Consider the following 225417-nt stretch of genomic DNA (forward strand, 5'->3'; position numbering starts at 1 on the left):
GATCTCGCCGATCATGATGACATCCGGGTCCTGGCGCAGGATGGCGCGCAGGGCCTTGGCGAAGGTCAGCTCGATCTTCGCGTTGACCTGCGTCTGGCCGACGCCCGGCAGTTCGTACTCGATCGGATCCTCGACCGTCATGATGTTGCTGCGCCCGGCGTCCAGGCGGCTCAGGGCGGCATACAGCGTGGTGGTCTTGCCCGAGCCGGTCGGACCGGTCACCAGGATGATCCCGTGCGGCTGGCCGATGAGCTTCTCGAAGCGTTCGAGCGTGTCGCCCTGCATGCCCACGGCCTCCAGCGTGAGCTTGCTCTCGTTCTTGTCGAGCAGGCGCAGCACGGCGCGCTCGCCATGGGCGCTTGGCAGGGTCGAGACCCGCACGTCGACCGCGCGCGTGCCGATCCGCAGCGAGATGCGCCCGTCCTGGGGCAGGCGCTTCTCGGCGATGTCGAGGTCGGCCATGATCTTCAGGCGCGAGATCAGCGCCGCGTGCAGCGCGCGGTTGGGCTGCACCACCTCGCGCAGCGTGCCGTCGATGCGGAAGCGCACCGACGACATGCGCTCGTAGGGCTCGATGTGGATGTCGCTCGCGCCGTCGCGCGCGGCCTGGGTCAGCAGCGCGTTGAGCATGCGGATGATCGGCGCGTCGCCGGCCGATTCCAGCAGGTCCTCGACCGCCGGCAGCTCCTGCATCATGCGCGACAGGTCGGCATCGCCCTGCACCTCGCTCACGATCGCCGCGGCGTTGGACTCGCCCTGCGCGTAGGCGGCGCTGATGCGCTGCGCGAGCAGGCCGGCGTCGAGCGGCTCGAAGGCCTTGACCTGGAAGCGGCGCGCCACCTCGCCGACCGCGCTGCGCGGCGGCACGCGCGGCATCCACAGCGTGCGGGTGCCGTCGTCGGACTCTTCGAGCAGCAGCTGCTGCGAGCGCGCGAAGGCGTAGGGCAGGGGGTAGCGCACGGCCATGGCGTGGGATTCCTGGGTCTAGTTCGGTTCGCGATAGCTCATCGGATCGGAGGTCGGCGGCAGGGCGCCGCGCTGCGGTCCGATCAGCGGCAGGGTGCTGGTGGTCGTGCCGGCCGGCGCGCGCACGCCCGAGCTCTGTGCCGCCGATGGCGGCGGGATCAGGCGCGTGCCCTCGATGCGTTCGGCCGGCCGGCCACCGCCCTGTGTGCCATCGGGCAGTACCAGCGGCGGCAGCATGGGCGCCTGGCCCACGTTGTTCAGGGGCGGCCGGTACTCGGGCTGCGTGCCCTGCTGGATGCCGCGGATGGTGTCGTAGCGGTCGGCCGCGAAGGCCTCGGTCACGACGCCGTCGCGCAGCACCACCGGGCGGATGAAGACCATCAGGTTGGTCTTGGTGCGCTTGCGGACCTCGTTCCTGAACAGGTTGCCCACCACCGGGATGTCGCCGAGCCCGGGCACCTTCTCGTTGGTGTTGGAGTAGTCGTCCTGCAGCAGGCCGCCGAGCATCACGATGCTGCCGTCCTCCACCAGCACGCTCGACTCGATGCTGCGCTTGTTGGTCGTCGGGCCGTTGACATCGGCGCGCGTGGACTGGTCGACGTTGGAGACCTCCTGGAAGATCTGCATCTTGATCGTGCCGTTCTCGTTGATCTGCGGGCGCACGCGCAGCGTCAGGCCGACGTCCTTGCGCTCGACCGTGGTGAACGGGTTGACGCTCGACGTCGAGCCGTTGGTGCTCGCGTACTGGCCGGTGGGGAACGGGACGTTCTGGCCGATGACGATCTTGGCTTCCTCGTTGTCCAGCGTGAGCAGCTGCGGGGTCGACAGCACGTTGCCCGCGCCATTGCCCTCGAGGAAGCGCGCCAGCACGCCCAGGGTGTACTGGCCGTCGCTGTTGCGCCGCCCGATGCCCAGGTTCAGGCCGGCCGAGGGAATGGTCGTGGTCGCGCCCGCGGCCAGACCCAGCGCGAGGCCGATGATGTTGTTGTTGGCGCCCGAGACGCTGGAATTGGTGCCCACGATGCCGCGGGTCGAACCGTCGCCCAGTGCGCTCTGCCACTGCACGCCGAACTCCGCCGCCTTGGTCGCATTGACCTCGATGATCAGGCTCTCGATCATCACCTGCGCGCGTCGGCCGTCGAGCCGGTCGATCACCGCGCGCAGCTGGCGGTATTGCGGCTCGGAGGCGGTGATGATCAGCGAGTTGGTGGTCGGGTCGGCCTGGATCTGGCCGCCGGTGGAGATCGGGTTGGCGTTGTTCAGCGGCGCGGTCGCTGCGGCGCTGGTGAGCGTGCCGCCCTGGAGCTGCTGCTGTTGCTGCTGTTGCTGCTGCGGCAGGGCCTGCAGGCCGCCCGCAGCGGCGCCGCCGCCGGCCAATGCCGCGGCGCCGCGCGCGTCGCTCGCCATCGCCGCGCGCAGCGTGGTCGCCAGCTTCACGGCATCGGCGTTCTTCAGATACACGACATAGATGTTGCCGGCATCGCCATTGGGGTTGTCGATGGCCGCGCGGTCGAGCTTGGCGACCAGGGAGCGCACCAGTTGCGTCCGCGCCGGATTGGCCGCGCGCAGGATCAGCGAATTGCTGCGCGGGTCGGCCAGGATCGAGGTGCGGAACGAGGCATCGGCCAGGCCGCCGGGCGCGCCGCCGGGAGCCGCGGCGCCACCGACGCCGGTGGTGGCCGGGCCGCCATCGAGCAGGCGGTTGACCAGCGGCACCATGTCGCTGGCGATCGAATGCTTCAGCGGTATCACCTCGATGTCCGAGGCATTGGGCACGTCGAGCGAGGCCACGATGCGTGCCAGGCGCCGCATGTTCTCCGCGTAGTCGGTGATGACCAGCGAGTTGTTGCCGGGGTTCACGTTGATGGTGTTGTTGGGCGCGATCAGCGGGCGCAGCACCGGCAGCAGGTTGTTGGCCGATTCGTAGTTGAGCTTGAAGACCTGCGTGACGATCTGGTTGCCGCTCATCGAGGCGATGCCGCTGGTGGAGGTGGTGACGGCGCTGCTCTGCAGCTTGGCATCGGCCTCCGGCACGATCTTGTAGAGGCCATCGGCCTGCACGACGGCGAAGCCCTGCAGTCGCAGCGCGGCGGCGAACTGGTTGAAGGCGGCGGCGGGAGCGATGGCGCGTTCGGTCTGCAGGTTGACGACACCCTTCACGCGCGGGTCGACGACGACGTCGCGACCGGTGATGACAGCCATCGTGCGGGCCACCGATTCGATCTCGGCGTTGGAGAAGTTCAGGGTGATGGGCTCGCCGCGTCGCGGCACGCCGTCCTGGGCCAGGGCGGCCGGCAGGCAGGCGGTCATCAGCAGTTGCGCGGCGACCGCGGCGATGCCGAGGCGCACGCCATGTGAGGACAGGTGCTTCATGGGATCAATCCAGGGTGATGAGCGAGCGGGCGCCCTCGCGCCGCCCGATGATGTTCAACAAGTTCGACAGCGCGTCCTCGCGGCCCGGAGCCGCGCTGGCTTCGCCGCTGAAGCGCATGAAAGTGCCGCTCCAGCTGCCGCTGCCGTTGAGCTGCAGGCTGCCTTCGCGCGTGGTGAGGAGCAGGGTCGGCACCGGGCCGCCCTCGACGACGAAGCGATAGCTGCCCATGGGGCGCAGCGTCGAGAGGCTCGACGACATGTCGGTCGCGTCGAGCGTGACGCGACCGCCGAGTGCGAGCTTCGAATCCTTCAGGCGCATGGTGAAGGACTGCGTCGCGAGTTCCAGCACGCCCTCGGGCTTGAGCGAATTCCAGGGCGCTCCGAAACCGGCCAGCAGCGCGGCCGGCCAGCGCGATGTGCTGTCGCTCCAGTCCAGCTGCAGGCCACCGGCCTCGGGACGCAAGCGGACATGGACCGGTTGCGCCGCGCAGCAGGACAGGTCGAGCGTAGCCTCGACCGTGCCCCAGCCGGGCCGCAGCACCCAGCCGACCGCGCCCGGCAGCGAGACCGCCGCATGGCCGCCCGCGCCGCTCGCGAAGACCAGTCCGGCGCTGCCGTTCCAGACCGTGCCGCGCGCATTGACCAGTTGCACCCGTCCACCGGTCCAGTCGGCGATGCCGGCGGCCAGCCAGCGTGCGGGTGCGAAGCACAGCAGCGCGACGACGCCGCCGACCAGGGCGCCCGGCACCGCCCAGCGCCAGCCGCGCGAAGCGGTCGAACGAGCCGGGGAAGCGGTCTGGAGGGTCGCCATGAAAGCAGGGGGCGGGAAGCCGGTGTCGCGACGCATCGAGGCGTCAACGCGCGGGCAGGCTCATGACGAGCGTGCCGTCCCAGCGTGCCCCCAGCGCCTCGGCGCTGGCCGCCACCGGCTGCCCGGTGGCCGGCATGCCGGCCATCGAGACCGGGCCGCCGGGCGGCGGGCCCATGCGTCCTGACATCGACACGGGGCCTCCGGGCGGCGGGCCCGTGCGCATGCCGGGCGACGGCATCGCACCTGATGGCAGGCCGGAGAACCCGCCGGGACTGCCCGGGACATTGGCCCCGACCGGGGCACTCGACGCGGCCGCTTGCGAACGCGTGATGTGGATCTCGCGTGGCAACGCGCGTGCGTTGCCGCGCGCCTGCGTCAGCCACTGCGCGAAGCTGGTCGCCGGCGTGGCGCGCAAGGTGACGAGCACGCCTTCGGTCGCGCTGCTGCCGGCCGTCTGCATCCGCACGCTGCCGCCCAGACCGTCGTTGACGGAACTCTCGAGCGCGCGCAGGGCGTCGTCGCGATTGGCCCGCGGCAGGGCCTGCAACGCCCGCGCCTGGACCTGCAGCGCCTGCATCTGCTGGAGCTGGACGTCGAGTTGCGCATGGGCGATCCGCGCCGTCAAGATGGTGCGCAGCGCCGGCGCCAGGGCGACCCACCACAGCAGCGCCAGGGCGACGACCACGCCCGCGATGGCCACCAGCCGCTGTTCGCGCGCTGGCAGTTCGCGCCACCAGGTGCGCAGTCGCGTCCTCGCCGTCCGGAGGGCGCTCATCGACCCGCTCCCGCGGACGTGGCCTGCAGCAGCAGGAGATCGCCTTCGCTGCGGGCGCTGTAGCCACGCGAGGCCATGGCCGTGGCGATCTGGGTCACGTCGGCCAGGCCCAGACCCAGGCCGCGCAGACGCAACTGGCCGCCCGCATAGTCGATCGCGCTGGGCGTGCGGCCGGGCGGCAGCAGCGCCGCGAGCGCGGCAAGCATCGGCTCGGCATCGCTCGCCGACACGCCACCGGTGGCCTGCTGCAGGGACGCGACTTCACGCGCCATCTGCAGCGCCGGCTCGTAGGGCTGCACGCCCGGGAAGGTCTCGGCGAGGATGGCGCCGATGGCGCCGCGCTTGGCGTCGAGCGCCCGGCGTTCCTTCCAGGCCCAGGCATTGATGCCGATCAGCTGTGCCAGCACCAGCACCGCCGCGCCCCAGCGTGCCGCGCGCCAGCGCGGGGCATGCCAGAGCATCTGCGCGATGGCGGCGAACTTCTTGCCGGCGCGGGCCCGGCCCGTCGAGGCGAGGTCGAACTGCGCCAGGTCCCAGCCCGAGGTGGCGGCCTGGAGCCAACGCTCGGCCGGCAGCACGATCGGCACCGGCATCCCGAGGAGCTGCTCGGCCAGGGCGGCGACGGCCGGCTCGGCCTGCACCCGGGTGTCCGGCGGCAGCGTGCCCAGCGCGGCGACGCCGGCGGCATCCAGCGGCAGGGCCAGCACGCCCTGCGCATCGCACAGCGTGATGCGCGCGTCGTCGGGCTCGCCGGTGGCGAACAGCGCCCCCGAGGCCAGCGCCGGCGCATCCGGGTCGGTCGGGACGGCCGACGCGGCGCGCGGACGCGGGGTGAATTCGGGAATGATGCGTTCGATGCGGCGACCCGCGGCCTCGAAGCCCTGGACGATCCCGCGCAGCCATGTTCGCTGGCAGGCGGCGACCCAGATCGGGCGGCCGGCGACGGCGTCGGGCGCGAGAGCGAAATGCAGTGCCTCTGGATCTTCCAGCAGACGGTCCTCGAGCAGGCCGGCCAGCACGGAACGCAGTCGCACCGGACTGTTCATGCTGCCCTGAGGCAGGGTGACTTCGTGCCACGACAGGGCCGCGGCGGGCACCGCCAGCAGCAGGTCGTCGCCGGATGGAAGCAGGGCGGGCAGCGCGCTGCCACTCGATCGCAGTTTGCTGCCGTCGGCCGACCAGAGGTCCCAGCCATACTCGCTGCCGGCGGGTGCCGACGGGAGTGGAATCGTCACGAGCAAGGGCATGGAAAAAGGAAAAACAGGACGAAATTTCAGAGAAGGCTGGAGGAGCCTTTGATTGTAGGACGCACCCGACTTTTATGCTATTAAAACGATAGCTATCATCTCAGACCTCGACGGCGTCAGAGCCATGTTCGACATGAACTGTGACAGATCGTCTCAATCATCTGGGAGTGCTCGTAAATGTCGCGCCTGCGCCACGTTCTCGCCACAGGATCACCACTTCCACGCCATTGCGCCGCAACAGGGAGTGTTCGTCCAGCCAGGTCTGACCGATCCGCAGCCGGCCATGGGTCTCGAAGAAGGAACTGGCCACACCGTGCTGGCCGTCGATGAAACGGGTCGTGCCCAAGGCTTCGCTGCCATCGGCGAGCGTGCGGAAGAAGCTGCGCGAGCGCTGGGCGACGAGGCGCTGGGCACCAGCCAGGTCCAGGTTCGGCACGCTGGCGAAGAGCGCCTCGGCGCTGGCGGTGTTGATGTTGAGCGCGGTGCGCACCGGCAACACCGTGACATAGGGTTCGAGCGCCGTCGCCGTCGTGCTCGACACGCCCAGCCATGGCAGCTGGGACATGCGCTGTGGCAGCAGGGGTGCATTCGCCTCGATCGAGACCGAGGGGTCCAGGGACGTCGCGGTCGAGCCGGCCGCCGGTGAGGAAGCGGCGCCGGACGGCATCGATGCCGCCGCTGCGGCGGTGGGGGCGGCCGGAGTCGCCGAAGCGTTGTTGGCGGTCGCAGCCGCCGTGCTGGGTGCCGGAAAGACGCGCTGCAGGCTGGCGATCATGATCTCCAGGTCCTGAGCCGGCAGGCCGAGCAGTCCGAACAGCTTGGTGAAGGCGGCGACCGCCTCGGGCACCGGCTTGCCGGCCTCCACCAGATTCATCACGTTGAGCTTGGACTGCGCATCCACGATGCGGCCCGACAGGAAGGCGTCTGGCAAGGTCTGGGTGGCGTCGTCTGCAGTGGGCCGCTCGGCCGCCAGGAAGGTCGACAGGCGCGCCTCCTCCAGCGCGATGGCCCAGGGCTCGGCGAGGTGGTCGGCGCCGGGCGTGCGGCCGTCCTCGCGCAGGATCAGGCGCGACCAGTCGAGGGCGCCCACCAGGACCCAGCTCGACTGCAGGCGCGCTCGTTCGGCGGTCTCGACCTCCACCGCCCGCCATTGCTGCCAGAGCGCCGCGGCGGCGAGCGTCGCCACCAGCGTGACGGTGAGCATCGCCGCGAGCAATGCGACGCCCTTCTGGCGACGTGCCGGCCTTCCGGGGTGGTGCGCGCTCATGGGCATTCCTTCGACGGGATCACGCCCCGGGAGCGAAGAGCTGTGTACGACGGCATGCTGCTCATGTCTTGGGGATCGCCACGGTCGGACGGATCCAGTCGCGCGTCACCAGGCCGGCCAACCCCGGCCCGGGAGGCAGGTTCAGCACCAGCCGGATGCCATCGGGCATGCCCACGCCCAGGCCGCCGACGGCATTGGGACCCGAAGCCGCGTCGGTCCACGCGGCACCACGGAAATACTGGAGTTGCCAGCTCGTGAGCGGCATCAACGTGACCTCGGTGCCACGCAGGGTCTCGTTGCTGCCCTGGGCCCAGGCATCGGCCTGTGCCCAGGCCCGCTGCCATTCCGCCCGCGTGGCCACGGCCCCGGATTGCCAGCGACGCCAGCGCATGCCGGTGGCCGTGTCCGCGCTCATGGCCCAGGCGACCACGTACAGCACGGGCTGCGTGCCATCGGCGCCGCGTCGCGTCAGGCGCAGCACCTGGCCATTCCAGGCGATCGGCTGGATCTGCGGCATGACCACCGTGGCATCGAGGTCGGCACCCCATTGCGCGAGGGTCGTCTGCAGGGTGGTGACCGCATCGCCGCGCTCCCGGTTGTAGCTCTGCACCCGCATCATTCCGTCGAGTCCCTGCCAGCTCATCAGCGCCAGCATCGCCATGACCGCGATGCCGACCATCAGTTCGATCAGCGTGAAGCCGCGCACGGCGCGGTGCCTGGATGTTTCCATCGTCGTCAGTACCGGGCCACCAGGGTCGAGATCTCCAGGATCGGCGTGTCGGCGGCATCGCGCACCCGGACATCGACGCGGCGGAAATTCGGATTCAGCGTCGCGGAGGTCTGCACGGTGACACCGAAGGCCAGCCCCGCCTGCACGCAGACCTGGGCCGTGCGCCCGATGGCCGGCATCTGGCGCGCCAGCCGCGCCTGCACCAGTTCGTTCTCGGCGCACAGGCCGGCCAGCAGCGTGTCGGACTGGCGTTGCGCGTTGCGCGTGAGTGCCGACGTGGCTTGTGTCCCGGCCGCCAGGGCGATGGCGACGATGGCCAGCGCGACGAGGACCTCGATCAGGGTGAAGCCGCGCGCGCGTCGGACTTGGATGCCAGGGCGCGTCATGGACCGGCCGCGATGGCGAACGGCCGCAGGCCGTCGGTGGCGATGCGCAGGCTGCGCACTGGCGTGCCCTCGCGGGTCAGGACGATCTGCTGGGCGCCGATGATGGGTTCCGGTCCGAGTTGCAGCGCGGGGGTCGGGCGGCCCTGGCCATCGCCCGTGACGGCGGCCAGCCCCTCGGATGAGAGCCATGCCGTGGGCAGCGCGCCGGGTCGCAGGCCGTCGAAGGCGAAATCGCCCGGACCGCGAGGCGTCGGCCGCCAATAGACCGCCGTGCCGCTGGTGCGTGACTGCGCGCGCGCCGATTCCAGCAGGGCCACCAGACGATCCGCCTCGCGCGCGAGTGCCGTGTCCCCGGGATCGCGCATCGCGAAGCCGACTCCGGCCGTCGCCAGCGCCATGATGGCGATCACGACGATCAGCTCCAGCAAGGTGAAGCCGGCCTGCGGCGACGATCGTCCGGGTGGGAGGAGGGCGTCGCGCTCCCTTCCGGGGCGGGCCCTATTGCCAGCTGCCGATGTCGGCATCGTTGCCTTCGCCGCCGGGCTGGCCGTCGGCACCCAGTGACAGCACGTCGATCTCGCCGCGGATGCCCGGATTGAAGTACTGATAGGGGCGGCCCCATGGATCGTTCGGGAGCTTCTCGACGTACGGCTTCCAGTTCGACGGGATCGGCGTGGCGGTCGGACGGTTCACCAGGGCCTGCAGGCCCTGCTCGCCGGTGGGATAGCGCTGGTTGTCGAGCCGATAGAGCTTGAGCGCCTGCATGATGTTGTTGACATCGGTGCGCGCCGCCGTGGCGCGCGCGTCGTCGGCTCGGCCGATCACGTTGGGCACGATCAGGGCGGCGAGGACGCCGATGATGACCAGCACCACCATCAATTCGATCAACGTGAAGCCACGCTGCAGGGCGCGCACCGGGGAACGGAGAGAAGAGGGCATGAGGAGAAGGTGTCGAGGTCGGGAGGGTCTGAGAGGGCGATACGGCGAGCGCGCCGTCGTGGTCGCTGCATGATAATCCGCGCCCATGACGCTCTCCTACCCGACTGCTCGCTGGCCCGCCGCCGTTGCCACCTCCGGCCTCTGGGCCGCCGCCATCGCCGTCGTGGTGTTCTGGGGCCTGCGTCTGGCCGCGCCGCCCGATGCGCCGCCTCCGCCGGTCGTGGCGGCGCCGTCGACCAGCGTCATCGACCCGACCGCCGTCGCCAGGTTGCTCGGCGCCGCGCCGGCTGGCGCGCCAGTGGTGGCCGCCACGCCCGAAGCGGCCAGCCGCTTCGCCCTCATGGGTGTGATCGCCGACTCGCTGCAGCAGGGCATCGCCCTGATCGCCGTCGATGGCCAGCCACCGCGCCCCTTCCGAGTCGGCCGCCAGCTGGCGGAGGGCTATGTCCTGCAGGGCGTCGGCACGCGCTCGGCCCAGGTCGGGTCGGGCATCGGCGCCACGCCGGCCTTCACGCTGCAACTGCCGACCACGCCGATGGCCATCCCGGCCCCGCCATCGCAACGCTGAGGCTTCCGCGCCCGAAATCGCTGGGTGCTTCGGGCCGGAGTCCGCCCGGCCATGCCCGTCCCTGCTGCTTGGCGCAGCCTCATTTCCGCAGGAAGAGCCGATAGGCCGGGTTGGCCGTCTCCTCCACGAACGGGAGGTCGAGCGTGCGGAGGAATTCGTCGAAGGCGCCGTGGTCCTCCGGCGGCACCTGCAGCCCCACCAGGATGCGACCATAGTCGGCGCCCTGGTTGCGATAGTGGAAGAGGCTGATGTTCCAGGTCGGCCGCATCAGGCTCAGGAACTTCAGCAGCGCGCCGGGTCGCTCCGGGAACACGAAGCGCAGCAGCCGTTCGTCCTGTGCCAGATCGCTGCGCCCACCCACCATGTAGCGCACGTGTTCCTTGGCGAGATCGTCGTGGGTGAGGTCGATGGCGGCGAAGCCATGTCCCGTGAACGTGGCGGCGATGGTCGCTGATTCGCCACGCGCCGTCGTGGTGAGGCCGACGAAGACATGCGCTTCGTTCGCATCGCTGATGCGGTAGTTGAATTCGGTCACGCTGCGCGAGGCGCCGGGCAACTGGCCGACCACTTCGCAGAAGCGTCTGAAACTGCCCCTTTCCTCGGGCACCGTGACTGCGAACAGTGCCTCGCGCTCCTCGCCGACCTCGGCGCGCTCGGCGACGAAGCGCAGCCGGTCGAAGTTCATGTTGGCGCCGCACAGGATCGCGGCATAGGTCTCGCCACGCTTGCCGTGGGTCTCGACGTACTGCTTGATCGCAGCCACGGCCAGCGCTCCGGCGGGTTCGACGATGCTGCGGGTGTCGATGAAGACGTCCTTGATGCCGGCGCACACGGCATCCGTGTCGACCGTCATGAATTCGTCCACCAGCTCGCGCGCCAGGCGGAAGGTTTCCTCGCCCACCAGCTTGACGGCGGTGCCATCGGAGAAGAGGCCGACATCCGTCAGCGCGACGCGGGTCTCGGCCTCGACCGAGCGGATCATGGCGTCGGAGTCGTTCATCTGCACGCCGATCACCTTGATCTCGGGACGGACGGCCTTGATGTAGCTGGCCACCCCCGCGACGAGGCCGCCGCCCCCGATGGCCACGAAGACCGCGTCCAGCGGACCCTGATGCTGGCGCAGGATCTCCATCGCGATCGTGCCCTGGCCCGCGATGACATCGGGATCGTCGAACGGATGCACGAAGGTCAGGCCGAGCAGCTTCTGCTGTTCGAGTGCATGGGCATAGGCGTCCGAATAGCTGTCGCCATGCAGATGCACTTCCCCACCGAGCGCGCGCACGGCATCGACCTTGAGTCGCGGCGTGGTCACCGGCATCACGACCACGGCGCGCGTGCCGAGCTTCCGCGCGCCGAGGGCGACACCCTGCGCATGGTTGCCGGCCGAGGCGCAGATGACGCCTCGCGCGAGCTGCTCGGGCGTCAGGTGCACCATCTTGTTGTAGGCGCCGCGCAGCTTGAAGCTGAAGACCGGCTGCTGATCCTCGCGCTTGAGCAGCACGGTGTTGCCCAATCGCGCGCTCAGTCCGTGCGCGGTCTCCAGTGCCGACTCCACCGCCACGTCGTAGACGCGGGCCGTGAGAATTTTCTTCAGGTAGTCGGCGGGAGTGAGAGCGGGAGACGTCATGAGCGGAGGACCCAAGAAAAAAGCCCCGAGTCTTGCGACTCGGGGCTAAATCCACCAATTGAGAGGGTGGAGGAGACAACCGGTGCACAAGGTGCCTGAGGGCATCGATGTGCGATGAAATAAAGTATATCGACTCTTTGTTGCGATGCAACAAGCGGCGATGTAATTCCTTCACAATTTAGCGATCCGTCGGCTTTTGCCGACACCATCAATTCGGAGTTTTCAAGCTATGGAATGCACGGTCAGCTGGACAGGCTCGGCGGGTACGCGATCGGCCATGGGATTCGTTGCCGAGACCGGCAGCGGACATGTCCTGGTCATGGATGGGGCGCCCGATGCGGCCAAGCCCGGCAACGGGGGGCAGAATCTGGCGCCGCGTCCCATGGAGACGGTGCTGGCCGGCACGGGAGGCTGCACGGCCTATGACGTCGTGCTGATCCTCAAGCGCGGTCGTCACCTGGTGACGGGCTGCAGCGTCAAGCTCACCAGCGAGCGCGCCGAGACCGATCCGAAGGTCTTCACGTCCATCCACATGCACTTCACGGTCGTCGGCAAGGGCATTCCGCCAGCTGCCGTCGAGCGCGCCATCGCGCTGAGTCACGACACCTACTGCTCGGCCAGCATCATGCTGGGCAAGACGGCCGTCATCACGACCAGCTTCGACCTCGTGGAAGGCTGAGGCCGGGTCAGCCAGGCATCAGATGCGATGCGCGACCGTGGTCATGACCCGGGCCGCCGCACGCATCAGGACCTTGGCGGGCGCCGGCAGTTCCTGGGCGCCGGCATCGATGGCCTCCGCCGCGTGCCGGGCCTCGTCGGCCTTCATCTGGACGATGACCGCGCGCGATGCCGTGTCGCCATGCGGCAGACGTCCCAGATGGCCATCCAGATGGGCTTCGACCTGACGCTCGGTCTCGGCCACGAAGCCCAGGCTCAGACGGTCGCCCAACCGACCCGCCACGCATCCGAGTCCGAAGGCGCCCGCATACCAGAGAGGATTGAGAAGGGAAGGTCGCGCGCCCAGTTCGTCGAGGCGTTGACGGGTCCAGGCGAGGTGATCGGTCTCCTCGCGCGCCGCCTCCTCGAAATGTGCCCGCAGGGACGGATCGCGTGTCGACGCGGCCTGCGCGACATAGAGGGCCTGGGCGCAGATCTCGCCGACGTGGTTGACGCGCATCATGGCACCCGCCGCTCGGCGGTCGGCCGCGCTCAGTCCGATCGGTGGGCCTACCGGACGGGGCATGGGGCGGCTGCCCTGGGGCTTGGAGAACAGGGTCCGCAGCACGGAGTCGGCGGCGGTCAGGAGCGGGTCCAGTGGATGAGGCATGAGCCCATTCTGGCGCCACGCAAATCACCCACCTCAGACAGCGGGCGTTATGGATGCGCGATGCGGGGAACGGGGTTGGATCGATGTTGCACTGGTGCAACATAACGCGCGCCCTGTTCGACATTTCAAGTGAATTCTTTTGCTCTGCTCGAACGGCTCTGGTGCAATAGACACAACTTCCCAAAAGGAGGTTGGCCCTGGGTCCGGTGGGAGCACAACGTGCCAAGCACGGTGAACCCTCTGCACCGGAGCCCTATGTTTAACCTTGGAGAAACTCGCAATGAAAAAATCCCTCGTCGCCCTGGCCGTCCTGGCTGCCGCCGGCGCCGCATCGGCTCAGTCGTCGGTCACCCTGTTCGGTATCGTTGACGCTTCCGTCGGTCACATCTCCGGCAGCAACGGTGGCGCCAGCCGCACCTACATGGGCAACTCCGGCCTGAACTCCAGCCGCCTCGGTTTCCGTGGCGTTGAAGACCTCGGCGGCGGCCTCGCAGCCAGCTTCTGGCTCGAAGGCGCTCTGGGCAACGACGACGGCACGGCCGGTCAGCTCAGCACCGGCGGTTTCGACTTCCGTCGTCGTTCGACGGTCAGCCTGTCGGGCAACTTCGGTGAAGTCCGTCTCGGTCGCGATCTGACCCCGACGCACCACAACGATGACGTCTTCAGCCCGTTCGGTGCCGTGGGTGTCGGCGCCAACGTCGTGTTCACCGCTCTGAACAGCGCTTCCGGCTTCGCTGCCAACCCGAACCAAGTTCGCGCCAGCAACTCGATCGGCTACTTCCTGCCTTCGAACCTCGGCGGCTTCTACGGTCAGGCCATGTACGCCCTGGCTGAGAACACCACCGGCACGACCACGGCAGCTCAACAGCTGGCTGGCCGTTCGGGTCAGTACGCAGGTGGTCGCGTTGGTTACGCCAATGGCCCGCTGGACGTCGCTCTCGCCTACGGCGAAAGCAAGGGCGCAACGAATGCCGCTTCGCTGGCTTTCACCAACCCCGAAGTCCGCACCCTGAACCTGGGCGCTTCGTATGACTTCGGCATGGTCAAGCTGTTCGGCGAACTGAGCGACGTCCGCTTCGAGCAAGCCTTCACGACGATCGCTTCGCGTGAAGACAAGCAACGCGGCTACCTGCTCGGCGCGCAAGCCCCGATCGGCGCTGGTGTCATCAAGATCGCTTACTCGGCCGTCAAGCGCGACCAAGAAGCCTTCGGCAACGACCCCAAGGCTGCCAAGCTGGCTCTGGGCTATGTCCACAACCTGTCGAAGCGCACCGCCCTGTACACGACCGTTGCTCGTCAAACCAGCAAGAACGGCTACGCTCTCGGCCTGGCCGCTGGCGGTTCGGGTACCGCCATCACCGGTCTGACGACCGGCGGCGATGCCAAGAACAGCGTGACCGGCTACGAGTTCGGCGTTCGTCACGCTTTCTGATCTGACACTGGCGCAAGCCAGTTCGATCTGAAGACCTGAAAAGGCCCCCTGACGTGAGTCAGGGGGCCTTTTCCTCGTGTGCGAGGGCAAACGAACATGCCGTCTTCCAGCAGATGCCTGCCGGAAGACGGCCCTCGATGCTTCTACTGTTCCTCGCTCCAGGCAAAACCATCGCGCGCGATCATGGCGCTCGATGCGCTTGGTCCCCAGGTACCCGCCGCATAGGGACGCGGACCGCCATCGGCATTCCAACTGTCGATCAAAGGCTCCACCCAGCGCCAGGCTTCCTCCTGCTCGTCGCTGCGCACGAACAGATTGAGCCGTCCATCGATGACGTCGAGCAGCAGGCGTTCGTACGCGCCGACGCGCTCGCTGCCGAAACGCTTGTCGAAATCCAGGTCGAGCTGCACCGGCGCCAGGGGCGGAGCGGCGTCGCCGTTGGAGCGCTTGCGGTTGTTCTGGGCCTGGGCGAGCAGGTGGAGTTCGAGGCCGTCCTTGGGCTGCAGGTTGATGACCAGCTTGTTCACGGCGCCGGCCGGCGCGCGGAAGATCGCGTGTGGCGTCGGCCTGAAATTGATCTCGATCCGTGCATCGCGCGATGCCAGGCGCTTGCCGGTGCGGATGTAGAACGGCACACCGGCCCAGCGCCAATTGGCGATCTCGGCCCGCAGCGCGACGAAGGTCTCGGTGCGGCTCTGTGGATCGATGCCGGGCTCGTCGAGGTAACCCTTGACGCGCTCGCCATAGGCCGTGCCGGCCGTGTACTGGCCGCGGATCGCATGCAGGCCGAGTGTCTCGGACGTCCAGGGCTTGAGCGAGCGCAGGACCTTGAGCTTCTCGTCGCGCAGCGCATCGGCATGCGCGTTGATCGGCGGTTCCATGGCGATGGCGCAGACCAGTTGCAACGCATGGTTCTGCACCATGTCGCGCAGGGCGCCGGTCTGGTCGTAGAAGGCGCCGCGCTTTTCCACGCCCAGGTCTTCGGCGATCGTGATCTGGATGTTGGCGATGTGCTCGCGGCGCCAGATCGGCTCGAACAGCGCATTGCCGAAGCGCATCGCGAACAGGTTCTGGACCGATGGCTTGCCCAGATAGTGATCGATCCGGAAGACCTGGCGCTCGTTGAGCACCTTGCCCACGGCGTCGTTGATGGCCCGGTTGGATGCCAGGTCGTGACCCAGCGGCTTCTCGAGCACCACGCGTGTCCTGGGGGTGTTGAGGTTGGCGGCGGCGATCTGCTCGACCACCTGCGTGAACAGTGCCGGCGCGGTGGCGACGTACATCACGACCGTGTCGGCGTTGCGGGCCTCCAGCAGGGCCGAGAGGCGGGCGTAGTCGTCCGGCTTCGAGAGGTCCATGCGCAGGAAATGCAGCATCGCCGCGAATTTCTTGAACTCTTCCGCGTTCGGACGCTTGGCGCCCTCGACGGCATCGAAGCGGGACTGGATGAGCTCGCGATAGGCATCGTCCGAGAGGTCGTCGCGCGCCACGCCGATGATGCGTCCGCCTTCGGGCAGGCTGCCGTGCCGGAAGGCCTGGAACAGCGCGGGCATCAGTTTGCGCCAGGCGAGATCGCCGGTGCCGCCGAAGAGAACGAGATCGAAGCTCATGAATGCAAGTCCGTAGGTGGAGGAGTGAATACTGACGAGGCCTGACTTTAAAGGGTGCCGCGACCCCGGCCGATATCGCCATGCGTGATGGAAATCCTCTCTCGATACAGTCGCCCACGCGGCTGTCGGGAGGGCGGCACGTGAAACAATCGACCCGACATGAACATCGTTTTCGACTTGGGCGCCGTCGTCATCGGATGGGAGCCCGCCCTATTGCTGCAGACCCATTTTCCGGAGCGTGCGCCAGACATGGATGCCGCGCGCGTGCTTGCCCGGGCCTTCTTCCATCACCAGGACTGGCAGAACTTCGACTGCGGCATCTGCGGCATCGACGATGTCGTCGCCCGCACGGCCGAGCGCCTGTCGTTGCCGCCCGATCGACTGCACGACTTCGTCGCGCTGTTGGGCGAGCATCTGATGCCGATCGACACCAGCGTGGAGTTGCTCTCGACCCTGCGCGACCGTCGCTCGGCGGGCGAGCGGATCCGGCTCTATTACCTGTCGAACATGCCCGTTCCATATGCGCGAGCGCTGGAGCGACGCTTCTCGTTCTTCCAGTGGTTCGACGGCGGCATCTTCTCGGGCGACGTGAAGCTCATCAAGCCGGATGGCGACGTCTATCAGATGCTGGCCTGGCAGTACGACCTGGAGCCATCGCGCACGCTCTTCATCGACGACATGCCGGCCAATGTCGAAGCCGCGCGCGCGCAGGGCTGGCAGGCCATCCACTGCACCTCTCCCGCCACGCTGTCGACGCACGTGCTGCGCCATCTCGAGCTCTCCCGCATTCCCCACCGAAGCACGATGTGAGCCCGGAGCGCCCCACCGGCGCTAGCGGTGCCGGATCACCCGGTCGACATCGAAGCCCAGTGTGCGGGCATAGTCCAGCTGGGCTTCCAGCGTGGCCTCGTCGAGCCGTGGCGCACGCGAGAGCACCCACAGGAAATCGCGGTCGGGTGTCCCGACCAGCGCCACCTCGTAGTCGCGGTCGAGCTTGAGGATCCAGTAGTCGCCCCAGACCATCGGCAGCCAGGACAGCCATTCGGGAGCGAAACGGACCTCCAGGCGTCCGGCGCCCGGCTGGCCCGCCACCGGCACGACGCGGGCGACACCGACCGATTCGTCGACGCCACCGGCCACCTCGCAGACATTGCGCACTTCCACCGTTCCGTCGGCCAGCGGCGTGTATTGCGCCGTGACCGCACCCGTGCATTTCTTCTGGAACCGATTGGGCAGGCGGGCCTGTTCGTGCCAGACGCCGGCATAGCGCTTCAGGTCGACCGGTGCCACGGCCTGCAGCGGCGCGCGCATCAGCGGCGCGCCATCGGCCGGGCCGGCGGGCGTCTGGACCTGGGCGCGCGCCACCCGCGCCGTGCCCAGCACCGCCAGGGCCAGCACGCTGCCGACGCAGAAGGCCGTCGCGAGCGTTCCGATGGAAGCGCTGAAGCGACGATCGTCGAAGCCGCCGGCGGACGGGGCTGCGGTGCGGGGGGAGAGCGTGGGACGCTGGCGCGATGTCATTGGAATTCCTCCGGGAACTTGGCTGGACTGCGACTGTAGAGGACCTCTGCGACGCTCTATCGTCAGCCACAAACCCTACGAGCCGTAGTTCCCCGACGAGATAATGGTTCCCATGAATCAACTCGATGCCCTCCGTCAATGGACCACCGTGGTCGCCGACACCGGTGACTTTCGCCAACTCGCCCAGTTCAAGCCCCAGGACGCCACGACCAATCCGTCGCTGATCCTGAAGGCCGTGCAGAAGTCCGATTACCGACCCCTGCTCGACGAGGCGGTCGGGCTGCACAAGGGCAAGTCGATCGACGAGGTCGTCGACCGGCTGCTGGTGCGCTTCGGCACCGAGATCCTGTCGCTGGTCCCGGGCCGTGTCTCCACCGAGATCGATGCGCGCCTGAGCTTCGACACCGCCGCCACCGTGGCGCGCGCCGACCGCATCGTCGCGCTCTATCGCGCCGAAGGCATCGACACCGAGAAGCGCCTGCTCATCAAGATCGCCGCGACCTGGGAAGGCATCGAGGCGGCACGCATCCTGGAGGCCCGTGGCATCCACACCAACCTCACGCTGCTGTTCTCCTTCGCCCAGGCGGTGGCCTGCGGTGCCGCTGGCGTGAAGCTGATCTCGCCCTTCGTCGGGCGCATCTACGACTGGTACAAGAAGTCCGCCGGCGCGAACTGGGACGAGGCGGCGAACGCCGGCGACAACGACCCGGGCGTGAAGTCGGTGCGGCAGATCTTCGACTACTACAAGCGCCACGGCATCGCCACCGAGGTGATGGGCGCGAGCTTCCGCAACGTCGGCCAGATCGCCGCGCTCGCGGGCTGCGACCTGCTCACCATCAGTCCCGACCTGCTGGCCGTGCTCGCCGCCAGCGACGCGCCGCTCGCGCACGCGCTCGATGCCGAGGCGGCGCGTGGCCGCGACATCGCGCCCGTCACGCTCGACGAGCCGGCATTCCGCTTCGCCCTCAACGAGGACGCGATGGCGACGGAGAAGCTGGCCGAAGGCATCCGCGCCTTCGCGGTCGATGCCATCAAGCTCGAACAACTCATGGAGACCGTGTGATCGACCCCGCCGCCCCGCATCCACCCTCGGCCGTCGCGTCCCGCGTGCGCTGCGACCGCACCGCCGCCTGGAGCCGGCTGCAGGCCCGCTTCGCGACCACCGGGCGCGACTTCGACGTGCGCGAGGCGCTGGCCGCCGATCCGGCACGCTTCGGGCGCTTCAGCCAGACGGCGCCGCACGTCTTCGCCGACCTGTCGAAGAACCTGATCGACGCGCCGACCGAGGACCTGCTGCTCGAGCTCGCGCGCGAGGCCGGCCTCGAGGCGCACCGCGACGCCATGTTCGCCGGCGAGCGCATCAACGCGACCGAGGACCGGGCCGTGATGCACTTCCTGCTGCGCGCGCCAGCCGATGCGCCGGTGGCCCGGGGCATCCGCGGCGAACTCGCCGAGGTGCACGCGACGCTCGAGGCCATGCTCGCCTATGTCGAGCAGGTGCGCGCCGACGCCACCATCACCGACGTGGTGAACATCGGCATCGGCGGCTCCGACCTGGGGCCGCAGATGGTGGTGCGCGCGCTCGACGCCCTGGTGGCGCCGGGCAGGCGCTTCCACTTCGTCTCCAACGTCGATGGCCACGAACTCGCCGGTGTGCTGAAGGACCTGGCACCCGAACACACCCTGTTCCTGATCGCCTCCAAGACCTTCACCACCGCCGAGACGATGGCCAACGCCCGCTCGGCCAGGGACTGGTTCCAGCGCTCGGGCGGGCTCGACGTGGCGCGGCACTTCGCCGCGCTCACCACCAACGTCGAGGCCGCGCGCGAGTTCGGCATCGAGCGCACCTTCGGCTTCTGGGACTGGGTCGGTGGCCGCTATTCGCTGTGGTCGTCGATCGGACTGCCCATCGCATTGGCCATCGGCGGCGACAACTTCCGGGCCCTGCTGGCCGGCGCGCATGCCATGGACGAGCACTTCCGCACCGCGCCGCTGGAACGCAACCTGCCCGTCCGGCTCGGCCTGCTCGACATCTGGTATCGCAACTTCCATGGCTTCACCAGCCGCGGCATCGCGCCGTACCACAGCGCGCTGGGCCGCCTGCCGGCCTACCTGCAGCAGCTGGAGATGGAGAGCAATGGCAAGCGGGTCGACGCCAGCGGCGCGGCGCTGCCCTTCGGGACGTCGCCGGTGCTGTGGGGCGAACCCGGCACCAATGGCCAGCATGCGTATTTCCAGATGCTGCACCAGGGCACGGATGTGATCCCGCTGGAATTCATCGCCGTGCGCGATGCGGCCCACGACCTGGAAGGCCATCACGTCAAGCTGTTGGCCAACGCGCTGGCGCAGGCACAGGCGCTCATGACCGGCAAGGCCGACGCCGGTGGCCACCGCGACTTCCCGGGCAACCGGCCCAGCACCTTCTTCGTCTTCGAGCAGCTCACGCCCGAGGCGCTGGGCGCCTTCCTCGCCCTGTACGAGCACCGCGTGTTCACCAGCGGCGCGCTGTGGGGCATCAACAGCTTCGACCAATGGGGCGTGGAACTGGGCAAGGTGCTCGCGCGCGACATCGAGGGACGGCTCGTCTCGGGCAAGGCCGGGGGGCTCGATCCCTCGACCGCCGGATTGCTCGCGCGTCTGCGCTGAGATCGGGAAAGCCGCGACAGCGGCTTTTTTTTCGTCCCGACGGGTGGGGGGAGGACCGATACACATCCGGCCCATCAGCATCCTGTGTTGCCGGATCTAGGGAATTCACCCCCCATTCGATGCAAGAAAGTATCGAAGCGATTGCTTGGCGTACCAAGGGCGCGGGAGGGGATCGACAGAATTCGCTTCGACGGCCGGCCGCGGTCGTGTGAACTCAGGAGACACATCATGAAGCGTTTTCTCAAGACGGGCCTGGCGCTCGCATTCGCCGGCATGGGCTTCGCCCACGCCGCCACCGAGCTGGTCATCGCCACCGTCAACAACGGCCACATGATCGAGATGCAGAAGCTCACGCCCTTCTTCGAGAAGGCCAATCCCGACATCAAGCTCAAGTGGGTGACGCTGGAGGAGGGCACGCTGCGCCAGCGCGTGACGACCGACATCGCCACCAAGGGTGGCCAGTTCGACGTCATGACGATCGGCCTGTACGAGGCGCCGATCTGGTCCAAGAAGGGCTGGCTCACGCCCATCACCACCGACGCCGCCTATGACGTCGACGACCTGCTGCCGGCCATCCGCAACGGCCTGTCGTACGAGGGCAAGCTCTACGCCGCGCCGTTCTATGGCGAGAGCTCCATGCTCATGTACCGCAAGGACCTGGCCGACAAGGCCGGCTTCAAGATGCCCGAGCGCCCGACCTGGACCCAGGTGAAGGACCTCGCGGCCAAGATCCACGATCCCAAGGCCGGCGTCTATGGCATCTGCCTGCGCGGCAAGCCGGGCTGGGGCGACAACATGGCCTTCCTGACCACGCTGGTCAACACCTACGGCGGCCAGTGGTTCGACATGGCCTGGAAGCCGCAGATCGACACCCAGCCCTGGAAGGAGGCCATCACCTTCTACGTCGATCTGATGAAGAGCTATGGCCCGCCCGGCGTGTCGGCCAACAGCTTCAACGAGACGCTGGCGCTGTTCAACGAAGGCAAGTGCGGCATGTGGGTGGACGCGACGATCGCGGCTTCCTTCATCGCCGATCCCAAGCAGTCGAAGGTGGCCGACAAGGTGGCCTTCGCCCAGGCTCCCACCGCCGTGACGCCCAAGGGCGCGAACTGGCTGTGGTCGTGGAACCTGGCGATCCCGGCGAGCTCGACCAAGGCCGCCGCAGCGCAGACCTTCGTCCGCTGGGCGACCTCCAAGGACTATGTCCAGCTGGTCGCCAAGGAGCAGGGCTGGGCGCAGGTGCCCACCGGCACGCGCAAGTCGACCTACGCGAACCCCGAGTTCCAGAAGGTCGCCAGGTTCGCCGTCGAGGAGAAGAAGGCCATCGACACCGCCAACCTGACCGACAGCACATTGCCCAAGTCTCCCTACGTCGGCGTGCAGTACGCGGCGATTCCGGAGTTCCAGGCCATCGGCGTGGCGGTGGGCCAGCAGATGAGCGCGGCCCTCTCGGGCAAGGTCACGGTCGAGCAGGCGCTCAAGACCTCGCAGACGACGGCCGAGCGCGAGATGAAAAAGGGCGGGTACTACAAATAACCCCCCAGGCTGCGCGCACTGCGTGTCGCTTCGCCCACCCCCCCCGCCGGGGGCGCTGACTGCGGCCTGGCCAAGCCAGTTCCGCGGCAGCCCGCGCCTGCATCCCTCTTGACCGTTCGGGATTTCTCCATGAAACGACTCCTGCCCCGCGCGCTCATGGCGCCGGCGGTGGCCACGCTCTTCCTCTGGATGATCGTGCCGCTGCTCATGACGCTGTACTTCTCGCTCGTCAACTACAACCTCATGCAGCCCGGCGAGCACGCGTTCGCCGGCATCGACAACTTCCACTACTTCATCACCGACCCGGACTTCTGGCCGGCGGTGACCAACACGCTGGTGCTCATCGGCAGCGTGATCGCCATCACGGTGGTGCTGGGCGTGCTGCTGGCGCTGCTGGTCAACGAGCCGTTCCCGGGCCGGGGCATCGTGCGGGTGCTGCTGATCTCGCCGTTCTTCGTCATGCCGGCGGTCAACGCGCTGCTGTGGAAGCACATGATGATGAATCCGATCTACGGCGTGCTGGCCGACCTCTGGCGAAGTCTCGGCCTCACGCCGGTCGACTGGCTGACCGACGTGCCATTGCTGTCGGTGATCATCATGGTGGCCTGGCAGTGGCTGCCTTTCGCCTGCCTGATCTTCATCACCTCGCTGCAGTCGCTCGACCGCGAGCAGATGGAGGCCGCCCGCATGGACGGAGCCACCGCGCCGCAGCGCTTCTTCTACCTGACCATCCCGCATCTGGGCCGGCCGATGGCGGTGGTGATCATGATCGAGATGATCTTCCTGCTGAGCGTGTTCGCCGAGATCGCCATCACCACCAACGGCGGACCCGGCAACGAGAGCACCAACCTCACCTACATGATCTTCAAGCAGTCGCTGATGAACTTCGACGTCGGCGTGGCGTCGGCCGGCGCATTGTTCGCGGTGGTGCTGGCCAACATCGTGGCGGTGTTCCTCATCCGCATCGTCGGCAAGAACCTCGACTGAGGCGCACCACCATGCAAAGCAATCCTCTCCTGACCACCCTGCGCACGATCGGCGCCTGGGCCGCGGCGCTGCTGCTGTTCTTCCCGCTCGGCTGGCTGTTCCTGACGGCCTTCAAGACCGAGCTGCAGGCGATCCACGTGCCACCGCTGTTCGTCTTCGAGCCGACGCTGGACAACTTCAGCGAGGTGCAGCGGCGCAGCGACTACCTGCTGTACGCGCGCAACTCGCTGATCACCAGCCTGGGCTCGACCCTCATCGGCCTGCTGATCGCCGCGCCGGCGGCCTATTCGATGGCCTTCTTCCGCACCCGGCGCACGCGCGACATCCTGATGTGGATGCTGTCGACCAAGATGATGCCGGCCGTCGGCGCGCTGATGCCGATCTACGTGCTGGCGCAGAGCACCGGCCTGCTGGACTCGCTCACGGCGCTGACGGTGGTCTTCACGCTGTCGAACCTGCCGATCATGGTGTGGATGCTGTACTCCAGCTACAAGGACATCCCCAACGAGATCCTGGAGGCCGCGCGCATGGACGGCGCCAGCCTGTGGACCGAGTTCCGCCACGTGGTGCTGCCGCTGTCGGTCGGTGGCCTGGCGTCCTGCGGCCTGCTGTGCCTGGTGCTGAGCTGGAACGAGTCGTTCTGGGCGCTCAACCTGAGCTCGGCCAAGGCCGGCACGCTGGCCACGCTGATCGCCTCCTACTCCAGCCCCGAGGGCCTGTTCTGGGCCAAGCTGTCGGCCGCCTCGCTGATGGCCATCGCGCCGATCGTGGTGTTCGGCTGGTTCAGCCAGAAGCAGCTCGTCCAGGGCCTCACCTTCGGCGCCGTGAAGTAGACACGCCCCCAGGCTTCGCGCACTGCGTGTCGCTGCGCCAACCCCCTCGCCGGGGGCGCTGCCGGCGGCCCGGCAAAGCCGGTTCCGCGGCAGCCCCGGCAAAACATCCGGGCGGCGCGGTGTCCATCAACGAAACGAACACAGGAGCAATCCATGGCCTACCTCGAACTCAGGGGCATCAACAAGAGCTTCGGCGACGCCCACATCATCCGCGGCGTCGACCTGGAGATCCGAAAGGGCGAGTTCATCGTCTTCGTCGGTCCGTCGGGCTGCGGCAAGTCGACCCTGCTGCGGCTCATCGCCGGGCTGGAGCCGGTCACCGGCGGGCAACTGATGCTCGACGGCCGCGACATCACGAACACGCCCTCGGGCAAGCGCGACCTGGCGATGGTGTTCCAGAGCTATGCCCTCTATCCGCACATGAGCGTGGCGGACAACATGTCCTTCGCCCTCAAGCTCGCCGGCGTGGCCAAGGACGAGATCAGGAAGAAGGTCGAGTACGCGGCCCGGCAGCTCAACCTGACCCAGTACCTCGACCGCACGCCCAAGGAGCTGTCCGGCGGCCAGCGCCAGCGCGTGGCCATCGGCCGCGCCATCGTGCGCGCGCCCAAGGTGTTCCTGTTCGACGAGCCCCTGTCCAACCTCGATGCCGCCCTGCGCGGCAACACCCGGGTCGAGATCCACAAGCTGCACGTCGCGCTCGGCGCCACCAGCATCTATGTCACGCACGACCAGGTCGAGGCCATGACGCTGGCCGATCGCGTGGTGGTCCTGCGCGACGGCCTGATCGAGCAGGTCGGCACGCCCATGGAGCTCTACGACCATCCGGTCAACCAGTTCGTGGCCCAGTTCATCGGCATGCCGTCGATGAACATGGTGGAAGCCAAGGCGATTCCCAGCTTCTCGCAGCAGACCGGCGGGCGCCTGCCGGTCGACGGCTTCCTGGGCGTGCGGCCCGAAGGCCTGCGCGTGCACCCCGGCCATGGCGCGGGCGTGCCCGGCCGGGTCGAGCTCATCGAGGCCCTGGGCGCGGACACGCTGATCCACGTCGATGTCGCCGGCGTGCCGCTGATCTCGCGCCAGAACGATCGCACCACGCTGCAGGAAGGCGATGCCGTGGGCGTCGAGCTCGATCCCTCGGTGCTGCACCTGTTCGGCCGCGACGGCCGCGCGCTCTCCGCCACCGCCTGACTCCACCCGCCCCCCGACCTTCGACGGACCGCCGACGTGAACTCCACCGCTTCCACTTCCTCCACATCCCCTTCCTCCGCCCCGGCTGCCTCCACGGCGGCGTCGCCTCCCGGCGCGGCGCCGGCCGCCCGGATCCTGCATCTGGGCCTGGGATCGTTCCATCGCGCGCATCAGGCGGTCTACCTGCAGGCGCTGCACGAGCGGGGCGACACCCGCTGGTCGCTCGCCGGCGCCAACATCCGTCCCGACATGACCGAGGTGCTCGACGCCCTGCGCGCCCAGGGCGGGCGCTACACGCTGGAGACGATCTCGCCCGCCGGCGAGGTGCGCTACCAGCGCATCGAGTCGATCCGCGAGGTGCTGCCGTTCGAGAGCGACCTGGCCTCGGTGATCGCGCTGGGGGCCGATCCGGCCACGCGCATCATTTCCTTCACCGTCACCGAGGCGGGCTACTACCTCGATGCCGCGCACCGGCTCGACCTGGGCTTCGCCGACCTGGCCGCCGATATCGAGCGCGCCCGTCGCGGCGAGCCCGGCCAGACGCTCTATGGCGCGGTCTGCGCCATCCTGCGCCAGCGCCGCGCGGCCGGCGCCGGTCCCGTGACGCTGCTCAACTGCGACAACCTGCGCCACAACGGCGAGCGCTTTCGCGGCGGCCTGCTGGAGTTCATCGAGCGCGCGGGCGACACCGGCCTGCGCGACTGGGTTGCAGCGAACACCACCAGCCCGAACGCCATGGTCGACCGCATCACGCCGCGCCCGCCGCCGGAACTGCGCGAGCGCGTGCGCGCCGCCACCGGCTGGGACGATGCCGCGCCGGTCACCGGGGAGAGCTTCATCCAGTGGGTCATCGAGGACGATTTCATCGCCGGCCGGCCGGCCTGGGAAACGGTGGGCGTGCAGCTGGTCGATTCGGTCCAGCCCTACGAGGAAGCCAAGATCCGTCTGCTCAACGCCACCCACAGCTGCATCGCGTGGGCCGGCACGCTGGTCGGGCTGCAGTTCATCCACGAGGGCACGCACACGCCCGCCATCCGCAAGATGGCCCACGACTACGTCACCGACGACGTGATCCCGGTGCTGGGCACGCCCGGCGCGCCCAGCCCGGTCGACCTGCCGACCTATCGCGACGTGGTGCTCGACCGCTTCGGCAACCCGGCCATCCGCGACACCAACCAGCGCGTGGCGGCCGACGGCTTCTCCAAGATCCCGGGCTTCATCGCGCCGACCATCCGCGAGCGCCTGGCGCGCGGCGAGTCGATCGATGCCGTGGCGATGCTGCCGGCGCTGTTCCTGGCCTTCCTGCAGCGCTGGCACCGGGGCGCGCTGCCCTATGCGTACCAGGACCAGGGCATGGACCCGGCGGCCGCGCATGCGCTGTGCGAAGCCGCCGATCCGGTCGCCGCCTTCTGCGCCGACACGGCGCTGTGGGGCGAGCTGGCCGGCGACACCCGGCTGGTCGATGCCGTGCGGCGCGCCGTCGAACGGGTCGACGCGTTCGTGGCGGCGACGGCCGATGCCGGTGGTGGTAGCGTCATGGGCTGAGTGCCCGAACCCCTCCGTTCGACTCGTCGAATCCGCCGTCCATGTCCATCGTCCGTTCCAGAGCCACCCCACGCCAGCGCCAGCCCGAGGTCGAGCACGACCTCGCGCGCTCGCCGGCGCTGGGCTACGAGACCTCCGGCGAGGCCGGCTGGATCCGCTGCCTCGCGCATGGCTTCCCGAGTCCGCTGGCGCGCTGGCACTGCCACGACGAGTACGAGCTGCACCTCATCACCGAGACCTCCGGCAAGGCCTTCGTCGGCGACTGGATCGGTCCGTTCCAGCCCGGCCACCTGGTGCTGTGCGGGCCGCGCCTGCCGCACAACTGGATCTCGCTGGACATGCCCGAGGCCGGCGTCGTCGCGCGCGATCTGGTGATCCAGTTCCGCCACGAACCGGCGATGCAGGCCGCAGCGCAGATACCCGAGCTCGCCGGCGTCACGCACCTGCTGGAGCGGGCCCGGCACGGCATCGAGTTCTTCGGCCTCTCGACGCAGGCCCGGGACCACTGGACGCGCGTGAAGGGCACGCACGGGCTGCGGCGGCTGGCGGCGTTCTGCGAGTTCCTGGCCGATCTGGCCGAATGCAACGACTACCGGCTGCTGTCGAGCGTGCAGATGCGGGGCGCCGAGGGCGATGCCGAGGGCGACCGCATCAACGCCATCGTCACGCGCATCACCGACCACCTGGCCGAGCCGATCGCATTGGCCGACATCGCCGCCGAACTGGGCATGAGCGAGAGCCGCTTCAGTCGCTACTTCAAGCGCTCGACCGGCAACAACTTCACCGACTTCGTCAACCGGGTGCGCATCAACAACGCCTGCCACCTGCTGATGCAGACCGAGCACTTCGTGACCGACATCTGCTATCAGGTCGGCTTCAACAACGTCGCCAATTTCAACCGGCGCTTCCTGGAGGTCAAGGGCATGACGCCGAGCGAATTCCGGCGCCAGGCCGACAGCCGCTTCGGCGGCGACCGCTGACCCCCCCCGGGCTTTTCTTCGCAACCAAGGACCACGACGGCATGTATCTCGGACTCGACCTGGGCACTTCCGAACTCAAGGCGCTGCTGCTGGCGGACGACCACCGCATCGTCGCGGTGGCGCGCGCTCCACTGACGGTGAGCCGGCCACGACCGCTGTGGTCGGAACAGGACCCGGCGCAATGGTGGGAGGCGCTGGAGACGGTGATGACGGCATTGCGCGCCACGCATGCCGAGGCCCTGGCGACGGTGCGCGCCATCGGCCTGTCGGGCCAGATGCACGGCGCGGTGCTGCTCGATGCCGACGATGTCGTGCTGCGCCCGGCCATCCTCTGGAACGACGGCCGCAGCGCCGCGCAATGCGAAGCGCTCGCTGCCGCCGTGCCGCGCCTGGGCGAGATCGCCGGCAACCTGGCGATGCCGGGCTTCACGGCGCCGAAGCTGCTGTGGGTGCGCGAGCACGAGCCCGAACTGTTCGCGCGCACGCGGCGCGTGCTGCTGCCCAAGGACTGGCTGCGACTGCGACTCTCGGGCGAGGCCGTCAGCGAGATGTCCGATGCCTCCGGCACGCTGTGGCTCGATGTCGGGCGGCGCGACTGGTCCGACGAACTGCTCGGCGCCACCGGACTCGCGCGCCATCACATGCCGCGGCTGGTCGAGGGCGACGCGGTGGCGGCGCACCTGCTGCCGGCGCTGGCCGAGCGCTGGGGCCTGCGACCGGGCATCCCGCTGGCCGGTGGCGGCGGCGACAACGCGGCCAGCGCGGTCGGCATGGGACTGATCGAGCCGGGGCAGGGCTTCGTCTCGCTCGGCACCTCGGGCGTGATCTTCGTCTCGGGCGCGCATTTCGCGCCCCGGCCGGAAGCGGCGGTGCATGCCTTCTGCCATGCGCTGCCGCAGCGCTGGCACCAGATGTCGGTGATGCTGTCGGCCGCCAGCGCGGTGGCCTGGGCCGCGCGCTGCTTCGGCTTCGCCGACGAGCCGGCCCTGCTGGCGGCGGCCGCCACGCTGACGCCGGCACAGCGTGGGCGCGCGCCCTTGTTCCTGCCCTACCTGGCCGGCGAGCGCTCCCCGCACAACGATGCGCAGGCCCAGGGCGTGCTCCATGGCCTGACCCACGCGCATGGACCGGCCGACATCGCCTATGCCGTGGTCGAGGGCGTGAGCCTGGGACTGCGCGACGGACTGGACACGCTGGAGCGCCCGACCGGCGAGCTGCTGCTGGTCGGCGGTGGCGCGCGCAGCGCCTGGTGGAGCCAATTGCTGGCCGATATCCTCGAGGTGCCGCTGGCCCTGGCCGAAGGTGGCGAGGCCGGTGGCGCGCTGGGCGCGGCGCGGCTGGCCTGGCTGGCAGATGGCGGCAGCGCCGCGTCGGTCTGCCGCACGCCGCCGCTGCGGCAGCGCTTCATGCCCGATGCCGCCGCGGCACCGGCGCACCGCTCGCGCCATGCGCGCTTCCGCGCGCTGTACGCGGCACTGCGGCCGCACTTCGGCACCCTGTAGCCGCCGGAGCGGCGGCGCGTCCGCCTCACAGGTCCAGGGCGGCGCGGGCGGGCTTGCGCACATTGGCGCCGACGCCGACCAGCACGGGCTGGGCGCGCCATTCGGCCGGGAACATCCGCTCCAGGTTCCTGACCTTGGGAGCGTCGTTGATCGCGATGTAGGGGTGGTCGGGATGGCGCGCCAGGAAGTCCTGGTGATAGGCCTCGGCCGGGTAGAAGGCCTTGCCCGTCTCGATCGTGGTGGCGATCCCACGCCCGAAGACCCGGGCGCCATCGAGCTGCCCGATGTAGTCCCGCGTCACGCGCTCCTGCTCGGCATCCTGCGGGAACACGGTCGAGCGGTACTGGGTGCCGGTGTCGGGTCCTTGCCGGTTCAGTTCGGTCGGGTCGTGGGCGACCGAGAAGTAGATCTGCAGCAGCCGTCCGTAGCTGACCTTGCGCGGGTCGTAGGTGATGCGCACCGCCTCGGCATGGCCGGTGTCGCCCATGCCCACCGCCTCGTAGGTGGCCGACTTCTGCGTGCCGCCGGCATAGCCCGAGACCGCGCCGCTTACGCCCTCGACATGCTGGAACACGGCCTGCACGCCCCAGAAGCAGCCACCGGCGAACACCGCCGTCGCCGATGCGGAGCCGCCCGATGCCACGCCGACGTCGCTCGCCGGCGGCGGGATGGCGACCGCCGACTCCGCCGCCATGGAGGGCATCGCATGCCACACCACCGCCGAGGCCGCGACGGCGCACAGGCCCAGCCACGAGCGTCGGCCGAGGACCGACAGGCGCTGGGGAAGGGAGCTGGAGGAAGAGGGCAGGGGCGAAGTCATGGGGGGTGGATTTTTAGGAGTTTGACGATTTTTGAGCACGAAACCTACGGGCATGCGGCCGGTGGCCTACAGAAATGAGCCGATTCCTAGTCGATTGTTCCTCTGCGAGGAAGGCTTCCCGCTCATCACGTTTCATGCATTCTTCTCCTCATCCACCTTCCCATGCTGTCTCCAGGGCCGATCTTCATCGGCTCGCGAACGACCGGAACGCCACCCGGCCCACAGCCGAGGGATCGCATCCGCTGGCTCCCTTGTTCGACAGCTTCTGGATCGGTGGCTTCGAGGGCGCCGACCATGTCAACGGCTTCGGGCAACCGCTGGACACCCACGCGCGCAATGGCCACGACACGCACCTGGACGAGGACTATGCGGCGCTGGCGGCGCGCGGCATCCGCACCGTGCGCGAGAGCGCGGGCTGGCGCCATCTGCACGAACGTGGCGAAGCCGGCTGGCGCGCGATCGAGGCGCAGGCCCGGTGTGCCGCCGCCCATGGCATCCAGGTCATCTGGACCCTCATGCACTATGGCTGGCCGGCCGGGCTGGATCCGTTCGAGCGGCCCGACGAGTTCGTCGATGCCTTCGCCGCCCACTGCGCGCGACTGGTCGGGCGACTGGCCGCCATCGAGGGACCACGACCGGCCTACCAGCCGGTCAACGAGATCTCTTTCCTGGCATGGGCCGCCTCCAGCACCGGACTCATCCATCCGCACGTGCCATCGGCGCCCGGCAACGGCGAGCGCCTGAAGCACGTGCTGGTGCGCGCCACATTGCGGGCGTGCGATGCGGTCTGGGCCGTCGAGCCCTCGGCGCGCATCGTGCATACCGATCCGGTGATCCATATCGAGCCGCCACTGGGCGCGGGTCCGGCGGCCAGCGCCGCGGCGCGGCATGCGCATGCCCACCAGTTCGAGGCCTGGGACATGATCGCCGGCCGCGCCGCGCCCGAACTCGGTGGCGCCCCGCGATATCTCGATGTGCTGGGCCTGAACTACTACCACGACAACCAGTGGGAGGCCGGCACCGGCGCGCGCCTGCACTGGCATCTCGGCGACCGCCGCCGCCGCTCCTTCGCCGAGCTGGCGGGCGCCCTTTGGCAGCGCTATGGCCGGCCGATGTGCATTTCCGAGACCGGTCACATCGGGCAGGGCCGCGATGCGTGGCTCGACCACATGGGCGCCGAGGTCCTCGAGTGCCAGGCCCGCCGCATTCCGATCGGCGGCCTGTGCCTGTATCCGGTGATCGACCGTCCGGACTGGCAGGACGCCGGCCACTGGCACCACAGCGGCCTGTGGGACGTGCCCGGCGCCGATGCCGGCGACTTCACGCGCCGGCTCTGCCAACCCTATGCCGACCGCCTGCGCCACTGGCAGCACGTGCTCGCGAGTTCCTCCTCCCTTCCTCCAATCCACAGGCAAAGAACCACCATGACAAGCCTCGTCGTCTTCTCCCACCTGCGCTGGGATTTCGTCTACCAGCGGCCCCAGCAGCTGATGTCGCGGCTGGCCGCGCGCCATCCCGTCGTGTTCGTCGAGGAACCCATGCCCGGCGCCGAGCGGCCCTGGCTGGAACAGCACAGCCCGTGCGCCGGCGTGGTGGTGCTGCGCATGCACCTGCCGGGCCAGGCCCATGGCTTCCACGACGAGCACATGGCCGGGCTGGGCGAATTGCTGGATGGCTATCTGCGCGAACAGCGCATCGACGACTACCTGCTCTGGTTCTACACGCCGCTGGCCTTCCCGCTGGCCGATGGGTTGACGCCGTGCGGCATGGTCTACGACTGCATGGACGAGCTGGCGGCCTTCGATTTCGCGCCGCCGGCCCTGATCGAGCGCGAGAACGCCATGTTCGACGCCGTCGACCTGGTCTTCACCGGTGGCCGCAGCCTCTACGAATCCAAGCGCGCGCGCCATCCGGACGTGCATTGCTTTCCGAGCAGCGTCGACCAGGCCCATTTCGGCCGGCGCGACGTCCCGGACCATCCCGACCAGCTCGCCATCGCGCATCCGCGCCTGGGCTACTACGGCGTCATCGACGAACGCCTGGACCTGGGCCTGGTGGCCGCCGTGGCCGATGCGCATCCGGAGTGGCAGGTGGTGATGGTCGGGCCGGTCGTCAAGATCGATCCGGCCAGCCTGCCCCAGCGTCCCAACATCCACTGGATGGGCCAGCGCCGCTACGACGAACTGCCGGCCTTCCTGTCCGGGTGGGACGTCTGCCTGATGCCTTTCGCGCTGAACGCGTCGACGCGTTTCATCAGTCCCACCAAGACGCTCGAGTACCTGGCGGCCGGCAAGCCGATCGTCAGCACGCCGGTGCGCGACGTGGCGCAGCAATACGCCGCCGTGGTGCCCATTGCGGCGACACCGGCCGAATTCGTCGTGGCCTGCGAGCGCATCCTGGCCTGGGACGACAGCGCGCGCCTGAGCTTCCGGGCCTCCGCCGCCCTGGTCGTGGCCGGCACGTCGTGGGACCGCACCGCCGCCGCCATGCAGGAACTGCTGAGCCGCTTCGACGATGCCGCTGCCGAGCGCACGGTCGGTGTCGAGGAGTCGGACACGGCGCAGGCCTGATCCGCGTCGGTGCCATCTCCATTCCCTTTCCGTTGTCTTCTTCCTTTCGATCTTTTCATCCATGACCCACATCGCCATCGCCGGTGCCGGTTTCTCCGGTGCCGTGCTGGCCCAGGAACTGGCCCGCGCCGGCTGCCGCGTCGATGTCTTCGACACCCGGCCGCATGTCGCCGGCAACTGCCACACCGAACGCGATGCCGCGACCGGCGTGATGCTGCACACCTATGGCCCGCATATCTTCCACACCAGCAACGAGCGGGTCTGGGACTATGTGCGGCGCTTCGGCGAGTTCGTGCCCTTCGTCAATCGCGTCAAGGCGATCACCGGCGGACGCGTGTTCTCGCTGCCGCTCAACCTGCTGACGATCAACCAGTTCTTCGGCAAGACGTTCTCGCCGGCCGAGGCGGCGGCCTTCTTCGAGCAGATCGGCGACCACAGCATCGCGTCGCCGGCCAACTTCGAGGAGCAGGCCCTCTCGCTCATGGGGCGTGAACTCTACGAGGCCTTCTTCGAGGGCTACACCACCAAGCAGTGGGGCATGTCGCCCACCCGGCTGCCCGCGAGCATCCTCAAGCGCCTGCCGGTGCGCTTCAATTACGACGACAACTACTACGCCAGCCGGTGGCAGGGCATTCCGCGCGACGGCTACACGGCGATCGTGGAGCGGATGCTGGACCATCCGGACATCCATCTGCACCTGGGCACGCGCTTCGAGCGCGACGCGGCCAGCGACTACGACCACGTGTTCTACAGCGGTCCGATCGACGCCTGGTTCGGCTACGGGGAAGGCCGCCTGGGCTATCGCACACTGGACTTTGTGCGCGAGGACCACGTGGGCGACTACCAGGGCAATGCCGTCATCAACTATGGCGACCTCGCGGTGCCGTGGACCCGGATCTCCGAGCACAAGCACTTCGCACCCTGGGAGTCGCACGAGAAGACCGTCGTCTTCAAGGAATACAGCCGCTTCTGCGAGGAGGCCGACACGCCGTACTACCCGATCCGGATGGTGGCGGAGAAGACCCTGCTGTCACGCTACATCGAGCTCGCCCGCGCCGAGTCCAAGGTGACGTTCGTCGGCCGCCTGGGCACCTATCGCTACATCGACATGCACGTGACGATCGCCGAGGCCCTCGACACCGCCGAGCAGTTTTGCAAGGCGCGCGACCACGACCTCCCCATGCCCGCCTTCGTCGTCGACCCCCTGGGCTGACCACCACCGCCCCCGCACCCCAAAGAAAAAGCCCTGCCAGCGCAAGCTGCAGGGCTTTTTCTGTTCGCGAGCACCGCGGGACTGGCTCCGCCAGACCGCAGGTGCTGCCCCCGGTAGGGGGTAGGCGCAGCGGACACGAAGTGCCGCGCAGCCTGGGGGCGAGCGAAAGTTACATCCCCATGCCGCCCATGCCGCCCATGCCACCCATGTCGGGCATGCCGCCGCCGCCGGCGCCAGCTTCGTCCTTCGGTGCCTCGGCGACCATGGCTTCGGTCGTCAGCAGCAGGGAAGCGACCGATGCGGCGTTCTGCAGCGCGGTGCGGGTGACCTTCGTCGGGTCCAGGATGCCCAGCTCGAGCATGTCGCCATACGTGTCGTTGGCGGCGTTGAAGCCGTAGTTGCCCTTGCCGGCCAGCACCGCGTTCACGACCACCGAGGCTTCGCCGCCGGCGTTGTTGACGATCTCGCGCAGGGGCGCTTCGACGGCCTTCATCACCAGCTTGATGCCGGCGTCCTGGTCGGCGTTGTCGCCCTTGACCGAGTCGCCCACGGCCTGCTTGGCACGCAGCAGCGCCACGCCGCCACCGGCGACCACGCCTTCTTCCACCGCCGCACGCGTGGCGTGCAGGGCGTCTTCGACGCGGGCCTTCTTTTCCTTCATCTCGACTTCGGTGGCGGCACCGACCTTGATGACGGCCACGCCGCCGGCCAGCTTGGCCACGCGTTCCTGCAGCTTCTCGCGGTCGTAGTCGCTCGAGGCTTCCTCGATCTGGACACGGACCTGCTTGACGCGGGCTTCGATGTCATTGGCGGCGCCGGCGCCGTCGATGATGATCGTGTTTTCCTTGCCCACTTCGATGCGCTGCGCCGAGCCGAGGTCGGCCAGGGTGACCTTCTCCAGCGTCAGGCCGACTTCCTCGGCAATGACCTTGCCGCCCGTCAGGATGGCGATGTCTTCCAGCATGGCCTTGCGACGGTCGCCGAAGCCCGGAGCCTTGACGGCCACGACCTTCAGGATGCCGCGGATCGTGTTCACGACCAGGGTCGCCAGGGCTTCGCCCTCGACTTCTTCCGCGATGATCAGCAGCGGACGGCCCGACTTCGCGACCTGTTCCAGCGTCGGCAGGAGGTCACGGATGTTGCTGATCTTCTTGTCGTAGAGCAGCACGAAGGGGTTGTCCAGGATCGCCGACTGCTTTTCCGGGTTGTTGATGAAGTAGGGCGACAGGTAGCCACGGTCGAACTGCATGCCTTCGACGACGTCGAGTTCGCTGTCCAGGCTCTTGCCGTCCTCGACGGTGATGACGCCTTCCTTGCCGACCTTGTCCATCGCATCGGCGATGAGCTTGCCGATGGTCTCGTCGCTGTTGGCGGAGATCGAGCCGACCTGGGCGATTTCCTTCGACGTGGTGGTCGGCTTGGAAGCCTTCTTCAGCTCTTCGACCAGGGCCGTGACGGCCTTGTCGATGCCGCGCTTGAGGTCCATCGGGTTGATGCCGGCGGCCACGTACTTGAAGCCTTCGCGCACGATGGCCTGGGCCAGCACGGTCGCGGTGGTGGTGCCGTCACCGGCGTTGTCGCTGGTCTTGGAGGCCACTTCCTTCACGAGCTGGGCGCCCATGTTCTGCAGCTTGTCCTTGAGTTCGATTTCCTTGGCCACGGACACACCGTCCTTGGTCACGGTGGGGGCGCCGAACGAACGCTCGAGCACCACGTTGCGGCCCTTGGGGCCCAGGGTCACCTTGACCGCGTTGGCCAGGATGTTCACACCCTCGACCATGCGTGCGCGGGCTTCGCCGCCGAAAACGACGTCTTTTGCTGCCATGTTGATTCTCCGGATTCAGTAATTGGGGGGATGGAAAGGAAGCGCGGGAGAGGAAGCGGACTGCTTACTTCTCGACGACCGCGAACAGGTCGTCTTCCTTCATGACCAGCAGCTCGTCGCCGCCGACCTTGACGGTCTGGCCGCTGTACTTGCCGAACAGGACGCGATCGCCGACGCGCACGGTCAGGGCCGAGAGCTCGCCCTTGTCGTTGCGCTTGCCCGGGCCGACGGCCAGGACTTCGCCCTGATCGGGCTTTTCGGCGGCGGCGTCGGGGATGACGATGCCGGAGGCGGTCTTGGTTTCGCTGTCAACACGCTTGACGATCACGCGATCGGCCAAAGGACGAAGGTTCATAGCATCTCCTGGATGTGCAATGGGGTTGGGTTTCTGCGACCACGGACGCTGCGCCCGGATCGACTTCGGCCGAAGGCAGGGTTGCTGTTAGCACTCTGCTTCGGTGAGTGCCAATGATAAGGGCATTCATCACGATTTCAAGAGCGCACGGGACCCGGCGATCAGGCGATCCCTTACACGCGCCGTCCGATGCGGATGACTCGGCGGCGCCAGGCATGGTCCAAGGATGAATCTTTCGACAGCCGATTTCCCTCGCTCCCGTGCCCTGAAGGGACGGATCCGGGATGTCGCCTTCCTCTTCTGCCACTGCTTTTCAAGGAGACCTTCATGGCCAATCAGAACGATCTTTCGCGCGGTACCACCGCTGGCGATGCCACCGACATGAATCGCGATCCGATCACCGGCGCACCGGGCTCGCACCCCGTGGGCACGGGCGTCGGCGCCACCGGTGGCGCGCTGGCGGGCGCGGCTGCGGGCTCCCTGGCCGGTCCGGTCGGCACGGTGGTCGGCCTGGTGGCCGGCGCGGTGGTCGGCGGGCTGGGCGGCAAGGCCGTCGCCGAGAACGTCAATCCGACGGCGGAGGATGCCTACTGGCGCGAGAGCTACAACCGCGAAGCCTATGTGCAGCCGGGCAGCAGCTACGACGACTACGGTCCGGCCTACGAGATGGGCTGGTCGACGCGGGCATCGCGCGGCGATACGTTCGATGCCGTCGAGCCTTCGCTGGCCGACGAGTGGTCGAGCCGTCGCGGTGCCTCGGGTCTCGACTGGGAGCAGGCCCGTCCCGCCACCCGCGCCGCCTGGGAGCGCGCCGACCGCACCTACTTCAGCGCCACCGATGCCGACCTCGACGGCACCGTCAACACGGCACGCGCCGGCACCACCGTGGGCTCCACTGCCGCGCTCGGCGCCGGCGACGTCTATGACGGCACCGGCGAGCCGCTCGCCAACGACGAGGTGGTCGATGTGCTCAACGACCTGATCGAGAACTCGCGCGATGGCGCCGAGGGCTTCAAGGTCAGCGCCGAGCAGGTCGAGACCGCGCGCCTGAAGCAGGTGTTCAGCGAGCGCGCCAGCGCCTGCGCCGCCGCCGCCGCCGAACTGGTGCCGCTGGTGACGCAATATGGCGGCACGCCCGCCGATGGCGGCACCGCCGGTGGCGCGCTGCATCGCGGCTGGGTCAAGGTCAAGGGCGCCGTCGGCGCCGACAGCGAGGAATCGATCCTCGAGGAAGTCGAACGCGGCGAGGACGCCTCACTGGCGCGCTATCGCAAGGCACTGAAGAACCAGCTGCCGGCCGACGTCCGCGCCGTGGTGCAGAAGCAGGCCGATGGCGCCCAGCGCAACCATGACGAGATGAAGGCCCTGCGCGACCAGGCCCGCGCCCGCAGCTGACCGCGCCTTCGGCAGTCCCTTCCGGCACCGCTCGCGGCCGCCGGCTCCGGGACTGCCGCCGTCGACAGCCAAGCCGCCTTCGGGCGGCTTTTTCCTTGCCCCGCCATGAACACACGCATCCCCCGGCCGACCGGTGCCACCCCCGCCGCTGCCACCGCCTCCACGGCTCCCGCCACCTTCCCGTCCACCGGCTTCGTCCGCGTCCGTGGCGCGCGCGAGCACAACCTGAAGAACGTCGATGTCGACATCCCGCGCGATGCCCTGGTGGTGTTCACCGGCGTGTCGGGCTCGGGCAAGTCGTCGCTGGCCTTCGGCACGCTGTATGCCGAGGCGCAGCGCCGCTACTTCGAATCGGTGGCGCCCTATGCGCGCCGGCTGATCGACCAGGTCGGCGTGCCGGCGGTGGATGCCATCGACGGCCTGCCGCCGGCCGTGGCCCTGCAGCAGCAGCGTGGCACGCCGGGAGCGCGTTCCTCGGTCGGCAGCCTGACGACGCTGTCGAGCCTGCTGCGCCTGCTGTATTCGCGCGCCGGCCGCTATCCGGACACGCAGGCCATGCTGTACGCCGAGGACTTCTCGCCCAACACGGTCCAGGGCGCCTGCCCGGTCTGCCACGGGCTGGGCCACGTCTACGAGGTGACCGAGCGGTCGATGGTGCCGGACGATTCGCTGACCATCCGCGAGCGCGCGGTCGCCGCCTGGCCGTCGGCCTGGCAGGGCCAGAACCTGCGCGACATCCTGGTCACGCTCGGCCACGACGTCGACACGCCGTGGCGCGAGCTGCCGAGGAAGACGCGCGACTGGATCCTGTTCACCGACGAGCAGCCGACCGTGCCGGTGTACGCCGGCTTCACGCCCGCCGAGGTCCGCCGCGCCCTGCGCGCCAAGGCGGAGCCGAGCTACCAGGGCACCTTCATCGGTGCGCGCAAGTACGTGCAGCACACCTTCGCCACCACCCAGAGCGCCCTGATGAAGAAGCGCGTGGCGCAGTTCATGACCGGCAGCGTCTGCCCGGAATGCCAGGGCAGGCGGCTCAAGCGCGAGGCCCTGGGCGTGACCTTCGCCGGTCTCGACATCGCCGAGCTGTCGCGCCTGCCGCTGGATCGTCTGGCGCACGTGCTCGGCCCGGCGGCGGCGGGCGAGTCGCCGGTGGAGGCGCCGACGGCCGCGCTCGACCGCGCCAGTGCCCGGCGTGCCACCGCGCGCCGCGTGGCGGCCGGTGGCGCCGCGCACGAGGCCGCGCCCGATGTCCGGCGCACCTCGCACCTGTCGCAGGAGAAGCGCATCGCGGCGCAGCGCATCGCGCAGGAGGTGCTGGCCCGCGTCGACACGCTGTGCGCGCTGGGCCTGGGCTACCTGTCGCTCGAGCGCGCCACGCCGACCCTGTCGCCGGGCGAATTGCAGCGGCTGCGCCTTGCCACGCAGATCCGCTCCAATCTCTTCGGCGTCGTCTACGTGCTCGACGAGCCATCGGCCGGCCTGCACCCGGCCGATGCCGAGGCGCTGCTCGACGCCCTGGCGCAGCTCAAGCGCGCGGGCAACTCGCTCTTCGTCGTCGAGCACGACCTGGCCGTCATGCGGACCGCCGACTGGCTCGTCGACGTCGGGCCGGGCGCGGGCGAGCGGGGTGGCGAGGTGCTCTACAGCGGGCCGCCCGACGGGTTGCGCGAGGTCGCGGCGTCGCTCACGGCACGCTATCTGTTCGACGAGCGCGCGCCGGCTCCCCGCGCGCCACGCGCGCCGGGCGGCTGGCTGCGGCTCGAAGGCATCGTGCGCAACAACCTCGACCACGTGAGCGCCGCCTTTCCGCTCGGCGTGCTGACCACCGTGACGGGCGTGTCGGGCTCGGGCAAGTCGAGCCTGGTCAGCCAGTCGCTGGTCGAACTGATGGCGGCGCACCTGGGACAGGAAGCCCCGGCGGCCGACGAGGAAGCCGGGGAGGGCGAGGCGCCGGGCACGCCGACCGGGGTCGTGGCCGGCCACATCGCGGGCGGCGCCGAGGGCATCCGCCGCCTGGTGCGCGTCGACCAGAAGCCGATCGGCCGCACGCCGCGCTCCAACCTCGCCACCTACACCGGCCTGTTCGATGCCGTGCGCAAGCTCTTCGCCGCCACACCCGAGGCGCGGGCGCGGGACTTCGACGCCGGGCGCTTCTCCTTCAACGTCGAGAAGGGGCGCTGCCCGACCTGCGAAGGCGAGGGCTTCGTCAGCGTCGAGCTGCTCTTCATGCCCAGCGTCTACGCGCCCTGTCCGACCTGCCAGGGCGCGCGCTACAACGCCGCCACGCTCGAGGTCCGGTGGCGGGAGCGCGACATCGCCGAGGTGCTGCGCATGACGGTGGACGAGGCCTGCGAGTTCTTCGCCGACGAGGCGGCCGTGCGGCGCCCGCTGGCCTTGCTGCAGGCCATCGGCCTGGGCTATCTGCGGCTGGGTCAGCCGGCGACGGAGCTCTCGGGCGGCGAGGCCCAGCGCATCAAGCTGGCGACCGAGCTGCAGCGCGCGCAGCGCGGCGACACGCTCTACGTGCTGGACGAGCCGACCACCGGCCTGCATCCCTCCGACGTGGACCGCCTGATGGCGCAGTTCGATCGCCTGATCGAGGCCGGCAACACGGTGGTCGTGGTGGAGCACGAGATGCGGGTGGTGGCGGCGAGCGACTGGGTGATCGATGTCGGGCCGGGCGCGGGCGGGGCGGGGGGCCGCATCGTGGCCGCCGGTCCGCCGCCCGAGGTCGCCCGCGCCTCCGGGAGCCGGACGGCGCGCCATCTGGCAGCGGCGCTGCGGGGGGCACCGACAGAATCGGAGGGATGAAGAAACTCGCCGCGGTCGTGACCGCATTGCTCTCCGCCTCCGCGCTCCATGCGCAGTCCGATGTCGCCGTGCCGGGCGGCAACGTCGCCGCGCCCCGCTCCGTTCCGCCACCGACCACCGATGCCGCCGATGCCGGGACCGCCGGTGGCGTGCCCACGCTGGGCACCGTGACCGTCTCGACGCCGCGTGGCGCCGCCGCGCCGTTCGACGTCCCGGGCTCGATCGACCTGGTCGACCGCCAGCAGCTGCGCGACGGCCGGCTGCAGGTCAACCTGTCGGAGAGCCTGGGCGTGGTGCCGGGGCTGCAGGTGCAGAACCGGCAGAACTACGCGCAGGACCTGCAGATCTCGATCCGGGGCTTCGGCGCGCGCTCCACCTTCGGCCTGCGCGGCGTGCGGCTCTACGTCGACGGCATCCCGGCGACCCTGCCCGACGGCCAGGGCCAGAGCTCCAACATCGACATCGGCACCGCCGATCGCGTGGAGGTGCTGCGGGGTCCGTTCTCGGCGCTCTATGGCAACTCGTCGGGCGGCGTGATCCAGGTCTTCACGCAGGATGGCGAAGCGCCCCCGCGCCTGGGCTTCTCGGTCGCCGGCGGCAGCGACGGCACCTGGCGCGCCGGCGCCACGGCCAGCGGGCAGAGCGGCGCCATCGACTACGTGCTGGGCGCGAGCCGCTTCCGCACCGATGGCTATCGCGACCACAGCGCCGCCACGCGCGACATCGTCAACGGCAAGTTCGGCATCGCGCTGGCGGACGATGCCCGGCTCACCCTGGTGGCCAACAGCGTGCGCATCGACGCGCAGGACCCGCTGGGCCTGACGCAGGCGCAGCTCGACGGCGACCGGCGCGGCGCCACGCTGGCGACCCAGTACGACACGCGCAAGACGGTCGACCAGACGCAGCTGGGCCTGCGCTACGAGAAGCGCATCGACGCCGCCAACGACCTGCGCCTGATGGTGTATGGCGGCGAGCGCCGCACCACGCAGTTCCAGGCCATCCCGCCATCGGCGCAGATCGGCGCCCTGAGCGCGGGCGGCGTGATCGACCTGGAGCGGCGCTATGCCGGCTTCGACGCCCGCTGGACCACGCGCACGCAGCTCGCCGGCCGGCCGTTCGAACTGGCCGCCGGCCTGGCCTACGACACGCTCGACGAGACCCGGCGCGGCTACGAGAACTTCCTGGGCGCGGCCACGGCGCCCCGGCGCCTGGGCGTGCAGGGCGCGTTGCGGCGCGACGAGCGCAACACGGTCTCCAACGTCGATCCCTACGTGCAGACGCGCTGGGACTTCGCCGAGCGCTGGAGCCTGGAAGCCGGCCTGCGCCGCAGCACCGTGCGCTTCGACTCGCAGGACCGCTATGTGCGCGGCGCCAATCGCGACGACAGTGGCGACGCGCGCTATGCCCGCACCCTGCCGGCCGGCGCGCTGCGCTATGCCGTGAACCGGGACCTGAATGTCTATGTCTCGGCCGGCCGCGGCTTCGAGACGCCGACGCTCAACGAACTCTCCTACCGTCCCGACGGCACGGGCGGGTTGAACTTCGCCCTCCAGCCCTCGGTCAACCGCAGCCTGGAGGCCGGCGCCAAGGCCCGCCTCGCCGGCGGCCTGCTGACCGGCGCGGTGTTCCAGACGCGCACCGACGACGAGATCGTCACGGCCACCAACGTCGGCGGCCGCGCCACGTTCCGCAATGCCGGTCGCACCAGGCGCGAGGGCGCCGAGATCGCCTGGCTGCACGAGACGGCGGGCCACTGGCGCACCCAGGTCGCCGCCACCTGGCTCGACGCGCGCTACGACGATGCCTTCAATGCCGTGGCCGCCGGCAGCCGCATCCCGGGCATCGCCAAGCAGGCGCTGTTCGTCTCCTATGGCTATGCGCCGCCCGAGGGCTGGCGCGCCGGCGCCGAGCTGCGCGCGCTCGGCCGCATCGCCGCCAACGACGCCAACACGGCCCAGGCGCCGGGTTACGCGGTCGCGGCGCTGCAGGCGGGCTATGTCAAGCGCGTGGCGCGCTGGGAATGGAATGCCTTCGCGCGCATCGACAACCTGTTCGCGCGCGACATCGTCGGCTCGGTGATCGTCAACGAGGGCAATGCGCGGTTCTACGAGCCGGCGCCGGGGCGCACCTGGACCGTCGGGGCCGGCGGCGTCTACCGGTTCTGAGGATCGAAGAAAAGCCGGGCGGTCCCGGCTTTCGCTTCAGAGGCCGGCGGCGGCCCGCAGGGCGGAGGCCTGGCTGGTCGATTCCCACGTGAACTCCGGCTCCTCGCGGCCGAAGTGGCCATAGGCGGCGGTCTTGCGGTAGATCGGGCGCAGCAGGTCGAGCATCTGGATGATGCCCTTGGGCCGCAGGTCGAAGTGTTCGCGCACCAGCGCGGCGATGCGCTCGTCCGGGATCACGCCGGTGCCTTCGGTGTAGACCGTGATGTTCATCGGCTGGGCCACGCCGATGGCATAGGCGACCTGGATCTGGCACTGGCGCGCCAGGCCGGCGGCGACGACGTTCTTGGCCACGTAACGCGCGGCATAGGCGGCCGATCGGTCGACCTTGCTCGGATCCTTGCCCGAGAACGCGCCACCACCGTGCGGGCAGGCGCCGCCATAGGTGTCGACGATGATCTTGCGCCCGGTCAGGCCGCAGTCGCCCTGCGGACCGCCGATGACGAAGCGGCCGGTCGGATTGATCAGGTAGCGCGTCTCCTTGAGCCATTCCGTGGGGCAAACCGGCTTGATGATCTCCTCGATCACGGCCTCGATGAAGCTGGCCTTCATCTTCGTCGGGCTCTCGCTCTGGTCGGGATGGTGTTGGGTCGAGAGCACCACGGTGTCGATGCTGTGGGGCTTGCCGTCGACATAGCGCATCGTGACCTGGCTCTTGGCATCCGGGCGCAGGAAGGGCAGGCGGCCGTCCTTGCGCAGCTGCGCCTGGCGCTCGACCAGCCGATGCGCATAGTAGATCGGCGCGGGCATCAGCTCGGGCGTCTCGTCGCAGGCATAGCCGAACATCAGGCCCTGGTCGCCGGCGCCGGTGTTGAGGTGGTCGTCGGAGGCGTGGTCGACGCCCTGGGCGATGTCGTTGGACTGCTTGTCGTAGCAGACCATCACCGCGCAGCCCTTGTAGTCGATGCCGTAGTCGGTGTTGTCGTAGCCGATGCGCTTGATGGTGTCGCGCGCGACCTGGATGTAGTCGACGTGCGCGTTGGTGGTGATCTCGCCGGCCAGCACCACGAGGCCGGTGTTGGTCAGCGTCTCGGCGGCGACGCGGCTGAGCGGGTCCTGCTCGAAGATCGCATCGAGGATCGCGTCAGAGATCTGGTCGGCGACCTTGTCGGGGTGGCCTTCGGAGACGGATTCGGAAGTGAAGAGAAAATCGTTCGCCATGGGGATGGGGCTCCAATCGGGTGGGTCGGCGCGTTGCCGACGGCGATCAAGCCTGGCGAACGCTTTAGCAGAAGGCCGTTTCCGGCCCGGGCACAATCGCCGGGCTCATGTGCTTGTCGCCCTGCAAGTAGTTCCATAACTCAGCGACAATTTGGATTCTATTCGAGCCGTGCATGGTGCTTTTCCCAAAGGGCTTTGCCGCGCGTCACCCCTCCTTTCGCCATTCCGTCGCCGTTCTTTCGCCGTTCCTTCTCTTCGGTTCCGTCTCGATGCTCGTCGTCCTGTTTCGCCTGCTCGCCCGCGTGCCACTGCCCGTGATGCAACGCCTGGGCATCGCTTTCGGCTGGCTGGTCTGGTGGACCTCGCCACGCTATCGGCAGCGCTTCGTCGCCAATGCCGAGGCCGCCGGCTTCACGCCCGCCCAGTACCGCCCGGCCATCGGCGCGGCCGGGGCGATGGCGGCCGAACTGCCCTGGCTGTGGGCGCGACCGCGTGGCGAGAGCGTGCTGCCGCGCGTGGCGCGCTGGGAGGGCCTCGAGGCTTTCGAGGCCGCCCTGGCCGAGGGGCGCGGCGTGATCATCGTCACGCCGCATCTGGGCAGCTGGGAGATGTACGGGCAGGCGCTGGCCGAGCGCCTGGTCGACACCCACGGACCCCTGACGGCGCTGTTCCGTCCGCCCCGCAAGGCCTGGATGGCGCGCCTCATGGAGGGCTCGCGCGATCGCGCCGGCCTGCAGACGGTGCCCACCAGCGTCAAGGGCGTGCGCAGCCTGATGCGGGCCCTGCGCGCCGGTGGCTACACCGGCGTACTGCCCGACCAGGTGCCGCCGCTCGGCCAGGGCGTGTGGGCGCCGTTCTTCGGCCGACCGGCCTACACCATGACCCTGCTGCCGCGCCTGGCCCAGCAGACCGGCGCGCGCGTCTTCCTGGGCGTGTGCGAGCGGCTGCCGCGCGGCGCGGGCTACGCGATCCGCTGCGAACCCTTCGACGGCACCGCGATGAGCGATCCCGAGGCCGCGCCCGAGGCCGCCGCCGCCGCCATGAACGAGGGCATCGAACGCCTGATCCGTCGCCTGCCTCAGCAGTACGTCTGGGATTACGCCCGCTACAAGCAGCCCAGGGCCGCGGCAGCGGCGGACGATGCCGGGAAGGCGGCCGCATGAGCCTGTCGTCGTCGCTGGGCATCGCCTTCATGCGCGCGCTCGCGCACCTGCCGCTGCCGGTGGTGCGCGGCTTCGGCGCCGTGCTCGGCCGCGTGCTGCATGTCGTGGCGACGCCGCGTCGCCGCGTGGTCGACATCAACCTGGCGCTGTGCTTTCCCGAGCGCTCGGCGGCCGAGCGCCGGCGCATCGCGCGCGAGACCTTCGTCTTCGTCGCCCAGTCGTGGCTCGACCGCAGCTGGCTCTGGCACGCGCCCGAGCGCGTGGTGTCGCGGCGCCTGCGGGTCGTCGGCGCGGCGGCCGAGATCGAGGAGATCGCGCACGGCAGCGCGCCCATGATCCTGTTCGCGCCGCACTTCTACGGCCTCGATGCGGCGGCGACCGCGCTGACCATGCACACCGCGCGGCCCTCCACCACCATCTACACGACCCAGCGCGATCCGCAGGTCGACGCCTGGATCCGCGAGGGCCGCCAGCGCTTCGGCAACGTCGAGACGCTCAACCGCGTCGACGGCATCAAGCCGATCCTGTCGGGCCTGCGCAAGGGCGGCCTGCTGTACCTGCTGCCCGACATGGATTTCGGTCGCGACCAGACGGTCTTCGTGCCGTTCTACGGCGTGCAGGCCTCGACCGTGCCGTCGCTCTCGCGCTTCGCGCGGCTGGGCCGGGCCAAGGTGGTGCCGGTGGTGTCGCGGCTGGTGGCGGGCGGCTACGAGATCGAGGTCCTGCCGGCCTGGCAGGACTTCCCGAGCGACGACGTGATGGCCGACACCACGCTCATGAACCTGCGGCTGCAGGGCTACATCGATGCCATGCCGTCGCAGTACTACTGGGTGCACCGTCGCTTCAAGACCCGGCCCGAGGGCGAGCCGCCGGTCTACTGAGCCGGCGCCGCGCTAGCCTCGCTCGAGGAAGCGGCCGATCTCGCGCGCCACGCGCTCCGGCTGCTCGTGCACGATCCAGTGCGTGGCGTCGGGCACCCGCACGATCTCGAGTCGCGGCACATAGGCATCCAGGCCATCGAGCAGCCCGGGCAGCAGCGCCGTGTCGCCCAGGGCCCAGATCACCAGCGTCGGCACGTCGACCGTGAGCCGCTCGCGCGGGATCCCGGGCGTCGCCGATGCGACATCCGCGGCGGCGGTGTCATCGGCCGGCGGTGGCTTGAGCGGCGTCACGCGATAGAGGTTGCAGCCACCCGTCAGGCCGGCATCCCAGACCTCGCGATAGCGCGCGCGGACCTCGTCGGTGAGCCAGCCATGGCCGTCGGCCCCGGCGCCCATCGACGTGAAGAAGCCCCACAGGCGGCGATAGTCGTCCTCGGCCAGCAGCGCCTCGGCATCGGGCCGCGCCAGGAAATGCATGTAGGCGCTGGCGGCGCGTTGCGCCGGGTTGTCGCGCAACTCGCGCGCGAAGGTGCCCGCGTGCGGTGAATTGAGGATCACCAGATGGCCGAGGCGATGCGGGAACGCATGGGCGAAGCCCCAGCCGAAGGCGCCGCCCCAGTCGTGCGCGACCAGCACGGCGACATGGCCGTCGGCGCGTTCGGTGTCCACCAGTTCCTCGAGGTCGCGCACCATCAGGTGGGCCCGGTAGGCCGCCACGTCGGTGGGCGCGCTCGACGGCCCGAAGCCGCGCAGGTTGGGCGCCACGCAGCGGTAGCCGCCATGCGCGGGCTGGGCGAAATGCGTCATCAGCTCGTCCCAGACGAAGGCCCCCTCGGGAAAGCCGTGCAGGAACAGCATCAGCGGGCGGCCGGGCGCGCCGGTGGCGTGGCAGCCGAGGGTGACGCCGCCGGGCAGGGTGCGCTGGAAGGTCTCGATCATGCGGAGGGTCTCCTGTCGTTCGGTGGCAAGGTCCGGGACCCGGCGCCGGAGGAGGCGCGCCGCGATCGCGGCGTCAGTTCCCGGGTGGGTCGGCCGGCGGGTCGGCGGCTTCGGCGCCCGGCGCGACGGCGGCGGACGCGGCGCCGTCGGGCTCGGGATGGGCCCAGCGCCACAGCAGCTCGGCCGCCTCGTCGACACCGTGCCGCTTGAGCGCCGAGAACAGTTTGACCTCGCCGCCACCGGCCTGCAGTCGCGCGATCGACAGCGCCTTGGCGCCCTCGGAGCGCGTCAGCTTGTCGGACTTGGTCAGCAGCACCAGGAACTTGAGGCCGGCCCCTACGCGCGGGCGGATGACGTCCAGCAGGATGTCGTCGAGCTCGGTGAGGCCGTGGCGCGGGTCGCACATCAGCACCACGCCGCGCAGGTTCTCGCGCGTCATGAGGTAGTTGCCCATCACGCGCTGCCAGCGCAGCTTGGCCTCGCGCGGCACCGCCGCGTAGCCATAGCCGGGCAGGTCGGCGAGCACGGCGTCGTCGATCTTCTGCTTGCCCAGGCCGAACAGGTTGATGTGCTGCGTGCGCCCGGGCGTCTTGGAGGCGAAGGCCAGGCGCGTCTGCTGCGTCAGGGTGTTGATGGCGGTGGACTTGCCGGCGTTGGAGCGGCCGACGAAGGCGATTTCGGGCAGGTCGAAGACCGGCAGATGCTCGAGCTGCGGCGCGCTGGTCAGGAAGTGGGCGGTGTGCAGCCAGCCCAGCGCGGCGCGGATCCGGTCGGGGGCGGGCGCCGCGCGGGGCGTCGCGGGAGCCGGTGAGGGCGCGGGGGAGGTCATCGGGGAGGCTTTCGAAACGGGGGGCCATTGTAGAATCGCGCGGTTTTGCGCCCTATGCGCCCTATAAATCCAAGCCCCGCCGCCATGAAGTCGTTTGCCCACCTTCTGCTCGCAGCCCTCTTGGGTGCCGTCTCCAGTGCCGGTTTCGCCCAAGCGCCCGAGGCCGCGGCGCCGGCCACGGCGGCCGCCACCAAGCCGGCCAGGCCCGATCCGGCCAAGGGCGACACGATCTTCAACGCGACGCCGGCCAACAGCCAGAGCTGCGCGTCCTGCCACAACGCCGATGGCAATTCGGCCATCGCGGCCAATCCCAAGCTGGCGCAGCAGCACCCCGAATACATCGTCAAGCAGCTGCAGGAGTTCAAGTCCGGCAAGCGCAAGAGCGCGATCATGAAACCCTACGCCTCGGCGCTGTCCGACCAGGACATGCGCGACATCGCGTGGTTCGTCGGCGCCAAGCCCGTGAAGACCGGTTTCGCCAAGGAGAAGGACCTGGTGGCCCTGGGCGAGAAGATCTATCGCGGCGGCATCGGCGAGCGCCAGATCGCCGCCTGCGCCGGTTGCCACAGCCCCAATGGCGCCGGCATCCCGGCCCAGTACCCGCGCCTGGGTGGCCAGCATGCCGACTACACCACCGCCCAGCTCGTGGCCTTCCGCGACGGCGTGCGCACCAACAGCCCGCAGATGACCGGGGTCGCCGCCAAGCTCAACGACCGCGAGATCAAGGCCGTGGCCGACTACATCGCCGGATTGCGCTAGCTCGTCCCTGGTCTCCGCGCACTGCGGGTCGCTCCGCCAATCCCTTGCAGGGGCGGCAACGGCGATCCGGCGGAACCGGTTCTGCGGTGCTTCTGTCCATGGCGGTCCAGTCGATGAACCAACTGCCGATAATCATCTCGTAGGGGCGGGCCGATCTACAAAGGGGTCGCCCGCCTTTTTCCCTTCCAGCCCACCCGATGTCCATCTCCACCCACGGTCTTCGTGTTCGTCGCGGTCCCCAGGCGGTCCGCGCGATGGTGGAGCTGTTCTCGTCGATGCGCTTCGCCATCGCGCTGCTGACGGTCATCTGCATCGCCTCGATCATCGGCACGGTGCTCAAGCAGCACGAGCCGGTCGGCAACTACGTCAACCAGTTCGGTCCGTTCTGGGCCGAGGTCTTCCGCGCCGCCCGCCTCGATTCGATCTACAGCGCGTGGTGGTTCCTGCTGATCCTGCTGTTCCTGGTGGTCAGCACCTCGCTGTGCGTCGGCCGCAACACGCCGCGCATCCTGGGTGACCTGCGCACCTTCAAGGAGGACATCCGCGCGCAGAGCCTGAAGGCCTTCGGGCAGCGCGCCGAGGCCTCGCTCGCCGAGACGCCGGAGGCCGCCGCCCGGCGCATCGGCGGCATGCTCGCCGGCGGTGGCTGGAAGGTGCGCCTGCAGCAACGCGAGGGCCAGGGCTGGATGGTCGCCGCGCGTGCCGGCGGAGCCCACAAGCTGGGATACATCGCCGCGCATGGCGCCATCGTGCTGATCTGCCTGGGGGGACTGCTCGACGGCGATCTCGTCGTGCGGGCGCAGACCTGGTTCAACGGCAAGAGCGTGTTCACCGGCGGCGGCATGATCGCCGACGTCGCCCCCGAGCACCGGCTCTCGTCGCGCAACCCGACGTTCCGCGGCAACATCCTGGTGCCCGAGGGCGGCCGCGCCGGCGTCGCCATCCTCAACCAGTCCGATGGCGTGCTGCTCCAGGAACTGCCGTTCTCGATCGAGCTGAAGAAGTTCATCGTCGACTACTACTCGACCGGCATGCCCAAGCTGTTCGCCAGCGAGGTGGTGCTGCACGACCGCGAGACCGGCGCCCAGGTGCCCGCGCGCATCGAGGTGAACCATCCCGCGAGCTACAAGGGCGTGGAGATCTACCAGTCGAGCTTCGACGACGGCGGCTCCACGGTCAGGCTCAAGGCGGTGCCGATGAGCGCGGCGGCGCGGCCGTTCGAGCTCGAGGGCCGTATCGGCACCAGTGCCGAGATCACCAACGGCAGCGACAGGCTGACCCTCGAATATGCCGCCCTGCGCGTCATCAACGTCGAGAACTTCGCCACCAACGGACTGTCCAGCGGCACCGACGTGCGCCGCGTCGACCTGCTCCAGCACGGCCTCGAATCGCGCCTCGGCGCGGCCAACAAGGTCGACCGGCCCAAGGTGCTGCGCAACATCGGCCCGAGCATCGGCTACAAGCTGCGCGACGCCGCCGGCCAGGCGCGCGAGTACCAGAACTACATGCTGCCGGTCGACACCGGCGACGGCCCGCCGGTGTTCCTGCTCGGCGTGCGCGAGCGTCCCGAGGAGCCGTTCCGCTACCTGCGCGTGCCGGCCGACGACGACGGCACCATGAGCGGCTTCACGCGCATGCGCGCCGCGCTGGCCGACGAGCGGGTGCGCGCGCGCGCCGTGGGCCGCTATGTCGAGCGCGCCACCGGACCCGGTCGCGTCGCGCTGGCCGAGCAGCTGCGGGTCTCCGCGACGCGCGCGCTGGACCTGTTCGCCGGCGTCGAGCGCGCCAAGCCCGATGGCGCGGTCCGGGGGGGCTGGCAGGCGATCGCCGAGTTCATGGAAAGCAACGTGCCCGAGGCCGAGCGCCAGCGTACCGGCGCGGTGCTGGTGCGCGTCCTGAACGACGTCCTCTTCGATGTGCTGAACATCAGCCGGGAGGATGCCGGCCTCGCGGCACTGCCCGGCGACGACCGGTCGCAGGCCTACCTGACGCAGGCCGTGCTGGCGATCAGCGACGCGGCGTTCTATCCGGCGCCGGTCGCGATGCTCATGACCGACTTCGAGCAGGTGCAGGCCAGCGTGTTCCAGGTGGCGCGCGCGCCGGGCAAGAACATCGTCTACCTGGGCTGCCTGTTCCTGATCGTGGGCATCTTCGCGATGCTCTACGTGCGCGACCGCCGGCTGTGGGTCTGGCTGGCGAGCGCGGGCGAGGGCAGTGGCGCCACCATGGCGCTTTCCGCCAATCGGCGCACACTCGACAGCGACCGCGAATTCGACCACCTCAAGATCAAGCTGCTCGGCCTCCAGGCCTCTTCCAAGGAACCGGCGCCATGACCACCACGACCCTCACGCTCAACGACCACTGGTTCGCCCGCCGCAACGCGTTCGACTGGTTCTTCGCCGCCCTGGTCGCCGCCGGTGGCCTGTTCGCGTTCGCGCGCTATGGCGACCGGATGGACGTCTACGAGAAGCCGATCCTGGTCGCGGCCCTGGCCGCCATGGTCTGGCTGGGCTGGTTCTGGCGGCCATTGCGGGTGCTGGCGATCGTGGTCGCGGCGGCCTCGCTGCTCGCCATCGTTTCCTACCAGGGCGATCTGGCCCGCGCCGAGACGGTGTTCTGGCTGAAGTATTTCCTCTCGAGCCAGTCGGCGATCCTGTGGATGAGCGTGCTGTTCTTCATGAGCACGGTCTTCTACTGGCTCGGCCTGTTCGGCGGCCGCCAGGGCGATGCCCTCGAAAGCATCGGCTCGCGCATCGCCTGGGCGGCCGTCGCGATGGCGCTCGTCGGCACCATGGTGCGCTGGTACGAGAGCCACCAGCTCGGCCCGGACATCGGCCACATCCCGGTCAGCAACCTCTACGAGGTGTTCGTCCTGTTCTGCTGGCTCACCACGACGTTCTACCTGTACTTCGAGGAGCGCTATGCCACGCGTTCCATCGGCGCCTTCGCGATGCTGGTGGTGAGCGCGGCGGTCGGCTTCCTGCTCTGGTACACGCTGGTGCGCGAGGCGCACGAGATCCAGCCGCTGGTGCCGGCGCTGCAGAGCTGGTGGATGAAGCTGCACGTGCCGGCCAACTTCATCGGCTATGGCACCTTCGCGCTGGCCGCGATGGTGGCCTTCGCCTACCTCATCAAGGAACAGGCCGGCGAGACGCGCTGGTGGCGTCTCACGCCGATCTGGCTGCTGGGCGCGGCGCTGTGCTTCGTGCCGATCGCCTTCCGCCAGCGCGTGCAGGAGGCCGGTGGCGGCTACTGGATCGGCTATGCGGCGGTGTCGGCGCTGATCGCGGCGGGCATCCTGCTGGGCCGCCGCCGGATCGCGGCGCGCCTGCCCTCCAACGAGGTGCTCGACGACGTCATGTACAAGTCGATCGCCGTCGGCTTCGCCTTCTTCACCATTGCGACCGTGCTCGGCGCCCTCTGGGCCGCCGATGCCTGGGGTGGCTACTGGAGCTGGGACCCCAAGGAGACGTGGGCGCTGATCGTCTGGCTCAACTACGCGGCCTGGCTCCACATGCGCCTGGTCAAGGGTCTGCGCGGCACGGTCGCGGCCTGGTGGGCGCTGGTCGGCCTGGCGGTCACCACCTTCGCCTTCCTCGGCGTCAACATGTTCCTCAGCGGCCTGCACAGCTATGGCGAGTTGTAGACGATCGATTCAGGCCCGGGTCCGACGTCATTTCGCAGCTTGCGCGAAACCGGACGGGCATTCGGAACGTATCTCATGGGAGCAAGCCGGCACCCCAGCCGGACCGCGACATTTCAGGAAAGATTCGCCATGCTGATTCCTCCACGCGACAACGGCTTCAACCATCCCATTCCCAGCGAGATCACGCCGCGCGCCATCTACGAGGGTCGCCGCGACATGCTGCGCCTGCTGGGCACCGCCGCCGCCGGCACCGCGCTGGCCGGCTGGGCCGCGCGCGATGCGTGGGCCCAGACGCCGCCGCCGGGCAAGCTGGCCGCCCTCAAGAGCGTCAAGTCCACCGTGCCGGGCGCCCAGAGCATGGAGAAGGTGACCGACTACAAGGACGCCACCACCTACAACAACTACTACGAGTTCGGCACCGACAAGGCCGATCCGGCCAAGAACGCCGGCACGCTCAAGACGCGGCCCTGGAGCGTCGAGATCGAGGGCCTGGTCAAGAAGCCCGGCCGCTACGACATCGAGGACCTGCTCAAGCTGAGCGCGCAGGAGGAGCGGATCTATCGGCTGCGCTGCGTCGAGGGCTGGTCGATGGTCATTCCGTGGGTCGGCTACTCGCTGGCGGAACTCATCAAGAAGGTGGAGCCGCAGGGCAATGCCAGGTACGTCGAGTTCCTGACGCTGGCCGATCTCAAGACCATGCCCTTCGTCGGCTCCCGCGTGCTCGACTGGCCCTATGCCGAGGGTCTGCGCATGGACGAGGCCATGCATCCGCTCACGCTGCTGACCTTCGGCATGTATGGCGAGGTGTTGCCCAACCAGAATGGCGCTCCGGTGCGGCTCGTGGTCCCATGGAAGTACGGCTTCAAGTCGGCCAAGTCGATCGTCAAGATCCGCTTCGTCGAGAAGGAGCCCGGCACCGCCTGGAACAAGGCGGCGGCCAACGAGTACGGCTTCTATTCCAACGTCAATCCGAATGTCGACCATCCGCGCTGGAGCCAGGCGACCGAGCGCCGCATCGGCGATGGCGGCGGCCTGTTCGCCAAGCGCCGCAAGACCGAGATGTTCAACGGCTACGAGGCGCAGGTGGCGTCGCTCTATGCCGGCATGGACCTGAAGAAGAATTTCTGAGGTTGCGCAGGGTGACGCCATGAACAAGTTGCTGATCCATCCAGCGGCCAAGCCCGTCGTGTTCCTCCTGTGTCTCGCGCCGTTCGCGTGGCTCGCCTATGGAGCCTTCACCGATGGCCTGGGCGCCAATCCGGCCGAAGCCCTGATCCGGTCGACCGGGGACTGGACCCTGCGCTTCCTGTGCATCGTGCTGGCCGTCACGCCGGTGCGCGTGATGCTGAAGCTCAATGGCCTGGCGCGCTTCCGGCGCATGCTGGGGCTGTTCGTCTACTTCTATGTCGTCGTCCATCTGCTGAGCTATGGCTGGTTCGACATGGGCTTCGACCTTGGCGAGATCGCGCGCGACATCGTCAAGCGGCCTTTCATCCTGGTCGGCTTCGCGGCCTTCGTGCTGCTGACGCCCCTGGCCGCCACGTCGGCCAACCGCATCATCAAGGCCATGGGTGCCAAGCGCTGGCAGACGCTCCACAAGCTGATCTACGTGATCGCCGGCCTGGGACTGCTGCACTTCTTCTGGATGCGCGCGGGCAAGAACAACTTCTCCGAGGTCTTCGTCTATGCCGCGATCATCGGCGTGCTGATGGCGTGGCGAGTGTGGGATTTCATGCGCAAGCGCAAGGTGAAGGCCGCGAACGCGCGCGTCGCGGCATCCCTGACGGCGGGGGCCGGGATGCCCTCGCGGCCGCTGAGCCGCTGAGCCGCTGATCCGCTCGGGGGGTGGGAGTGGGTCGAGGCGACCGGTGGTCCGTGCCGGAGCCCATCGCCGCCGGCCCTGATGCCGGCGACGACGCGGATCACCGTTCGTTGCGCAGCTGGTCTTCCACCGTCTCACGGCGACGGATCAGCAGGGCCTGCCGGCCGCTCACCAGCACTTCGGCGGCACGACCCCGGGTGTTGTAGTTGCTGGCCATCGACATGCAGTACGCGCCGGCGGACAGCACGGCCACCCGATCACCGGCCTGCACCGCCAGCAGGCGATCGCGTCCGATCCAGTCGCCGCTCTCGCACACCGGGCCGACGACGTCGCAGGGTGTCGCCGGATGGTCGTCAGCCGGCTCGGAGGCATCGAGCGGGACGATCTGGTGGAAGGCCTCGTACATCGCCGGCCGTGGCAGGTCGTTCATCGCCGCATCGACGATGCAGAAGTTCTTTTCCTCGCCCGGCTTCATGTAGAGCACTTCGGTCACGCAGACGCCGGCATTGCCCACCAGCGAGCGACCCGGCTCGACCACGATCCGCCGCTGCCCGAAGCCACGGGCATCGAGTCGTTCGAGCAACTGGCGCCAGAGGACGTCGGCGGCCGGCGGCGTGTCGTGGTTGTAGTCGATGCCCAGACCACCACCGAAATCCAGGTGATGCAATGCGATGCCGGCGCGTTCGATGGCCTCGACGAGGTCGAGCACGCGTTCGACGGCATCGAGGTAGGGCGAGATCTCGGTGATCTGCGAACCGATGTGGCAGTCGATGCCCACCACCTCCAGACCCGGCAGCGATGCCGCGTGGCGATAGGCTTCCAGCGCGCGGTCGTGCGCCACGCCGAACTTGTTGCCCTTCAGGCCGGTCGAGATGTAGGGATGGGTCTTCGGATCGACATTCGGATTGATGCGGATGCTGATGCGGGCCCGCCGGCCCTCCTGCAGCGCGACGGCGTTGAGGACCTCGAGTTCGGCCTCGCTCTCGACGTTGAAGCACAGGATGCCGGCGGCGAGCGCCTGGCGCATCTCGTCGCGGGTCTTGCCGACGCCCGAGAAGATCACGCGCGCCGGATCCCCGCCCGCGGCGATCACGCGCGCGAGCTCGCCGCCCGAGACGATGTCGAAGCCGCAGCCCGCGGCGGCGAAGACCCGCAGCACGCCGAGCGAGGAATTGGCCTTCATCGCATAGCAGACCAGCGCATCGCGGCCTTCGAAGCCCCGCTGGTAGGCGGCGAGCGCGTCGAGCATCCATTGCTTGGAATAGACGAACAGCGGCGTTCCGTGGGTGCGCGCGAGATCGGCCAGCGGCAGGGCCTCGACGCACAGCGCGCCCGTGGCGTCGCGCGCGATGTGCGGGTGGCCGGGCAGGGTCGTGGCGGACTGGGGATTCAGGGCGTTCACCGGGTCATCTCGTAATCGGAAAGGGGCAGTGCCGGTGTCGTGAACGATTCGGGGATGGGAATCGGCACCGGGGTGGTGGCGGGGGCGGGCGTGGAGCCGGTCGCCGGCGGCGTCTCGCCGCGCGAGAAGGGCGCCTTCAGCACGGTCGGCAGCGTGGCCCGCTGGGCCGCCGCCGGATCGGTGGGGAAATACAGCGGGCCTTTCTGGCCGCATCCCGCCAGAGCGACCCCCAGCACGCACAGACCCGGAACGCTCACTAGAATTTGTCGGACTTTCAACATCGCGAAATTGTAATGACCGACCCCGACTACATGGACCGCGCCGAAGCCGTGCTCAGCGCCGTCGAAAAAGGATGCGATCGCATCAACGACGCGACGGATGCGGACATCGACAACCAGAGGGTGGGCGGGATGATCACCATCAGTTTCCCCAGCGGCAGCCAGTTGATCGTCAACCTGCAGAAACCGCTGCAGGAGATCTGGCTGGCGGCGCGCTCGGGCGGCTATCACTACCGCCACGATGGCAGCGCCTGGGTCGACACCAAGACCGGGGAGGAGTTCTTCGCCGTCCTCTCGCGCGAGGCCAGCCGTCAGTCCGGCCTGGTGCTGCAGTTCCGGGCCGACTGAGCCAGGGCGGCGTCAGTCGGGCCGGGGAGGGCCGGCTCCCACCTCAGTTGCGGAACAGGTCGAGGATGCGGTTGCGCTCCTCGGGCGCCGGCGGCGTGCCGGCCGGAACGCCGCCCGGCACCACTTCCACCGGCTGGGGCGGGGCCTGCTCGACACCCAGGCTCGCGACGCCGCGGCCCGGTCCGAAGTCGTCGTAGTAGAGCTCGCCGCCGATGTTCATGACGCCCGCGGGCGGCGGTCCCAGATCGCTCACCGGCACGCCCTTGAGCGCCGTCTCCATGTAGCTGATCCAGATCGGCAGGCTCAGGCCGCCGCCGGTCTCGCGGTCGCCCAGCTTGCGCGGCGTGTCGTAGCCCATCCACGCGACCGCCGCCATCGTCGGCTGGAAACCGGCGAACCAGGCATCGAGCGAATCGTTGGTGGTGCCGGTCTTGCCGTAGATGTCGTTGCGCTTGAGGGTGGCCTGCGCCTTGGCGGCCGTGCCGCCGCTCGCCACCGACTGCAGCAGGCTGTCCATGATGTAGGCGTTGCGCTGCGGGATGGCGCGCATCGTCTCGTTGAGCAGGGGTGGCTGCGTCTCGACCAGCACCTTGTCGCGGTGGTCGGTGATGCGGGTCACCAGGTAGGGATTGACGCGATAGCCGCCATTGGCGAACACGGCATAGGCCGTCGCCATCTGCATCGGCGTGACCGAACCCGAGCCCAGCGCCATGGGCAGGTAGGCCGGATGCTTGGTGCGCTCGAAGCCGAAATTGGTGATCCAGTCCTGGGCATAGCGCGTGCCGATCGACTGCAGGAGGCGGATCGACACCATGTTCTTCGACTTCATGAGTGCCCGGCGCATCGACATCGGACCCTCGAAGGTGCCGTCGTAGTTCTTCGGCTCCCAGGGCTGGCCGCCGGTGGTGCCGCCGTCGAAGAACAGCGGTGCGTCGTTGATCACGGTGGCGGGGGCGAATCCCTTCTCCAGGGCCGCCGAATAGATGAAGGGCTTGAAGCTCGAACCCGGCTGGCGCCAGGCCTGCGTCACGTGGTTGAACTTGTTCTTGCCGAAGTCGAAGCCGCCCACCATGGCCTTGACCGCGCCGTCGCGGGGATCGACCGCCACGAAGGCGCCCTCGACCTCGGGCAGCTGCGTGATCTCCGGCAGGTTCTTCGGGCCGCTGCGCATGACGCGGATGACGGCGCCGCGGCGGATCTTGATGTTCGGTGGCGCCTTGTCCGAGAGGCCGGACTGCGGCAGCTTGAGGCCCTCGGCCGTGATCTGCAATGTCTCGCCATTGGCGCGGACGGCGACCACCTCGCGCGGGCTCGCCTTCAGGACCACCGCGGCCATGAGATCGCCATTGTCCGGATGCTCCGCCAGGGCGTCGTCGACCGCCTCGTCGAGTTCCTTGGGATCGCTCGGCAGGTCGACGAACTTTTCCGGACCGCGATAGATCTGGCGCCGTTCGTAATCCATGATGCCCTTGCGCAATGCCTTGTACGCGGCGGCCTGGTCGGCGGCCACCAGCGAGGTGTAGACCTTCAGGCCGCGCGTGTAGGTGCTGTCGCCATATTGCGCGTACATCAGCTGGCGCACCGTCTCGGCCACGTATTCGGCATGCAGCCGGCTCGGGTCGGCGGCGTCGCGCAGATGGAGTTCCTCCTTCTTGGCCTCGGCCGCCTGCTCGGCGGTGATGAAGCCGGCATCGCGCATGCGGTCGATGACATAGAGCTGCCGGCCGCGCGCGCGGGTCGGGTTGTTGACCGGGTTGTTGGCGCCCGGCGCCTTGGGCAGGCCGGCCAGCATCGCCGCCTGGGCGATCGTGATGTCCTGCAGCGGCTTGCCGAAATACGCATCCGACGCGGCCGCGAAGCCATAGGCGCGGTTGCCCAGGTAGATCTGGTTCAGGTAGATCTCCAGGATCTGGTCCTTGGTCAGGAGATGCTCGAGCTTGAAGGTCAGCAGGACCTCGTAGATCTTGCGCGTCAGCGTCTTCTCGGAGCTGAGGTAGACATTGCGCGCGACCTGCATGGTGATGGTGGAGGCGCCCTGGCTGCGGGCGCGGTTCAGGTTGGCCAGGCCGGCTCGCACCATGCCCTTGTAGTCGACGCCGCCGTGCTCGTAGAAGCGCGCGTCCTCGGCCGCCAGCACGGCGTCCTTCATGACCTTGGGAATGGTGGCGATGGGCGTCAGGTTGCGTCGCTCCTCGCCGAATTCGCCGATCAGGATGCCCTCCGAGGAGAACACCCGCAATGGCAGCTTGGGCCGGTAGTCGGCCAGGTCGGAGATGTCGGGCAGGTTGGGGTAGGCGACCGCCAGGGCGACGGCCAGGACGGCCACCAGGCTCAGGACGCCGGCGGCGACCAGGCCCAGGCTCCAGAGGACGATGCGCATGAGCCATTTCAGCCACGCGGGGCGCGTGGGTGGGCGCGGGACGTTCCGTGGGGAACGCGAGGAATCGGGGGAGGAGCGAGGCAGAGTCACCGCGCATTATAAAAAACCCGTGACGCGACAGTCACCCGGCGTGCACAAAGATGCGGAGAAGCCCGGAAAGTCACCGGAGTTGCACGCCGCTACATTTGAGTTCCATTTTGGCAACGCGAAGAAATTCACAAAGCGTTGAGCACTTGGTCGCAGTGAGGGCTTGCTGCTAGCATGCAACCTCATGCAAATATTGCCAATCGTTACACCTGACGAGAACTCAATTGATTGAACTTGGATCCCTGTTTCGCCGACAGCCGGGAGCCCTCATCGGGCTCGACGTCAGTTCGTCAAGCGTGAAACTGGTCGAGCTCGGGCGTGAAGCCGGTGGCCGGCTGGTGCTCGAGCACTGCGCGATCGAGCCGCTCGAGCGGGGCTGGATCAACGATGGCAACGTCGAGAAGTTCGACGAGGTGGCCGAGGCCGTGCGACGTGTGATCCGCAAGAGCGGCACCCGCACCCGCAACGTGGCCATGGCGCTGCCGCCGTCGGCGGTCATCACCAAGAAGATCGTGCTGCCCGGCGGCATGAGCGAACAGGAACTCGAGCTCCAGGTCGAATCCGAAGCCAATCAGTACATCCCGTTCTCGCTCGACGAGGTCAGCCTCGATTTCTGCGTCATCGGCGACAGCGCCAGCTCGGCCGGCGACGTCGAGGTGCTCATCGCCGCGTCGCGCAAGGAAAAGGTCCAGGATCGCCAGGGCTTGGCCGAGGCCGCCGGCCTCAAGGCCGTGATCCTCGATGTCGAGTCCTATGCCTCGCGCATGGCCACCTCGCGCCTGATCGAGCAGCTGCCCCATCGCGGCACCGATGCCGTGGTGGCGCTGTTCGAGGTCGGCGCCTTCACCACCAGCATGCAGGTGCTGCGCAACCAGGAAGTGCTCTACGACCGCGACCAGGCGTTCGGTGGGGCCCAGCTCACGCAACTGGTCGTGCGCCAGTACGGCTTCTCCAACGAGGAGGCCGAACTCAAGAAGCGCAGTGGCGATCTGCCGGACGACTATGGCGCCGCCGTGCTGCAGCCCTTCGTCGCCAGCATCGCCCAGGAGATCGCGCGGGCGCTGCAGTTCTTCTTCACCAGCACGCCGCACAACCGGGTGGACTACGTGCTGCTCGCCGGTGGCTCGGCGGCCCTGCCGGGTCTCACGAGCGCGGTGACGCGACAGACCTCCTTCGCCTGCTCGCTGGTCAATCCGTTCGAGGGAATGGAAGTCAGCGCGGCCATCCGCGAGAAGAAGATGCGGCGCGAAGCCCCGTCCTATCTCACCTCGTGCGGACTGGCGATGCGAAGGTTCCTGCAATGATCCTGATCAACCTGCTGCCGCATCGCGAAGCCGCCCGCAAGCGCCGGCGCGAACATTTCTTCACGGTGCTCGGCGCGTCCGCACTGCTGGGCTTCCTGGTGGCCAGCGCGATCTACCTGTGGCTGAACGCCCAGATCTCCGCGCAGCGCGAGCAGAACGACTATCTGCAGGGCGAGATCACCAAGCTCGAGACCGAGATCAAGGAGATCTCGACGCTGCAGGCCGAGATCGCCGGCCTGAAGGCGCGCCAGCAGGCGGTCGAGAACCTGCAGGGCGACCGCAATCTCCCCGTCCACCTGCTCAACGAGCTGGTCAGCCAGCTGCCCGACGGCGTCTACCTCTCCAGCATGAAGCAGGACGATCGCGTCGTGACATTGCAGGGCACGGCCCAGTCGAACGAGCGGGTCTCGGAGCTGCTGCGCAACCTGGGTACCGTCAGTCCGTGGCTGGTCAAGCCCGAACTGGTCGAGATCACGGCGGGCACGGTCGCCCTGAGTCCGCGCGACCAGCGTCGCGTGGCGAACTTCACCATGCGCATCGGCCTGCGGCGCCCGACCGATGCCGACAAGCCCGCCGCCGCCGCCGCCGCGCCCGCCGTCGCCGTGCCGACGCCCCGGGGCTGAAGGACCCCAGGACCATGCCGAAGAAAACCCCCGCGCCTCCGCCGCGCATCGATTTCGCCGCCGAGGCGCGACGCCTGGGCGACCAGTTCCGCGACCTCAATCCGAACGATCCCTCGATGTGGCCGGACGTGCCGCGCAACGTGCTGCATGTCGCGGTCGCCATCATGGTGCTGGTGGCGCTGTGGTTCGTCTGGCTGGTCAATTCCAGCGACGAGCTCGACGCCGTGCGCGCCCAGGAAGTGGCCCTGAAGGCGGACTACCAGAGCAAGGTGGCGCAGGCCGCGCGGCTCGACCTGCTGAAGAAGCAACGCGAGGAAGTCCGCCAGTACGTGACGCTCCTGGAGAAGCAGCTCCCGAGCAAGGCCGAGATGGATGCCCTGCTGTCGGACATCAACCAGGCCGGCCTGGGGCGCAGCCTGCAGTTCGAGCTGTTCCGACCGGGGCAGGTCGACGTCAAGGACTACTACGCCGAACTGCCCATCGCCATCCGCGTGACCGGCAGCTATCACGACATGGGCGCTTTTGTCGGCGACGTCGCCAACCTGTCGCGCATCGTGACCCTCAACAACCTCTCGATCGCGCCGCAGAAGGATGGCACCCTGACGATGGATGCCACCGCGCGCACCTATCGCTATCTCGACGAGGCCGAGCAGAACCTCCAGCGCCGCGCGGCCGCCTCGGGAGCGCGCAAATGAACGTCGTCCCGAAGGCCGCGTGCCTCGCCCTGATGCTCGGCGGGCTCGCCGGTTGCGCCGGCTCCGACCGGGACGACCTGCAGGCCTGGATGGCCGAGCAGCGCGCGCAGGTCAAGCCGACCATCACGCCGATCGTCCCGCCGAAGAAATTCACGCCCCAGGCCTATACGCAGGAAGCCGGCGTCGAGCCGTTCAACATCGCCAAGCTGACCCAGGCGCTGCGGCGCGACGCCGCCCAGCCCAGCACGTCGGGCCTGATCGCCCCGGAGCTGTCGCGGCGCAAGGAAGCGCTCGAATCCTTCCCGCTCGACGCCATGGAGATGGTGGGCAGCCTGCAGGGCAGCGGCCAGCCGGTGGCGCTGGTGCGCGTCGACAAGCTGATCTACCAGGTGCGCGCCGGCAACTACCTCGGCCTGAACTACGGCCGCGTGCTGCGCGTCAGCGAGAACGAGCTCACCTTGCGCGAGATCGTGCAGGACGCCTCCGGGGAATGGATCGAACGCCCGGCCACGCTGGAGTTGCAAGAGAAGTCGAAATGAATCAATTGAAAAAATCACGCCTCCTGCCCTGGCTGCGCGCCACCGGCCTCGCCGCCGGCCTGTTCGCCGCGGCGCTGGTCGCCCACGCGCAGAACGCGATCCAGGCCGTCACCAGTTCCATGCAGTCGGGCTCCGAAGTCGTGCGGATCGACCTCGCGCAGCCGCTCGCAGCCGTGCCCACCGGCTTCGTGATCCAGGCGCCGGCACGCATCGCGCTCGATTTCCAGGGCGTCACCAACGCCATCGGCCGCTCGGCGGTCGAAGTCAACCAGGGCAACCTGCGCTCCATCAATGTCGTCCAGGCCGGGGAGCGCACCCGGCTGGTGCTGAACCTCAAGCAGGCCACGGCCTATCGCACCGAGATCCAGGGCAAGTCGCTGCTGGTGTCGCTGGAGCCGGTCGCCGGCGCCGCGCTCGTGACCTCGTCGGCCAGCACCTTCGCCGAGAACCGCAACCGCGACATGCTGCCGCTGCGCGATGTCGACTTCAAGCTCGGGACCGAGAACACCGGCCGCGTGATCGTCGACCTGGCCAACAACCAGGTCGGCGTCGACATCCGCCAGCAGGGCGGCAACCTGGTGGTCGAGTTCACCAAGTCGACCCTGCCGGAGGGCCTGCGCCGCCGGCTCGACGTGACCGATTTCGGCACCCCGGTGCAGACCATCACCACGCAGCAGACCGGCGATCGCGTGCGCATGACGATCGAGCCGAAGGGCGACTGGGAGCACAGCGCCTACCAGAGCGAGAACCAGTTCGTGGTCGAGGTGCGTCCACGCAAGGTCGATCCCACCAAGCTCACGCAGGGCACCGGCTACAACGGCGAGAAGCTCTCGCTGAACTTTCAGAACATCGAGATCCGCTCCCTGCTGCAGGTGATCGCCGACTTCACGAACTTCAACATCGTGACCTCGGACTCCGTGACCGGCGCGCTGACGCTGCGACTCAAGGACGTGCCCTGGGACCAGGCGCTGGACATCATCATGCAGGCGAAGAACCTCGGCCTGCGCAAGAACGGCAGCGTGCTGTGGATCGCGCCCAAGGACGAGATCAACGCCAAGGAGAAGCTCGAGTACGAGGCCCGCGCCGCCATCCAGAACCTCGAGCCGCTGCGCACCCAGTCGTTCCAGCTGAACTACTCGAAGGCCGCGCTGGTCGAGCAGAAGCTCAACGGCGTGGGCACGTCGGCGGTCGGCGGCCTGGGCAACACCGCGCGCATCCTGAGCCCGCGCGGCAGCGTGATCTCCGAGCCGCGCACCAACCAGCTCTTCGTCTCCGACATCCCGGCGCGGCTCGCGCAGGTGGCCGAGATGATCCAGAAGCTCGACGTGCCGGCCCGCCAGGTGATGATCGAGGCACGCATCGTCGAGGCGACCGACACCTTTGGCAAGTCGCTGGGCGTGCGCCTGGGCGGCGGCGTCATCAACACCGGCAGCACCGTCGGCGCGATGCCGGTGGTGACGTCCAACGCGGTGACGAACGGCGCCTTCGCCAACACGCCGAGCGCCACCACCACCTTCACCAACAGCAACTTCGTCAACCTGCCCTCGACCGGTGTCTCGGGCAACGGCAACGCGCCGGGCACCTTCGCCGTGTCGCTGTTCAATTCCAGCTTCTCGCGCCTGCTGAACCTGGAGATCTCCGCGCTCGAGGCGGATGGCAAGGGCCGGGTGGTGTCGAGCCCCCGCGTGGTCACCGCCGACCAGACCGAGGCATTGATCGAGCAGGGCACGGAGCTGCCCTACCAGGTGGCGACCTCCAGCGGCGCGACGTCGATCGCCTTCCGCAAGGCCAACCTGGCCCTGAAGGTCACGCCGCAGATCACGCCCGAGGGCAACATCATCCTGGCGCTCGACGTCAACAAGGACACCGTGGGCCAGGCCACGACGGCCGGCTTCGCGATCAACACCAAGCACGTCAAGACCGACGTCCTGGTGGAGAACGGCGGCACGGTCGTCATCGGCGGCATCTTCGAGCTGGTGGAGCAGAACAACGAATCCCGCGTCCCGGTCCTGGGCGAGGTGCCCTACCTGGGCGCGCTGTTCCGCACCCGCACCCGCACGCTCGACAAGACCGAAATGCTGGTGTTCATCACGCCGCGGATGATCACCGACCGCAACGCCGCGCGGTGACGCGCGCACCCGTATCCGTGACGACAGGAGTAGGAAGAAGAATGACGAATCCAGATCGAATGAAGTGGGGCGCCTGCGCGCTGGCGAGCGCGCTGCTGGTGGCGGCCTGCGGCGGCGGTGGCAGTCCGAGCGTGCCGGAGGGTTCTGCGTCAGCGGGCTCGGGCACCAGCACTTCGGGCAGCGGCACCTCGACGACGACTCCGGCGGTCGCCACCCCGGTGGCGAACGACCTGATCGTCAGCCTGGCCAAGAGCGTGCTGGTCAATTCCGGCAGCGACCAGGCCACCCTGACCGTGACCGCGGTCGATGCCTCGCGCAACATCGTGGCCTCCGTTCCGGTCGCCGTCGCGCTCGACAGCAACGCGACCTTCACGCCCGATGCCGGCACGACGACCGGTGCCAACGGTGTCTACACCGGAAAGATCGCGATCGGTTCGGACAAGGCGAACCGACTGATCAACTACCGCGTGACCTCCGGCTCGCTGGTGAAGACCGGTGCCGTGAGCGTGACGGGCACGGTGATCGAATCCTCGAGCACGCCCTCGAAGCCGCGGCCCGGCGAGAGCGTCGTCCTGCGCGTCGTGGTCAGGGACTCGGCCGGCAACGGCATGGCCGGTGCGAAGGTCAATGTCAGCGGCCTGCCCGGCATCGCCATCCCCGCCCAGACGACCGACGCCGCGGGCGTCGTCAACGTCGGTTTCGTGGCGCCCGTGGTCGGCATCTACCCGGTCGCCATCGAGGGGGGCGGCGTCACGAGTTCGCTCGCCCTGCAGGTGCAGAGCGCCGTCACCGGCACCGTCGCGCCCGCGGTCGGACCGGTGTCGGGTGCCAGCGAGATCGCCACGCCGGTGGTCGTCGCCGCCAACACCATCGGCTCGACGGCCAACCAGTCCGAGATCCGGGCGCTCTTCTACGCCGCCAACAACGTGCCGATCCGGGACATGCGCGTGCGCTTCTCGCTGCAGAGCACGCCGCTCCCTGGCGAGTCCATCGCGAGCGGATCGAGCGTGGTCTACAGCGACGTGACGGGCGCGGCGCGGACGAGCTACATCGCCGCGACCAGCAGCAGTCCCACCAACGGCGTCGTCGTCCGGGCCTGCTACGACCTCAACGACTTCGCCGAGGGCACCTGCCCCAACCGCGTCGACACGACGCTCACGGTGGCGTCGAGCCCGGTCTCGCTGACCATCGGCTCCGACAACGTCATCACCAAGAACACCAGCGGCATCCAGTACATCAAGCAGTTCCAGATCCAGGCGGTCGACGCCGCGGGCAATGCCAAGGCCGACGTGCCGCTGTCGGCCGTGGTGGACATCGATGGTTACTGGAAGGGCTCGAACCCGCCCGCGCCGCCGACGCTCCTGACCAGGGACATCTGGGTCACCAACAGCAGCGGCGTCGCCGTGTTCACGAGCAAGTGGTGCGACAACGAGGACCTCAACCGCAACACCGTGCTCGATGCTGGGGAAGACACCAACCAGGATGGCGCGCTCACGCCGCGAAAATCCGACACCGCACTGAGCTTCGTCAATGGCGTCGCGAAGACGGACTCGTCGGGACTCGCGCTCATGCAGTTGAGCTATCCGCAGAACCTGGCGACGTGGCTGCGCGTGAAGATCAAGGTGACGGCCGGCGTGTCCGGCAGCGAGGGCGAGGCCACCTACACGTACGTGCTGCGTGCGGCCGAGGAGGATGCGACCAACGGTGCGTTCAGAATCCCGCCTTATGGAAGCAGCCTTGGACAACCTTCGCCCGGCGTCGACGCAAATGGCGAGGGTTGCAGAACCCCCAATTGATTGACACATCCGCCCATCCTTTCGTCCTCGTCGGTCTCCCCGGTTCCGGCAAATCCAGCGTCGGGCGCCGCCTGGCGCAGCGGCTGGATCTGCCGTTCTTCGATTCCGACACCGTGATCGAACAGCGGATCGGCTGCACGATCCGCGACTTCTTCGCCCGCGAGGGCGAGACCCGCTTTCGCGACATCGAGCAGGCCGTCATCGCCGAGCTCGCCTGCACGCGGGACGCGGTGGTGGCGACGGGGGGTGGCGCGGTGCTGCGCGAGGCCAATCGCGCCGCCTTGCGTGGTGGCGCCTATGTGATCTACCTGCACTCCATGCCGGAGGATCTCTACCGGCGGCTGCGGCACGACGTCAAGCGCCCGCTGCTGCAGGTCCAGGATCCGCTGGGCCGCCTGCGCGACCTGCACGAGGCGCGCGATCCGCTCTATCGCGCGACCGCGCACACGGTCGTCGACACCGGCCGGCCCTCGGTGGCGTCGCTGGTCCACGTCATCGCGGCGCAGCTGGAGCTGGCGGGCATGCTTGCAAGGAAGGGCGGGGCGTCCCGGCCGGAGGGCGGCGAGGCCCCCGGCGGCCCGTCCGGCCCGCCGGGCCGGCAACATCCCCGCACGCATTGAGTCCGCGGCTCGCGGGCGGCGCATGCCGGCCGGGGTACGCCTAAACTCGGTGCCATGTCCGTGCCCGCCATGTCCCCGCCTTCCATCGCTTCCGCGCCCCGCGCCGTCCCGGCTTCCCCGGCCCCCGGGCGCATCGACATCGAACTGGGCGATCGCGGCTATCCAATCCTGATCGGCGCCGGCCTGCTGGACGACGCGAGTCATCTCGAGGTCGTGCCCCGGGCGGCGAGCGCCCTGATCGTCACCAACACCACCGTCGCTCCGCTCTACGCGGCGGCCTTGCGCCGGACGCTCGAGACGCGCTTCCGGGACGTCCGCGTGGTCGAGCTCCCCGATGGCGAGGCGCACAAGGATTGGCCGACGCTCAACCTGATCTTCGATGCCCTGCTGGCCCACGGCAGCGACCGCAAGACGGTGCTGTTCGCCCTCGGCGGCGGCGTGGTCGGCGACATGACCGGCTTCGCCGCCGCCAGCTACATGCGGGGCGTGCCCTTCGTGCAGGTGCCCACGACCCTGCTGGCGCAGGTCGATTCGTCGGTCGGGGGCAAGACGGCGATCAATCACCCGCTGGGCAAGAACATGATCGGCGCCTTCTACCAGCCGCGGCTGGTGCTGTGCGACCTGGACACGCTCGCGACCCTGCCGGCGCGCGAACTCAGCGCCGGACTGGCCGAGGTCATCAAGTACGGGCCGATCCACGACATGGCGTTCCTCGACTGGATCGAGGCGAACATCGAGGCGCTGGTCGCGCGCGATCCGGCCGCGCTGGCCCACGCGGTGCGCCGCAGCTGCGAGATCAAGGCGCTGGTGGTGGCGCAGGACGAGCGCGAGACCGGCCTGCGCGCCATCCTCAATTTCGGCCACACCTTCGGCCACGCGATCGAGTCCGGCCTGGGCTATGGCGAGTGGCTGCATGGCGAGGCCGTGGGCTGCGGCATGGTGATGGCGGCGCGCCTGTCGCAGCGCCTGGGCGGCATCGATGCCGCCTTCGTGCAGCGCCTGACGCGGCTGATCGAGCGTGCCGGCCTGCCCGTGACGGCGCCGCGCCTGGGCGCCGATCGCTACCTGGAGCTGATGCGCCTCGACAAGAAATCCGAAGCCGGCGAGATCCGCTTCGTCGTGATCGACCGGCCCGGCTCGGCACGGGTGTGCGCGGCACCCGATGCGATGGTGCGCGAGGTGCTGGCCGAGTCCGGCGGCGCCTGAGGCGCGGCGGATGACTTCCCGCAATGGGCCACGCCGCGCGGCGCCCGCCACCCGCCCATGACGCTCGCACCCTACGCCAGCCATGCCGACCGGTCCCGGGGCCGACGCTACCCGGAACCGCCGGCGCCCACGCGCGACGCCTTCCAGCGCGACCGCGACCGCATCGTGCATTCGACCGCCTTCCGTCGGCTGGTCTACAAGACGCAGGTGTTCCTCAACCACGAGGGCGACCTGTTCCGCACGCGGCTGACGCACTCGCTCGAAGTCGCGCAATTGGGCCGTTCCATCGCCCGGTCGCTGCGCCTCAACGAGGACCTGGTGGAGGCCATCGCCCTGGCCCACGACCTCGGCCACACGCCATTCGGCCACGCGGGGCAGGACACGCTGCATGCCTGCATGAAGGATCATGGCGGCTTCGAGCACAACCTCCAGAGCCTGCGCATGGTCGACACGCTGGAGCAGCGCTATCCGCGCTACGACGGCCTCAACCTGAGCTTCGAGACGCGCGAGGGCATCCTCAAGCACTGCTCGCGCGGCGATGCCGAGCATCTCGAGGCCACGGAGCCCGGCGGCGTCGGCCGGCGCTTCCTGGACCGCACGCAGCCGAGCCTGGAGGCGCAGCTGTGCAACCTGGCCGATGCCATCGCCTACAACGCGCACGACATCGACGATGGCGTGCGCTCGGGCCTGATCGTCATCGAGCAGCTGGCGGAGGTCGAACTGTTCGAGCGCCATCGCCGCGAGGCCCTGGCCGAGCATCCGGACCTGGAGAGCCGCCGCGTGCTCTACGAGACGATCCGCCGCATGCTCAGCGCCCAGGTCTACGACGTCATCGATGCCACGCGCGCGGCGCTCGCGGCCAGCGCGCCGGCCGATGCCGACGAGGTCCGCCGCGCGCCGCCACTGGTGCGCTTCGACGAACCGATGCGGCGGCAGTCGGCCGAACTCAAGCGTTTCCTGTTCGCCAACCTGTACCGGCATCCGCAGGTCGTGCAGACCACCGGCCGGGCCCAGGAGGTGGTGCGCCAGCTGTTCGACATCTACCTCGCGCGGCCGCGCGAGATGCCGCCGTCCTTCGCCGACCGCGTCGACGTGCCGCGTGCCGTGGCCGACTACATCGCCGGCATGACCGACCGCTTCGCCATCCGCGAGCACGAGCGCCTCACCGGCCGGGCCTGGATGCCATGAGCACGACGACCCCGGTCCCGCAGGAGCAGGCCGTCGCCGACACGCGACGCTGGCTGGAGCGCGCCGTGATCGGCCTGAACCTGTGCCCGTTCGCCAAGGCGGTGCATGTCAAGGGACAGATCCACTACGCCGTGCACCTCGCCGAGGCGGACGACGCCGGCCTGCTCGACCAGCTGCTGGCCGAAGCGCGGGCACTGGCGGCATCGCCGGCGACCGAGCGCGACACCACCTTGCTGATCGCGCCGCACGCGCTGGCCGATTTCCTCGACTTCAACGATTTCACCGCGCGCTCCGAGCGCCGCCTGTCGCGCGCCGGCTTCGACGGCGTGCTGCAGCTGGCCAGCTTCCATCCACGCTTCCAGTTCGCCGGCACCGATGCCGACGACATCGGCAATGCGACCAACCGCGCGCCCCACCCGACATTGCATCTGCTGCGCGAGGCGAGCATCGACCGCGCCGTCGAAGCCTTCCCGGACGCCGAGGCGATCTTCGAGCGCAACATCGAGACCCTCGAAGCCCTGGGCCCGGACGGTTGGGTCGCGCTGGACGTGGGTCCCGGTGGCGCCGCGCCGCGATGACCGACCCCGTCCGCCCGCCGCCCGGGCGACACCACAGGACCCGACCATGAATTCCCCGAACGCGAACCCCGCCCGCAAGCATCCGCCGGGCCCGCCCGAACGGCTCGACAAGGCCCACCGCGCCGGCAGGATCGGCAAGACCGACCAGGCCGCCGCCGACGTGCTGCAGGAGCTGCGTCCGGGCCAGTCGATCGAGTTGCTCAAGGAACTCCACATCCTCACGCGCGAAGGCCGGCTCAACCAGGATTCGCGCCGCAAGCTCAAGCAGGTCTACCACCTGTTCCAGTTCATCGAGAAGCTGCTGCGCGAACTGCCCGGCGAAGGCGCGAACGCCACGCTGGCCGACCATGGCGCCGGCAAGTCGTACCTGGGCTTCATCGTCTACGACCTGTTCTTCAAGGCGCAGGCCGCGACGGGGCAGGGTGGTGGCGGCCATGTCTACGGCATCGAGACGCGGCGCGAGCTGACCGAGCGCTCGCGCGAGCTGGCCGCGCGCCTGGGTTTCGACCGCATGGCCTTCCTGAACCTGACGGTGGCCGAGTCCACGCATGCGCCCGAGCTGCCGCCGCGCGTCGACGTGGTGACCGCGCTGCATGCCTGCGACACCGCCACCGACGACGCCATCGCCTTCGGCCTGGCCAAGCAGGCGCGCTTCATGGTGCTGGTGCCGTGCTGCCAGGCCGAGGTGGCCGCCTGCCTGCGCCAGACCAAGGCGCTGTCGCTGTCGCGCACGCCGCTGGCCGAGTTGTGGCGCCATCCGCTCCACACCCGCGAGATCGGCAGCCAGCTGACCAACGTGCTGCGCTGCCTCTACCTGGAGGCGCGCGGCTACCAGGTGACGGTGACCGAGCTGGTCGGCTGGGAGCACAGCATGAAGAACGAACTGATCATCGCGCGTCGCACCGGCCAGCCCAAGGCGGGCGCGGCCGAGCGGCTGCACGCGCTGCTGGCGGAGTTCGGCCTGGAGACGCTGCTGGAGACGCGTTTCCGTCTCGACTGAGAAGCGCCACCGCCATGGCCCGCCTGCCCCGCCTCACGCTGGCCGATCAGCCGCACCACGTGCTCCAGCGCGGCAACAACCGCCAACCCATCTTCATCGACGATGCCGACCGGGAGCGCATGCTGACGCTGCTGGCGGAGAACGTCTCGCGCTGGGACATCGCGCTGCATGCCTACGTGCTGATGGACAACCACTTCCATCTGCTGGCGACGCCCTCGACCGCCGACGGCCTGCCGCGATTCATGCAGTCGGTCGGGCGCGGCTACGTGCGCTGGTTCAACGATCGCCATGCGCGCACCGGCACGCTGTGGGAAGGGCGCTATCGCTCGACAGTGGTCCAGGCCGAGCGCTGGCTCCTGCCATGCATGGTGTCGATCGACCTCAACCCGGTGCGCGCCGGACTGGTGGCGGACGCGTCGGCCTATCGTTGGTCGAGTCATGCGCACTATGTCGGCGTGCGCGGCGAGCGGTGGCTCTCGCCACCGCCTCAGTACTGGTCGCTGGGCAACACCCCGTTCGCGCGCGAGGCGGCGTATGCGGAGCGCGTGGCCGCCGGCATCGGCATGGCGGACCAGGCCGTGATCACCGAATCGCTGCTCCAGGGCTGGGCCGCGGGCGATCCGCGCTTCCTGGCCCGACTGCAGGAGGCGACGCCCCGGCGCATCGAGAAGATGCGGGCGGGACGACGGCCGAAGGACAGCACCGCATCCTGAGCCACGGGGGTCGAGCGCGTGTATAGCCCACGGTCGCCGAAGCGTCCGGGCGGGTCGGAGCGCACTCCATGTGGCATTTTCAATATGTCCCCAATTAATACTTGAATGGATCGTTCAAGGATTAAATGGAATCTGACCCCAATTAAAGTACTTGGCATTGTTTGTGCAACGAAATATCCTCGTCCATGGAAAGCTTTCGCCGGCTTCGGCACGACCTGCCTCGTCCCGCCGCGAGCTTTTCTTCCCCACGAGTTTCGATCGTGAAGTCGTCCCACGAAGCAATTGAAGGAGCGCGCCCATGACTACGGCTGCCGAGATCCAACACCTGGAACAGCACGGTCTGTATTCCGCCAGCAACGAACACGACGCCTGCGGTCTCGGTTTCGTCGCTCACATCAAGGGCGAGAAGCGTCACGACATCGTGACCCAGGCGCTGAAGATCCTGGAGAACATCGACCATCGCGGCGCCGTCGGCGCCGACAAGCTGATGGGTGACGGCGCCGGCATCCTGATCCAGATCCCCGACGCGCTCTACCGCGCCGAGATGGCCGCGCAGGGCGTCGAACTCCCGCCCTATGGCGAATATGGCGTCGGCATGATCTTCCTGCCCAAGGAGCATGCCTCGCGCATGGCCTGCGAGCAGGAGATGGAGCGCGCCATCAAGGCCGAGGGCCAGGTGCTCCTGGGCTGGCGCGACGTGCCGGTCAACCGCGACATGCCGATGTCGCCCGCCGTCAAGAAGACCGAGCCGATCCTGCGCCAGGTCTTCATCGGCCGTGGCAGCGACGTCATCGTGCAGGACGCGCTGGAACGCAAGCTCTACGTCATCCGCAAGACGGCCAGCGCCAACATCCAGAACCTCGCGCTCAAGCACAGCAAGGAATACTACGTTCCGAGCATGTCGAGCCGCACGGTGGTCTACAAGGGCCTGCTGCTGGCCGACCAGGTGGGCGTGTACTACCTCGACCTGTCCGACGAGCGCTGCGTCTCGGCCATCGGCCTGGTGCACCAGCGCTTCTCGACCAACACCTTCCCCAAGTGGCCGCTGGCCCACCCCTACCGCTATGTCGCCCACAACGGCGAGATCAACACGGTGCGCGGCAACTACAACTGGATGAAGGCGCGCGAGGGCGTGATGTCGTCGCCGGTGCTCGGTCCCGACCTGAAGAAGCTCTATCCGATCAGCTTCGCCGGCCAGTCCGACACCGCCACCTTCGACAACTGCCTCGAACTCATGACCATGGCCGGCTATCCGATCAGCCAGGCCGTGATGATGATGATCCCCGAGCCCTGGGAGCAGCACGGCACCATGGACGAGCGCCGCCGCGCGTTCTACGAGTACCACGCCGCCATGATGGAGCCGTGGGACGGCCCGGCCTCGATCGTCTTCACCGACGGCCGCCAGATCGGCGCCACGCTCGACCGCAACGGCCTGCGTCCCTCGCGCTACTGCGTGACCGACGACGACCTCGTCATCATGGCCTCCGAGTCCGGCGTGCTGCCGGTGCCCGAGCAGAAGATCGTGCGCAAGTGGCGCCTGCAGCCCGGCAAGATGTTCCTGATCGACCTGGAGCAGGGTCGCATGATCGACGACGACGAGCTCAAGGCCTATGTCGTCAACACCAAGCCCTACAAGCAGTGGATCGAGAACCTGCGCATCAAGCTCGACAGCGTCGAGGCGCCAGCGGCCGAGCCGCCGCGCAGCGAGGTCTCGCTGCTGGATCGCCAGCAGGCCTTCGGCTACACGCAGGAGGACATCAAGTTCCTGCTCAGCCCGATGGCGCAGGCCGGCGAGGAGGGCATCGGCTCGATGGGCAACGACAGCCCGCTGGCGGTGCTCTCGAGCAAGAACAAGCCGCTCTACAACTACTTCCGCCAGATGTTCGCGCAGGTCACGAACCCGCCGATCGATCCGATCCGCGAAGCCATCGTGATGTCGCTCAACAGCTTCATCGGCCCGAAGCCCAACCTGCTGGACATCAACCAGGTGAACCCGCCGATGCGGCTGGAGGTGAGCCAGCCGGTCCTCGACTTCGCCGACATGGCCAAGCTGCGCAACATCGAGCAGCACACGCAGGGCAAGTTCCGCTCGACCACGCTCGACATCACCTACCCGGCCGACTGGGGCCGCGAGGGCGTCGAGGCCAAGCTGGCATCGCTGTGCGCCGAGGCGGTCGACGCCATCAAGGGCGGCAGCAACATCCTGATCGTCAGCGACCGCGGCGTCAGCGCGACGCAGGTCGCGATCCCGGCCCTGCTGGCGTCGAGCGCCATCCACCAGCATCTGGTGCGCGAGGGCCTGCGCACCACCACCGGCCTGGTGGTGGAGACCGGCAGCGCGCGCGAGGTGCACCATTTCGGCGTGCTGGCGGGCTATGGCGCCGAAGCCGTGCACCCCTACCTCGCCATGGAGACCCTGGCCCAGCTGCACGCCGACCTCAGTGGCGACCTGTCGGCCGACAAGGCGATCTACAACTACGTCAAGGCGATCGGCAAGGGCCTGTCGAAGATCATGTCCAAGATGGGCGTGTCGACGTACATGAGCTACTGCGGCGCGCAGCTGTTCGAGGCCATCGGCCTGAACAGCGTCACGGCCGACAAGTACTTCACCGGCACCGCCAGCCGTGTCGAGGGCATCGGCGTCTTCGAGATCGCCGAGGAGGCGCTGCGCATGCACGCCGCCGCCTTCGGCGACGACCCGATCCTGGCCAACATGCTCGATGCCGGTGGCGAATACGCCTGGCGCACCCGCGGCGAGGACCACATGTGGACCCCCGACGCCATCGCCAAGCTGCAGCACAGCACGCGCGCCAACAACTGGAGCACCTACAAGGAATACGCCCAGATCATCAACGACCAGAACCGCCGCCACATGACGCTGCGCGGCCTGTTCGAGTTCAAGCTCGATCCGGCCCAGGCCATTCCCGTGGAGGAGGTCGAGTCGGCGGCCGACATCGTCAAGCGCTTCGCCACCGGCGCCATGTCGCTGGGATCGATCTCGACCGAGGCGCACGCGACCCTGGCCGTGGCGATGAACCGCATCGGCGGCAAGAGCAACACGGGCGAGGGCGGCGAGGACCCGAACCGCTATCGCAACGAGTTGAAGGGCATCCCGATCAAGGTCGGCGACACACTCAAGAGCGTGATCGGCGAGGCCAACGTCGAGGTCGACCTGGATTTGAAGGTCGGTGATTCGCTGCGCTCGAAGATCAAGCAGGTGGCCTCGGGGCGCTTCGGCGTGACGGCCGAGTACCTGAGCTCGTCCGACCAGATCCAGATCAAGATGGCCCAGGGCGCCAAGCCCGGCGAGGGCGGCCAGCTGCCCGGCGGCAAGGTCACCGAGTACATCGGCAAGCAGCGCTACTCGGTGCCCGGCGTGGGCCTCATCAGCCCGCCGCCGCACCACGACATCTACTCGATCGAGGACCTGGCGCAGCTCATCCACGACCTGAAGAACGTCGCCCCGCACGCCAGCATCAGCACCAAGCTGGTCAGCGAAGTGGGCGTGGGCACCGTGGCCGCGGGCGTGACCAAGTGCAAGAGCGACCACATCGTGATCGCCGGCCACGACGGCGGCACCGGCGCCTCGCCCTGGTCGTCGATCAAGCATGCCGGCGGTCCGTGGGAGATCGGCCTGGCCGAGACGCAGCAGACGCTGGTGCTCAACCGCCTGCGCGGTCGCGTGCGCGTGCAGGCCGACGGCCAGATGAAGACCGGCCGCGACGTCGCCATCGGCGCGCTGCTGGGCGCCGACGAATTCGGCTTCGCGACCGCGCCGCTGATCGTCGAAGGCTGCATCATGATGCGCAAGTGCCACCTCAACACCTGCCCGGTGGGCGTGGCCACGCAGGACCCGGTGCTGCGCCAGAAGTTCTCCGGCAAGCCCGAGCACGTCGTCAACTACTTCTTCTTCGTCGCCGAGGAAGTGCGCCAGATCATGGCGCAGCTGGGCATCCGCAGGTTCGACGACATGATCGGCCGCGCCGACCTGCTCGACATGAAGAAGGGCATCGCGCACTGGAAGGCCAGCGGCCTGGACTTCAGCCGCCTGTTCGCGATGCCCATCGTGCCGGACGACGTGCCGCGCTACCACGTCGAGAACCAGGACCATGGCCTGGAGCACAACCTCGACACCAAGCTCATCGAGAAGTCGCGCGCGGCCATCGACAAGGGCGAGAAGGTGCAGTTCATCGAGGTGGTGCGCAACGTCAACCGCACGGTCGGCGCCAAGCTGTCGGGCGCGCTCACGCGGGTGCATCCGGAAGGCCTGCCCGACGATTCCATCCGCATCCAGCTCGAAGGCACGGGCGGGCAGTCGTTCGGCGCCTTCCTGGCGCGCGGCATCACGCTCTACCTGATCGGCGATGCCAACGACTACACCGGCAAGGGCCTCTCGGGCGGCCGCATCGTGGTGCGCCCGAGCCTGGATTTCCGGGGCGAGGCGGTGCGCAACACCATCGTCGGCAATACCGTGATGTATGGCGCCACCACCGGCGAGGCCTACTTCTGCGGCGTCGCCGGCGAGCGCTTCGCGGTGCGGCTGTCGGGCGCGACGGCGGTCGTCGAGGGCACCGGCGACCACGGCTGCGAGTACATGACCGGCGGCACGGTCGCCGTGCTGGGCAAGACCGGCCGCAACTTCGCCGCCGGCATGAGCGGCGGCGTCGCCTTCGTGTACGACGAGGACGGCCAGTTCGCCTCGCGCTGCAACCTGTCGATGGTGTCGCTGGAGAAGGTGCTGACCAAGGCCGAGCAGACCGCCACGGTCGATCGCGGCACCTGGCACAACGGCATGACCGACGAGGCTCAGCTGCGCAAGCTGCTGGAGGACCACCACCGCTGGACCGGCAGCAAGCGCGCGCGCGAGCTGCTCGACGACTGGACCGTCAACCGCACCAGGTTCGTCAAGGTGTTCCCCAACGAGTACAAGCGCGCGCTCGGCGAGATCCACTATCGCAAGACGCTCGCCACCTCGACCGGCAACGACGCCCAGGCCGGCCTGCAGCCGGGCGTGACCCAGGCCCGCAAGCCCGCCGCGGTCTGACGACGGCGATCCCGCAGAACCAAGAACCAAGGACAGCACGATGGGAAAGATCACCGGCTTCATGGAATACGAGCGCATCGAGGAGGGCTACAAGCCGCCCGAGGAGCGCCTGAAGCACTACAAGGAATTCGTCGTCGGCCTGGATGCCAAGCAGGCCCAGGTCCAGAGCGCGCGCTGCATGGACTGCGGCACGCCGTTCTGCAACAGCGGCTGCCCGGTCAACAACATCATTCCGGACTTCAACGACCTGGTGTATCGCGACGACTGGCAGAACGCCTTCGCCGTGCTCGATTCGACCAACAACTTCCCGGAATTCACCGGCCGCATCTGCCCCGCACCCTGCGAGGCGGCCTGCGTGCTCAACGTGAACGACGACGCGGTGGGCATCAAGTCGATCGAGCACGCGATCATCGACCGCGCCTGGGACGAGGGCTGGGTCAAGCCGCGCGTGGCCAAGCACAGGACCGGCAAGAAGGTCGCCGTGGTGGGCGCCGGACCGGCCGGCATGGCGGCGGCCCAGCAGCTCGCCCGCGTCGGCCACGACGTGACATTGTTCGAGAAGAACGATCGCGTGGGCGGCCTGCTGCGCTATGGCATCCCCGACTTCAAGATGGAGAAGACGCACATCGACCGCCGCGTCGAGCAGATGAAGGCCGAGGGCGTGACCTTCCGCCTGGGCGTGGTCGTGGGCGCGGCCAAGGACCCCATGGGCAAGGGCTCCAAGGTCACCAACTGGGCCAAGGAGACCATCACGCCCGAGCAGCTCGACCAGGAGTTCGATGCCGTGCTGCTGACCGGCGGCGCCGAGCAGTCGCGCGACCTGCCCGCGCCGGGCCGCGAACTCGACGGCATCCACTTCGCGATGGAGTTCCTGCCGCAGCAGAACAAGGTCAATGCCGGCGACAAGCTGAAGAACCAGCTGCGCGCCGAGGGCAAGCACGTCATCGTCATCGGTGGCGGCGACACCGGCAGCGACTGCGTGGGCACCAGCAACCGCCACGGCGCCGCCAGCGTCACGCAGTTCGAGCTGATGCCGCAGCCTCCGGAGGAGGAGAACCGTCCCATGACATGGCCCTACTGGCCGTACAAGCTGCGCACCAGCTCCAGCCACGAGGAGGGCTGCGAGCGCGAATTCGCCATCTCGACCAAGGAATTCATCGGCGACGGCAAGAAGATCACCGGCCTGAAGACCGTCCGCGTCGAGTGGAAGGACGGCAAGATGGTCGAGGTGCCGGGCAGCGAGCAGATCCTGAAGGCCGACCTGGTCCTGCTGGCGATGGGCTTCGTGAGCCCGGTGGCCAGCGTGCTGGATGCCTTCGGCATCGAGAAGGACGGCCGCGGCAATGCCAAGGCGACGGTCGACTTCACCGGTGGCTACGCCACCAGCGTGCCCAAGGTCTTCGCCGCCGGCGACATCCGGCGCGGCCAGTCGCTCGTGGTGTGGGCGATCCGCGAGGGTCGCCAGGCCGCGCGCTCGGTCGACGAGTTCCTGATGGGCTACAGCGACCTTCCGCGATAGCCTTACGCTCCGGCGGGATCGGGCGTCGCATCGCCCCCACGCCGGCTCCTTTATCATGGAGTCAACCGCAAGCCGGGATTTCCCTTAAATCAAGGGCACCCGGCTTTTTCTTTTCGATGGACGCCAGCACTTCCCCACCTCCCTCCTTGGTCGAATTCCGCGACGTGACCTTCGGTTATGGCGAACGCGCCATCCTGGACGGCGTGTCGTTCGACATCCCGCGCGGCAAGGTCACGGCGCTCATGGGCGCCTCGGGCGGTGGCAAGACCACGGTGCTGCGCCTGATCGGCGGCCAGCTGCGCGCGCGGGGCGGCGCGGTGCTGCTCGATGGCGCCGATGTCGGGCGCATGGACAGCGCGGCGCTCTACGCGGCGCGGCGTCGCATGGGCATGCTGTTCCAGTTCGGCGCGCTGTTCACCGACATGAGCGTGCTCGACAACGTCGCCTTCCCGCTGCGCGAGCACACCCAACTGCCCGAGCCCCTGGTGCGCGACATCGTCCTCATGAAGCTCGACGCCGTCGGCCTGCGGGGCGCCCGCGACCTCATGCCCAGCGAAGTCTCCGGCGGCATGGCGCGACGCATCGCGCTGGCGCGCGCCATCGCGCTCGATCCCGATCTGGTGATGTACGACGAGCCCTTCGCCGGCCTCGACCCGATCTCGCTGGGCACCGCCGCGCGCCTGATCCGCCAGCTCAACGACACACTCGGACTGACCAGCGTCATCGTCTCGCACGACCTGGAGGAGACCTTCCGCATCGCCGACCACGTTGTCATCCTGGCCAATGGCGGCGTCGCCGCCCAGGGCACGCCGGACGTCGTGCGGCGCAGCACCGATCCGCTGGTGCACCAGTTCGTCCACGCGCTGCCCGACGGGCCGGTGCGTTTCCACTATCCCGGAGTCAGCGTCGAGGACGACTTCGGCCCCGCGCACCACGTGCCGGTGGTTCCGAAGGAGCGGTCATGAGTCTCTGGAAGCCGGCCGACCTGGGCTTCGCCGTGCGCGGCAAGCTGGCCGACATCGGCCGTGGCGCGCGCCTGTTCCTGCAACTGGCGCGCCATGGCGGCGCGGCGCTGCGCCGTTTCGGCCTGGTGCGCGACCAGATCCATTTCCTGGGCAACTACTCGCTCGCGATCATCGCCGTCTCCGGCCTGTTCGTGGGCTTCGTGCTGAGCCTGCAGGGCTACAACCTGCTGCAGCGCTTCGGCTCGGCCGAGGCGCTGGGCCTGGTGGTGGCGCTCGGCCTGCTGCGCGAACTGGGGCCGGTGATCGCGGCGCTGCTGTTCGCCGGCCGCGCCGGCACCGCGCTGACGGCGGAGATCGGCCTGATGAAGGCCGGCGAGCAGCTCAGCGCCATGGAGATGATGGCGGTCGACCCGGTGCGACGCGTACTGGCGCCACGCTTCTGGGGCGGCGTCATCGCGATGCCGCTGCTGGCGTCGGTCTTCAGCGCCGTCGGCATCCTGGGCGGATACATCGTCGGCGTGGTGCTGCTGGGGGTCGACCCCGGCGCCTACTGGGGCCAGATGCAGAGCGGGGTCGACGTCTGGACCGACGTCGGCAACGGCCTCATCAAGAGCATCGTCTTCGGCATCACCGTCACCTTCGTGGCGGTGCACCAGGGCTACGAGGCGCTGCCCACCCCCGAGGGCGTCTCGCGCGCCACGACCCGTACGGTGGTCGTGGCTTCGCTGGCCGTGCTCGGTCTCGACTTCCTGTTGACCGCGCTGATGTTCAGCGTCTAGGAGAACCATCCCATGCAACGTTCCAGCAACGACATCTGGGTCGGCCTGTTCGTGCTGATCGGCGGAGCGGCCCTGCTGTTCCTCGCCCTTCAGTCGGCCAACCTGCTCAATCTCAATTTCCAGAAGACCTATGCCGTGACGGCGCGCTTCGACAACATCGGCGGCCTGAAGCCCAAGGCCGCGATCCGCAGCGCCGGCGTGGTGGTGGGACGCGTCGATTCGATCCGCTTCGACGACAAGACCTTCCAGGCCAATGTCGACCTGGCGCTGCAGAGCAGCTACAAGTTCCCCAAGGACAGCTCGCTCAAGATCCTGACCAGCGGCCTGCTCGGCGAGCAGTACATCGGCATCGAAGCCGGCGCCGAGGAGAAGAACCTCGAAGCCGGCGATACCATCACCGCCACCCAGTCCGCGGTCGTGCTGGAGAACCTCATCAGCCAGTTTCTCTTCAGCAAGGCGGCCGAAGGAAGCGACGCGCCAGAAAAGAATCCCAAGAAATGAATCCGCGAATCCTCCCCCATCCCCGCGCCCTCCCTGTCCGCCGCCGCTCGCTGCGCCTGGCCGGCGCTCTCGGCATGCTGGTGCTGGCCACCGGCTGCGCCACCGGTCCGCGCCCCACGGCATCGAATCCGGCCGATCCGTTCGAGCCCTTCAACCGCAACGTCTCGCGCTTCAACGATGTCGTCGACGACAACGTCCTGGTGCCCGTCGCCACCGCCTATCGCAAGGTGCTGCCGTCGCCGGTGCGCTCGGGCGTCAACAACTTCTTCAGCAACCTCGGCGACGTCTGGAACTTCGCCAACAACGTGGCCCAGCTGAAGGCCCAGGACAGCGCCGAGACCTTCATGCGCCTGAACGTCAACACCATCCTCGGGCTCGGCGGCCTGCTCGATGTCGCGACGGAACTGGGCATCGACCGCCATTCGGAGGACTTCGGCCAGACGCTCGGCCGCTGGGGCGTGCCGTCGGGTCCGTATGTCGTGCTGCCGTTGCTCGGTCCCTCCACCCTGCGCGACACCGCCGCATTGCCGGTGGACGTGCAGGGCGACATGCTGCACCAGATCTCCGACGTGCCGGCGCGCAATTCGCTGTACGTGCTGCGCGTGGTCGACCTGCGCTCGAACTACCTGCGCGCCAGCCAGCTCATCGGCGACGCGGCGCTCGACCGCTACTCCTTCACGCGCGATGCCTACCTGCAGCGTCGCCGCAGCGAGGTCTTCGACGGCAATCCGCCGGACGACGGAAGCGGCGCGGACTGACGGCGGATGGCGGCGACCTTGCATAAGGTTGCAACATGGCGAGCGGCTCCGGAACCACCTCGACAGGATCGTTTCCAACCTTCCTGCGGAGCGCTCCGATTCCGCCCATGCATTGCATGGCGCCGATTCCGCCCCATGTGCCATCCACATCCCTCGAATCATTGACCCAGGAAATGTCCCGATCATGAAATCAAACGCTACCGTCACCGTGCAACGCCGCTTCCTGGGACGCATCGTCCTGGCCAGCGCCGTGCTCTTCAGTGGCGCCGCCATGTTCACCGGTTCCGCGCGTGCCGCCGACGAGACGCCCGATGCCCTGGTCCAGCGGATCTCGGGCGACGTGCTGGCCACCATCAAGGCCGACAAGTCCATCAAGGCCGGCGACATCGGCAAGATCATGGTGCTGGTCGACAGCAAGATCATGCCGAACGTGAATTTCCAGCGCATGACGGCCTCGGCCGTCGGCCCGGCCTGGCGCACGGCGACGCCGGAGCAGCAGAAGCGGCTGCAGGAGGAGTTCAAGACGCTGCTCGTGCGCACCTATGCCGGTGCCCTCGACCAGGTGAGCGACCAGAGCGTGACGGTGCGGCCGTTCCGTGGTTCGCCCAACGACAAGGAAGTCCTGGTGCGCACCGAGATCCGTGGCGGTGGCGATCCCGTGCAGCTCGACTACCGGCTCGAGAAGACCCCGGGCGAGGGCGGCGGCTGGAAGGTCTACAACCTGAACGTCCTGGGCGTATGGCTGGTCGACACCTACCGCACCCAGTTCTCGCAGCAGATCAACAGCAAGGGCATCGACGGTCTGATCGCCGCCCTGGCCTCGCGCAACAAGAGCAACGGAAGCAACTGAGGTGAACATGCTGGTCCTGCCCGCCGTGCTGCGCCATGACGAGGCGCCGGCCTGCATGCGCATGCTGCAGCAGGGCCTGGCGGCGCAGTCGCCGGAGTCGGTGGCCGTCGTCGATGCCACCGCGCTGGCGCAGTTCGACTCCTCGGCGCTGGCCGTGCTGCTCGAATGCCGGCGCGAAGCGGCCGCGCACGGGCGTGATTTCGCCGTCAAGGGCCTCTCGCCGCGCCTGCGCGAACTCGCCACGCTCTATGGCGTGGCCGGACTGCTGCCCAGCGCGACCTAGGCCTTCGGGCGACAATGCGTGCCCGGCGGGTATCCCCGCATCCCTCTGAACCGACCACCTCCCCGTAAAATCGCGGGCTCCCCATGTCCGCGATCTCCTTCCAGTCGGTCTCCAAGACCTATCCCCCCTCACGCCATCAGCAATCGCAGGGCCTGCCCGGCCTGAAGGCCGTCGACAACGTCGCCTTCGAGATCGAGGAGGGCGAGTTCTTCGGTCTCCTCGGCCCCAACGGCGCCGGCAAGACGACCCTGATCAGCATGCTCGCCGGCCTGGCGCGGCCCACGACCGGCGCGATCGCCGTGCATGGCTTCGACGTCCAGCGCGACTATGCGCAGGCGCGTCGCCATCTGGGCATCGTGCCGCAGGAGCTGGTGTTCGATCCGTTCTTCAACGTGCGCGAATCGCTGCGCATCCAGTCGGGCTACTTCGGCATCAAGAACAACGACGCCTGGATCGACGAGCTTCTGCAGAACCTCGGCCTGGCCGACAAGGCCACGGCCAACCTGAGGCAGCTCTCCGGCGGCATGAAGCGGCGCGTGCTCGTCGCCCAGGCCCTGGTGCACAAGCCGCAGGTCATCGTGCTGGACGAGCCGACCGCCGGCGTCGACGTCGAGCTGCGGCAGACGCTCTGGCAGTTCGTCGCCCGCCTCAATCGCGAGGGCAGCACCGTGCTGCTGACCACCCACTACCTCGAGGAGGCGGAGGCGCTCTGCCACCGCATCGCCATGCTCAAGCAGGGCCGCGTGATCGCGCTCGACCGCACCAGCGAACTGCTGCGCGCGGCCGCCAGCAACGTGCTGCGCTTCAAGACCGATGCCGAACTGCCTTGGGAGATCGCCCGGCAAGCCCGCATCACGGGGCGCATCGTGCAATTGCCGGCGCACAACGCGCACGAGGTCGAGCAGCTGCTCGTCGCCTTGCGCGAGGCCGGCGTCGCCGTCGAGGACGTCGAGATGCGCAAGGCCGACCTGGAGGATGTCTTCATCGACCTGATGGCCGGCGAGCAGACGCCCCTGGAGGTCGCGCGATGATGCTGCATCCCACGGGCTGGCTGGCGCTGCTCTACAAGGAGACGCTGCGCTTCTGGAAGGTCGGCTTCCAGACCGTCGGCGCCCCGGTGCTCACCGCGGTGCTCTACCTGATGGTCTTCGGCCACGTGCTCGAGGGCCATGTCAAGGTCTACGGGTCGGTCAGCTACACCGCCTTCCTGATCCCCGGCCTGGTGATGATGAGCGTGCTGCAGAACGCGTTCGCCAACAGTTCGTCCTCGATCGTGCAGAGCAAGATCATGGGCAGCCTGGTGTTCGTGCTGCTCACGCCGCTGTCGCACTGGGGCTGGTTCTTCGCCTATGTCGGTTCGTCCGTCATCCGCGGACTCGCCGTGGGGCTGGGCGTGTTCGTCGTGACGCTATTCTTCGCGGTGCCCGATTTCGTGGCGCCGGCGTGGATCGTGGTGTTCGCTTTCCTCGGAGCCGCGATCCTCGGCACCCTGGGCGTCATCGCCGGATTGTGGGCCGAGAAGTTCGACCAGATGGCGGTGTTCCAGAACTTCCTCATCATGCCCATGACCTTTCTGTCGGGCGTGTTCTATTCGATCGGCTCGCTGCCACCCTTCTGGCAGGGCGTGAGCCATCTCAACCCGTTCTTCTACATGATCGACGGCTTCCGCTATGGCTTCTTCGGCGTCAGCGACATCTCGCCGTGGGTGAGCCTGGCCATCGTCGGTGGCGCGTGGCTGGCGGTCAGCGCCCTGGCCGTGCACCTGCTGCGCATCGGCTACAAGATCCGCGGCTGACCCGATCCGCCCCGACCGAGCCCTCCGGTGACCTGAATCCATCTATGACCGCTGACGAACTCAAAGACATCATTTCGGCCGACCTGGCCTGCGAGCACATCGCGCTGGAAGGGGATGGGCGACACTGGTACGCGACCATCGTCTCGGCGGAATTCGAGGGGCTTCGCTCGATCCAGCGACATCAGCGCGTCTATCGCACGCTGGGTGCGAAAATGCACACCGACGAGGTGCACGCGCTGTCGATGAAGACCTTCACGCCGACCGAATGGGCGGCCGCACCGCGTTGACACCGGGCCGGAGCCACGCACGGGCTCCGGTTGCTTCCGATACCCGGCCCACGCCTCCTATTCCGCTGGATTTTCTGATGGACCAACTTCTCATTCGCGGCGGGCGCATGCTCGGTGGCGAAGTCTTCGTCTCCGGCGCCAAGAACGCCGCCCTGCCCGAACTCTGCGCCGCGCTCCTGACCGCGCAGCCCGTCACGCTGCGCAACGTGCCGCGCCTGCAGGACGTCTCGACGATGCTGCGGCTGATCCGCAACATGGGCGTGCCGGTCGAGCGCGAGGACGGCGAGGGCGCGGGCGGGGGCACCGTGCGCATCGACGCCGCCGCGCTGACGAACCTGGAGGCGCCCTACGACCTGGTCAAGACGATGCGCGCCTCGGTGCTCGCGCTCGGCCCGCTGCTCGCGCGCTTCGGCCGCGCCAAGGTGTCGCTGCCCGGCGGCTGCGCCATCGGCTCGCGCCCGGTCGACCAGCACATCAAGGGCCTGCAGGCGATGGGCGCCGAGATCTCGGTCGAGCACGGCTACATGCTGGCGCGGCTGCCGGCCGGCCGCCAGCGCCTGAAGGGCGCGCGCATCCTGACCGACATGGTGACCGTCACCGGCACCGAGAACTTCCTCATGGCCGCCACCCTGGCCGAAGGCGAGACCATCCTGGAGAACGCCGCGCAGGAGCCGGAGATCGTCGACCTGGCCGAGATGCTGCTGCGCATGGGCGCCAGGATCGAGGGCCACGGCACCAGCCACATCCGTGTGCAGGGCGTGGAAGCGCTGCATGGCTGCGAGCATGCCGTGGTGGCCGATCGCATCGAGGCCGGCACCTTCCTGTGCGCCGTGGCGGCCGCGGGCGGCGAGGTCCTGCTGCGCCATGCGCGCCCGGACCACCTCGAGGCCGTCATCGACAAGCTGCGCGACGCGGGTTGCGACGTGCGCGCCGTCGAGGGCGGCATCCGCATCGCCTCGGCGGGCGGCGCGACGCTCAGGGCGCAGGCGTTCCGCACCACCGAGTACCCCGGCTTCCCGACCGACATGCAGGCGCAGTTCATGGCGCTGAATTGCGTCGCCCAGGGCACGGCGGCCGTGACCGAGACCATCTTCGAGAACCGCTTCATGCACGTCAACGAGCTGATGCGGCTGGGCGCGGCCATCCACATCGACGGCAAGGTCGCCGTGGTGGAGGGTGGGGCGGCACTGTCGGGCGCGACGGTGATGGCGACCGACCTGCGCGCCTCGGCCAGCCTGGTGATCGCCGCGCTGGTGGCCGAGGGCGAGACGCGGGTCGACCGCATCTACCACCTCGATCGCGGCTACGACCGCATGGAGGCCAAGTTGCGCGGCCTGGGCGCGGACATCGAAAGGCTGTGAGATGACCCCCAGTCTTCGCGCACTTCGTGTCGCTGCGCCAACCCCCTTCCAGGGGGCAATCCTGGCGGCCCGGCGGAGCCGGTTCCGCGGGATTTCCGGCTTTGGGGTCGTGGCTGTTTGGGAGTTGTTCCGATGATCACTTTGGCGTTGTCCAAGGGACGGATTTTTGAAGAGACGATGCCGCTGCTGGCGGCGGCGGGGATCGAGGTCACGGAGGATCCGGAGAAGTCGCGCAAGCTGATCCTGGCGACCACGCGCAGCGATGTGCGGGTGGTGCTGGTGCGGGCCTCGGACGTGCCGACCTATGTGCAGTACGGCGGTGCCGATCTCGGCGTGACCGGACTCGACGTGCTGCTCGAGCATGGCAACCAGGGTCTCTACCAGCCGCTCGATCTGAGGATCGCCGCCTGCCGCCTGAGCGTGGCGGTGCGCGCCGACTACGACTACGCCTCGGCCGTGCGGCAGGGCTCGCGGCTGAAGGTGGCGACCAAGTACGTCGGCCTGGCGCGCGATTTCTTCGCCGGCAAGGGCGTGCACGTCGACCTGATCAAGCTCTATGGCAGCATGGAGCTCGCGCCGCTGACCGGCCTGGCGGACGCCATCGTCGACCTGGTGTCGACCGGCAACACGCTCAAGGCCAACCACCTGGTCGAGGTCGAGCGCATCATGGACATCAGCGCCCGTCTGGTGGTCAACCAGGCCGCGCTCAAGCTCAAGCGCGAGCCGATCCGCCGCATCCTCGACGCCTTCGCCTCGGCCATTCCTTCGAACCCCTCGAAATAAGCGCTCGTTTCCCCATCTCCTTCCCTTCGCCATGACATCGAAAGCCGCTCCCGTCCGCCTGTCCACCGCCTCGGCCACCTTCGAGGCCGACTTCAAGGCGCGGCTGCATTGGTCGGCCGAGGCGGATGCCGCCATCGAGGAACGTGTCGCCGCCATCCTGGCCGACGTCCGGGATCGTGGCGATGCCGCCGTGCTGGACTACACCGCGCGCTTTGACCGCCTCGACGCCACCGACATGCGAGCGCTGGAACTCACCGCCGACGAGCTGCGCGCGGCCTTCGAGTCGCTGCCGGCCGAACAGCGCGAGGCGCTGGAATTCGCCGCCCGCCGGGTGCGCCAGTTCCACGAGGCGCAGAAACGCGCCAGTGGCGAGAGCTGGAGCTACCGCGACGAGGACGGCACGCTGCTCGGCCAGAAGGTGACGCCGCTCGACCGCGTGGGCATCTACGTGCCCGGCGGCAAGGCGGCCTATCCGTCGAGCGTGCTGATGAACGCCATCCCGGCGCACGTGGCCGGCGTCGGCGAGATCGTCATGGTCGTGCCCACGCCCGGTGGCGAGAAGAACGCGCTGGTGCTGGCGGCCGCCCACGTGGCGGGCGTCAGCCGGGCGTTCACGATCGGCGGCGCGCAGGCCGTCGCCGCGCTGGCCCATGGCACCGCGACCATTCCCGCCGTCGACAAGATCACCGGTCCGGGCAATGCCTACGTGGCGGCGGCCAAGCGCCGCGTCTTCGGCACGGTGGGCATCGACATGATCGCCGGCCCGAGCGAGATCCTGGTGCTGGCCGATGGCAGCACGCCGCCCGACTGGGTGGCGATGGACCTGTTCAGCCAGGCCGAGCACGACGAACTGGCGCAGAGCATCCTGCTGTGTCCCGATGCCCACTACATCGATCAGGTGCAGGCCGCCATCGACCGCCTGCTGCCGACGATGCCGCGCGCGGACATCATCGCCGCCTCGCTCGACGGCCGCGGCGCGCTGATCCACACGCGCGACATGGAGGAGGCCTGCGCCCTGAGCAACCGCATCGCGCCCGAGCATCTGGAGGTCAGCAGCCGCGAGCCGCACCGCTGGGAGCCGCTGCTGCGCCATGCCGGCGCGATCTTCCTCGGGGCCTACACCAGCGAGAGCCTGGGCGACTATTGCGCCGGCCCGAACCACGTGCTGCCCACCAGCGGTACCGCGCGCTTCTCCAGCCCGCTGGGCGTCTACGACTTCCAGAAGCGCTCGAGCCTGATCGAGGTCAGCGAGGCGGGCGCGCAGACGCTCGGCCGCGTCGCCGTCACGCTGGCCGAGGGCGAAGGCCTGAGCGCCCACGCCGAGGCGGCACGGCTGCGGCTGCGGCCATGACCTCGCGCCTGGCGCGTCGCGCCGCCGCACTCGCCGCCTGCCTGGTCGCGGCGACGGCCGCGCAGGCGATGAGCATCCGCGAACTGCGCGCGCTCGAGGCCGGTGGAGCGGATGGCCCGGCCCATGCCGGCTACTACCTGGTCGGCGTGGTCGAGGGCCTGCGCGAAGGCGCCGACGCCGCCACGCGGTCCGGCCAGAAGCCGATGTTCTGCGTCGAGGGCCGGCGCCTGGAGCCCGCCATGGCGCGCTCCCTCTACCAGACCGAACTCGCGCGCAACGCCGACAGCTACGAGGCCGACATGCCGGTGCAGCTCGTGCTCGCCGCCGCGCTGCGCACCACCTATCGCTGCACGCGTTGAGAATCCCATGAACGCTTCCATCCCCGATTCCTCCTGCGCACCCGCACCGTCCGGCGCCGCCGGCACCGGGCGCGCCCTCGAGCGCATCCGCGACGACGTGCGCGCCATGCACGCCTATGTCGTGCAGGACGCCGCCCCCGGCGTCATCAAGCTCGACGCCATGGAGAACCCGCACGTCCTGCCGCCGCACCTGCAGGAAGAGCTCGGCCGCCGCCTGGGCGCCCTGGCGATCAACCGTTATCCGGCCAACCACGGCAATGCCGAGCTCAAGCGCGCCCTGGCCGAGCAGGCGCGTCTGCCGCGAGGCTTCGAGCTGATGCTGGGCAATGGCTCGGACGAACTGATCTCGCTCGTCACGATGGCCTGCGACCGGCCCGGCGCCTCGGTGCTGGCGCCGGTGCCCGGTTTCGTGATGTACGGGGTCAGCGCCCAGCTCCAGGGCCTGGCCTTCACCGGCGTGCCGCTCACGGCCGATTTCGAGCTCGATGGTCCGGCCATGCTGGCGGCCATCGAACGCGAGCGGCCCGCCATCGTGCACCTGGCTTATCCGAACAATCCGACGGCCAACCTGTGGGACGACGGGATCGTCGAGCAGGTGGTGGTCGCCCAGGGCGCGCAGGGGGGGCTGGTGGTGATCGACGAGGCCTACCAGCCATTCGCCTCGCGCAGCTACATCGACCGCATCGAGCGCCATGGCCACGTGCTGCTCATGCGCACCCTGAGCAAGTTCGGCCTGGCCGGGGTGCGGCTGGGCTACCTGATGGGACCGGCGGCCCTGATCGCCGAGATCGACAAGGTGCGCCCGCCCTACAACGTGAGCGTGCTGAACTGCGAGTGCGCGCGTTTCGCGCTGGCGCACGCGGCGGTCTTCGAGGCCCAGGCCGCCGACCTGCGCGATCAGCGCGAACGGCTGGTGGAGGCGCTGGGCCGGATGGCGGGCGTGCGCCAGTGGCCGAGCGACGCCAACATGATCCTCATCCGCGTTCCGGATGCCGCAAAGACCTTCGATGGCATGAAGTCGCATGGCGTGTTGATCAAGAACATTTCTAGAATGCATCCCTTGCTGGCGAACTGCCTGCGCCTGACCGTCGGAACGGCCGACGAGAATGCACGCATGCTCGCGGCCCTCGAAGCATCCCTATGAACACACCCACGGCACCCGATGCGGTCGTCACCGCGACGGCCGGCGAGCGCATCGCGGCGGTCACGCGCCACACGGCCGAGACCCGGATCGACGTCCGCGTCAACCTGGACGGCAGCGGCCGCGCCCAGCTCGCCACCGGCATCGGCTTCTTCGACCACATGCTCGACCAGATCGCCCGTCACGGGCTGATCGATCTCGACATCGACTGCCAGGGCGACCTGCACATCGATGGCCACCACACCGTCGAGGACGTCGGCATCACGCTCGGCCAGGCGGTGGCCCGCGCGGTGGGCGACAAGAAGGGCATCCGCCGCTACGGCCATGCCTACGTGCCGCTCGACGAGGCGCTCAGCCGCGTCGTCATCGACTTCTCCGGCCGGCCGGGCCTGCATCTGCACATCCCGTTCACCAGCGGCATGATCGGCACCTTCGACACCCAGCTCGCCTACGAGTTCTTCCAGGGTTTCGCCAACCACGCTGGCGTGACGCTGCACATCGACAACCTCAAGGGCATCAACGCGCACCACCAGTGCGAGACGGTGTTCAAGGCCTTCGCGCGGGCGCTGCGCGCGGCGCTCGAACTCGATCCCCGCTCGGCCGGGGTCATCCCGTCGACCAAGGGATCGCTCTGACCGTGACGACCCGCACCAATTCCGTGGCCGTCGTCGATTACGGCATGGGCAACCTGCGCTCGGTGTCGCAGGCCGTGCGGCACGCCGCCGACCAGGCCGGCGTCGAGGTCTTCGTCACGTCCGATCCCGAGGTGGTGCGGCGCGCGACGCGCGTCGTGCTGCCGGGGCAGGGCGCGATGCCCGACTGCATGCGCGAGCTGCGCGATTCGGGACTGCAGGCCTCGGTGCTCGAGGCCGCCGCGAGCAAGCCGCTGTTCGGCGTCTGCGTGGGCATGCAGATGCTGCTCTCGCGCAGCGAGGAGGGACCCACCGACGGGCTCGGGCTGATCCCGGGCGAGGTCGTCAAGTTCGACCTCGCGGGTCGCCTGCAGCCCGACGGCAGCCGCTTCAAGGTGCCGCAGATGGGCTGGAACCAGGTGCGCCAGTCGCGCGCCCACGCGATGTGGGCGGGCGTGCCCGACCAGGCCTACTTCTATTTCGTGCACAGTTTCTACGCTAGGCCGGCCGAGGCGCGCCATGCCGTGGGCGAGGCCGACTACGGCGCGCCCTTCGCCGCGGTGATCGCGCGCGACAACCTCTTCGCCACCCAGTTCCACCCCGAGAAGAGCGCCGACCACGGTCTGCATCTCTATCGCAATTTCCTCCACTGGAACCCCTGAGACCTCCGCGGTCCGTTCTCCCCATGCTGCTGATTCCCGCCATCGATCTCAAGGACGGCCACTGCGTTCGCCTCAAGCAGGGCGACATGGACCAGTCCACCCTGTTCAGCGAAGACCCCGCGGCCATGGCGCGCAAGTGGGTCCAGGCCGGCGCGCGACGCCTGCATCTGGTGGACCTCAATGGCGCCTTCGCCGGCAAGCCGCAGAACCACGCGGCCATCAAGGCGATCCTGCGCGAGGTCGGCGACGAGATCCCGGTCCAGCTCGGCGGCGGCATCCGCGACCTCGACACCATCGAGCGCTACATCGACGACGGCCTGCGCTACGTGATCATCGGCACCGCGGCGGTCAAGAACCCGGGCTTCCTGAAGGACGCCTGCGTCGCCTTCGGCGGCCACATCATCGTCGGCCTCGACGCCAAGGACGGCAAGGTCGCCACCGACGGCTGGAGCAAGCTCACCGGCCACGAGGTCGCCGACCTGGGCAAGAAGTTCGAGGACTATGGCGTCGAGTCGATCATCTACACCGACATCGGCCGCGACGGCATGCTCTCGGGCATCAACATCGACGCCACCGTCAGGCTGGCGCAGGCGCTGACGATCCCCGTCATCGCCTCGGGCGGCCTGTCGAACATGGCCGACATCGAGCAGCTCTGCGCGGTCGAGTCCGAAGGCGTCGAGGGCGTGATCTGCGGTCGCGCCATCTACTCGGGCGACCTCGACTTCGCGGCCGCGCAGGCGCGTGCCGACGAACTCGCCGACGCCTGAGCCAGGCACTGCCCGCCCGCCTGCTCGCGCTGCGCGCTCCGCGGCCACGGCATGCTCTCCACGCTGGCCATCGCCAACTACCGCTCGCTGCGGCAGCTGAGCGTTCCGCTCGGCCGCCTGACGATCGTCACCGGACCCAACGGCAGCGGCAAATCGAGCATCTATCGCGCGCTGCGGCTGCTGGCCGAAATCGCGCAGGGCGGCGTGATCCGTTCCCTGGTCCGCGAAGGCGGCCTGACGTCGACGCTGTGGGCCGGCCCCGAGCATTTCTCCGGCGCCATGCTGCGTGGCGAGGCGCCGGTGCAGGGTGCCGGCAAGCGCCGCGAGCCGGTCAACCTGCGACTGGGATTCGCCGGGGAGGCGGCCGATGACTTCGGCTATGCGATCGACATCGGCCTGCCACGGCCATCGGCCGATTCCGCTTTCTCACGCGATCCGCAGATCAAGCGCGAGGCGATCTGGTGCGGTCCCATATTGCGCCCGGCCACCCAGCTGGTCGACCGCAAGGGCCACGCGTTGCGCCTGCGCGATGCCGCCGGCGCCTGGAATGCGATCGACCGGCCGGTGCCCAGCTTCGCCAGCATGCTCACCGAATATGCCGACCCGCGCGGCGCGCCCGAGATGCTCACGCTGCGCGAGCGGATGCGGGCCTGGCGCTTCTACGATCATTTCCGCTCCGATGCCGAGGCGCCCGCGCGCTCGCCGCAGCTCGGCACCTACACGCCGGTGATGGCCAACGACGGCGCCGATGTCGCGGCCGCGCTCCAGACCATCCGCGAGATCGGCGATGCCCAGGCGCTCGACCGGGCCGTCGACGATGCCTTTCCCGGCGCGCGCATCGACGTCGCGGTCGGGGACGACCATCGCTTCGAGCTGCGCATGCACCAGCACGGCCTGCTGCGGCCCCTGACGGCGGCCGAGCTGTCCGACGGCACGCTGCGCTACCTGCTGTGGATCGCCGCGCTGCTGACGCCGCGGCCGCCCGGACTGCTGGTGCTCAACGAGCCCGAGACCAGCCTCCACCCCGACCTGCTGCCCGCGCTCGGTCGACTGATCGCGCGAGCGGCGCGGGCCTCGCAGGTGATCGTGGTGTCGCACGCGGTGCGTCTGATCGCGGCCATCGAGTCCGCGTCCGCAGAGGCGCCGCCGGGCTACGTGACGCTGGAGAAGCGGCTCGGCGAGACCCACCTGGCCGAGATCGACGCCCGCGATGTCCCGCCCTGGCACTGGCCGGCGCGCTGAACCTCATGGCCGGCCACCGTGCCCTCCCTAGAATCCCGACATGCCTCTCTCACCGATCGACTTCCGCGGCCAGCCCGCCTTCCGCCTGACCGCGCCCGACGGCGCCAGCTGCACCGTGGCGCTGCATGGCGGTCACCTGTTGTCCTGGATCACGCCCGATGGCATCGAGCGGCTGTACCTGAGCCCGCAGTCCGTGTTCGATGGCCGTGCCGCCATCCGCGGCGGCGTGCCGATCTGCTGGCCGCAGTTCAACCAGCGCGGCCCGCTGGCCAAGCATGGCTTCGCACGCAACGTGCCCTGGCAGGCCGAGGCATTCGACCCGGCGGCGCCGTCGCGCGTCGCGATGCGGCTCGATGCCGACGCCGCCACGCGGGCGCTCTGGCCGCATGCCTTCGGATTGCGGCTGGAGGCGACGCTCGGCGCCGACAGCCTGCGCATCGTGCTGGACGTGCACAACACCGACGCCACCGCCTGGTCGTTCACCGGCGCGCTGCACAGCTATCTGCGGGTCGACGACATCGGCCAGGCACGGCTCGAGGGCCTGCAGGGCGCCCGGCGCTGGGACGCGGTGCGCGATCTGCGCCTGACCGAGTCCGAGGCGGCGCTGGCCTTCGATGCCGAGTTCGACAGCGTCTACGCGGCTCCCGCCGCCGCGCTGCGACTGGTGCAGCCGTCGGGCACGCTGGAGATCGCGCAGTCCGCCAGCTGCACCGAGACCGTGGTCTGGAACCCGGGCCCGGTGCTGGCCGCCCGGCTCGCCGATCTGCCCGACGACGGCCATCGCCACATGCTCTGCGTCGAGGCCGCGGCCATCGACACCCCCGCGCAGCTCGCCCCCGGCGAGCGCTGGCAGGGCTGGCAGCAGCTCACCGTCCTTTGAACTTCCCGCTCCCCCGCACCCCGAATCCGCCCATGCTCGCCAAACGCATCATTCCCTGCCTCGACGTGACCGGTGGCCGCGTCGTCAAGGGCGTCAATTTCCTGGAACTCCGCGATGCCGGCGACCCGGTCGAGATCGCGGCGCGCTACAACGCCCAGGGCGCCGACGAACTGACCTTCCTCGACATCACCGCCACCAGCGACGGCCGCGACCTGATCCTGCCGATCATCGAGGCCGTGGCCTCCCAGGTCTTCATCCCGCTGACGGTCGGCGGCGGCGTGCGCACGGTCGAGGACGTGCGCCGCCTGCTCAACGCCGGCGCCGACAAGACCAGCTTCAATTCCGCCGCCATCGCCAACCCGGGCGTCATCGACGAGGTCTCGCACCGCTATGGCGCCCAGTGCATCGTGGTCGCCATCGACGCCAAGCGCCGCACCGCCGCCGATGCCGCCGAGCGCGGCGCCGGGTGGGACGTCTACAGCCATGGCGGACGCAAGAACACCGGCCTCGACGTCGTGCGCTGGGCGGCCGAGATGGCGCGTCGCGGCGCTGGCGAGATCCTGCTGACCAGCATGGACCGCGATGGCACCAAGAGCGGCTTCGACCTCGAGCTCACGCGCGCCGTGAGCGACGCGGTCGGCGTGCCGGTGATCGCCTCCGGCGGCGTCGGCAACCTCGATCACCTGGCCGACGGCGTGCAGGCCGGCGGCGCCGATGCCGTCCTGGCCGCGAGCATCTTCCACTACGGGGACCACACGGTCGGCGAGGCCAAGGCCCTGATGGCCGCGCGCGGCATCCCGGTGCGGATCTGAGCGCGGGGCCACCCGGCGGCATCGACGCGGTGGTTTGCGACAATCGCACGATGACGAATTGGCTCGACGAAGTGAAATGGGACGCCGCCGGCCTGGTGCCGGTGATCGCGCAGGAGCAGGGCAGCAACGACGTGCTGATGTTCGCGTGGATGAATCGCGAGGCGCTGCAGAAGACGGCCGAGCTCGGCCGCGCGGTGTACTTCAGCCGCTCGCGCGCGCGGCTGTGGTTCAAGGGCGAGGAATCCGGCCATGTGCAGACGGTGCACGAGATCCGGCTGGACTGCGACAACGACGTCGTCCTGCTCAAGGTCACGCAGCTCGGACACGAGCCGGGCATCGCGTGCCACACCGGTCGTCACAGCTGTTTCTTCAGCCGCTACGAGAATGGCCGCTGGGAAGCCGTCGAGCCGGTTCTCAAGGACCCCGAGTCCATCTACAGATAAGACGAGACATCCATGACATCGACGACAGCAGTACCCGACGCGGCCCGCTCCGCCACCGACGCCCTGGCGCGCCTGGCGGCCGTCATCGAGAGCCGCCTGCCCGCGCAGGGCGGCGATCCCGAGACGAGCTATGTCGCCCGGCTCCTGTACAAGGGCCCCGACGCCTTCCTCAAGAAGATCGGTGAGGAAGCCACGGAGGTCGTGATGGCGGCCAAGGATGCCGACCATGGCGGCGACCGGCAAAAAATAGTGAACGAAGTCGCCGACCTGTGGTTCCACAGCATGATCGCCCTGGCGCACTATGGCCTGGCGCCGGGCCAGGTCGTCGACGAACTGGAACGCCGCGCGGGCACCAGCGGCATCGAGGAAAAGGCCCTGCGCAAGGCGCAGGAACGCGCCGCCAGCGAGCAATGAAGGAACCACAGATGGCCCGTGACATCATCGACATCGAACCCGACGGCTCGTTGCGCACCTGGGGCTGGGTCAGCTACGTCCTGCACCTGATCGTGGCCGTGAGCGCCGTGCTGCCTGGTGCGCAGGCATCGATCGCGCTGCTGCTCCTGGCGCTGATCATCGACCTGGTGAAGCGCGGCGAGGCCCAGGGCACCTGGCATGAATCGCACTTCAGCTGGCGCATCCGCTCGGTGATGTGGGCCGGGGTGCTGTATCTGCTGACCTCCTGGCTCTGGCTGCTGTTCTTCGTGCCGGGCTGGATCGCATGGGGCCTCATCTCGCTGTGGTTCCTCTACCGCATCGTCAAGGGCATGTCCCGCATGAGCGCCGGTCGCGCGATGGAGTCCGCCCGTGGCATCTGATCCGAACTGCATCTTCTGCAAGATCATCGCCGGGCAGATCCCGGCGCGGAAGGTCCACGAGGACGACGACGTCTTCGCCTTCCACGACATCGCGCCCTGGGCGCCGGTGCATTTCATGATCGTGCCCAAGCGCCACATCGCCTCGATGGCCCAGCTCTCGCCCGACGATGCCGCGCTGATGGGCCGGATCATGACGCTGGCGCCGCGCCTGGCGCTGGAACAGGGCTGCCGGCCCTATCCGGAAGGCGGTTTCCGCGTCGTCGTCAACACTGGCGCCGAGGGCGGCCAGGAAGTGCATCATCTGCATGTCCACGTCATGGGCGGACCACGGCCCTGGCTGAAGGGCTGATCTCCCGCATCGTCCCGGTGCCATCGTGGCGCCGACTAAAATTCTTCACATTCTTCAGGAGTCATCCATGGGTTCTTTTTCTATCTGGCACTGGCTGATCGTGCTCCTCGTCGTGGTCATGATCTTCGGCACCAAGAAGCTGCGCAACATGGGGTCCGACCTGGGAGGCGCCGTCAAGGGCTTCAAGGACGGCATGAAGGACGGCTCGAGCACCGATGCGCCGGTCGTGACGCCCGCCCCGACCACGCCCACGCCGACCCAGCACGTGACGGGCCACGCTGCCGCCGACAAGTCGACCACCATCGACGTCGAAGCGCGTCACAAGTCCTGATCCGCCGCACGACGTGATCGATCTCGGCATCTCCAAGCTGGCCCTCATCGGTGCCGTGGCGCTCATCGTCATCGGCCCCGAGAAACTGCCGCGCGTGGCACGCACCGTCGGCACGCTGCTGGGCAAGGCCCAGCGCTATGTCAACGACGTCAAGGCCGAGGTCAACCGCTCGATGGACCTCGACGAGCTGCGCAAGATGAAGGATTCGGTGCACGACGCCGCGCGCGAAGTCGAGCAGTCGATCCATTCGGGCGCGAGCGACTTCGAGAAGCAGTTCTCCGAGAGTGGCCAGACCCTGTCGGCACTGGCCGAGCCCGAGGTGCCCTACACGCCGGTCATGCCGGTCTACAAGCACCCGCGCAAGAACTGGCGCCTGAAGCAGGGCGCCACGCCCCAGTGGTACAAGGCCCGCAACGGCGTGCGCACCAAGGCGCTTTCCGGTGCCGCGCGCGTCGCCCGCTTCCGGCCGCACAAGATCAACTAGCCACCCCAGGCCGGGCCGGTCGCTGCGACCCGCGGCGCCGGTGTCACCGCCCGCAGCGCTCTCCCATGGCCGACTCCACCTCCAAAGACAAAGAAGACGAACTCGCCGGTACGGAGCAGCCTTTCGTGCAGCACCTGGTCGAGCTGCGCGACCGCCTGCTCTACTGCGTCTACGGCCTCGCCGTGGCCGCGGCGCTGCTGGCGATCTGGCCCGGCCCGAGCGGGCTGATCGACCTGATCGCGGTGCCGATCCGCGCCCACATGCCGCACGATGCCAAGCTCATCGCGATCGGCGTGTTCTCGCCGTTCTTCGTGCCGTTGAAGGTGCTGGGCATGACGGCGGTGCTGCTGGCGCTGCCCTGGCTGATGTACCAGATCTGGATGTTCGTGGCGCCCGGCCTCTACAGCCACGAGAAGAAGTTCGCGCTGCCGCTGATCTTCTTCGGCAGCCTGCTGGCCTACATGGGCATCGCCTTCGTCCAGTTCTTCGTGCTGGACAAGATGTTCGGCTTCATCCAGCGCTTCACGCCGGCCTCGGTCGCCGCCACGCCGGACATCGCGTCCTACGTGGAGGCGATCCTGTCGCTCTACATCGCCTTCGGCTGCGCCTTCCAGGTGCCCATCGTGGTGATGCTGCTGGTGCGCTTCGAGATGGTCACGATCGAGAAGCTGCGCAGCTTCCGGGGCTACTTCATCGTGCTGGCCTTCGTCGTCGCGGCGGTGCTGACGCCGCCCGACGTGGTGTCGCAGCTCGCGCTGGCCGTGCCGATGTGCCTGCTCTACGAGATCGGCATCATCGCGGCGCGCTACTTCGTCAAGCACAGCAAGACCCCCGCGGACAGCACCGACCTGACGACGCGGCCCTGAGCCGCGAGGCCGGTCGTCCCGCGGGCCGGCGCGTCCTATTCGATCTCGGTCGGGTTGCGGCGCGCCTGCGTCTTCGGGCGCAGGCCGGGATTGACGTTGAGTTCCATCCGGTCGCTGCCGCGCTGCAGCGCGAAGCGGGCGTCGATGCCAGGCTTCAGCCCGGCCACCGCGGTCAGCAGTTCCTGCACGTTGTCGACCTTCTTGTCACCCACGCTGGTGATGACGTCGCCGGGCCGGATGCCGGCCCGGGCGGCCGGGCCGTTCTGTAGCACGCCGGTGATGATCACACCCGCGTTGGCCTTGACACCGAAGGTCTCGGCCAGTTCGGGCGACAGGTCGTTGGGCTCGACGCCGATCCAGCCGCGCGTGACCTTGCCCTCGGTCACGATGTCGCTGAGCACCTGCTTGGCCATCGAGACGGGGATGGCGAAGCCGATGCCCATGCTGCCGCCCGAGCGCGAGTAGATGGCGGTGTTGATGCCCTCCAGATTGCCATTGACGTCGACCAGCGCACCGCCGGAGTTGCCGGGATTGATCGCCGCGTCGGTCTGGATGAAGTTCTCGAACATGTTGATGCCGAGCTGGTTGCGGCCCAGCGCCGAGACGATGCCACTGGTCACCGTCTGGCCGACGCCGAACGGATTGCCGATGGCCAGCACCTGGTCGCCGACCTGCAGCGCATCGGAATTGCCCAGCACGATCACCGGCAGCTTGTCGAGCTCGATCTTGAGCACGGCGAGGTCGGTGTCGGGGTCGGTGCCGATCACCTTGCCACGCGCGTGGCGGCTGTCGTTGAGGGTCACGTCGATCTCGTCGGCGCCATCGACCACGTGGTTGTTGGTCAGGATGTAGCCATCGGCACTGACGATCACGCCGCTGCCCAGTCCGACCTGCGGCTGGTCGTTGCCCTGGTCGCCGAAGAAGAAGCGGAACCACGGGTCGTTGCTGCGCGACTGGCGCTGGGCCGCCTTGCTGGTGTTGATGCTGACCACCGCCGGTGCCGCCTTCTTGGCCGCGGCGCTGAGACTGCCCGCGGCGATGGTGTTCGGGGCGGTGGCCGGCGCTTCGATGACCGGCACCATGCCGCCCAGTGATGTACGCCGGTTGAGCCACTCGGGCCGGAGCGTCGCGACGACGAAATAGGCCGCCAGCAGGACGGTGACGGTTTGGGCGAACAGCAGCCAGGTGCGCTTCATGGACGGAGGATCGGAGAGATGGGACGGGAGGGGCGTGGGCCGCGACGACATGCCGGGGTCGGACGGCGATCCTGGCCGGGCGGGTCGCGCGGGGTCGTGATTGTCTCTCAAGGCACCTGGTGGAGCACGTGCCGCTTACGCTTCGCCACAAGACCCGCCCGGCTCGTCGAATCAGTGGAAACCCTAGAATCCTGCCCTTTCTGAAGCCGGCGGTCCCACAGGACGTGCCGGTGCGGGACCGCTCCCATCCGGAGTCCGGCCCGCTTCGCATCCGGGCGCCGGTCCGCCGGCGCCGCGAGCGCATCCCTGCTTGCATCGTCGTCCGCTTCGCCGTTCTTCCGTCCACCCGCTTCCATCCCGGGCCTCCATGCCATGACCGCCACTGTTTCCGCCGCTCCACCGGCATCGCCGGCGCGCACGCTCGACGCGCGCGACTACAAGACGCTCGCGCTGTCCGCCCTGGGCGGCACGCTCGAGTTCTACGATTTCGTCATCTACGTGTTCTTCGCCACCGTGCTGGGCGCGCTGTTCTTTCCGGCCGACATGCCCGACTGGCTGCGCCAGCTGCAGACCTTCGGCATCTTCGCGGCCGGCTACCTGGCGCGGCCGCTCGGCGGCATCGTGATCGCGCATTTCGGCGACCTGCTGGGCCGCAAGCGCATGTTCACGCTGTCGATCTTCCTGATGGCGGCGCCCACGCTGGTGATCGGCCTGCTGCCGACCTACGCCAGCATCGGGGTGGCGGCACCGCTGCTGCTGCTGGCCATGCGCACGCTGCAGGGCGCGGCCATCGGTGGCGAGATGCCGGGCGCCTGGGTGTTCGTCGCCGAACACGTGCCGCGCCGGCGCTATGGCTTCGGCATCGGCACGCTGACCTCCGGCATCACCGGCGGCATCCTGCTGGGATCGCTGGTGGCGGTGTTCATCAACACCCACTACACGCCGGCCGAGGTCGCCGGCTTCGCCTGGCGCGTACCCTTCATCCTCGGCGGCGTGTTCGGCCTGTTCTCGGTCTACCTTCGCCGCTTCCTGCACGAGACGCCGGTGTTCCAGGAGCTGGCCGATCGCCGCAGCGTGGCGCGCGAGCTGCCGCTCAAGACCGTGCTGCGCGAGCATCGCGGACCGGTCCTGTTCGTCGGGCTGCTGACCTGGGTGCTGTCGGCCGCCATCGTGGTGGTCGTGCTCTACACGCCGACCTACCTGCAGAAGGTGCATCGCGTGCCGGCGGCGCTGGCGCTGGAGGCCAATGCCGTCGCCACGCTGATGCTCACGATCGGCTGCATCGTGGTGGGCTGGGCGAGCGACCGCATCGGCACGCGCGCGACGATGCTGATCGGCTGGGGCGGGCTGCTGGTCACCACCTGGCTCTTCTACGGCAGCCTGCCGGGCACGCCGGCCTCGCTGTTCTGGCACTACGGCCTGGTGGGCCTGTTCGTGGGCACCATCGCCACGGTGCCGATCGCCGCCGTGCGCGCCTTCCCGGCGCCGGTGCGCTTCACCGGACTCTCGTTCGCCTACAACATGTCCTATGCCATCTTCGGCGGCCTGACGCCGGTGATCCTGACGGTGTGGCTGCAGAAGGATCCGATGGCGCCGTCGCACTACGTGAGCGCGCTGGCGGTGATCGGCCTGCTGCTGGCCCTGCTGCCCATCGCCGGGCGCGGCTACCCGATGCACGCCGCGCGACAATGACGCCATGAGCACGACCCGACACGAACTCCTGCACGCGTTCGACCTCCTGCTGGCGCCCGCGCGCTTCAAGGACTACGGCCCCAACGGCCTGCAGGTGGAAGGCCGCACGACGGTGCGGCGCATCGTGTCGGGCGTGACCGCCAGCCAGGCGCTGATCGAGGCGGCCATCGAGGCCGAGGCCGACGCGATCTTCGTGCACCACGGCCTGTTCTGGCGCGGCCACGACGGCCGCGTGACCGGCTGGATGCGCCGACGCCTGGGCCTGCTGCTGGGCCGCGACATCAACCTCTTCGCCTATCACCTGCCGCTGGACGCGCATCCCGACCTGGGCAACAACGCGCAGCTCGGCCTGCAGCTGGGCCTGGTGGCGCACGCGGGCGCCGCGGGCCGCTTCGGCGAGCAGGACCTGGGCTTCATCGGCCAGCGTGCCGACGGCGGCGTCTTCGCCGACGCGGCGGCCCTGGCCTCGCACGTCGAGCAGGTCCTGGGTCGCCAGGTCATCCGGGTCGACGGCGGGCGCCGCCCGATCCGCACCATCGCCTGGTGCAGCGGTGGCGCGCAAGGCTACTTCGAAGCCGCCATCGCGGCCGGGGCCGATGCCTTCATCACCGGCGAGATCTCGGAGCCGCAGGCGCACTACGCGCGCGAGACGGGCGTGGCCTTCCTGGCCGCCGGCCACCACGCGACCGAACGCTATGGCGCGCCCGCCGCCGCCGCCCACGTGGCCGCGCAGCTGGGCGTGGCGCACCAGTTCATCGACATCGACAATCCGGCCTGAACCCCATGAAACCCATCGCCATCACACTGGGCGACCCGGCGGGCATCGGGCCGGAGATCATCGCCAAGGCATTCCGCGACGCGCCGGAACTGACGCGTGGCTGCTTCGTGGCCGGCGACGTGGCGACGCTGCGCGCGGCATGCCGGCTGCTGGCCGCACCGGGTAGGCCGGCACCGCCGGTGGCCGTGCTCGACGACATCGGCGATGTCGCCCGGGTGCCGCCGGATTGCGTGCCGGTGCTGCAGGTCATTGCGCCGCCACAGGGCATCGTGCTCGGTCGCGTCAGCGCCGCCGCCGGCCGGGCGGCCGGCGCCTGCGTCGAATGGGCGGCCCGGGCCGCGCTGGCCGGGGACATCGCCGCCATCGTCACGGCGCCGCTGCACAAGGAGGCGCTGGCCGCCGCCGGCTATGTCTTCCCGGGCCACACCGAGCTGCTGCAGGCCGAGGCCGCGGCGCACCGGGGCGTGCCGGTGGCGCGGATGCCGGTGCGCATGATGCTGGCCAACGACGAGCTGCGCACCGTGCTGGTCAGCATCCACATGTCGCTGCGCCAGGCGCTCGACACGCTCGACACGCCGGGCGTGCTGGAGACGATCCGCATCGCGCATCGCGCGCTGGGCACCGCGCTCGGACGCGCGCCGCGCATCGGCGTCGCCGGGCTGAATCCGCATGCGGGGGAGGGCGGGTTGTTCGGCACCGAGGAGCGCGACATCATCGGCCCCGCCATCGCCGCGGCGCGCGCCGAGGGCATCGATGCCCTCGGCCCGCACGCGCCGGACACGGTCTTCATGCGGGCCCGGTCGACATCGCGGCATCCGGGCGAGTTCGACGTCGTGATCGCGATGTACCACGACCAGGGGCTGATCCCCGTGAAGTACCTGGGTGTCGACAAGGGCGTCAACGTGACGCTCGGCCTGCCGCTGGTGCGCACCAGTCCCGACCACGGCACCGCGTTCGACATCGCCGGCAGCGGCCGCGCGGATGCGGCCAGCCTGATCGAGGCCGTGCGCATGGCGCGCGCGCTGGTGCCGTCGCTGCCCTCGGTCGACGACGTCTCGGAGCCCTGAAAGAGCGTTTTCCGGGGGCTTCCACGGGGGGTCGGCGCGTTGAATCGGCCGGGAACGCTCCGCTACAATCTTCGGTTGACCCCAGGCCCAGCGAGAAGATTGAGGACCCCCATGAGTGACATCCCTGTCGGCGCCCCCAAGATCGACAAAAGCAAGAGGACATGGTTGATCGCTTCCGGCTGCGCTGGCGCGGTGGGTGGGGTGGCAACGGCAGTCCCGTTCGTCAGCACCTTCCAGCCATCGGAGAAGGCCAAGGCCGCCGGCGCCCCGATCGAGGTCGACATCGGCGGCATGCAGGTCGGCGAGAAGCTCACGGTCGAGTGGCGCGGCAAGCCGGTCTGGATCCTGAAGCGTTCGCCGGCGCAGATCGCCGAACTCTCCAAGCTCGACGGCCAGCTCGCCGATCCCGATTCCAAGCGCAATCCGGCCGAGTTCACGCCCGAGTACGCCCGCAACACCGGCCGCTCCATCAAGCCCGAGGTGCTGGTGGTCGTCGGCATCTGCACCCACCTCGGCTGCTCGCCCATCGACCGCCTCCAGTCCGGTCCGCAGCCCTCGCTGCCCGACAACTGGGAAGGCGGATTCCTCTGCCCGTGCCACGGTTCGACCTTCGACCTCGCCGGCCGCGTCTTCAAGAACAAGCCCGCCCCCGACAACCTGCCCGTGCCGCCGCACATGTACATGAGCGACACGCGACTGCTCATCGGCGACGACAAGAAGGCCTGAGGAGACCCGCGACATGGCTGACTACCACGAGATTTCCCCCAACGCCCCCGGTGGCGAACGGCTGCTGAACTGGGTCGACAACCGGTTCCCCCTGACCAAGCTCTGGAAGGAGCAGTGGGGCAACTACTACGCGCCGAAGAACTTCAACTTCTGGTACATCTTCGGCTCGCTCGCGATGCTGGTCCTCGTGATCCAGATCGTGACCGGCATCTTCCTGGTGATGCACTACAAGCCGGATGCGGCCCAGGCCTTCGCCTCGGTCGAATACATCATGCGCGATGTCCCCTGGGGCTGGCTGATCCGCTACATGCACTCGACCGGCGCCTCGGCGTTCTTCGTCGTCGTCTACCTGCACATGTTCCGCGGCCTGATCTACGGCAGCTACCGCAAGCCGCGCGAACTGATCTGGATCTTCGGCTGCGCGATCTTCCTCTGCCTCATGGCCGAGGCCTTCATGGGCTACCTGCTGCCCTGGGGCCAGATGAGCTACTGGGGCGCCCAGGTGATCGTGAACCTGTTCGCCGCCATTCCCTTCGTCGGCCCCGACCTCGCGCTCCTGATCCGCGGCGACTACGTGGTGAGCGACGCCACGCTCAACCGCTTCTTCAGCTTCCACGTCATCGCCGTGCCGCTGGTGCTGCTCGGCCTGGTGGTGGCGCATCTGATCGCGCTGCACGAGGTGGGATCCAACAATCCCGACGGCATCGAGATCAAGGCCAACCGCGGTCCCGACGGCCATCCGGTCGACGGCATTCCCTCGCATCCGTACTACACCGTGCACGACATCTTCGGCGTGGTGGTGTTCCTGACGATCTTCTCGGCGGTGATCTTCTTCGCGCCCGAGATGGGCGGCTATTTCCTGGAATACAACAACTTCATCCCGGCCGACTCGCTCAAGACGCCCAACCACATCGCACCGGTCTGGTATTTCACGCCCTTCTATTCGATGCTGCGCGCCATCACCAGCGAGATGATGTACGCGCTCATCGCCTGCGTGGTGGCCGGTGCCGTCTTCGGCGTCTGGAAGGCCCGCCTGCCCAGCATCTTCAAGGGCGCCATCGTGGTGGCGGCCGTGGTGGTCTGCGCGCTGATGCTGTCGATCGACGCCAAGTTCTGGGGCGTCGTGGTGATGGGCGGCGCCGTCATCATCCTGTTCTTCCTGCCATGGCTCGACCACAGCCCGGTGCGTTCGATCCGCTATCGCCCGAGCTGGAACAAGATCCTCTATGGCGTCTTCGTCGTCAACTTCATCGTGCTGGCCTACCTCGGCGTGCAGCCGCCATCGCCGCTGGGCGAACGCGTCTCGCAGATCGGCACGCTGTTCTACTTCGGCTTCTTCCTGCTCATGCCGTGGTGGAGCCGACTGGGCGAGTTCAAGCCGGTGCCGGACCGCGTGACCTTCGCCGCGCATTGAGTCCCCAGCCCGGAGCCCACAAGAATGAAGAAACTGATCCTCACGCTGATCGCCGCATTCGGCATCGCCACGGGTGCGCAGGCCGCCGAGGGCGGCATCGCCTGGGACAAGGCGCCCAACCGGACCAACGACCTGGCGTCGCTGCAGAACGGCGCCAAGCTGTTCGTCAACTACTGCCTGAACTGCCACTCGGCGGCCTTCATGCGCTACAACCGCCTGCAGGACATCGGCATCTCGGAGCAGCAGGTCAAGGACAACCTGCTGTTCACCACCGACAGGGTCGGCGAGACGATGAAGGCCAACATCGATCCGCGCCAGGCCAAGGAATGGTTCGGTGCCAATCCGCCCGACCTGACCCTGGTGGCGCGCTCGCGCGCCGGCCATGGCGGCAGCGGCGCCGACTACCTCTACACCTACCTGCGGACCTACTACCGCGACGACACCAAGGCCACGGGCTGGAACAACCTCGCGTTCCCGAGCGTGGGCATGCCGCACGTACTGTGGGAACTTCAGGGCGATCGCCGGCCGGTCTACACCAAGGTCGAGCAGCATGGCCACGAGGTCGAGGTCTTCAAGGGCTGGGAACAGGTCACGCCGGGCAAGATGACGCCGCTGCAGTTCGACCAGGCCGTGGGTGATCTCGTCAACTACCTCCAGTGGATGGCCGAGCCGGCCCAGAACACGCGCGTGCGCGTCGGGGTGTGGGTGCTGCTGTTCCTGGCCATGGCCCTGGTCTTCGTCTGGCGCCTCAACGCCTCCTATTGGAAAGACGTCAAGTAGCATTTCGATATCGACTGGCCCCGCGCTTTCCGCGCGTCCGGTCCCTCAGAGTGGGTTGCCTGCGCGACCCACTCTTTTTGATTTTTAGGAGTCTTTCGCCATGATGGTTCTGTATTCAGGTACGACCTGCCCCTTTTCCCACCGCTGCCGGTTCGTCCTGTTCGAAAAAGGCATGGACTTCGAGATCCGCGACGTCGACCTCTACAACAAGCCCGAAGACATCGCCGTCATGAACCCGTACGGCCAGGTGCCGATCCTGGTCGAGCGCGACCTGATCCTGTACGAGTCGAACATCATCAACGAGTACATCGACGAGCGCTTTCCGCATCCGCAGCTGATGCCCGGCGATCCGGTCGACCGGGCCCGCGTGCGCCTGTTCCTGCTCAACTTCGAGAAGGAGCTGTTCGTCCACGTCGCCGCGCTCGAGAACCGCAGCGCCAAGGGCAACGAGAAGGCCCTGGAGAAGGCCCGCGCGCACATCCGCGACCGCCTGACGCAGCTCGCGCCGGTGTTCCTGAAGAACAAGTACATGCTGGGTGACAACTTCTCGATGCTCGACGTCGCCATCGCGCCGCTGCTCTGGCGCCTCGACTACTACGGCATCGACCTGAGCAAGAACGCCGCGCCGCTGCTGAAGTACGCCGAGCGCATCTTCTCGCGCCCGGCCTACATCGAGGCGCTGACGCCATCCGAGAAGGTCATGCGCAAGTAAGCGCGTTCGCGATTCGAGATCCTTCCTCCATGATCAACGCGCCCGAGCTGTCCTCCACCCGCCCGTACCTGATCCGGGCGCTCTACGAATGGTGCACCGACAACGGCTTCACGCCCTATGTCGCGGTGCAGGTCGACGATAGCGTCCAGGTGCCGCGCGAATACGTCAAGAACGGCGAGATCGTGCTCAACGTCAGCTTCGACGCGACCAGCTCGCTCAAGCTGGGCAACGATTTCATCGAGTTCAAGGCGCGTTTCGCGGGCACGGCGCGCGAGATCATGGTGCCGGTGGGCAACGTGATCGCGATCTATGCGCGCGAGAACGGGCAGGGCATGGCCTTCCCAGCCATGCCGCCGGCTCCGGCCGCGGGTGCCGACGTGCCCCTCGCATCGCCGGGCAGCGCGTCGACGTCGCGCGTGCCGCTGCGGGATGCATCGCGTGGCACCGAGGGCGATGCCAACAACGTCGTCCATCTCGTCGGCGCCGATGCGTCGGCGGAAGGCGGTCCGTCCACCGGAGACCCCGATGGCGCGCCGGACGACGAACCCCCGCGGCCGCCGTCGACCACCGGCGCGAAGCCCTCGCTCAAGCGCGTCAAGTAGCGCTGCCGTCGTCGGCCGGGCCCCGGTGCCCGGCCCGCTAGAATCCAGTTCCGTGCCGCTTTAGCTCAGTTGGTAGAGCAACCGCCTTGTAAGCGGTAGGTCGTCAGTTCGATTCCGACAAGCGGCACCACCTCCTTCCCCCGCTCTTTCGCTCTCCCGCCTTCCCGTCCTCCATGCCGCGGCCCTGCCTCGGCGCGCGATGCGACAGGGCTCAGGCGCGATCCAGGCACTGGTCGATGTGCCTTTCCATGCGTGCCGCCTCCGGCGCGGTCAGGGCGCCCAGCCGCATGTCGATGCGCCAGGTCGCTCCGCCAGCCAGATCCACCACGCGCCCGTGGGCCTTCTCGGCCGAGTAGCCCTCCACGCCGGAGGTCGCCGGCATCGACAGGCCGATGGCGTCCTGCTCGGGGGTCCGGCACAGCCAGCGCGAGGCGATCGGCGCCTGCTGCGGGCGATGCGCGGCATAGTCGGCACGGCCGTCCGGATGCACCTGCAGGGCGTGGGCCCAGCCCTCGGCATCGGCCACCATGTCGATCGCGAAGACCACCTCCGGGTCGTAGGCCGCTCCGGCCTCGAGCCGGTGATGCGCCTCCGGTCGCGCTGCCAGCGCCTCCAGCAGTTCGGCATAGCCCGGCTGCGGCTTGATGTGGCTGGGCACCGACCTGCGCACGCGCACCGCCTCGGGGGTGTAGGGCGCGCTGTAGACCAGCCGGGCGCCGTCGATGGGACGGAAGTTCGAATGCCCGAGGTAGAGCAGGTCCATGGCGCCGCGCTTGCGGTTGTGCACTTCCAGCGACACGTCCAGCAGGGCCGAGTCGCGACGCATCGCCGTGCGGGCGGTCGCCAGATAGTCGGTCGAGAAGGCGACCGCGTGCCGATAGACGCTCTCGATGCACAGGCTGCCGTCGGCCTCGTCGATCACGAGCGTGGCCCGGTCGAACGCGGCATTGGGCAGTTCGCCGTGCAGGGGATGGGTGTCGTGCGGGCCCGGCGCGCCCATGCCGGTGACGCCGCAGTGCAGGAAGAAGGCGCCATAGGTGCGCAGGTAGTCGGTGCTCCTGGCCGGTTCGTCGAACAGGGAGCGCATCGCCAGTTCGCGGCCGTCGAAGGTCGCGCGCCAGATCTGCTGGCCGCGGAACGGCAGCACCACGATGTGACCGCGTTCGTTGCGCAGGCGCAGTCCCTCGACGCCGGAATCGAACCGGAAGGTCGAGCATTCGAAACCCGGCGCCGTCGCCAGCACGTGTTCGCGTTCGCCGAACATGGCGGGGCGCAGGTCGATACGTATCGTCATGGGAACTCAGGGATCCGTTGGAGAGGGGATCGTGATTCTCGTCGCGCGCAGGCGGCCGGGCGGGGCCCGGCGGCCGATGCCCCGGCGCCTAGCGTCGCGTCTGCACCTTGAGGCGGATGCTGGTCACCTCCCAGCCCTTGGCCCGCAGGCGCGTCACGAGCCTGGGGGTGAGCTGGCGCAGCTTGGCGGCCGCGGCGCTGCCCTGCACCAGCAGGCACCAGACATCGCCCTCGGCCGGGCCGGCCTGCACCGCGGCACGCATCTCGGCCGGGATCAGTTCCTCGATGGCGCGCAGGCGCTCGTTCACGTCGCGCGCGCGGGCGAGCAATCCGGCCAGTGTCGGGGAGCCATCGGCGGCCTGCTGCAGCGTGAAGGGTTGGAAACGGCGGTTCACGGAAATGGACAAGGGGGTCAGATGGCTAAAATGCCCGGTTCGCCGGCGCTCGGCACCCGCGCGGAGCGCTTGCTTTAATTCGAAGCGGGCCCACCTGCTTTCACCGTATCTTAGGGATTCTGCTCCAGACGTCCGGCACTGCCGGCCGCATGCCGAGCCTCCACACATGGCCACCAACTTCCTGACCCAACTCTTCGGCAGTCGCAACGACCGGCTTCTCAAGCAGTACCGCAAGACGATCGAACGCATCAATGCCCTGGAGCCGCAGTTCGAGAAACTCGACGATGCCGCGTTGCGGGCCAAGACGCAGGAATTCAAGGACCGCGTCGCCAAGGGCGAATCGCTCGACGACCTGCTGCCGGAGGCCTTCGCCACGGTGCGCGAAGGCTCCAAGCGCGTCATGAAGATGCGTCACTTCGACGTCCAGCTGCTCGGCGGCATGGCGCTGCACAACGGCAAGATCTCCGAGATGCGCACCGGCGAGGGCAAGACGCTGACCGCGACGCTGCCGGTCTACCTCAACGCGCTGTCGGGCCAGGGCGTCCACGTCGTCACGGTGAACGACTATCTCGCCAACCGCGATGCCCGCTGGATGGGGCGGCTCTACAACTTCCTCGGCCTGTCGGTGGGCATCAACCTGCCCCAGATGCCGCGCGAGGAGAAGCAGCAGGCCTACGGCAGCGACATCACGTACGGCACCAACAACGAGTACGGCTTCGACTACCTGCGCGACAACATGGTCTACGAGTCGCAGGACCGCGTGCAGCGCAAGCTGAACTTCGCGATCGTCGACGAAGTGGACTCGATCCTGATCGACGAGGCGCGCACGCCGCTGATCATCAGCGGCCAGGCCGAGGACCACACGGAGATGTATCTGGCCATCAACAAGGTGGTGCCGCTGCTGGTCAAGCAGGAGGGCGAGGCCGATCCGCGCACCGGCGAGGGCATCACCCAGCCGGGCGACTTCACGGTCGACGAGAAGACACACCAGGTCTTCCTGACCGAGGACGGCCACGAGAAGGCCGAGCGGGTGCTGGGCGAGTTCGGCCTGCTGCCCGAGGGGGCGTCGCTGTACGACCCGGCCAACATCACGCTGATGCACCACCTCAACGCCGCCCTGCGCGCGCGGCACCTCTACCACCGCGACCAGCACTACGTGGTGCAGCAGGGCGAGGTCGTCATCGTCGACGAGTTCACCGGCCGCCTGATGACCGGCCGGCGCTGGAGCGACGGCCTGCACCAGGCCGTGGAGGCCAAGGAAGGCGTGGAGATCCAGGCCGAGAACCAGACGCTGGCCTCGATCACGTTCCAGAACTACTTCCGCCTCTACAACAAGCTCGCCGGCATGACCGGCACGGCCGACACCGAGGCCTACGAGTTCCAGGAGATCTACGGCCTCGAGACGGTCATCATCCCGCCCAACCGCATCAGCAAGCGCGAGGACCAGCTCGACCGCGTCTACAAGACCACGCGCGAGAAGTACGACGCCGCCATCCAGGACATCCGCGAGTGCCACGAGCGCGGCCAGCCGGTGCTGGTGGGCACCTCGTCGATCGAGAACTCGGAGATCATCGACGAGCTGCTCAACAAGGCCGGCCTGCCGCACCAGGTGCTCAATGCCAAGCAGCATGCCCGCGAGGCCGACATCGTGGCGCAGGCGGGTCGCGCCAAGATGATCACCATCGCGACCAACATGGCCGGTCGCGGCACCGACATCGTGCTGGGCGGCAACATCGAGAAGATGATCGAGGCGATCGAGAACGACGAGGGCCGCGACGAAGCCACCAAACAGGCCGACATCGCCCACGTCCGCGCCGAATGGACCAAGGACCACGAGGCCATCAAGGCGCTGGGCGGCCTGCGCATCATCGCGACCGAGCGACACGAATCGCGGCGCATCGACAACCAGCTGCGCGGCCGCTCGGGCCGCCAGGGCGACCCGGGCTCCTCGCGCTTCTATCTCAGCCTGGACGATCCGCTGATGCGCATCTTCGCAGGCGACCGCGTCAAGGCGATCATGGACCGCCTCAAGATGCCCGATGGCGAGGCCATCGAGGCGGGCATCGTCACCCGCAGCATCGAAAGCGCGCAACGCAAGGTCGAGGCGCGCAACTTCGACGTGCGCAAGCAGCTGCTCGAGTACGACGACGTCTCCAACGACCAGCGCAAGGTCATCTACCAGCAGCGCAACGACATCCTCGACGCCGCCGATCTCACCGCGCAGATCACCGGCCTGCGCGAAGGGTGCTTCACCGACCTGGTGCGCCAGTACGTGCCGGCCGAATCGGTCGAGGAGCAGTGGGACCTGGCCGGGCTCGAGAAGGCGCTGGCCAACGAATGGGGCCTGGAGCTGCCCCTGCGCCAGGAGGTCGAGTCCGCCACGGCCATGTCCGACGAGGACCTGCTGGAGCGCATCGTCAAGGCCGCGCATGGCGAGTTCGACGCCAAGCTGGCGCTGATCGGCAAGGAGAACTTCACCCAGTTCGAACGCATGGTGCTGCTGCAGAGCATCGACACCCACTGGCGCGAGCATCTGGCTTCGCTCGACTACCTGCGCCAGGGCATCCACCTGCGCGGCTATGCGCAGAAGCAGCCCAAGCAGGAATACAAGCGCGAGGCCTTCGAGCTCTTCGGCCAGCTGCTCGACTCGGTCAAGAACGAGGTCACGCGCCAGCTCATGACGGTGCGCGTGCAATCGGGCGAACAGCTCGAGCAGGCCGCCGAGCACATGGAGAACCAGGCCGAGTCGATCACCAACCTCACCTACACCGCGCCGACCGAGACCGGCGAGGTCGAGGTGCGCGTCGACGAGGAGAGCCAGCGCCGGACGGCGGCGGCGGCGACGAGCGCGATCGGCGCCCAGGCCGGCGCCTTCGCGCGCGTGGGCCGCAACGATCCGTGCCCGTGCGGCAGTGGCAAGAAGTTCAAGCAGTGCCACGGCAAACTGACGTAAACCCCCAGTCTTCGCGCACTTCGTGTCGTTTCGCCAACCCCCTCGCAGGGGGCGATGCCAGGGGGGCGGCGGAGCCGGATCCTCGGCATCTCTGGCGTTGAGGCGCTACGGTTTCGAGGCTTCGCGCCATGGGCAGTGTCATGGATCGCTGACATGATCTGGTCACGCCGTCTTCGTCATCCATCTTTTTCACCATCACTCCCATGCCCGTCCATCTCTCCGCTCCCGTTCCGTCCGAACTCCATGCCGTGGCCGGCGTGCGCATCGGCGTCGCCGAAGCCGGCGTGCGCAAGGCCAACCGCAAGGACCTGACGGTCGTCCTGATCGACGAGGGCGCGACCGTCGGTGGCGTCTTCACGCAGAACCGCTTCTGCGCCGCGCCGGTCCAGGTCTGCCGCCAGCACCTGGCGAAGAACTACGGCATCCGGGCGCTGCTGATCAACACCGGCAACGCCAACGCCGGCACCGGCGAGGACGGCCTGGCGCGCACGCACCAGAGCTGCGTCGCGCTGGCGCGCGAACTCAACATCGCGCCCGAGGAAATCCTGCCGTTCTCGACCGGGGTGATCATGGAGCCGCTGCCGATCGACCGCATCGAGGCCGGCCTGCCCGCCGCCATCGCCGACGCGGCGCCCGACCACTGGGCGCGCGCGGCCGAGGGCATCATGACGACCGACACCGTGCCCAAGGCGTTCAGCCGCCAGGTGCGGATCGGCGGCGCCACGGTCACCGTCACCGGCATCAGCAAGGGCGCCGGCATGATCCGTCCCAACATGGCGACCATGCTCGGCTTCATCGCCACCGATGCCCGGATCGCTCCGGCGCTGGTGCAGCCCCTGGCCAGGGCCCTGGCCGATGCCTCGTTCAACCGCGTGACCATCGATGGCGACACCTCGACCAACGATTCGTTCGTCGTCATCGCCACGCAGCAGGCCGAGCACGATGTCGTCGACTCGTTCGAGACGCCCGACGGGCGGGCGCTGCTGGAGACGATGCAGGAGGTCTCGCGGCTGCTGGCCCAGGCCATCGTGCGCGACGGCGAGGGAGCGACCAAGTTCATCTCCATCCGTGTCGAAGGTGGCCGCGATGCCGCCGAGTGCCGTCAGGTGGCCTATGCGGTGGCGCATTCGCCATTGGTCAAGACGGCGTTCTTCGCCAGCGACCCCAACCTCGGCCGCATCCTGGCCGCGGTCGGCTACGCCGGCATCGAGGACCTCGACCAGACCGGCATCGACCTGCATCTCGACGACGTCCACGTGGTCGTCGACGGCGGACGCCATCCGGACTACCGCGAGGAGGACGGCCAGCGCGTCATGAAGCAGAGCGAGATCGGCGTGCGCATCGGTCTGGGACGGGGCGAGGCCAGCGACACCGTCTGGACCTGCGACCTGAGCCACGACTACGTCACCATCAACGCCGATTACCGATCCTGACATCCCCGGTGCTCGCGGACGGGAACAGAACGGACGACAGAGAGACGAGAGACAGAGAGATGAATGACAAGTTCGAACGACTCATCGAGCGGGCCGAGCAACTGATCGGCCGCATCGAGGCGGTCCTGCCCCAGCCGCTGCAGGCACCGGCCGACTGGAACGCATCGATCGCGTGGCGCTACCGGCGCCGCAGCACCGGCCATGGCGTGCTGGAGCCGGTGCGCCACCTGGGTCCGATGCCGCTCGACGCGCTCAAGGAGATCGACGTCCAGAAGGAGAAGATCGAGCGCAACACGCGTCAGTTCGTCGAGGGCCGGCCGGCCAACAACGTGCTGCTGACCGGCGCGCGCGGCACCGGCAAATCGTCGCTCATCCGCGCCTGCCTGCAAGCCTATGCGCCCCGCGGCCTGCGGCTCATCGAGGTCGACAAGGCCGAACTCACCGACCTGCCCGACATCGTCGAGGTGGTGGCCGACCGGCCGGAGAAGTTCATCGTCTTCAGCGACGACCTGAGCTTCGACGAGGGCGAACCCGGCTACAAGGCGCTCAAGTCGATCCTCGACGGCTCGGTGGCCGCCTCGACGCCCAACGTGCTGATCTACGCGACCAGCAACCGGCGCCACCTGCTGCCCGAGTACATGAAGGACAACCTCAGCTACAAGCACACGGACGATGGCGAGGTCCATCCGGGCGAGGTGATCGAGGAGAAGATCTCGCTGTCCGAACGCTTCGGGCTGTGGGTCAGCTTCTATCCGTTCAGCCAGAACGAGTACCTGGCGATCGTCGCGCAATGGCTGTCGTCGTTCGGCGTCGAGACCGCGGCCATCGAGGCCGCGCGGCCCGAGGCATTGGTCTGGGCGCTGGAGCGCGGCTCCCGCAGCGGGCGCGTGGCCTACCAGTTCGCCCGCGATTTCGCCGGCCGCGCGGCCGGCGCGGACGCCACGCCGGCATGACGACGGCCGCGCCGGTGGCGCCGGAGCGCCAGCACACCGAGGTCGCCGTCGGCATCCTGGTGCGTCGTGCCGACGCCGCCCTGCTGCTGTCCACGCGGCCGGCGGGCAAGCCCTATGCGGGCTTCTGGGAATTTCCCGGCGGCAAGATCGAACCCGGCGAGACGGTCGAGCAGGCGCTGCGGCGCGAGCTGCACGAGGAGCTCGGCATCACGATCGAGGGCGCCGACGTCTGGCGCGTCACGGAGCACGACTATCCCCATGCGCTGGTGCGCCTGCACTGGTGCAAGGTCATGGACTGGCGGGGCGATTTCGAGATGCGCGAGGGCCAGGCCATGCGCTGGCAGCAGCTGCCCCTCGAGGTGACGCCCGTCCTGCCCGGTGCGCTGCCGGTGCTGCGCTGGCTGGCCGACGAACGCGGCGCGGCCGAGATCCTGGGGCCGGGCGTGTCGACCACGCTCGACTGAACCTTCGAGCCGGGCCGCGCGGGCCTTTCCGTTCAGGGGTGTTGCTGGCGCGGATCGCCGAAGGGCTCGTCGTCCGGCGGCGCATCGGCGGGCATGCGGAATTCCTCGCTGGCCCAGGCACCCAGGTCGATGCCCTTGCAACGCGCGCTGCAGAACGGGCGATAGGGATTGCTCGGCGCGTAGATGCTGTCCTGGCCGCAGGCCGGACAGCGCACGATGCGTTCGCCGTCGGGAGTCGTCTTCTTGCCGCTGATCATGCGCAGAGGGTGAGTTCGAAGGGGATGTCGTCGTTGATGGCGTGCAGCCGGTCGTCCGGGCCATGGCGCATCAGCCGCACCAGCACGATCAGGCGGTTGCCGCTGATCTCCGGGATGGCGCGCAGGCGCGGATCGATGCGCAGGCGCAGCAGCTGGAACGTCCGGCCCTGTGGCAGGTTCTGCTGGAACTGTCCGCCGGTCGCCATGACCTTGTAGGGCACGTCGGCATCGCGCATCAGCTTGAGCAGCAGGAACACCGACTCGATCAGGGGGGTGAGCGCGCCCAGCCAGCGTTCGAGGTCGGCGCGCCGGGCCGGCACCGGGCGGTGCTGCCAGGCGTGGTAGGCCGGCAGGTCGAACTCGCAGGTGCCACCCGGGATGCTGGCCCGGCTGCGCACGCTCATGAGCCATTCGTTCTCGGTCAGGGCCTGCCCGGCCCGCCCGTTGAGGGCATGGATGGCCGTGAAGTTCTGTTCGATCTGCCGCACGATCTGGTCCAGCGCCGTCTCGGAGATGGCTGGATTGCCGCGATATGCGTTGAAGACGCTCTTGTGGCGTTCGAGGTCGCGCAGGATGTCGGCCTTCAGGTCGGCGCGCGCGGCGACGTCCATGACCTCGAAGATGGTCATGAGCGCGTAGTGATGCGAGAGGGCCGATTCGGCCGGCACCAGCTCTCCCAGGCGTCGGAACAGATGCTCCAGTCGCAGGTAGGTACGGATGCGCTCGTTGAAGGGGTACTCGTAGAGAATCACGCTTTAGTATCAGTTTCGCGGTCCATCATAGCCCGGCACCCAACGCCGCCATAGGACCTCGATCTGATGACCGAGCGCTTCGAGCGTCAGGCCGTCGTTGAAGACGACGGCATCGGCCGCCGAGCGGCGCATCGCGCGCGTCGCCTGCTGCGCGATGACGGCATCCACCGCCTCGGGCGCCCAGCCCGAACGCTCGATGACGCGCCGGCGCTGCGTCGCCGCCGTCGCGTCCACCACCAGCACCCGGTCGACACGCGAGCGCCAGCGCCCCGATTCGACCAGCAGAGGCACGTCGAAGACGATGGCCGGGCGGTCGGCCAGGATCCGGGCTTGGCGCTGGCATTCTTCGCCGATCATGGGATGCAGGATGGCTTCGAGCCGGCGCTTGGCATCGGCATCGTGGAAGACGAGATCGCGCATGCGCGCCCGGTCGAGGGCGCCGTCCGGTGCCACCACCGAAATGCCGAAGGTGGCTTCGACGGCCGGCATCGCGGCGCCTCCGGGCAGCGTGAGCGCACGCGCGATGGCGTCCGTGTCGACCAGGCCGGCCCCCCGTCGGACCAGCAGGCCGGCGACGGTGCTCTTGCCGCTGCCGATGCCGCCGGTCAGTCCGATGCGCAGCGGCGTGGCGGTCCCCGGCGCGTTCACAGGCCCACCGCGTGCAACATGCCGGCCGGCCCGATCGCCATCGCGGTGAAGCCGGCACCGGCCAGGAACGGGCCGAAGGGCACATAGCCGCCTTCGCGCAGGTTGTGCCTGAGCTTCATGGCCACGCCGACGATGACGCCGAGGATCGAGGCCATCAGGATGATCGGCACCAGCGCCTGCCAGCCGAACCAGGCGCCGAAGGCCGCGAACAGCTTGAAGTCGCCATAGCCCATGCCTTCCTTGCCGGTCACCAGCTTGAAGACCCAGTACACCGACCAGAGCGAGAGATAGCCGGCCACCGCGCCCCACACCGCATCGACGAGCGCGACCCCGGTCCATCGGAAGACCGCGGCGAGCAGGCCGGCCCACAGCAGCGGCAGCGTGATGTCGTCGGGCAGCAGCGTGGTGTCCCAGTCGATCAGCGCCAGCGCGAGCAGCGCCGCCGAGAAGCCGCACCAGGCCAGCGGCACCCACGGCCCCTGGCCGAAGGAGCGCCAGGCGCACCAGGCGAAGAGCATGGCGGTGGCGAGCTCGACCAGCGGATAGCGCACGCTGATGCGCGTGCTGCAGCCCGCGCAGCGACCGCGCAGCGCGAGGTAGCTCAGCACGGGGATGTTCTCGTGCCAGCGGATCGCGTGGCCGCACGCCGGGCAGGCCGATGCCGGCACCATCAGGTTGTAGGGCGGCTCGGCGGGGGGCGTGGCGGCCGCCGCTGCCGCGGTGGCGCCGGGACCGTCGGTCTCGTGGCGGTCCACGGCGCCGGTGGTCTCCAGGGCCCACTGGCGCTCCATCATCCGGGGCAGGCGGTGGATCACGACATTCAGGAAGCTGCCCACCAGCAGGCCGAACACCCCGGCCAGGAGGGCCGCCTCGCCGCGCGACAGCGCCAGCCATCCGATCGCGTCCATGGGGTTCAGACCACCTGGCCGAGCTTGAAGATCGGCAGGTACATCGACACCACGATGCCTCCGATCAGCACGCCCAGGAAGACGATGATGATCGGCTCCATCAGGCTGGAGAGGCCCGCCACCATGTCGTCGACCTCGGACTCGTAGAAGTCGGCGGCCTTGCCCAGCATGTGGTCGATCGAGCCCGATTCCTCGCCGATGGCGGTCATCTGCAGCACCATCGAGGGAAAGACGTTGGCGTTCGTCATGGCCGCCGTCAGGCTGGTGCCGGTGGAGACCTCCTGCTGGACCTTGACCGTCGCATCGGCATAGACCGAGTTGCCCGAGGCGCCGCCGACCGAGTCGAGGGCCTCGACCAGGGGCACGCCGGCGGCGAACATCGTCGCGAGCGTGCGCGTCCAGCGGGCCACGCACGACTTGTCGATCAGCGCGCCGAAGACCGGCAGCCGCAGCAGCACGCGGTCCATCACCTTCTGGAAGCGTTCGTTGCGCTTCCAGGCCTGGAGGAAGAAATAGGTGCCGCCGCCCAGCGTGCCGAAGATCAGCCACCAGTAGGAGACGAAGTACTCGCTCAGGGCCATGACGAAGAGCGTGGGCGCCGGGAGGTCGGCGCCGAAGGAGGTGAACACCTCCTTGAAGGCCGGGACCACGAAGATCATGATGACCGCGACGACGATGAAGGCCACGATGACCACCGAGATCGGGTACATGAGCGCCGACTTGATCTTCGACTTGATGGCCTCGGTCTTCTCCATGTAGGTCGCCAGGCGGTCGAGTAGTTCCTCCAGGATGCCGGCCGCCTCGCCGGCCTCGACCAGGTTGCAGTACAGGTTGTCGAAGTAGCGCGGGAACTTGCGGAATGCCGTCGAGAGCGAGGAGCCGGTCTCGACGTCGCTGCGGATGTCGCCCAGCAGCTTGGCGACGCTGGCGTTGGCGTTGCCGCGGCCCACGATGTCGAAGGCCTGCAGCAGCGGCACGCCGGCCTTCATCATGGTGGCGAGCTGGCGCGTGAAGATCGCGATGTCCTTGGGCTTGATGGCCTTGCCCGAGCGCGCGCGGCGCCGCTTGATCCGCGACACCAGCACGCCCTGGCGGCGCAGGGTGGCCTGGGCCTGGTTGGCACCGGCCGCGCGCAGTTCGCCGCGCACCTGCTTGCCGTTGCGGTCCTTGCCTTCCCACTCGAAGATGAATTCCTTGTGGAGGGTGCGATTGGATGCTGCCGTTGCCATGGGTGTTCGCTTCCGTTGGGGAAATGCTCGATTCGGGGCTGCGCCTGGATGCCGGGCGCCGCTATTCGTTGGTCACGGCCAGGACTTCTTCCAGCGAGGTCAGGCCCTGCATCACCTTCAGCAGGCCCGACTGGCGCAACGAGCGCACACCGTCGGCCTCGGCCTGGCGGGCGATGTCCAGGGCGCTGCCGTCGCGCAGGATGATCTCCTGGATCGCCTCGGAGATCGGCATCACCTGGTAGATGCCGACGCGTCCCTTGTAGCCGCTGTTGCAGGACGGGCAGCCGACGGCGCGGTAGGGCTTCCACGAGCCGTCGAGCTGCTCGGCGCGCAAGCCGGCTTCCAGGAGCGCCTTGCGGGGCAGGTCCGCCGGTTCGCGGCAGGCCGTGCACAGCCGGCGCGCGAGTCGCTGCGCGGTGATCAGGATGACGCTGGAGGCGATGTTGAAGGGCGCGATGCCCATGTTGCGCATGCGCGTGAGCGTGGTGGGCGCATCGTTGGTGTGCAGGGTCGACAGCACCAGGTGGCCGGTCTGGGCGGCCTTGATGGAGATGTCGGCGGTCTCCAGGTCCCGGATCTCGCCGACCATGATGATGTCCGGGTCCTGCCGCAGGAAGGCGCGCAGCGCGGTCGCGAAGGTCAGTCCGGCCTTCTCGTTCACGTTGACCTGATTGACGCCCGGCAGGTTGATCTCCGAGGGGTCCTCGGCGGTGGCGATGTTCACGCCCGGCTTGTTGAGCAGGTTCAGGCAGGTGTAGAGCGACACCGTCTTGCCCGAGCCGGTCGGCCCGGTCACCAGCACCATGCCGTAGGGCCGGCCGATGGCCGTCAGCAGGCGCTCCTTCTCGTCGGCGTCGTAGCCCAGGGCGTCGATGCCCAGGCGCGCGCTGTTCGGGTCCAGGATCCGGATCACGATCTTCTCGCCGAACAGCGTGGGCAGCGTGCTGACGCGGAAGTCGATCACGCGCTCGGGGCCCAGCTTGAGCTTCATGCGCCCGTCCTGCGGGATGCGCTTCTCGGAGATGTCGAGCCGCGAGATGACCTTGATGCGCGAGGCCAGGCGGTCCTTGATCGCGGGTGGCGGGCTGGCGATCTCGCGCAGTTCGCCGTCGATGCGGAAGCGCACCCGGTACTGGTGCTCGTAGGGCTCGAAGTGGATGTCGGAGGCCCGCATCGCGAAGGCGTCCAGCAGCATGCGGTGCAGGAAGCGGACCACCGGCGCATCCTCGACCTCGACCGTGGTCTGCTCAGGCACCTCCACCGGCGTGTCGAGGTTGAAGTCCCCGGCGTCGAACTCGAAGCCGACGATGCTTTCCATGGTCTCGGCCGCCGACGCGGCCGTCGCCTCGATGAGGCGGGACAGCTTATCGTACTCGGCGATGACCCAGTCGACGCCCATCTGCGAGGCGAACTTGATCTTCTCCGCCGCCTGCTGGTCGGAGGGATCGGCAGTGGCGACGATCAGGCGGTTGTTGCGCTTGCTCAGCACGACGATGCGATAGGCCTGGCAGAGCTTGGGGTCGAGCAGGTCCTTGGGCAGGCGCTGCGGGTCGATGGCGTCGAGGTCGAGCAGCGGGGCGCCGAAGGCGTTCGACAGCGTGTGCGCGAGATCGGAGGCCGAGACGGCGCCCGTGCCCGTGAGCTCGGCGATGAAGCTGGTCCGGCTGGACAGCGAGCGGCGGTAGATGTCCTCCGCCGCCCGGCCCTCGAGCTTGCCGGCCGAGATCAGCGCCCGCGCGAGGCCGGGAAGGGCGACCGGCGTGTTGTCTTTGGCGAGGGGTTCGGCAGTGGCCATCGATGGGGGAGCGGGACTCGGGAGCTAGAACAAGTTGTTACGATCATCGCTGATCGCCGCACCGCTGTAAACGCGGCGCCGGGCGTGTGTGAACGCTTCCCCGCCTGGCCGCGGGAGGGGGTCGGGGCATCGGATCTAAGTTAACACACGCTTCCGTCCGGTCCGGTCCGGTCCGGTCGGTGGCGGCCGGCCGTCAGCGCCGCCTGGCGCTGGCGTCGACGGCTGGCGCGCGCACGGCGGCATAGCGCTGCAGCGTGCGGTCGCGTGCCTCGGCATGGTCGACGATCGGGCGGGGGTAGTCCTCGCCCAGCCGCAGGCCGGCCGCTTCGAGTTCCACCGGACTGGCCATCCAGGGTGCATGGATCATGGCGTTGGACAGCTTCGCGAGTTGCGGCAGGTAGCGACGGATGAACTTGCCGTCGGGGTCGAAGCGCTTGCTCTGCGACACCGGATTGAAGATGCGGAAGTAGGGTTGCGCGTCGCAGCCGCTGGAGCTCGCCCATTGCCAGCCGCCGTTGTTCGACGCCAGCTCGAAATCGTTGAGATGCAGCGCGAAATAGGCTTCGCCACGCCGCCAGTCGATCCCCAGGTCCTTGCACAGGAAGCAGGCCACGACCATGCGCAGCCGGTTGTGCATGTAGCCGCTCTGGTTGATCTGGGCCATCGCCGCATCCACCAGTGGGTAGCCGGTGCGGCCCCGGCACCAGGCATCGAACAGGGCATCGGCCTGCTTGCCGTGATGCCAGACGATGCGGTCGTATTCGGGCTTGAAGCTCTTGCCCTCGGCGATGCGCGGATGATGCGAGAGCACCTGCGAATAGAAGTCGCGCCAGATCAGCTCGCTCAGCCAGACCGCCGCGCCGGCATTGCCCTGCAGCGCCAGCCGGTGGGCCACGCCGGCGAGCTGGCGGATCGAGACCGTGCCGAAGCGCAGGTGCACGCTGAGGTAGCTGGGTCCGCGCACCGCCGGAAAGTTGCGGGCGCCGTCGTAGTGGTCGATGCGCTCGAAGAAATCCTCGAACAGCGCCGCCCCGCCCTGGGTGCCGGTGGGGATCTCCAGTTCCCGCAGGTTGGTGCGCTCGAAGCCGAGATCGGCCAGCGAGGGCACCGGAGCGCGATGGGACGCCGGCGGTGGCGCCAGCGCATCGGCATAGCCACGCGAGGGATAGGCCTTGAGGTGGTAGTCGTCGAGCTTGGCCAGCCAGGCGCGCTTGTAGGGCGTGAACACCCCATAGGGCTGACCGGCCTTGGTCAGGATCTCGTCGCGCTCGAAGATCGTCTGGTCCTTGGCCGTATGGAAGGCGATGCCGGCGTTGGCGAGCGCGCCCAGCACGCGGGCGTCGCGCGCGATCGCGGCGGGCTCGTGATCGTGGTTGGCATACACCGCCTGCACGCCCAGGGCGCTGGCCAGCGCCGGGATCTCCGTCTCGGCGACGGCATGCCGCACGACCAGTCCGCCGCCGAGCGCGCGCAGGTCGGCCTCGAGCTCGACGAGCGATTCGCGGATGAACTCGACGCGCCGGTCGGCGCGTGGCAGGTCGTCGAGGATGGCGCGGTCGAAGACGAACGCGCAGATCACTTCGCGGCAATGGCGCAGGGCCATCCAGAGCGCGGCGTTGTCGTCGACGCGCAGGTCGCGACGCAGCCAGAGGAGTCCCTTGGGATAAGTCTTGTCGACGGCCGGTAAAATCGGAGGCATATGGCTTCCGATTCTGCCCGCATGAACCTCACGCATCATTTCCTGATCGCGATGCCGGGTCTGGAAGACCAGGCCTTCAGCCGCAGCGTGGTCTACCTCTGCGAGCACAGCGAGCGCGGCGCGCTCGGCCTGGTGATCAACAAACCCAGCGACATCAACCTGCAGGCGCTGTTCGACAAGATCGAGCTCCACCTCGCCCGGCCCGAACTCGGCGCGGCGCCGGTGTTCCAGGGCGGCCCGGTGCAGACCGAACGCGGTTTCGTGCTGCACGAGCCGGTCTTCGCCGCCGCCGACCGGCCGGAGGAGTCGGTCTATGCCTCCACCATGACGATTCCCGGCGGCCTGGAGATGACCACCTCCAAGGACGTCCTGGAAGCCATGGCCACCGGCGCCGGCCCGCGGCGGGTGCTGGTCTCGCTGGGCTACTCGGCCTGGGGCGAGGGGCAGCTCGAATCCGAACTGGCCGAGAACAGCTGGCTCACCGTCGGTGCCGATCCGGCCGTGATCTTCGATACCCCCGTGGGCGAGCGCTACGACCGCGCGCTGCTGCTGCTCGGCCTGGAGGCCTGGACGCTCTCGCCCGATGCGGGACATGCATGAGGCGCGGCGCGCGATCCCGCCCGTGAAGGCACCCGACGCCGGCGCGGCCGCCGCGGGTGCGGCCGTCGCGCCCGGCCTGCAGACCTTCCTGGCCTTCGACTATGGCCAGAAGCGCACCGGCGTGGCCACCGGCAACCGCCTGCTGCGCAGCGCCACGCCGCAGGCCACCATCCGCGCCGAGGGCGATGCGCGCTTCGCCCAGGTCGCGGCGCGCATCAAGGAATGGCAGCCCGACGCGCTGGTCGTCGGCGTGCCGTTCCATCCCGATGGCGCGAGTCACGAGAACACCGCCAGGGCGCAGCGATTCGCACGCCAGCTGCGGGGCCGCTTCGGCCTGCCGGTCTACGAGGTCGACGAACGCTACAGCACCACCGAGGCACTGGCCGCGGGCGCGCGCGATGCCGACGCCGCATCGGCCTGCATCATCCTGGAGCAATTTTTGAGGAGCCTTTCTTGAGTGCAACGAACTCCGTTCCCGACGCCGAGGCGCTGTATGGCGACCTGCTGCGTGGCGTGCAGGCGCTGTGGCGCGCGGACACGCGGCTGGTGGGCATCGCCTCCGGCGGCGTCTGGCTGGTCGAGCGACTGCAGCGCGACCTCGGCCTGTCCGGCGCGCCCGGCGTGATCTCCTCGGCCATGCACCGCGACGACTTCGCGCGTCGCGGCCTCTCCAGCAGCGCCCAGACCGCGCTGCCCTTCGATGTCAATGGCGCCGACGTGCTGCTGCTCGACGACGTGCTCTACACCGGCCGCACGATCCGCGCGGTGCTCAACGAGCTGTTCGACTTCGGCCGTCCGGCCCGCGTGCGCCTGGCCGTGCTGGTGGACCGGGGCGGGCGCGAACTGCCCGTGGCGGCGGACTTCGCGGCCGCGCGCCTGACATTGCCCGAGACGCAGTCGCTGGCCCTGGCCCGCGACGCCCAGGGCGCGTTCAGCCTGCAGGTGGAGGCCAGCGCCTGATGCTCTACAAGCGCAATCCCCAGCTCAACAAGCACGGCGAGCTGGTCCATCTGCTGTCGATCGAGGGGCTGCCCAAGGGCATCCTCACGCACATCCTCGACACCGCCGCCAACTTCACCAGCGTCAGCGACCGCGAGGTCAAGAAGGTGCCGCTCCTGCGCGGCAAGAGCGTCTTCAACCTGTTCTTCGAGAACTCGACGCGCACCCGCACCACCTTCGAGATCGCCGCCAAGCGCCTGTCGGCCGATGTCTTCAATCTCGACATCGCGCGCTCGTCGGCGAGCAAGGGCGAGTCCCTGCTCGACACCATCGCCAACCTTTCGGCGATGGCGGCGGACATCTTCGTGGTGCGTCACGGCGAATCCGGCGCGCCCTACCTGATCGCGCAGCATGTCGCGCCGCACGTCCATGTGGTCAACGCCGGCGATGGCCGCCATGCGCACCCCACGCAGGGGCTGCTCGACATGTTCACCATCCGCCACTACAAGAAGGATTTCTCCAACCTGACGGTGGCCATCGTCGGCGACGTGCTGCACTCGCGCGTGGCGCGTTCGGACATCCATGCGCTCACCACGCTCGGCTGCGCCGAGGTGCGGGTGGTCGGCCCGCGCACGCTGGTGCCCGGCGACATGGCCGGGATGGGCGTGCGCGTCTGCCACACCCTGGAGGAGGGCATCCGCGATTGCGACGTGATCATCATGCTGCGGCTGCAGAACGAACGCATGAGCGGGGCGCTGCTGCCCTCCAGCCAGGAATTCTTCAAGACCTACGGCCTGACGCCGGAGAAGCTCCAGCTCGCCAAGTCCGACTGCATCGTGATGCATCCGGGGCCGATCAACCGCGGCGTCGAGATCGACTCGGAGGTGGTGGATGGCGCGCAGAGCGTGATCCTGCCGCAGGTCACCTTCGGCATCGCCGTGCGGATGGCCGTCATGAGCATCGTGGCGGGCAACGAAGCATGAGACCGTTGCTCTCCCCCGGTCTTCGCGCACTTCGTGGCGCTTCGCCAACCCCCTTCCGGGGGCCATGTCTACCTCCCGGCGGCGCCGGTCCGGTGGCATTTCCCGAAAGATTTTCCGCGTCGGCGTCGTGTGCGCCGATGGACGCATCGTCATGAACATCCTCATCACCAATGGCCGGGTGGTCGATCCGGCGTCGGGTCTCGATCGCGTCGCCGACATCGCCATCGCGGACGGCAAGATCCGCGCCATCGGTGCGCTGCCGGCCGGCTTCGAGGTCGAACGCACGCTCGATGCGGCCGGCTGCATCGTCGCGCCGGGACTGGTCGATCTGGCCGCGCGATTGCGCGAGCCGGGCCACGAGCACGAGGGCATGCTGGAGAGCGAACTCGCCGCGGCGGTGGCCGGCGGCGTCACCAGCCTGGTCTGCCCGCCCGACACCGATCCGGTCCTCGACGAGCCCGGGCTGGTCGAGATGCTGCACTACCGGGCCCGCAAGCTGCGGCGCGCGCGGCTCTTCCCGCTCGGCGCCGTCACGCGCGGTCTCGCCGGCGAGGTGCTGACCGAGATGGTCGCGCTCACCGATGCCGGTTGCGTCGGCTTCAGCCAGGCCGACGTGCCCCTGGGCAGCACCCAGGTGCTGCAGCGCGCGCTGTCCTATGCCAGCACCTTCGGCTACACCGTCTGGCTGCGGCCCCAGGATCGCGATCTCGGCAAGGGCGTGGCGGCCAGCGGCGCGCTGGCGACGCGCCTGGGCCTGGCCGGCGTGCCGGTGGCGGCGGAGACGATCGCGCTGTTCACCATCCTGGAACTGATGAAGGGCACCGGCGCGCGCGTGCATCTGTGCCGGCTCTCCAGCGCGGCCGGCGTCGCCCTGGTGCGCGCGGCCAAGGCCGACGGGCTGCCGGTGACCTGCGACGTCAGCATCAATTCGCTGCACCTGACCGATGCCGACATCGGCTACTTCGACAGCCGGGCGCGCCTGAGTCCGCCACTGCGCCAGCAGCGCGACCGCGATGCGCTGTCCGCCGCGCTCGCCGACGGCACCATCGATGCCCTGGTCTCCGACCACACCCCGGTCGATGCCGATGCCAAGACCTTGCCGTTCGCCGAGAGCGAGCCCGGCGCCACCGGGCTCGAACTGCTGCTGCCGCTGGCGCTCAAGTGGGGCGAGGACAGCGGCGCCGGCCTGGCGCGCGCGCTGGAGGTCGTCACCGCCGCGCCCGCGCGCATCCTCACCGCGCCCGAGGCGGCGGGTGCCGGTCGGCTGGTCGAGGGCGGCTGGGCGGACCTGTGCGTCATCGATCCGACGCTCGAATGGCAGGTGCGTCCCGAGGCGCTGCGCAGCCAGGGCAAGAGCACGCCATTCAGCGGCTATGCCATGAGTGGCGCGGCGCGGGCGACCCTGGTGGGCGGGCGGATCGTGCACGAACACGATTCGCGTTCCCAGGCCACGGGCCGGGCCGACTAGGTCCCCACGCACGCGTTGCGGGTCATGCGATCGCTCCGCGCCGGCTGGCGGCTGCTGCGGGCCATCGTCCAGATGCTGCGCGGCTGGTGGATCATCCGGCGGCGTTTTCCGCGCCTGGACCCGGATCAGCGCGAGCGCGAGGTCGAACGCTGGGCGCGCGGCATGCTGGCGCTGATGGGCGTCCGCCTGGATATCCAGGGCGCGCCATCCGCGGACGGTCCGGTGCTGCTGGTGTGCAACCACCTGTCGTGGCTGGACATCCTGGCGATCCATGCCGCGCGGCACGTGCGTTTCGTCTCCAAGTCGGATGTGCGTCGCTGGCCGGTCATCGGCACGCTGGCCGATGGCGCCGGCACGCTCTACATCGAGCGCGAACGGCGTCGCGATGCGCTGCGGGTGGCGCATCACATGACCGAGGCGCTGCGCGCCGGCGACGCCATCGCGGTGTTCCCCGAGGGCACGACCAGCGACGGCCGGGACGTGCTGCCGTTCCACGCCAACCTGCTGCAGGCCGCCATCTCGGCCGATGCGTCGGTGCAGCCCATGGCCCTGAGCTACGTCGACGATGCCAGCGGCATCCCCAGTCTGGCGGCCCGTTACATCGACGACGACAACCTGCTGAGCTCGCTGTGGCATACCCTCGGGGCGCCACCGCTGCGCGCGATCGTGCGCTTCGGCGAGCCACAACCCGCGAACGGACGTGAACGCCGCGCCTGGGCCGCATCGCTGCATGCCGACGTGCGGGCGCTGCGCCGGCACATGGACTGATGGGAGCCACGGCGCGGCCGCCACGAGCGATCCGGTTCTTCCCGCCATTCCCATCAGACGAGAGACAAGAGCCATGCAGACTCCCTGTTCCGATCCCCGCGTCCACATCCCGCATCGGTGCCGCTCGCGCGCGGCGCGCCTGCGTAGCGTGCTGGTCCTGTTCGGTGCCGCCATCGGACTGGCCGGTTGCGCCGGCCTGCCATCGTCGGCGACGGGCGCCACCACGCAGAAGCGCCAGCTCATGCTCGTCGCCAACGACGAGAAGCAGTCCTGGAACGATGCCGGCGGTGTCGTGCTGGGCCCGCACGGGCGCGACACCGTGCAGGTGCTCGACATCGGCACCGATCCGCTGGCTCCCCGGCTGGTCGGCTCGCTGGCACTGGACAACACCATCGCCGGTCCGCCGACCAATCTCGCCATCAATGCCGACGAGACGCTGGCACTGGTCGCCAATTCGCTCAACGTGGTGGAGGAGGGCGGCGCGCGTCGGCAGGTGCCCGACAACCGGCTCTTCGTGATCGATCTGGCCGCGACGCCGCCGGCCCTGATCGACACGCTCGCGGTCGGACGCCAGCCTTCGGGCCTGTCGATCAATCGTGCCGGCACGCTGGCGCTGGTGGCCCATCGCGCCGACAACTCGATCGGCGTGTTGCGCATCGACGGCCGCAAGGTCACGCTGATCGACACCGTGCCCATGGGCGAATCGGTCGCGCATGTCCGCTTCACGCCCGATGGCAAGCGGGCCCTGGCCGTCAAGTTCCCGAGCCACAAGGTCGCGCTGCTCGACGTGGATGGCGAGAAGGTGACCTATGGCAAGGTCGATCTGGCCGCTGGCCTGTGGCCCTACAACGTCGACGTCACGCCCGATGGCCGCCTCGCGCTCACGGCCGACAACGGCAATGCCGGCGCCTCCGACGGACAGGTCGACACGGTCAGCGTGATCGACCTCGAGGCCATGCCGCCCCGCGTGATCGACAAGGTCGTGGTGGGCGACGGCCCCGAAGGCCTGGCCGTGAGTCCCACCGGCAGGCTGGCCGTGGCGGTCATCCTGCGCGGCAGCAACGCGGCCAAGAATGCCCATTTCCACCAGCGCAATGGCTCGGTCGTGGCATTGAGGATCGATGGGAAGAAGGTCACGCGCGGCAACGAGGTGGTGGTGCGCGGTCTGCCGGAAGGCGCCGTGTTCAGCGCCGATGGCCGGTATCTCTACGTCGGCAACTTCATGGATCGCGACATCACCATCCTGCGCGTCGATGGGGACGAACTGGTCGACACCGGCCGGTCGTTCGGCCTCGCGGGGCATCCCGCCGCGATGCGGGGACGCGTCCTGCACTGACCCGCCGGAAGGTGGTCCGCCGATCGCCTTCCCGGCACCACCCAGGCAAAAAAAAGCGCCCCGGGGGGCGCTTGGAACAACGTCTTGCGACGTCGCGAGGAGGAAAGGGTTAGAGCGAGACACCCACCATTGGTTCAGATGAATCGCAAAAAATCGTCAAGAGCAGTTCGTCACAGAATGCCAAAAAGCTTCAACCCGATAATCACCACCACTGGAACGCCACACAGCCAAAGAATGATGCTTTTCACGAAGAGCTCCAGTTGTTCAGTTTTCAGGCCTTGACAGTACTTGGCACGCACGCACGACCAGTGAAAGGAAAGGCAAACCGACGTCGTGGGTCGGTGCCTACATCAGGCTTCGGGTCATAAAGAATGCGAAAGTATTCACAAAAGATGCCTTCCTCCTAAAGTATGCGAACTTTATGATTGGATTTAACTTGTCAAGCTCGGGAACATTAATCACAATTGATTACATGAACCGATCCAGTCAACAGGCTCACGAATGGTGGAAAGACAGTCTCGACGACAACCAGCGCCAGATGCGCCTGTCGTCGATCCGGGCGAACCTTCGGCATCAATATGCCGTCGCCTGGCGGCGCAATCTGGTGCGGTTGGGCATCGTCATGGCCCTGCCGATCGCCGTCCGTCTCTTGTCGGTGATGTGATGAGGAGCGATCACCATCGACATGCGCGCCTGAGCGACGACGATCTCTCCGGCATCGCGCAGGCGATGCGGCTGCAGACCCCTGGCAGCGCCTCATCCATGGTGATCGCGGACGCCCTCGACACGATCGTGCGCCGCCGCTGCGAGGCACAGGAAGCGCGGCGACAGCGCAGTCCGGCGCGGATCGGTCTGCGGGCCCTGCGCAGGCTGACATGCTGGGCTTCGGTCCATGCGTCGATGCGCATCGGTGCGGCCTTGGGGCGTTCCCAGACCTGAGGACCATGCGGTCGGTGCCCGCCTACAGCAAAGCCCGTTGCGGCGCACGCTGGCCGTGGTGTTTGGAACCAATGCTGTCCCACCAACCACCTTTCAGGAGTTTCCCTTGAACGACGATCGAACCCAATCGCGCCACGTGCCTCCCGAGTCGGGCGATCCGGCGCGGCCCAATCCGTCGACCATCGACAACAGCGCCAAGGCCAAGGCTTCCCCGGCCTTCAGGGAAGCGTTGAAGAATGACGATGCGCGGGAAGCGCAGTCCGATTTCTCAGTCGACAAGGACCTGTGGGGTCGATCTGGGGCCGGTCCGGACGTGGCCAAGACCGATCCCGAAAAGGCGCGCAACATGCAGCCGCAGCCGACCCACCACGAAGACGGGTACGGCGAGTGAGATGCCGGATCCCGCACTGGCGGGATCACGGACAGCGACTCTCGCCTGGTCTCCGATGCCGCTCGAAATCCTCCATGTGCTGGCCCGCCGGAAACTGCCGGTGGTGGTCCGCGGCATCAGGAAGGTGGAAGCCGTGCGGGTGCTGGTCCTGAGCGGTCACATCGAGGCGGAATTGCCAGCGGCCGAAGCGTCATTGATGCCCACCAGTCCCACGGCCGTCGTCACGCGCATCACGCCGTTGGGAAAACGCATGTTGCAGAGCTTCCCGCGATCGAGGGCATCCTCGCCTTGAGAACGCGGCTGTCGGCACATTGGCAAGCTTGATCGGAGTTTCGCTATATGTATACTTTTGTTTAATTTTTTACTTTATTGGAGGCCCGATGCATCCCGACCTGTTCGCCCTGCTCTTTTCCGTCATCGGCGTCGCCTGGTTGACGATCGTGCCCACCTATCGTGGATGGCAGGGACTCAATTCGATCCTGGCGGAACGGGTCGAAGCCACGGTGGTGGCGTTGAGGCAGTTGAAATAGGAAGCAGGTACGCACGCCTGCGGGCATTCGGGTTCCATGTCCGCCGGGCATTCCTTTGCCATCGGCCGGAGCGACTGCCGGGAGTGGGCGACGCTCAGGAAACCGGCATCGAATTGCGACGCGCGTCGTCACGACGACGCTGCTCGCGGACCGCGTCGCAACGAGGGTGACGCGCGTACGCGGATTGCTGGCAGTGATTCGCTTCGCAGCGCGCGGCGAAGGCGAAGAACAGATGCTCGCAGCCCGTGCGGGGGTCGGCAGCACGTGTGCTGGCTGGTGGCGGCCCGGAGCGGCGGCCGGCGTTCCGCGGAACCGGGCCGGAATCGGTGCCGGGAGTGACGACTTCCGCGCCGGATGTCTGACGGTCGGCCGGTGCCACCGGTGGCGCCGGAGAGGCCGCACTGGATGCCGGTGCGGTCGCCACTTCGGTTGGCGCCGCGGGTTCATCGCGCTGCGTCGCCGGGCTGCCGGAGTTCTCGCGCACCAGGGTCTCGCCCGCCGACAGCGAAGTTTCGGGCGGCAGCGCACTCGCAGTGGCGGAACCACGAGGCGATGGCGGTGAAACGGAGCGGTCCGACCCGGCAGTGCCCCGCGCGAACCAGGCGATCGAGGCCCCCAGCGCGATCATCAACAGTGCGAACACGGCAAGCCGCGTCCGGGTGCCACCGAACAAGGTGCCACTGGTGATCGATGACCAGGCCGAGCCCGCGTCCGTGGTGCCTGGCAGCGATCCGCGGGAGCGCGGCGCGGCAGGGTGAATCGGTGGGGACTCGCTGGCCGGGGGCTTCTTCGCCAGGGCGAAGGCCGGCAGCTTGCCGGCGCAACCGCGACAGAACATCGCCTTGTCGCGGTTCTCGGTGCCACAGGCATCGCACCGCACGGTCATGGCGATCAGGCGGCGGTGGTGGCGGAAGTGGACGGATAAGGCGGTAGATTGCCGTTGTTGGCAACGTAGGCGGCCACCATGAGCATCAACTCGAGGTTCACCTGATCCGGGTCGCGTGGCACGACGTCGTAGTGGCACAAGGTCGCGAGCACGTTGCCCAGGCTGTCCATCACGGGGACGCCGCAGTAGGTGGTGACCTGCTCGCGCGCCGAGTGCGAGGCGAGCCGCTCGTCGATCAGCGCGTTCGGTGTCTTGAAGGGTGCCTTCGTGTCGCGCACGAAGCAGCAGTACGTGGCGGTATCCGGAACCTCCTGGGTCGTGGTCTTCGAGGGATCCTCGCGGTCGTAGTGCACGACGGCATTGGCCTTGCCGTCCTGGAAACGCCAGAGACCGATGAACCGATAGTCGGTCATCTTCACCAACGTCGCCAGCGCGGCACGCAGGCCCTGCGTCCGGTGCGTGACCACGAATTTCGCGAAGGCGGAAGCTGTCGGGGAGGAGAGTGAGTCAGGCATCGGGCGGGCGCGGCCCCGATAGGCGGGGCGGTCGGAGAAATCGTCGAAATTCTACCGAACGGCCATGTCGGCGCCTCAGCGCGCGAACACCCCGCGCCATTGAGTGGACATGCCGGCAGACAGCCGATCGAAGAAGCGGTCCCAATGACGACGTTGCGGTTCCAGGAGGAGACCCAGGATCGACGACATCACCAGTGCGCCGACGACGGCCTGGGCATATTGCACCGGGTCCTCGAAGCGCGTGCCGAAGAGCACGCGCCACAGCACCAGCAGCGGGTAGTGCATCAGATAGATCGGGAACGTGAGATCGGCCAGGCGCCGCACCCGCCGCACCAGGAGCGGCGACACGTCCCGGCTGACGCGGCCATCCCGGTGCGCCGACCACGTGGGCAGCAGCCAGAGCGCCAACGCCACGCTCAGGCCGACGGCCCAGTCGGTCATGAACTGGTTGGCGAAGAAGAAGGGTGCCTGGCCGATCGGGAAGGGTCGGGGCGGCACGATGGCGATGGTCGCGAGCACGCTGGCGAGCAGCACCACCACAGCGGTCCAGCGCCGCGCTGGCGACAGCACGGGTCGAGGCAGGCGGTAGGCTGCGCAGCCCATGAGCCAGATCGGCATCATGAGCACGATCTTCGGTCCCGCGACGACGCAGGCGCCCGCGGCCAGGAGCGCCGACTTCCAGCCCCGACCGTTGAAGAACCACAGGCCGAAGATCAGGTAGTACCAGAATTCGAAGCTCAGCGACCAGAGCGCGATGTTGGCCGGCGGCGCCGCCGAGAACAACCAGATCTCGTTGAGGAAGGCGCCGGTCATGAGGTAGCGCGGTCCGAACGGGCCGCGGACGTACAGCGCCATGAGACCGGGATCGCCCTGCAGTCGCAATGCCACCTCGACCATCGCCGTCAGCAGCAGCGCCGGGACGACCATCGAGCACAGACGTCCCAGGCGGGCCCTCATGTAGGGCCCGAAGCCCGCGTTGCGCATGCTGGCGGTATAGGCGATCACGAAGCCCGACAGAACGAAGAACACGACGACCGCCGCGTGCGAGGCATTGCCCGCCTGGTCCGGTCGATGCATCGACGACGGGAACCACATGTCATGGGCATGCAGGCACAACACCGCCAGCGCCGCGCTCAGCCGCAGGCCATCGAGGACCAGGCTTGTGCTGCCGCCTATCGAGCGTCGTGTGATGTCCATGGGATTTCCTCTGAAAATCCCATGGAATATGGGAACTTTTTACTTACTTTTCTTTTTTCAGACTAACAGTAAAAGTTCCCAAGGAATGCATTTGTTACAAATGCACATGATCCTGCACCGCTCAGGTCAGGGATTGCATGGATCTCGTGAGTCTCCGGAAAGGATCTCGAAGCTTCGCTGCCGAAGGCAATGGCAGGCGCGGAGCGGAATACCGTCGTTGCATGGCGATCTCCCTCGAACGAGGGATGCCATTGCTTCTCAATCCGGCCAACATTCCCGGATGGACATCATGAATCTGGACGACGAAGCACTCGCGGCCACGGCCTATGTGCTGAGGCAACGTGCCAAGCTGGGCGACCGGGAGGCACGTCGCACGGTGAACGAGGTGGAAGCGGAACTCACTCGCCGCATCGGACCGACGCCCTCGCAGATGGGGGCGCTGATGCCCGTCGGACGCACGACGACGCATCGTCCGTGGTGGCGCCTCTGGTGAGCGAGGCGGGAAATGGTGCCCTCGACAGGAATCGAACCTGTATCTGAGTCTTAGGAGGACCCCGTTCTATCCATTGAACTACGAGGACGCTGGGCAGCCAGAGCGGCGACTTTATCAGTTCGCCGGCTCCGGCCGCCATCGACGGGCTAGTCGTACTTGAGGGTGTAGATCAGATCCAGCGCGCTCTTCTGACCGGCCTGGCCGCGCAGGGTCAGGCGCTGGGTCAGATCGTAGAAGACATAGATGGTGCCGATCACGCCGCCCAGGCTGCTTTCGTAGGTGACATAGAAGTCCTTCGACAGGCGCTTGCCGACGGTCACGGCGGTCGAGCGCAGGTCGCTTCCGCTCGATGGGCCCTTGAAGCCGATCTCGTCGAGGCCCAGCCGGCTCGCCAGGCTGCCGCCCGACCCACCCTTGCCGAGCCCGCCCAGCAGGGCCAGCGCCGCCTGCTGCATCAGCACCGACTCGCCCCCGCTGGTGGCCGATGCCCGACCGAGCACCACCCAGGACAGGGTCTCGACATCGGAGAGCTGCGGCTCCGAGTAGAGCCGGACGCGCGGCGCCTGCGCGGTGCCGGTGATCTGGACACCCGCCCGGTAGGCGATGTTGGGACGGATCGCCAGGATGTCGAGCGACGGGTTGTCGTAGGGCCCATTGAAGCGCGCGATGCCGGTCTCGACGTCGAGCTGCTGGCCATAGGCGCGGTACTGGCCGCGCACGGTGCGCACCTCGCCCGTGATGCGCGGCGGCGCGCCCAGCGCATTGCTGCGGATGTCGAGGTTGCCCTCGAGACGGGTCGTGATGCCACGGCCCTGGACCGCGAAATCCTTGCCGAGGTCGAAATTGACGGCGATGTCGGGCGGTCGCGCCGTCTGCGGCTGCGCGGCCCGCGCCTGGCTGCGTTCGGCCTCGCTGCGGGCCTGGGCCTCGGCTTCGCGGCTGCGCGCGGCCGAGCGGATCACCACGTCGCTGCCCAGACTGGGTGCCGTCTCGTCGGGCAGGATGATGACGGCACGATCGGTCGTGAGGCTGCCGCGCACGGTGAACTGACCGTTGTCCAGGCGCGTCTGCAGGTCGCCCGACACGGTGATCTGACGGTCGGAACGCACCAGCAGACGCAGGTTGCGCAACTCGGCCTGCAGCGACATGCGGATGCCCGAGGCATTGCCGCCGGCGGGTGCCGTGCCCCAGCGCAGTTCGCCACGTCCCGACAGGGTGCCGCCGCCGCGGGCCGCCTCGCCCGCCGCGGTGCTCAGATTGCCGCTCTGGCCGGCGATGCGCGCGCCGCTGGCCGCGCCCCCTTGGAGCGTGAACTCCGTGATGTCGACACGATCGCCCGCGAGCGTCGCGCGCAGGCGGCCGTCGCGCAGGTCGATGCCTTCGACGAGCGCGCGCAATGCCAGGCTGTCCGCGCCCAGGCTGCCGTTCCAGCGCGGCGCGGCGCGGTTGCCCGACAGCGCGACATCGGCATCCAGCGTGCCGGCGATGCGCCAGCCCGGTGGCGCCAGCATCGACCACACGCCCAGATTGGGCAGCCGGGCCTTGAGGTTGCCGGCCAAGGGCGCATCCGCCGCCCACTGCCAGCCACCGTCGCGCTGTGTCACGCGGGTCGAGGCCTCGGCGCGGACCTCGCCGGCGCGTTCGCTGTCCCAGACCAAGCGGGCACGCACGTCCTCGCCTTGCGCGTCCAGGCGCAGCTCGGCCTGGCGCAGTCCGGCAGGGGTGCTCGGACCGGACGTGCCGGAGCCGGCTGCCGAGTCCATCACGATCTCGCTCTTCGCGCCGCTGCCGTGGCTGCGGATGCGGGTCACCAGCGCGGCCTCGCCGGCCTGCACGCGGATGTCGCCACTGCGGCGTCCGAGCCGGGCGCTGGCGCGCAACGTGTCGCCGGCGTCGATGTCCCAGTCGCCATCGAAGATTAGATCGCCGCTGATGCCCAGGCTGGCGAGCGAGGTGCTGGCGTCGAAGGCTTCGGCCCAGGCCATCGGCAGGCCGAGCATGCGGCCCTTCGACTGCACGCGCAGGGCACTCTGGGCGCCGCTGCCGGTCTGGCGCAGGCGCACCGGCTGCCACTCGAAGCGCAGCGTGCCGGGCACCGGGCCCTGCACGGCGGCGCTGCCGGCGGATGTGTCGACCTCCAGGCCGCCCGGCAGGCTGCGCACGTCGGCCGAGACCGGAGCGCCGAGCGTCACGGACCAGGGGCCGGGCCGGGTGCTGTCGGTCGCCTGCAGGCGCAATTCGGCCAGCCGCGCGCGCCAGTGCCCGGCACGCTCGAGGGCGCCACTGGCGCGCGTGTCGAGCTTCAGGTCGAGCGTGCCGCTGCGCGCCTGGCCCCGCATGTCCAGCGTCGCCTGGGCCAGGCTGCCACCGACCTCGACGCGCACGTCGTTCAGGCGCACGGACTGCGCGGCGGGCGCGGGCGTGGCGGCGGTCCCGGCCCCGGATGCGGGAGGCGTCGCCGCCGGCAGGCGCAGATCCATGCGCGGCACGACCAGCGTGGCCTGCAGGGTGGGTTCGACCAGGCCGCGTGGCGCCGGCGTGGTGGCGCTCTGCAACCGACGCTGCACCGCTTCCCAGCCACCCTGCCAGCGCGCGTCGAGGCGAGCGCTGCCATCGGCCGAGGCGCCGGCGAAGATGCCCGACAGTCCCGGCAGCCGCTCGATCCAGCGCTGCGCGGTGGCGGCATCGTCGATGCGCGCGCGGATGTCGCCGCCGCCCTGCGCGGGCGCGAGGCGGCCCTTGACCTGGGCGTTGCCTCCGGGCAGCTCGACCTTCAGGTCGCCGCTGCCGGCACGTTCGGCCACGCGCGCCTGCAGCGTGCCTTCGATGCGAGCCTGCGCGGCTTCGACGCGCAGCGTGCGCAGGTCGAGGATCTGCTCCTTCCACTGGCCCTGCGCCAGGACGCGATCGAGCCGCAGGCCCTGCAGCGCCGCGCTGCCGGCCGAACCCTGGGCCTGCAGGGCGACATCGAACAGCAGTGCCGCATCGGCGCGCTGCTCGACGCTGGCACGGCCGCTCACCGGCGCGCCGGCGAGCTGCGTGTGCAGCGCGCCGGGTTGCACGCCGCTGACGGTGGCATCGATCTTCCACGGCTCGGGCGCGGGACGCCATTCGCCCGCGGCCTCGATCCGGCCGCCGCCGGTGCGCACGGTGGCGGAGGGCACGATCCAGGCCTGGCCGTCGTACAGGGCGCGAGCCTCGATCCGGTCGAGCGGCAGGCCTCCCTTGTCCCAGGGAGCGGGTCGGGCATTGCGCACGTCGGCGTCGAGCCGCCAGCCCTGCGTCGCATCGGGGCCGGCGCGGACGGTGCCGCTCAACAGGGTGGTCGGAGCCTGGGGCAGCAGCAATGCCAGGTCGATGTCGCGCAGGGTGGCGTCGGCATCGATTACCGGCTGCTTCTGCCAGGGCGCCAGGGTCGCGCGCAGGTCGGCCTGCATGGCGGCGTCGGCGGCCGGCTCGGCGGGGCGGACCTGGGCCGTCACGGCCAGGCGGGCATCGGCGCCGGCGAGGGCGCCCTGGGCGGTGGCCCGGGCGATCACGTCCAGGGTGCGGCCCTCGGTCAGCGGCGCACGCAGTCGACCGTCGATGGCGGCATCGAGTGCCATGGGCGCGGCGCCCTGCAGGCCGACACGCGCGGCATAGTGTCCGGCGGCCACGTCCACGCCGTCGACGACGAGCGCATGCTGCGTCGTGGCACGCGCATAGCGGTAGCTGCCGACCAGATGGCTGGCCTCCAGGGCCGGCGGACCCGCCCAGCGCACGCTGTCGATGCGGAACGGCAGCTCGATGTCCACCGGCAGCACGATCGGCTCCAGCGGCGCGAGTGGTTCCGACGACTTCTCCTCGACCGGGCCACGGCGTTCCAGCAGGACCTGGCCGACATGCACCTCGCCCAGGCGCACCTGGCGATCGAGCAGGGGCCGCAATTGCCATCCGAGGGTGGCATCGCGGACCTCGACGGCCAGTGTCGGGCTCTCCCAGCGCAGGAAACCGATGCGGCCGCCCTGTCGCAGGGAGCCGCTGACATCCCGGCTCTCCAGGGTCTGGCCGGCCGGCATGTAGCGCGCCGCCCGATCGAGCGAGAACGCCAGCGACTGGCTGGAGCCGAGCCACCACCATGCCGCGCCGCCGAGGGCGACGAGCAGCACCAGCAGCACGCCGACGGTCCACGCCAGCGCGCGCAGCACGCGTCGGCCGGGCGGGCGGCGGGGGGATGGAACGGGCGCGGGGGACGCGGGAGGGACCGGCGGCAGGGGCGCGGTCGGAGACAAGGTGGGATCCTGAGGCTGCATCGTGAGGCGTCGCGTGTCCTAGAAAGTGAAGCCCAGCCGCAAGTGCAGCCGCACTTTCTTCGCGGCCACGCCATAGGCCAGGTCGGCCTGCACCGGCCCGACCGGACTGCGCCAGCGGGTGCCGAAGCCCACGCCGACCTTGGTCTTGAGTTCGCTGACCTGGTCGGCCACGGCACCGGCGTCGACGAACACCGCGCTCTCGAAGTCGGTGAGCTTGCCGTTCCAGACGATCGGGCGCTGCCACTCGACGCTGCCGACGCTCATGTAGCGGCCGGCGACGATCTGGCCATCGGCACGCTCGGTGCCGATCTGGCGATAGCTGTAGCCGCGCACGGTGGTGTCGCCACCGGTCAGGAACAACAGGGTGGCCGGCGCCTGCGCGTTGTCGCGCGCGATGAACGCGCCCGCTTCGGCGCGGAACTGGAGCCGGCTGCTGCGCGCCGCGCTTTCCTGGGCGCCGCGGACTTCGCCGAGCGGCACGAAGCCCAGCCAGCGACCATAGGTGCGGATGAAGGGCGCGCGTTCGCCGATCAGCGTCTGCCCGAGACCGACCTCGAGCGCCAGGCCCTGGCCTCGCGTGGGCGAGCCGGCATTGTCGAAATAGCGACCGGTCCAGCCCCAGTTGGCGCTGATGGCGGAAGCCGAGGGCGGAGCATCGGCACCACCGGTGTAGGTCGCGTAGTCGTACTGGAGGAAATAGCTGCGGTCGATGTGGTCGCCGGTCTTGCCGCGTCCGCCGCGCACGCGACCGCTGTTGACGTCGTAGCTGCCGGTGATCTCGCGCTTGAGCAGGCCCGAGCCGAACCAGCGCCAGCCCCGATCGTCGGGGATGGCGTTCCAGTCGGTGCCCAGCGATTGCGTCTCGCGGTCGAGTACCAGCCGCGAGACCGCCCGCCAGCCCAGCAGCGGCATCTGGTTGTGGACGTGGTCCAGCGACAGCCGGGCGCCGCTGTCGGTGGTGAAGCCGACACCCGCGACCAACTTCTGATACGGGGCTTCACGCACCTGCGCGATGACCGGCGCCGATTCGGGGTCGGTGCCGTCGGTATCGAGCGTGAGGAAGACCGAGTCGTAGTAGCCACTGCTCGCGAGCCGCTGCTGGGCATCGAGCAGCTTCTGCTGGTCGTAGTCGGTGCCGGTGGGCACGCGGGCGATGCGGCGGGCGCCATCGGCCGAATAGCGCCGGGCGCCACGGACGTCGAGCGGACCGAAGCGATAGGCCGGGCCCGAATCGTAGGTCACGCCCAGGCGGGCCTCGTTGCGGTCGGCATCGATCTCGGCCTGGCTGCGGGTGATGCTGGCGGTGGCGTAGCGCTTGGCGGTGAGGTTGCGCAGGCCGCCGGCCTTGGCGTTGTCCCAGGCCTGCTGCGTGAACAGCTCGCCGGTGCGCAGACCCCAGGCCGAGCGGATGGCGTCGCGCTGGGCCCGCGCGACCGGGTCGTCGGGCCGCTCGTTCGAGATGGCGCCGCCGAAATCGACCTGGAACGCGGCGACGCGGGTCTGCACGCCGGGCTCGACGGTGATCACGACCTCGCGCGGCGCGCGGGTGTTTCCGGGCGTCTCGCGCAACTCGAGTGTCAGGGTCGGAGTGAAGTAGCCGAGGGTGCCCAGCAGCTCGCGGGCATTGGCCTCGGCGGCCACCATGAGACGCGAGAGTTCGGATGCGCCGAGGTCGGGGATCTGCCGATAGCGCTGGATCTCGAGGTGCAGCGCCAGGTAGTCGCGCAGGTCGTCGGGACCCCGCACCTGCAACGTGAAGGCGTCACCCTGGCGCGTGGCGCCACCATCGCCACGGGCATCGCCGGCCACTGGCCGCGCACCGGACTCATCGTCGGAAGCATCCTTCTTGGGCAGGAGGCTGCACCCCTGCAACGAAATGACGCCGGAAAGAAACAGCGCCGGCATCCACGCCGGCGCCTTGAAGTAAGCCACCCTGTACATCGGTTCATTCTGCCAGCAGGCAGAACGCCGACCCGGACCCGGCGACCCCAGAGGCTGTAGGTCAGCGGCGCTTGAGTCGCTTGACGGCGCGCCAGATGACCGGCGGGGTCATGAGGCGCACGGCCTTCTTCAGGCGGTCGGCGCGGCGCGTGTGCATGAAGATCGACACCGCCTCCTCGGGGTCCTGCTGGCCGGCCTTGGGGCTAGTGTAGAAGTACGCGGCCACCGAGCGGCGCTTGACGCCCTCGGGCGGGCACAGCGGCCCGGGGTGGCCGTGGAAGCTCGCCGGGCCGTGCGGCAGGATCAGCGTGTGGCCGAACTCCGGGCGCACGCGCGCCTGGCACTGGCCGTCCTTGGCGTTCCACAGTTCCAGCACCCCGCCCCAGGCGTCCTGCCAGTCGTGGTTGAGGTAGGTGATGCACACCATCTCGTTCTTCAGCCCGACGTGGGGGTGGTAGTTGAAGTCGCGATGGATGGCGAAGGCGCCGCCCACCTGGCTCTCGTGGAGGCCGCCGCCGAAGCGCTGCGGATCGGTCAGGAGATAGGGCGTGGCGGTGACCTCCGAGAGCCAGCGGGTGAACCAGCCCGACTCCAGGATGTTGAAGTAGATCTGGGAGGCCGGCCCGAGCGCGGCGCCCAGCTGCGAGCGGCGTGTGGACTCGTAGCCGCTCTTGACGTCCTTCCAGGCCTCGGCGGCATGGCCGTCGAACTCCTCGCGCACGAGCTCGAGCAGGGCGGGGTTGAACAGGCCCTCGATGACCAGGTGGGGAAAGGGCGTGGCCGCGAACAGCTGCTCGCGCAGGCGCTGCGTGGCCTCGGGCGTGAAGAACGAGGCATCGACCAGCTGGTCCATCAGCAGGCGCACGCCCCGGATGCTCACGAAGTCGGCCACCCGCTCGGCGACGACGCGCAGGGTGGGAGGAGACGATGGAAAGGAGAGCAGGGCGGACATGACGCTGGGATTCCAGGGAGAGAGAGGGGACGAAACGACGTTCGTAAATGAATTCTTAAGTATCAAATGTAAGTGAAGTTAATGCGATCGTCATTCGTTTTGTTCCGGTGCATCCGGGCAGGATGCCACCGTCGCCCCACGGGGTCCGGCCCTTCCGGCCGTTCACTTCGACAGCATCCGCATGGCGTCTTCCAGGCCGCGCAGCGTCAGTGGATACATGCGGTTCGACATCAGCTGCTGGATCAGCGAGATGCTCTGGCGATAGGACCATACGCCCTGGGGTTCCGGATTGATCCAGGCGAATTTCGGAAAGGCATGCGTGAGGCGCTGCAGCCATTCGGCGCCGGCTTCCTCGTTGTTGTATTCGACGCTGCCGCCCGGCTGCAGGATCTCGTAGGGACTCATGGTGGCGTCGCCGACGAAGATCAGCTTGTAGTCGCGGTTGTACTTTCGCAGGATGTCCCAGGTCGCGAACTTCTCCGAGAAGCGGCGCCGGTTGTTCTTCCACATGAAATCGTAGACGCAGTTGTGGAAGTAGTAGAACTCCAGATGCTTGAACTCGGTCTTGACGGCCGAGAACAGCTCCTCGATGCGCTGGACGTGCTCATCCATGGTGCCGCCGACGTCCATCAGCAGCAGCACCTTCACGTTGTTGTGGCGCTCGGGCCGCATCTTGATGTCGAGGTAGCCGGCGTTCGCGGCGGTCGACCGGATGGTGTCCTCGAGATCGAGTTCGTCCTCGTGCCCTTCGCGGGCGAACTTGCGCAGGCGTCGCAGCGCGACCTTGATGTTGCGCGTGCCCAGTTCCTGGCCGTCGTCGTAGTCCTTGTAGGCGCGCTGGTCCCAGACCTTGACGGCGCTGCGGTTGCGGCCCGCGCCGCCGATGCGCACGCCCTGCGGGTTGTAGCCGCCATGGCCGAAGGGCGACGTGCCACCGGTGCCGATCCACTTGCTGCCACCCTCATGGCGCTCCTTCTGCTCCTCGAAGCGCTTCTTCAATGTCTCCATGAGCTCGTCCCAGCCCATCTTCTCGATCGCGGCCTTCTCCTCGGGCGAGAACTCGCGCTCGAGGGTCTTGTGCAACCAGTCGAGCGGGATGTCGCGGGTGAAGTCGGTCAGCATCTCCACGCCCTTGAAGTAACCGGCGAAGGCGCGATCGAACTTGTCGTAGTGCTTCTCGTCCTTGACCAGCGTCGTGCGGCTGAGGTGATAGAAATCCTCCATGCCGAACGCGCCGTCCGAATCCGGCCCCACCACGTCGGCCTGCAGCGCCTCCAGCAGCGTCAGGAATTCCTTGACCGAGACCGGCAGCTTGGCCGCGCGCAGCGTGTAGAAGAAATCGATCAGCATGGCGACGTGGACTCCTGGCGGAAACGCGCGGGATCGCGCGCGGGTGGATGGGGTGGCGCTCAGGCGGCCCGATGGCGCGCGAGCAGGTACTGCAGCTGGGCCCTGGCCTCGGGCCATTCGCCCGCGCGCAGGCTGTACATCACCGTGTCGCGGATCGTGCCGTCGCGGCGCAGGGCATGGCCGCGGATGACGCCGTCCTTCCTCGCGCCCAGCCGCTCGATGGCGCGCTGCGACTCGAAGTTGAAGTTGTCGGTGCGCCAGCCGACCACGTGACAGCCCAGCGCATCGAAGGCGTGTTCGAGCAGCAGCAGCTTGCAGGTGGTGTTGACGTGGGTCCGCTGGCAGCGCCGGGCATACCAGGTGTAGCCGATCTCCACGCGCCTCACCGCCGGCAGGATGTCGTGATAGCTGGTGCTGCCGAGCACGGTGCCGGAGGCCTCGTCGGTCACCGCGAAGGCCAGCCGGTGTCCGGCCTCGCGCATCGCCAGGGCGGTCTCGACATAGGCCCGGGTCTCCCGCGGTTCGGGCACCGAGGTCACGCGCAGCCGCCACAGCTCGCCATCGGCCGCCGCCGCGCGCAGTCCGTCCTCGTGCGCCAGCGACAGGGGCACCAGCGCGATGCCACCCGATCTCAATGTCACCGGTTCCACGAAAGCCATGCCGATTCCTCTCAGGCGCGCCGGTCGCGTGCGCGGTCCGGGCCTACCGGTTGTTCCTCTGCATGAAGACCAGCTTCTCGAACAGCGTGACATCCTGTTCGTTCTTGAGCAGCGCGCCCACCAGCGGCGGCACGGCCACCTTCTCGTCCCTGCTCTGCAGCGCCTCCAGCGGGATGTCCTCGGCCACCAGCAGCTTGAGCCAGTCGAGCAGTTCGGAGGTCGAGGGCTTCTTCTTCAGACCGGGCAGGTTGCGCACGTCGTAGAAGGTCTTCATCGCCGCCGTCAGCAGGTCCTGCTTGAGCGTCGGGAAATGCACCGCGACGATCTGCTTCATCGTCTCCGCGTCGGGGAACTTGATGTAGTGGAAGAAGCAGCGGCGCAGGAAGGCATCCGGCAGTTCCTTCTCGTTGTTGGAGGTGATGAACACCACCGGCCGGTGCCGGGCGCGGATGAGCTCGCGCGTCTCGTAGCAGTAGAACTCCATGCGGTCGATCTCGCGCAGCAGGTCGTTCGGGAATTCGATGTCGGCCTTGTCGATCTCGTCGATCAGCAGCGCCACGGGCTGCTCGGCGGTGAAGGCCTGCCACAGCACGCCCTTGACGATGTAGTTGTGGATGTCCTTCACGCGCTCCCCGCCGTCGACATCGGCGAGCTGCGAATCGCGCAGCCGGCTGACCGCGTCGTATTCGTAGAGGCCCTGCTGCGCCTTGGTGGTCGACTTGATGTGCCACTGCAGCAGCGGCAGCCCCAGCGACTGCGCCACCTCCTCGGCCAGCATGGTCTTGCCGGTGCCCGGCTCGCCCTTGACCAGCAAGGGCCGCGCGAGGGTGATGGAGGCATTGACCGCGAGCATCAGGTCGCGTGTCGCGACGTAGTTGTCTGAACCTTCGAATTTCATGGAGGACGGCATGCTGGAGTGGAAGAAACCGGCGCCTCGGGGCGCAGTGCGGCGGGAGATCCGGTGAGCCTCGCGGTACAGGCCTGGCGGAGGCCCCCGCATATAATCGAACGTTGCTTCGAAACCGTTTCTCCACGAGATTGTGCGCGCAAAATGAACAAGTTGAAGACCACGGTATTTGCCCTCGCTGTCGCTTGCGTGACCCTCTCGGCCCAGGCGCAACCGGTGACCGGCAGCGTCGAGAACGGTTCCAGGAAGACCGCGATGTGCATCGGATGCCATGGCATCGTGGGCTACCAGTCGAGCTTCCCCGAGGTGCACAAGGTGCCCAAGATCGCGGGGCAGAGCGCGACCTACATCGCCTCGGCGCTCGCCGCGTACAAGGCCGGTGACCGCAAGCATCCGACGATGCGGGCCATCGCCGACACCCTCAGCGAGCAGGACATGGCCGACCTCGCGGCCTATTACGCGCAACTCGGCCTCCAGCAGGGCGACGCGGCCCCCGCGGCGACACCGGTCAAGGCGCCCAGCGAACGCGTCCAGGCACTGATCTCGCGCGATCGCGACAACGCCTGCACCAAGTGCCATGGCGCCAACTTCAACACCCCCAACGATGGCACCGTCGCCAAGCTCGCCGGCCAGCATCCCGACTACCTCTACGTGGCGCTGAAGTCGTACAAGGTCGAGAACCGTGCCCAGCTCGGACGCGCCAATGGCGTGATGAGCGGGCAGGCCAAGAAGTTCACCAACGACGAGCTCAAGGAACTCGCCAGCTACATCGGCTCGCTGCCGGGCGAGTTGAAGACGGTGCCCGAGTCGCGCTTCCACAAGACGACGGCCCGCTGAGGGCAGCCCGCCGCGACCGGCCCGACCGGTGGGTTGCACGGCGCGTCAGTCGCGCGTCGCGTGGCGCTGCACGCAATCGACATACGCATGGCCATCCGGTGGGCGACCGGCGCGCTGGCTCTCCCACATCATGCGACCCAGGCATTCCATGGCATCGTGATGGGCGTCGAGCAACGAGCCCCGGCGCGCGGCCAGCAATTCCACCGCCTGCCGGATGCCGCGCGGCTGGTCGATCGAACACTGCTCGCTGATCGACAGGTGCATCGACAGATGCAGGAACGGATTCTCGCGCCCGCTCCGGTCGTCGTAGACGCGGGCCACGGCGGCATCGGCATCGGCCAGGTCGGCGTGGTACTCGGGATGGGCATCGATCCAGCCGGCGGCGATGGTCTCCAGCGCTTCCATCGGCTGTCCGGCGCGGTGCTTGGCGTAGACGTTGCAGAAGAAGCGCCGCACTTCTTCCTGGGTGGGATTGAACATGCGTTCGAGGGTAGCACCGGAGACCGTGGGGTCGGGTGCCCTGGGTACGATGCAGCCCTGTCCCGCGCGGCGCGTCGATCCGTGCCCGCACTCGTCTTCTCCCGCGACCGCGGTTCGCCCCTGAAAGGTTCTCCCATGTCACGTTCCCCATCCACCGCCGCGTCCACGACCCGCCGCTTCTTCGGCCTGGGTGCCATCGCCATCGCGGCCGCCGCTCTCGGCATCGCGCCGACCGAGGTCCGGGCCCAGGCGGCCTATCCGGCCAAGCCCATCACGATCATCGTGCCGTTCTCGGCCGGTGGCACCACCGACATCCTGGCGCGCGTGGTGGGCCTGCATGTCGGGCAGACCCTCGGCCAGCCGGTGATCGTCGACAACCGCGCCGGCGCGGGCGGCAACATCGGCACGCAGGCGGTCGCGCGCGCCCCGGCCGACGGCTACACGCTGCTGATGGGCACCGTCGGCACGCACGCCATCAACCAGAGCCTCTACAAGAAGCTGCCGTTCGATCCCATCAAGGATTTCGCGCCGCTCTCGCGCGTGGCGATGGTGCCCAACCTGCTGGTCGCCAATCCGTCGCAGCCCTACAAGACCGTCAAGGAACTGATCGCCTACGCCAAGGCGAATCCGGGCAAGGTCAACTTCGCCTCGTCGGGCAGCGGCACGTCGATCCACCTGTCGGGCGAGCTGTTCAAGCAGATGACGCAGATCGACATGCAGCACGTGCCCTACAAGGGCAGCGCGCCGGCCGTGGCGGACCTGATCGGCGGCCAGACCGCCATCATGTTCGACAACATGCCTTCGGTCATGCCGCACGTGAAGGCCGGCAAGCTGCGCGCCATGGCGGTCACCACCGCGCGTCGCTCGCCCGCGCTGCCCGACGTGCCGACGATCGCGGAGTCGGGTGTGCCCGGCTACGACACGTCGTCCTGGTTCGGCCTGCTGGCGCCGACCGGCACGCCACCCGAGGTCGTCGCCAAGCTCAATGCCGCCATCCTGAAGGCGCTGGCCGATCCGGATGTCAAGACCAAGCTGGCCGAGCAGGGCGCCGAGCCGCATCCGGAGAAGCCCGAGCAGTTCGCCGCCTTCATCGGCAGCGAGACGGCCAAGTGGGGCAAGGTCGTGAAGGAATCCGGCGCCAGCGTGGATTGACCACCGCCCGGCTTTGATCCTTCCGATCGTCACCGACTGGCATTTCTACGCCGCAGCCGTCCCCGCCGTGCTGTTGCTGGGGGTCAGCAAGAGTGGCTTCGGCGCCGGTTTCGGCTCGTTGGCCGTGCCGCTGATGGCATTGACCGTCACCGTGCCGCAGGCCGCGGCCATGCTGATGCCGGCCCTGCTGCTGATGGACCTGCTGGGCATCGCGGCCTTCCGCCGCGACGTCGACGTCCGCCTGCTGAAGGTCCTGATCCCGTGCGGCCTGGTCGGCACCCTCGTCGGGGCGCTGCTGTTCCGCGTCCTCGACCCCCGGACGGTCGCGGGCCTGGTGGGCGCCCTCACGCTGCTGTTCCTGACCCAGCGCCTGGTCTTCCCGCCCCGCGCCGAAGCCGCGCCGCCGCCGCGTTCGGTCGGTGGCGTCCTGGCCGCGATCGGCGGCTTCACCAGCTTCGTCGCGCACGCGGGCGGGCCGCCCGTGAGCGCCTACCTGATCCCGCTGAAGCTGCGGCCGATCGTGTTCACGGCGACCATGGCCTACCTGTTCTTCGTCATCAACCTGAGCAAGTGGATTCCCTATGCCTGGCTCGGGCTGCTCGATCTGCGCAACATGGCGACCTCGCTGGTGCTGCTGCCGTTCGCGCCGATCGGGGTCTGGGTCGGCATCCGCATCGCGCGGCGCATCGATCCGGTCTGGTTCTATCGCTTCGTCCACGCCGGCATGGCGCTCACCGGCATCAAGCTGGTCGGCGACGCCCTGCTGGCCCGCTGATCAGGGGGAGGGGGCTTCGGGCCAGCCGCGTTCAGGCGTCGTGATCCCAGTGGCTGTCGGCCAGGCGCTGGCGCTCCTCGCGCTCGCGCGCCATCTGCCGGGCGAACTGCTGGCGTCCTTCCTTGGCCACCGCGATGAGCTTGGCGCGATCCTTGTAGTGCGGATAGGTCTCGGCCATCAGCTTCAGGTTGCGGCGCCGGAACACCATCGTCGACTCGCGCGCCTCGTGCGCCGGCCAGCCGAGCGCCTCGAGCACCGAGCGCGCGCTGCGCAGCGACGACTCGAACAGCTCGCGCTCGATGTGCTCGACGCCGCGGTCCTGCAGTTGATAGAGATGCCCGACGTTGCGGGCCCGCGCCACGATGCGGGCCTGGGGGAAATGCGCGCGCGCGAGATCGACGATCTCCAGCGACTGCTCGATGTCGTCGACCGCCACCACGATGGCCGTCGCGGTGGCGGCGCCCGCGGTGCGCAGCAGGTCCAGCCGGGTGGCGTCGCCGTAGAAGACGCGGAAGCCGAACTCGCGCAGCCCCTCGACGGTGTCGGGGTCGTGGTCGAGCACGGTCACCTCGATGCTCTGCGAGAACAGCAGCCGTCCGACGATCTGCCCGTAGCGGCCGAAGCCGCAGATCAGCACCTTGGGCGCCTGCGGTTCGGAGATCTCCGCCATCGTCGGCGCCGCGCCGCGGCTGTAGCGCGGCAGCACGAAGCGGTCGATCGCCACCAGCAGAAGCGGCGACACCAGCATCGACAGCGCCACCGCCGCGATCAGGAACGACGCCGTCGCCGGTGGCAGCACGTCGGGCCCGGCGGCCTGGAACACCACGAAGGCGAACTCGCCGCCCTGGGCCAGCAGCAGCGTGAACACCGGACGTTGCTGGTAGGGCACGCCCATCGCCTTGCCCAGGGCGTAGATGACGACGAACTTGAGCGCCAGGAAGCCGACGACCACCAGCGCCATCAGGCCCGGATGAGCCATCAGAACGCCGAAGTCGATGCTCATGCCCACGGCAATGAAGAACAGGCCCAGCAGCAGGCCCTTGAACGGCTCGATGTCGGTTTCCAGTTCGCGCCGGTATTCGCTCTCGGCCAGCAGCACGCCCGCCAGGAAGGCGCCCAGCGCCATCGACAGCCCGACGAACTGCATCAGCGCCGCGATGGCCACCACCAGCAGCAGCGCGGTGGCGGTGAAGATCTCGGGCGTGTCGCTGCGCGCGATCCAGCGCAGCAGCGGCCGCAGCAGCAGCCGCCCGCCCAGCACGATGCCCGCGATCACGCCGACGATCCTGGCCGCCTGCCAGGCGCGCGCGGCACCGGCCACCGGCTCGTGCGCATCGACGCCGGCGACCGCCAGCAGGGGCAGCAGCGCCAGGATCGGGATCGCCGCCACGTCCTGGAACAGCAGGATCGAGAAGCCGGCCTGGCCGCTGGGCGTGGCCATCAGGTTGCGCTCGGCGAAGACCTGCAGCGCGATGGCGGTGGACGACAGCGCCAGTCCCAGCGCCGCCACCAGCGCGACGCGCCAGTCGGCCCCGGCCAGATATCCGACCGCGAACAGCACGACCGCGCAGCCCAGCACCTGCGCCGAGCCCCAGCCGAAGATCGGTCGGCGCAGGTTCCACAGCCGTGCCGGCTCCAGTTCGAGCCCGACCAGGAACAGCATCAGCACGACGCCGAACTCGGCGAAGTGCAGCACCTGCTCGACGCTGGAGACCAGCCCCAGGCCCCAGGGCCCGATGGCGATGCCGGCGGCCAGGTAGCCGATGATCGAGCCCAGGCCGAGGGCCTTGGACAGCGGCACCACCAGCACGGCGGCGCCCAGATAGATGAGACTGGCGGTGAGCCAGGCGGGAGCGTGTTCCATGGCGTTCGGTCTCAGGCGGTGCGGTCGGTGCGTTCGGGGCGGTCGCGCGACGGGACGGTGCAGGTCGGACAGGCGTCGAGATCGGCCATCTCGGGCCAGTCGGGATAGGTCCGCAGGCGCTGCACCAGGATGTCGGCGTGCGCCTGCAGCTCGGCGGTGGCGACGCGGTTGGCGCCATGCATCACCAGCGGCGGCAGGAAGCGCATGCCGCACAGCGCCGCCATCTGTTCGTAGGGCGGCAGGAAGGCATCGAAGAAGTAGCGGTTGTAGCCCTGCGGGCTGTAGCTGTCCTCGGGACCGCCGGTGGAGGCCACCAGCCAGACGTCCTTGCCACGCAGGGCCGTGCCCTCCGGACCATAGGCCCAGCCATAGCGCAGCACCTCGTCGAGCCACAGCTTCTGCAGCGGCGGCATCGAATACCAGTGGATCGGATGCATCAGCACCAGCAGGTCGGCGCGCTCGAGCCGCTCGCGCTCGCGCTCGGTGTCGATGGTGTAGTCGGGATAGCTGGCATAGAGATCGTTGATGTCGATCGTCACCGCTCCCATGGCGTCGGCCGCCGCCTCGCGCACGGTGGTCAGCAGCTGGCGGTTGACGCGCGAGTCGCGCCAGCGCGGATGGGCCGCGATGAGGTAGATGTGGATGTGGCGGCCGGTCGGCGCATCCGGGGACGATGGAGTCATGCGTGGAACATAGCGCACCCACGCCCGCGGCGCATCGTGCATCGCGTGGTCACGGATGCGCGCTGGACCGGATGTCCGTGTCGCCCCACGGACATCGCGCCGGCGCCGCGCCGCCTAAAGTGCGGCGCATGAAGAAGACCTTCCAGACTCTCGAGGAGCTCGCGCGACATGTCGGCGAGGACGTCGCCACGAGCGACTGGCTGACCGTCACGCAGGCGCAGGTGGACCGGTTCGCGGAGGCGACCGGCGATCACCAGTGGATCCACGTCGACCCCGAACGCGCGAGGGCCGGTCCGTTCGGCGCGCCGATCGCGCATGGTTTCCTGACCTTGTCGCTGCTGCCGCGCCTGTTCGAATCGGCCCTGGAGATCGTCCAGTCCGGCATGGGCGTCAACTACGGCCTCAACCGGGTGCGCTTCATGTCGCCGGTCCCGGTGGGCAGTCGGCTGCGCGCCCGCATGAAGCTGCTGGCGGCCGAGCCGATCGCCGGTGCCGGCTACCAGATGACCTGGGAGACGACGATCGAGCTCGAGGGCGCCTCGAAGCCGGCCTGCGTGGCCGAGTCGGTGGTCCGCCGCTATCCCTGAGGCCGATGCGCATCGAGGCTAGGCGAAGCCCTGCTGGCGCCAGGCCTCGAACACGGTCACGGCGACGGCATTGGAGAGATTCAGGCTGCGCTGGTGGGCGCGCATCGGCAGGCGCAGCCGCTGCTGCGCGGGAAAGCGTTCGCGCAGTTCGGCTGCCAGGCCCCGCGTCTCCGAACCGAAGACCAGCCAGTCACCGGGCGCGAAGACCGTGTCGTGCACGGCGCGGGTGCCCCGCGTGGTGAGCGCGAACATCCGCCCGGGCGCCGGTCGCTCGGTGGCGAGCAGGGCGTCCCAGTCGGCATGGCGGCGCACCTCGGCATATTCGTGGTAGTCGAGGCCGGCGCGGCGCAGGAGGCGGTCGTCCATCGAGAAGCCCAGGGGCTCGACCAGGTGCAGCGTGCAGCCGGTGTTGGCGGCCAGCCGGATCACGTTGCCGGTGTTGGGTGGGATTTCGGGTTCGACGAGGACGATGTGGAACATGCGCGGTGATTTCGGCGGCGGACGGAGGAGGGGCCGGACGACGCGGCCCGATGGCAGGGCGGCGTGGCGGGAGCGTCGGAGGATAGCGGCGCGAGGAGCGCCGGCCTCAGGACGAGGCATCGGTCCGTGCCAGCACCAGGCCCGTGAGATGTGCCGCGCCGGCGGCACGCAGGACCCGCGCCGCCGCGAACAGCGACGCCCCGCTGGTCATGACGTCGTCCACCAGCACGATGCGACGACCCCGCACCGCCGCCGCGCGCAGCGGCTCGACGGCGAAGGCGCCGCGCAGGTTGAGCAACCGTTCGGCGCGCGCGAGACCGCGCTGCGCGGGCGTGTCGCGCACGCGCAGCAGCAGCCCGGGATCGGTCTTGTCCGGCGCCAGGCGACGCGCGAGCTCGAGCGACTGGTTGAAACCACGCTCGCGCAGGCGTGCCGGCGCGAGCGGCATCGGCAGCACCAGGTCGCAGCGTTCGAGCGCCGGCGCGCTCCATGGCGCGCTGCGCATGAGCTGCGCGAAGGCGCCCGCCCATCCGGTCTCGCCCTGGAACTTGAAGTGGCCGATGGGCTGAGGCCACGGCCAGGCATAGGCGCAGGCGGCGATGCAGGCATCCAGCGGCGGCGGCTGGCGGACGCAGTCGCTGCAGCGCTCGACCCCCGTGGGCACCGGGATCGCGCAGGTCGGGCAGCGCGCCACGGGCGCCGCGAAACGCGCGACGCACGGATCGCACAGTGGCCGCGACGGCCAGGCGCGACAGATCGCGCACTGGCTGGGGATGCGGGCACCCAGCATGGCGCCCAGGGCCGACCACGGCGACGCGCGCAGCAGGGACGCGGGGAAAGGGCGTAGCGCCCGAAGGAAGTGCATCGCTCAATATACTGAGTGGCTCCATGCCTGCCGAATCCTCCCAGCGTCCACCCACCATCGATCCCGTGGCCGCCGCCCGCTGGGCGCGCCTGTCACCCGCCGCCGACGAGGGTTCGCCGTGGCTGCACGAGGAGATCGGCCGCCGCATGGAGGAGCGCCTCCAGTGGATCACCATGAAGCCGGCCAGCTGGGCCGACTGGTCGCCATTGCGCGGCGGCCTGCAGGCGCACGAGCGCGTCGCCCGGCGCTATCGCGAGGCGCCGGCGTTCGTGATCGAACCGGATGCGGCACTGGCGGCGCGCACGGCGCGCGCATTGGCCGTGCCCTGGTGGACCGCGCGGCGCTGGCAGGGCGGACAGGCGCGCTTCGAGGCGCCGCCGGAAGCCGGCGTCGACCTGCTGTGGGCCAACATGGCGCTTCACATGGCCGGCGACCCGCAGTCGCTGATCGCGACGTGGCACGAGCGGCTGGCGACCCACGGCTTCCTGATGTTCTCCTGCCTGGGCCCCGACACCGTGCAGGAGTTGCGCGGGCTCTACGAGCAGCTGGGCTGGCCGCCGCCGGGCCACCAGTTCACCGACATGCACGACTGGGGCGACATGCTCGTCGGCGCGGGCTTCGCCGAGCCGATCATGGACATGGAGCGCATCGTGCTGACCTGGGCCACGCCCGAGGCGGCGCTGGCGGAACTGCGCGGGCTCGGCCGCAACCTGCATCCCCGGCGTTTCGACGCGCCGCGCGGACGACGCTGGCGCGCCACGCTGCTGGAGGCGCTGGCCTCGCTGGCCGTTCCCGGGCGCAACGATGGCCGCATCGCCCTGACCTTCGAGGTCGTCTACGGCCATGCCTTCAAGCCGCCGCCGCGCATCGCGTTGTCCGGCGAAAGCGCCGTCTCGCTGCGCCAGATGCGCGAGATGCTGCAGCGCGGGCGTCCCTGAAGCGCCTCGCTTTTGAAAGGTGAACCGCTACAATCCGCGGCTGCGCCAACTCCCGGGAATTTCCCCGCGATCGACGTCCGTCGGATGAGGGTTCGGCGGCTGTCGACGAACCGATCTGCCGAACTCGCCCGTGTCGAATTCCGTGTTTCGTTTTGCCACCGTTTCCGGCCAGGACACCCACTGGCTGCTGAAGCGCAACTGCTCGGTGACGCCGTCCCAGCTCGGCTGGTTGTACGCCTCGCTGTGCTTCGTGTCGCTCGGCATCGGTGTGGCCTTCTGGCTCTGCGGCGCGACGATGGTGCTGCCGTTCGCGTGGCTCGAACTGCTGGCGGTCGGCGTGGCGTTCCTGATGTATGCGCGGCATGCGACGGATGGCGAGCGGATCGAGCTCCAGGCCGGCCGGCTGGTGGTGGAACTGGAGAATGGTGGACATCGCGAGCGCGTCGAATTCCTGCCGGACCACGTGCGGGTCGAGCCGGAGGCCAGCGACCGCTCGCTGATCGAGGTGTCGGGCCAGGGTCGTTCGGTCAAGGTGGGGCGTTATGTGCGTCCCGAATTGCGGGCGGCGCTGGCGCGGGAGATCCGCATGGCGCTGCGTGGTGCCTGAGCGGGCGGGCGCATGCGGACGTCGTCGGTGGCCGCGGGCGGATGGGTACAACGGACAAATGAAGAAGTGATGAACACGATGAAGAGCATTTGGCGCAACAAGTTCAGACCCGCCCATCTCCTGCTGACGGCCGGCGCGACGTTCGGCGGCATCGCCCATGCGGTCGAGGATCTGCCCGGCGGCCCGATGGTGCGCCAGCTCAACCTGCCCACGGGTGTCACCAAGATCGCGCAGGAGCAGCATCTGCTGCACACGATCATGATGGTCCTGTGCACCGTGATCTTCATCGCCGTGTTCGCGGTGATGTTCTATTCCATCTGGAAGCACCGCAAGTCGGTGGGCCACAAGGCCGCCAATTTCCACGAGTCGGTGGTGGTCGAGGTGATCTGGACCATCGTGCCCTTCGTCATCGTCATCCTGATGGCGCTGCCGGCCACCAAGGTCCTGGTCGCGCAGAAGGACACCACCAATGCCGACCTCACGGTCAAGGTCACCGGCTACCAGTGGAAGTGGGGCTACGACTACATCAAGGGCGAGGGCGAGGGCCTGGGCTTCATCTCGACGCTCGACAGCTCGCACCGCGCGATGTCCGACGCCGGGGCCAAGGGCGAGATCCCGGTCGACTACCTGTTCAAGGTCGACAACCCGTTCGTGGTGCCGGTCGACAAGAAGATCCGGGTCATCACCACCGCCAACGACGTCATCCACGCCTTCGCGGTGCCGCAGTTCGGCATCAAGCAGGACGCGATCCCCGGCTTCGTGCGCGACACCTGGTTCCGCGCCGAGAAGATCGGCGACTACTACGGCCAGTGCCAGGAGCTCTGCGGCAAGGAGCATGCGTACATGCCGATCCACGTGAAGGTGGTCTCGGCGGCCGACTACACCGCCTGGGTCGACACCAAGCGCAAGGAAGCCGCCGCCAAGCTCGACGATCCGAACAAGGTCTGGGCCCTGCCCGAGATCATGGCGCGCGGCGAGAAGGTCTATGCCGCCAACTGCGCGGCCTGCCACCAGGCCAACGGCAAGGGCGCCGGTCCGATCAAGCCGCTCGATGGCTCGCCCAAGGTGCTCGATCCCGACCACACCGACCAGATCAACGTGCTGCTGCGGGGCCAGAACAATGGTGCCATGCCGGCCTGGAAGCAGCTGAGCGACACCGACCTGGCCGCGGTGATCAGCTTCACCAAGAACAGCTGGTCGAACAAGACCGGCCAACTGGTGCAGCCGGCCGAGGTCAAGGCCGAGCGGGCCAAGCTCTGAGCGGCGCCCTGACGTCCGCGACGCCCCGAGACATCCAAGGAACCAAGACATGAGCGCAGTCCTCGACCCCCATGGCCACGCCCACGGCGATCACCACGCCCACGACGAGCACCACGACGCGCCCACCGGCTGGCGCCGCTGGCTGTTCGCGACCAACCACAAGGACATCGGGACGCTCTACCTGCTGTTCAGCTTCACGATGCTGATGGTGGGCGGCGTGCTGGCGCTGCTGATCCGGGCCGAGCTGTTCCAGCCGGGCCTGCAGCTGGTCAACCCCGAACTCTTCAACCAGTTCACCACCATGCACGGGCTGATCATGGTGTTCGGCGCCATCATGCCGGCCTTCGTGGGCTTCGCGAACTGGATGATCCCGCTGCAGATCGGCGCTTCGGACATGGCGTTCGCGCGCATGAACAACTTCAGCTTCTGGCTGATGATCCCGGCCGCGCTGATGCTGGTGTCGAGCTTCTTCATGCCCGGTGGCGCGCCGGCGGCCGGCTGGACGCTCTATGCGCCGCTCACGCTGCAGATGGGTCCGTCGATGGATGCCGGCATCTTCGCGATGCACCTCCTGGGCGCCTCGTCGATCATGGGCTCGATCAACATCATCGTCACGATCCTGAACATGCGCGCGCCCGGCATGACGCTCATGAAGATGCCGATGTTCTGCTGGACCTGGCTGATCACGGCCTACCTGCTGATCGCCGTCATGCCGGTGCTCGCCGGCGCCATCACGATGACGCTGACCGACCGCCACTTCGGCACCAGCTTCTTCAATCCCGCCGGTGGCGGGGATCCGGTGATGTACCAGCACATCTTCTGGTTCTTCGGCCATCCCGAGGTCTACATCATGATCCTGCCGGCCTTCGGCATCATCAGCCAGATCGTGCCGGCGTTCTCGCGCAAGAAGCTGTTCGGCTATGCCTCGATGGTGTATGCCACCTCGTCGATCGCGATCCTGTCGTTCATCGTCTGGGCGCACCACATGTTCACGACCGGCATGCCGGTCACGGGCCAGCTGTTCTTCATGTACGCGACGATGCTGATCGCCGTACCCACGGCCGTGAAGATCTTCAACTGGATCGCCACCATGTGGCAGGGCTCGATGACCTTCGAGACCCCGATGCTGTTCGCCGTCGGCTTCATCTTCGTCTTCACGATGGGTGGCTTCACCGGTCTGATCCTGGCCGTCGCGCCGATCGACATCCAGCTGCAGGACACCTACTACGTGGTGGCGCACTTCCACTACGTGCTGGTGGCCGGCTCGCTCTACGCCATGTTCGCCGGCGTTTACTACTGGCTGCCGAAATGGACCGGCGTGATGTACAGCGAGGCGCGCGGTAAGCTGCATTTCTGGTGGTCGCTGATCTCCTTCAACGTCACCTTCTTCCCGATGCACTTCCTGGGCCTGGCGGGCATGCCGCGCCGCTATGCCGACTATCCGATGCAGTTCGCCGACTTCAACGCGGTGGCCAGCGTCGGCGCCTTCGCCTTCGGCCTCGCCCAGGTCTACTTCTTCCTGTTCGTCGTCCTTCCGGCCATGATGGGCAAGGGCGAGAAGGCACCGCAGAAGCCGTGGGAAGCCGCCGAGGGCCTGGAATGGGAAGTGCCGTCGCCGGCGCCGTTCCACACCTTCGAGACGCCGCCGCGCCTGGACGCCTCGGCCTCCAAGATCATCGGCTGAGCGCCGGTACCCCGTCCGCTCGCGCCCAGGCACCAAAGCCCATGACTCCCGAACAGAAGAAGAACAACCGCCGCATGGGGCTGACATTGGCCTCCATCGCCATCCTGTTCTTCGTCGGCTTCCTCGTCCGCATGGTGGTGTTCGGCCGCTGACCGGACATCGTCGCGATCGCGTCATCCGGACGAATCCCCAAGGAAATCCATGAGCATCGGCCATCGACTGCGTCGCGAGAACCTCCGCATGGTGGGCAAGCTCGCCGTGGTGGCGTGCGGCATGTTCGCCTTCGGCTACGTGCTGATCCCGGTCTATCGCCACATCTGCGAGATGACCGGCATCAACATCCTGTCGCTGACCGAGCGCCAGGTACCGGGCAATGGCGCGGCCGGCGCGCAGGTCCGCGTGCCCGAGAACTCGCAGGTCGACATGAGCCGCACCATCACGGTCGAGTTCGACGCCAACGTGCGCGGCCCTTGGGACTTCAAGCCGGCGCAGCGCTCCATCGAGGTCCATCCGGGCGAGCTGAAATCGGTCATGTACGAATTCCAGAACGTGCAGAACCGGCGCATGGCCGCCCAGGCCATCCCGAGCTACGCGCCCGCCCAGGCGGCGCCGTACTTCAACAAGCTCGAGTGCTTCTGCTTCAGCCAGTACACCCTGGAGGCGGGCGAGAAGAAGGAATGGCCGGTGGCCTTCGTGATCGACCCCAAGATCTCGAAGGACGTGAAGACCATCACCCTGTCCTACACCTTCTTCGAGGTGGGCGGCAAGACGCCCGCCGCGCCGACCGCATCGGCGGGTGCCCTGGTGCCGGCCGTGGAGCCTCGTTCATGAGCACCGGGGGTGGCGAAGACACGGCACGTGGCGGCCGGGGCAGTCTCTGGCGCACCGTGAAGGCGGTGGCCTGGGGCTTCTTCGGGGTGCGCAAGAACAGCGCCTATCAGGAGGACATCGCACGGCTCACGCCGCTGCACATCGTGGCCGTGGGGCTGGTGGCGGTGATCGTGTTCGTCGTCGCGCTGATCGTGCTGGTCAGGCACGTGGTGGCGAGCTGAGCCGCCGCCGCGTCGCATGAAAAAGAACATTCGAATCGAGAGCAGAAAGCAGGAGCTGATATGAGTTCAACCACGCACGGCACCACGCCCTACTATTTCGTGCCCGGGCCGTCGCGCCATCCGATCATGGCGTCGATCGGCCTGTTCTTCGTGATCCTGGGTGCGGGGCAGTGGATCAACGGCCAGCACTGGGGCGCGTACTCGCTCGCATTCGGTTTGCTGTGGTGGTGGGGCGTGCTCTACCAGTGGTTCCGCGACGCGGTCGGCGAGAGCGAGGGCGGCCAGTACAGCCATCGCATCGATCTCTCCTATCGCTGGAGCATGAGCTGGTTCATCTTCTCCGAGGTGATGTTCTTCGGCGCCTTCTTCACCGCGCTGTGGTGGGCACGCGTCCATGCGCTGCCGGCGCTCGGGAGCCTGGACAACGCCCTGCTGTGGCCCGACTTCAAGGCCGTCTGGCCCAGCATGGCGGCCGGCGTGACCGGTTCGCCGGCCGACATCGTCGAGCCGTTCCAGACCGTGGGGCCGTTCTGGCTGCCCACCATCAACACGGCATTGCTGCTGACCTCCGGCGTGACGCTGACCATCGCCCACCATGCGCTGCGCGCCGACCATCGCGCCCAGTGCGTGCGCTTCATGTGGCTCACCGTGCTGCTGGGCATCGTCTTCCTGGGCGTCCAGGGCTACGAGTACTACCACCTCTACACCGAGCTCAACCTGAAGCTGACCTCCGGCACCTATGGCTCGACCTTCTTCATGCTGACCGGCTTCCACGGCCTGCATGTGTTCATCGGCATGCTGATGCTGCTGTTCATCACGCTGCGCCTGCAGCGCGGTCATTTCACGCCCGAGCGCCATTTCGGCTTCGAGGGCGCGGCCTGGTACTGGCACTTCGTCGACGTCGTGTGGCTGGGCCTCTACGTGATGGTGTACTGGCTTTGAACGACCACTCCGGCACGAATGGAAAGCGCCGCAAGGCGCTTTTTTCATGGTTCCCAGGGCGGGGGCGGGGCGTCGGTGCGTCGTTCTGGACCTGGAACGAGCACGACCTACTTGCCGATGGGGAGCCCGCCCGGCTGGATGTAGCCCAGCTTCCACGCCGCCAGCAGGCAGACGAACAGCAGCACCGACAGCCCGATGCGGACCGTGAGCGCGCGCGCCATGCTGCCGCTCCTGGCGCGTCCGTCGCGCCCGCCGCGCAGCATCGAGACGAGCGCCCAGCCGAGGCTGCCCAGGATGCCGATGAAAGCCGCCGCGATGAGGTATTTCATGCGCCGGATTATCGGTCGGAGCCCGCGCCCGCGCCGTTGAATGCGCGACCGCGCGCGCCTTCGCCGTCGCCAGCGCGAGCGCCGCAGCAGTGGTCGCCGCCCCCGCTCCATCTCCGTCCGGAGGCCGCAGCCGACCGTCCCGAGCCGGCCATGATGCCCGCGCTCTCGTCGCCATCGCCCTTGCCATCGACCGCAGGCATGCCGGTGGCGTCGGCGTCGTCGGCGACCACGACCTCCGCACCGATGGCGGCCGCCGCCGCATCGACTCCCCCCATCGCCTCCGCGGATGCCGCCGCGCGTCCTGGCGCCGTGCCACCGCCGCCGCCGCCGCGCGCCGGACGGACGGCTCCGGCGCCCCGGAAATGGCGCCCGCTGCGCTTCGCCCTGGTCACGCTGGCCACCGCGCTGACGCTGGCCGCCACGGTGTCGCTCGGACGCTGGCAGCTCTCGCGCGCGGCGCAGAAGATCGCCCTGCAGGCCGAGATCGAGGCGCAGAAGCTGCGGCCACCGCTCGACCAGGACGAGTTCCTGGCGCTCGGCGATCCGGCATCGGTGCTGCACCGGCCGGTGCGCCTGCGCGGGCTGTGGCTGGCACCGCAGACGGTGTATCTCGACAACCGGCAGATGCACGGCCTGACCGGGTTCTATGTGCTCACCCCGTTCGCCCTCGAAGGCAGCGAGCGGACCGTGCTGGTGCAGCGGGGCTGGATCCCGCGCAATTTCAACGATCGCACCCAACTGGCGCCGGTCGAGACTCCGAGTGGACTGGTCGAGATCACCGCGCTCGTGGCGCCCCCGCCGGGACGGCTGCTCGACCTGGGCAGGGCGCAGACGCCGGCGCCGGCGCCATGGCCCACGGCGTCCGACGCCTCGTCGCCCGAGGCCTGGGCCGCGGCCGCCGCGAACGCGGCCTCCGACGCGGTCGCGAGCGTGGTGGCGACGATGGCGCCGTCCGATGCGGCCAGCGCCGCCGAGTCGGTCATCGTCGTGCCGGCGGCGCCGGTCGCCTCGGTCACGCCGCTGCGCACGGTGCCTCCGGTCGGCGATGCGGCCGAGACGGCGAACAGACCCGGGCCGGGCGAAGGCGCGGCGACCGATGTCGCGCCGGAGGCGACCGGCAACGCCACCGATGCCGCCACCGGCAAGGGCGCGGCGCCGCTGTCGTCCGCGGCGCGCAACGCGGCCGCCGCGGCGGCCATCACCGCCGCCCGGGACCGTGCCGTGGGGTCTTCGCCCATCCGGCAGAATCTGGACCTCTCCGCATACCGTGCCGAAACCCGGCTGCCATTGCGCACCGACCTCACCCTGCAGCAGGCCGGCGCAGCTTCGGAAGGCCTGCTGCGCGACTGGCCGGCACCGGCCCTCGGGGTCGAGAAGCACCATGGCTATGCGTTCCAGTGGTTTGGCCTGGCCGGTCTCGTCGTCCTCCTCTATGTCTGGTTCCAACTCATCGCCCCGTGGCGCAGATCGCGCCGGCAGCGTCGTGGCTGAAGCCGACGAGCCGCTCGACCTGACGGTGCATTCGCTGCCCTCGCCGCGGCATGCGCTCGATGGCCAGGACGTCCGGCGCACGCGCCTGGGACGCTGGAAGATGATCGTCGTGCTGCTGTGCTGCGCGGCGCCGGTGATCGCCTCCTATTTCACCTACTACGTGATCCGTCCGGAAGGGCGGCGCGTCTATGGCGAGCTGATCGACCCGCAGCGTCCCGTGCCCGCGCTGAGCGCGACGACCCCGGACGGCCGTGCCGTGCCCCTGGGCTCGCTGCAGGGCCAATGGCTGCTGGTGGCGGTCGCCGACGCGGCCTGCGACGCGCTGTGCGAACGCCAGCTCTACCTGCAGCGCCAGCTGCGCGAGAGCCTCGGGCGCGAGAAGGATCGCCTGGACCGCGTCTGGCTGGTGAGCGACGACGCGCCGATCCCGGCCCGGCTCGACAACGGCCTGCATGGCGCGACCGTGCTGCGCGTGCCGGCCGCGCGCCTGACCGAATGGCTCGCGCCCGTCGCCGGCCATGTGCTGGCCGAGCACTTCTTCGTCGTCGATCCGCAGGGCAACTGGATGATGCGGTTCCCGGCCCGCATGGACGCCGAGGGCGCCGGTCGCGCCAAGCGCGATCTGGAGCGCCTGCTGCGCGCCTCCTCCTCGTGGGACGAACCCGGTCGCTGACGACCGGACGCCACCGACGCCCCACGCTCTTCCCGATCCGACGCCCCCCATGGACCACACCTCCCTCTACGACCTCACGCCCATCGCCTGGCTGATGGCCGTGGGCATCCTGCTCGCGCTCGGGCCGCTCGTGTGGGTGTGGCGCCGCCATGCCGGCGCAGGCGCCGCGCGGCGCCTGCATGCGCTGACGGTGCTCACGCTGTTTTTGACCTTCGACCTGACGCTCTTCGGCGCCTTCACCCGCCTGACCGATTCGGGATTGGGTTGCCCCGACTGGCCGGGCTGCTATGGCAACGCGAGCCCGCTGGGCGCGCGCCACGAGATCGCGATGGCGCAATCGGCCCAGCCGACCGGACCGGTCACGCATGGCAAGGCCTGGGTCGAGATGGTCCACCGCTATCTCGCGACCGGGGTCGGCGTGCTGATCCTGACCCTGGCCGTGGCGACGTGGATCGTGCGCCGGCGGCAGCGTCGCCAGCCTTCGCGGGCGGGTGCGGGAGCCGATGCGTCGGCGTCGTCGGCCGCGCTCAGCGCCTGGTGGCCGATGGCGACGCTGGCCTGGGTCTGCCTGCAGGGTGCCTTCGGCGCCCTGACCGTCACCCTCAAGCTGTTTCCCGCCATCGTCACCTTGCACCTGCTGGGAGCCATCGTGCTGCTGGCACTGCTGTGTATCCAGGCCGTGCGCTACCAGCAGGCGGCGGTCGGCCGTCGCCCCGTGGCGCTCGCCGCGCCCCTGCGGCTGCTGCTCGTCGGCACGACGGTCCTGCTGGCGGTGCAGATCGCCCTGGGCGGTTGGGTCAGCACCAACTACGCGGTGCTGGCCTGCACCGAATTCCCGACCTGCCAGGGCAGCTGGTGGCCCGCCATGAACTTCGCCCAGGGCTTCCAGGTCTGGCGCGAGCTCGGTGTCGACGCGGCGGGCGCGCCGATCGACTTCTCGGCGCTGACGGCGATCCACTACGTCCACCGGCTGATGGCCTATGCGGTGTTCCTGGCGCTGGGACTGCTCGGCTGGCGACTGCACCGCGACGTCCCGGCCCTGCGCGGCCAGGCCCGCTGGCTCGGCGGCCTGGCGCTGCTGCAACTCGCCACCGGCCTGGGCAACGTGCTGCTGGGCTGGCCCCTGGCGGCGGCCGTGCTGCACACGGGCGGTGCCGCCGCCCTGGCCGTGGTGCTGACCTGGACCCTGTGCGAGAGCCGGCGGGCCTCGAGCGCGGTGGCCGCGCCGGTGCCCACGACGGCCGCGCGGCCATCGGCCGATCGCACCGGCGCGACGACGGGAGCCGCCACGCCATGAACCGGCCCGTGCCGACTCCCGCGCCACAGAGCGCCTCCCTCGCCGACGTGGTGAGGCAGTTCTATGCGCTGACCAAGCCGCGCGTGGTCCAGCTGATCGTCTTCTGCGCCCTGATCGGCATGGTGCTGGCCGTGCCCGGCGTGCCGAGCGGGGCCGACCTGCAGCGCGCGCTGCTCGCCTGCATCGGCATCTGGCTGGTGGCGGGCGCGGCGGCGGCCTTCAATTGCCTGGTCGAGAAGGGCATCGACTCCCGCATGAAGCGCACGGCCTGGCGGCCCACCGCGCGCGGCGAACTGAGCGATACCCAGGCGCTGCTGTTCTCGGCGCTGCTGTGCGCGGCGGGCTCGGCATTGCTGTGGTTCAGCGTCAACCCGCTGACCATGTGGCTGACCTTCGCCACCTTCGTCGGTTATGCGGTGGTCTACACCGTCATCCTGAAGCCGCTCACGCCGCAGAACATCGTGATCGGCGGCGCCTCGGGCGCCATGCCACCGGTGCTCGGCTGGGCCGCCATGACGGGCGACGTCGGCCCGGAGGCGCTGATCCTGTTTCTCATCATCTTCCTGTGGACGCCGCCGCACTTCTGGGCCCTGGCCCTCTATCGCGTGGAGGACTATCGCAAGTCCGGCCTGCCGATGCTGCCGGTCACGCACGGCAACGAGTTCACGCGGCTGCAGGTGCTGCTCTACACCTTCATCCTGCTGGCCGCCTGCCTCCTGCCGTTCATCTACGGCATGAGCGGCTGGCTGTATCTCGCGGTCGCCGTGGCGGTCAGCCTGGGCTTCTGCGGCTATGCCTTCGCGCTGTGGCGGAACTATTCCGATGCCCTGGCGCGCAGGACCTTCCGCTTCTCGTTGATCCACCTGAGCGTGCTGTTCGCCGCGCTCCTGGTCGATCACTACGTGTTCTGAATCCCACTCTTTCCGCGATCCCCGCGGACCGGATCCCCATCATGGCCCCCATGGACAAGCGTCGTTTCCTCCAATGCATCGCCGCTTCGGTGGCGGGACGGGCGAGTGCGTTCGCGCTGGTCGGCGCCGGCATCGCCGGCTGTTCCGAATCCGCGCCCAAACAGACCTTCAATGCCGTCGACCTGACCGGTGCCGACTACGCCAAGGACTTCGCCCTGACCGATGCCGACGGCCGTCGCCGCACGCTGGCGGATTTCAAGGGCAAGGTGGTGGTGCTGTTCTTCGGCTATGCGCAGTGCCCGGACGTCTGCCCGACCACCATGACCGAGATGGCGCAGGTCAAGCAGCAGCTCGGCGCGGATGGCGATCGCCTGCAGGTCGTGTTCGTCACGGTCGATCCGGAACGCGACACGCCGGCGGTCATGAAGGCCTATACCCAGGCCTTCGATCCAAGCATCGTGGCGCTCATCCCGACGCCGGCGGAACTCGCCGCGCTGTCGAAGGACTTCAAGTTCTATTACAAGAAGGTGGATGGCTCGACGCCGACCAGCTATTCGATGGACCACTCGGCCGCGAGCTATGTCTACGACCCGGCCGGCCGGCTGCGGCTGTATGCCCGCTACGGAGCCGGCGTCGCGCCGATGGTGGCGGATGTGAAGACCCTGCTCGCCACGGGCTGAGCAGGGGGTCCGGAGGCCGGGCCTCAGGCGTATTCGACCAGCGCCTTCTTCATCTTCTTCATGGCCGCCACCTCGATCTGGCGGATGCGCTCGGCCGAGACGCCATAGACCGCCGCCAGATCGTGCAGCGTCATGCCGCCCGAACCATCGTCGTTCACCTTGAGCCAGCGCTCCTCGACTATGCGGCGACTGCGGTCGTCCAGGGCCTCGAGCGCCGTGGCGATGCCATCGCTGGACAAGCGGTCGCGCTGCTGTGATTCGAGCTGCGCGGTCGGCTCCTGCGTCGCGTCGGCCAGGTAGGCGATCGGGCCGAAACCCTCGTCGCCATCGTCGGCGGGACCCGGATCGAGCATGACGTCGCCACCCGACAGGCGCGTTTCCATCTCCAGCACTTCCTCGCGCTTGACGTTCAGCTTGGTCGCCATCGCGCTGACCTCGGCCGGGCTCAGGGTGTCGCGGTGCGTGTCGTTGTCGGACGCGGCGGCATCGGCCTTGAAGTTCTGCTTCATGGAACGCAGATTGAAGAACAGCTTGCGCTGGGCCTTGGTCGTCGCGACCTTGACCATGCGCCAGTTCTTCAGGATGTACTCGTGAATCTCCGCCTTGATCCAGTGCATGGCATAGCTCACCAGCCGCACGCCCTGATCGGGGTCGAAGCGCTTCACGGCCTTCATGAGACCGATGTTGCCTTCCTGGATCAGGTCGCCGTGGGGCAGGCCATAGCCGAGGTACTGGCGCGAGATGGAGACGACCAGGCGCAGGTGCGACAGGATCAAGGCGCCGGCGGCCTCGAGATCGTTGTGGTCGCGCAGCTTGCGGGCGAAGCCTTGCTCTTCCTCGAGCGTGAGGAGGGGGAGGCGGTTGGCCGTGGAGATGTAGGCATCGAGGTTGCCGAGCGGCGGCACCATCGACCAGGGATTGGCAACGGCGAGTTGGTGAGTCGCGATAGAGGCTCCGGACAGGGATGTCATCAGGGAAACTCCTTTGAAGTTCGTCATATTAGCACTCGGTTAGAGGGAGTGCTAAAGCTGTAGTTCCGAGCCTAAATGCTCGAATCACGCTGTTTTCGGAATGCATTGTTCCGATTTGGACTACAAAAGGGCGACATGACCGGCAATCGTGATGCCAGTTTCGGAGTCGACCTCCCTTTGTGATCAGAACGAACGATGCCCTGCCACGAAGCGATCGGGTGTCGGCCGATGCCGGTCGCGGGCCCTCGCGTTGACCGACGCCGTGGGGACCGCAGCCCGACCGGATCCCGTCCGACGCGCCGGGGCGTCTTCAGTCGGCGTCGCCGACCAGGGCCTGGGCGAACTCGCGCGCGTCGAAGGTCTCGAGATCCTCGAGCTTCTCGCCGACGCCGATGAAGTAGACCGGGATCGGCCGCTCGCGCGCGATGGCGCACAGCACGCCACCCTTGGCCGTGCCGTCGAGCTTGGTGACGATGAGTCCGGTCAGGCCGAGCGCCTCGTCGAAAGCCTTGACCTGCGCCAGGGCGTTCTGGCCGGTGTTGCCATCGATCACCAGCAGCACCTCGTGGGGCGCCGTGGCGTCGGCCTTGGACACCACGCGCTTGATCTTGCGCAATTCGTCCATCAGGTGCAGCTGCGTCGGCAGGCGGCCGGCGGTGTCGACCAGCACCACGTCCTTGCCACGGGCCCGTCCGGCGTTCACGGCATCGAAGCTGACGGCGGAGGGATCGCCGCCGGCATTGCTGACGATCTCCACCGTGTTGCGATCGGCCCAGACCAGCAGCTGCTCGCGCGCGGCGGCGCGGAAGGTGTCGGCCGCCGCCAGCAGCACCGAGGCGCCTTCGCTGGACAGGTGCTTGGTGAGCTTGCCGATCGAGGTCGTCTTGCCGGCGCCGTTGACGCCGGCGACCATGATCACCGTCGGCAGGTGGCGGCCGATCTCCAAGGGCTTCTCCAGCGGCCGCAGCAGATCGGCGATGGCATCGGCGAGCAGCACCCGGACCTGCTGCGCGTTGGTGGCGATCTGGCTCTTGACGCGGCGGCGCAGGTCGTCGAGCAGATACTCGGTCGCCTTGACGCCGGTGTCGGCCATCAGGAGGGCGGTCTCCAGCTCCTCGTAGAGTTCCTCGTCGATCTGCGCGTTGACGAAGACGGCCTGGATGCCGGTGCCGGTCTTGCGCAGGCCGGTCTTGAGCTTGTCGATCCAGCCCTGGCGCGCCGGCTCGGCCGGCGCCGCCACGGGCACCGGGACCACCGGCGGCACCGGTGCCGGTCGCGGACGTGGCACGATCGGCTCGACGACCGGAGGCGCCGCATCGGGTGCGGGATCCGGCGACTTGCCGCCGAACCAGCTCGAGGGCGAGAACACGGACTTCGCGGCCGGCACGGCCGGCGGCGGTACCGCGACGGGCTCGGGCACGGGAGCGGGCGGCACGACGGCGTCGGGCTGCGGCTTTTTCTTGAAGAAACTGAACATCGGTGCTTTTTTACAATCCGAGCCATTCTATGAAACACCCCTTGCAACGCCATGCGGCGCCGGGCGCGGTCCTGGTCCTGGCGCTCATGACGGCCTGGATCGCACCGGCCATCGCCCAGACTCCCGCGCCTTCCCCCGTCTCCGCTTCCTCGTTCCCGCCGGCGACCGGTGGCCCCACGCGCGCCGAACAGTTCACGCTGTCCAATGGCATGACCCTGATCGTCAAGCCCGACCGCCGCTCCCCCACGGCGGTGCACATGGTCTGGGTGCGCGTCGGCTCGATGGACGAGGTCGATGGCACGTCCGGCGTCGCGCATGCGCTGGAACACATGATGTTCAAGGGCACCCAGCGCATCCCGCCGGGTGAATTCTCGCGCCAGGTGGCGGCCCTGGGCGGCCAGGAGAACGCCTTCACGTCGCGCGACCTCACCGGCTACTACCAGCAGATCCCCGCCGCCAGGCTGGAACAGGTGATGAAGCTCGAGTCCGACCGCTTCGCCAACAACCAGTGGCCCGACATCGAGTTCAAGCGCGAGATCGAGGTCATCAAGGAGGAGCGCCGGCTGCGCACCGAGGACCAGCCGCGCGCCCTGCTCGGGGAGCAGCAGAACGCCGCCGTCTTCATGGCCTCGCCCTATCACCGCCCGATCGTCGGCTGGATGAGCGACCTCGATGCCATGACGCCGGACGACGTGCGTGAATTCCATGCCAAGTGGTACGTGCCGGCCAATGCCGCGATCGTGGTGGCGGGCGATGTCGACGTCGCCGCCGTGCGGGCCCTGGCCGAGCGCTACTACGGCCGCATCCCGGCGCGGGCCGTGCCGGTGCGCAAGCCCCGCACCGAGCCCGAGCAGCGCGGCATCCGCCGGCTCGAGTTCAAGGCCCCGGCCGAGCAGGCCTATGTCTCGCTGGCGTTCCGCACGCCGCGCCTGGAGAGCCTCGATGGCGAGAGCGACGTCTGGGCGCTGGTGGTGCTGTCGGCGCTGCTCGACGGCTATCCCGGTGCGCGGCTCGACCGCGCCCTGACGCAGGGCCCCGACCGCGTGGCCGACTCGGCCGGCAGCGGCGCCGGCTTCATCGGCCGTGGCCCGCAGCTGTTCGAACTCGACGGCGTGCCCGCCGCCGGCAAGACGACCGAGGCCGTGGAGGCCGCGTTGCGCGCCGAGGTCGCCCGCGTGGCGAAGGAGGGCGTGGGCGCGGCCGAACTGGCGCGCGTCAAGACGCAGTGGGTGGCCAGCGAGACCTACAAGCTCGATTCCGTGATGGCCCAGGCCCGCGAACTGGGCAGCCAGTGGATCCAGGGCCTGCCGCTGGACGCCAGCGCGCGCATCATCGCGCGGCTCCAGGCCGTGACCGCCGAACAGGTGCAGGCCGTGGCGGGACGCTACTTCGGCGACGACCAGCTCACCGTCGCCACGCTGCGCCCCCTGCCGCCCGAGAAGAACCGCCGCCCGCGCGCCGCGCCCGCCGGCGACCTGCGCTGAAGGACACCGTTTCCATGCCGAATCTCCGAACCGTTGCCGCCAGCCTGGTGCTGGCCGGCGCCGCCGCCTGCGTCGCCCTGCCCGCGCAGGCCGCGCCCCCGATCCAGCACTGGACGCTCGCCAATGGCGCGCGCATCTACCTGGCCGCGACCGACGCGCTGCCGATCGTCGACGTGCAGGTCGACTTCGATGCCGGTGGCCGGCGCGATCCCCCGGCGCAGGCCGGCCTGGCCGACGCCACCGCCCTGATGGTCGAGAAGGGCGTGCGCGCCGGCACCACCGGCGAACCCGCGCTCGACGAGAACGCCCTGGGCGAGGCGTGGGCCGATCTGGGCGCCGCCTTCAATGCCGGCGCCGGCGCCGACCGCACCAGCTTCAACCTGCGCACCCTGGCCGAGCCGTCGTTGCTCGACCGCGCCGTCACCCTGGCCGCACGCGAGATCGGCGAGCCCGCCTTCCCCGAGGACGTCTGGCGGCGCGAGCGCGAGCAGATCGGCGCCGCCATCCGGGAGGCCAACACCCGGCCGGGCACGGTGGTCGCCCGCACCTTCGCGCAGAAGGTCTATGGCGGCCATCCCTATGGCCAGGAGACCACCGAGGCCACGCTCGCGGCGATCGATGTCCCGGCGATGCGCGAGCGCTACGAGCGTCTGATCCAGCCCTGCCGCGCCAAGCTCAGCATCGTCGGCGCGGTGACGCGCGCGCAGGCCGAGGCCATCGCCACGCGGCTGCTGTCGCGCCTGCCGCAGCCCTCCGGCAGCGCCTGCGCGCCGCTGCCATCGGTTCCCGACGTGGCACCGCTCGCGGCGGCGTCGGAGACCGACGTGCCCTTCGATTCGGCCCAGGCGCACGTGATGCTCGGCCAGCCGGGCTACCAGCGCCGCGACCCGGATCACTTCGCGCTCACGCTGGGCAACTACATCCTGGGCGGCGGCGGCTTTGTCTCGCGCCTGACCAACGAGGTGCGCGAGAAGCGCGGGCTGGCCTACAGCGTCTACAGCGGGTTCTCGCCCAGCCTGCACGCGGGCGCCTTCCGCATCGCCTTCCAGACCCGGCCCGACCAGGCCGCGCAGGCCCTGGCCGTGTCGCGCGAGGTGGTGGCGAAGTTCGTCGCCGACGGTCCGACCGCGGCCGAACTCAAGGCCGCGAAGGACAATGTCGTCGGCGGCTTTCCGCTGCTGCTCGACAGCAACGCCAAACTGCTCGGCAACGTCGCCAACATCGCCTGGAACGACCTGCCGCTCGACTATCTCGATACCTGGACCGCCCGCATGAACGCCGTCACCATCTCCGACATCCAGTCCGCCTTCGCGCGCAAGCTCCAACCGCAACGCATGGTCGCCGTGGTGGTGGGAGGCAAGCCATGAGGACGCCCGACTTTCCTTCCTCCTCCTCCTCGCGGCCGGGGCCGCGCGTCGGTCCGACCGGCAAGGCCGCCAAGGCCGGCAAGCCATCGAACCCGCAGCACGACAAGCGCGCGCACGAGGTCCGCATCGTCGGTGGCCAGTGGAAGCGCACGCGCCTGGCCGTGGCCGACAAGCCCGGCCTGCGCCCGACGCCCGACCGGGTCCGCGAGACGCTGTTCAACTGGCTCGCCAGCCTGGCCGGCGCGGGTGGTGGCGAACTGCCCGGCTGGCATTGCGTCGATGCCTTCGCCGGCACCGGGGCGCTGGGCCTGGAAGCCGCCTCGCGTGGCGCGGGACTGGTGCTGCTGTGCGAGCAGGATGCCGATCTGGTGGCGCAACTGCAGAAGACCAAGGCCAAGCTGGCGGCCGAGGCGGTGCGCATCGAGCGCGGCAATGGCGTGACGGCGCTCGAACGCGCGGTGCCGCAAAGCCTGCACCTGGTGCTGCTCGACCCGCCGTTCGAGACCCCCGCGCTCTACGAGCCGGCGTTGCGCGCGGCCGCGCGGGCGCTGCGCCCCGAGGGCGCCGTCTATCTGGAGGCGGCACGCCGCTGGAACGACGACGAGCTCGCCGCTTTCGGCTTGCGGGTGTTCCGCCACCTGAAGGCCGGCGCGGTGCACGCGCACCTGCTGCGGGCCGTGGACGAGGGCGAAGCCGGGGCCGGGCCGTCGGCATAATCCGCGACAACCCGGACGGGTCCGAACCCGTCTTCCGCCGATTTCAGCAGACGCCGTCTCCGACGGCCCCAGAGGAGACTCCACCGATGTCCAGCGTGATCGCGGTCTATCCCGGCACTTTCGACCCCATGACGCTGGGCCACGAGGACGTCATCCGGCGTGCCACCCAGCTGTTCTCGCACGTCATCGTCGCGGTCGCCGCCGGCCACCACAAGAAGGCGCTGTTCTCGCTGCCCGAGCGCATCGCCATGGCCGAGCAGGCCGTCAGGCCCTACAGCGACCGCGTCACCATCGAGAGCTTCTCGGGCCTGCTGCGCGACTTCGTGGTCGCGCGCGGCGGCAAGGCGATGGTGCGCGGCCTGCGCGCCGTCACCGACTTCGACTACGAGTTCCAGCTCGCCGGCATGAACCGCTCGCTCATGCCCGACGTCGAGACCGTGTTCCTCACGCCCAGCGACAAGTACCAGTTCATCTCCAGCACCTTCGTGCGCGAGATCGCCACCCTCGGCGGCGAGATCGACAAGTTCGTCTCGCCCTTCGTGCAGGAGAGGCTCGAGGCCAAGGTGCGCGAACTCGCACGCGGGTAGGGCGCGCGATGCCGATCCCCGCGAGCGCGTCGCGCGACCTGCCGCGCCTCCATGCGCTGGGCGATGCCGCCCTGGTGTGCACCCTGGCCGGACCGGCGACGCTGGCGCGGCAGCGCAGCATCTGGGCGCTGCGCGAGGAGGCGCTGCGGTGGCCGGCGGTGAGCGAGGCCCTGCCGGGCATGAACAACCTGACCCTGCTGTTCGACCCGGCCCTGATCGATGCCACGGAACTGGAGATCCAGGTGCTGGCCGCGTGGCCGCAACTCGCCGCGGCCGGTCGCGAGGACCTGGACGCGCCCGGGCGCACCATCGAGATCCCGGTCGCCTATGGCGGCGAGCACGGCCCCGACCTGGCCGATGTCGCCGCCCACACCGGCCTCGCGCCGGCCGAGGTGGCGCGGCGCCACGCTGCCGGCGACTACGTGGTCTACCTGCTGGGCTTCCTGCCCGGCTTCGCCTTCCTGGGCGGCCTGCCGCCCGAACTCGCCACGCCACGGCGCGCCGAGCCGCGCCTGGCCGTGCCGGCCCGCTCGGTCGGCATCGGCGGTGCCCAGACGGGCATCTACCCGCTCGCATCGCCCGGCGGCTGGCAGCTGATCGGACGCACCCCGATCGAACTGTTCGACCCGCAGGCGGCCGCACCGACCCTGCTGCGGCCGGGCGACCGCGTGCGGTTCGTCGTGGAGCGCATCGAATCATGATCGTCGTCGTCAAGCCGGGCCTGCTGGCCTCGGTCCAGGACCTGGGCCGCCATGGCCAGCGCGAGCTCGGCATCTGTCCCGGCGGCGCGCTCGATCCGCTGGCGCTGACCCTGGCCAACCGGCTGGTGGGCAACGCGCCTGGCGCCGCCGGCATCGAGCTAACCATGGGCCGCTGCGAACTGCGCTTCGAGGCCGACACCCGCATCGCGCTGGCCGGCGGCGATTTCGGCGCCCGGCTCGATGGCGTCCCGCTGGCGCCCCACTGGAGCGTGGCCGTGCGGGCCGGCCAGTCGCTGGTGCTGGGCAGCGGCGTGGCGCAGGCGATCCGGGTCTGGCTGGCGGTGGCCGGCGGCATCGACGTGCCGCTGGTGCTCGGCTCGCGCAGCACCGATCTCAAGGCCGGCTTCGGTGGCCATCGGGGGCGGGCGCTGCGCAAGGGCGACCGGCTGGCGCTGGGCCTGTCGATGCTCGACGCGGCGCAGCGCGAGCGCCGCGCGCTCGGCCTGCGCGGGCCGGCCGGCGGCATCGACGAGCGGGCGCGCCATGGATCCGACGACGGCGCCATCGCCGCCGCCGAGGTCGCCGACCGCGCGCACAGCCTCTTCGGCCACGGCGGCACGGACGACGACGAGCCCGACGACGAGGGCGCCACCACCGTGCTGCGCGTCATGCCCGGCCCCGAATTCGACCAGTTCACGCGGGCCTCGCAGGCCCTGCTGTGGGACGCGCGCTGGCGCGTCACGCCCCAGAGCAACCGCATGGGCAGCCGGCTCGACGGTCCGGCGCTGCAGCGCGGCCGCGCCATCGACATGCTGTCCTCGGGCGTGGTGCCCGGCACGATCCAGGTGCCGCCCGCGGGCCAGCCGATCATCCTGATGGGCGATGCCCAGACCACCGGCGGCTATCCGCGCATCGGCGCCGTGATCCGGGCCGACCTGTGGAAGCTGGCGCAGGCGCCGCTGGGCGGCATGCTGCGCCTGGTGGAGGCCGATGCCGCGCGCGCCCGGCAGGCCTGGGAGGCGCAGCGACGCTACCTGGCCCTGGTCCTGCAGGGGTTGAGCGCGGCGGACTGGCCCCTGGCGCCGGAGTCGGCGGCAACATCGGCGGCCGTCGCGGTCCCGCCCGCGAGTTCCGCGAATTCCTCTTCCTCCCTTCAAGGACATCCCCATGCAGATTGATCTCAACGCCGATCTCGGCGAAGGCGCCGGCAGCGACGAGGCACTGCTCGCCCTGGTGAGCTCGGCCAACATCGCCTGCGGCTGGCACGCCGGCGACGCCTCCACCATGCGGCAGTGCGTGCGCTGGGCCATCGACCATCAGGTGGCGATCGGCGCGCATCCGAGCTTTCCGGACCGCGCCAACTTCGGCCGCAGCGCCATGCAGCTGCCGCCGCAGGAGATCATCGACGGCATGCTCTACCAGATCGGCGCGTTGGCGGCGATCGTGCGGGCCGAGGGCGGCACGCTGGCGCACGTCAAGCCGCACGGCATGCTCTACAACCAGGCGGTCAACGAGCCCGAACTCGCCGCCGCCATCTGCGAGGCCGTGCGGCGCTTCGATCCGGGCCTGCGCTTCTTCGGCCTGGCCGGCAGCGGCATGATCGCCGCCGCCGAGCGCGCCGGCCTCAAGCCCGTGGAGGAGGTGTTCGCCGATCGCGGCTACATGCCCGATGGCAGCCTGGTGCCGCGCAGCCAGCCCGGCGCGCTGATCGAGGACGAAGCACGGTCGCTGGCGCAGACGCTGTCGCTGGTGCGCGACCACCGTGTCACGGCCATCGACGGCAGCGTCGTCGCCGTCAACGCCCAGACCGTCTGCCTGCATGGCGACGGCGCCCACGCGCTGGCGTTCGCGCGGCGCATCCGCGAGGCGCTGGAGCACGAGGGCATCGCGGTGATGGCCACGCCGGCCTGAGGTCGTTCAGGCGGCCGGCAGCGCCGCCAGCCAGCCGGACAATGCCGCGTTCACCAGCAGCGGCTTCTCCATCGTCAGCATGTGGCCGCACGACGGGATCCAGTGCAGCGCGGCATGCGGGACAAGGGCGGCGATCTCGCTCGAGCATTCCGGCGGCGTGAGGCGATCGGTGTCGCCGCACAGCACCAGCACCGGGCAGCGCAGGGCGCCCAGGTGCGCGCGCGCATCGGGCCGCTGCATCACGGCGCGGTTCTGGCGCACCAGCTGCGCCACGCCGGCATCCAGCACCATCTCCACGTAGCGCCGCACCAGCGCCTTGTCCGCCGCCTGCGCCGGGTGGAAGGCGAAGTTGGCGTTGAACTCGATCAGCTCGCGCGCCTCTCCGCGCTCGAACAGGCCGATGGCCGATTCGCGCAGGCGGAACATCTCCGGCGTCTCCGGCCGCGGGCTGGTGCCCAGCAGGGCCAGCCCGGCGATGCGCCCGGGCGCCTGGCGCGCGGCCTCCATGGCGATCATCCCGCCCATCGAGGCCCCGCACAGCACCAGCGTGCCGTCGTGCTCGGCGAGCAGGGCGCGCGCCATGGCCTCGATGCCGTCGTGGCGCATGTGCACGTCGCTCACGACGGGGTGGAAGGCCGGTGCCACGGCGGCTTGCTGGGCGTGCCAGAGGCGGGCATCGCAGGCCAGGCCGGGCAGGAAGACGAGTCGGGTCATGGTCCGATTCTCGGTGACCGCGCACGGTCGTCATCGCCGCGACCGACCCGCGTCACGCGGGCCGCCGACAATGGCCGACGCCATGACCCGATCCGACGCCATCCCCTCCGCCATGCCCGCCGCCTCCGGCGCCACCGAGCTCCTCCTGGTGCGCCACGGCGAGACCGCCTGGAACCGCGAGCTGCGCTTCCAGGGCCACGCCGACATCCCGCTCAACGACATCGGCCACGAGCAGGCGCGCCGCGTCGGGCTGCGGCTGGCGGGCGAGGCGGTGGACCACCTGTTCTGCAGCGACCTGCTGCGCGCCCAGCAGACCGCCGCGCCGGCCGCGCACCTGCTCGGCCTGCCGGTGGTGACACTGGCCGGATTGCGCGAACAGCATTTCGGCGTCGTCGAGGGCTTGCGCGGCGACGAGATCCGCGAGCTGCATCCACGCGCCTGGGAGGAGTGGCTCGAATTCCGCGAGGACCACGCCATGCCCGAGGGCGAGTCGCCCCGGCGCTTCCATGCCCGCGTGATCGAGACGCTGGGCACCATCGCCGCGGCGCATGCCGGCCGCACGCTGCTGGTGGTGACGCATGGCGGGGTGCTCGACATGGTCTGGCGCACCGCCCAGGGGCTGGGTCTGAACGGACCACGCCAGAGCGACATCCCCAATGCCGGCGTCAGCCGCATCCGCCTGGCCGATCCGATGCGGCCCGAGCGCATCGAGATCGTCGACTGGGCCGACATCCGCCACCTGGCCGACCTGCCGGCCCAGCCGGTCTACGACCAGCGCCGGCACCTGGCGAAGTAGGGCGCGCGGACGGCACGTCGCCCGGCACCGGCCGGCCGGGCCCTGCGGCTCGGGCTCGGGCTCAGGCCGGTCCCCAGACGCTGGCGAGGGCCTCCCAGGCCGCCGCGACGACCGGTTCGTGGCGGCGCTCGCGCAGGCAGACGAAGGTCAGCGCGCAGTCCAGCCCGACGCGATCGGCGATCGCCAGGCCGAAGGCCTGGCTCTCCCGGATGGCGATCGAGTCGCGCATCAGCGAGAGTCCGATGCCCGACTTCACCAGGTCGATCATCGAGGCTTCCTGGTCGACCCGGGCCACGCGCGGCGGCGCCATCCCGGTCAGCGAGCCGGGACCGAAGACGCCGGCGAGCAGGCGGTGGTGCACCGACTGCTCGGGCGTCGACAGCCACGGCAGGCTCGCCAGGCCGTGCCAGTCCTGGCCGGCGACCCGGGACGCCCAGCCCGGGGGCGCGACCACCCGGTAGGTGAAGGGCGTCAGCAGCCGGACGGCGAACCGGTCCGCATACGCACCCGCGCCGGCCGGGGCCGAGGCATCGAGATGGAAGCCGGCGTCGAGCCGGCCGTCGTCGATCTGCGCGATCACGTCGCCGCTCATGGCCTGACGCAGTTCGATCTGGGCGTGGGGCGCGGCCTCCACCATCCGCCGCAGGAATTCGCCCAGGCGGATGAAGGCGGGATCGAGGATCGTCCCCAGGCGCAATGTGCCGACGACCGCGTCCTGCAGCCGGATCGCGGCATGGTTGAAATCGGCCAGGCTCGACAGCACCCGCTCGGCCCGGGGCAGCAGCGCCAGGCCCTCGGGCGTGAGCTCCAGGCCGCGCGGCAGGCGGCGGAACAAGGTCAGCCCGAGTTGCTCGGCCAGCGATTTCAGCTGCAGGCTGACGGCGGGCTGGCTCAGGTGCAGGTGGGCCGCCGCGCGCGAGACGCTGCCGTCCCGCGCGACGGTCACGAAGGCGCGCAGCAGCTGCAGATCGGCAATGGCCCTCATGGATGGCTTCTCCTATTGGCGCAGCTTATAGGAGCGGGTCGCGGATTTGATTGGCGTCGCGGCTCCGCGATGGCCACACTGTCGCGGTCCCGTTCCGACCCGGTCCGGCCCTTCCTTGCTCCCTTCCTTCCTATTGCGCACCGACCCCATGAGCGACACCACGGCATTCGACTACCTCGTCATCGGCGGCGGGACCGCCGGCGCATTGATGGCCAACCGCCTGACCCAGGACGGCCGCCATCGCGTGCTGCTGGTGGAGGCCGGGCGGCGCGACGACTACCACTGGATCCACATCCCGGTGGGCTATCTCTACTGTATCGGCAACCCGCGCACCGACTGGCTCTACAGCACCGAGGCCGACGCCGGCCTCAACGGCCGCGTGCTGCGCTATCCGCGCGGCAAGACGCTCGGCGGCTGCTCCAGCATCAACGGCATGATCTACATGCGCGGACAGGCCCGCGACTACGACGGCTGGGCGCGGCTCACCGGCGACGACGCCTGGCGCTGGGAGCACGTGCTGCCGGCCTTCAAGCGCCACGAGGACCACTACCTGGGCGATCCCCGGGCCGCGGCGGCCGTCGGCGCCGGCGCCCCGGACCCCGACTTCGCCACCTTCCACGGCGTGGGTGGCGAGTGGCGCGTCGAGAAGCAGCGCCTGCGCTGGGACATCCTCGATGCCTTCGCGCAGGCCGCGCAGCAGGCCGGTATCCCGCACTCGAGCGACTTCAACCGCGGCGACAACGAGGGCGTGGGCTACTTCCAGGTCAACCAGAAGAACGGCTGGCGCTGGAACACCGCCAAGGCCTTCCTGCGCCCGACCTGCGAGCGGCGCCCCAACTTCACCATGTGGACCGGCGCCCAGGTCGCCCGGCTGACCTTCGAGACACTGCCCGACGGCGGCCGGCGCTGCACCGGCGCCGAGGTCTGGAACGGCCGCGAGACCGTCCGCGTGCGCGTCGCGCGCGAAGTGGTGCTGTGCGCCGGCAGCATCGGCTCGCCGCAGATCCTGCAGCTCTCGGGTATCGGTCCGGCCGCGCTGCTGCGCGAGCATGGCATCGAGGTCGTGGCCGACCTGCCCGGGGTCGGCGCCAACCTGCAGGACCACCTGCAGATCCGCGCCGTCTACCGCATCTCCGGCGCGCCCACGCTCAACGTGCTGGCCTCCACGCTGCATGGCAAGGCCAGGATCGGCCTGGAATACCTGTTCAAGCGCAGCGGGCCGATGAGCATGGCGCCATCGCAACTGGGCGCCTTCACGCGCAGTTCGCCGCAGCAGCCCTGGCCGAACCTGCAGTACCACGTGCAGCCGCTCTCGCTCGATGCCTTCGGCGAGCCGCTGCACAGCTTCCCGGCCTTCACCGCCAGCGTGTGCAACCTCAATCCGACCAGTCGCGGCACCGTGCGCATCCGCAGTCCGCGCTTCGCCGACGCGCCGGCCATCGCGCCCAACTACCTGAGCACCGACGAGGACCGGCAGGTCGCCGCCGATTCGCTGCGCGTCACGCGCCGCATCGCGGCCCAGCCGGCCCTGGCCGCCTACCGTCCGGAGGAATGGAAGCCCGGCGTGCAGTACCAGAGCGACGCGGACCTGGCCCGGCTCGCGGGCGACATCGCCACCACCATCTTCCATCCGGTGGGCACCACCAAGATGGGAGCCGACGACGACCCGGCGGCCGTGCTGGACTCGCGTCTGCGGGTGCGCGATGGCCGTGGCGGGCGGATCGCCGGCCTGCGGGTGGTCGATGCCGGCGCCATGCCGACCATCACCAGCGGCAACACCAACAGCCCGACATTGATGATGGCGGAGCGGGCCGCCGCCTGGATCCGGCAGGACGCCTGAGCGCCTGCCGCGCCGCTGCCGACGTCGCCGCCGCCGGCCGGGTCCTCACTTGGCCGTCGGCATGACGAACTCGGCGCCTTTGCCGATGCTCTCCGGCCAGCGCTGCATGACCGACTTCTGCTTGGTGTAGAAGCGCACGCCTTCCTCGCCATAGGCGTGCATGTCGCCGAACAGCGAGCGCTTCCAGCCGCCGAAGCCATGCCAGGCCATCGGCACCGGGATCGGCACGTTGATGCCGACCATGCCGACCTCGATGCGGCGGGCGAACTCGCGCGCCACGTGGCCGTCGCGCGTGAAGCAGCTGACGCCGTTGCCGAACTCGTGCGCGTTGATCAGGTCCACCGCCGCCGCCAGGTCTGCCACCCGCACGCAGCCGAGCACCGGGCCGAAGATCTCCTCCTTGTAGATGCGCATCTCCGGCGTGACATGGTCGAACAATGTGCCGCCCATCCAGAAGCCGCCGGCCGTGTCGGTGCCGTTGTCGCTGCCCGCCGTCGCCGCGTCGAAGCCGCGGCCGTCGACCAGCAGCTGCGCGCCTTCCTGCTCGCCCAGGGCGATGTAGCCGGTGATGCGCTCGTGCGCGGCCCGGGTGACGATCGGGCCCATCTCGGCGGCCAGGTTCTCGCCGTCGAGCACCTTGAGCGACTTCGCGCGCTCGACCAGCTTGGGGATCAGGCGGTCGGCCGCGTCGCCCACCAGCACCGCCACCGAGATCGCCATGCAGCGCTCGCCGGCCGAGCCGTAGCCCGCGCCGATGAGCGCATCGACGGCCTGGTCGATGTCGGCGTCGGGCATCACCACCATGTGGTTCTTGGCGCCGCCGAGGGCCTGCACCCGCTTGCCGTGGCGCGCGCCGGTCTCGTAGATGTAGTTGGCGATCGGCGTCGAGCCGACGAAGCTGATCGCCTTGACGTCCGGGTGCTCCAGCAAGGCGTCGACCGCCGCCTTGTCGCCCTGGACGACGTTGAAGACGCCATCGGGCAGGCCGGCCTCCTTCAGCAGCTCGGCCATGCGCAGCGACGCGCTCGGGTCGGTCGGGCTGGGCTTGAGGATGAAGGCGTTGCCCGCGGCGATGGCCACCGGGAACATCCACATCGGCACCATCACGGGGAAGTTGAAGGGCGTGATGCCCGCGACCACGCCCAGCGGCTGGCGCAAGGTCCAGTTGTCGATGCCGGTGGAGACCTGGTCGGTGAAGTCACCCTTCAGGAGCTGCGGGATGCCGCAGGCGAACTCGACGATGTCGATGCCGCGGCTGACCTCGCCCTGGGCATCGGTGAAGACCTTGCCGTGCTCGGCGGTAATGAGGTGGGCCAGCTCGTCCTTGTGGCGGTTGAGCAGTTCCAGGAACTTGAACATCACGCGGGCGCGGCGGATCGGGGGGGTGTCGGCCCAGGCCGGGAAGGCCGCCTTGGCGGCCGCCACGGCGCTATCGACGTCGGCCGCGCCGGCCAGGTGCACCCGGCCCGTGACCGCGCCGGTGGCCGGGTTGGTCACGTCCTGCGTGCGGGAGGAGGCGCCATCGGCGCGACGGCCGGCGATGAAGTGGGGGATCTGGATCGGGGTCATGGCCGTGCGGGTCGCGCAGGAAGTGGAACTCGCCGCAGTCTAGGCAACAACGCGTGCGCGACCAAGATGCCGAAACCGAATTGATTGTTCGCGTTGGTGAACAATGAAGACCACCATGAATGACTTGAAGGTCGAATCGCTGTGGCTGCATCTGCACTGGCTCACGGTGCTAGCCCAGCAGGGCAGCTACACCCGCGCCGCGCAGCGCCTGGGCGTGAGCAAGGCCTCGATGAGCCAGCGCATCGCCGAGCTCGAACGCGCGGCCGGCGTGCCGCTGGTCCAGCGCACCACCCGCAGCATCCGCTTCACGCAGGCCGGTCAGGTGCTGGTGGACAGCCTGGGCCGGCCGTTCGGGCAGATCGCCGAGGCCTTCGCCAGCGTGCGCGACACCGCCGGCGTGCCGCGTGGCCTGGTGCGCGTGACCGCCCCGGTCGCCTTCGCGCGCCAGCAGCTGGTGCCCCGGCTGGGCGGCTTCTTCCGCGCCATGCCCGAAGTCGGGATCGAGCTCGACCTGTCGGATCGCCTGAGCTCGCTGGCGCTGGAGGGTTTCGATCTGGCGATCCGCCACGTCGCCGCGCCGCCGGACACGCACGTGGCGTGGACGCTGTGCCGCACGCGCTCGGTGCTGGTCGCGAGCCAGGACTATCTGCAGCGCCGGGGCACGCCCGCGACGCCCCAGGACCTGGCGCTGCACGACTGCCTCTACTACCCGCGCGCGCAGGCCGTGCCGAGCTGGCACTTCGAGGCCCCCGATGCGCCGCGCGTTCCGGCATCGCGCGTCAGCCTGCAGGTCGCCGGCCCCTTCGCGGCCAACAACAGCGAGGCCCTGAGGGACGCGGCCGTGGCCGGACTCGGCATCGCGCTGATGCCGGACTTCAGCGCCCAGTCGGCGTTGCGCGAAGGCCGGCTCGTCGAGGTGTTGCCGCGCTGGCAATCGGTCGACGCCTTCGCCGGGCAGCTGTTCGCGATCCGGCCCTATGCGGCCCAGGTGCCGCGCGCGGTGGCGGCCTTCGTCGACTGGCTGCGGGTGGAGCTGGCGGGCGGCTTCGCGGTGTGAGGGGAAGCGGGGCCTATCTCAGTTCCAGCAGGTCGTCGACGGCGGCCACCTGCCGCCGCAGGCGCAGCGACTCGGGCTGGCCGTTGCGCTGACGCTGCAGCACGTCCTGCGCCGCCGCCAGCGAGCGCGGCGTGCGCGCGCGCATCCGGGCATCCAGCAGCACCTGCTCGAACAGGTCGCGTTGCGCATGGCTGCCGCCGATCTCGATCATGCGCGGCAGCGCCGTGCCCAGCGACTCGATGGCGCCGTCGAAGTCGCCGCGCGCGTGCGCCCGCAGCCCGTGCGCGGCCGGCACGCAGACCTGCTGCCAGGCGGCGCGGGTCTGCGCCGGCGCGGTGGCGGCGAAGGTCTCGATGTTGCGCAGCAGGACATCGGCCTCGGCACGCCCGGCGCGCGCCAGGCCATAGAGGTACTGCAGGTCGAGGAAGGGCAGCACGTGGTCGTCGAGCCGGCTCGTCAGGTGCGTGGCGACGTCGTCCCAGCGCGCGCCGACGTCGATGCCCGACAGCTCGAGGCGCGCCAGCAGCGACACGGCGCCGATCTGGTCCTGCGTGTAGTCGCGGGCCACGCCCCAGACGTGGTCGTCGTAGACGGCCAGCGCCTCGTCGTCGCGTCCAAGGTCGATCAGGAACAGCGCCACGTGCCACCAGTTGTGCGTGACCATGAAGGAATTCAGGCCGCTCCAGGTGTCGCTCACGCCCCGCATGAAGTCCAGGCCTTCGGTCAGCCGCCCCTCCGTCAGCATGACGTGGCCGAGCGCGTGGTGCGCCCAGGGTTCCTTGCGACGCAGGGCGATGGCGCGGCGCGCGCTGGCCTCGGCCTCGCGCAGGCGGTGGCACTGCTCGTAGCCGAAGGCGGCCATGCCGTGAGCCTGGGCCACGTCGGCGGTGGCCGGCAGCACGGTCTGCGCCAGGCGCAGCAGGCCGGGGAAGTCGCCGGTGTTGAAGCAGTGGTACTGGCCGAGCTTGACCGAGGCGAGATCGCGCGGGTGCTCGCGCGCCTGTTCGTGGTGCAGCGCGATGGCGCCCTCGACGTCGCCGTCGATCCAGGCGCCGATGGCGGCGATGAAGCGCCGCTCGCGCGGCGTGACGCGCGCCGCTGCGGCGCGGGCGCGTTCGATGAAGGGCCGGGCGCCGGGCGCGCCGTCGCGCGACTCGGAGAACATGTGCAGCGCGGCGCAGAAGGCCTGCACCAGCGGCGTGCCATCGTCGGCGGCGGACAGCACCTCGGCGGCGCTCGATTCGCAGGCGATGAAGCCGCCGACGAAGGCGTCGATGGCCGCCGCCGCGCCGGGCTCGTCGAGCGTGACCGGGTTGCCCAGGAAGTCGGTGGCGATCGTCATGGTCGGCTTCGCGATGCGTCTCAGGCGCCGTCGGGCGGCACCGGCCAGGGCCGCTGCGCCTCGCGGATCTGCTCGAAGGCGCGCGCGACCTGCAGCACGCCCAGGTCGTCGAAGCGGCGTCCGGCGATCTGCAGGCCGATCGGCAGGCCGGCGCCGGTGTAGCCGCAGTTGATCGAGGCGGCCGGCTGCTCGGACATGTTGAACGGCACCGTGAAGCCGATGTGTTCGAGCGGGCGCAGCGGATCGTTGGTGGGCGAGGGCCACTCGGCCGGCGCCGGCGAGTTGGGCGCGGTCGGCGAGATGACGTAGTCGTATTCGGCGCAGGCCGCCACCGCCGCCAGGCGCGTGGCGTGGAACTGGCTGAAGGCGCGGAAGACATGCTCGCCATCGAAGTCGGCTGCGCTCTCGGCCCAGCGGCGGATGTAGGGCAGCACCTTCTCGCGCTGCGCCGGCGCCAGCGCCTGCAGGTCGACGTGCGAGCGCATGCGCCAGAGGTGGTCCATGCCGTCCAGCAGGGTCTGCGTCATGAAGGGCCGCATCGGCTCGACGATGGCGCCGGCGGCCTCGAACAGCATCGCGGCGCGCTCGACCGCGGCGCGGATCTCCGGCTCCACCGGCAGGCCGCAGCCGGCGTCCAGCAGCAGTCCGATGCGCAGGCCGCGCAGGTGGTCGGCATGGACGTCGAAGGCGTCCCAGTCGATGTCCTGGGGCGGCAGGTTCATGCTGTCGCGCGCGTCGGGGCGCGACAGCGCCTCGAGCATCAGGGCGGCATCGCCGACCTCGCGCGTCATCGGGCCGGCGGCGCGGCCCATGTAGGGCGGATCGATCGGCACGCGGCCCAGGCTGGGCTTGAGCGTGAAGATGCCGCACCAGGCCGCCGGCAGGCGCAGCGAGCCGCCGATGTCGGTGCCGATGTGCAGGGGTCCGTAGCCGGCCGCGGCGGCGGCGCCGGCGCCGGCGCTCGAACCGCCGGGCGTGCGCGAGAGGTCCCATGGATTGCGCGCCAGCTTGTGGAAGCTGGAGAGGCCCGACGACAGCATGCCGTAGTCGGGCATGGTGGTCTTGGCCAGGATCACGGCGCCGGCCTCCTTCAGGCGCGCGGCCGGCGGCGCGTCGTGCCGGGCCGCCACCAGCGTGACGGCGGCGGTGCCGGCGGGCAACGGATCGCCACGCGTGGCGATGTTCTCCTTGATGGTGACGGGCACGCCATCGAGCGGGCCTTGCGCCTCGCCGCGCCGCCAGCGCGCCTCGGAGGCCCGCGCCTGGTCGAGCGCCGCCTCCGGGCGCAGCAGCCAGGTCGCCTGCAGATGGGGTTCCCAGCGCTGGATGTGGTCGAGCACGTCGCGCGCCACCTCGACCGGCGACAGCGATCCGTCGCGGTAGGCCGCGCCCAGTTCGCGCGCCGAGAGTTCGTGCGGCCGGCTCATCCCCATGACAGCGCGGAGAGGTCGTTGGCGAAGATCGGCAGTTCCTTCCACAGGCCCTTGACGTTCTTCTTGGCGATGGTCGGGAACTGCGGCTGGTAGAGGTAGCCGTTGGCGGCGTCGGTGGCCAGCAGCTTCTGCGCCTCGCCCAGCAGCCGGGCGCGCTCGGCCGGGGCGCCGGTGTTCTGGATCTTGTCGTAGAGCGCGTTGAAGGCCTTGGACTGGTAGCCCCAGTAGTAGTCCGGCTTGGCGTAGTTGCCGAGGTCGAACGGCTCGACGTGCGAGACGATCGACAGGTCGTAGTTCTTGTTGCCGTAGGTGCCGCTCAGCCACTGCGCCCATTCCACGTTCTGCACCTTCACCACGATGCCGATGCGGGCGAGCTGCGCCACGATCATCTCGCCGCCCTGGCGCGCGTAGGGCGGTGGCGGCAGCGTCATGGTGAGTTCGAGCGGCGTCTTCACGCCGGCCTCGGCCAGCAGCTTCTTGGCCTTCTCGACATCGAAGGGATTGATGCCGGTGGTGTCGACATAGCCCGCCGCGCCGGGCACGTAATGGCTGCCGATGGGCACGCCGAAGCCGTCGGCGGCGCCGTCGATGAAGGCCTTGCGGTCGACGGCGGCCAGGATGGCGCGGCGCACCCGCACGTCGTCCAGCGGCTTCCTGGCGTTGTTGATCGCCAAGATCGTCTTGGCGCGCGACCCCGCCAGGATGACCTGGAACTGCGGGTTGTTGCGGAACTGCGCCACGATGCGGGTGCCCGCGCGCGGGAAGACGTCGACGTCGCCTGCCATCAGCGCGGCCGCCTGCGCCGCGCTGTCGGAGATGAAGCGGAAGGTGATGCGGTTGATCCTGGCCTGGGCCGGGTTGCGATAGCCGTCCCACTTCGTCAGGACCAGCGAGGCGCCCTTGTTGTAGGCCTCCAGCTTGTACGGGCCGGTGCCCACGGGCTTGGCGGCGTTGGTGTCGGCGCTCTTGGGCTCGACGATGATGGCCGTCGCCTGACCGAGCGCGAAGGGCAGGTCGGGATCGATCTCCTTGTTCAGGATCACGACGGTGAATTCGTCGACCGCCTGCACGCTCATGGCGGCGAAGGTGCGCTTGTCCTTGTTGGTGCTCTTGTCGCCGCCGGCGCGCTCGAAGCTGAACTTCACGGCCTGCGCGTTGAATGGCTCGCCGTTCTGGAACTTCACCCCGCGCCGCAGGCGGAAGGTGTAGGTCTTCAGGTCGGGCGAGACATCCCAGCTCTCGGCCAGCAGCGGGGCGACGCTGCCGTTCTCGTTGACCTTGGTGAGCGTCTCGTAGATGTTGTAGAGCGTGACCTCGGCGATCGAGGCGGCGGCGTTGGCCGTCGGGTCCAGGCCGGTCGGCTCCAGCGTCATGCCCAGCACGATGGCGTCCTTGCGGCCCTGAGCCAGCGCGGCGGCCGGGGCGGCGAGCGAGCCGAGGGCGAGCGAGGCGCTGCCGGTGGCGAGGAGGGTGCGGCGGTTCAACATGCGGGAAGACTCCTGGTTCTGTGACTGTGACTGCGACTACGAAGGGATCCGGGCCGGCGCGTGATGCACCGGACCGTGGGGCACGGCATCGAGCAGGCGGCGCGTGTAGGGGTGTTGGGCGTCGCGGAACAGGCGCTCGGAGGGTCCCGATTCGACGATCTTGCCCTTGAGCAGCACCACCACGTCGTCGCACAGGTGGTTGACCACCGCGAGGTCGTGGCTGATCAGCAGGAAGCTGATGCCCGATTGCTGCTGCAGGTCCTGCATCAGGTTGAGCACCTGCGCCTGCACCGAGACGTCGAGCGCGCTGACCGGCTCGTCGGCGACGATCAGCTGGGGCCGCGTGATCAGGGCCCTGGCGATGGCGATGCGCTGGCGCTGGCCGCCGGAGAACTCGTGCGGGTACTTGTCCAGGTCGGTGGCGCGCAGGCCGACGGCGGCGAGCGACTCGCCGGCGCGCTCGCGCCGCTCGGCGCGGCTGGTACCGCCCAGCGCCTCGATCGGCTCGGCGACGATGCGCGCCACGGTCTGGCGCGGATCGAGCGAGCCGTAGGGATCCTGGAACACCATCTGGAAATCGCGCCGCGCCGCGCGCAGCTCGGCCGGCGGCAGGGCGTTCAAGTCGCGCCCGCGCATGCGCACGTGGCCCGACGTCGGCTTGTCCAGCGCCATCACCAGGCGCGCGAGCGTCGACTTGCCCGAGCCCGATTCGCCGACGATGCCCAGGCTGCGGCCGGCCTCGACGCGGAAGCTCACGCCATCGAGCGCCCGCACCACCGGCACCGGTCCGAACAGCGACTCGCGCGGCAGCGCGTAGTGGCGCACGAGGTCGGTGACCTCGAGCAGGGGCCCGGCGTCCGTGCGCGCGGCGGTCGTCGCGAGGGGGGTGGAGGCGGCGGCGTTCATGCGGGCTGGCCCTGGGCGGCGGCGACCGCGTCGAGTCGCAGGCAGCGCACGCGATGGTCGTGCGGCAGTTCCACGGCCGGCGGGCGGGTGGTGCGACAGGCGTCGATGGTGAAGTCGCAGCGGCCGGCGAAGGGGCAGCCGGGCGGCAGGTCGACCAGTTCGGGCACGCTGCCGCGGATCGTCGCCAGGCGGCCGCCGCGCGGCGCCCCCAGCACCGGGCGGGCGGCGAACAGACCCTGCGTGTAGGGGTGCGCGCGGTGCGCGAACAGCGCCGCCGTCGGCCCGCTCTCCACCACGCTGCCGCCATACATCACCAGCATGCGTTCCACCGTGTTGGCGATCACGCCGAGGTCGTGGGAGATCAGGATCAGGGCCATGCCGCGCTCGGCCACCAGTTCGGCGATCAGGTCGAGGATCTGCTTCTGCACCGTGACGTCCAGCGCCGTGGTCGGTTCGTCGGCGATCAGCAGGTCGGGTCCGCAGGCCAGGGCCATGGCGATGCCGATGCGCTGGCGCTGGCCGCCGGAGAACTGGTGCGGATAGGCGTCGAGCCGCGTGGCCGCGTTGGGGATGCCGACGCGCTCGAGCAGGGCCAGCGCCTCCTGGCGCGCGGCGGCCGCGGGGAGGCCGCGATGCAGCCGCAGCGGCTCGGCCACCTGGCGCGCGATGGTGTGCAGCGGGTTCAATGCCGTCATCGGTTCCTGGAAGATCATGCCGATGCGGTGGCCCCGGATGCGGCACATCGCGGCGTCGCTCAGGCCCACCAGATCCTGGCCGTCGAAGCGGATGCGCCCCGACACCCGCGCCGTGTCGGGCAACAGGCCCATGAGCGACTGCACGGTGATCGACTTGCCGCAACCCGATTCGCCGACGATGCCCAGCGTCTGGCCGCGCTCCAGCGCGAAGGAGATGCCGCGCACTGCGTCGGCTGGGCCGCGCTGCGTCTGCAGGCGGATGTGGAGATCGTCGACTTCGAGCAAGGCCATCTCAGTGATCCAGGGCACGGACTGCGCGGACTGCGCGTGGACGGGGGGTCATCGGCTGCGCGCCAGGCGCGGATCGAGCAGGTCGCGCAGGCCGTCGCCCAGCAGGTTCAGGCCGAGCACCGCCAGCGCGATCGCCAGGCCCGGCCAGACCGCCAGCAACGGCTGCTGGAACATCAGGGTCTGCGCCTCGCTCAGCATGCGGCCCCACGAGGGCTGCGGCGGCTGCGTGCCCAGGCCCAGGTACGACAGCGCCGCCTCGGCCAGGATCGCGATGGCGAAGCGGATCGTGACCTGCACGATCAGCACCGCCGAGATGTTGGGCAGCACGTGCTGGAAGGTGATCGCGAAGGCGCCCTTGCCGCAGGCGCGCGCGGCGGCCACGTATTCGCGCGACCACACCGCGTTGGCCGAGGCGCGCGTGATGCGGGCGAAGGTCGGGATGTTGTAGATGCCGATGGCGACGATGGCGTTGACGATGCCGGCACCGAACACCGCCGTCAGCATGATCGCCGACAGGATGGCCGGGAACGCCATCGAGAAGTCGCACACGCGCATCACCGCTTCCTCGACCCAGCCGCGCCGCGCCGCCGCCAGCAGGCCCAGCGCGGTGCCCACCACCAGGCCGATGCCCACGGCGATCACGCCGACCAGGATGGAGGCCCGCGCCCCCACCAGCAGCAGCGAGGCGACATCGCGCCCGAAGGCGTCGGTGCCCAGCCAGTGCGCCGCCGTCGGCGACTGCAGCTTGGCCGGCATGTCCATCTCGTAGGGCGACCACGGCGCCCAGACCAGCGACAGCAGCGCGGCGGCGACCAGCAGCAGCGTCAGCACGAAGCCGATCGCGAAGCTGCGGTGCCGCCAGGCCCGCGACCAGAAGCCGGGCGGCCGCGCCGGTGGCGGCGCGCCGATGACGGCGGTGAGGGAGGACGGCGGCGCGCTCATACGTCGGAGGCCTTGATGCGCGGGTCGATCACGGCATAGAGCACGTCGACCACGAAATTGACGATCACCACCAGCGCCGCGAGCAGCATCACGCAGTTGCGCACCACCACCAGGTCGCGGTTGCTGATGGCCTGGAAGATCAGCCGGCCGAGACCGGGCAGATAGAACACGTTCTCCACCACGATGGTGCCGGCGAGCAGTTCCGAGAACTGCATGCCCATCACCGTGATCACCGGGATCAACGCGTTGCGCAGCACGTGCAGCCACAGCACGGCGCGCCGCGACACGCCCTTGGCGCGCGCCGTGCGCACGAAGTCCTCGCGCAGCACCTCCAGCACGGCCGAGCGCGTGATGCGCGCCAGGATCGCCGCCTGCACCACCGCCAGCGACAGCGCCGGCAGCAGCAGCGACTTCACGCCCGCGCCCACGCCCTCGCTCCAGCCCTCGAAGCCGCCGGCGGAGAACCACTGCAGCTTCACCGAGAACACCAGGATCAGCAGGATGGCGAACCAGAAATTCGGAATGGCGATGCCGACCTGCGCCAGCCCCATCAGGCCGACGTCGCCGAGCCGGTTGTGGCGCGCCGCGGCCGTCACGCCGACGACCAGCGCCAGCACGGTCGTCAGGGTCATCGCCATCAGGGCCAGCGGCACGGTCAGCGCCAGGCGTTCGAGGATCAGGTCGAGCACCGGCGAGCCATAGGCATAGCTGTCGCCCAGGTTGCCGGTCAGCAGACCGCCGACCCAGTGCCAGTAGCGCGTCCAGGCCGGCTGGTCCAGGCCGAGCTTGGTGGCCAGGGCCGCCACCGCGTCGGGCGAGGCATCGGGACCCATGAGGATCTGCGCGGCGTTGCCGGGCAGGATCTCGAGCACCAGGAAGACGATGACCGAGGCGCCGATCAACGTGCCGATCAGGGTCGCGAGACGTTTGAGGAGGAAGAGACTCATGGGGCGGGGCGCAGCATAACCGGACCGTCGCAATAGATGTGCCCGATCCGGATAATCGCGGCATGGCCCTGATGATCACCGACGAATGCATCAACTGCGACGTGTGCGAGCCCGAGTGCCCGAACGACGCCATTTCCATGGGCGAGCAGATCTACGTGATCGATCCGCGCAAGTGCACGGAATGCGTCGGGCACTTCGACGAGCCGCAGTGCGTGCAGATCTGTCCGGTGGCGTGCATTCCCGTGAGTCCCGACCACGTCGAGACCCGGGAGACGCTGTACGAGCGCTATCTGCGGCTGCAGGCCGGGAAGACCGATTGACCGCGCCGGCCCGATGCAACGGCCGACCGGAGCGGCGGGCACCCGGAGCGACGCGGCGCCTGGCGTGACCCGACGCCGAGCGCGAGCCGCCGTCTAGCGCGAGCCGGTGCCTGCGGCCTGGGCGACGAAGGAGTCGCCGGTGGCATGCCTGCCGCCGCCGCGCTTGCCGCTGCCGCTTTTCTTGCCGCCCTGGCGCCGGGCATGTTCGCGCTTGTCGAGCATGGCCAGGCGCGCGGTCTCGCGCGCCTGGGCCTGGGCCAGGCGTTGCTGGGCGAGCAGCAGCCGGTCGTTGCGCGCGGCCAGGGCCTGTTCGGCATGCAGGCGGTCGCGTTCCATGGCGTCGGCGCGGGCCTCGATGCGTCGCGTGGCCTCGTCGGCGGCGCGCCGGGCCCCTTCGTCGGGCGCGGCGATGGCGTCGATGCGTCGGCCGCCGGGGCAGGGGGTGTCGCTGTAGGCATTGCCGCAGCGCCATGCGGGCGCGGCCTCGACGGGCGCCGGCAGCGCCAGCACCGTCGTCAGCAGGATCGAGCCGAGGCATGCCACGGCCCTGAGCGAACAACACGCCTCGAACCGTGCCGGGCATTCCGGCCCGTTGGGCTCGATGGGAGCCGAGATCACGGCGCCTGCGCCGTGGCCGCTCCAGCGATGCGTGAGGGTCTCGTGGAACGGATGTTCGTTTTTCATGCGGCTCTCCCTGGCGTCCTGCCTGTTTCGTCGGATCGTCGCGCCGTGCATCGGCGCGCCGTCCGATCGTGCCGCGTCAGGTGCCGGATGCCGCGCCTCCGGTCGCGGGAGGCGTGCCTGCCGTCGGCGCGGCGGTCCCGTCGTCGGGCGCGCGTCGCGCAGGCTTCGGCCGGGGCGGCTTGGTGGTGTGGATCTGCTGCATGGCCTTGACCATGTCGCCGGCCTGCAGCGCGGGCATGGCGTGCAGCGAGCGCGTGATGGCATCGTCGATGGCGTCGCGCTGCTCCTTCAGCGGCTTCTTCAGCACCCAGCCGACCACTTCCGATTTCGCGCCCGGATGACCGATGCCCAGGCGCAGGCGCCAGTAGTCGCCGGTCCCGAGTTGCGCGTGGATGTCGCGCAGACCGTTGTGGCCGGCATGGCTGCCGCCGAACTTGAGCTTGGCCTCGCCGGGCACGACGTCGAGTTCGTCGTGGACCACCAGGATCTCGGCCGGCTCGATCTTGAAGAAGCGCGCCAGCGCCGCCACCGACTTGCCCGACAGGTTCATGAAGGTCTGCGGTTCCAGCAGCCAGACCGGCTGGCCGGCGATCTGCGTGCGGGCCACCAGCGCGTGATAGGCGCGCTCGGGCGTCAGGTGGAGTTTGAGATCGCGCGCCAGGGCGTCGATCCACCAGAAACCGGCGTTGTGCCGGGTGGCTTCGTATTCCGGGCCCGGATTGCCGAGGCCGACGAACAGTTTGATCATGGGGCGGGATTATCGAGGCGCCACCCGTGCCGGCCGGAAGGCACCAAGCAAACGGCCCGCGCGAGGCGGGCCGTCGGACTGCGACCCCGAAGGGCGGTCGCAGGAGAAGCGCGTCGAATTACTTCTTGGCGGTCTTGGCGGGAGCGGCCTTGCCACCCTTGCCGGCGGGCGCCGCGGGGGCGGCAGCGGCTTCGGCGCCTTCGACGACCGGATCGATCTCCTCGGCGGCCGGCGGCGTGGCCGAGGCCAGCACCGGGCTGGCCTTGCCGTGGCTCACCCAACGCACGCCGCGGGGCAGCTTGATGTCCTTGAGCGTGACGGTGCCGTTCTTCTTCAGGCCGGAGAGGTCGACCTCGATGAATTCGGGCAGTTCGGAGGGCAGGCAGTTCACTTCGAGTTCGGTCGTCACGTGGCTGACCAGGTTCTGCTCGAGCTTGACGGCGTCGGATTCTTCCTCGCCCTTGAAGTGCAGCGGCACCTTCATGGTCATGCGGGTACGGGCATCGACGCGCTGGAAGTCGATGTGCTGCACCAGCTGGCGGAACGGGTGGTACTGCACGTCGCGCAGGAGCACCTTGCTCACGGTGCCGCCGAGATCCATCTCGAGCACGGACGCGTGGAAGGCTTCCTTCTTGAGGGCGTGCCACAGCGCGTTGTGGTCGATCTCGATGAGTTGCGGGGCGGTGTCGCCACCGTAGACGATACCGGGCGTCTTGCCCGAGATGCGGAGACGGCGGCTCGCACCCGTGCCCTGCTTGGCGCGCTCAAAAGCGACGAATTTCATGATCAAACTCCTTGGAGCGACGGCGGGATTGCCATGCGCTTCGTGTCGACGTCCACCGCGACCAGTGCGACATCGGTTTCAGATTGGCTTCCCGCGGAGGGAAGCCGGCCAATGACTCAGAACAGGGAATCCTGATCCGAGAACAAACTCATCACCGACTCGCCCTTGGCGATGCGCTGGATCGTCTCGCCGATGAGCGGAGCGACGGAGACCTGACGGATCTTCGAGCAGGCCAGGGCGCTGTCGGACAGCGGGATGGTGTTGGTCACGACGATCTCGTCGAGGGCGGAGCCCTGGATGCGCTCGATCGCGGGACCGGAGAAGATGGGATGGGTGATGTAGGCGTACACCTTCTTGGCGCCGCGCTCCTTGAGCACCTCGGCGGCCTTCACCAGCGTGCCGGCGGTGTCGATCATGTCGTCCATGATCACGCAGTTGCGGCCGTCGATCTCGCCGATGACATTCATGACCTCGCTCACGTTCGCCTTCGGGCGACGCTTGTCGATGATCGCGAGGTCGGTGTTGAGCTGCTTGGCCAGGGCCCGGGCCCGCACCACGCCGCCCACGTCGGGCGACACCACGATCAAGTCCTCGTACTTCTTCTGGCGCAGGTCGCCCAGCAACACGGGGGAGGCATAGATGTTGTCGACCGGGATGTCGAAGAATCCCTGGATCTGGTCGGCGTGCAGGTCCATCGTGAGCACGCGCTCGACGCCGACGGTCTCCAGCAGGTTGGCCACGACGCGGGCCGAGATGGGCACCCGGCTGGAGCGGGGACGGCGGTCCTGGCGGGCATAACCGTAGTAGGGGATGACGGCGCTGATGCGTTCGGCCGACGCGCGCTTGAGCGCGTCGACCATGATCAGCAACTCCATCAGGTTCTCGTTGGTCGGCGCACAGGTGGACTGGATCACGAAGACGTCGCGGGCGCGTACGTTCTGGTTGATCTCCACGGTGACTTCGCCATCGGAGAAGCGGCCGACGCGGGCGGCGCCGAGTTCCGTGCCGAGATGCTTTGCGATGTCCGCAGCCAGGCCAGGATTGGCATTGCCGGTGAAAAGCATGAAGTCAGGGGATTGAACCTGCATGAGCGCGTCCAGCAATGCAAAAGCTTATCGAGAAGAGCGGCCAGTGTTCTGGAGCCTTCGCATCGCAAGTGCCTCGGAGCCAGCACCGGGGTTTCCGGCACCACGGCCCGGAGGCCGCGGTTTCGTGTTTTGGCAGGGGAGAAAGGATTCGAACCTTTGCATGCTGGAATCAAAATCCAGTGCCTTAACCAGCTTGGCGACTCCCCTACACGGGTCGGCGATTTGCATCACCAACCGATATATGTCGCGCCGAAACGCATCACGCGATCCGGCATCTACCTCTTAGTCTACCCAGCCCGCGAGGGGATGAATATCCAGATTGCTGCATTCGCGGACTTGCCAGCCCACAGGGGGGATGGCTGATGCCGTTTCATGCCACGTATTGTCCTCGATCGACCCGGGTGGAGTGTTCATCAAAGCGAACACCGCGCTTCCCGAGCCGGTCATCCGGGCCTTGAATCCTTGGTCGCCGAGCCATCGGATGGCTTCGGAGACCTCGGGGCAAAGCCGTTGGGCAACCGGTTGCAGGTCGTTATGTCCAAACTCGTAAGTCTGATCAATGTGCCCTGCAGCAAAGCCAGAAAGTATAGCAGCAGGAGTTGCACGTTCAAGATCCGATGCCATAAAAATACTGCGTGTATCGATTCCGGCAGTGGGTTTGACCACTATGAAGCGAGCCGACGGCAGATCCACCGGCGTCATCCGCTCGCCGATGCCTTCCACCCAGGCATGTCGTCCACCGATGAAGAACGGCACGTCCGCACCCAGCGACAGCCCGATCGCGGCGAGCGTCGAACGTGGCAGTCGCAGGTCCCACAGTCGGTTGAGCGCGAGCAGGCAGGTGGCCGCATCCGACGAGCCGCCGCCCATGCCGGCCTGGGCCGGTATCTGCTTGTCGACGGCGATGTGCGCGCCCAGTCCCGGCCGCGCGAACTTCTGCAAGGCGCGAGCGGCACGCAGGATCAGGTCGTCTTCGGGCAGTGGGGAGGTGAGGTCCTCGCGACTGAGTCCGCCATCGCGACGCAGTTCGACATGCAAGGTGTCGGCCCAGTCGATCAGCATGAAGACGGATTGCAGCAGGTGGTAGCCGTCGTCGCGTCGTCCCGTGATGTGCAGGAAGAGGTTCAGCTTCGCCGGGGCCGGCAGGTCGTAGAGTGTTTTCATCGGGAGGGACGCGCGACGAACGAGCTATTGAACGAGCTATTGAACGAGCGATGGGACGACCGGGCGGACGGGGAAGGCCGGCGCTTCAGGATTGCTCGAACACGATGCGCAGATCGGTGCGCGGCGCTGGCGTCTCCCGCACGACCCGCAGCCGGCCCTGGGCGATCTGTTGAAGGTCGGGCTGCCAACCAGCCACGCGTTCATCACGGCCGGCCAGCCAGCCGAACAATGCGCGCACCGGAATGGCCGCGCCCGTGGCCGCGATCAGCAGCGCATCGACGGACTCGTAGCGCCGGGTCTCGTTGCCGTTCCTGAGCACCGCCTCGGTCGGCGACCAGTTCAGTTCGGCGAGGGTGCTGCCGATCGGGCTCGTCAGTGTCAGGGTGCCGCGTTCGGGCGAGCCACGCAGGTCGAACAGGGCGGCGAAGCTCTGCGGCGGATTGCTCTCGACTTGCAGCGACAGCCGACCGCTCCAGTTGTCGCTGGGCGTCGACGTCCCCGCCGACGAAGCTTCCCTGGATGGACGGGGCGTGGCGCAGCCGGCGAGCAGCAAAGCCAGACTCCAGCCTCCGATCAACCGGCCGGCGGCACGCCGGTGGAGTGATGCTTCCATCTACAGCTTGACCCGCAGTCGCTTGAGCGTCTCCTGCAGCGTCTCGTTCTCGGCATCGGCGAGTGCGGCTTCGCGCCAGATCTTGAGCGCCGCGTCGCGTTCGCCGGCGGTCCACAGCACCTCGCCGTAATGGGCACCGATCTCGGGGTCGGGCCGGCGCTGATAGGCGGCTTCGAGGATGCGTCGCGCGTTGTCCGTGTTGCCGAGCCGGAACTCGACCCAGCCCAGGCTGTCGGCGATGAACGGGTCCTGCGGCGACAGGTCGACCGCCTTGCGGATCAGCGTGCGTGCCTCGTCGAGCCGCAACTTGCGATCGGCGAGCGAGTAGCCGAGCGCGTTGTAGGCGTTGTGGTTGTCGGGCCGCAGCACCATCAGGCGGCGCAGCAGGCGTTCCATCTCGTCGAGCCGCTGGAGCTTCTCGGCCGTCATGGCCTGGTCGTAGAGCAGGTCGGGATCGTCGGGCTTGGCGACGAGGGCCTCGGCCAGGAAGTCGTAGGCCAGCTGGTATTGCTTGGCTTCGCGCAGGACCTGGAGCTCGGCCTGCTGCTGGCGCGTCTTCTCCTCGGCCGTGCCGGTCGGCAACTCGCGGATCATCTCGCGCGCCTGCTGCACCTTGCCCTGGCGTGCCAGCAGCAGGGCGCTGCGCAATTGCACGGCCGCGCGATCCTCGGATCCATCGATGCGGGAGAGCCAGCGCGCGGCGCCCGTGTAGTCCTTGCGCCGTTCGGCCAGCTGCGAGAGCAGCAGGTAGGCCTGCGTCAGGCCGCGCTTGCTGTCCTCCTTGGCATCGGCCGCGGTCGCCAGGGCCACATAGCGCAGCGCCGACTTCTCGGCGGCGGCGTCCTGCCGCGCCTGTCCCTGCAGGCTGGCCAGGAGCACCCAGGGCACGGGCAGGTCGGGTTGTTCGGTGGTCAGGCGCGAGAGCTCGGTCGTCGCATCGGCATAGCGGCGCAATTCGACCAGGGCCTGGGCATAGGCGACGCGTATCTCGGGCTGCGTCCTGGCGCCGGCGAGATAGCGCTGGACGATGGCTTCGGCTTCGGGCTGGCCGAGGGTCATGAGGTCGAGCGCCAGGATCGCCGGGGCCTCGGAGGCAGCATCGGCGGCCTGTCCAGCGATCGCTGCCTGCAGCGCCCCAGGCAGGTCGCCGGCGACGATGCGCATGCGGCCGATGGTGGCCCATGCGAGACCGGCGGTGGCGGGGTTCTTCACCTCATCGGCCAATGCCTGCTCGACCACCCGGGCCGCGGTCGCCTTGTCGGCCGCGCGACCATAGTTGCGCGCGATCACGGCCATCAGCAACGGGCGTTCGGGCAGGGGTGTCGCCGCGATCTCGCTGCGCAGCAGTGGCGCGGTCTCGTCGAGGCGGTTGAGCGCGATCAGGATCTGGAGCTCGAAGCGCCGGCCCTCGCGCGTGTCGGGAAGGGTCTGCTGCCAGGCACGCGCCGCGGCGAGCGCGGCATCACCCGAGCGGGCCTGCAGGGCGATCTCCACGGCACGCTGGAACAGGGCCTCGTCGCGCGTGCGCCGGGCCGCGTCGAGCACCAGCGCATAGCCGGCACCCGGGTCGCCGGAGCGCAGCGTGATCTCGCCCATCAGGACTTCATAAAAGAGTTCGGCCGTCAGGGCCGACTTACGGGACGCCGAAGCGGTCGCGTCGGGCGCCGCGGCGACCGGTGCCGGCTTGACGATGGGTGCCGGGCTGGTGGGCTGGGCCGGTGCCGGCAGTCCACTGGGCTCGGGAGCGACGGGCCCCGTCTGCGCCTGCGCCGCGAGTGCGATCAGCGTGAGGGAAATGGCTGCCGCAAGGCGGAATCGTCGGGGCGGTGGGGTCATCGAACTCATAATAATCCAAGGTTTTTCATGTGAGCGGCGGGAGGACATCGGGTTCCCCGACGCCACGACCTTCATCCGCGCTCCGGCGTGCTTCCGCTGTCCGTCCACATCCCTTTCACATGCCCGAACTCCCCGAAGTCGAAGTCGCCCGCCGCGGCTTCGTCGACCGTATCGCCGGCGCCCGCATCGATGCCGTGCGCATGGGCAAGCCCCTGCGCTGGGCGCTGGGGATCGATCCCGGCGTGCTGGTCGGACGCACCGTGCGGACCGTGCGCCGGCGCGGCAAGTACATGCTGCTCGATCTCGACCAAGGCCTGCTGCTGCTGCACCTGGGCATGTCGGGCAGCCTGCGCTTCGACGCCGTGCTGCCCGAGCCGGGTTCGCACGACCACTTCGATCTGGCGACCAGTCGGGGCACCCTGCGCCTCAACGATCCCCGGCGCTTCGGCGCGGTCGTGTACGTGGAGGACGAGACCTCGCCGCTGGCGGTCAAGCTGCTGGGCGGACTCGGCATGGAGCCCCTGGATGGCAGCTTCGAGTTCGATGCCTTCCATGCCGGACTGCAGAAACGCCGCGCGCCGATCAAGCAGGTGCTGCTGGCCGGCGACGTGGTGGTCGGCGTCGGCAACATCTATGCGTCCGAGGCCCTGTTCCTGGCCGGCATCCGGCCGACGGTGGCGGCGTCGCGCATCAGCCGGCCCCGCGCTCTGCGCCTGCATGCCGTGATCCAGGATCTGCTCGCGCGCGCGGTCGAACGTGGCGGCACGACCCTGCGGGACTTCTCGAACATCGATGGCCAGCATGGCCATTTCCAGCTCGACACCACCGTCTATGGTCGTCAGGGCGAGCCCTGCCGGATCTGCGGCACGCCGATCCGGCAGGTGCGACAGGGCCAAAGATCGACGTTTTTCTGTCCTAATTGTCAGAAGTACTAATAAATACCGCACCTTGGCTCGTCGAGCGTGCGAGCCCGCTGCTATATTTTGTCAACAACTTTTTACATTTCAACTTGAGCCGCTCTTTCAATCAGCAACTCGACCAGCACGGCGTCTGGCGTCGCAATGTCGCCCGACGGCTCGAAGAGCTGTCCGCCTGGCTGGGCGAGCACGACCTGCTCGACCTGTCGGTCGCCGAACGCCTGCGCGAGCTCGAGACGCAACTGCGCACGAGCAAGGTGATGGTCGCCTTCGTTGCCGAGTTCTCGCGCGGCAAGTCGGAACTCATCAACGCGATCTTCTTCGCCGGCTATGGTCGCCGCATCATGCCGGCGAGCGCCGGTCGCACGACCATGTGCCCGACGGAGTTGGGCTACGACGCCACGCAGCCACCCAGTCTGCGGCTGCTGCCGATCGAGACGCGTCTCGAATCGTTCTCCCTGATGCACTGGCGCGAGGAACCCGCGCGCTGGACCGACGTGCCGATCGACGTCGACGATGCCGACCAGCTGGTGCAGGCGATGTCGAAGGTGGCGGATGTGCTGTGGGTGCCGCTCGACGACGCGCGTCGGCTGGGGTTCTGGAACGACAGCACGCCGGACGACAACCCCCGCCGCGATGCGCGCGGCCTGGTGGAGATCCCGCGCTGGCGCCATGCGGTGCTCAACATGCCGCATCCGCTGCTGGAGCAGGGTCTCGTGATCCTGGACACGCCCGGTCTCAATGCCATCGGCGCCGAGCCGGAGCTGACCGTGAGCCTGATCCCGCAGGCGCATGCCGTGATCTTCATCCTGGGTGCCGATACCGGCGTGACGCGTTCCGACCTGGCGATCTGGCGCGAACACCTGGTCACCGATGTCGGCGGCCGCGACACCCGGGTCGTGGTGCTCAACAAGATCGATACCCTCTGGGACAGCCTGAACACGCCCGAGCACGTCGATGCCCAGGTCGAGCGCCAGTGTCGCGGCGCCGCCGAACTGCTGGGCGTGCCGCTCGCCCAGGTGCTGCCGGTCTCGGCGCAGAAGGGCTTGCAGGCCAAGATCCGTCACGACGCGCCGCTGCTGGAGGCGAGCCGCCTGCCGGCGCTCGAGGCGGTGCTCGGCGAGGGCCTGCTGGGCAACCGGGAGAAGATGCTCCAGGCCGCGGTGCGTTCGGGGATCGCATCCCTGCGGGTGGAGGGAGCGCGGATCCTCGGCGTGCGCGAGCGCAACCTGGCCGAGCAGACGATCGAGCTCGAGGGCCTGCGCGGCAAGAACTCGGCCGTGATCCGGCAGATGCGCGCGCGCATCGAACAGGAGCAGGACGAGTTCGAGGGCAGCAACTCGCGCATCCTGGCGCTGCGTTCGGTGCAGGGCAAGCTGCTGCGCGAGGTCTACTCGGTGCTGGGCACCTCGGCGCTGCGAGCCGACATGGCCAAGCTCTCCGATGCGCTCAAGCGCCCCGGCATCAAGTTCAGCGTGCGCAAGATCTATGGCGAGACCTTCGATGCGCTGCGCAACAACCTGCGCGAGGTGCAGTCGACCACCGGCGAGATCCAGTCGATGCTGCACGCGACCTTCCGCCAGCTCAATGCCGAGCACGGCTTCACACTGCAGGCGCCGGCCGAGCCGGACCTGCTGGGCTTCGAACACCAGCTCGACCAGATCGAACAGAGCCACATCCACTACCTGGGCGTGGGCAACCTGATCAAGCTGGCCCAGGCCGACTTCTGCGACAAGCTGGTGCGGGCGCTTGCCAGCCGGCTGCGCGTGGTGAACGAGGCGGCCATGACCGAGGTCGAGCGCTGGACCAAGAGCGCCGGCGCGCAACTCGATCAGCAGCTCAAGGAGCAGCGTCGCAACTTCGGCAAGCGCATCGAATCGGTCGAGCGCATCCAGGGCGCGGCTGGCAACCTGGAGGAGCGGCTGGCCGAGATCGCCACGCAGGAGCAGGCCCTGGTCGGCATGCATGCGCGATTGGTCGAGCTCACGAGCCAGATCGACGAGCACGAGCCGGAGTCCTTCGGCGACCGCTACGGACAAGATGCCATCGGGCAGCGCTGAGCGCGCGACCACGCAGTTCCCGTTGCTCGCCCCGACATCCTCGCCACTGCCGGATTTCGCCGTTCGCGTGGTCGCCTGGCAGGCGACCCACGGTCGCAGTGAACTTCCATGGCAGAACACGCGCGACCCCTACCGGGTCTGGCTGTCGGAGGTGATGCTGCAGCAGACGCAGGTCACCACCGTGCTGGGATATTTCGCCCGTTTCCTGGATCGTTTCCCCGACGTGGCCGCCTTGGCCGCGGGCAGCGAGGACGAAGTGCTGGGCCTGTGGAGCGGTCTGGGCTACTACAGCCGGGCGCGCAACATGCATCGTTGCGCGCAGGAGGTGGTCGCGCGTTTCGATGGCGTCTTCCCGCAGACCGCCGCCGAGCTGGCCACGCTGCCCGGGATCGGCCGCTCGACCGCCGCGGCCATCGCCGCGTTCTGCTTCGGTGAGCGGGTGGCGATCCTCGACGGCAATGTCAAGCGCGTGCTGACGCGGGTCCTCGGTTTCGCCGGCGACATGTCGTCGGCGGCACAGGAGCGCATCCTGTGGGACATCGCCGGCCAACTGCTGCCACCGGCGGGTGAGCGCGATGCCATCTCGCGCTACACGCAAGGGGTGATGGACCTGGGAGCGACGGTGTGCCTCCCGCGCAAGCCCGCCTGCATCATCTGCCCGGTCGACGATGTCTGCGCGGCACGTCTCGAAGGCGCTCCCGAGCGCTATCCGGTGAAGACGCGCAAGCTCAGGCGCAGCGCCGAGACGCTCTGGATGCTGGAGGCACGCGATGCCGACGGCCGGGTATGGCTGGAGAAGCGGCCCGCGAGCGGCATCTGGGCCGGTCTGCATGCGTTGCCGGTCTTCGCCAGCCATGCCGCGCTGCTCGATGCATTGCCGCCCGCGATGCGCCTGCGGGCCGTCGACGAACCGGTCTTCGTGATCACGTTGACGCACAAGGATCTGCACATCCATCCCGTCACCGTCGCGCTCGACGACGTCACCGACCTGTCGGGACGCGAGGGAGGTCGCTGGCTGTCGACGGCCGAGTGGGCAGTGCTCGGACTGCCGGCGGCCGTTCGCAAGCGCCTCGAAGGGGGCTGACGCCGGTCCGGCTCGCGCAGCAGCCGGGTCGATCGCCCGCGACCCGACGCAGCGCCAGGACCGGCGACCGGTCGCCCGATCAACCGGCGTCGAGTTCCCGATGCCGCTTGAGCGTGGCCCAGCGCGTGCCGAAGCTGCGCGCCAGCTGTTCGACCAGGAACACCGAGCGGTGCTGTCCTCCGGTGCAGCCGATCGCCACCGTCACATAGCTGCGGTGATCGCTGGCGAGCGCATCGAGCCAGCGTTCGAGGAAGTGGGCGATGTCGTCGTACATGCGCGCCACGTCGGCATGCTCGCGCAGCCAGTCGATCACTGGAGCATCGCGCCCGGTGAGCGCGCGCAGCGCGGGCACGTAATGCGGGTTGGGCAGCATGCGCACGTCGAACACGTAGTCGGCGTCCAGCGGCACGCCGCGCTTGAAGGCGAAGGATTCGAAGACCAGCGTGAGCGTGCTCTGCGGTGCGGAGATCAGCGCCTTGACATAGCTCTGCAGCTGGGCCGGACGGATGATGCTGGTGTCGATCACGTCGGCGCCGTCGCGCAGGTCGGCGAGCAGTTCACGTTCGAGGTCGATGGCATGGATCAGCAGGCGCTGCTGCTCGGCGCCTTCGGCGCGCCGGTCCTCGCGCGACAGGGGATGGCGCCGGCGTGATTCGGAATATCGTCGCACCAGGGCCTCGGTCGTGGCCTCGAGGAACAGGGAGCGCAGCACCAGGCCGTTGCGCCGCAACTCCTCCAGCTGTTGGGGCACCAGGGGCAGCGAGACGCCGCTGCGCACGTCCATGGCCACGGCCACCTGCCGGGCATCCTGCTGGCGTTGGAGCGCGATGAAGGGCGCGAGCAGTTCGGGCGGCAGGTTGTCGACGCAATAGAAGCCCGCATCCTCCAGGGCATTGAGCGCGACCGATTTGCCCGAGCCGGACATGCCCGTGATCAACACCAGTTCCAGGCCAGCGGTCGCTTGTGGGTCGGGAGCCGGGGATGGAGCGTCGCCGGGACCGGCTCCGAGGGGCGAGGAAAGGGGCGGATCGTCGTTCATGGGGTTCTCGCATCCTGTGATCCGAGCATCTCGCGCGCATGCGCCAGCGAGGTGGTCGATACCCGCTCGCCACCGAGCATGCGGGCGATCTCCTGCACGCGATGGTCGTCCTGCAGTGGCGTGACACCGCTCTCGGTGCGTGCCTCCTCGTCGTTCGCCGCGCGGACCTGACGCTTGGCCACCAGCAGGTGGTGGTCGGCACAGGCCGCCACCTGCGGCAGATGAGTGACGGCCAGTACCTGACGGTCGCGGCCGAGTTGCTGCATCAGACGGCCGACAGTCTCGGCGACGGCGCCGCCGACACCGGCATCGACCTCGTCGAAGATCAGGGTCTGCGCCGCGCCGAGTTCGCTGGTCGTGACCGCGATGGCCAGCGCGACGCGGGACAGTTCGCCACCCGAAGCCACCTTGCCGATCGGGCGCGGCGTGCTGCCCGGATGGCCGCTGACCAGGAAGGCCACTTCCTCCAGGCCGGCGCGACCCGGTTGCGCGAGCGGCTGCAGCGCGACCTCGAAACGGCCACCCTGCATGCCCAGGCCCTGCATGGCCTGCGTGACGGCCTTCGAGAGTCGGGGCGCTGCCTGCGCGCGGACCTTGCCGAGTGCCCGTGCCTCCTTCAGATAGGCCTGTTGCGCGGTCTGTTCGGCGCGTTCGAGCGTATCGAGATCGCTCTGGGCGTCGAGCGAGCGCAGTTCGTCCTGCCAGCCGGACCACAGCGCCGGCAGGTCCTCGGGTGCGCGCTTGTAGCGCCGCGCCAGCGACATCCACAGGCCCATGCGTTCGTCGAGTTCGGCCAGGCGCTGTGGATCGGGATCCGCATGACGCAGATAGCCATGCAGCGAATGCGCGGCATCCGATGCCTGGGCGACGCTGGAGGCAAGCACCTCGGTCAGCGCCTTGAATTCCGGCTCGATGTCCTCGCAGTCCTGCAGCAGCGACAGCGCGCGATGCAGGGCCGCGAGTGCGCCCCCATCATCGTCCTCGAGCGCGGTGCGCGCGCCCTCGGCGGCATCGATCAGCGACTGCGCGTTGGCGATGCGGGTGTGGCTGCTCGAGAGTTCCTCCCATTCGTCCACGCCCGGCGCCAGCTTGGCGACCTCGCCGATCTGCCACTGCAGCCGCTCGCGCTCGCGCTGCAGCGAGTCCTGCGCGCCGCGCGCCGATTCGAGCAGGGTCGATGCCTGTCGCCAACGCTGCCAGACGCCGTCGAGCACATCGCCGCGCACGCCGGCATAGGCATCGAGCAGACCGCGCACGGCTTCGGGCCGCGTCAGGCTCTGCCAGGCATGCTGGCCATGGATGTCGAGCAGGCGGTCGCCCACCTCGCGCAGCTGCGTGGCCGTGGCCGGGCTGCCATTGATCCAGCCGCGACTGCGGCCCTGGAGGTCGACCGTGCGGCGCAGGAGCAGCATCTCGCCGCCCTCGAAGCCGCCGGCGTCCAGCCAGTCGACCAGCCGGGGGTCGGGGTCGAACTCGACGCTCACGTCCAGGCGCTCGGCGCCTTCGCGCACGGCCCCGGCATCGGCCCGGTTGCCCAAGGCGAGTTGCAGAGCGTCGATCAGTATGGATTTGCCGGCGCCGGTCTCGCCGGTCAGCACGGTGAAGCCTGCGGCCAGATCGATGTCGAGCGCGCGCACGATCACGAAGTCGCGCAAGGCGATGCGTCGCAATGCCATCAGCGTTCCTGGAAATACGGGAGTGTCGTCACGGACGAGGGAGTGTGGAAAGCCGGCATGGTTCAGGAGCCACCCTCGTTCCAGTGCAGTTTCTTGCGCAGCGTGTCGAAGTAGCTCCACCCCCTCGGGTGCAGGAAGCGCACCCGGAATTCGGAGCGCCGCACCACCACGCGATCGCCGATCTCGACCGAGGCGAGCGATTGCATGTCGAAATTGGCGCTGGCGCCACGCCCGGACACCAGTTCGACCACGATCTCGTCGGCGTCGGGCAGCAGGATGGGGCGATTGGAGAGCGTGTGCGGTGCGATCGGCACCAGCACCCAGCCTGGGATCGAAGGATGCATGAGCGGTCCGCCGGCCGACAGCGCATAGGCGGTCGATCCGGTGGGCGAGGCGATGATCAGGCCGTCGGCGCGTTGGTTGGCGACGAAATGACGACCCACCGACACCCTCAGTTCCACCATGCCGGAGGTCGCTCCACGATTGACCACCACGTCGTTCATGGCCAGCGCATCGAAGACGCAGACGTCGTCGCGCATGACCCGCGCATGCATCAGGCTGCGGTGGTCCTCCTCGTAGTCGCCAGCGAGCATGGGGACCAGGCGCGACTGATAGCTGTCGAGCGCGATGTCGGTGATGAAGCCCAGTCGACCGCGATTGATGCCGATCAGGGGCACGCCGTAGGGTGCCAGCTGGCGGCCGATGCCCAGCATCGTGCCGTCGCCGCCCACCACCAGGCCGAGATCGCAGCGTTCGCCGATCTCCTCGGCCGTGAGCGACGCATAGCGGCTGGTCTCCACGTGCTCGGCCGTCGAGCGCTCGACCACCACTTCGCACCCCTGGGATTCGAGGAAGGCGCCGATGCCTTCCATGACGCCGTCTTCCGCGCCCGCCTGGGCCCGCTGGCCCGATGCCTGGTATTTGCCGATGAGTGCGACATGCCTGAAGCGCGAGGTCATGCATCAAATTACAACACTAAAATCCGACGATGCTGGACGACCGGGCCAAGTTGCTTCTCAAGACGCTTGTCGAGCGCTACATCGCCGAGGGGCAACCCGTGGGTTCACGGACGCTGTCGCGCGCCTCGGGCCTGGAACTGTCGCCTGCCACCATCCGCAACGTGATGTCCGACCTCGAGGGCCTGGGCCTCATCACCAGTCCCCATACATCCGCCGGGCGCATCCCGACGGCGCGTGGCTACCGGCTGTTCGTGGACACCATGCTCACCGCGCAGCGCGAGCAGCTCGCCACCCCGAGTCTCGCGGCCGACCAGCCGCAGAAGGTCATCGCCAACGCGGCGCACCTGCTGTCGAGCCTGTCGCAGTTCGTCGGCGTGGTGATGGCCCCGCGCCGCACGTCCGTGTTCAAGCAGATCGAATTCGTGCGCCTGTCCGACCGGCGGTTGCTGGTGATCATCGTCGCGCCCGATGGCGACGTGCAGAACCGGGTCATCTTCCCGGACACGGACCACACCCAGTCGCAGCTCGTGGAGGCCGCGAACTACATCAACGCCCACTATGCGGGTCTCTCGATCGAACAGGTACGCGATCGCCTGCAGTCGGAGGTCGAGAAGCTGCGCGGCGAGATCGCCTCGCTGATGCAGGCGGCCGTGCAGGCCAGCACCGATGCGATGACCGAGTCGCAGGGTGAGGTGGTCATCTCGGGCGAGCGCAATCTGCTGGCCGTGAGTGATTTCTCCAGCGACATGGGTCAGCTGCGCCGCGCCTTCGACCTCTTCGAGCAGAAGGCGCAATTGGTGCGCTTGCTCGACGTGTCGAGCAAGGCCGAGGGGGTCCGCATCTTCATCGGCGGCGAGAGTCAGGTGGTGCCGTTCGAGGAGCTTTCGATCGTCAGCGCCAATTACGAGGTCGATGGCGAAGTGGTCGGCCGTCTGGGCGTCATCGGCCCGACGCGCATGCCCTACGAGCGAATGATCCAGATCGTCGACATCACGTCCCGTCTGGTCACCAACGCGCTGACGCACCGCAAGTAGGAGGGCCAGTACGGGCCACTAGAATCAGCGGCGCGTAGGGGCCGTTAGCTCAGCTGGTCAGAGCAGAGGACTCATAATCCCCAGTTCTGTTGAGTTTTATCGAACAAAATCAACAACTTACAGCATCTGGAAAAAGCGACAAAAAGCCTAGGCTACATATAGGCAACGCACCCGATGACTGCCACGGTTCCCCCTGACGCAGTGGGATAATTGAAAATCTGGGCCCCTAGCTCATGCTTGGTTAGAGCAGCAAACTCATAATTTGTTGGTGCCGTGTTCGACTCACGGGGGGCCTACCAACCTCTAAAAAGCCGTTGTAAGGTGATACTTGCAGCGGCTTTTTTTCGTCCCCTGTTCGCACCAAAAGTAAGCATTTGTCAGCGAAAAAGAGGGTTGTCCATTCACAATGAGGGATGACTTCTCTTGCAGAAATTTTCAAGGCTCTCCCGCCTGATGCACTACTGAGTGCAGCCCATGTAGCAGCCATCGTTGAAGCAGCGAAAGAGCAGAACTACAGCCAGTGGGATGACCAGAGATACATAGACGAGAAGACCCTTGCTGACTGGATTGGTGAAGCCGTCCCCACGGTGAAATCTTGGCGAACCAAAGGCTCAGGTCCACAGTACTTGAGCAATCCTAAGAATGTTCGCTACCAGGTCGGACATGTTCGTGAGTGGCTGAAAAAAAGAACGGTTGCCAGCACTTCAGAGGCATCAGTCAAAGGGCTGAGAAGCTACCTTGTAGAAGGCTCCACAGCTTTCCCAGTGTTCACCTACCCCAATGGTTTGAAGCTCTCCCTTGAGGCTGCAATCAAGCACGAGGAGGACGATCCTGAGGCAACACCCACCAGCTTCAGAATCGTCAACATGGGCAACGCCATGGAGGACATGGCAGAGCTTTCTGAATGCCTCATAAAAGACTTGCCAAGAGCCAGCGAGTTGGTCAATGACAAAGCCAAAACGTTTGATGTTGCCTACTGGTTCTACCATCAAACAATCTTTGGCAAGCTCCAAAATCATCAGCCTTTCATCCAAGCCATCCACTTGCTTGTAAAGAATGGCATGGACATCAACACTGCCAACAACCTCAGTGGCTACAGTCTGGCTCATGTTCTCGGACTGAATCAATGGTGTTTTGACCATCCCCAACACTACAAAGAGTTCGTGACTACCCTACTAGATGAGGGCCTGGATCTTGAGAAACTGGACAACCAAACAATGTCAGCCTTGGACTATGCAGAAGAAGATGATGAGGACGGTCCGCTCATAAAAATACACAACAGCAAGAGCCTTGCTGGCAAACTTGAATCAATGTTGAAGAAATAACTTAAAGAAAGAGATGAAATGAACATGGATGCAGCCGTTGAGAAGTTGAAGCGTGATTTCATGGAGAGCTTGCCAAAGCAAGATCCAGCACTTTACAAAACGTTGTCAGGTTTTGTTGGTTCAGTTTTCAATCCGGCTGCTGACATGATGATCAAAGCCTATATTGAAACGGCAACCGGCAGAGAAGACCATAGAGATACGGCCAATAAGATTGTTGAGACATTAGCTGCGTTGTGCAAAGGTCTAGGTCTTACAGCACCGCTTGTTGGCCTGAAGCATCTCAATCAGTTCACATGTTATGTCGTCACAATGTTTTCCAAGGATGACAAAGATACCATCGTGTTGATTAAACGGCTTGAAGCAACATTTGGGCTAAAGCTAAATGAAGTCACTCCCGAAACTTCAAAAGAAGAAGTTGAGAACATTCAATTTGCCAATGATGCTGTAGACATGGTCGCAGACCGGAGCAACCAGTATCACATTCTTCTCTATAAACTACTTGACCAGATAAAAAGAGAAGATTTTGAAATCTATGAAAAGATTCATGAGCATGCTAAAGATGGCAAATTGCCAGAGCACCTTGAATCGATAATCATAGTTACGCTTCAGCATTTTCATGCATTGAGTGAAAATAAAGCTCCCATGACAAATGAAGAGTATTTAGATTCACTCAGGGAATACATAGACGACCACGATGACGTGGCTTATTTGATTTTCGGCATATCCAATGTTTTGGCTGCATTTGTAATGGCTTTTGAGAACAAGGCAGAAAGAGTAGGCGGCGAAGCTCAAGAAAACTTTAATAATGTCATCATTCCTGCATGGCAACAGCTTCAGGAGTTCGCAAAAGAAACTCTTCTTATTAGTATGGGTAATGGCGAAGGCATTGAGCTTGCCATCAATGAGATCCGAGAAACAAATCCAGAAGTTGCTGACGCCATTCAGGAACTTCTTGACAGTGACAAACTGGCACTTGCAATAACAAAGTCACTTGAGGGCATTGTTTATGACGCACACGATGAAGATGTCAGCGAAAAGCTAGATAAGTTCATTGCTACGAGTCAGAGCCTTCAGGAAGTTGGTAAATCTCATTTCTCTCTCATCTTTGGATTTATGCCTTCAGCATTCGCAAGACTGAAGCCATCAAAGGATGAAGCTGAGCAAGACCGCATTGATGATCTTGTGCAGAAGCTGTACGAGTTTGGTGCACAGTTATCAGAAGTTGCTCCTGACGAATCGCCACCTGTAAAGCGAGTAGCTCCCGAACATAAAGAAAAAGTTCAAAGCAACACTTTCCCATGGTTGAATTATTCTGGGTTCAATACTCAAGCCGCCATCAATGTTGCCAACGAAGCCTTGAATGATGAATTCAATGGAAAGCTCGCAGCATACAAAAAAGATTTCAATACGCCAGAGCACAAGGCAAGCATTGACTCACATTTTGGGCAGTTTGCCTGTGCAATTTCCATGAATGTAGTTTCTCAGTACAAATCTTGGTCAAATGGTGATGGTGCAGAGAACAAAGTTGTTGGTGGGCTTGATGCTTTTCAACAGCTTGTGACTTATGTAGCCGAGGACAAGGACAAGTCATCCGAGAATCATGTAGCACGGCTTGCATTCCTAGGAGCACTTTTGGCATACACGAACAAGAACATGCCTGAGCCAGGAAAGAAGACGAAGGAAAAAGTTGAAGCAATGGCTGATCTGATTACTCAGACCTTGAGCAAAAAAGGTGTCCAGCTTAAAACAACAAAGTCAACCAACTTGTTTGGCATGATTGAAACTCTTCTTGGATCTAAGTAATGGCTAACAATAAAGAACTGTTCAGACAAGCCAAAGGCTTCATCGCAACCCTCCCACGAGCCAGCACGCCAAGCAACAAGCCATTTTCAACTTCAGATGCTGTGGCACATGCTTTTGAACAGATGGAAAAAGCATGGTCGGTTAAAAATAAACGCCTTGCTTACCAGCATGTTGCTACTGCCTGTGATTTGATTGTCAACAGCATTGGACTTAACAAACTCAACCATGAACTTGTGTTTTCGCAGATGAAAGCATTGGTTGACATTGAAGATAAAGAGTTCTTGAATGCAGTAGCCATGGAAACCGCCCATAACTTGGAGTTTCTGGTTAACTATGGCATGAATATCAATCTTGCATATGTTTTGTCTAAAGATGACAAGAGCATGATTGCAGACATGCTCAAGCGTCGCAGAAAATATGAAGCGATGTTTACGGCGCTGTCTGTTGACTCGTTGATTGATTTGGTAGCATGTGGCGGAACTTACTCAAGAATGAGATTGATGGTTCATTTGCAAACTTACGAACGAGAGATTGCAAACCAGCACATGGCTATCTTCACATCAATTGACGATGATGAAGATTTTGATAGAGCCACTCAGGAGCACGGCGAACACGTCACGAGTCTTTTGAAGCTTGTCGCGAAAGCAGCAGGCGATGACACTCTGACAGATATCGAGGCCTACAACGCCACCAGCTACATCAGGAACTCTGTATCCACAATGTTTAGTAGCTTGGCACTAAAGGACAACACTCTTCGCTCTAGGGACAGCTTGGAGCTTCTCAACTATGGTGGCACACCTGACTATTACATTGTTGAACCTATCAAGTCGGGTGCGCCTAACATTTTCTACTTGCTCAATCCCTTGCCCACATCTGACCATTTGGGAGCAGCCGTGTTTGAATGGGGTCATTTATTAGAGCAGCACAAGCCAAAAACTGAGTTGACTTATGTGGCTCCTGCATCCATTCCAAGTTTCGTTGATGACGAGCAAAGTGATTCAGATGATGGCGAGTCAATTAATGCACAAGATGCAGATTCAGTGATTTATGCATGGACTCACAATTGCAAGACTACAAACCCTAAATTGTTTGCCATTGCCAGCAAAACCTTTGTAGACGGTAAACCTGAAGCGAAGCTCAATAAAATACTTCAGACAATACATAACATGCTTTTCATGCGAATGGTTATGCAATCAAGTGATCCGCGAGAAGATGGGATGATGGGTGATGTTCTAGAGCACCTCAAACTTGACCGCAAGGATGCGACTAAAGAGCAAATCCTTTATTTCACAAAGTTCGTCATTTACGTCTTCACAAGAGTATTAAGTCCGTTGAGTGAAGCAACAGTGAAAGCCCGTGTTGCATCTGGTGAAGAGGTTTTGAATGCGATTGAAGATTCTGTGAATCAGGGTTAATCACACATGCACATTGCTCAAATTGCTGAAGGCGTTCGCAACCTTCTTCTCCATACTAAACCAGACACCTTTATTTATGATTTGCTGACAGCCTACGGCAAGCCGAAAGCATCAGTAACCAGGTTGCAGGCTGGCGAGTACAACATTTCCAAGGACAAAGACTATGTGCTTTGGAAGAACAATGTGTACTTCACGCACACGGGAAACCATCCCCCCACGCAGATCTTGGATCAGTTGAAGCAAGCTGAACCCGTTAAGAAGCACAAGCCCAGATTCATCATTGCCACAAACTTTGACCGTTTCTGTGCCTATGACACCAAGACAGATGAATCGCTGGACATCGCCTATCTAGAGCTGGCAAACAAGTTTGATTTCTTCCTGCCATGGGCGGGCATGGAGAAGTCCAAGCAAGCATCCGACAGCCCTGCTGATGTCAAGGCCGCCGAGAAGATGGCGAAACTGTATGACCTCATCCTTGAGCAGAATCCTGTTCAGACTGAGGAAGAGCGGCATAGGCTGAATGTTTTTCTCTCTCGATTGTTGTTCTGCTACTTTGCAGAAGACACCACAATCTTCCAACCGAAGCTATTCAGCAAGAGCATTGAGTCTCACACCAGTGCAGACGGTAGCGATCTTGCTGAATACCTTCAGGGTTTGTTCAAGGTACTAGACGAGGAGAGCCGTGAAGGCACCGCTAGCTACTATGAGAAATTCCCGTATGTCAACGGTGGATTATTTGAGCTTCATGTCCCAGTACCGGCATTCAACAAGCGTAGTCGTGAGCTTCTGATTCGTTGCGGGTTGGACTTGGATTGGTCAGAAATCAATCCTGATATCTTCGGCTCAATGTTCCAAGCCGTGGTTGATGTTGAGCAGCGCGGCAATATGGGGATGCACTACACCTCATACCAAAACATCATGAAGGTGATAGGACCACTTTTCCTTGATGACTTGTATGCGGAGTATGAGAAGAGCAAGACCAGCCAGAAAAAGCTTGAAGACCTCCTCTCGCATTTAACGAGAATTAGGGTATTTGATCCTGCCTGTGGCTCAGGAAATTTTCTCATCATCTCGTACAAGGAACTTCGCAAGCTGGAGATGGAAATCTTCAACTCGCTGAGTGAACTGCAAGACCAAGCAGAGTTTGCACTGACTGGCATCCAGCTCAGTCAGTTTTATGGCATTGAGCTAGATGACTTTGCCCATGAAATTGCAATCCTTGCAATGTGGCTTGCAGAGCATCAGATGAACACGCAGTTTGACAGTAGGTTTGACACTGCCACAGACACACTCCCGCTAAAACCAAGTGGCAACATCTTCCGTGGAAATGCGCTTGATCTATCGTGGTTGAAGGTATGCCCACCTAGCGAGCATGGAACCTATGTTCTTGGCAACCCTCCTTATCTTGGGTCAAGTCTTCAATCTGATTGCCAAAAAGAGGACATGGAGCGCACGCTTGGAAGCCTCAATGGCTACAAGAAGCTGGATTACATCGCGGGCTGGTTCTTCCTTGCAGCCAACTATGTCAGAAATCACAATGCGAAGGCGGCATTCGTTACCACTAACTCAATCTGCCAAGGTGAGCAGGTTTCGATTCTCTGGCCGACCATTTTCAATAATGGGATAGAGATCGGCTTCGCCTATGATTCTTTTAAGTGGTCAAACAATGCAAAGAAGAAGGCAGGAGTAACCTGCATCATTGTTGGACTTCGGAATTTAGGCAATGGACGTAAGTTCATCGTTGGAACTGAGAACACACGAACCGTCAATCACATCAATGCTTACTTGATTGACTACAAAGATATTTTTGTTTACGGACGAAGATCGCCAATTGCAGCAATCTCGCCCATGAGCTATGGAAGCAAGCCTGCGGATGGTGGATTTCTCATTCTTTCGACGGATCAGAAGAATGACCTTCTGAACAAATATCCAGCCGCTGAAAAATTTGTTCGCAAGCTACTTGGCACTGATGAATTTCTGTATTCAAAGGAGCGTTGGTGCCTGTGGATTGAAGACCATGAACTGCAAGAGGCTTGCACCTTCCCACCAATAGCCGCGCGAATCCAAGGAGTTCGCACCTTCAGGCTAAAGAGCAAAAAGGGACCGACGAAGGAGCTTGCTGCTTTTCCGAATCAGTTTGGCGAAATCAGGCATGTTGAAAACACGGCGTCCATCATCGTGCCTGCCCACTCCTCCGAGAACCGCCGTTGCATTCCCATGGGGTTCCTTGCTGGGCATGAGGTGGTGAGCAACAGTGCCTATCTTGTGCTCAATGCCTCCCCCTTTGACTTGGGCATCCTGCTTTCTTCCATGCACATGGCTTGGACTCGCACAGTGGGCGGCCAACTTGAAACACGGCTTCGCTACTCCTCATCGCTCTGCTACAACAATTTTCCATTCCCGAAAGTCTCAGAAAATCAGGTCAAGGCAGTCAGTGCATGTGCGCTGAGAATTTTGACCCAGCGAGAAGAGCATTCAGAGCTGAGCTTGGATCAGATGTATGAGCCCGAGGATATGCCTCAAGGCCTCACAGAAGCTCACGATGCATTAGATCAAGCGGTAGACCGCTGCTACCGAGCGAAGCCGTTCTCATCGGCTGAGGAACGAGTCCTTTATTTATTCAAGCTGTACGAAGATATGCTGGGAACCATTCATGCCTAACCTTGTTGAAGTCACATACCACCAGACAGGTGAAAGCACGAAGCTCAATGACATGGGCATGCGTGAGATGCAGGCACGAGCTTATGAGTCACGAAATGAGCAATATTTGTTGCTCAAAGCTCCTCCAGCTTCAGGTAAGAGCCGCGCCCTCATGTTCTTGGCATTGGACAAGATCCACAAGCAAGGAGTCAAGAAGGCCATCATCGCCGTCCCAGAGCGCTCCATCGGTTCATCTTTCGCATCTACCCCTCTTTCCCAGCACGGCTTCTTCACAGACTGGGTAGTGAAGCCAGAAAACAACTTGTGCACACCAGGTGGAGATTCAAGCAAGGTCACAGCCTTCAAGAATTTTCTCAAGGATGACAGCGACATCCTGATCTGCACCCATGCCACCCTCAGATTTGCTTTTGAAGCGATTGAGGAGGAAGCATTGGACAACTGTGTTCTTGCCATAGACGAGTTCCACCATGTCTCAGCAGATGCCGACAGCAAGCTTGGATTCTTGCTTCGCAGCGTCATGCAGAAGTCAAAGGTGCACATCGTTGCGATGACTGGCTCATATTTCCGTGGCGACAGCGTGCCTGTGCTGTTGCCAGAAGATGAAGCCAAGTTTGCCAAGGTGACTTACAACTATTACGAGCAGTTGAACGGCTACACCTACATGAAGTCGCTCGGCATTGGGTATCACTTCTACCAGAAGAAATATCTCAGTGCAATTGCCGATGTCCTAGACACCGACAAGAAAACCATCTTGCACATTCCCCATGTTCGTTCAGGCGAATCCACCAAGGAAAAGAGCAACGAGGTTGACAGCATCTTGGACATCATCGGAGTGGTTCAAGCGCAAGATCCAGAGACAGGTGTTATCACCGTCAGACGGCACACCGATGGCAAGATCATCCGAGTTGCTGACTTGGTTCACGACGAGCCAAAGGCGCGAGACAAGATTGTTAATTTTTTAAGAACCATCAAAACACCTGAAGAGCTTGACCTGATCATTGCTCTTGGCATGGCAAAAGAAGGCTTTGACTGGTCATTTTGTGAACATGCCTTGACCGTTGGCTATCGTGGGTCGCTCACAGAAATCATCCAGATCATAGGACGGTGCACGCGCGACAGCCCGAACAAATCCCATGCTCAGTTCACCAACCTGATCGCTCAACCAGATGCTCATGATGATTTGGTGAAGCTGGCCGTCAACAACATGCTTAAGGCGATTACCTGTTCGCTCCTAATGGAGCAGGTTCTTGCGCCGAACTTCAAGTTCAAGACCAAGCTCAATGATGATGACAAGGCTGGACCGGGTGAAGTGAAAATTGGAGGCTTCAAGGAGCCATCCAGCAAGAAAGTTAAAGACATTATTGAGTCTGACCTGAACGACATGAAAGCCGTCATCCTTCAAGATGACACCATGCTCAAGGCGATTCCAGGAAATGTTGATCCCGAAGTCATCAACAAGGTACTCATCCCGAAAATTATCAAGCTTCGTTATCCAGACCTGACGGATGAAGAAATTGAAACGGTTCGCCAGCACATCGTGGCTGACTCTGTTTTGAAGAGTGGTGAATTCAAGGAAGACGGTGATCGCCGGTTCATCAAAATGGCTGGCAAGTTCGTCAACATAGATGACCTTCACATTGACCTGATTGACCGTATCAACCCCTTCCAGTCGGCGTTTGAGATCCTGTCCAAGTCAGTGACTGCGGGTGTCCTGAAGACCATTCAGGAAGCCATTGAGGCAACACGAATCGTCATGACCCCAGAGGAAGCAGTTCTCCTGTGGCCGAAGGTTAAGGAGTTCACCCGCATCCATGGCAACCCGCCTAACCCCCAGTCCAACGATGCTCTTGAAGCGCGCATGGGTGAAGCCCTCATCTACATCCGCAATCAGCGCAGACAGCAAGGCGTATGAAGAAGGAAGACTTGCTCAAACTGGTGGAGGATGATGACCTTGACTTGCTCAAGGTGAAGCCACTTGCCACCCCATCCATGACGGCAGACCATCGTTTGGTGGCCTCCTTCAAAGAGATTGAAGCCTTCGTGAGCAAGCACGGCAAGGAGCCGCAGCCGAACCATACGGACATGCACGAGTTCAAGCTAAACAGCCGTTTGGCAAGCATTCGCTCAAGCAAGCTCAAGTCCGATTCCCTTCGAGCGATTGACACCCACCAGCTCCTGAAAAAAGTTGTGGAGTCGGTGGCGGACATCTACGAGGACGATGACCTAGGACTACTTGGGCCGGGTGAAGACAGCATCTTCAACCTGAAGCACGTGGGCACGATGAAGATGCCTGACAAGATTGCATCTCGCAAGCCTTGCATGGACTTTCCTCAGTTTGAGCCGTTGTTCGATCTCTGCCACCGAGAACTCAAAGCTGGCATTCGTGAGATGCGTGCCTTCACGGGTGAACAGCAGATCAAGCCAGGTCACTTCTTCGTGCTGCATGGCATCGTTTGCTATGTCGCTGAAGTGGGCGAGAAAGAAGTTAAAAATAAAAAGGTCAATGCTCGGCTTCGTGTCATCTTTGACAACGGCACCGAGTCAAACATGTTGCTTCGCTCACTTGCCACGGAGTTGTACAAAGACCCTTCAGGCAGGCGAATTCTGGACAACCATGAGAAGGCCTTGGAAGAGCTTGAGCTGATAAGAGAGGATGACCAGTCCACAGGTTATGTTTATGTTCTGAAATCAGCCAGCCAGGTTCCTGAAGTGAAGAGCATCACGAATCTCTTCAAGATTGGTTTTTCAACTACTACTGTTGAAGACCGAATCAAGAATGCAGCCAAGGAGCCAACCTACTTGATGGCGCCGGTCAAGATCGTGTCTGTCTTTCAGTGCTACAACCTGAACCCGCAGAAGTTTGAGAACCTGCTGCACACTTTTTTTGGTAAATATTGCCTAGACCTCAAAGTGACAGACAGCATGGGAAAGCTGCATGTGCCCAGAGAATGGTTCATCGCTCCTATTGACTGCATAGAGCTTGCAATCCAGCTCCTTATAAATGGCGAAATCGTGCACTACCGCTATGACGGCGACACAGAGCAAGTTGTAGAACGAGACTAAGAAAGACAAGATGATGGAACAAGAAGACCTCCTATACGACCCGCGTTTCTTGGAAGCCCATGCTGGCTCCATCATCACTGACCCAGCTACTGCAATCGTGGAGCTTGTCGCCAACTGCTGGGATGCCTATGCCACCGATGTTCAGATAACTTGGCCTGACACATCACAAGGCAAGCAGTTTCGTATCAAGGACAACGGCAAGGGTATGACCTTGGAGATGTTTCAAGGCATCTGGCGAACGATGGCATATGACAAGATCGGTTCAGAAGGTCCCCTGTCAGAGCCTCCACCAGGTGTGGAGGGATCACCTCGTGCTGTCTTCGGGAAAAATGGGAAGGGGCGTTTTGCCTCGTTCTGCTTCGCCAGTAAGTACAGCACCGCCTCAACGAGAGAGGGACAACGGTTTGAGTGTGAAGTCAGTACCTCCAGCACCCGACCGCTAGTCATCAAGGACATCTCCTTTGAAGCCGAGAAGCAGGACGGCCACGGAACTGAAATCGTGGGCACTGGGGATATTCGTTCTCACCTGTTCACCGAAGAGCAAGCCCGTGAGCTGATCGGAAGCCGGTTCCTGTTCAATCCCGCCTTCAAGGTGTCCATCAACGGCAAGGCAATCACTTTCAACGACATCCCCGAACTCCTGTCGCAAGAAGACCTTGTGATTCCGGGCTATGGCACCGTCAAGATTCTTCACATTGACAGCAAGAAGCCCAACAAGACAACAAAACAGCATGGCATTGCATGGTGGGTTCAGAACCGTGCCGTAGGTCAGTGCAAATGGTCAGGCAGTGACTATGAGCGGATCTTGGACGGCCGAACCTCAGAAGCGAAGAGGTTCATCTTCATTGTGCAAGCTGACTATCTCAATCAGAAGGGTGCTGTCGCCAGTGACTGGAACAGCTTCAATGATGAGAACGCAGCATGGAACGAAACACGTACAAGAGTACAAGATCGCATTCGCCAGATCATTTCTGACACGGGCGAAGCCAGCAAAACAGCGCTGAAATCCAATGTGCTCACGAAGCTTGGCAACTCCATCAATGGACTTTCGTTGCTCTCCAAAGAGCGTGTGCAGACCTTCGTCAATCAAGTGGTGGACAAGCTTCCATCATTTGGCGAATCCGAGATCGTTCAGCTTGGAGCCTTGCTGACCAATCTAGAGAAAAGTAAATCTCAGTTTGGGTTGCTTGAGCTTCTTCATGACCAGAAACCAGACGATCTGGATGCGCTGCATGCCATCCTCAGTGATTGGTCAATCGGCATGGCAAAGCTGGCACTGGATGAGATTCAGACCCGTCTCAAGCTCATTGGTGAACTTCGTATCAAGCTCAAGGTGGTAGGCATTGATGAAGTACATGAACTTCAGCCACTTTTTGAACGCGGCTTGTGGATGTTCGGTGCCCAGTTTGAGTCCATTGAATTCACATCCAACCGTGGCATGACGCAGGTCATAAAACAAATATTCGGTGATAAAAAAGGTAAGGGCACCAGGAACAGACCTGACTTCGTTGCATTGCCAGATAGCAGCATTGGCTTCTATGCAAGACCCTCCTACAACTCCCAGCATGACGAAGACGGCGTTGACCACCTTGTGATCATTGACTTGAAGACCACGGGGCTCAGCCTTGGGGGAAAAGAGCAAGACCAAGTTTGGAAATATGTGAAGGAGCTTCGCGGTAAGGGCTACCTCAAAAAGCACTCAAAGGTAGATTGCTTTGTGCTTGGCGACGCCATAGAAGACGGCGAGAGTGAACCCACATCCAAAGGCGATGAAGTCACAATCTTCCCAATGCTCTATGAAACCATCTTGAACCGGGCAGAGAAGCGATTGCTCAATCTTCATTCCAAGGTCAAAGATGCACCATTCCTGCTTGAGCAGCAAGACGAACTGAATAAATTCTTGTCGCCGCTGCATGTGCTTCAGCCAGAACTTGCGGAAAGCAAGGCTTGACCAAGTCCCTTCTTTTGGGCGACTTGGAGAATGTTCACAAGGTCGACCTCTCACGGCTTGATGAGAGCTACGGAGCCATCATCTATGTAGGAGCCAACCAGAACCCGCCGAAGGCATCAAAAAAGCCAGCAACGGCACACAGGTTCACCCGTGTTGATTTTCAAAAAATTGAAGGCACCGGCAAAAATGCCTTGGACTTTCACATTGCCTTCCAGCTTGGACGCACGATAGAGACTGCACCTGATACCTTGTGCATCGTTCTGTCTAAGGACAAGGGCTTTGACCCACTCCTGAACCATCTGAACAAGAACGGCTTGCAGTGCAGGCGAATCAACAGCCTTGATGAGCTGGTGCCTGTAGTTATCACTGAACCAGTTGTAGCCGTTGATGTAGCTCCCGCCATGGAACTTGTCGTGTGCAAACGTTGCCGCAAGGCCAGCACGATTGAGCACCATGGGGGTCAGTGGTGTACCAACTGCGGTTGCTTCGCCAGTCCCCCAGATCCCAAGCTCCTGCCATCACGGCAACCAGGATTTGAAGACCGCTCCCGTGAAGCAGAAGAGGACTACAACATCTATGCAGTGTGCGGCTGGTGCAACCAGAAAACGGACATGACTGGGGGCATCTACGATGACGGAGAATGGATGTGCGGAGGTTGCATTGACAGATACGCAACCTGAGCAGCAGTGACCTTCAAGAACCGATTCAAGGAAGCTGATCCAGCCACTTCCCCAACTTGCGAACTTCATCAATCGCCTTTGTGAGCTTCGCCAGGTCTACATAAACGGTAGGTGATACAAGCCATCCGCCATCACTATCTCCAAGCCGATTTAAAATTTCAGATTCAGTTTCATTGACGAAGAATGGACTTGGAACCTTCTCCAAATCTTTGGCTAGATAGTTCGCATTGGTGCCTGTCAAATTGTCAGGATGCTGCACACGATTGCGCGCAAGAATGATCTCTTCAAGGAGTACCATGTCGCAGCCACTGTCCTTGAAGTCGATATTCCCAGCATTTTTAAAATAGTTTTGATGCTTGCCCCACCAACCGTTTTCAGACTTTGTTTTCTTAAATGCTTCTTCATCGCCGTGGAGCTTGACCAAAGTATCCAGAAAAACATGCAGTGAACCGCCTAGCATGCTGATACAAGCGCCACCCAGCAATGTCAGTGAATCATTGGCTTGATTCCATAGAAGTTCAAACGGAGGCTCTCCATCTTCAGCATAGGGAGGCTCATACGGCGTGACACCGTTTTCTATATCAAACTTTAGTTGCTCAAAAGGCTTTGAGCTGACCTCATAAAAGTTCTTGATGAAGTCAAGGCGAAAGCTTAAAAAGTAGTTGGCATCCATCTGCCGATTCTGTCAGAAACCCATTGAGTAGCCGATAGCTACGCCGCTAGTGCCGTTCTGACCCAATGCGCCGCGCACATTGAACATGCCCCTGTCTCCATGCTTCCATGCGATGCCTACTGCCAAGGCTGATGTACCGTGCACCGAAGCAGCACCTACGGAGATTTGTCTTTGCAGGTTTGGATTGAAGACCAAGGCGGATGAAGCCATGCCCACTGATGCCGCGCTATAGGCAATCTTGCTAGCCTGGTCAAACTTCTTGTCTGTATAGGCATTGGCTTGAGCAACTCCACCAGCTACTGCACTGTCTACATAATCTTTCTTGGCATAGCCCTTGACTGAGTTATCTGTGTATGTGTTTGCTGTGTTTAAAACAGAAGCTCCAACATTGTCTGTATAAGCGTTCGCCTCAGTCACAGCTTCTTGCTTGATAGTTGCGGCTTTATTGTCGGTGTAGTTGTTTGCACTGCTTAAGGTGGCAGCTCCAACATTGTCTGTGTATGTCTTGGATTGGTTTACGGCCTGTGTGACACCGGCATTCACCATGTCTTTTGCTTGCCCGAAATTCGCAGCCTGATCGTTCGCAGTTGCGACACCCAATCCGCCGATGGTTCTACCGCCTACAGCGACTTCATCGCTTCTGGTGGCCGCAGTGCCATTCCCCAGTGCAACAGTGTTTGCTACTCCAGTGACATTGAGGTTATTACCAAGCCCGACATTCGTGCTTTCAACAGTGTTGTTTGTCCCGATTGATACAGCATTGTTATCAGCAACACTACCCATGCCGATAGATAAAGCGCCGTTCCCCGCCGTTGTGCCAACCCCCATCGCCACACCGTTGTCAGAGGCCCCAGCACCTTCGCCTATAGAGACTGAGTTGTTGGAGACGATACGGCTAATGATTCCAGAGCCGCCCACGGTTGTTGCACCAAGTCCAGTTGAGTTTTGTTGAGCCAATGCATTGCCACATAGAGCAAGCACCGCAGTAAATAATATTGTTCTTTTCATGTTGAGTTCCTTTTTTGTTATATATACATATAGCAAAAAAGAAATCAAAGTCAATTGGCTTTCTCAACATTTGTTGAAGCCACAAAAACAAAAGCCACCCGAAGGTGGCCTTAAATCATCATGCAGTTATTAAGTTTCCATGCTCTTTGATATGAGCCAAAATCCCATGATACCAAAGTGAATTTCTTTCGATAATTGATTCAAGCTTTGGCAGACCTTCCGCCTTGTGCCACGCGATGTCATCTTCGTCATAGTTCACACCAAAGAAACCTTCTGCATAAAACAGACCTTCAGAGCATTGAAGTTCAAGAGTGAAGCCATCATCACCGCCAGCTTGAATCTCAGGATCTGTTGAATATTCGTTGAAGGAGTAGTAAGCAAGGATTGTCATCTCACTGGCATCTACAAGCCGCTTGAGGTGATACTTAATGAATGACCGCTCCCCAAGGATATTAATCTTGCTCTGATGGGGTCCCACGGAGGTTTGCAAATACAAGGCGGCATTGCCTGACATATTAGCCAGATAGTCATCCATGCATGACCAAGCGCTTGCCTTCATGTCGTCTGATAGTTCGTTCATATATATCCTTTTAAGTTGTTGAAGCCTCTATTGTGAGACAAGACTTCATTTATTTATCAGGATTGAATGCTCAAAGCATCATGTCTGCTAGATGTTGCTAGCTACTGCTAGATTTCAATGTTGCGATAAAGCATCACTCATTTTATAATCTCCATTAGCAAAGGGAGATATATATGAGAACAGACTTAGGGCACGTTTATCACAGATGTCACGATATTGACGAATGGGACAGTCATCCTAAAGAAGGCTTGGACTACCAGCCCGACTACAGAAATGAAACCTACTACAGCATCTACACCCAGGAAGAAATGGACGACCTTCTGAGGGATGTCAGGGTTACGGGCAGGTTTGACTTACCTCATCTGTACCACATGGATGATTCGTGGAGTCATGTAGTTGAAAAGCTCCTAAATTTTGAGCTAGTAGACAAAGATGACGCTGCACAGTTTCTTGCTCGACTTCATTGCACATACTTTGGAAATCCTCAGATAGGCGAACTTCTTGGATGGAAGGCTCTACAGAACAGGACTGTTAAACAAGTCTTAAAGAGCTTACAAAACCGCTATGAAGATGATGACCAAGACGACTATGACGACTACAAAAGGGTCCTCATCAAGCTCAAGGACAAGCAACTCAAAGAGGAGTTCAGGGACAAGCTCAGCAACAACCTTGCACCAAAACAGAGCACGAGAGCCGTGAAAATTTGACCATCGCATGGGGCCGATCCGTCCCGACTGGACCAGGACGGCGATACACTGGATGGATGTACAGCATCCCGCTACCGATCTGCCTAGAGCCAGTCCTTGTGACTGCGCTGCTGGAGAGCGTACGGGCAGGCTTCCCTAGCCCTGCGGAAGACCTTGGAGCCTCACGGATTGACGTGCTAGCTCACCTCATCCTCCACTCAGCGGCAACGTATGAATCGCCCCGGCATCCGTGGAGGCCGTTTGGTTTAAGTCAGGGCGCCACCGTGGCGACTTGACTGGCGAGTTGCCGGTAGTAGTTTGCCTCAGCCTCTGCAGGCGGGATGTAGCCGATGGGCTCGAGCAATCGATGGTGGTTGAACCAGGACACCCATTCGAGCGTGGCGAGCTCGACGGCCTCTTTGGTCTTCCAAGGTGCACGGCGATGAATCAATTCGGCCTTGTAGAGCCCGTTGATCGTCTCGGCTAAGGCGTTGTCGTAGCTGTCGCCCTTGCTGCCCACGGACGGCTCGATGCCCGCTTCGGCCAGTCGCTCGGTGTACCGGATGCTGACGTATTGCGAACCACGGTCCGAGTGGCACACCAGGCTGCCGTCGCGCTCGGGCTGCCTGGCGTACAGCGCTTGCTCCAAGGCATCCAGCACAAAGTCGGTCCGCATCGAGCTGCTCACCCGCCAGCCGACGATGCGCCGGGCGAACACGTCGACCACGAAGGCGACGTACAGCCAGCCCTGCCAGGTGGAGACGTACGTGAAGTCCGAGACCCACAGCTGATTGGGACGCTCGGCACGGAACTGCCGGTTGACGCGGTCCAGCGGGCATGGTGCCTTGGTATCGCTGATCGTGGTGCGCACCACCTTGCCGCGCATCACGCCTCGCAGCCCCAAGCGCCGCATCAGTCGCTCGACCGTGCAGCGGGTCACCACCGTGCCCTCGCGGGCCAGCTGCCGCCAGACCTTGTCGGCGCCGTAGACCTGCAGGTTGGCCCGCCAGACGCGTTCGATCTGCGGCATGAGGGCTTCATCGCGTTGTGCTCTGGCACAGCGTTTGTGCGGCTCGCGCAGCAGCGCCGCATGCCGCCGATAGCCTGACGGGGCGATCTGCAATGCCTTGCAGATCGGCTCGACCCCGAAGGTATCGCGGTGCTCGTCGATGAAGTGCTTCAGGACTTGAGCCGGCGGTCGAGCTCCGCCTGGGCGAAAAACGCGCTGGCCAGCTTCAAGATCTCGTTGGCCCGACGCAGCTCCCTGACCTCGCGTTCAAGGTCCTTGACCCGCTGAGCCTCGCTGGTGGTGACGCCTTCGCGCACGCCACTGTCGACCTCGACGCGCTTGACCCATTCGAGCAGCGTCTGCGGCACGCAGCCAATCTTCGGTGCGATGGACTCGATCGCCGCCCACAACGACGGGTACTCCCCACGGTGCTCCTGCACCATCCTCACCGCGCGCTCACGGACCTCAGGTGAGAACTTCTTTGACTTGTTCATGGCTTCATCTTCTCAAGATTTGAAGCCTCCTCGAAAACCGGGGCGATTCAGGGCGGCTCTTTCCTCAAGGGCCTTCACGTTGAAGAATCCGAAGAGGAAAAGGTGCACCGCCTCGTAGTCCACCTCGCTGCCGAAGCTCCCGAGGAACTTCAGCGTCTTGCTCATCAAGGCGTTGGAGGACCTGACAAATTTTGGCGCGAGCTGGCGCAGCGTGGGTTTACTGGTCTTAGTGCCAAAGAGGATGTTCTTAACCTCGTCGCGGTAAGCGGTGATCGAGTCCTGCGGAACATCGTCGATGTAGAGCAGGCCCGTTCCCTTCTGCCCCTTCACCTTGAAGGAGCGACGGAACGAAAGGCTTCCGCGAAACTTTTCGGAAGTCTCCAGGGTGATGAAGACGACGGGGGTGCCGTGCAGCAGGTCGAAAACGTCCTGATTAATGCTGCCCTTGAATTCGGCGTCCTGCCAAATTTCATCGCCAATCAGAGCCCAGGCAAAAGTCGATCAGGCGCAGCACCGTGGTCTTGCCCACGTTGTTGCCGCTGCTCTGCTTGCCCGACACAGTGGGCTTGTCCAGGATGAGGTTCAGACCAGCCTTGAAGGTGATCTTGCGCAGGACTTGGCCACCGCACGTGATGCTGAGCGCGACTAGCTGCATTTCTCTATCGCTCCGGTGTCATCCAGCTTCACAGCGTCAATCAGGTACAGCAAAGCGGCGGCGGCCACTGCCTGCGTCGGCGAGATTACACGCTTAGTAAGCAGGCCCATCTGCTCCTGAAGGCTAGGGTCCAAACCCAATCAGAAGCTTGATTCTGCAACGGCGTGCTGATTCAGGAGTCTCCAGTTGAGGAGGGTCTGGGCATGGCGGGATCGTTGTTTTGGTTGTCGGATGCGGCGTGGGCGGCGATCGAGCCGCACTTGCCGAAGAACCAGCCGGGGGCCCGGCGGGTCGATGACCGACGGGTGATATCGGGTATCGTGCACATGCTGAAGTGCGGCGGTCGCTGAGCCGACTGCCCGAGCGAGTATGATCCCTCGACGACCATCTACAATCGCTGGAACCGCTGGAGCCGACGCGGCGTGAACTGTATCCTGGCGGCCTTGACCGAGGAAGGGTGGAGCGCCTAGACTGGCCAGATCGACAGCAGCTATGTGAAAGCGCACCGGTGCTCCGGCGGCGCAAAAAGGGGGGACCCGATCACGCGCAAGCGCGTTAAGGTCTTCGGAATGGTCCGCCGGTTGGACCGGTTTTCTGAATGGAGAGAATTATGCGCGCACTGTGTTGGCACGGTAAGGGTGACGTTCGCGTCGACACCGTCGCGGATCCCGAGATCAAGCACCCCCGTGATGCCATCATCAAGGTCACGGCATGCGCCATTTGCGGGTCCGACCTTCACCTGCTCGATGGTTACCAGCCTACGATGGAGGCAGGTGATATCCTCGGCCACGAGAATATGGGGGAGGTCGTGGCGCTCGGTTCCGAAGTGACGAACCTGAAGATCGGCGATCGTGTCGTCGTACCCTTCACGATCAGCTGCGGCGATTGCTGGTTCTGTAAGAAAGGCTTGTTTGCAGCTTGCGACCGGACGAATCCGAACGCCGAGATGGCAGCAAAGGCCATGGGCCATTCGCCCGCAGGGTTGTTCGGCTTCAGCCACATGATGGGCGGCTACTGCGGCGGTCAGGCGGAATATCTGCGCGTGCCGATGGCCGACTTCGGTCCGATCAAAATCCCCGACAACATTACGGATGAGCAGGCGCTGTTTCTATCCGACATATTTCCGACCGGCTACATGGCCGCCGAGAACGCACAGATCGAGCCCGGCGACACCGTCGCGATCTGGGGTTGCGGCCCAGTCGGTCAGTTCGCCATCCGATCGGCCCTGATGATGGGCGCGGGCCGGGTGATCGCGATCGACGAGGTGCCCGAGCGGCTCGCCATGGCCGAGGCGGGCGGCGCCGAGACAATCAACTTCGCCGAGACCGATGTCTATGACGAATTGCAGGCGCGGACCAAGGGACGTGGCCCGGACAGCTGCATCGATGCGGTCGGCTGCGAGGCGGCAGGTCACGGCGCGGCCGACGCGGTGATGGACAAGGTCAAGGCGAGCTTGATGCTCGCCACTGATCGGGTGCATGTGCTGCGCCAAGCCATCATGAATTGTCGCAAGGGAGGCACGGTGTCCGTCCCTGGCGTATATGTCGGCGTGGCCGACAAGCTCCCACTCGGGGCGGCAATGAACAAGGGACTGACGATCAAACTCGGTCAGACCCACGTCCAGCGCTACACCAAGCCGTTGCTGGAGAAGATCGTAGCCGGTGCAATCGATCCCAGTTTCGTGATTACCCACCCGGCAAGCCTCGAGGACGCGCCGGAAATGTACGCCAAGTTTCGGGACAAGGAAGAAGGCGTCATTAAGGTGGTTATGCGCCCGCACGGCTGACGTGCGGATCTGATCTGCCCCCGCCGAGCGGACCGAGCGGTTTGTTAGTACAATAAGCTCGTCGCCGTCATGTCCGGACGGAGGTGGAGCGAAGCGGAACCGGAGGCCGGAGATGGCGGTGGAGCCATCTCCGGTGCCGGCGGTCGGCAGGCAGGCTGCCATGGGGCCCTATAGACCAGAAAGCCGACCCGCAGGCCGACATGATCGACGCAACCTATCTCAAGGCCGGCCGCACGCCTTCCAGCCTTGGGGTAAAAAGGGATCTCGGGCCCCTGATTGGACGGACCAAGGGCGGCATCATCACGAAGCTGCACGCCGCGACTGATGCAAACGGCCGCCCTTTAAGCTTCTTCATCACCGGCCAGATCAGCGATTACACCGGTGCAGCTGCCTTGCTTGACGATCTGCCCAAGGCCAAGTGGATGCTCGCCGACCGCGGCTATGACGCTGACTGGTTCAGAGATGCGCTGGAGCAAAAGGGCATCAAACCGTGCCTTCCGGGCCGCAAATCCCGATCTCTGCCTGTCAAATACGACAAGCCGCGGTACGAACGGCGTAACCGCATCGAGATCATGTTCGGCCGCCTGAAGGACTGGCGCCGCGTGGCAACGCGATATGACCGCCAACCGTCGGCTTCTCCGCACTAGCACTGGCCGCCACCGTGCTCTTCTGGCTGTGATCAGTGAGTCCTAAGCCTAGGCTCCAGACTCATTCATAGCCAGAAGGCGACCAGGATCGCGAGTGCGACGCCGGAGAGGAAGTTGGCCGCGAGTTTGTCGTAGCGGGTGGCGACGCGGCGGTAGTCCTTGATCCGGCAGAAGGCGTTCTCGACGCGGTGTCGTTCTTTGTATCGGGCCTTGTAGTAGATGACGGCTCGCTTTCGATTGGCCCGGCCGGGGATGACGGGAACGGCCCCGGTCTGGCGCAGCGAACGTCGCAGACCGTCGGCGTCATATCCTTTGTCAGCAAGGACGTAGCGGGCGTCGGGAGCGCGGGCGAGCAGGGTCGGAGCGACGGTGATGTCGGAGACGTTTCCTGGTGTCAGGATCAGGGCGAAGGGACGTCCGACGACGTCGGTGAGGGCGTGAACCTTGGTCGTTTGGCCACCGCGCGACGGGCCGATGCCCTGCGTCCGGGCCCCCCCTTTTCCGCCGAAGGCCGAGCGTTGTGCCTTGACGTAGGTCGAGTCGATCGAGGTGCTGCGAGTGACCGCGCCCGCATCGGCCAGCGCCTCCAGCAGCTTCAACCAGAACCGTTTGTGGGACCAGCGATTGAACCGGTTGTAGACGGTCGTGGACGGGCCGTATTCGGCGGGGCAATCCTGCCAACGACAGCCGATCTTCAACACATGAATGATGCCCGAGATCACCCGGCGATCATCGACCCGCCGAGCGCCTGCCTGGTTCCTCGGCAGATGCGGCTCGACTGCCGCCCATTGATCATCTGACAGCCAAAACAGCTTGCTCATCACCGGCTCCAACGCGATCAAGACGCATCGGAATCATGATTTGCCGTCAGGCTTCAAGTGGGTGATTGGGTTTGGAGCCTAGGCAAGTCAAGCCTGCCCGCAGGCGCGTCGCTCAAGGCTTTCAGGGCCATCGCGCCGAGGTAGTAGCCGCAATTCCAAGGGCTTTGTTCACGAGGCAGCAGCATGGGCCGGCCTTTCGAGAACTTCGCATTCAATCACTGCATCAGCAACGATCAGGCACACCGCCAGGTCCGCGGTTTCGTGCATCACCTGAGCAGTGCTCCCGGCTGCGAAGTCAGCCATGAGCACTTTGACCACGGCCTTGACCAGACTCACAGCATGCTGCCTTGCGAAATCGTGTGCCTGTGGGTGTTTGATGCCGTTGGCGGTACACAGCTTGTGCACTTGGTCGCCATAGGCAATAGCAGCACGGCGTCGGACGAGGCGGCGCCCATCGTCATTGCGTTGCTCAATGCCGCGATAAGTCGCCTCGAGTAAGTTCAGGTACTTCGAGTAATCAGTGATGATGTGGTGCGACGGCGGGAAGTCGTTATAGGCCAGCCTCTGCAAACAGCGGACTCGCAATCCGCCGGTTCGCAAAGGACCGCTACTGGCCGACCACGTCTGTTGATGGCCGAAGCGGCCCAGCAAGAATTACCTAAAGGTCTTGGTTCGTGTCGACGAGACCGCATCGGATCGCGAACCCCCGCTCGGCACGGGATGCCTCGTCAATCTTCAGTTCTAACGACGCCCCTGTGAATCAACTCGTTTGATTGGTCAACTTCCGGGCCCCAGCCGAGCCCTTCAAGTTGCTCACCAGTCCAAGCGTGCAGTTCATTGCGGTTGGCGAAAACGGGTGCAGCGACGATCGGGACCACCAACCGTTCTTTAGAATCCATCGTCGACTCGAGCACCAGCTTTCTTCGGCTGTCATCGAGTAGCGCTGTCCCATACACGCCTTGGCCTCTAAAGCCTTTCAATGCGCAGGTCCACCGACCAGGCCCCGCGCCATCCAGCGAGATCGTGTCAATCCGGAAAGTCATCGGGCTCTCCCCCCATTGGGCACGAGGTTGTGCCGCCGCTGCAAGCTTAGCTCAGGCCGCTTCTTGGAAGAGCGGCAAATGACCGGACCCGGCCGAAAGCGGCCGCATCCTCGGCACGGGCCGCTCTCACACGGAGGTTTCGCCAGCACACGGCCCGCACCCCCGACACTTCCTAGTCGTAAACGCCCTGCTTGTCATCATCCTTTGAGAACAGCATGTGATACGGACAACCGTCACGGTCCAGTACCGCTGTTTTCACCATATTTATGAGTCGCTCAACTTCTTCATATGCTTGCACCCGGCGAGCGAGAACAAGTTTGTAGTATTCGTTTGCGTAATCGTTGCGCTTGCCGCGCAGCGTGAACCAACCGCCGATAACAGCACCGAGAACTCCAGCAATGAGCGAGCTTGACAATATAACGGGGATCATTTCGACGGTTGCCATTTGATGGAGCTAACACCTGAGTTAAGCCGCGCCACGAAGTGGCGTCGGCTTGGACGAATTGTTAGGCACTAGACTCGGGAGCCAGCCCGGCCTGCTGCCAGTGCGAGAACAATTGCGATGGCGCCGACGGCCAGGTTCAGGTAGGCGACCGCAGCGTTGACATTGAGCAACGACGTAATCAGTGCACTGACACCTGGCACAAACCAAAGTGCCCCGACCGCGACCAGCAACACACCGAGGAACAGGCAGAACTGACGCGCGCCCGACTTCAGGCCGGCCCAAAGGCCAACGGCCCCGAGCGCAATGTGGATTACAGCGTGCAGCGTGTTGGTGGTGAGCACGCCAAACACGACCGGACTGGACAAGCCCCAGATCCCCTCGACAAGTAGAAAGGCGCCAACGAGAACGGCGAATGTCTTGCATGCTCCGTTTGTTCCATTCATTCGAGCCGCCTTTGTAGTGCTTGGGAAGTGGGAGGCTTCGATGTTACGCCAATAGGGCCTAACGTGAATTGGGCGACTGCAATCGCAGTTGAACTGGTCCGGTAAAAACGCCTTTCTCAGGCGACCACGAGAGAGCAGCCACGCCATCGCGCCGTTTAGGCAAACCTAAAAAATCCCGGATGGAAATGGTGCTCCGCTTCACAGGGCCTCCACCTTATCCAACCCGGCCGCCAACTGCCCCACCGTGCGCTCCACGTTCTGCCATTTATCCAGCCCGAACAGGCCGAGCCGGAAGGTTTTGAAATCCGCGCCCTCGCCGCATTGCAGCGGCACGCCCGCTGCGGTCTGCAAGCCTGCTGTCCTGAACTTGCTGCCGTCCTGAATGCCCGGATCGGTGGTGTAGCTCACCACCACGCCTGGCGCTTCGAAGCCCGGGGCGGCCACGCTGGGGAACCCGCGTGAGGCCAGCAGCGCGCGCACCTGTGTGCCAAGCGCCATCTGTCCTTCACGCATGCGCTCGAAGCCCAGCGCTTGGGTCTCCAGCATGGTGTCGCGCAGCTTCACCAGTGCGTCGGTGGGCAGGGTGGTGTGGTAGCCGAACTTGCCCTGGTCGTAGCCCTCGGCGATCTGCATCCACTTCTTCAGGTCGCATGAGAAGCTGCTGCTCTGCGTGGCGTCGATGGCCGCGCGGGCGCGTTCGCCCAGCATCACCATGGCGCAGCAGGGCGAGCTGCTCCAGCCCTTTTGCGGCGCGCTGATGAGCACGTCGACGCCGGTGGCGCGCATGTCCACCCACATCGCGCCGGATGCGACGCAATCCAGTACGAAGAGCGCGCCCACCTCATGCGCGGCCTCGGCCACAGTGCGCAGATAGTCGTCGGGCAGGAGGATGCCGCTGGCGGTTTCCACGTGCGGCGCAAAGACGAGCTGCGGGCGCTCGGCGCGGATGGTGGCGGCCATTTCGTCCGCCGGCATGGGCGCCCACGGCGCTTGCGGGCCGGCATCGCCCACCTGTCGCGCCTTGCAGACGATCGATCCGCCGCCCAGGCCGTTGTCGGCGTCGAAGATCTGCGTCCAGCGGTAGCTGAACCAGCCGTTGCGGATGATCAGCGTCTTGGTCTCGCGCCCGGCGAATTGGCGCGCCACCGCCTCCATGCCGAAGGTGCCGCTGCCGGGGATCAGCACTGCGGTCTGCGCGCCGTACACCTCGCGCAGGGTGCGCTGGATGTCCTGCGCCACGCCGACGAAGCGCTGCGACATGTGGTTGAGCGCGCGGTCGGTGTAGACCACGGAAAATTCGAGAAGACCGTCGGGATCGACGTCAGGCAGCAAGCCGGGCATGGTTTTTTCGAGTGCGTCAGGGAGGAGGGA

General features: G+C 67.2%; 217 protein-coding genes, 4 tRNA genes, 2 pseudogenes and 1 other annotated feature (1 of these 224 only partly in view). Of the genes and pseudogenes, 139 read left to right on the plus strand and 84 right to left on the minus strand.

The genetic code is table 11. The features are described 5' to 3' along the window. From gspE to gspG, 10 genes are all read right to left on the minus strand, one after another. Positions 1-960, minus strand: the 5' portion of a protein-coding gene (gspE, locus tag AC1MLT_RS14985; protein WP_481035042.1) for a type II secretion system ATPase GspE. It extends 459 nt beyond the left edge of the window; 960 of the gene's 1419 nt are visible here — the first part of the coding sequence; it begins with the start codon at positions 958-960; its stop codon lies beyond the left edge, outside the window. Between the two features lie 24 nt (positions 961-984). Beyond that, positions 985-3339, minus strand: a complete 2355-nt coding sequence (gene gspD, locus AC1MLT_RS14990; RefSeq protein ID WP_481032989.1) for a type II secretion system secretin GspD — start codon at positions 3337-3339, stop codon at positions 985-987. A gap of 4 nt (positions 3340-3343) precedes the next feature. After that, positions 3344-4150: a type II secretion system protein N gene (gspN, locus tag AC1MLT_RS14995; protein WP_481032990.1), complete on the minus strand. Its 807-nt coding sequence runs from the start codon at positions 4148-4150 to the stop codon at positions 3344-3346. A gap of 43 nt (positions 4151-4193) precedes the next feature. Continuing rightward, on the minus strand, positions 4194-4925 hold the full coding sequence (gspM, locus tag AC1MLT_RS15000) for a type II secretion system protein GspM (protein WP_481032991.1): 732 nt from the start codon (positions 4923-4925) through the stop codon (positions 4194-4196). Next, entirely contained in the window at positions 4922-6160 is a 1239-nt protein-coding gene (gene gspL, locus AC1MLT_RS15005) for a type II secretion system protein GspL (protein WP_481032992.1), read from the minus strand. Before gspL ends, gspM begins: the two co-directional genes overlap by 4 nt. A gap of 169 nt (positions 6161-6329) precedes the next feature. Further along, positions 6330-7439, minus strand: coding sequence for a type II secretion system minor pseudopilin GspK (gene gspK / locus AC1MLT_RS15010; protein WP_481032993.1), 1110 nt, complete (start codon positions 7437-7439; stop codon positions 6330-6332). Positions 7440-7500: 61 nt separating this feature from the next. After that, complete coding sequence (locus AC1MLT_RS15015) at positions 7501-8169, minus strand: PulJ/GspJ family protein (RefSeq protein WP_481032994.1); 669 nt, start codon at positions 8167-8169, stop codon at positions 7501-7503. A gap of 5 nt (positions 8170-8174) precedes the next feature. Further along, positions 8175-8555, minus strand: coding sequence for a type II secretion system minor pseudopilin GspI (gene gspI / locus AC1MLT_RS15020; RefSeq protein ID WP_481032995.1), 381 nt, complete (start codon positions 8553-8555; stop codon positions 8175-8177). Continuing rightward, a complete protein-coding gene (locus tag AC1MLT_RS15025) occupies positions 8552-9079 on the minus strand; it encodes a pilus assembly FimT family protein (protein WP_481032996.1) in 528 nt (175 codons plus the stop codon). Before AC1MLT_RS15025 ends, gspI begins: the two co-directional genes overlap by 4 nt. Further along, positions 9054-9494: a type II secretion system major pseudopilin GspG gene (gene gspG, locus AC1MLT_RS15030; RefSeq protein ID WP_481032997.1), complete on the minus strand. Its 441-nt coding sequence runs from the start codon at positions 9492-9494 to the stop codon at positions 9054-9056. The genes AC1MLT_RS15025 and gspG overlap by 26 nt, the downstream gene beginning before the upstream one ends. 85 nt (positions 9495-9579) lie before the next feature. On the opposite strand from gspG, the gene AC1MLT_RS15035 reads away from it, so the two are divergent. Further along, positions 9580-10062 carry a type II secretion system protein N gene (locus AC1MLT_RS15035; RefSeq protein WP_481032998.1) on the plus strand — a complete coding sequence of 161 codons (483 nt, stop codon included), beginning with the start codon at positions 9580-9582 and terminating at the stop codon, positions 10060-10062. A gap of 79 nt (positions 10063-10141) precedes the next feature. Here AC1MLT_RS15035 and ilvA read toward each other — a convergent pair whose 3' ends face one another. Continuing rightward, positions 10142-11689, minus strand: a complete 1548-nt coding sequence (gene ilvA / locus AC1MLT_RS15040) for a threonine ammonia-lyase, biosynthetic (RefSeq protein WP_481032999.1) — start codon at positions 11687-11689, stop codon at positions 10142-10144. Between the two features lie 229 nt (positions 11690-11918). Between ilvA and AC1MLT_RS15045 the strand changes: the two genes are divergently transcribed. Continuing rightward, positions 11919-12368, plus strand: coding sequence for an OsmC family protein (locus AC1MLT_RS15045; protein WP_481033000.1), 450 nt, complete (start codon positions 11919-11921; stop codon positions 12366-12368). An 18-nt stretch (positions 12369-12386) separates the two neighbouring features. Here AC1MLT_RS15045 and coq7 read toward each other — a convergent pair whose 3' ends face one another. Continuing rightward, entirely contained in the window at positions 12387-13016 is a 630-nt protein-coding gene (gene coq7, locus AC1MLT_RS15050) for a 2-polyprenyl-3-methyl-6-methoxy-1,4-benzoquinone monooxygenase (protein WP_481033001.1), read from the minus strand. 280 nt (positions 13017-13296) lie between these two features. Here coq7 and AC1MLT_RS15055 point away from each other — a divergent pair, with 280 nt between their 5' ends. Beyond that, complete coding sequence (locus tag AC1MLT_RS15055) at positions 13297-14448, plus strand: porin (RefSeq protein ID WP_481033002.1); 1152 nt, start codon at positions 13297-13299, stop codon at positions 14446-14448. Between the two features lie 143 nt (positions 14449-14591). On the opposite strand, the gene zwf is transcribed toward AC1MLT_RS15055, so the two are convergent. Beyond that, the gene (gene zwf, locus AC1MLT_RS15060) at positions 14592-16058 is read right to left on the minus strand and encodes a glucose-6-phosphate dehydrogenase (RefSeq protein ID WP_481033003.1); all 1467 of its coding nucleotides are present in this window, start codon (positions 16056-16058) and stop codon (positions 14592-14594) included. 159 nt (positions 16059-16217) lie between these two features. On the opposite strand from zwf, the gene AC1MLT_RS15065 reads away from it, so the two are divergent. Next, positions 16218-16868: an HAD family hydrolase gene (locus AC1MLT_RS15065; protein WP_481033004.1), complete on the plus strand. Its 651-nt coding sequence runs from the start codon at positions 16218-16220 to the stop codon at positions 16866-16868. 21 nt (positions 16869-16889) lie between these two features. Here AC1MLT_RS15065 and AC1MLT_RS15070 read toward each other — a convergent pair whose 3' ends face one another. Continuing rightward, a complete protein-coding gene (locus AC1MLT_RS15070) occupies positions 16890-17579 on the minus strand; it encodes a lipocalin family protein (protein WP_481033005.1) in 690 nt (229 codons plus the stop codon). Positions 17580-17691: 112 nt separating this feature from the next. Here AC1MLT_RS15070 and tal point away from each other — a divergent pair, with 112 nt between their 5' ends. The 9 genes from tal (at position 17692) to xylB (ending at position 28799) form a co-directional block, all read left to right on the plus strand. Continuing rightward, positions 17692-18642 (plus strand): transaldolase, encoded by a 951-nt coding sequence (gene tal / locus AC1MLT_RS15075; RefSeq protein ID WP_481033006.1) that lies wholly within the window; start codon positions 17692-17694, stop codon positions 18640-18642. Continuing rightward, complete coding sequence (gene pgi, locus AC1MLT_RS15080) at positions 18639-20225, plus strand: glucose-6-phosphate isomerase (RefSeq protein WP_481033007.1); 1587 nt, start codon at positions 18639-18641, stop codon at positions 20223-20225. Before tal ends, pgi begins: the two co-directional genes overlap by 4 nt. 228 nt (positions 20226-20453) lie before the next feature. Continuing rightward, positions 20454-21761, plus strand: a complete 1308-nt coding sequence (locus AC1MLT_RS15085) for an ABC transporter substrate-binding protein (RefSeq protein ID WP_481033008.1) — start codon at positions 20454-20456, stop codon at positions 21759-21761. A gap of 129 nt (positions 21762-21890) precedes the next feature. Next, the gene (locus tag AC1MLT_RS15090; RefSeq protein ID WP_481033009.1) at positions 21891-22748 is read left to right on the plus strand and encodes a carbohydrate ABC transporter permease; all 858 of its coding nucleotides are present in this window, start codon (positions 21891-21893) and stop codon (positions 22746-22748) included. Between the two features lie 11 nt (positions 22749-22759). Further along, complete coding sequence (locus tag AC1MLT_RS15095) at positions 22760-23581, plus strand: carbohydrate ABC transporter permease (protein WP_481033010.1); 822 nt, start codon at positions 22760-22762, stop codon at positions 23579-23581. 153 nt (positions 23582-23734) lie between these two features. Beyond that, positions 23735-24772, plus strand: a complete 1038-nt coding sequence (locus tag AC1MLT_RS15100) for an ABC transporter ATP-binding protein (RefSeq protein WP_481033011.1) — start codon at positions 23735-23737, stop codon at positions 24770-24772. A 132-nt stretch (positions 24773-24904) separates the two neighbouring features. Continuing rightward, positions 24905-26317 (plus strand): D-arabinitol 4-dehydrogenase, encoded by a 1413-nt coding sequence (gene dalD / locus AC1MLT_RS15105; protein WP_481035043.1) that lies wholly within the window; start codon positions 24905-24907, stop codon positions 26315-26317. Between the two features lie 41 nt (positions 26318-26358). Continuing rightward, a complete protein-coding gene (locus AC1MLT_RS15110; RefSeq protein WP_481033012.1) occupies positions 26359-27297 on the plus strand; it encodes an AraC family transcriptional regulator in 939 nt (312 codons plus the stop codon). Between the two features lie 41 nt (positions 27298-27338). Next, a complete protein-coding gene (gene xylB / locus AC1MLT_RS15115; RefSeq protein ID WP_481033013.1) occupies positions 27339-28799 on the plus strand; it encodes a xylulokinase in 1461 nt (486 codons plus the stop codon). Positions 28800-28824: 25 nt separating this feature from the next. On the opposite strand, the gene msrA is transcribed toward xylB, so the two are convergent. Next, positions 28825-29619, minus strand: coding sequence for a peptide-methionine (S)-S-oxide reductase MsrA (msrA, locus tag AC1MLT_RS15120; RefSeq protein WP_481033014.1), 795 nt, complete (start codon positions 29617-29619; stop codon positions 28825-28827). A 251-nt stretch (positions 29620-29870) separates the two neighbouring features. Between msrA and AC1MLT_RS15125 the strand changes: the two genes are divergently transcribed. Together AC1MLT_RS15125 and glf are read left to right on the plus strand one after the other, a co-directional pair. Further along, positions 29871-32189 carry a glycosyltransferase gene (locus AC1MLT_RS15125; protein ID WP_481033015.1) on the plus strand — a complete coding sequence of 773 codons (2319 nt, stop codon included), beginning with the start codon at positions 29871-29873 and terminating at the stop codon, positions 32187-32189. Between the two features lie 61 nt (positions 32190-32250). Then, positions 32251-33402 carry a UDP-galactopyranose mutase gene (gene glf, locus AC1MLT_RS15130; protein WP_481033016.1) on the plus strand — a complete coding sequence of 384 codons (1152 nt, stop codon included), beginning with the start codon at positions 32251-32253 and terminating at the stop codon, positions 33400-33402. Positions 33403-33571: 169 nt separating this feature from the next. Here the strand turns inward: glf and groL are convergent, their stop codons facing one another. Both groL and AC1MLT_RS15140 read right to left on the minus strand, forming a co-directional pair. Next, complete coding sequence (gene groL, locus AC1MLT_RS15135) at positions 33572-35227, minus strand: chaperonin GroEL (protein WP_481033017.1); 1656 nt, start codon at positions 35225-35227, stop codon at positions 33572-33574. Between the two features lie 64 nt (positions 35228-35291). Continuing rightward, positions 35292-35582, minus strand: coding sequence for a co-chaperone GroES (locus AC1MLT_RS15140; protein ID WP_481033018.1), 291 nt, complete (start codon positions 35580-35582; stop codon positions 35292-35294). Between the two features lie 327 nt (positions 35583-35909). Between AC1MLT_RS15140 and AC1MLT_RS15145 the strand changes: the two genes are divergently transcribed. The 3 genes from AC1MLT_RS15145 to AC1MLT_RS15155 all read left to right on the plus strand — a co-directional run bounded on the left by AC1MLT_RS15145 (position 35910) and on the right by AC1MLT_RS15155 (position 41953). Beyond that, the gene (locus AC1MLT_RS15145) at positions 35910-36977 is read left to right on the plus strand and encodes a ferritin-like domain-containing protein (RefSeq protein WP_481033019.1); all 1068 of its coding nucleotides are present in this window, start codon (positions 35910-35912) and stop codon (positions 36975-36977) included. 105 nt (positions 36978-37082) lie between these two features. Beyond that, positions 37083-39788, plus strand: coding sequence for an excinuclease ABC subunit UvrA (locus AC1MLT_RS15150; RefSeq protein WP_481033020.1), 2706 nt, complete (start codon positions 37083-37085; stop codon positions 39786-39788). Beyond that, positions 39785-41953 (plus strand): TonB-dependent receptor family protein, encoded by a 2169-nt coding sequence (locus tag AC1MLT_RS15155; RefSeq protein WP_481033021.1) that lies wholly within the window; start codon positions 39785-39787, stop codon positions 41951-41953. Before AC1MLT_RS15150 ends, AC1MLT_RS15155 begins: the two co-directional genes overlap by 4 nt. A gap of 36 nt (positions 41954-41989) precedes the next feature. Here the strand turns inward: AC1MLT_RS15155 and metK are convergent, their stop codons facing one another. Beyond that, positions 41990-43171 (minus strand): methionine adenosyltransferase, encoded by a 1182-nt coding sequence (gene metK / locus AC1MLT_RS15160; RefSeq protein ID WP_481033022.1) that lies wholly within the window; start codon positions 43169-43171, stop codon positions 41990-41992. A 269-nt stretch (positions 43172-43440) separates the two neighbouring features. Here metK and AC1MLT_RS15165 point away from each other — a divergent pair, with 269 nt between their 5' ends. Together AC1MLT_RS15165 and AC1MLT_RS15170 are read left to right on the plus strand one after the other, a co-directional pair. Continuing rightward, a complete protein-coding gene (locus AC1MLT_RS15165; protein WP_481033023.1) occupies positions 43441-44334 on the plus strand; it encodes a lysophospholipid acyltransferase family protein in 894 nt (297 codons plus the stop codon). Next, positions 44331-45215, plus strand: coding sequence for an LpxL/LpxP family acyltransferase (locus AC1MLT_RS15170; RefSeq protein WP_481033024.1), 885 nt, complete (start codon positions 44331-44333; stop codon positions 45213-45215). The genes AC1MLT_RS15165 and AC1MLT_RS15170 overlap by 4 nt, the downstream gene beginning before the upstream one ends. A gap of 12 nt (positions 45216-45227) precedes the next feature. Here AC1MLT_RS15170 and AC1MLT_RS15175 read toward each other — a convergent pair whose 3' ends face one another. Together AC1MLT_RS15175 and yihA are read right to left on the minus strand one after the other, a co-directional pair. Continuing rightward, positions 45228-46154, minus strand: coding sequence for an alpha/beta fold hydrolase (locus tag AC1MLT_RS15175; protein ID WP_481033025.1), 927 nt, complete (start codon positions 46152-46154; stop codon positions 45228-45230). A 73-nt stretch (positions 46155-46227) separates the two neighbouring features. Beyond that, on the minus strand, positions 46228-46983 hold the full coding sequence (gene yihA / locus AC1MLT_RS15180) for a ribosome biogenesis GTP-binding protein YihA/YsxC (RefSeq protein ID WP_481033026.1): 756 nt from the start codon (positions 46981-46983) through the stop codon (positions 46228-46230). Between the two features lie 84 nt (positions 46984-47067). Between yihA and AC1MLT_RS15185 the strand changes: the two genes are divergently transcribed. From AC1MLT_RS15185 to AC1MLT_RS15205, 5 genes are all read left to right on the plus strand, one after another. Continuing rightward, positions 47068-47742 (plus strand): c-type cytochrome, encoded by a 675-nt coding sequence (locus tag AC1MLT_RS15185; protein ID WP_481033027.1) that lies wholly within the window; start codon positions 47068-47070, stop codon positions 47740-47742. Positions 47743-47939: 197 nt separating this feature from the next. After that, positions 47940-50075, plus strand: coding sequence for a cytochrome c biogenesis protein ResB (locus AC1MLT_RS15190; RefSeq protein ID WP_481033028.1), 2136 nt, complete (start codon positions 47940-47942; stop codon positions 50073-50075). After that, complete coding sequence (gene ccsB, locus AC1MLT_RS15195; protein WP_481033029.1) at positions 50072-51388, plus strand: c-type cytochrome biogenesis protein CcsB; 1317 nt, start codon at positions 50072-50074, stop codon at positions 51386-51388. Before AC1MLT_RS15190 ends, ccsB begins: the two co-directional genes overlap by 4 nt. 129 nt (positions 51389-51517) lie before the next feature. Then, positions 51518-52516 carry a protein-methionine-sulfoxide reductase catalytic subunit MsrP gene (msrP, locus tag AC1MLT_RS15200; RefSeq protein ID WP_481033030.1) on the plus strand — a complete coding sequence of 333 codons (999 nt, stop codon included), beginning with the start codon at positions 51518-51520 and terminating at the stop codon, positions 52514-52516. A 19-nt stretch (positions 52517-52535) separates the two neighbouring features. Beyond that, a complete protein-coding gene (locus AC1MLT_RS15205) occupies positions 52536-53213 on the plus strand; it encodes a protein-methionine-sulfoxide reductase heme-binding subunit MsrQ (RefSeq protein WP_481033031.1) in 678 nt (225 codons plus the stop codon). A 97-nt stretch (positions 53214-53310) separates the two neighbouring features. Here AC1MLT_RS15205 and lysA read toward each other — a convergent pair whose 3' ends face one another. Together lysA and lptM are read right to left on the minus strand one after the other, a co-directional pair. Beyond that, positions 53311-54603, minus strand: a complete 1293-nt coding sequence (lysA, locus tag AC1MLT_RS15210) for a diaminopimelate decarboxylase (protein ID WP_481035044.1) — start codon at positions 54601-54603, stop codon at positions 53311-53313. Between the two features lie 5 nt (positions 54604-54608). After that, complete coding sequence (gene lptM / locus AC1MLT_RS15215; protein ID WP_481033032.1) at positions 54609-54869, minus strand: LPS translocon maturation chaperone LptM; 261 nt, start codon at positions 54867-54869, stop codon at positions 54609-54611. Between the two features lie 36 nt (positions 54870-54905). Between lptM and cyaY the strand changes: the two genes are divergently transcribed. Beyond that, positions 54906-55238, plus strand: coding sequence for an iron donor protein CyaY (gene cyaY, locus AC1MLT_RS15220; protein WP_481033033.1), 333 nt, complete (start codon positions 54906-54908; stop codon positions 55236-55238). A gap of 43 nt (positions 55239-55281) precedes the next feature. Here cyaY and AC1MLT_RS15225 read toward each other — a convergent pair whose 3' ends face one another. Beyond that, positions 55282-57618: a penicillin-binding protein 1A gene (locus AC1MLT_RS15225; protein ID WP_481033034.1), complete on the minus strand. Its 2337-nt coding sequence runs from the start codon at positions 57616-57618 to the stop codon at positions 55282-55284. Between AC1MLT_RS15225 and AC1MLT_RS15230 the strand changes: the two genes are divergently transcribed. The 42 genes from AC1MLT_RS15230 to tatC all read left to right on the plus strand — a co-directional run bounded on the left by AC1MLT_RS15230 (position 57617) and on the right by tatC (position 96155). After that, positions 57617-57847 carry a hypothetical protein gene (locus AC1MLT_RS15230; protein WP_481033035.1) on the plus strand — a complete coding sequence of 77 codons (231 nt, stop codon included), beginning with the start codon at positions 57617-57619 and terminating at the stop codon, positions 57845-57847. The two genes, AC1MLT_RS15225 and AC1MLT_RS15230, sit on opposite strands and share 2 nt — an antisense overlap. Before the next feature lie 82 nt (positions 57848-57929). Next, positions 57930-59009 (plus strand): pilus assembly protein PilM, encoded by a 1080-nt coding sequence (locus AC1MLT_RS15235; RefSeq protein WP_481033036.1) that lies wholly within the window; start codon positions 57930-57932, stop codon positions 59007-59009. Continuing rightward, on the plus strand, positions 59006-59632 hold the full coding sequence (locus AC1MLT_RS15240) for a PilN domain-containing protein (protein ID WP_481033037.1): 627 nt from the start codon (positions 59006-59008) through the stop codon (positions 59630-59632). The genes AC1MLT_RS15235 and AC1MLT_RS15240 overlap by 4 nt, the downstream gene beginning before the upstream one ends. Positions 59633-59646: 14 nt before the next feature. Further along, positions 59647-60327 (plus strand): type IV pilus inner membrane component PilO, encoded by a 681-nt coding sequence (locus tag AC1MLT_RS15245; RefSeq protein WP_481033038.1) that lies wholly within the window; start codon positions 59647-59649, stop codon positions 60325-60327. Further along, the gene (locus AC1MLT_RS15250; protein ID WP_481033039.1) at positions 60324-60866 is read left to right on the plus strand and encodes a pilus assembly protein PilP; all 543 of its coding nucleotides are present in this window, start codon (positions 60324-60326) and stop codon (positions 60864-60866) included. Before AC1MLT_RS15245 ends, AC1MLT_RS15250 begins: the two co-directional genes overlap by 4 nt. After that, positions 60863-62995: a type IV pilus secretin PilQ gene (locus tag AC1MLT_RS15255; protein WP_481033040.1), complete on the plus strand. Its 2133-nt coding sequence runs from the start codon at positions 60863-60865 to the stop codon at positions 62993-62995. The genes AC1MLT_RS15250 and AC1MLT_RS15255 overlap by 4 nt, the downstream gene beginning before the upstream one ends. Before the next feature lie 41 nt (positions 62996-63036). Beyond that, positions 63037-64791: a hypothetical protein gene (locus AC1MLT_RS15260; RefSeq protein ID WP_481033041.1), complete on the plus strand. Its 1755-nt coding sequence runs from the start codon at positions 63037-63039 to the stop codon at positions 64789-64791. Then, positions 64791-65411, plus strand: a complete 621-nt coding sequence (locus AC1MLT_RS15265; protein WP_481035046.1) for a shikimate kinase — start codon at positions 64791-64793, stop codon at positions 65409-65411. The genes AC1MLT_RS15260 and AC1MLT_RS15265 overlap by 1 nt, the downstream gene beginning before the upstream one ends. Positions 65412-65480: 69 nt before the next feature. After that, a complete protein-coding gene (gene aroB / locus AC1MLT_RS15270; RefSeq protein WP_481033042.1) occupies positions 65481-66617 on the plus strand; it encodes a 3-dehydroquinate synthase in 1137 nt (378 codons plus the stop codon). A gap of 57 nt (positions 66618-66674) precedes the next feature. Then, the gene (locus AC1MLT_RS15275; RefSeq protein WP_481033043.1) at positions 66675-67805 is read left to right on the plus strand and encodes a deoxyguanosinetriphosphate triphosphohydrolase; all 1131 of its coding nucleotides are present in this window, start codon (positions 66675-66677) and stop codon (positions 67803-67805) included. Then, on the plus strand, positions 67802-68383 hold the full coding sequence (locus AC1MLT_RS15280; protein WP_481033044.1) for a DUF1415 domain-containing protein: 582 nt from the start codon (positions 67802-67804) through the stop codon (positions 68381-68383). Before AC1MLT_RS15275 ends, AC1MLT_RS15280 begins: the two co-directional genes overlap by 4 nt. Positions 68384-68429: 46 nt before the next feature. Next, positions 68430-69383 carry a class I SAM-dependent methyltransferase gene (locus AC1MLT_RS15285; protein WP_481033045.1) on the plus strand — a complete coding sequence of 318 codons (954 nt, stop codon included), beginning with the start codon at positions 68430-68432 and terminating at the stop codon, positions 69381-69383. A 14-nt stretch (positions 69384-69397) separates the two neighbouring features. Next, complete coding sequence (locus tag AC1MLT_RS15290) at positions 69398-70096, plus strand: transposase (protein WP_481033046.1); 699 nt, start codon at positions 69398-69400, stop codon at positions 70094-70096. Positions 70097-70394: 298 nt separating this feature from the next. Next, positions 70395-75140 (plus strand): glutamate synthase-related protein, encoded by a 4746-nt coding sequence (locus AC1MLT_RS15295; protein ID WP_481033047.1) that lies wholly within the window; start codon positions 70395-70397, stop codon positions 75138-75140. A 40-nt stretch (positions 75141-75180) separates the two neighbouring features. Then, positions 75181-76659, plus strand: a complete 1479-nt coding sequence (locus tag AC1MLT_RS15300; protein WP_481033048.1) for a glutamate synthase subunit beta — start codon at positions 75181-75183, stop codon at positions 76657-76659. A 116-nt stretch (positions 76660-76775) separates the two neighbouring features. Next, complete coding sequence (locus AC1MLT_RS15305; protein ID WP_481033049.1) at positions 76776-77624, plus strand: ABC transporter ATP-binding protein; 849 nt, start codon at positions 76776-76778, stop codon at positions 77622-77624. Further along, a complete protein-coding gene (gene mlaE, locus AC1MLT_RS15310) occupies positions 77621-78403 on the plus strand; it encodes a lipid asymmetry maintenance ABC transporter permease subunit MlaE (protein WP_481033050.1) in 783 nt (260 codons plus the stop codon). Before AC1MLT_RS15305 ends, mlaE begins: the two co-directional genes overlap by 4 nt. A gap of 12 nt (positions 78404-78415) precedes the next feature. Then, positions 78416-78904, plus strand: a complete 489-nt coding sequence (gene mlaD / locus AC1MLT_RS15315; RefSeq protein WP_481033051.1) for an outer membrane lipid asymmetry maintenance protein MlaD — start codon at positions 78416-78418, stop codon at positions 78902-78904. Then, a complete protein-coding gene (locus AC1MLT_RS15320; protein ID WP_481033052.1) occupies positions 78901-79662 on the plus strand; it encodes an MlaA family lipoprotein in 762 nt (253 codons plus the stop codon). Before mlaD ends, AC1MLT_RS15320 begins: the two co-directional genes overlap by 4 nt. Before the next feature lie 184 nt (positions 79663-79846). Beyond that, positions 79847-80512, plus strand: a complete 666-nt coding sequence (locus tag AC1MLT_RS15325; RefSeq protein ID WP_481033053.1) for an MlaC/ttg2D family ABC transporter substrate-binding protein — start codon at positions 79847-79849, stop codon at positions 80510-80512. Positions 80513-80519: 7 nt separating this feature from the next. After that, positions 80520-80795 (plus strand): STAS domain-containing protein, encoded by a 276-nt coding sequence (locus tag AC1MLT_RS15330; RefSeq protein WP_481035047.1) that lies wholly within the window; start codon positions 80520-80522, stop codon positions 80793-80795. A gap of 83 nt (positions 80796-80878) precedes the next feature. Next, the gene (locus AC1MLT_RS15335) at positions 80879-81826 is read left to right on the plus strand and encodes an ABC transporter ATP-binding protein (protein WP_481033054.1); all 948 of its coding nucleotides are present in this window, start codon (positions 80879-80881) and stop codon (positions 81824-81826) included. Next, on the plus strand, positions 81826-82590 hold the full coding sequence (locus AC1MLT_RS15340; protein ID WP_481035048.1) for an ABC transporter permease: 765 nt from the start codon (positions 81826-81828) through the stop codon (positions 82588-82590). The genes AC1MLT_RS15335 and AC1MLT_RS15340 overlap by 1 nt, the downstream gene beginning before the upstream one ends. Positions 82591-82634: 44 nt before the next feature. Then, entirely contained in the window at positions 82635-82877 is a 243-nt protein-coding gene (locus tag AC1MLT_RS15345; RefSeq protein WP_481033055.1) for a BolA family protein, read from the plus strand. 77 nt (positions 82878-82954) lie between these two features. Further along, a complete protein-coding gene (gene murA / locus AC1MLT_RS15350) occupies positions 82955-84238 on the plus strand; it encodes a UDP-N-acetylglucosamine 1-carboxyvinyltransferase (protein WP_481033056.1) in 1284 nt (427 codons plus the stop codon). Between the two features lie 132 nt (positions 84239-84370). Next, positions 84371-85021 (plus strand): ATP phosphoribosyltransferase, encoded by a 651-nt coding sequence (hisG, locus tag AC1MLT_RS15355; RefSeq protein WP_481033057.1) that lies wholly within the window; start codon positions 84371-84373, stop codon positions 85019-85021. 31 nt (positions 85022-85052) lie between these two features. Next, positions 85053-86372 (plus strand): histidinol dehydrogenase, encoded by a 1320-nt coding sequence (gene hisD / locus AC1MLT_RS15360; RefSeq protein ID WP_481033058.1) that lies wholly within the window; start codon positions 85053-85055, stop codon positions 86370-86372. Continuing rightward, positions 86369-86731 carry a hypothetical protein gene (locus AC1MLT_RS15365; protein ID WP_481033059.1) on the plus strand — a complete coding sequence of 121 codons (363 nt, stop codon included), beginning with the start codon at positions 86369-86371 and terminating at the stop codon, positions 86729-86731. The genes hisD and AC1MLT_RS15365 overlap by 4 nt, the downstream gene beginning before the upstream one ends. Positions 86732-86738: 7 nt before the next feature. After that, a complete protein-coding gene (gene hisC, locus AC1MLT_RS15370) occupies positions 86739-87875 on the plus strand; it encodes a histidinol-phosphate transaminase (protein ID WP_481033060.1) in 1137 nt (378 codons plus the stop codon). Beyond that, positions 87872-88507 carry an imidazoleglycerol-phosphate dehydratase HisB gene (hisB, locus tag AC1MLT_RS15375; protein WP_481033061.1) on the plus strand — a complete coding sequence of 212 codons (636 nt, stop codon included), beginning with the start codon at positions 87872-87874 and terminating at the stop codon, positions 88505-88507. Before hisC ends, hisB begins: the two co-directional genes overlap by 4 nt. A 2-nt stretch (positions 88508-88509) precedes the next feature. Next, positions 88510-89166, plus strand: a complete 657-nt coding sequence (gene hisH, locus AC1MLT_RS15380; protein ID WP_481033062.1) for an imidazole glycerol phosphate synthase subunit HisH — start codon at positions 88510-88512, stop codon at positions 89164-89166. A 23-nt stretch (positions 89167-89189) separates the two neighbouring features. Then, a complete protein-coding gene (gene hisA, locus AC1MLT_RS15385; RefSeq protein ID WP_481033063.1) occupies positions 89190-89933 on the plus strand; it encodes a 1-(5-phosphoribosyl)-5-[(5-phosphoribosylamino)methylideneamino]imidazole-4-carboxamide isomerase in 744 nt (247 codons plus the stop codon). Positions 89934-89984: 51 nt separating this feature from the next. Continuing rightward, positions 89985-91175 (plus strand): AAA family ATPase, encoded by a 1191-nt coding sequence (locus AC1MLT_RS15390; RefSeq protein WP_481033064.1) that lies wholly within the window; start codon positions 89985-89987, stop codon positions 91173-91175. Between the two features lie 40 nt (positions 91176-91215). Further along, positions 91216-92055: a D-hexose-6-phosphate mutarotase gene (locus tag AC1MLT_RS15395; protein ID WP_481033065.1), complete on the plus strand. Its 840-nt coding sequence runs from the start codon at positions 91216-91218 to the stop codon at positions 92053-92055. A 32-nt stretch (positions 92056-92087) separates the two neighbouring features. Continuing rightward, positions 92088-92867 (plus strand): imidazole glycerol phosphate synthase subunit HisF, encoded by a 780-nt coding sequence (gene hisF, locus AC1MLT_RS15400; RefSeq protein WP_481033066.1) that lies wholly within the window; start codon positions 92088-92090, stop codon positions 92865-92867. A gap of 50 nt (positions 92868-92917) precedes the next feature. Continuing rightward, complete coding sequence (hisI, locus tag AC1MLT_RS15405) at positions 92918-93310, plus strand: phosphoribosyl-AMP cyclohydrolase (protein ID WP_481033067.1); 393 nt, start codon at positions 92918-92920, stop codon at positions 93308-93310. 12 nt (positions 93311-93322) lie between these two features. After that, positions 93323-93724, plus strand: coding sequence for a phosphoribosyl-ATP diphosphatase (locus tag AC1MLT_RS15410; RefSeq protein WP_481033068.1), 402 nt, complete (start codon positions 93323-93325; stop codon positions 93722-93724). 11 nt (positions 93725-93735) lie between these two features. After that, positions 93736-94125 (plus strand): DUF4870 family protein, encoded by a 390-nt coding sequence (locus AC1MLT_RS15415; protein WP_481033069.1) that lies wholly within the window; start codon positions 93736-93738, stop codon positions 94123-94125. Beyond that, complete coding sequence (locus tag AC1MLT_RS15420) at positions 94115-94474, plus strand: histidine triad nucleotide-binding protein (protein WP_481033070.1); 360 nt, start codon at positions 94115-94117, stop codon at positions 94472-94474. Before AC1MLT_RS15415 ends, AC1MLT_RS15420 begins: the two co-directional genes overlap by 11 nt. Before the next feature lie 67 nt (positions 94475-94541). Further along, a complete protein-coding gene (gene tatA, locus AC1MLT_RS15425) occupies positions 94542-94805 on the plus strand; it encodes a Sec-independent protein translocase subunit TatA (protein ID WP_481033071.1) in 264 nt (87 codons plus the stop codon). A 13-nt stretch (positions 94806-94818) separates the two neighbouring features. Then, positions 94819-95289 carry a Sec-independent protein translocase protein TatB gene (tatB, locus tag AC1MLT_RS15430; protein ID WP_481033072.1) on the plus strand — a complete coding sequence of 157 codons (471 nt, stop codon included), beginning with the start codon at positions 94819-94821 and terminating at the stop codon, positions 95287-95289. Between the two features lie 65 nt (positions 95290-95354). Then, positions 95355-96155 (plus strand): twin-arginine translocase subunit TatC, encoded by an 801-nt coding sequence (gene tatC / locus AC1MLT_RS15435; RefSeq protein ID WP_481033073.1) that lies wholly within the window; start codon positions 95355-95357, stop codon positions 96153-96155. 35 nt (positions 96156-96190) lie between these two features. Here tatC and AC1MLT_RS15440 read toward each other — a convergent pair whose 3' ends face one another. Continuing rightward, a complete protein-coding gene (locus AC1MLT_RS15440; protein ID WP_481033074.1) occupies positions 96191-97351 on the minus strand; it encodes a Do family serine endopeptidase in 1161 nt (386 codons plus the stop codon). A 372-nt stretch (positions 97352-97723) separates the two neighbouring features. Between AC1MLT_RS15440 and AC1MLT_RS15445 the strand changes: the two genes are divergently transcribed. The 9 genes from AC1MLT_RS15445 (at position 97724) to AC1MLT_RS15485 (ending at position 105252) form a co-directional block, all read left to right on the plus strand. Next, complete coding sequence (locus AC1MLT_RS15445; RefSeq protein WP_481033075.1) at positions 97724-99043, plus strand: MFS transporter; 1320 nt, start codon at positions 97724-97726, stop codon at positions 99041-99043. Positions 99044-99047: 4 nt separating this feature from the next. After that, positions 99048-99821, plus strand: a complete 774-nt coding sequence (locus AC1MLT_RS15450; protein ID WP_481033076.1) for a Nif3-like dinuclear metal center hexameric protein — start codon at positions 99048-99050, stop codon at positions 99819-99821. 5 nt (positions 99822-99826) lie between these two features. Then, entirely contained in the window at positions 99827-100888 is a 1062-nt protein-coding gene (gene pdxA, locus AC1MLT_RS15455; RefSeq protein WP_481033077.1) for a 4-hydroxythreonine-4-phosphate dehydrogenase PdxA, read from the plus strand. Between the two features lie 111 nt (positions 100889-100999). After that, the gene (gene petA / locus AC1MLT_RS15460; protein ID WP_481033078.1) at positions 101000-101614 is read left to right on the plus strand and encodes a ubiquinol-cytochrome c reductase iron-sulfur subunit; all 615 of its coding nucleotides are present in this window, start codon (positions 101000-101002) and stop codon (positions 101612-101614) included. A gap of 13 nt (positions 101615-101627) precedes the next feature. After that, a complete protein-coding gene (locus tag AC1MLT_RS15465; RefSeq protein WP_481033079.1) occupies positions 101628-103028 on the plus strand; it encodes a cytochrome b in 1401 nt (466 codons plus the stop codon). A gap of 24 nt (positions 103029-103052) precedes the next feature. Next, positions 103053-103808: a cytochrome c1 gene (locus tag AC1MLT_RS15470; protein WP_296315764.1), complete on the plus strand. Its 756-nt coding sequence runs from the start codon at positions 103053-103055 to the stop codon at positions 103806-103808. Positions 103809-103908: 100 nt separating this feature from the next. Beyond that, a complete protein-coding gene (locus AC1MLT_RS15475) occupies positions 103909-104520 on the plus strand; it encodes a glutathione S-transferase N-terminal domain-containing protein (protein WP_481033080.1) in 612 nt (203 codons plus the stop codon). 29 nt (positions 104521-104549) lie between these two features. Next, positions 104550-105122 (plus strand): ClpXP protease specificity-enhancing factor, encoded by a 573-nt coding sequence (locus AC1MLT_RS15480; RefSeq protein ID WP_481033081.1) that lies wholly within the window; start codon positions 104550-104552, stop codon positions 105120-105122. A gap of 54 nt (positions 105123-105176) precedes the next feature. Then, positions 105177-105252: transfer RNA gene (locus AC1MLT_RS15485), tRNA-Thr, on the plus strand. 81 nt (positions 105253-105333) lie between these two features. On the opposite strand, the gene AC1MLT_RS15490 is transcribed toward AC1MLT_RS15485, so the two are convergent. Continuing rightward, the gene (locus AC1MLT_RS15490) at positions 105334-106416 is read right to left on the minus strand and encodes a DUF4432 family protein (protein ID WP_481033082.1); all 1083 of its coding nucleotides are present in this window, start codon (positions 106414-106416) and stop codon (positions 105334-105336) included. An 88-nt stretch (positions 106417-106504) separates the two neighbouring features. Then, complete coding sequence (locus tag AC1MLT_RS15495; RefSeq protein ID WP_481033083.1) at positions 106505-106810, minus strand: DciA family protein; 306 nt, start codon at positions 106808-106810, stop codon at positions 106505-106507. Between the two features lie 166 nt (positions 106811-106976). Between AC1MLT_RS15495 and secA the strand changes: the two genes are divergently transcribed. From secA to AC1MLT_RS15515, 4 genes are all read left to right on the plus strand, one after another. Beyond that, the gene (gene secA / locus AC1MLT_RS15500) at positions 106977-109763 is read left to right on the plus strand and encodes a preprotein translocase subunit SecA (RefSeq protein WP_481033084.1); all 2787 of its coding nucleotides are present in this window, start codon (positions 106977-106979) and stop codon (positions 109761-109763) included. A gap of 203 nt (positions 109764-109966) precedes the next feature. Then, positions 109967-111196, plus strand: a complete 1230-nt coding sequence (gene argJ / locus AC1MLT_RS15505) for a bifunctional glutamate N-acetyltransferase/amino-acid acetyltransferase ArgJ (protein ID WP_481033085.1) — start codon at positions 109967-109969, stop codon at positions 111194-111196. A 59-nt stretch (positions 111197-111255) separates the two neighbouring features. After that, positions 111256-112149 (plus strand): ATP-binding protein, encoded by an 894-nt coding sequence (locus AC1MLT_RS15510; RefSeq protein WP_481033086.1) that lies wholly within the window; start codon positions 111256-111258, stop codon positions 112147-112149. Then, positions 112146-112613, plus strand: a complete 468-nt coding sequence (locus tag AC1MLT_RS15515) for an NUDIX domain-containing protein (protein WP_481033087.1) — start codon at positions 112146-112148, stop codon at positions 112611-112613. The genes AC1MLT_RS15510 and AC1MLT_RS15515 overlap by 4 nt, the downstream gene beginning before the upstream one ends. Before the next feature lie 32 nt (positions 112614-112645). Here AC1MLT_RS15515 and AC1MLT_RS15520 read toward each other — a convergent pair whose 3' ends face one another. The 7 genes from AC1MLT_RS15520 to AC1MLT_RS15550 form a co-directional block, all read right to left on the minus strand. Further along, positions 112646-112870 carry a DNA gyrase inhibitor YacG gene (locus AC1MLT_RS15520; RefSeq protein ID WP_481033088.1) on the minus strand — a complete coding sequence of 75 codons (225 nt, stop codon included), beginning with the start codon at positions 112868-112870 and terminating at the stop codon, positions 112646-112648. After that, positions 112867-113622: a cell division protein ZapD gene (gene zapD, locus AC1MLT_RS15525; protein WP_481033089.1), complete on the minus strand. Its 756-nt coding sequence runs from the start codon at positions 113620-113622 to the stop codon at positions 112867-112869. The genes AC1MLT_RS15520 and zapD overlap by 4 nt, the downstream gene beginning before the upstream one ends. A gap of 9 nt (positions 113623-113631) precedes the next feature. Continuing rightward, entirely contained in the window at positions 113632-114270 is a 639-nt protein-coding gene (coaE, locus tag AC1MLT_RS15530; protein WP_481033090.1) for a dephospho-CoA kinase, read from the minus strand. Continuing rightward, complete coding sequence (locus AC1MLT_RS15535) at positions 114267-115178, minus strand: prepilin peptidase (RefSeq protein ID WP_481033091.1); 912 nt, start codon at positions 115176-115178, stop codon at positions 114267-114269. The genes coaE and AC1MLT_RS15535 overlap by 4 nt, the downstream gene beginning before the upstream one ends. 5 nt (positions 115179-115183) lie before the next feature. Next, on the minus strand, positions 115184-116407 hold the full coding sequence (locus AC1MLT_RS15540) for a type II secretion system F family protein (RefSeq protein WP_481033092.1): 1224 nt from the start codon (positions 116405-116407) through the stop codon (positions 115184-115186). Between the two features lie 61 nt (positions 116408-116468). Beyond that, complete coding sequence (pilB, locus tag AC1MLT_RS15545) at positions 116469-118202, minus strand: type IV-A pilus assembly ATPase PilB (protein ID WP_481033093.1); 1734 nt, start codon at positions 118200-118202, stop codon at positions 116469-116471. A gap of 193 nt (positions 118203-118395) precedes the next feature. Continuing rightward, a complete protein-coding gene (locus AC1MLT_RS15550; RefSeq protein WP_481033094.1) occupies positions 118396-119901 on the minus strand; it encodes a cryptochrome/photolyase family protein in 1506 nt (501 codons plus the stop codon). Between AC1MLT_RS15550 and AC1MLT_RS15555 the strand changes: the two genes are divergently transcribed. The 12 genes from AC1MLT_RS15555 (at position 119902) to AC1MLT_RS15610 (ending at position 127855) form a co-directional block, all read left to right on the plus strand. After that, complete coding sequence (locus AC1MLT_RS15555) at positions 119902-120501, plus strand: YqgE/AlgH family protein (RefSeq protein ID WP_481033095.1); 600 nt, start codon at positions 119902-119904, stop codon at positions 120499-120501. After that, complete coding sequence (gene ruvX, locus AC1MLT_RS15560; protein ID WP_481035050.1) at positions 120494-120958, plus strand: Holliday junction resolvase RuvX; 465 nt, start codon at positions 120494-120496, stop codon at positions 120956-120958. The genes AC1MLT_RS15555 and ruvX overlap by 8 nt, the downstream gene beginning before the upstream one ends. Beyond that, complete coding sequence (gene pyrR / locus AC1MLT_RS15565) at positions 120955-121461, plus strand: bifunctional pyr operon transcriptional regulator/uracil phosphoribosyltransferase PyrR (RefSeq protein WP_481033096.1); 507 nt, start codon at positions 120955-120957, stop codon at positions 121459-121461. The genes ruvX and pyrR overlap by 4 nt, the downstream gene beginning before the upstream one ends. Then, the gene (locus AC1MLT_RS15570; protein ID WP_481033097.1) at positions 121461-122423 is read left to right on the plus strand and encodes an aspartate carbamoyltransferase catalytic subunit; all 963 of its coding nucleotides are present in this window, start codon (positions 121461-121463) and stop codon (positions 122421-122423) included. Before pyrR ends, AC1MLT_RS15570 begins: the two co-directional genes overlap by 1 nt. A 151-nt stretch (positions 122424-122574) precedes the next feature. Then, positions 122575-123891 (plus strand): dihydroorotase, encoded by a 1317-nt coding sequence (locus tag AC1MLT_RS15575; RefSeq protein WP_481033098.1) that lies wholly within the window; start codon positions 122575-122577, stop codon positions 123889-123891. Between the two features lie 24 nt (positions 123892-123915). Further along, the gene (locus tag AC1MLT_RS15580) at positions 123916-124659 is read left to right on the plus strand and encodes a lysophospholipid acyltransferase family protein (protein ID WP_481033099.1); all 744 of its coding nucleotides are present in this window, start codon (positions 123916-123918) and stop codon (positions 124657-124659) included. A 73-nt stretch (positions 124660-124732) separates the two neighbouring features. Continuing rightward, complete coding sequence (locus AC1MLT_RS15585; protein ID WP_481033100.1) at positions 124733-125995, plus strand: YncE family protein; 1263 nt, start codon at positions 124733-124735, stop codon at positions 125993-125995. 472 nt (positions 125996-126467) lie between these two features. Continuing rightward, entirely contained in the window at positions 126468-126659 is a 192-nt protein-coding gene (locus tag AC1MLT_RS15590) for a hypothetical protein (protein ID WP_481033101.1), read from the plus strand. Beyond that, the gene (locus AC1MLT_RS15595; protein WP_481033102.1) at positions 126659-126934 is read left to right on the plus strand and encodes a hypothetical protein; all 276 of its coding nucleotides are present in this window, start codon (positions 126659-126661) and stop codon (positions 126932-126934) included. Before AC1MLT_RS15590 ends, AC1MLT_RS15595 begins: the two co-directional genes overlap by 1 nt. Before the next feature lie 37 nt (positions 126935-126971). Further along, the gene (locus AC1MLT_RS15600) at positions 126972-127325 is read left to right on the plus strand and encodes a hypothetical protein (RefSeq protein WP_481033103.1); all 354 of its coding nucleotides are present in this window, start codon (positions 126972-126974) and stop codon (positions 127323-127325) included. Positions 127326-127380: 55 nt separating this feature from the next. Continuing rightward, positions 127381-127617, plus strand: coding sequence for a hypothetical protein (locus AC1MLT_RS15605; protein WP_481033104.1), 237 nt, complete (start codon positions 127381-127383; stop codon positions 127615-127617). A gap of 88 nt (positions 127618-127705) precedes the next feature. After that, the gene (locus tag AC1MLT_RS15610; RefSeq protein WP_481033105.1) at positions 127706-127855 is read left to right on the plus strand and encodes a hypothetical protein; all 150 of its coding nucleotides are present in this window, start codon (positions 127706-127708) and stop codon (positions 127853-127855) included. Positions 127856-127949: 94 nt separating this feature from the next. On the opposite strand, the gene AC1MLT_RS15615 is transcribed toward AC1MLT_RS15610, so the two are convergent. The 3 genes from AC1MLT_RS15615 to AC1MLT_RS15625 form a co-directional block, all read right to left on the minus strand. Further along, entirely contained in the window at positions 127950-128741 is a 792-nt protein-coding gene (locus AC1MLT_RS15615) for a DUF7577 domain-containing protein (protein ID WP_481033106.1), read from the minus strand. A gap of 5 nt (positions 128742-128746) precedes the next feature. After that, positions 128747-129256, minus strand: coding sequence for a GAF domain-containing protein (locus AC1MLT_RS15620; RefSeq protein ID WP_481033107.1), 510 nt, complete (start codon positions 129254-129256; stop codon positions 128747-128749). A 75-nt stretch (positions 129257-129331) separates the two neighbouring features. After that, positions 129332-130453, minus strand: a complete 1122-nt coding sequence (locus tag AC1MLT_RS15625) for an acyltransferase family protein (RefSeq protein ID WP_481033108.1) — start codon at positions 130451-130453, stop codon at positions 129332-129334. 289 nt (positions 130454-130742) lie between these two features. Here AC1MLT_RS15625 and AC1MLT_RS15630 point away from each other — a divergent pair, with 289 nt between their 5' ends. Further along, positions 130743-130946 (plus strand): hypothetical protein, encoded by a 204-nt coding sequence (locus AC1MLT_RS15630; RefSeq protein ID WP_481033109.1) that lies wholly within the window; start codon positions 130743-130745, stop codon positions 130944-130946. A gap of 13 nt (positions 130947-130959) precedes the next feature. On the opposite strand, the gene AC1MLT_RS15635 is transcribed toward AC1MLT_RS15630, so the two are convergent. The 7 genes from AC1MLT_RS15635 to AC1MLT_RS15665 form a co-directional block, all read right to left on the minus strand. Further along, a tRNA-Arg gene (locus tag AC1MLT_RS15635) sits at positions 130960-131034 on the minus strand. Between the two features lie 58 nt (positions 131035-131092). Then, complete coding sequence (locus AC1MLT_RS15640) at positions 131093-135217, minus strand: translocation/assembly module TamB domain-containing protein (RefSeq protein ID WP_481033110.1); 4125 nt, start codon at positions 135215-135217, stop codon at positions 131093-131095. Positions 135218-135256: 39 nt separating this feature from the next. Beyond that, complete coding sequence (locus AC1MLT_RS15645; RefSeq protein WP_481033111.1) at positions 135257-137179, minus strand: autotransporter assembly complex protein TamA; 1923 nt, start codon at positions 137177-137179, stop codon at positions 135257-135259. Between the two features lie 61 nt (positions 137180-137240). Continuing rightward, on the minus strand, positions 137241-138131 hold the full coding sequence (locus AC1MLT_RS15650; protein WP_481033112.1) for a 2OG-Fe(II) oxygenase: 891 nt from the start codon (positions 138129-138131) through the stop codon (positions 137241-137243). Between the two features lie 162 nt (positions 138132-138293). Then, positions 138294-139481, minus strand: a complete 1188-nt coding sequence (locus tag AC1MLT_RS15655; protein ID WP_481033113.1) for a vWA domain-containing protein — start codon at positions 139479-139481, stop codon at positions 138294-138296. Between the two features lie 59 nt (positions 139482-139540). Further along, positions 139541-140140, minus strand: coding sequence for a GNAT family N-acetyltransferase (locus tag AC1MLT_RS15660; protein WP_481033114.1), 600 nt, complete (start codon positions 140138-140140; stop codon positions 139541-139543). Between the two features lie 43 nt (positions 140141-140183). Then, on the minus strand, positions 140184-141038 hold the full coding sequence (locus tag AC1MLT_RS15665) for an AAA family ATPase (RefSeq protein ID WP_481033115.1): 855 nt from the start codon (positions 141036-141038) through the stop codon (positions 140184-140186). A 153-nt stretch (positions 141039-141191) separates the two neighbouring features. Between AC1MLT_RS15665 and AC1MLT_RS15670 the strand changes: the two genes are divergently transcribed. Beyond that, positions 141192-141884, plus strand: a complete 693-nt coding sequence (locus AC1MLT_RS15670) for a c-type cytochrome (protein ID WP_481033116.1) — start codon at positions 141192-141194, stop codon at positions 141882-141884. Positions 141885-141929: 45 nt separating this feature from the next. Here the strand turns inward: AC1MLT_RS15670 and AC1MLT_RS15675 are convergent, their stop codons facing one another. Next, the gene (locus tag AC1MLT_RS15675) at positions 141930-142364 is read right to left on the minus strand and encodes a DUF1841 family protein (protein ID WP_481033117.1); all 435 of its coding nucleotides are present in this window, start codon (positions 142362-142364) and stop codon (positions 141930-141932) included. Positions 142365-142499: 135 nt separating this feature from the next. Between AC1MLT_RS15675 and AC1MLT_RS15680 the strand changes: the two genes are divergently transcribed. Continuing rightward, the gene (locus tag AC1MLT_RS15680; RefSeq protein WP_481033118.1) at positions 142500-143516 is read left to right on the plus strand and encodes a Bug family tripartite tricarboxylate transporter substrate binding protein; all 1017 of its coding nucleotides are present in this window, start codon (positions 142500-142502) and stop codon (positions 143514-143516) included. A 13-nt stretch (positions 143517-143529) separates the two neighbouring features. After that, positions 143530-144291, plus strand: coding sequence for a sulfite exporter TauE/SafE family protein (locus AC1MLT_RS15685; protein ID WP_481033119.1), 762 nt, complete (start codon positions 143530-143532; stop codon positions 144289-144291). Positions 144292-144322: 31 nt separating this feature from the next. Here the strand turns inward: AC1MLT_RS15685 and kefC are convergent, their stop codons facing one another. Together kefC and kefF are read right to left on the minus strand one after the other, a co-directional pair. Further along, entirely contained in the window at positions 144323-146155 is a 1833-nt protein-coding gene (kefC, locus tag AC1MLT_RS15690) for a glutathione-regulated potassium-efflux system protein KefC (RefSeq protein ID WP_481033120.1), read from the minus strand. A gap of 11 nt (positions 146156-146166) precedes the next feature. Next, positions 146167-146838: a glutathione-regulated potassium-efflux system oxidoreductase KefF gene (gene kefF, locus AC1MLT_RS15695; protein ID WP_481033121.1), complete on the minus strand. Its 672-nt coding sequence runs from the start codon at positions 146836-146838 to the stop codon at positions 146167-146169. A gap of 128 nt (positions 146839-146966) precedes the next feature. Between kefF and AC1MLT_RS15700 the strand changes: the two genes are divergently transcribed. Next, the gene (locus tag AC1MLT_RS15700) at positions 146967-147425 is read left to right on the plus strand and encodes a MaoC family dehydratase (RefSeq protein WP_481033122.1); all 459 of its coding nucleotides are present in this window, start codon (positions 146967-146969) and stop codon (positions 147423-147425) included. Positions 147426-147443: 18 nt separating this feature from the next. Here AC1MLT_RS15700 and trmL read toward each other — a convergent pair whose 3' ends face one another. Further along, complete coding sequence (gene trmL, locus AC1MLT_RS15705; RefSeq protein WP_481033123.1) at positions 147444-147905, minus strand: tRNA (uridine(34)/cytosine(34)/5-carboxymethylaminomethyluridine(34)-2'-O)-methyltransferase TrmL; 462 nt, start codon at positions 147903-147905, stop codon at positions 147444-147446. A gap of 106 nt (positions 147906-148011) precedes the next feature. Then, on the minus strand, positions 148012-148695 hold the full coding sequence (locus AC1MLT_RS15710; RefSeq protein WP_481035051.1) for a ComF family protein: 684 nt from the start codon (positions 148693-148695) through the stop codon (positions 148012-148014). Positions 148696-148793: 98 nt separating this feature from the next. Between AC1MLT_RS15710 and AC1MLT_RS15715 the strand changes: the two genes are divergently transcribed. The 8 genes from AC1MLT_RS15715 (at position 148794) to AC1MLT_RS15750 (ending at position 155253) form a co-directional block, all read left to right on the plus strand. Further along, the gene (locus AC1MLT_RS15715) at positions 148794-149708 is read left to right on the plus strand and encodes a methyltransferase domain-containing protein (RefSeq protein WP_481033124.1); all 915 of its coding nucleotides are present in this window, start codon (positions 148794-148796) and stop codon (positions 149706-149708) included. A 130-nt stretch (positions 149709-149838) separates the two neighbouring features. Beyond that, on the plus strand, positions 149839-150315 hold the full coding sequence (locus tag AC1MLT_RS15720) for a DUF2244 domain-containing protein (protein ID WP_481033125.1): 477 nt from the start codon (positions 149839-149841) through the stop codon (positions 150313-150315). Between the two features lie 78 nt (positions 150316-150393). Continuing rightward, entirely contained in the window at positions 150394-151575 is a 1182-nt protein-coding gene (gene coxB, locus AC1MLT_RS15725; protein ID WP_481033126.1) for a cytochrome c oxidase subunit II, read from the plus strand. Between the two features lie 49 nt (positions 151576-151624). Beyond that, positions 151625-153259: a cytochrome c oxidase subunit I gene (gene ctaD, locus AC1MLT_RS15730; RefSeq protein WP_481033127.1), complete on the plus strand. Its 1635-nt coding sequence runs from the start codon at positions 151625-151627 to the stop codon at positions 153257-153259. 41 nt (positions 153260-153300) lie between these two features. Beyond that, a complete protein-coding gene (locus AC1MLT_RS15735; RefSeq protein WP_429593643.1) occupies positions 153301-153411 on the plus strand; it encodes a cytochrome oxidase small assembly protein in 111 nt (36 codons plus the stop codon). A 49-nt stretch (positions 153412-153460) separates the two neighbouring features. Then, on the plus strand, positions 153461-154090 hold the full coding sequence (locus tag AC1MLT_RS15740; RefSeq protein ID WP_481033128.1) for a cytochrome c oxidase assembly protein: 630 nt from the start codon (positions 153461-153463) through the stop codon (positions 154088-154090). Then, the gene (locus tag AC1MLT_RS15745; RefSeq protein WP_481033129.1) at positions 154087-154311 is read left to right on the plus strand and encodes a DUF2970 domain-containing protein; all 225 of its coding nucleotides are present in this window, start codon (positions 154087-154089) and stop codon (positions 154309-154311) included. Before AC1MLT_RS15740 ends, AC1MLT_RS15745 begins: the two co-directional genes overlap by 4 nt. Positions 154312-154371: 60 nt before the next feature. Next, positions 154372-155253: a cytochrome c oxidase subunit 3 gene (locus tag AC1MLT_RS15750; protein ID WP_481033130.1), complete on the plus strand. Its 882-nt coding sequence runs from the start codon at positions 154372-154374 to the stop codon at positions 155251-155253. Positions 155254-155360: 107 nt separating this feature from the next. Here AC1MLT_RS15750 and AC1MLT_RS15755 read toward each other — a convergent pair whose 3' ends face one another. Then, entirely contained in the window at positions 155361-155582 is a 222-nt protein-coding gene (locus AC1MLT_RS15755; protein ID WP_481033131.1) for a twin transmembrane helix small protein, read from the minus strand. A gap of 243 nt (positions 155583-155825) precedes the next feature. Here AC1MLT_RS15755 and AC1MLT_RS15760 point away from each other — a divergent pair, with 243 nt between their 5' ends. Genes AC1MLT_RS15760 through AC1MLT_RS15780 form a run of 5 tightly spaced genes read left to right on the plus strand, consistent with a single transcriptional unit; the run spans position 155826 to position 160634 of the window. Then, the gene (locus AC1MLT_RS15760; protein WP_481035052.1) at positions 155826-157073 is read left to right on the plus strand and encodes an SURF1 family protein; all 1248 of its coding nucleotides are present in this window, start codon (positions 155826-155828) and stop codon (positions 157071-157073) included. Continuing rightward, entirely contained in the window at positions 157015-157746 is a 732-nt protein-coding gene (locus AC1MLT_RS15765) for a hypothetical protein (RefSeq protein ID WP_481033132.1), read from the plus strand. The genes AC1MLT_RS15760 and AC1MLT_RS15765 overlap by 59 nt, the downstream gene beginning before the upstream one ends. A 49-nt stretch (positions 157747-157795) precedes the next feature. Then, positions 157796-159043, plus strand: a complete 1248-nt coding sequence (locus AC1MLT_RS15770; protein ID WP_481033133.1) for a COX15/CtaA family protein — start codon at positions 157796-157798, stop codon at positions 159041-159043. Next, the gene (gene cyoE, locus AC1MLT_RS15775; protein WP_481033134.1) at positions 159040-159954 is read left to right on the plus strand and encodes a heme o synthase; all 915 of its coding nucleotides are present in this window, start codon (positions 159040-159042) and stop codon (positions 159952-159954) included. Before AC1MLT_RS15770 ends, cyoE begins: the two co-directional genes overlap by 4 nt. Positions 159955-160004: 50 nt before the next feature. Further along, on the plus strand, positions 160005-160634 hold the full coding sequence (locus tag AC1MLT_RS15780) for an SCO family protein (RefSeq protein WP_481033135.1): 630 nt from the start codon (positions 160005-160007) through the stop codon (positions 160632-160634). A gap of 23 nt (positions 160635-160657) precedes the next feature. Here AC1MLT_RS15780 and rpoH read toward each other — a convergent pair whose 3' ends face one another. After that, positions 160658-161605 (minus strand): RNA polymerase sigma factor RpoH, encoded by a 948-nt coding sequence (rpoH, locus tag AC1MLT_RS15785; protein WP_481033136.1) that lies wholly within the window; start codon positions 161603-161605, stop codon positions 160658-160660. A 310-nt stretch (positions 161606-161915) separates the two neighbouring features. After that, positions 161916-163082: a signal recognition particle-docking protein FtsY gene (gene ftsY / locus AC1MLT_RS15790; protein WP_481033137.1), complete on the minus strand. Its 1167-nt coding sequence runs from the start codon at positions 163080-163082 to the stop codon at positions 161916-161918. A 29-nt stretch (positions 163083-163111) separates the two neighbouring features. On the opposite strand from ftsY, the gene AC1MLT_RS15795 reads away from it, so the two are divergent. The 7 genes from AC1MLT_RS15795 (at position 163112) to pxpA (ending at position 169848) form a co-directional block, all read left to right on the plus strand. Next, entirely contained in the window at positions 163112-164566 is a 1455-nt protein-coding gene (locus tag AC1MLT_RS15795) for a M16 family metallopeptidase (protein WP_481033138.1), read from the plus strand. A 14-nt stretch (positions 164567-164580) separates the two neighbouring features. Continuing rightward, positions 164581-165933, plus strand: coding sequence for a M16 family metallopeptidase (locus AC1MLT_RS15800; RefSeq protein WP_481033139.1), 1353 nt, complete (start codon positions 164581-164583; stop codon positions 165931-165933). Beyond that, positions 165930-166649: an RsmD family RNA methyltransferase gene (locus AC1MLT_RS15805; protein ID WP_481033140.1), complete on the plus strand. Its 720-nt coding sequence runs from the start codon at positions 165930-165932 to the stop codon at positions 166647-166649. Before AC1MLT_RS15800 ends, AC1MLT_RS15805 begins: the two co-directional genes overlap by 4 nt. An 86-nt stretch (positions 166650-166735) precedes the next feature. Continuing rightward, positions 166736-167236 carry a pantetheine-phosphate adenylyltransferase gene (gene coaD / locus AC1MLT_RS15810; protein ID WP_481033141.1) on the plus strand — a complete coding sequence of 167 codons (501 nt, stop codon included), beginning with the start codon at positions 166736-166738 and terminating at the stop codon, positions 167234-167236. A gap of 8 nt (positions 167237-167244) precedes the next feature. Beyond that, entirely contained in the window at positions 167245-167937 is a 693-nt protein-coding gene (pxpB, locus tag AC1MLT_RS15815) for a 5-oxoprolinase subunit PxpB (protein ID WP_481033142.1), read from the plus strand. After that, positions 167934-169115 (plus strand): 5-oxoprolinase subunit C family protein, encoded by a 1182-nt coding sequence (locus tag AC1MLT_RS15820; RefSeq protein WP_481033143.1) that lies wholly within the window; start codon positions 167934-167936, stop codon positions 169113-169115. The genes pxpB and AC1MLT_RS15820 overlap by 4 nt, the downstream gene beginning before the upstream one ends. Further along, positions 169105-169848, plus strand: a complete 744-nt coding sequence (pxpA, locus tag AC1MLT_RS15825; protein WP_481033144.1) for a 5-oxoprolinase subunit PxpA — start codon at positions 169105-169107, stop codon at positions 169846-169848. The genes AC1MLT_RS15820 and pxpA overlap by 11 nt, the downstream gene beginning before the upstream one ends. A 6-nt stretch (positions 169849-169854) precedes the next feature. Here the strand turns inward: pxpA and AC1MLT_RS15830 are convergent, their stop codons facing one another. After that, on the minus strand, positions 169855-170562 hold the full coding sequence (locus tag AC1MLT_RS15830; protein WP_481033145.1) for an alpha/beta fold hydrolase: 708 nt from the start codon (positions 170560-170562) through the stop codon (positions 169855-169857). Positions 170563-170644: 82 nt separating this feature from the next. On the opposite strand from AC1MLT_RS15830, the gene AC1MLT_RS15835 reads away from it, so the two are divergent. After that, positions 170645-171358, plus strand: coding sequence for a histidine phosphatase family protein (locus AC1MLT_RS15835; protein ID WP_481033146.1), 714 nt, complete (start codon positions 170645-170647; stop codon positions 171356-171358). A 61-nt stretch (positions 171359-171419) separates the two neighbouring features. Here AC1MLT_RS15835 and AC1MLT_RS15840 read toward each other — a convergent pair whose 3' ends face one another. Next, positions 171420-172343, minus strand: coding sequence for a LysR family transcriptional regulator (locus AC1MLT_RS15840; RefSeq protein WP_481033147.1), 924 nt, complete (start codon positions 172341-172343; stop codon positions 171420-171422). Between the two features lie 148 nt (positions 172344-172491). Here AC1MLT_RS15840 and AC1MLT_RS15845 point away from each other — a divergent pair, with 148 nt between their 5' ends. Continuing rightward, a complete protein-coding gene (locus AC1MLT_RS15845; protein WP_481033148.1) occupies positions 172492-174183 on the plus strand; it encodes a GMC family oxidoreductase in 1692 nt (563 codons plus the stop codon). Positions 174184-174228: 45 nt separating this feature from the next. Here AC1MLT_RS15845 and AC1MLT_RS15850 read toward each other — a convergent pair whose 3' ends face one another. After that, on the minus strand, positions 174229-175752 hold the full coding sequence (locus tag AC1MLT_RS15850; protein ID WP_481033149.1) for a CoA-acylating methylmalonate-semialdehyde dehydrogenase: 1524 nt from the start codon (positions 175750-175752) through the stop codon (positions 174229-174231). A 115-nt stretch (positions 175753-175867) separates the two neighbouring features. Here AC1MLT_RS15850 and AC1MLT_RS15855 point away from each other — a divergent pair, with 115 nt between their 5' ends. Further along, complete coding sequence (locus tag AC1MLT_RS15855) at positions 175868-176809, plus strand: LysR family transcriptional regulator (RefSeq protein ID WP_481033150.1); 942 nt, start codon at positions 175868-175870, stop codon at positions 176807-176809. Positions 176810-176822: 13 nt separating this feature from the next. On the opposite strand, the gene AC1MLT_RS15860 is transcribed toward AC1MLT_RS15855, so the two are convergent. Genes AC1MLT_RS15860 through AC1MLT_RS15890 form a run of 7 tightly spaced genes read right to left on the minus strand, consistent with a single transcriptional unit; the run spans position 176823 to position 184852 of the window. Then, the gene (locus tag AC1MLT_RS15860; protein WP_481033151.1) at positions 176823-178151 is read right to left on the minus strand and encodes a tetratricopeptide repeat protein; all 1329 of its coding nucleotides are present in this window, start codon (positions 178149-178151) and stop codon (positions 176823-176825) included. A gap of 20 nt (positions 178152-178171) precedes the next feature. After that, on the minus strand, positions 178172-179578 hold the full coding sequence (locus tag AC1MLT_RS15865) for an amidase (protein ID WP_481033152.1): 1407 nt from the start codon (positions 179576-179578) through the stop codon (positions 178172-178174). Then, positions 179575-181071 carry an ABC transporter substrate-binding protein gene (locus AC1MLT_RS15870; RefSeq protein ID WP_481033153.1) on the minus strand — a complete coding sequence of 499 codons (1497 nt, stop codon included), beginning with the start codon at positions 181069-181071 and terminating at the stop codon, positions 179575-179577. Before AC1MLT_RS15870 ends, AC1MLT_RS15865 begins: the two co-directional genes overlap by 4 nt. Before the next feature lie 36 nt (positions 181072-181107). Next, on the minus strand, positions 181108-181977 hold the full coding sequence (locus tag AC1MLT_RS15875; protein ID WP_481033154.1) for an ATP-binding cassette domain-containing protein: 870 nt from the start codon (positions 181975-181977) through the stop codon (positions 181108-181110). After that, complete coding sequence (locus tag AC1MLT_RS15880) at positions 181974-182963, minus strand: ABC transporter ATP-binding protein (protein ID WP_481033155.1); 990 nt, start codon at positions 182961-182963, stop codon at positions 181974-181976. Before AC1MLT_RS15880 ends, AC1MLT_RS15875 begins: the two co-directional genes overlap by 4 nt. 48 nt (positions 182964-183011) lie before the next feature. After that, a complete protein-coding gene (locus AC1MLT_RS15885) occupies positions 183012-183905 on the minus strand; it encodes an ABC transporter permease (protein WP_481033156.1) in 894 nt (297 codons plus the stop codon). After that, a complete protein-coding gene (locus AC1MLT_RS15890) occupies positions 183902-184852 on the minus strand; it encodes an ABC transporter permease (RefSeq protein ID WP_481033157.1) in 951 nt (316 codons plus the stop codon). Before AC1MLT_RS15890 ends, AC1MLT_RS15885 begins: the two co-directional genes overlap by 4 nt. 62 nt (positions 184853-184914) lie before the next feature. Between AC1MLT_RS15890 and AC1MLT_RS15895 the strand changes: the two genes are divergently transcribed. Continuing rightward, positions 184915-185172, plus strand: a complete 258-nt coding sequence (locus AC1MLT_RS15895; RefSeq protein WP_481033158.1) for a YfhL family 4Fe-4S dicluster ferredoxin — start codon at positions 184915-184917, stop codon at positions 185170-185172. A 93-nt stretch (positions 185173-185265) separates the two neighbouring features. Here the strand turns inward: AC1MLT_RS15895 and AC1MLT_RS15900 are convergent, their stop codons facing one another. The 8 genes from AC1MLT_RS15900 to AC1MLT_RS15935 form a co-directional block, all read right to left on the minus strand. Next, positions 185266-185856, minus strand: a complete 591-nt coding sequence (locus tag AC1MLT_RS15900) for a hypothetical protein (RefSeq protein ID WP_481033159.1) — start codon at positions 185854-185856, stop codon at positions 185266-185268. 76 nt (positions 185857-185932) lie between these two features. Then, the gene (gene pth / locus AC1MLT_RS15905) at positions 185933-186604 is read right to left on the minus strand and encodes an aminoacyl-tRNA hydrolase (RefSeq protein ID WP_481033160.1); all 672 of its coding nucleotides are present in this window, start codon (positions 186602-186604) and stop codon (positions 185933-185935) included. 118 nt (positions 186605-186722) lie between these two features. Then, the gene (locus tag AC1MLT_RS15910) at positions 186723-187388 is read right to left on the minus strand and encodes a 50S ribosomal protein L25/general stress protein Ctc (RefSeq protein WP_481033161.1); all 666 of its coding nucleotides are present in this window, start codon (positions 187386-187388) and stop codon (positions 186723-186725) included. A gap of 116 nt (positions 187389-187504) precedes the next feature. Beyond that, the gene (locus AC1MLT_RS15915; protein WP_481033162.1) at positions 187505-188476 is read right to left on the minus strand and encodes a ribose-phosphate pyrophosphokinase; all 972 of its coding nucleotides are present in this window, start codon (positions 188474-188476) and stop codon (positions 187505-187507) included. A 130-nt stretch (positions 188477-188606) separates the two neighbouring features. Beyond that, a tRNA-Gln gene (locus AC1MLT_RS15920) sits at positions 188607-188683 on the minus strand. Between the two features lie 75 nt (positions 188684-188758). Next, positions 188759-189640: a 4-(cytidine 5'-diphospho)-2-C-methyl-D-erythritol kinase gene (gene ispE / locus AC1MLT_RS15925; protein ID WP_481033163.1), complete on the minus strand. Its 882-nt coding sequence runs from the start codon at positions 189638-189640 to the stop codon at positions 188759-188761. Positions 189641-189725: 85 nt separating this feature from the next. After that, on the minus strand, positions 189726-190253 hold the full coding sequence (locus tag AC1MLT_RS15930) for a lipoprotein insertase outer membrane protein LolB (protein WP_481033164.1): 528 nt from the start codon (positions 190251-190253) through the stop codon (positions 189726-189728). Then, positions 190254-192089 (minus strand): tetratricopeptide repeat protein, encoded by a 1836-nt coding sequence (locus tag AC1MLT_RS15935; protein ID WP_481035053.1) that lies wholly within the window; start codon positions 192087-192089, stop codon positions 190254-190256. Positions 192090-192208: 119 nt separating this feature from the next. On the opposite strand from AC1MLT_RS15935, the gene mutM reads away from it, so the two are divergent. The 3 genes from mutM (at position 192209) to mutY (ending at position 196150) form a co-directional block, all read left to right on the plus strand. Continuing rightward, positions 192209-193024, plus strand: a complete 816-nt coding sequence (gene mutM, locus AC1MLT_RS15940; protein WP_481033165.1) for a bifunctional DNA-formamidopyrimidine glycosylase/DNA-(apurinic or apyrimidinic site) lyase — start codon at positions 192209-192211, stop codon at positions 193022-193024. Positions 193025-193098: 74 nt separating this feature from the next. Beyond that, the gene (locus tag AC1MLT_RS15945) at positions 193099-195066 is read left to right on the plus strand and encodes a dynamin family protein (protein ID WP_481033166.1); all 1968 of its coding nucleotides are present in this window, start codon (positions 193099-193101) and stop codon (positions 195064-195066) included. Further along, a complete protein-coding gene (mutY, locus tag AC1MLT_RS15950; RefSeq protein ID WP_481033167.1) occupies positions 195047-196150 on the plus strand; it encodes an A/G-specific adenine glycosylase in 1104 nt (367 codons plus the stop codon). Before AC1MLT_RS15945 ends, mutY begins: the two co-directional genes overlap by 20 nt. Positions 196151-196229: 79 nt before the next feature. Here mutY and rapZ read toward each other — a convergent pair whose 3' ends face one another. The 3 genes from rapZ to AC1MLT_RS15965 all read right to left on the minus strand — a co-directional run bounded on the left by rapZ (position 196230) and on the right by AC1MLT_RS15965 (position 199824). Beyond that, on the minus strand, positions 196230-197189 hold the full coding sequence (rapZ, locus tag AC1MLT_RS15955; RefSeq protein ID WP_481033168.1) for an RNase adapter RapZ: 960 nt from the start codon (positions 197187-197189) through the stop codon (positions 196230-196232). Further along, positions 197186-198865, minus strand: coding sequence for a DNA repair protein RecN (gene recN, locus AC1MLT_RS15960; protein ID WP_481033169.1), 1680 nt, complete (start codon positions 198863-198865; stop codon positions 197186-197188). Before recN ends, rapZ begins: the two co-directional genes overlap by 4 nt. A gap of 62 nt (positions 198866-198927) precedes the next feature. Next, positions 198928-199824, minus strand: a complete 897-nt coding sequence (locus AC1MLT_RS15965; protein ID WP_481033170.1) for an NAD kinase — start codon at positions 199822-199824, stop codon at positions 198928-198930. A gap of 29 nt (positions 199825-199853) precedes the next feature. On the opposite strand from AC1MLT_RS15965, the gene hrcA reads away from it, so the two are divergent. The 10 genes from hrcA (at position 199854) to AC1MLT_RS16015 (ending at position 213756) form a co-directional block, all read left to right on the plus strand. After that, the gene (gene hrcA, locus AC1MLT_RS15970) at positions 199854-200858 is read left to right on the plus strand and encodes a heat-inducible transcriptional repressor HrcA (protein WP_481033171.1); all 1005 of its coding nucleotides are present in this window, start codon (positions 199854-199856) and stop codon (positions 200856-200858) included. A 220-nt stretch (positions 200859-201078) separates the two neighbouring features. Next, positions 201079-201157, plus strand: a tRNA-Ile gene (locus tag AC1MLT_RS15975). A gap of 114 nt (positions 201158-201271) precedes the next feature. Further along, complete coding sequence (locus AC1MLT_RS15980) at positions 201272-202183, plus strand: helix-turn-helix transcriptional regulator (RefSeq protein ID WP_481033172.1); 912 nt, start codon at positions 201272-201274, stop codon at positions 202181-202183. An 18-nt stretch (positions 202184-202201) separates the two neighbouring features. Next, on the plus strand, positions 202202-203986 hold the full coding sequence (locus tag AC1MLT_RS15985) for a hypothetical protein (protein WP_481033173.1): 1785 nt from the start codon (positions 202202-202204) through the stop codon (positions 203984-203986). Then, entirely contained in the window at positions 203986-205401 is a 1416-nt protein-coding gene (locus AC1MLT_RS15990) for a hypothetical protein (RefSeq protein ID WP_481033174.1), read from the plus strand. Before AC1MLT_RS15985 ends, AC1MLT_RS15990 begins: the two co-directional genes overlap by 1 nt. Positions 205402-205407: 6 nt before the next feature. Next, positions 205408-208062, plus strand: a complete 2655-nt coding sequence (locus tag AC1MLT_RS15995; RefSeq protein ID WP_481033175.1) for a DNA methyltransferase — start codon at positions 205408-205410, stop codon at positions 208060-208062. Then, the gene (locus AC1MLT_RS16000; RefSeq protein WP_481033176.1) at positions 208055-209974 is read left to right on the plus strand and encodes a DEAD/DEAH box helicase; all 1920 of its coding nucleotides are present in this window, start codon (positions 208055-208057) and stop codon (positions 209972-209974) included. Before AC1MLT_RS15995 ends, AC1MLT_RS16000 begins: the two co-directional genes overlap by 8 nt. Continuing rightward, positions 209971-211125: a GIY-YIG nuclease family protein gene (locus AC1MLT_RS16005; protein ID WP_481033177.1), complete on the plus strand. Its 1155-nt coding sequence runs from the start codon at positions 209971-209973 to the stop codon at positions 211123-211125. Before AC1MLT_RS16000 ends, AC1MLT_RS16005 begins: the two co-directional genes overlap by 4 nt. Before the next feature lie 10 nt (positions 211126-211135). Next, a complete protein-coding gene (locus AC1MLT_RS16010; protein WP_481033178.1) occupies positions 211136-213076 on the plus strand; it encodes an ATP-binding protein in 1941 nt (646 codons plus the stop codon). Next, positions 213073-213756, plus strand: coding sequence for a PIN domain-containing protein (locus AC1MLT_RS16015; protein WP_481033179.1), 684 nt, complete (start codon positions 213073-213075; stop codon positions 213754-213756). The genes AC1MLT_RS16010 and AC1MLT_RS16015 overlap by 4 nt, the downstream gene beginning before the upstream one ends. 25 nt (positions 213757-213781) lie before the next feature. On the opposite strand, the gene AC1MLT_RS16020 is transcribed toward AC1MLT_RS16015, so the two are convergent. The 3 genes from AC1MLT_RS16020 to AC1MLT_RS16030 form a co-directional block, all read right to left on the minus strand. Beyond that, positions 213782-214429 carry a hypothetical protein gene (locus AC1MLT_RS16020; RefSeq protein WP_481033180.1) on the minus strand — a complete coding sequence of 216 codons (648 nt, stop codon included), beginning with the start codon at positions 214427-214429 and terminating at the stop codon, positions 213782-213784. Between the two features lie 12 nt (positions 214430-214441). Then, the gene (locus tag AC1MLT_RS16025; protein ID WP_481033181.1) at positions 214442-215491 is read right to left on the minus strand and encodes a YadA-like family protein; all 1050 of its coding nucleotides are present in this window, start codon (positions 215489-215491) and stop codon (positions 214442-214444) included. 64 nt (positions 215492-215555) lie between these two features. Further along, positions 215556-216017 (minus strand): hypothetical protein, encoded by a 462-nt coding sequence (locus tag AC1MLT_RS16030; RefSeq protein ID WP_481033182.1) that lies wholly within the window; start codon positions 216015-216017, stop codon positions 215556-215558. Between the two features lie 173 nt (positions 216018-216190). Between AC1MLT_RS16030 and AC1MLT_RS16035 the strand changes: the two genes are divergently transcribed. Next, the gene (locus tag AC1MLT_RS16035; protein WP_481033183.1) at positions 216191-216724 is read left to right on the plus strand and encodes a hypothetical protein; all 534 of its coding nucleotides are present in this window, start codon (positions 216191-216193) and stop codon (positions 216722-216724) included. Between the two features lie 250 nt (positions 216725-216974). Here the strand turns inward: AC1MLT_RS16035 and AC1MLT_RS16040 are convergent. The 3 genes from AC1MLT_RS16040 to AC1MLT_RS16050 all read right to left on the minus strand — a co-directional run bounded on the left by AC1MLT_RS16040 (position 216975) and on the right by AC1MLT_RS16050 (position 218861). After that, positions 216975-218206 (minus strand): IS3 family transposase gene (locus tag AC1MLT_RS16040; RefSeq protein WP_481033184.1). Its coding sequence is split into 2 segments (ribosomal slippage): positions 216975-217918 and positions 217918-218206, totalling 1233 coding nucleotides; the frame shifts between segments, so codons are not numbered across the junction. Next, positions 217812-217928: a sequence feature (AL1L pseudoknot), on the minus strand. It overlaps the preceding gene by 117 nt. Before the next feature lie 12 nt (positions 218207-218218). Continuing rightward, positions 218219-218536 carry a hypothetical protein gene (locus AC1MLT_RS16045; RefSeq protein ID WP_481033185.1) on the minus strand — a complete coding sequence of 106 codons (318 nt, stop codon included), beginning with the start codon at positions 218534-218536 and terminating at the stop codon, positions 218219-218221. Between the two features lie 139 nt (positions 218537-218675). Then, positions 218676-218861 carry a hypothetical protein gene (locus AC1MLT_RS16050; protein ID WP_481033186.1) on the minus strand — a complete coding sequence of 62 codons (186 nt, stop codon included), beginning with the start codon at positions 218859-218861 and terminating at the stop codon, positions 218676-218678. Between the two features lie 203 nt (positions 218862-219064). On the opposite strand from AC1MLT_RS16050, the pseudogene AC1MLT_RS16055 reads away from it, so the two are divergent. The 3 genes and pseudogenes from AC1MLT_RS16055 to AC1MLT_RS16065 all read left to right on the plus strand — a co-directional run. Further along, positions 219065-219394 (plus strand): annotated as a pseudogene (locus tag AC1MLT_RS16055) (transposase); the annotation flags it as partial. 77 nt (positions 219395-219471) lie between these two features. Then, positions 219472-220647, plus strand: coding sequence for a zinc-dependent alcohol dehydrogenase (locus AC1MLT_RS16060; RefSeq protein WP_026070728.1), 1176 nt, complete (start codon positions 219472-219474; stop codon positions 220645-220647). Positions 220648-220844: 197 nt separating this feature from the next. Beyond that, positions 220845-221326: pseudogene (locus tag AC1MLT_RS16065) on the plus strand (IS5 family transposase); the annotation flags it as partial. Positions 221327-221359: 33 nt separating this feature from the next. On the opposite strand, the gene AC1MLT_RS16070 reads toward AC1MLT_RS16065, so the two are convergent. The 6 genes from AC1MLT_RS16070 to AC1MLT_RS16095 form a co-directional block, all read right to left on the minus strand. Further along, positions 221360-222115, minus strand: coding sequence for an IS5 family transposase (locus AC1MLT_RS16070; protein ID WP_481033187.1), 756 nt, complete (start codon positions 222113-222115; stop codon positions 221360-221362). A gap of 168 nt (positions 222116-222283) precedes the next feature. Beyond that, positions 222284-222685 (minus strand): hypothetical protein, encoded by a 402-nt coding sequence (locus AC1MLT_RS16075; RefSeq protein ID WP_481033188.1) that lies wholly within the window; start codon positions 222683-222685, stop codon positions 222284-222286. A 158-nt stretch (positions 222686-222843) separates the two neighbouring features. Beyond that, positions 222844-223158: a hypothetical protein gene (locus tag AC1MLT_RS16080; protein ID WP_481033189.1), complete on the minus strand. Its 315-nt coding sequence runs from the start codon at positions 223156-223158 to the stop codon at positions 222844-222846. Positions 223159-223330: 172 nt separating this feature from the next. After that, complete coding sequence (locus AC1MLT_RS16085) at positions 223331-223603, minus strand: hypothetical protein (protein WP_481033190.1); 273 nt, start codon at positions 223601-223603, stop codon at positions 223331-223333. A gap of 68 nt (positions 223604-223671) precedes the next feature. After that, positions 223672-224193 (minus strand): DUF4383 domain-containing protein, encoded by a 522-nt coding sequence (locus tag AC1MLT_RS16090; RefSeq protein WP_481033191.1) that lies wholly within the window; start codon positions 224191-224193, stop codon positions 223672-223674. A gap of 51 nt (positions 224194-224244) precedes the next feature. Next, positions 224245-225387 carry an aminotransferase class V-fold PLP-dependent enzyme gene (locus tag AC1MLT_RS16095; protein ID WP_481033192.1) on the minus strand — a complete coding sequence of 381 codons (1143 nt, stop codon included), beginning with the start codon at positions 225385-225387 and terminating at the stop codon, positions 224245-224247. Positions 225388-225417: the final 30 nt, after the last annotated feature.

The sequence above is a fragment of the Variovorax sp. PEI5 genome (assembly GCF_056679935.1).

Coding starts and splice junctions, on each gene's coding strand:
- AC1MLT_RS15140 (WP_481033018.1), bottom strand. CDS start 35,582: ATGAACCTTCGTCCTTTGGCCGATCGCGTGATCGTCAAGCGTGTTGAC.
- pxpA (WP_481033144.1), top strand. CDS start 169,105: ATGCAGATTGATCTCAACGCCGATCTCGGCGAAGGCGCCGGCAGCGAC.
- AC1MLT_RS15205 (WP_481033031.1), top strand. CDS start 52,536: ATGAACAAGTTGCTGATCCATCCAGCGGCCAAGCCCGTCGTGTTCCTC.
- AC1MLT_RS15190 (WP_481033028.1), top strand. CDS start 47,940: ATGTCCATCTCCACCCACGGTCTTCGTGTTCGTCGCGGTCCCCAGGCG.
- AC1MLT_RS15915 (WP_481033162.1), bottom strand. CDS start 188,476: ATGCAGGTTCAATCCCCTGACTTCATGCTTTTCACCGGCAATGCCAAT.
- gspI (WP_481032995.1), bottom strand. CDS start 8,555: ATGACGCGCCCTGGCATCCAAGTCCGACGCGCGCGCGGCTTCACCCTG.
- AC1MLT_RS15480 (WP_481033081.1), top strand. CDS start 104,550: ATGATCAACGCGCCCGAGCTGTCCTCCACCCGCCCGTACCTGATCCGG.
- hisG (WP_481033057.1), top strand. CDS start 84,371: ATGATCACTTTGGCGTTGTCCAAGGGACGGATTTTTGAAGAGACGATG.
- hisI (WP_481033067.1), top strand. CDS start 92,918: ATGACGAATTGGCTCGACGAAGTGAAATGGGACGCCGCCGGCCTGGTG.
- AC1MLT_RS15365 (WP_481033059.1), top strand. CDS start 86,369: ATGACCTCGCGCCTGGCGCGTCGCGCCGCCGCACTCGCCGCCTGCCTG.
- AC1MLT_RS15535 (WP_481033091.1), bottom strand. CDS start 115,178: ATGGACGCGATCGGATGGCTGGCGCTGTCGCGCGGCGAGGCGGCCCTC.
- AC1MLT_RS15085 (WP_481033008.1), top strand. CDS start 20,454: ATGAAGCGTTTTCTCAAGACGGGCCTGGCGCTCGCATTCGCCGGCATG.
- AC1MLT_RS15305 (WP_481033049.1), top strand. CDS start 76,776: ATGGACGCCAGCACTTCCCCACCTCCCTCCTTGGTCGAATTCCGCGAC.
- AC1MLT_RS15740 (WP_481033128.1), top strand. CDS start 153,461: ATGAGCATCGGCCATCGACTGCGTCGCGAGAACCTCCGCATGGTGGGC.
- AC1MLT_RS16050 (WP_481033186.1), bottom strand. CDS start 218,861: ATGCAGCTAGTCGCGCTCAGCATCACGTGCGGTGGCCAAGTCCTGCGC.
- AC1MLT_RS15750 (WP_481033130.1), top strand. CDS start 154,372: ATGAGTTCAACCACGCACGGCACCACGCCCTACTATTTCGTGCCCGGG.
- AC1MLT_RS15510 (WP_481033086.1), top strand. CDS start 111,256: ATGAATGACAAGTTCGAACGACTCATCGAGCGGGCCGAGCAACTGATC.
- coq7 (WP_481033001.1), bottom strand. CDS start 13,016: ATGCCTCATCCACTGGACCCGCTCCTGACCGCCGCCGACTCCGTGCTG.
- AC1MLT_RS16070 (WP_481033187.1), bottom strand. CDS start 222,115: ATGAGCAAGCTGTTTTGGCTGTCAGATGATCAATGGGCGGCAGTCGAG.
- AC1MLT_RS15170 (WP_481033024.1), top strand. CDS start 44,331: ATGAGCCTGTCGTCGTCGCTGGGCATCGCCTTCATGCGCGCGCTCGCG.
- AC1MLT_RS15280 (WP_481033044.1), top strand. CDS start 67,802: ATGAGCACGACGACCCCGGTCCCGCAGGAGCAGGCCGTCGCCGACACG.
- xylB (WP_481033013.1), top strand. CDS start 27,339: ATGTATCTCGGACTCGACCTGGGCACTTCCGAACTCAAGGCGCTGCTG.
- AC1MLT_RS15990 (WP_481033174.1), top strand. CDS start 203,986: ATGGCTAACAATAAAGAACTGTTCAGACAAGCCAAAGGCTTCATCGCA.
- AC1MLT_RS15275 (WP_481033043.1), top strand. CDS start 66,675: ATGACGCTCGCACCCTACGCCAGCCATGCCGACCGGTCCCGGGGCCGA.
- AC1MLT_RS16060 (WP_026070728.1), top strand. CDS start 219,472: ATGCGCGCACTGTGTTGGCACGGTAAGGGTGACGTTCGCGTCGACACC.
- AC1MLT_RS15570 (WP_481033097.1), top strand. CDS start 121,461: ATGCTCTACAAGCGCAATCCCCAGCTCAACAAGCACGGCGAGCTGGTC.
- AC1MLT_RS15155 (WP_481033021.1), top strand. CDS start 39,785: ATGAAGAAACTCGCCGCGGTCGTGACCGCATTGCTCTCCGCCTCCGCG.
- AC1MLT_RS15575 (WP_481033098.1), top strand. CDS start 122,575: ATGAACATCCTCATCACCAATGGCCGGGTGGTCGATCCGGCGTCGGGT.
- AC1MLT_RS15885 (WP_481033156.1), bottom strand. CDS start 183,905: ATGAGCGCGCCGCCGTCCTCCCTCACCGCCGTCATCGGCGCGCCGCCA.
- mlaE (WP_481033050.1), top strand. CDS start 77,621: ATGAGTCTCTGGAAGCCGGCCGACCTGGGCTTCGCCGTGCGCGGCAAG.
- AC1MLT_RS15515 (WP_481033087.1), top strand. CDS start 112,146: ATGACGACGGCCGCGCCGGTGGCGCCGGAGCGCCAGCACACCGAGGTC.
- AC1MLT_RS15795 (WP_481033138.1), top strand. CDS start 163,112: ATGAAACACCCCTTGCAACGCCATGCGGCGCCGGGCGCGGTCCTGGTC.
- AC1MLT_RS15800 (WP_481033139.1), top strand. CDS start 164,581: ATGCCGAATCTCCGAACCGTTGCCGCCAGCCTGGTGCTGGCCGGCGCC.
- AC1MLT_RS15875 (WP_481033154.1), bottom strand. CDS start 181,977: ATGAACGCCGCCGCCTCCACCCCCCTCGCGACGACCGCCGCGCGCACG.
- AC1MLT_RS16080 (WP_481033189.1), bottom strand. CDS start 223,158: ATGACTTTCCGGATTGACACGATCTCGCTGGATGGCGCGGGGCCTGGT.
- AC1MLT_RS15670 (WP_481033116.1), top strand. CDS start 141,192: ATGAACAAGTTGAAGACCACGGTATTTGCCCTCGCTGTCGCTTGCGTG.
- AC1MLT_RS15745 (WP_481033129.1), top strand. CDS start 154,087: ATGAGCACCGGGGGTGGCGAAGACACGGCACGTGGCGGCCGGGGCAGT.
- AC1MLT_RS16095 (WP_481033192.1), bottom strand. CDS start 225,387: ATGCCCGGCTTGCTGCCTGACGTCGATCCCGACGGTCTTCTCGAATTT.
- rapZ (WP_481033168.1), bottom strand. CDS start 197,189: ATGAACGACGATCCGCCCCTTTCCTCGCCCCTCGGAGCCGGTCCCGGC.
- AC1MLT_RS16020 (WP_481033180.1), bottom strand. CDS start 214,429: ATGGATGCCAACTACTTTTTAAGCTTTCGCCTTGACTTCATCAAGAAC.
- hisC (WP_481033060.1), top strand. CDS start 86,739: ATGAACGCTTCCATCCCCGATTCCTCCTGCGCACCCGCACCGTCCGGC.
- coxB (WP_481033126.1), top strand. CDS start 150,394: ATGAAGAGCATTTGGCGCAACAAGTTCAGACCCGCCCATCTCCTGCTG.
- kefC (WP_481033120.1), bottom strand. CDS start 146,155: ATGGAACACGCTCCCGCCTGGCTCACCGCCAGTCTCATCTATCTGGGC.
- AC1MLT_RS15840 (WP_481033147.1), bottom strand. CDS start 172,343: ATGAGGGCCATTGCCGATCTGCAGCTGCTGCGCGCCTTCGTGACCGTC.
- ftsY (WP_481033137.1), bottom strand. CDS start 163,082: ATGTTCAGTTTCTTCAAGAAAAAGCCGCAGCCCGACGCCGTCGTGCCG.
- gspM (WP_481032991.1), bottom strand. CDS start 4,925: ATGAGCGCCCTCCGGACGGCGAGGACGCGACTGCGCACCTGGTGGCGC.
- AC1MLT_RS15255 (WP_481033040.1), top strand. CDS start 60,863: ATGAATCAATTGAAAAAATCACGCCTCCTGCCCTGGCTGCGCGCCACC.
- AC1MLT_RS15025 (WP_481032996.1), bottom strand. CDS start 9,079: ATGCCGACATCGGCAGCTGGCAATAGGGCCCGCCCCGGAAGGGAGCGC.
- AC1MLT_RS15110 (WP_481033012.1), top strand. CDS start 26,359: ATGTCCATCGTCCGTTCCAGAGCCACCCCACGCCAGCGCCAGCCCGAG.
- AC1MLT_RS15780 (WP_481033135.1), top strand. CDS start 160,005: ATGGACAAGCGTCGTTTCCTCCAATGCATCGCCGCTTCGGTGGCGGGA.
- AC1MLT_RS15880 (WP_481033155.1), bottom strand. CDS start 182,963: ATGGCCTTGCTCGAAGTCGACGATCTCCACATCCGCCTGCAGACGCAG.
- AC1MLT_RS15540 (WP_481033092.1), bottom strand. CDS start 116,407: ATGGCAACGGCAGCATCCAATCGCACCCTCCACAAGGAATTCATCTTC.
- AC1MLT_RS15760 (WP_481035052.1), top strand. CDS start 155,826: ATGGCGGCCGCCGCCGCATCGACTCCCCCCATCGCCTCCGCGGATGCC.
- tatA (WP_481033071.1), top strand. CDS start 94,542: ATGGGTTCTTTTTCTATCTGGCACTGGCTGATCGTGCTCCTCGTCGTG.
- AC1MLT_RS16085 (WP_481033190.1), bottom strand. CDS start 223,603: ATGGCAACCGTCGAAATGATCCCCGTTATATTGTCAAGCTCGCTCATT.
- recN (WP_481033169.1), bottom strand. CDS start 198,865: ATGGCATTGCGACGCATCGCCTTGCGCGACTTCGTGATCGTGCGCGCG.
- AC1MLT_RS15850 (WP_481033149.1), bottom strand. CDS start 175,752: ATGACCCCGATCCAGATCCCCCACTTCATCGCCGGCCGTCGCGCCGAT.
- pxpB (WP_481033142.1), top strand. CDS start 167,245: ATGCCGATCCCCGCGAGCGCGTCGCGCGACCTGCCGCGCCTCCATGCG.
- mutM (WP_481033165.1), top strand. CDS start 192,209: ATGCCCGAACTCCCCGAAGTCGAAGTCGCCCGCCGCGGCTTCGTCGAC.
- AC1MLT_RS15910 (WP_481033161.1), bottom strand. CDS start 187,388: ATGAAATTCGTCGCTTTTGAGCGCGCCAAGCAGGGCACGGGTGCGAGC.
- AC1MLT_RS15985 (WP_481033173.1), top strand. CDS start 202,202: ATGAACATGGATGCAGCCGTTGAGAAGTTGAAGCGTGATTTCATGGAG.
- zwf (WP_481033003.1), bottom strand. CDS start 16,058: ATGAGCTTCGATCTCGTTCTCTTCGGCGGCACCGGCGATCTCGCCTGG.
- AC1MLT_RS15590 (WP_481033101.1), top strand. CDS start 126,468: ATGAACCGATCCAGTCAACAGGCTCACGAATGGTGGAAAGACAGTCTC.
- AC1MLT_RS15095 (WP_481033010.1), top strand. CDS start 22,760: ATGCAAAGCAATCCTCTCCTGACCACCCTGCGCACGATCGGCGCCTGG.
- AC1MLT_RS15765 (WP_481033132.1), top strand. CDS start 157,015: ATGTCTGGTTCCAACTCATCGCCCCGTGGCGCAGATCGCGCCGGCAGC.
- AC1MLT_RS15035 (WP_481032998.1), top strand. CDS start 9,580: ATGACGCTCTCCTACCCGACTGCTCGCTGGCCCGCCGCCGTTGCCACC.
- AC1MLT_RS15980 (WP_481033172.1), top strand. CDS start 201,272: ATGACTTCTCTTGCAGAAATTTTCAAGGCTCTCCCGCCTGATGCACTA.
- AC1MLT_RS15145 (WP_481033019.1), top strand. CDS start 35,910: ATGGCCAATCAGAACGATCTTTCGCGCGGTACCACCGCTGGCGATGCC.
- AC1MLT_RS15410 (WP_481033068.1), top strand. CDS start 93,323: ATGACATCGACGACAGCAGTACCCGACGCGGCCCGCTCCGCCACCGAC.
- AC1MLT_RS15995 (WP_481033175.1), top strand. CDS start 205,408: ATGCACATTGCTCAAATTGCTGAAGGCGTTCGCAACCTTCTTCTCCAT.
- AC1MLT_RS15645 (WP_481033111.1), bottom strand. CDS start 137,179: ATGTACAGGGTGGCTTACTTCAAGGCGCCGGCGTGGATGCCGGCGCTG.
- AC1MLT_RS15870 (WP_481033153.1), bottom strand. CDS start 181,071: ATGTTGAACCGCCGCACCCTCCTCGCCACCGGCAGCGCCTCGCTCGCC.
- AC1MLT_RS15930 (WP_481033164.1), bottom strand. CDS start 190,253: ATGGAAGCATCACTCCACCGGCGTGCCGCCGGCCGGTTGATCGGAGGC.
- AC1MLT_RS15475 (WP_481033080.1), top strand. CDS start 103,909: ATGATGGTTCTGTATTCAGGTACGACCTGCCCCTTTTCCCACCGCTGC.
- cyoE (WP_481033134.1), top strand. CDS start 159,040: ATGAACCGGCCCGTGCCGACTCCCGCGCCACAGAGCGCCTCCCTCGCC.
- coaD (WP_481033141.1), top strand. CDS start 166,736: ATGTCCAGCGTGATCGCGGTCTATCCCGGCACTTTCGACCCCATGACG.
- AC1MLT_RS15895 (WP_481033158.1), top strand. CDS start 184,915: ATGGCCCTGATGATCACCGACGAATGCATCAACTGCGACGTGTGCGAG.
- cyaY (WP_481033033.1), top strand. CDS start 54,906: ATGACCGACCCCGACTACATGGACCGCGCCGAAGCCGTGCTCAGCGCC.
- AC1MLT_RS15470 (WP_296315764.1), top strand. CDS start 103,053: ATGAAGAAACTGATCCTCACGCTGATCGCCGCATTCGGCATCGCCACG.
- gspK (WP_481032993.1), bottom strand. CDS start 7,439: ATGAGCGCGCACCACCCCGGAAGGCCGGCACGTCGCCAGAAGGGCGTC.
- AC1MLT_RS15805 (WP_481033140.1), top strand. CDS start 165,930: ATGAGGACGCCCGACTTTCCTTCCTCCTCCTCCTCGCGGCCGGGGCCG.
- AC1MLT_RS15070 (WP_481033005.1), bottom strand. CDS start 17,579: ATGACATCGCGCCAGCGTCCCACGCTCTCCCCCCGCACCGCAGCCCCG.
- AC1MLT_RS15855 (WP_481033150.1), top strand. CDS start 175,868: ATGAATGACTTGAAGGTCGAATCGCTGTGGCTGCATCTGCACTGGCTC.
- secA (WP_481033084.1), top strand. CDS start 106,977: ATGGCCACCAACTTCCTGACCCAACTCTTCGGCAGTCGCAACGACCGG.
- gspG (WP_481032997.1), bottom strand. CDS start 9,494: ATGCCCTCTTCTCTCCGTTCCCCGGTGCGCGCCCTGCAGCGTGGCTTC.
- tatC (WP_481033073.1), top strand. CDS start 95,355: ATGGCCGACTCCACCTCCAAAGACAAAGAAGACGAACTCGCCGGTACG.
- glf (WP_481033016.1), top strand. CDS start 32,251: ATGACCCACATCGCCATCGCCGGTGCCGGTTTCTCCGGTGCCGTGCTG.
- AC1MLT_RS15395 (WP_481033065.1), top strand. CDS start 91,216: ATGCCTCTCTCACCGATCGACTTCCGCGGCCAGCCCGCCTTCCGCCTG.
- AC1MLT_RS15490 (WP_481033082.1), bottom strand. CDS start 106,416: ATGACGATACGTATCGACCTGCGCCCCGCCATGTTCGGCGAACGCGAA.
- AC1MLT_RS15755 (WP_481033131.1), bottom strand. CDS start 155,582: ATGAAATACCTCATCGCGGCGGCTTTCATCGGCATCCTGGGCAGCCTC.
- kefF (WP_481033121.1), bottom strand. CDS start 146,838: ATGACTCCATCGTCCCCGGATGCGCCGACCGGCCGCCACATCCACATC.
- AC1MLT_RS15090 (WP_481033009.1), top strand. CDS start 21,891: ATGAAACGACTCCTGCCCCGCGCGCTCATGGCGCCGGCGGTGGCCACG.
- pilB (WP_481033093.1), bottom strand. CDS start 118,202: ATGGCCACTGCCGAACCCCTCGCCAAAGACAACACGCCGGTCGCCCTT.
- AC1MLT_RS16090 (WP_481033191.1), bottom strand. CDS start 224,193: ATGGCGTGGCTGCTCTCTCGTGGTCGCCTGAGAAAGGCGTTTTTACCG.
- AC1MLT_RS15150 (WP_481033020.1), top strand. CDS start 37,083: ATGAACACACGCATCCCCCGGCCGACCGGTGCCACCCCCGCCGCTGCC.
- AC1MLT_RS15225 (WP_481033034.1), bottom strand. CDS start 57,618: ATGCGCATCGTCCTCTGGAGCCTGGGCCTGGTCGCCGCCGGCGTCCTG.
- petA (WP_481033078.1), top strand. CDS start 101,000: ATGAGTGACATCCCTGTCGGCGCCCCCAAGATCGACAAAAGCAAGAGG.
- AC1MLT_RS15520 (WP_481033088.1), bottom strand. CDS start 112,870: ATGATCAGCGGCAAGAAGACGACTCCCGACGGCGAACGCATCGTGCGC.
- gspD (WP_481032989.1), bottom strand. CDS start 3,339: ATGAAGCACCTGTCCTCACATGGCGTGCGCCTCGGCATCGCCGCGGTC.
- pth (WP_481033160.1), bottom strand. CDS start 186,604: ATGATCAAACTGTTCGTCGGCCTCGGCAATCCGGGCCCGGAATACGAA.
- AC1MLT_RS15300 (WP_481033048.1), top strand. CDS start 75,181: ATGGGAAAGATCACCGGCTTCATGGAATACGAGCGCATCGAGGAGGGC.
- murA (WP_481033056.1), top strand. CDS start 82,955: ATGGACCAACTTCTCATTCGCGGCGGGCGCATGCTCGGTGGCGAAGTC.
- AC1MLT_RS15415 (WP_481033069.1), top strand. CDS start 93,736: ATGGCCCGTGACATCATCGACATCGAACCCGACGGCTCGTTGCGCACC.
- AC1MLT_RS15185 (WP_481033027.1), top strand. CDS start 47,068: ATGAAGTCGTTTGCCCACCTTCTGCTCGCAGCCCTCTTGGGTGCCGTC.
- AC1MLT_RS15735 (WP_429593643.1), top strand. CDS start 153,301: ATGACTCCCGAACAGAAGAAGAACAACCGCCGCATGGGGCTGACATTG.
- msrA (WP_481033014.1), bottom strand. CDS start 29,619: ATGACTTCGCCCCTGCCCTCTTCCTCCAGCTCCCTTCCCCAGCGCCTG.
- metK (WP_481033022.1), bottom strand. CDS start 43,171: ATGGCGAACGATTTTCTCTTCACTTCCGAATCCGTCTCCGAAGGCCAC.
- AC1MLT_RS15900 (WP_481033159.1), bottom strand. CDS start 185,856: ATGAAAAACGAACATCCGTTCCACGAGACCCTCACGCATCGCTGGAGC.
- AC1MLT_RS15260 (WP_481033041.1), top strand. CDS start 63,037: ATGACGAATCCAGATCGAATGAAGTGGGGCGCCTGCGCGCTGGCGAGC.
- AC1MLT_RS15715 (WP_481033124.1), top strand. CDS start 148,794: ATGCCTGCCGAATCCTCCCAGCGTCCACCCACCATCGATCCCGTGGCC.
- AC1MLT_RS15065 (WP_481033004.1), top strand. CDS start 16,218: ATGAACATCGTTTTCGACTTGGGCGCCGTCGTCATCGGATGGGAGCCC.
- ctaD (WP_481033127.1), top strand. CDS start 151,625: ATGAGCGCAGTCCTCGACCCCCATGGCCACGCCCACGGCGATCACCAC.
- AC1MLT_RS15230 (WP_481033035.1), top strand. CDS start 57,617: ATGAGCCATTTCAGCCACGCGGGGCGCGTGGGTGGGCGCGGGACGTTC.
- ccsB (WP_481033029.1), top strand. CDS start 50,072: ATGACCACCACGACCCTCACGCTCAACGACCACTGGTTCGCCCGCCGC.
- AC1MLT_RS15015 (WP_481032994.1), bottom strand. CDS start 8,169: ATGGAAACATCCAGGCACCGCGCCGTGCGCGGCTTCACGCTGATCGAA.
- tal (WP_481033006.1), top strand. CDS start 17,692: ATGAATCAACTCGATGCCCTCCGTCAATGGACCACCGTGGTCGCCGAC.
- AC1MLT_RS15440 (WP_481033074.1), bottom strand. CDS start 97,351: ATGAAGCGCACCTGGCTGCTGTTCGCCCAAACCGTCACCGTCCTGCTG.
- hisF (WP_481033066.1), top strand. CDS start 92,088: ATGCTCGCCAAACGCATCATTCCCTGCCTCGACGTGACCGGTGGCCGC.
- AC1MLT_RS15320 (WP_481033052.1), top strand. CDS start 78,901: ATGAATCCGCGAATCCTCCCCCATCCCCGCGCCCTCCCTGTCCGCCGC.
- AC1MLT_RS15665 (WP_481033115.1), bottom strand. CDS start 141,038: ATGAAATTCGAAGGTTCAGACAACTACGTCGCGACACGCGACCTGATG.
- AC1MLT_RS15595 (WP_481033102.1), top strand. CDS start 126,659: ATGAGGAGCGATCACCATCGACATGCGCGCCTGAGCGACGACGATCTC.
- AC1MLT_RS15290 (WP_481033046.1), top strand. CDS start 69,398: ATGGCCCGCCTGCCCCGCCTCACGCTGGCCGATCAGCCGCACCACGTG.
- AC1MLT_RS15710 (WP_481035051.1), bottom strand. CDS start 148,695: ATGCTGGGTGCCCGCATCCCCAGCCAGTGCGCGATCTGTCGCGCCTGG.
- aroB (WP_481033042.1), top strand. CDS start 65,481: ATGTCCCCGCCTTCCATCGCTTCCGCGCCCCGCGCCGTCCCGGCTTCC.
- AC1MLT_RS15245 (WP_481033038.1), top strand. CDS start 59,647: ATGCCGAAGAAAACCCCCGCGCCTCCGCCGCGCATCGATTTCGCCGCC.
- AC1MLT_RS15465 (WP_481033079.1), top strand. CDS start 101,628: ATGGCTGACTACCACGAGATTTCCCCCAACGCCCCCGGTGGCGAACGG.
- AC1MLT_RS15615 (WP_481033106.1), bottom strand. CDS start 128,741: ATGACCGTGCGGTGCGATGCCTGTGGCACCGAGAACCGCGACAAGGCG.
- AC1MLT_RS15550 (WP_481033094.1), bottom strand. CDS start 119,901: ATGCCTCCGATTTTACCGGCCGTCGACAAGACTTATCCCAAGGGACTC.
- AC1MLT_RS15445 (WP_481033075.1), top strand. CDS start 97,724: ATGACCGCCACTGTTTCCGCCGCTCCACCGGCATCGCCGGCGCGCACG.
- AC1MLT_RS15055 (WP_481033002.1), top strand. CDS start 13,297: ATGAAAAAATCCCTCGTCGCCCTGGCCGTCCTGGCTGCCGCCGGCGCC.
- rpoH (WP_481033136.1), bottom strand. CDS start 161,605: ATGACATCCCTGTCCGGAGCCTCTATCGCGACTCACCAACTCGCCGTT.
- mutY (WP_481033167.1), top strand. CDS start 195,047: ATGCCATCGGGCAGCGCTGAGCGCGCGACCACGCAGTTCCCGTTGCTC.
- AC1MLT_RS16005 (WP_481033177.1), top strand. CDS start 209,971: ATGAAGAAGGAAGACTTGCTCAAACTGGTGGAGGATGATGACCTTGAC.
- hisB (WP_481033061.1), top strand. CDS start 87,872: ATGAACACACCCACGGCACCCGATGCGGTCGTCACCGCGACGGCCGGC.
- AC1MLT_RS16030 (WP_481033182.1), bottom strand. CDS start 216,017: ATGAACGAACTATCAGACGACATGAAGGCAAGCGCTTGGTCATGCATG.
- AC1MLT_RS15835 (WP_481033146.1), top strand. CDS start 170,645: ATGACCCGATCCGACGCCATCCCCTCCGCCATGCCCGCCGCCTCCGGC.
- AC1MLT_RS15630 (WP_481033109.1), top strand. CDS start 130,743: ATGAATCTGGACGACGAAGCACTCGCGGCCACGGCCTATGTGCTGAGG.
- AC1MLT_RS15585 (WP_481033100.1), top strand. CDS start 124,733: ATGCAGACTCCCTGTTCCGATCCCCGCGTCCACATCCCGCATCGGTGC.
- AC1MLT_RS15935 (WP_481035053.1), bottom strand. CDS start 192,089: ATGACCCCACCGCCCCGACGATTCCGCCTTGCGGCAGCCATTTCCCTC.
- AC1MLT_RS15100 (WP_481033011.1), top strand. CDS start 23,735: ATGGCCTACCTCGAACTCAGGGGCATCAACAAGAGCTTCGGCGACGCC.
- AC1MLT_RS15845 (WP_481033148.1), top strand. CDS start 172,492: ATGAGCGACACCACGGCATTCGACTACCTCGTCATCGGCGGCGGGACC.
- msrP (WP_481033030.1), top strand. CDS start 51,518: ATGCTGATTCCTCCACGCGACAACGGCTTCAACCATCCCATTCCCAGC.
- ruvX (WP_481035050.1), top strand. CDS start 120,494: ATGCATGAGGCGCGGCGCGCGATCCCGCCCGTGAAGGCACCCGACGCC.
- AC1MLT_RS15820 (WP_481033143.1), top strand. CDS start 167,934: ATGATCGTCGTCGTCAAGCCGGGCCTGCTGGCCTCGGTCCAGGACCTG.
- AC1MLT_RS15650 (WP_481033112.1), bottom strand. CDS start 138,131: ATGTCCGCCCTGCTCTCCTTTCCATCGTCTCCTCCCACCCTGCGCGTC.
- AC1MLT_RS15240 (WP_481033037.1), top strand. CDS start 59,006: ATGATCCTGATCAACCTGCTGCCGCATCGCGAAGCCGCCCGCAAGCGC.
- AC1MLT_RS15620 (WP_481033107.1), bottom strand. CDS start 129,256: ATGCCTGACTCACTCTCCTCCCCGACAGCTTCCGCCTTCGCGAAATTC.
- AC1MLT_RS15655 (WP_481033113.1), bottom strand. CDS start 139,481: ATGCTGATCGATTTCTTCTACACGCTGCGCGCGGCCAAGCTGCCGGTC.
- AC1MLT_RS15700 (WP_481033122.1), top strand. CDS start 146,967: ATGAAGAAGACCTTCCAGACTCTCGAGGAGCTCGCGCGACATGTCGGC.
- gspN (WP_481032990.1), bottom strand. CDS start 4,150: ATGGCGACCCTCCAGACCGCTTCCCCGGCTCGTTCGACCGCTTCGCGC.
- argJ (WP_481033085.1), top strand. CDS start 109,967: ATGCCCGTCCATCTCTCCGCTCCCGTTCCGTCCGAACTCCATGCCGTG.
- AC1MLT_RS15450 (WP_481033076.1), top strand. CDS start 99,048: ATGAGCACGACCCGACACGAACTCCTGCACGCGTTCGACCTCCTGCTG.
- AC1MLT_RS15830 (WP_481033145.1), bottom strand. CDS start 170,562: ATGACCCGACTCGTCTTCCTGCCCGGCCTGGCCTGCGATGCCCGCCTC.
- ispE (WP_481033163.1), bottom strand. CDS start 189,640: ATGAAAACACTCTACGACCTGCCGGCCCCGGCGAAGCTGAACCTCTTC.
- hisD (WP_481033058.1), top strand. CDS start 85,053: ATGACATCGAAAGCCGCTCCCGTCCGCCTGTCCACCGCCTCGGCCACC.
- AC1MLT_RS15345 (WP_481033055.1), top strand. CDS start 82,635: ATGACCGCTGACGAACTCAAAGACATCATTTCGGCCGACCTGGCCTGC.
- AC1MLT_RS15285 (WP_481033045.1), top strand. CDS start 68,430: ATGAATTCCCCGAACGCGAACCCCGCCCGCAAGCATCCGCCGGGCCCG.
- trmL (WP_481033123.1), bottom strand. CDS start 147,905: ATGTTCCACATCGTCCTCGTCGAACCCGAAATCCCACCCAACACCGGC.
- AC1MLT_RS15175 (WP_481033025.1), bottom strand. CDS start 46,154: ATGATCGAGACCTTCCAGCGCACCCTGCCCGGCGGCGTCACCCTCGGC.
- AC1MLT_RS15605 (WP_481033104.1), top strand. CDS start 127,381: ATGCCGCTCGAAATCCTCCATGTGCTGGCCCGCCGGAAACTGCCGGTG.
- AC1MLT_RS15045 (WP_481033000.1), top strand. CDS start 11,919: ATGGAATGCACGGTCAGCTGGACAGGCTCGGCGGGTACGCGATCGGCC.
- mlaD (WP_481033051.1), top strand. CDS start 78,416: ATGCAACGTTCCAGCAACGACATCTGGGTCGGCCTGTTCGTGCTGATC.
- yihA (WP_481033026.1), bottom strand. CDS start 46,983: ATGACCTCCCCCGCGCCCTCACCGGCTCCCGCGACGCCCCGCGCGGCG.
- AC1MLT_RS15890 (WP_481033157.1), bottom strand. CDS start 184,852: ATGAGTCTCTTCCTCCTCAAACGTCTCGCGACCCTGATCGGCACGTTG.
- AC1MLT_RS15580 (WP_481033099.1), top strand. CDS start 123,916: ATGCGATCGCTCCGCGCCGGCTGGCGGCTGCTGCGGGCCATCGTCCAG.
- ilvA (WP_481032999.1), bottom strand. CDS start 11,689: ATGACGTCTCCCGCTCTCACTCCCGCCGACTACCTGAAGAAAATTCTC.
- AC1MLT_RS16000 (WP_481033176.1), top strand. CDS start 208,055: ATGCCTAACCTTGTTGAAGTCACATACCACCAGACAGGTGAAAGCACG.
- AC1MLT_RS16035 (WP_481033183.1), top strand. CDS start 216,191: ATGAGAACAGACTTAGGGCACGTTTATCACAGATGTCACGATATTGAC.
- AC1MLT_RS15340 (WP_481035048.1), top strand. CDS start 81,826: ATGCTGCATCCCACGGGCTGGCTGGCGCTGCTCTACAAGGAGACGCTG.
- AC1MLT_RS15325 (WP_481033053.1), top strand. CDS start 79,847: ATGAAATCAAACGCTACCGTCACCGTGCAACGCCGCTTCCTGGGACGC.
- AC1MLT_RS15295 (WP_481033047.1), top strand. CDS start 70,395: ATGACTACGGCTGCCGAGATCCAACACCTGGAACAGCACGGTCTGTAT.
- AC1MLT_RS15250 (WP_481033039.1), top strand. CDS start 60,324: ATGAACGTCGTCCCGAAGGCCGCGTGCCTCGCCCTGATGCTCGGCGGG.
- AC1MLT_RS15165 (WP_481033023.1), top strand. CDS start 43,441: ATGCTCGTCGTCCTGTTTCGCCTGCTCGCCCGCGTGCCACTGCCCGTG.
- pdxA (WP_481033077.1), top strand. CDS start 99,827: ATGAAACCCATCGCCATCACACTGGGCGACCCGGCGGGCATCGGGCCG.
- AC1MLT_RS15555 (WP_481033095.1), top strand. CDS start 119,902: ATGGCTTCCGATTCTGCCCGCATGAACCTCACGCATCATTTCCTGATC.
- groL (WP_481033017.1), bottom strand. CDS start 35,227: ATGGCAGCAAAAGACGTCGTTTTCGGCGGCGAAGCCCGCGCACGCATG.
- AC1MLT_RS15770 (WP_481033133.1), top strand. CDS start 157,796: ATGGACCACACCTCCCTCTACGACCTCACGCCCATCGCCTGGCTGATG.
- AC1MLT_RS15610 (WP_481033105.1), top strand. CDS start 127,706: ATGCATCCCGACCTGTTCGCCCTGCTCTTTTCCGTCATCGGCGTCGCC.
- AC1MLT_RS15660 (WP_481033114.1), bottom strand. CDS start 140,140: ATGGCTTTCGTGGAACCGGTGACATTGAGATCGGGTGGCATCGCGCTG.
- AC1MLT_RS16010 (WP_481033178.1), top strand. CDS start 211,136: ATGATGGAACAAGAAGACCTCCTATACGACCCGCGTTTCTTGGAAGCC.
- AC1MLT_RS15390 (WP_481033064.1), top strand. CDS start 89,985: ATGCTCTCCACGCTGGCCATCGCCAACTACCGCTCGCTGCGGCAGCTG.
- hisA (WP_481033063.1), top strand. CDS start 89,190: ATGCTGCTGATTCCCGCCATCGATCTCAAGGACGGCCACTGCGTTCGC.
- AC1MLT_RS15330 (WP_481035047.1), top strand. CDS start 80,520: ATGCTGGTCCTGCCCGCCGTGCTGCGCCATGACGAGGCGCCGGCCTGC.
- AC1MLT_RS15965 (WP_481033170.1), bottom strand. CDS start 199,824: ATGACCTCGCGCTTCAGGCATGTCGCACTCATCGGCAAATACCAGGCA.
- AC1MLT_RS15865 (WP_481033152.1), bottom strand. CDS start 179,578: ATGAGCCGGCCGCACGAACTCTCGGCGCGCGAACTGGGCGCGGCCTAC.
- AC1MLT_RS15675 (WP_481033117.1), bottom strand. CDS start 142,364: ATGTTCAATCCCACCCAGGAAGAAGTGCGGCGCTTCTTCTGCAACGTC.
- hrcA (WP_481033171.1), top strand. CDS start 199,854: ATGCTGGACGACCGGGCCAAGTTGCTTCTCAAGACGCTTGTCGAGCGC.
- AC1MLT_RS15335 (WP_481033054.1), top strand. CDS start 80,879: ATGTCCGCGATCTCCTTCCAGTCGGTCTCCAAGACCTATCCCCCCTCA.
- AC1MLT_RS15860 (WP_481033151.1), bottom strand. CDS start 178,151: ATGACGATCGCCACCGACTTCCTGGGCAACCCGGTCACGCTCGACGAG.
- AC1MLT_RS15625 (WP_481033108.1), bottom strand. CDS start 130,453: ATGGACATCACACGACGCTCGATAGGCGGCAGCACAAGCCTGGTCCTC.
- AC1MLT_RS15680 (WP_481033118.1), top strand. CDS start 142,500: ATGTCACGTTCCCCATCCACCGCCGCGTCCACGACCCGCCGCTTCTTC.